The organism is Kitasatospora sp. NPDC088783 (assembly GCF_044750705.1).
Lineage (GTDB): Bacteria > Actinomycetota > Actinomycetes > Streptomycetales > Streptomycetaceae > Kitasatospora > Kitasatospora fiedleri.
The window spans coordinates 172,080-402,765 of sequence record NZ_JBIVKJ010000007.1 but is presented as its reverse complement, the minus strand read 5'-3'; the positions used below and the strand labels follow the sequence as shown (position 1 = coordinate 402,765).

The window sequence follows — 230,686 nt, the reverse complement described above, 5'->3', positions numbered from 1 at the left end:
GCGTAGCGGCCGGGGGCCCGGGAGCAGGGGCGGGGCACCGGATCGGGCGGTCGCGGCGGGGCAGTCGCGATTCGCCCGGTCCGGCGCCCCGATCCGGCGCCCCGATCCGGCACCCCGATCCGGCAAAGGAAACCCCAAGGGGTGCCCAAGCGACGGATGGGCGAGCGGGGTGCGAATGTGGTGAACGCGTGCGGTTGCGGCGGGTCGGTTCGCTAGCATGGCGCGCTCAAGTGGTCGGACTGACACCGGTGGTGGGGGATGGCGTGCTGAGCGTGGGGCCGGACGGCAGCGGCGGCGGTGGCGGCAGCGGCGACGGGTTCCAAGTGGAGCCGGGGGAGTTGGACGGGGCGGGGCAGACCGCGGGGAGCGTCGCCGAGCAGGTGCCCGGCGGGACCTCGCGGGTGCTGGGGGCGTCGGACGACGCCGAGGCCGGGCTGCGCGGGTGGACGACCGGCGGGGAGCTGAACGCCTGCACCGACGAGTGGAAGCGGCTGCTGGACAGCCTCTCCGCCGAGATGGACCGGCAGGGCGGCAACCTGCGGCGGACCGCGGCCAACTACCGCCGGGCCGAGCAGGACGCGGCCGGCGGACTGACGGGGCGGTGAGCATGGACGTCCCCACGCTGCGCGACGCGGACCCGGACCGGCTGTTCACGGCCGCCGACGCGTACGCCTCGCTGGCCGCCGCGTTCGCCGGCCACACCGACACCTGGCGGGACGGGGTGGACGGCCGGGTACGCGACTCCGGCTGGCGCGGCCGGGCCGCGGACGGCGCCCGGCAGTCGCTGGCCCGGACCACCGGCAAGCTGACCGCCGCGCACCTGGAGCTGGCCCGGATCGCGCCCGTGCTGCGGGAGGGCGCGGAGGCGTTCCTGCTGGCCCGCTCCAAGCTCCGGGCGGCGCTCGCCGAGGCGGACGCGGGCGGCTTCACGGTCTCGGACGACGGCGGGATCTCCTGGCCGCCGCCGAGCGCCGCCGAACGGCACGACCCCGACGCCCCCGACCGCTCCCGGCGGGGCACCGAGCTGCGCGACCGGATCGCCGACGCGCTGTCCGAGGCCGCGCACGCCGACCAGGTCACCGCCCAGCGCCTGCGCCGGTACACCGACGACGCCCGGACCGGCGCCGGCCTGGACCCGGGCACCGCCGCGATGCGCCTGAACAGCGCGGTGCTGGGCGCGCTCAACCCGTTCGGCGGCCCCGAGGACCTGGTCCGCGCGGGCATGCCGGGCCAGGACGCCCCGCCGTCCGAGGTCAACGCCTGGTGGAAGTCGCTCCCGCCGGACGAGCAGCAGCGCCTGATCCGGGCGTACCCGGCCGAGCTCGGCAACCGCGACGGCCTGCCGACCCCGGCCCGCGACCAGGCCAACCGGATCACCCTGGACCGGATGGTCCAGGACCTGTCCTCCCGCACCGACCTGTCCGAGTGGGACCGGAAGAAGCTGGAGGGCTTCCGGGCGATCCAGGACCGGCTCCGCGACGACACCGGCAAGCAGCCCCCCGCGTACCTGATGGTGATCGGCGACCAGGGCCAGGGCCGGGCCGCGATCGCGTACGGCAACCCGGACACCGCGGACGACGTGGTGGCGTACGTGCCGGGCCTGAACACCGAGGTCAAGAACATGGGCGGCGGCGACGCCAACCGGGCCCGCGACCTGTGGCAGACCGCGCACGACCTCGACCCGAGCCGCTCCACCGCCTCGATCGCCTGGCTGGGGTACGACACCCCGCAGGTCAAGGGCCTCAGCCCGGACATGTTCGCGGTGGCCGGGAAGGAGCGCGCCGAACAGGGCGGCGCGGCCTACCAGGAGTTCCTACAGGGCCTGCGCGCCTCGCACGAGGGGCAGCCCGCGCACCTGACCGCGCTCGGGCACAGCTACGGTTCGCTCACGGTCGGCCAGGCCGCGCAGCGCCCCGGCGGCATCCCCGCGGACGACATCATCCTGGTCGGCTCGCCCGGCACCGGCGCGCAGCAGGCCGGCCAGCTGGGCGTCGGCGCCGACCACGTCTGGGTGGGCGCGGCCGAGCACGACCCGGTCTCCCACCTGCCCAGCCACGACGACGCGAAGGGCATCGGCATCGGCGCGGGCATCGGCGGGGTGCTGGCCGGCCCGCTGGGCGCGGTGGCCGGTGGCTTCCTCGGCGACAAGATCGCCGGGCACGGCGACCCGCACGAGCTGTGGTTCGGCCAGGACCCGGCGAGCGGCGAGTTCGGGGCGCACCGCTTCGACGTCGCGGACGGCCCGCTGGGCTTCGAGTCGCACTCGGACTACTGGAACCAGGGCGACGGCCGGGACGGGCACTCGCTGCGCAACATGGGCTTGATCGTCTCCGGCCACGGCGACCGGGTGTCCGGACAGGAGTACCGATGAACGACGACCTGGCGCGCGACCTGCTCGCCGCCCGGGCCGCGGTGGACGAACTGCTGGACTCCGCGCCCGCCGCGCTCACCCCGCCGGTGGTCTGGGCGGACGGCCCGTACGTCGCGGTCTCCCACGAGCACGCGTTCACCCGCGAGCCGGACGGCACCGCGCACCTGGAGAAGCGGCGCTACCTGCTGACCCGGGTGGCCGAACACCGCTACCCGGAGCTGCTCGCCCAGTTGGGCCGGGCCTGGCGGGAGCGCGGCTGGGCGGTGGACGGCGAGGACGACCCGGTGGTGCCGGTGCTGCGGGCGAAGTCCCCGTTCGGGACGGCCGAGTTCCGGATCGGCTTCGCGGGCAACGGGACGCTGCTGGCCCGGGTCGACGGGCTGGCCGCGCCGGACACCTCGTACCCGTTCGGCGGGGACAGCACGGTGCCGATCGGGCCGGACGGGTCGATGGACACCATGCCCCGGCGGCAGGACCCGTTCTGGTCGGTCTAGGGTCGGAAGCAGCGATCGGCCGGCCGGGGGCGGGCGGTGCGGACGGGCGGCGCGGACGGGACCACCGGGCGGACCGGGAATCGGCGGGGAGCGGGAGGTCGGATGAGGCTGCGGGTGGCGGGCGCCGTCGCGGTGCTGGCACTGGTGCTGGGCGCGGCGGGCTGCGGCCCGTCCGGGGACGGCGGGACGGCGCGGCGCCCGGCGGTGGCGCTGGACGTCGCCCGGGGGCGGTTGCAGACCGTGGTGGACGGCACCACCGGGGCGCTCACCCCGGCGGTGCGGTACGCCGACGACGCGTTCCGGGCCGTCCCGCACGAGAACGCGGCCCGCGACCCCGACGGCACCGCGCAGTTGACGCTCCGCCGGTACGTGCTGACCAGGATCGCCGCCGCCAACCGGCCGCGGCTGCTGGAGCAGCTCAGGACGTACTGGAAGGGCCTCGGCTACACCCTGCACGACACGGACTCCCCGTACGAGGCGAGCGCCGCCGCCCCCGACGGCACCGGCGTGACGGTCACCATCGGCGTCCCCGGCAACGTGACCGTGGTGGCCGACGCCTGGATCGCCGACCCCGGCACCACCGCCCCGTTCGGCCCCGCCCCCAGCCCGCTGCCCACCGGCGCGGACGGCGGCCCCGACACCATGCCGACCTTCGACGACCCGGGCTGGTCCTGAGCCCGGGTCCGTCAGCGCCCGATCCGTCCGTGCCGGTCAGCGTCCATCCGTGCCCGTCAGCGCCCGTTCGTGCCCGCACCGGGCGGGCGGGTGGCGGGCCGGGGACGGCGGCGGGGTCGGCGGCGGGACGAAACGGGGCCGATGGGTGCTGATCGGGCGTCAACGCGGGTCTGACGGAGGGTAGTTGGCGGATGGCATTGGGCTGTCGTGACCATGCTGGCTATCATCGGAACGATCTAGCCGGAACGGCGGCCGGCCGAGGGGTCTTCCTCGGTATCGCCATGCCGCGTTCCGCCGTCATGCCGCCGTGCCGTCCGTCGTCCCTGGGCTTGTCGTGTTCCGCGTCGACCACGGGGAGAGACGACATGGCTCAGTTGGACGGGCGGGGGCGCGCCGCGCTCGCCGCCGTGATGGGCGGGGTGCTGCTGTTGAGCGGCTGCGGCGTCGTCGGCATCGGCGGTGACTCGCACCGGCCGACGGACCTGCGCGCGCTGCTGCCGGAACGGGTGCGCAAGTCCGGGGTGCTGACCGTCGGCGCCTCGTTCACCGCCGCGCCGGTGGTGTACCGCAACGACCGCAACGAACCGGACGGGCTGGACCCGCACCTGGCGCAGAAGCTGGGCTCGCTGCTCGGCATCCGGCTGGAGTTCCAGGACGCCGGGCCGTTCGCCAACGTGCTGCCCGGGCTGCTGGGGCGCAAGTACGACATCGCGATGTCCGGCATCACCGACACCCGGGAGCGCGAGCAGGGCGTCGACAAGGACGGCAAGCAGATCAACGAGGGCGTGGACTTCGTCGACTACTTCATGGCGGGCATCGGCATCGCCGTCGACAAGGGCAACCCGCAGAACATCCACGAGATCGACGACCTGTGCGGGCACACCGTCACGGTCAAGAAGGGCACCACCCACGCCGACCTGGTGAGCCGGCAGAAGACGGTCTGCGACCACAACGGGAAGCCGCTGACCGTCATGGAGACCGACAGCGACAACGCCGCCATCGAGAACCTCAAGGGCCGCGCGGACGCCTACATGACCGACTACCCCAAGGCGACGTACGCCGTGCAGACCGTCGACAACGGCGGCACCCTCCAGATCGGCGGCCCGCAGCTCCAGCCCCGCCCGTTCGGCATCGCGCTGCGCAAGGACGACGAGCAGCTGCGCGACGTCCTGATGCGGGCGATGAACCGGCTGATCACCGACGGCACCTACGACCAGGTGCTGGCCGACCACCAGTTGCAGGTCGGCGCGATCCAGAACGCGGTCACCAACGGGCCGTGAGCCTGGGACGCGGACGCGGGCTCGGACGCGCGCTCGGGCTCGGGCCCGGGTCGCGGGCTCGGGCTCAGGCGGGGGTGAAGGCGAGCACCGCCACGTCGTCGGTCAGGGAGCCGGCGTGGCGGCGGACGTCCCGGTCGAGGAAGGCGACCACGGCGTCCGGGTCGGTGGCGGGCAGCGTGGCCAGGCGGGCGGCCAGCGGGTAGAACGCACCGGCCCGGTCGCGGGCCTCGGTGACGCCGTCGGTGTGCAGCAGCAGGGTCCGGCCGGGCGGCAGCGGGACGGTGGCGGGCGGCTCGGGCGGACCGGCGGCGAGGTGGCCCAGGCCCAGCGGGAGGTCCTCCGCGCAGCGGACGGTGCCGACGCTGCCCGGGGCCACCAGCAGCGGGGCGAGGTGGCCCCGGTTGACCAGGTCGATCTCGGCGGAGCCGGGACGGTGCTGGAGCAGCACCGCGGTGACGAACAGCTCGCGGTCGCCGCCCTGTTCGGCGTCGCGGCACACCTGCCGGTCCAACTGGTCGGCCAGCTCGCCGAGTTCGGCGGTCTCGTGGGCGGCCACCCGGAACGCGCCGATCACGTCGGCGGCGGTGCGCACCGCGTCCAGCCCCTTGCCGCGGACGTCCCCGAGCAGGATCCGGGTCCCGTACCGGGTCTCGCACACCTCGTACAGGTCGCCGCCGATGCCGACGTCCGCCTGCGCGGGGTGGTAGAGCCCGGCGGTGCGCAGGCCCCCGGCGCGGGCCGGGACCGGGCGCAGCACGGCGTGCTGGAGGGTGTCGGTGACGGCCTGCATCCGGACCAGGTCGCGGGCCTGGCGGCGGCGCTGCGCGGCGAGTCCGGCACCGATCGCGCCGGCCAGCACGGTGGCCAGGTAGGTCCACAGGTGGTGCTGCTCGGTCAGGTGCCCGGCCCGCAGGGCGAGCAGCGCCTGGAGGGCGACGGTGACGACGGCGGAACCGGCGACCAGCGCGGACCCGCCGCTGGACGCGACCACCACCGGGATCACCGTGAGCAGGAAGCCCGCCGCGACGGAGCTGGGGATCGACCACTCCAGGACCAGGTCCGCCACCAGCAGCAGGACCGGCAGCAGCCGCACCCAGGCGGGCACCCGCAGCGCCCGGGCCATCGCGGCCTCCCAGCGCGCCCCGGCCTGCCGGGGGTCGCGGCCACCGCCGTTCCCGCCGCTGTCCTGGATGCCGTTCCCGGCCCCGCTCCCGGCGCTGTTCCGGATGCCGCTCCCGGCGTTGTCCTCGACGCCGCTCCCGACACCGTGCCCGGCGGCGTTCTCCGGCGGCGGGGCGGCGGCCGGGCGCGGGATGGGGCCGGCGCTGCGGACTGCGGTGGCGGGCGACGCTGCCATGCTGACCTCCTGGACGACCGGTACGGGTGCGGACTTCCTTCCATCGTGGGGTGCGACGGGTCCCGGCCACTGCCCGCCAAGGTCCCGACGGCTCGGGACCTTGGACCTGTTCCGGCCGGGCAGGGGGACGTGCTGTGAGCCGGGTCACCGGGAAAGCCGGTGGGCACGGGAATGCGAGGACGCCGGGGCCGGGGGACGCCGGGGCCGGGGGGCGGCACGCGCAGTGGATCCGGCCGACCGTGCTCGCCTTCCTCCTCGGCGCCCACCGGGTCGACGCACTCCACCGCGGATGACCTCTCCGCGGTGGAGTGCGTCGTCCCCGCGGGCGCGGATCGTCGTCCCCGGCGAGTCGGCCGAGCCCTTCGCGGGCCCGCCCCCGCGGCAGTCCGACGCGCTCCGGTCCGGAGTCGCCACGTGGCGGGGCCGACGCCCACCCCGCTGGTGCACCGCCCGTGAGCGGCGGGGGCGGCGGACGGCGGTGGCGGACGGGCCGGGCTCGGTAGGCTGGGCGGCCATGGAAATCTGGATCAACCCGCGGTGCGGCAAGTGCCGCACCGCCCTGGGCGAACTCGACGCGGCCGGGGTGGAGTACACCGTGCGCCGCTACCTGGACGAGCCGCCGACCGCCGCCGAACTCACCGAAGTGCTGGGCCGGTTGGGCCTGGAGCCGTGGGACGTGGCCCGGCTGGACGAGGCCGTGGCCAAGGAACTGGGCCTGCGTTCCTGGGGCCGCGAGGAGGCCGACCGGGCCCGCTGGACGGCGGCGATGGCCGCGCACCCGGCGCTGATCCAGCGCCCGATCATCACCGCGGACGACGGCTACACCGTGATCGGGCGCACCCCGGACGCGCTGAAGGACGTCCTCGCGCACTGACGCTCCGCGCGCCGGGACTCCCTGCCGGGCCGACACCCGTGCGCCGACGCCCGTGCGCTGCCGCCCGTGCGCCGACACCCGTGCGCCGACACCCGTACGCTGCCGCCTCGCGCGCCGGAGTCCCGCGCGGGGCCCGCGGCCGGTCCCGTTCCGGGCGGTGACAGCGGGCTGACAGCGGTCTGTGAGCGGGCCCCGGCAGGCTGGGGCGGTCCATCCCCCGAGCCTGCCGGGAGCGCACCGTGTCCGACCTGCCGATCCGCCGTCTGACCGTCACCGGGGTGCACCGGCCCACGCCGCGGACCGCCCGGGTCACCTTCGCGCTGCCGCCCGGCGGGTTCGCCCTGGCCGGGCCCGACCAGCAGGTCAAGCTGTACTTCCCCCGCCCCGGCCAGGACGCCCCCGATCTCCCCGTCCCGGCCCCCGGCCAGGACCTGATGAGCTGGTACCACGCCTGCCACGCCGTCCCCGAGGACCGCCGCCCGTGGATGCGCTCCTTCACCCTGCGCGCCCACGACGCCGAACTCCACACCGTGGACGTCGACTTCGTCCTGCACGGCCCGGCCGGGACGGCCGGAGCGCCCGGAGCGGGCGGGGCGCCCGGAGCGGGCGGGGCGCCCGGGGCGGGCGGACCGGCCGCCGCGTGGGCCGCGCAGGCCCGGCCCGGGCAGGTGCTGGCGATGTTCGGGCCCTCCCCCGAGTTCGCCCGCCCGTTCCCGCTGGACGGCGGCCTGCCGCTGCTGTTCGCCTGCGACGAGTCCGCGCTGCCCGCCCTCGGCACCCTGGTCGAGGCCCTGCCGGCCGGCGCCCGGGCGCACGCCTGGATCGAGGTGGCCGGCCCCGAGGAGGAGCAACCCCTGCTCGGCTTCGGCGAGTTGACCGCCCACTGGGTCCACCGCGGGGACGCCCCCCACGGCACCCGCCTGATCGCCGCCCTGCGCACCGCCGAACTCCCGCCCACCCCCGGCCCCGCCTGGCTGGCCGGCGAGGCCACCACCGTCCGCGCCCTGCGCCGCCACCTGATCGAGGACCGCCGCCTCCCCCGCCCCACCGTCCACTCCACCGGCTACTGGCGCACCCGCCTCACCCAGGACGACGCCCCCACCCCCGAGGACCTCGCCGACGCCCAGGAGACCCTCCGCCAACTCCAGGGCAACTGAGCGCCGCCGCCCGCCGCCTGGAGGCCCAGCCGAAGCAGCGGACCGGCCCGCCGGGCGACGCGGAGACGGCCCTGCCGCCGGGGTGGCTGCACACTCTCCAGCAGCGGAAGTCTTCCTGACGCCACGTCAGACACCCTGCCTGGCGCGGGCCTCCGCCGTCACCGGCGTGAAGAAGTTGACCAGCGTGCCGTCCGGGTCGCGGAGCAGCAGTGAGCGGTTGCCCCACGGCAGGGTGGTCGGTCCGCTGACGAACTCCGCGCCGCCGTCGGCCAGTCGGCGGTGCAGCAGGTCGACGTCCTCGACCAGGAACTCGACGATGGCGCTGCGGTTCGCGGCCGGCTCGGCCGAGCCAGGCGCGAACAGCGGCACGGTACGGGTGCTGCCGATCGCCAACGTCCCGGCGGACGTGCGGAGTTCGGCGAAGTCGGGGGTGGCCCGGACGGCGGTCAGGCCGGTGGCCCGCTCGTAGAACGCGACCAGGCGGTCGACGTCGGCGGTGATCAGTCGGACGGAGACGAGGTGCATGCGGGGGCTCCCGTGCGGTCGGTGCGGTGATCCGGTGCGGCCGGTCCCGGTGCCGCTCCGCCCCCGGCCCCGGCCCGACAGGCGAGCAGGCGGGAGGAGCGGCGTCCGGGCCGGTGTTCCGGTGCGGTCGATACCGACGCTAACGGCGATACCGGACAGGATCCGCCCGGTATCGGGCAGGGATCGGAGGAGAATCGTCGGCATGACCCGACCCGTGGCCCGCGTGCTCACCCTGCTGGAGCTGCTGCAGTCCGGCGGTATCCGCACCGTCGCCGAGCTGGCCGAACGCCTGGAGGTGGACGAGCGCACCGTCCGCCGGTACGTCGCGCACCTGGTCGACCTCGACCTGCCGGTGGAGTCGGTCCGCGGGCGGTACGGCGGCTACCGGCTCGCGCCCGGACACCGGATGCCGCCGCTGATGCTGACCGACGAGGAGGCGCTGGCCGCCCTGTTCGGCCTGGTCGCCGCCGGGCGGGCGGGGCTGTCCGCCGCGTCCGCGACCGCGGGCGAGACGGCCGCCGCGAAGATCCGCCGGGTGCTGCCCCGTCGGCTCGCCCACCGGCTGGACGCCCTGCTGGAGGCACTGGCCTTCACCCCCGCGCCCGCTCCCCCGGCCCCCGCAGCCACCACGGCCGCCCCCGCCACCCCCGCCGCGCCCGATCCGGCGGCGCTGCTGACCGTCGCCGACGCGGTGCGCCACCGCCGTCCGCTGGCCTTCCGCTACACCGCCGCGGACGGCCGCACCGGTGAACGGGCCGTCGAGCCGCACGGGCTGGTGCTGCACGCGGGCCGCTGGTACCTGACCGGGCGGGACACCGGCGCCGACGCGGAGCGCCTGTTCCGCCTCGACCGGCTGGCCGCGCCCCGCCCGCTGCCGGGCACCTTCGACCCGCCCGCCGGGCCGGACCCGGCCGCGCGCGTCCTGCACGCGCTGGCCACCGCCCCGCACCGGCACCGCGTCCGGCTGCGGATCCGCGCGGACGCCGACCGGATCCACCGGCACCTGCCGCCCGGCCTGGCCCTGATCGACGGACCGGACCTCGACGGGCCGAACCCAGGCGGACCGAACCCAGGCGGGTCGAACCCCGGCGGACCGGACGTCGAAGGCTGGTCGGACGTCGAACTGCGGGTCGCCGAACTCGACTGGCTCCCGGCCGCGTTGGCGGCCATCGACCGCCCGTTCACGATCGAGGAACCGGCCGAACTCCGCCGCCTGGTCGCCGCGTTGGCCGATCGGCTCGCCGCCGCGGCCCGGCCTCCCGGCGACTGAATCGAACCGCCCCCGGGCGCTCAGCCCTTGCGGGCCGCGGCGGCGATCTTCGCGGTGGTGTGGAAGAACCGCGAAGTCGCCTGCCCGGTGTAGGACTTGGGGAAGGCGGTGGCCGGGTTGCCGTTCAGCCGGCCGTTGCGCAGGTACATCACCACGAACGCCGCGTCCGCCGTGGCGCCGATCAGCTCCCAGTCGCCCTTCGGCGAGGCGACCGGCAGCGCGGTCGCGACCTCGGGCGGCAGCGGCTCGGACAGGAACAGCACGCACAGCCGCCTGTCCTCACCGGGCTCCACCCCGGCGAACGGGTCGAGCGCGAGCAGCGCCTCGACCTCCTCGACCGTCCGCAGCATCACCGGCACCGGGTACCCGAGCCCGGCCGCCAGGCCCGCCTCGATCCGGGCCGCCAGCGCCGCCCGGTCGGTCTCCGCGCTGCGGAAGAACACGTTCCCGCTCTGGATGTACGTCCGCACGCCCTCCAGGCCGAGCCCCGCGAACAGCTCCCGCAGCCGGTCCATCGTCACGGTGCGTCCGCCGACGTTGACCGCCCGCAGGAAGGCGATGTAGGTCTCCATGCGGCCGAGTGTAGGCCGGGCCGCCGACACGTCCCGGGAACTGTCGGTCCCACCGCCTACACTGCGCGCCATGACGACCTGGCAGGAGTTCGAGCAGCAGGCACCCGACCTCGCCCAGCGGGTCCGGGCCCGTTTCGAGGCGCACAAGCACCACGTCCTCGCCACCCTTACCCGGGACGGCTCGCCCCGGGTGAGCGGCACCGAGGTCGACTTCCAGGGGCCCGAGCTGTTCCTCGGTTCGATGGCCGGCGCGGTCAAGGCGGCCGACCTGCGCCGGGACGGCCGCTGCGCGCTGCACTCCAACCCCGGGCCCGGCACCGACATGGTCGGCGGCGACGCCAAACTCTCGTTGCGCGCCGTCGAGTTGACCGACCCGGCGGAGATCGCGGCGTACGAGGCGGCACTGCCCGGGCCGCCGCCCGGCCCGTACCACGCGTTCCGGCTGGAGCTCACCGGGGCGGTGCTGACCGAGGTCGCGGACGACCACCTGGTGATCAGCAGCTGGCGCCCGGGCGAGGCCGTCCGGGTCGTCGAACGCCGGTAGCGCACGGCACGGCGGCGGCACCCGGCACACCGGTGGCCCCCCGTCCAGGACGAGGGGCCACCGCCGCGAGACCGCGGAACCGCAGGACCGCCGGAGCACCCGGCCGTCAGCCGTTGGGGAGGATCACCGCCCGGCCGTTGATCTTGCCCGCGTGCAGCCGCTCGTAGGCGAGCGGCGCCTCGTCGATGCCGTACGTCTCGACGTGCACGTCGACCGCGCCGGCCCGGGCCAGGTCGAGGACCTCGATCAGCTCGGCCCGGCTGCCCCAGTACGGGGAGGTGACGGAGACCTCGTACGGCAGCACGCCGAAGCCGACCGCCAGGCTGCCGCCGCCGATGCCCACCAGGGTGACGTCGCCCTCGACGGCGACCAGCTGCCCGGCCAGGGCCGTGGTGGGCGGGGCGCCGACGAAGTCGAAGACGGCCTGCGCGCCCAGCCCGGCGGTGAGTTCGCGCACCTTGCCGGCCGCCGCGCCGTCCGAGAGCACCGCCTCGTGCGCGCCCACGGTGCGGGCCAGCGCGAGCTTCTCCTCGGTGACGTCGAGCGCGATCACCCGGGCCGCGGTCATCGCCCGCAGCAGCTGGATCGCCACGTGCCCGAGGCCGCCGGTGCCGATCACCACGGCCGTGGAGCCGGGCACCAGCTTCGGCAGCGAGCGCTTGATCGCGTGGTATGGCGTCAGCCCGGCGTCGGTGAGCGGGACGGTGCGGACCGGGTCGAGGTCGCCGAGCGGGACGAGGTGGCGCGGGTCGTCGACCACCAGGTACTCGGCCATCGCGCCGGGCGCGCCCAGCCCGGGCGGCCGGATGCCCAGTTCGGTGGCGCGCAGGCAGTAGTTCTCCTTGCCCTCCGCGCACTTGGCGCAGCTGCCGCAGCCCCACGGGCCGTACACGGCGACCGACTCGCCCTCGGTGAAGCCGGTGACGCCCGCGCCGAGCGCGGCGATCGTGCCGACGCCCTCGTGGCCGAGGGTCAGCGGCAGCGGGAACGGCAGCTGCTCGGCCGACCAGCTCATCACGGCGATGTCGGAGTGGCAGACCCCGGCGGCGGTGACCTTGAGCAGGACCTGCCCGGGGCCGGGCTCGGGATCGGGGACGGTGACCACCTCGGGGTGGCCGCCGACGGTGCGGTACTGGACTGCCTTCATGTTCGACGCTCCTCTGCGCGCGGACCCCCGGAACGGAAACCCCCCCGGAACGGAACCCCCGGCGGTGGCTCAGCGGGCGGCGTAGCCGCCGTCGACCAGGTGGTAGCTGCCGGTGACGAAGGACGCCCGGTCGGACAGCAGGAAGACGGTCAGCTCGGCGACCTCCTCGGCCCGGCCGAGGCGCCCGGCGGGGTGCAGCGAGATCAGCAGCTCGCGGCCCTCGGGGTCGGTGTCCTTGAGCAGCGGGGTGTCGATGAAGCCGGGGCCGACCGCGTTGACCCGCACGCCCTGCGGGGCGTACTCGATCGCGGCGGTCTTGGTGAGGCCGACCACGCCGTGCTTGGCGGCCACGTACGCGGGCGAGCCGGCGAAGCCGTTGGTGCCGAGGATGGAGGCCATGTTGACGACCGAGCCGCCGCCGGCCGCCAGGATCTCCGGCAGTTCGTAGCGCAGCGAGTAGAAGACGCCGTCCAGGTTGGTGGCGAGCACCCGGCGCCACGCCTCGGGGTCGTACTCGCCGGTGGGGGCGACCGGGCCGCCGATGCCCGCGTTGTTGACGGCGAGGCTGAGCGGGCCGAGGCCGTCAACGGTGGCGCGGACGGCGGCCTCGACCGAGGCCGGGTCGGTGACGTCGAGCTGCACGGCCAGCGCCTTCGCGCCGGTGGCCTCCAGCGCGGCGACGGCCGCGCGGGCGCCGTCCAGGTTGTAGTCGGCGACGGCGACGTCGGCGCCGCGCTCGGCGAGCAGGGTGGCGGTGGCCAGGCCGATGCCGGAGGCGCCTCCGGTGACGAGGGCGGTGCGGCCGGCGAACTCCTGGGTGGTCATGGGTGGTTCCTCTCGTACGCCGCGCGCGGGTGGGCGCGGGTGGTGCTGTTCCCGTCCGGCGGGTGGCCGGCGGGTGGTCTGCGGGGGTCGGGCGGCCCGGGAGCGGCCCGGGTCGGCCGGTCCGGGGGCGGTCAGCTCGGGGGTTCGGCCGCGGCCAGGTCGAAGGCGCGGTCGAGCAGGGTGGGCAGGTCGCCCGCGGGGTCGCGCACCCAGGTGCGGGTGGCGGCGTGCAGGGCGGCCACGCCGAGGCCGACGGCGACGGCGGGCCGCAGGTCGGTCTCCGGGTGCAGGCCGAGCCGGGCGGCGACCAGCCGGATCGAGCGCTCCTCCTCGGTGACCGCGATCCGCCGGAACGCGGCGGTCAGCGCGGGCTCCTCGTCGATCAGGACGAACAGGTCGCGCATGCCGGGACGGCGGTGCCAGGCGGGGTGCTCGGGGTCGGGGTCGTGCAGCCAGGCGGCGACGGCGGCCCGGTAGGCGGCGACCGGCGGTTCGGCGGCGGGCCGGGCGGCGAGCGCCTCGTTGATCCGGGCGAAGTCGGCGCGCAGGCAGTCCAGGACGGCGTCCTCGCGGGAGCCGAAGTGGCGGCTGAAGGTGCGGCGGGAGACGTCGGCGGCGTCCGTGACGTCCTCCACGGCGAGGGCGGCGAAGCCGTGCGCCAGGGTGAGGCGCAGCGCGGCGGCGGCCATCGTCTCGCGGGTGCGGCGGGCCTTGCGGTCGCGCCGCCCGCGCTCCTCCCGGGACGGCCCCGCCCCGGACGGCCCCGCCTCAGGCAACTCTGCCCCGGGCGGCGCGGTGTCGTACGCAGCGGGTTCGTCGGTGCCGCGCGGCCCGGGGACGCCCAAGGTGTCGGCGGGCGCGGACTCGGCGCGCGGTGCGGACCGGTCGGTGCTCATGGCCCCACCGTACTCCTGAAAATGTCCCGGCGGGACATCAGTCCTGCCGGGACATCACGACCCGATCGGTCGGCCCGCGCCCCGGAGGCCGGCTATTGCCCGGCCGGCCCCCACAGCCGGTCGGTGCAGCGGGCGTACGTGTCGTGGTGCCGGTTCAGAGGTTCTCCAGCCGCTCCTCGTAGGCGAGGGAGTTCGGCCCCCAGCCGTCCACCTCGTTGCCGTGGACGTCGACCGTGGCGTCCATGTAGCCCAGGGCGTACAGCACCGCTTCGGCCACTAGCTTGGCATCGTCGTCATCGATGGTGTGGGCGGCGTAGCGCAGGGAGTTCTGCACCTGTCCGGAGAGGTTGGCGGCAACCCCGAGCACGGAGAAGCCGGACATGGTCAGGCCGGTGTCCGCCAGGGCCTGGTGGCCGCCCCGCAGGATCTCGACCGCGGCATCGACCGCCTCCTCGAAGTACGTCGAGGCGTACACGAAGTCGCCCTGCCGACGGACGGCCAGGAAGCCGCGTTCGATGAGCCAGGCCCGCAGCTGCGGCACCCGCAGGACCAGCCGCTCGGCTGCCTCCACCTGCCGGACGGTGGAAGCCCCGCGCATCAGGAGCTGCTCGAGTTCGGTCGGATCCTCGGGGAGACGGTTGGCGCGCTCCATGGTTGAAAGCCTTTCCATCGGTGCGGTGGGGCCGCCGGAACGCCCGTGATCGGTGGCGTCCCGGCGGCCTCGGGTGGTGTCACGGCCCGTCATGGTACGGGCGCGCTGGTGTTACGGGGCTGCCCCCGTGCCCGGGAAGTCGATCTCGCCGGGAGCGGCACCCGGCTCCGGGATCTTCTCGTCGAGCCAGCCCTGGGCCCGCGCCGGCAGTTGACCGGTGCTGCCCGCGCTGGGATCGGGATTGCCGTCCGCGGGCACCCGCAGCTCGACGGCCTTGCCCTCGTTCGCCTTCTTGGAGACCTGGTACTTGATGTAGGGACCATGGTGCACGGGATCGCCGTACGCGCTCGGGTCGCCCTTCTCCCACATGATCGTCACGCCGGACTCGCCCGGCATGCGGTACAGGTCGCCTTCGCCACCGGTGGCGGCCCGCTCATTCATCGGCTGGTGAACGAAACCGGCCTCCTCGGCCAGCAAGCGCACCTCCTCCCGGGTCGCCCCGCGCATGGACTGCGGGTCCTTGAGGCTGCGCACGGTTCCGGTCTCGGTGACCTCCATCGCACCGTTCTCGAACATGTCCCCGCTGCCGCCGCCATCTAGCGCCCCGGAGGCGCCCATGCCCAGCGCGCCGATCATGTACGGGGTGCAGTCGCTGCTCACGCGACAGGCCGCCCGCCAGGTGCGGTACTCCTCATCCGCGTCCTTCGGCAGGTGGCCGAACCGGGCGACCTCGTGCTCCCAGGCCGCCTTCAGGCCTGCGGCGTGCGGGTTGCCGGCGGCGATCGAGACGTGCTGGCTGATCCGGACCTGGCCGGCCTGCTTGGCCGCCCGCTGCTCCTCGAAGTACTTCTCGGTGTCGGCGTTGGCCTGGTTGATGATGTCGATGTTGTGCTGGACACAGGCCGCACCGCAGTCGCCCGGCTCGATCGAATCGGCCCTCAGACCGGTCGGATCGGCCCCGGTGACCGGATCGTTCCCGGAGTAGGCGTACCCGTTGGTCTGGTTGGGATCACCGGACTCGAGGAGCGGGTCGACGCTGAGGAACCGGCCGATGACCGGGTCGTACTCCCGGGCGCCGAGGTTCTCCAGCCCGGTGACGGCGTCCTTGTGACCACCGACATAGCCGAGGTCGCCGCCCACCCAGGTCGAACTCGTACCGCGGGCGGTGCCGAACGGCAGGAACTGACGGCGGGTCACCGCCTGGCTGGAGGCGTCGACCGCGAGCTGGTCGCTGCCCTGCCGGTCCGGGATCAGGTACGAGACGGTGCCCGCACTGGTCCGGGAGGCGACGGTGGCACCGGCGATGCCGTAGAAGCGGGTACCACTGGCCGTCTGCGTGCCGGTGTCGTACACCAGTTGGGCGTCGCCCGCGTACAGCGTGGTGCTGCCCGGACCGCGGCGCACCAGCAGGCTGCCGTCGGCGTCGTAGACGTAGTACGTGGTGCCGGCGCTGGTGGTGTCGGTGTCCAGCTTGCCCCGGGTGTTCCAGCTCAGTGTCTGGTTGCCCAGGACCCCACCGGTGATGCTGGTGGTGTTGCCGGCCGTGTCGTAGTGGTAGGTGGCCGTGTTGTCCGTGGCGGCCGGGCCGGTGGCGGTGGTGCCGGTCAGCGTGTGGGGCTGGTCCGTGGCGGAGCCGGCGGCCGGGTAGCTGTAGGTGGTGGTGGTGTCGTTGGTGATGCTCCCGGCGGGGTTGTGGTCGGTCTGGGTGGTGCGGTTGCCGGCGGCGTCGTAGGTCCAGGACTGCCAGTACGGACTGACCGGGCCGCCGACGCCGGCGCTGCTGCCCGGGGCGGGCGTGGCGGCGCAGTTGTCGGTCGCGGACCATGCCTGCTGGACCCGGTCGGCGTAGTCGTACTGGAAGCACTGGGTGTCGACGGCGGTGCCGGCGTTCCGGCTGTCGACGACCGAGGTCAGCAGGCCGGCGCCCTTGGAGACGCTGGAGTTGCCGAAGTTGTACCGCAGGTCGTCGATGGTGCCGGAGACCGTGGAGGCCTTGGTCTGCACGTCCGTCAGGTTGTGCGTCTGCGGGTCGTAGGTCAGGTCGGTCCAGACCTGACTGGTCGTCGGGCCCATCCGGTACTCGACCGGCTGGCCCTCGTTGCTGTAGCCGACGGAGCTCACGTAGGTCCAGCTGGCGCCGCCGCTGGAGCCGAGTTGGGTGGGCCTGCCGAACTGGTCGTACTGGTAGGTGAGGGTCTCGGCCGGCAGACCGTCCTCGGCGGGGTCGTTCTGGGTCTTCAGCGCACCGGTGAGGGTGTAGCCGTAGGTGGTGGTCAGGCCGGCGGCCGGGATGAGGCCGGCGGCCTCGCCGGTCAGCGTGACCTTGGAGGCGGAGGGCTTGCCGAGGCTGTTGTAGGCCAGCACGGCGGAGGTGTAGGTGTCACCGTTGGAGTAGGAGGTACTGGAGGTCAGCATCCCCTTCTTGAGGGTGTCGTAGACCCAGCCCGCCAGCTTGTTGGCGCTGGTGAGCGCCTGGGTGGTGGTCGTGTCGTAGACGCCGGTCCTGCGGCCGTCAGCGTCGTAGGTGGTCGTGCTCTGCCGGCCGCGCGCGTCGGTCGAGGTGGTCAGCTGACCGGCCGCGTCGTAGCCGAGCACCGCGTGGCCGGTGTCCGGATCGTAGTTGTCGGTGCGCTTGCCGAGCAGGTTGTATCCCCACGACCAGGTGTTGCCGGCCGGGTCCCGCTCGGTGGCCTTCTGGCCGTCCGGGGTGTAGGTGTACTTGGTGTCGGTGTAGTCGGCCGGCGGGTCGGTGACGTAGTCCGTCGGCATCCCGGCCTTGTACTGGATCAGGTCGGTCTGGCGGCCCCGGGCGTCCACCACGCTGGTGCTCGGCGTCCGGCCGGCCGGCGGCACGACGGTGGTGAAGTTCCCGCCGTACGTGGTGGTGGTGTGCCAGGTCTCGGTGCCGTTCGCGTAGGCCGTGGAGGTGACCCGGCGGCCGGCGCCGTCGTAGGCGAAGCCTAGGGCCGATGGCACGTCACCGATCTGGGCCTGCACGTACGTGCCGTCGACCGGCGCGCCGTTGTAGTAGGAATCGGTGGTCACGGACTTCCAACCGTCCGTGTTGTAGATCGTGTCGGTGATCATCCGGCCGCCGCCGACGAGTTGCGTCTGGGTCTCCCGGGCCCGCAGCAGCGCGTCGTACAACACCTCGGTCTGCCGGTACGTCGAATCGTCGTTGAGGGTGTAGGTGGAGACCGTGGACGCCGCCGAGTTGCTGACCGTGTAGCCGTACTTCAGGTTCGGCGGGTTCGGCGCGGATTGACCGGGCAGGTAGACCGCGGTGACCCGGCCCAGCGCGTCGTACTTCTCGGAGGTCACCTAGCCGGCCGGGTCGGTCTTGCTGACCGGCAGTCCGCGCAACGCGTCGTAGTTCGTGGTGGTGACCTGCAGCAGCGGGTCGGTGACGGCGACCGAGGTCGGAGCCGCGCCGGTGGCCGGGGTGTAGGTGGTGCCGGTCTTCCGGCCCAGCGCGTCCGAGGTGGACGTGGTCCGGCCGTACTGGTCCACGGTCGCGCTCGTCAGCGTGGTGAAGACCGGCGTCGGACCGGTGTAGGACGTCGCCTTCTGGCTCATCGTCACATCGCCCACCGCCGGTGCGGCGCCCGAGGTGGTCGAGGAGTCGTAGAAGGCCAGGGCGTCGGAGACGGCGTTGGCCGGGAGGCTGGGTGTGGTGGCGCAGTCGACCGAGACGGTCTTCACCTCGGCGGTCTTGTCGAGGATCCAGGCGGTGGTGTTGTCCGCGAACGAGACGGTGGTGCACAGGTCGTCGGCGGTGGTGGCGGTGTCGCCCTGGTCGTTGATGGCCGTCACCCGGCCGTAGCCGTCGTGGGTGAAGTCCTTCTCGGTGACCCGGGTCGAGCCCGAGGCCAGCGGGGTGTAGACCCTGATGTCCGCGTCCCCGGTGTGGAACGCCTGCTGCGCGGGCAGTCCGCCGCTCGGGGCGTGGGTCGCGCTGGCGCCGGAGATCCACGGGTCGGTGACCGAGTCGGTGACCGTGGCGGTGCCGTTGAAGGTCTGGATCTCGTAGACCTTTCCCGCGTACGGGTCGAGGTCGGTGACGGCCGGGTCGCCCCGGGAGTCGGATACGGAGGCGCTGCGCACACCACTGTTCGGCAGGATGTCGCCGTTCATGCCGCGGAAATAGGTGTACTGGGTCTTGGTGATCGGATCCGGTGCCGTGCCGGTGGAGACGATCATGCCCGAGTAGCCGCGCCACTGGTCCCAGGTGCGCTGGTTGGCGGGCGTGGTCGGGTCGGTGTTGTAGTGCCAGGCGGGGGTGCCGACGGGGGTGTAGCTGGTGACGATGGTGTCGTGGGCGCTACCGCCGGTCGGGTCCTGCTCGGTGACGTTGGTGACGATGAACTTGTTGAACCAGTCCAGCATCGGGTTGGCCTGGCCGGTCGGCGTCCAGTAGTCCGGGTAGCAGCGCTTGGTGTTCTGCGAGGCGTCGGCCGGGGTGCCGCCCGCGCAGTCGGGAGCCGAGTAGTTGACCGTGATGGTCTCACCGCTCTCGGTGGTGATCCCGGTCAACCGCTGACGGGTGATCGGCGGGTAGCCGTTGGTCACGTTGACCCGGTTCGACAGCGGACGGCCCGTGAAGGTCTCCGCCGGCAGGGTGAGCGCGGCGGTCGAGCCGCCCGCGCTGATGTCCTGCCCGCTGTGGGTGATGGTGCTCAGCCACAGGGCCGGCTTGGTGGAGTCGCCGGTGGGCGGGAACGAGTAGGTGAACGCCCAGGAGTCGACATTGGTCTCGGTGGTGCCGACCAGCGCCTGGGTCTGCACGCCGGTCAACTCGTACTCCGTCCAGAAGGACGGCGCCTGACTCTGGCAGCTCGCACCCATCGCGCAGTTGAGGTCGTAGGGCACGTCGGGCCAGTTGGCGGCGCTGGCGGAGTTGAGCGTCGAGACGTTGCAGCCGGTGGCGGCCGTGCTGCAGCGGCCGTTGACGCTGAAGAGTACCTGACCGGCGGGCTGGGTCGAGTAGACCTGGCCTGCCCGCTGTCCGTACTGGATCTTCGACAGGTAGCCGCCGCGGGTGTAGCCGACGGTCGCTGTACTGGCCATGTGGGCCGCGTAGGCGTTCTGCTCGGTGGTGTAGAAGTACGAGGTGACGTCTTGGTGGGGGTCCACGATGTAGTCGAGGTTCCACCGGTACGCCTGCTGGCACCAGGAGTTGGCGAAGGTCGCGTTGTAGCAGGGCTGGCCGGCGTCCGTGGCGTAGACCGGCTCGGTCCAGACCGAGTTGGTCGTCGCGTTGCCCGAGGCCCAGCCCGGCAGCTGGTTGAGGCCGAAGTAGTACTGGACGCCGTCGGCGGTGGTCACCCGGAAGTACTCGCCGCCCTGCGCCCCGTTGGTGGCGCCGGTCAGGTACTCGACCCGCTCGTTGGCATCGTCCTGTGCCCGGTAGACACCGGTGTTGTCGTCCTTGACCAGCGTGGTCGAGGACCCGTTGAGCGAGAGCGTCAGGGTGTTCCTGGCCGACCAGCAGACGTCCCAGGTCTGGGTGGCGCCCGCCGGGTTCTGGTGGCACGAGGCATAGGAGCGCTCGACGAAGGACTTCGGCAACTGCCAGCCGTCACCGGCCAGGGATGCCTGGTCGTTGGTGGAGGAGGTGAGGCCGTCCACCGTCTGGGAGTTGTAGCCGAGGCTGAGCTTGGGCTCCTGGCCGCCCGGCACGGCGGGGACCGGCAGCGGGTAGCTCCAGGTGAAGGCGTCCGAGGAACCGCCGGCCTGCCAAGATCCGGAGGCCCGCAGATCGGTCGCGGTGAAGTCGCCGCCACCACCGCCCGCGCCGCCCGCGCCGGACCCGGTGGCCGCGAGCACCATCGGGGCGGAAGCCGTCATTCTCCGGGCTGCCCACGGGGACGCCGCCTTGGCAGAGCCGGACGCCGGGACCTGGACGTCCGCCTCCAGCCGCTGGTTCTTCGCGTCGTTGGTGAAGTGCACCGGCGTGCGGGTACGGCAGCCCGGGTCCTGCGGCGTGGTCAGCGCGCAGGCCGGCAGCTCGACGAGCGCCAGCCGGGAGCCCCAGTCGCCGCCGAAGGCGTCCTGGAACTGCTGGTAGGAAAGCGAGAGGTGCGCCGCGCCCGGAGCGTCCGTGCCGTCGGCGCGCTGGACCGAGAGCAGCACGCCGCTGACGCCGGCAGCGGTCGCGGTGTCGTGCGGGGCCACCGTCACGTGCACCTTGGCCGGTGTGGCGGCGGTCGGCAAGTGCTGCGCGGCCGAGAGCCGGACCGGGAGCCCCAGTCGCCGCCGAAGGCGTCCTGGAACTGCTGGTAGGAAAGCGAGAGGTGCGCCGCGCCCGGAGCGTCCGTGCCGTCGGCGCGCTGGACCGAGAGCAGCACGCCGCTGACGCCGGCAGCGGTCGCGGTGTCGTGCGGGGCCACCGTCACGTGCACCTTGGCCGGTGTGGCGGCGGTCGGCAAGTGCTGCGCGGCCGAGAGCCGGACCGGGAGCGAACCGGCCTGCCCGGCGGTCGCAGCGGTCGCGCCGACCGTGGCGTCGGCCGTGCCGCTCGGCCAGCTGGTCCTGGTGGGCTGCCAGGCGCCCATGGGCTTGGGCTTCTCGTAGTGGCTCTTGACCGGGGCCACCGGCACCGAGCGCTCAGCCGGCCTGGCAGGAGTCGCCGGTCGTCTCTCGGCAGCGAGGACGAGCGGTGAGCCGATGAGCGTGCCGGCGGCGATACTTCCCGTCAGCAGTGCGGCCAACAGCGCGCGTGGCGCTGTTCGTCTACGGTTCAGTGGCCGGTCCCCCGGACCACTGGTTCTCGTCGGGTGCTGCCCGAACGCCATCGTCGCGCCCCTCATGTCATGGCGGTTTCCGCCAAATCCGGCAGGGAAAGTACCAGAGGTTCAGAGAACGACGAAAGCGCCCTTCACAACAGAAAGGCCATGCGCATGCGATTCTTTTCCGTCGCCACATCGACAAGGTGGATTAAAAACGGACAATCGGTGACGGACAATCATCTTCATTGCATAGCAGCATCATTTGCCTTGAAAGCCGCAGCTGACATCGAACCGTCGTCAACCGATGACGGCTTGCCCGGGTGTCAACCCTGGTCATAAGGTCCGCTCGCGCCCCCGGCAGGGGCGATACGAAGAAAATCCCTTCTGGCTCGACGAAGGAACCACCCCCATGCAGAAATCCCATCGACCGATATCCGGTCCGAGAACCTACGGCAGAAGAGCCTCGCTGGCGACAGTCGCCGGCGCTGTTCTCTCCACAGCCCTTTGGACCATTCCGGCGACCGCGGCCGGCCCGTTCGACCCCGTCTCGGTGAGCGGAACCGCCGCTCCGGCTCAGGCCGCTGCGAAACTTGACGACAAATTGCCTATTCTGAGCGGGAGTTCAGGTCGCACCCCGGCCCAGGAGGCCGCGATGACCGCGGCCGCCGCCAAGGCTCGTACGACCGGGCAGCCGGTCGCGGTCGACGAGTTGACGACCGAGACCACCCAGGTGGTGGCCCAGCCCAAGGGCGGCTTCGCCTTTACCGGCAACCCCAAGCCGGTCCGCACCAAGCAGGCCGGCAGCTGGACCCAGGTCGACACCGCCCTGCACCGGCAGGCCGACGGCACCCTCGCCCCAGCGGCCACCGCCTACGGCTCCGTCAGCTTCTCGGGCGGCGGCAACGGGCCTATGGTGTCGACCAGTTCGGGCGGAACGACGTACAGCCTCAGCTGGCCCGGCGCACTGCCCGCGCCCGTCGTCAAGGGCAGCACCGCGACCTACGGCGAGGTACTGCCCGGCGTCGACCTGGTGCTGTCCGCGACCGTGGCAGGTGGTTTCAGCGAAGTCCTGGTGGTCAAGGACGCCAAGGCCGCGAAGAACCCGGCGGTGGCCGAGCTGGAGCTGGCGGCGAAGACCACCGGCGGCACCGTCACGGCTGGCAAGGCACAGGACGGGGTGCTCGTCCAGGGCGGCCACGCCGCCCTGGAGACCGGCACACCGATCATGTGGGACTCCAACCGAGCGGCCCCCACGGCCGATCCGGCCGAGGAACAGGTGCCGCGCACCGCCGCCGCGGCGCGGGCGGCCACGACCGCTCCCACCGCGTCCGTGGGCGACCCGTCGGACGCGGCCCACCCCGGCTCGGCCGCCCGGATCGCCATGGTGGGCACCAAGGCGACCGGCGACAGGCTCACCCTGGTGCCCGACGCGGCGATGCTCGGTGACAGCTCGACCGTCTACCCGGCCTTCATCGACCCGACCTTCAACTGGCACCCGGCCTCGGCCAACAACCCCGCCTTCGACGAGGTGAAGCAGGGCTCGCCGTGCAACGGCGCCTCGCTCTACAACAACACCTCCTCGGCGGGCAACTACGGCCAGCTGGGCGCCGGTTACAACGGCTGGAGCAGCTGCATCGGCATCGAGCGGGCCTTCTACCAGTGGAGCCTGCCCACCGTGATGTGGGACGCCGACATCAACTCCGCCACGGTGAACGCCACCAAGGTGTACTCCTCCAGCTGCGGCGTGACCGCCACGGTCTACCTGCACTGGGCCGGTGGCATCGGCTCCGGCACCAACTGGAACAACCAGCCCGGCTATGGGTCAGCACTCTCCAGCGCGCCGTTCGGCCCCTCCTACAACCACGACTACTGCCCGGGCAACGGCTCGGTCACCCACGGCTTGGACGTCACCGGGCCGATGCGGCAGTCGGCGGCCGGCCACTGGGGCCAGTTCACGGCCGCGCTGACCGAGGACGACTACGAGAACAGCCGTGACCGCAACGGCTTCTCACGGCTCTCCGACAACCCCTCGCTGCAGATCTTCTTCAACCACCACCCGTACACCCCGGGCGTCGGCGACCTGTCCGCCGTGACTGGCTCGGACAACGCGGGCTGCGCCACCGGTGCGCCCTACCCGTACATCGGCAAGACCATCGCCACCAACACCCCGGTACTGAACGCCCGGGCCTCGGACCCGGACGGCGACTCCGTCCAGGTCGGCTACCAGTACTGGGTGGACGGCTCCAGCAACGTCAGCACCGGCTGGTCCGGTGACAGCCTGGCCTCCGGCAGCACCGGCCAGTTCTCCCTGCCGAGCAACTTCGTCTCCGGCCTGACCAACGGTCAGGTGGTGGACTGGAAGGCCAGCGTCTACGACGGCGCCGCGTGGTCCGACTGGTCCCCGGTCTGCCACTTCATCGCAGAGCCGACCGCGGCAGACAGCCCGTTCGTCATGCCCAACACCACCTACCCGAACACCGACAAGGGCGGTGCCACGGGCGCGGCGGCCGGCACCACCACGACCTTCGAGATCACCGGAAACCCGGACAGCGCCTACGCGCCCAAGATGATCTACGGGCTGGACCAACCGCCGGCCACCAGCGGCACCCCCGCCAACCAGATCGCGGCGGCCAACGGCAGCTGGCTCAGCGTGCCGGACGGGCACTGGCTGCTGAACGACGGCAGCGGCACCACCGGCAAGGACACCGGCGCCTACGGCAACCCGGTCACCCTGAACGGCGGCAACAGCTGGGTCAACGACCCGGTCCGCGGCAAGGTCCTGCAGCTCGACGGCAGCACCGGCTACGGCACCACCTCCTACCCGGTGATCGACACCAACCAGACCCTCGCGGTCTCGACCTGGGTCAAACTGAACAGCCTCTCGGGCAACTCGACGATCGTCTCCCAGTCCGACACCGCGGGCACCGAGAACGGCTTCCAGCTCTACTACTCCGCCAGCTGGCACGCGTTCAGCTTCAACAAGATGAACGCCGACGACATGACCGGCACTGCCGCCGAGGTCTTCGGCCCGAGCAGCGGCCCGCTGGCCCCGGTCGCCGGTGTCTGGACCCACCTGGCGGGCGTCTACGACCCTGCCACCCAGAAGCTCACCATGTACGTCAACGGCCATGTGGCCGGAAGCACCACGTACACCGGGGCCAACTGGGATGCCAGGGGACCGGTACAGATCGGCCGCCGGCTCTACAAGGGCGCCTACGGCGATTACGCGAACGCCCAGATCAGTGATGTCCAGCTGTACTCGTGGACGATGGACGACTGGGACATCAACCGCATCTACGACACCGCGCGGATCGACGTGACCCCGCTGGCCCCAGGCCCGCACACCCTGTGGGCCGCCTCGGTGGACCAGGCCGGTGACGTCTCCGGCATGGCCGCCTACCGCTTCACGGCCGCCGCGCACACCCCGGTCAGCTGCGCGAGCCTGACCGCCTGCTTCAACAACACGGCGATCAGCGCGGACAGCAACCGCGCCGCCGGCGCGGCCGACGGTACGGCCTCCTTCTCGGCCACCGACCTGAACAACGCCGGCTGGACCTCCGGCCGGAAGGTGACCGTCAACGGCGCCACCTTCACCCTGCCGTCCTTCGGCAGCAGCCAGGCCGACAACGTGCTGGCGGCCAACCAGACCGTCACCTTCAACCAGGCCGTACCGGCCTCGGGCAGCACTGCGCTGACCGTACTGGCCACCAGCACCAACTCCAACTTCAAGGCCAACGGCGCGGTCGACGGCGGCAACGCCGCCCCGTACGTGCCCAAGGACACCCCGGTGACCGGGGTCTACTGCTTCAACTCCACCCAGCCAGCCGCCTACTGCGCGAGCACCGGCACGATCAACTACTCCGACGGGTCCAAGCAGGCGTACACCCTGAGCGTGCCGGACTGGACCACCGGGCCGAGCGCGCTGGCGGCGATCACCCTGCCGCACCGCAACAAGCCGACCGGCCAGGAGTCCGTCGCCGCGAGCATCTACCCCTTCTCGATCCCGCTGCAGCCGGGCAAGGCGATCAGCTCGATCAGCCTCCCGGACGTGGGCAACCAGGCGGGTCAGCCGGGCCTGCACATCTTCGGCCTGGCCACCCGCAACACCACCGTCGGCACCGCGGAGGCCAACGGCACCACCGTGGCCCCCGCCACCGGCCAGACCTGGACCGGCGCCTGGGCCAGTCCGACCGAGGGCAACTTCAACTACCAGGGCGGCAATTTCTCCAACCAGACCTTCCGGACCGTGGTCCGGCCGTCGGTCTCCGGCAACAGCCTGCGGGTCAAGCTGGACGACGCGCTCGGCACCAGCCGGCTGGACATCGGCCACGTCACCGTGGCGATCGAGTCCGGTGCCACCCCCTCGGCCACGCCGGCGGCCGTCCCGGTCGGCCTGACCTTCGGCGGCAGCCAGAGCGTGAGCATCCCGCAGGGCGCCATGGTCTACAGCGACCCGCTGCCCTTCACCGTGACCGCCAACCAGGAACTGCTGGTCTCCTTCAGCCTGACCAACTCCGTCCCCTACCTGGTCGAACACCCGTGGTCCAACCTGGCGTTCACCTACCTGTCGGCGCCCGGCTCGGGTGACCACACGGCCGACACCGCGGCCACCGCGTTCTCCGGCACCGGTACCTCGAAGGGCTGGTACACCGACGTGCTCACCGACCTCGACGTGACCACGGCCGGGACGCCGACCCAGGCGGTGCTCGGCGACGGCCTGACCGACGCCGGCCAGCCGGGTAGCTCGGCCGCCAACACCTACCCGCGGCTGGCCGAGAACCTGGCTGGTGCCGTCAGCTCCACCAGCACACCCGCGGGCACGGTGGCCGAGGGCATCGAGTCCAACCAGATCATGAAGGACAATCCGCAGACCCGTGGCGGGGGCCCCGTCGGCGGCGTCTCGGCGCTCTCCCGGATCGACCGCGACATCCTGGACCAGCCCGGCCTGAACTCCGTGGTGCTCCAGGAAGGCATCGAGGACCTGCTCGGCGGCACGGACGCCAACACCCTCACCAGCACCGGTCTGGCGCAGCTGCTGTCGTACCTGCAGACGGCAGGTGTCAACGTCACGACCGTCGGCCTGACCCCGTGCGACGGCTACACCGGCGACGGCGTGGCCGGCGCCAACGACCCGTGCACCAGCACGGTCGACGGCTACCGCACCACGGTCAACACCTGGCTCGGCGGCGGCAACCTGTCGATGAACCAGTTCAGTACGCCCTACCTCTACTACGCCGACCCGGACGCCGCACTCGGTGTCGCCGACACCGGCAACGGTGAGAAGAAGCTGGCCGCCGGTGCCGACGCGGGCGACCACGTCAACCTCACCCAGGCCGGCTATGGGGCCCTGACCTCGGCGATCCTCACGGCGCAGGACACCTGGGTGCTGAACGACAACACCCCGGGCCAGGCCGGCGACACCGGGACCGGCATCACCAGCACCCCGTGGACGTACGGACAGCTGCCGCTCACCCTGAGCGGCGGCGCGAACTACGCCACCGACGCCGCCCGGGGCACCGTGCTGACCCTGGACGGCACCTCTGGCACCGGTGCCACCGCCTCCCAGGCGGTGACCACCGACGGGAGTTTCTCGGTCTCCACCTGGGTAAAGCTCGCCTCGCCACCGACCACGAACGCCACCATCGCGGCGCAGAGCGGGAGCCAGGCCTCCGGCTTCTACCTGCAGTACCACCAGTCGGACGCCAAGTGGTGCCTGATGTTCATGCAGAGCGACACGGCCAACGCCAATGGCGTGGGTACCTCACCCTGTGCGAGCGCCGCCGGTGCCGTCGGCAACTGGGTCCACCTGGTCGGCGCCTACGACGCCCGGGCCAAGACCGCCAGGCTCTACGTCAACGGTGCCCTGGCCGCGACCGGCAGCGGCATCACCAACTGGCCTTCGACGGGCGCCTTCACGGTCGGCTCGGCCAAGCACAACGCCACTCAGGTCGACTACTTCCCCGGTTCGATCAGCGGTCTGCAGGCATGGACCTACGCACTGACCGGCCCTCAGGCCGGTGCGCTGTACCAGCAACTCACGCCGGTCCACTGACCTCCGGCTGAAAGGGCCCCGCAGCACCGGCAACGGCGCTGCGGGGTGTCGGTGGGGGTCGGCCCGAACAGCGAACGGCTGCGCCTCCGTCGGGTCCTCAGCGGCTACTGGGCGCCAGCCGTGGCGAACGCCCAGTTCGAGACCGCACGCCTGCCGGACGACGGGACCCGAGACGACGCCGTACGGCACGAATGGCACGCGGATTCCGGCCTGCCGACCTACCTCTGAACCACCGGCTGGACGTACCAGGCGTGCCACGTCGAGTACGAGCGGCTGCGGGCAGAGCGAAAGACTCGGCAGAGCCACCGCCGAGCTGAAGGTACTGGCACGTCAGGTTGCACGTGTTCGTCCAGTGGATCGCCCGTGGCACGCCCGGGGAATCAGAGCGGCCGGTACGAATGGCCGTCGCAGCCCACCGGCGTTGCGGTCGATGCATCGGTCCTCCAGCGGACAACCACACTCCGTGCCCCGCTCACCGCGGCGCAGGCGCCCAAGGTCTCGAACCTGACATCCGGGACGACCAGCTACCCTCTTACCCGGCAGCAGACGGCGCCGCCGGCGCGGTACCCACTCGAACGGGCGGGGCCGGACGTACCGGACGGTTACGTGGCGGGTTGTGCCCGCCCTGACCTTCACCGCCGGCAGCGGCTCCATGACCGCTCGCATGCCCGCCGGCCAACCTCTCCTCAACCCAGGCGCCCATGATCCTACCCAGCCGCTCGTTATATGTGTTCATGCCGCCACTCCCCAAAACATCCCAGGTCAGAACTATCAAATCTTCTTCGCCCCGGCCCGGCCGGACAGCACCCGGAGCCGCAACTCGCCCGCCACCAAGAGCGGGGCGGTACAGCGCTACGACAAGGTGGCGTGATCGGCTTCGACACGGCACCGATGAAGCGGACCGGCGCTTGCCAACCAGCGTGGTGCCGGGTGCGTGGACAGATCTGTCCACGCACCCGGCACCGCCCTCGTGGGCCGATGCCTTGTCCCTTACTCGCCGGCGGCGGGCGTGCCACCCTCCAGCAGCCCGCGAATCCTGGCGTACCGCTCGGGCGACCACTCGGGCGGGGCCGTCAGCAGCTCCTCCACCTAGGCGTCCATGTTCAGGTCCAGGGGCTCACCCGGCGTCCTCATGCAACCGCTGAAAGGAAACGCCACAGTTCAGAACCCCTCTCTTGTGTTCCTCCACCGGGGCCAGTGGCGGACCGTCTCGTCGTCGCAGTCGGCGAGCAGCCGGTCGACCTGCTCCGGGTGGACGCCCTCCAGCAGCCACACCAGGGCGTCGGACGCGGACGGGCCGTCGGCGATCCGCAGCAGGTCGAGCAGTTCGGGCAGGGTGCCGATCCGGGAGCCGGGCTGGAAGACGCCCGCCATCCGGGGCAGCAGCTGGCGCTCCTCGATCCGCAGGTGGGTCTCCACCCGGGCGGCCAGCTCCTCGACCGCGTAGGAGACCGGCCAGGCGCTGGCCGGGTCGCGGGTGGCGATGCCGACCAGGGTGGTGGTGCGGGTGAAGCACTGGTCGAGGTTGTGGTGGTCGGACTCCAGCCAGTTGAGCAGTAGCCGCAGCTCGGGCGCGAAGCGGCGCAGCACCGGCCAGAGCCGGGTGTCCTGCTGCTCGTGGTGGCAGGTGACCATGGCGGTGACGAAGTCCCAGTGCCGCTTGAGCGCGTCGGCCGACTCGCGGTCCTCGGGCTGGAGCAGGCGCAGCGCCTGCGGGATGCGGGCCAGGTCGCGCCGGACGGCGGCGTGCACCAGGCGCAGGCCGGCGAACGGGAGGGGCTCGACCACCCGGGCGGGTTCGACCGCCGCGGCGGGTGCCCGGTCCTGCCGGGCGGGGGCGGTCGCGGGGCCGACGGGCAGCAGGTGACGGGACATGGCGCTCTCTTCACGACGGTCTGGGGCTGGCCGGAGCGGGGGCCGCGGTGCGGCCGCCCCGGTCCAGTTCTCCGGTCCACGGCTCCAGGGTGACCACAGTCCATCAGGGTCGAATGAACGACCGATTGATGTGCAGGTCAGAGCGTTTTACGGGCCTCGGTGGACGGTTCTGACGGAGTTGCACCCCGTTCCGGCGGGTCGTCAGTCGGACTCCGGTCCGGCGGTGTTGGCGGTCAGCCACTCCAGCGTGGTGGGGATCATCTTCTTGAAGTCCGAGGTGAGGTGCTTGCCGCCGGGCTGCTCGTAGTACTCCACGGTGGTGGGGGCCTTGGCCTTGGCGACCCAGTTCTTCACCAGCTTGGTCTCGTACGGGTTGGCGCCGCCCGCGGTGGCCAGCATCCGCACGTCGGCGGCGCCGGCGCCGATCAGCTGGTCGGGGCTGTTGGCCAGGCGCTCCTGCTCGTGGCCCTTCCAGAGCGGCGAGTCGGGGTTCCAGTAGCCGTCGATCGGCACCGCGGCCTTGAACACGTCGGGGTGCTGGAGGGCGAGCTTCGCGCTGCAGAACGCGCCGGTGGAGGCGCCCATCACGGCCCAGCCGTCCCGGCCCCTGAGGGTGCGGAAGTTGGCGCGGACGAAGTCCGGGATGTCCTGGGACATCCAGGTGCCGATCTTCGGCTGGCCGGGGATGTCGGCGCACTCCAGCGCCTTGGCCTCGTCGGAGTCCAGGTTCTGCACCGGCATGATCATGATGAACGGGTGGGCCTTGCCCTGGGCGGCCATCTGCTGGTCGGCCTCCTGGATCGGCAGCTGGTTGTCGGTCCAGGTGTTGTACCCGGCGCTCTGCCCGCCCGCGTACAGGGTGAGCACCGGGAAGCCGGTCTTCGCGTACGCGGGGTCGTCGTACTGCGGCGGCAGCCAGACCCAGACCTTGCCGCTGACCCCGGACTTGGGCCCGGCCAGCGTGGTCATCAGGATCGGACCGGCCTTGGTGTCCCGGGCCGTGGAGAAGTGGGCGGCCGGGCCGGTCGGCATCAGCACCTTGGTCGGCTTCGGCGGTGCGCTGCTGGGCGGCGCGGCGGCGGAGTTCTGGCCGGTGGAGATCGCGGCCCGGGCGGAGTCGGCGCCGCTGCCGGAGCTGCCGCAGGCGGCGAGCGGGACGGCGAGGGCGAGCAGGGCGGCGGCCGCCAGCGGGTGGCGGACGGCGGGGCGGGGCTGCGGCAGCACGGTGCTCTCTCCGGGCGGGGCCGGCCCGGCGGCCGGGTCCGGGCCCTGGTCAGTGAGGGTCGGGGACGGGCCGCGACTGTCACCGGCACACCCCGGGTACGGCCCCGGCCGCGCGTGCGGCGGCGGTCCGGGCCTCCCGTGATCCTATGACGTGCCGCTCTCGGGGCCGGTTGCGTCCGGGCCGACAATCCGCCGGTCGGCGGGGGTGGTTCCGGCCGGTCGGCGGGGGTGCGCGGGCCCGCCGGTCGGCGTGTCGCGGCGGCCGGCCGCGGCGCGCCGGGCCGGGCTCGGACGATCCTCCGGCTGACGCGGCGCCCCGGCCCGGCGATCATGGGGGTTCCGTGTTCCGGAACCGTCCCGAGGAGTGTGCGCGTGTCCCAGCAGGTTGCCGTGATCACCGGTGCGGGCAGCGGCGTCGGCCGCGCCGTGGCCCGAGAGCTCGCCTCGGCCGGCTGGCGGGTGGTGCTGGCCGGCCGCCGGGCCGACCCGCTGGCGGAGACCGCCGCCGGGCTCGGGCCGGACCGCGCGCTGGCGGTGCCCGCCGACGTCACCGACGAGCGTCAGGTGGAGGCGCTGTTCGACGCGGCGGCCGGGCACTTCGGCCGGATCGACCTGCTGTTCAACAACGCCGGGATGTTCGGCCCGTCCGCCCCGGTCGAGGAGGTCGCGGCGGCCGACTGGCGGGCCGTGGTCGACGTCAACCTGACCGGCGCGTTCCTCTGCGCGCAGGCTGCGTTCCGCCGGATGCGGGACCAGGACCCGCGGGGCGGACGGATCGTCAACAACGGCTCGATCTCCGCCCACGTCCCCCGCCCGTGCGCGATCGCCTACACCGCGACCAAGCACGCCGTCACCGGCCTGACCCGCGCCCTGTCGCTGGAGGGCCGCCCGTACCGGATCGCCTGCGGGCAGATCGACATCGGCAACGCGGCCACCGACATGACGGCGGCGATGGGCGCGGGGGTGCGGCAGGCGGACGGGCGGACCGTGCCGGAGCCGACCATGGACGTCGCGGACGTGGCCCGGACGGTGCGCCACATGGCGGAGCTGCCGCTGGAGGCGAACGTCCAGTTCGCCACGGTGATGGCCACCGCGATGCCGTACATCGGCCGCGGCTGAGCGGCGGGAGCGGCGCGCCGGGGCGGACTCGTTCGAGGTGTCCGCCCCGGCGGCCGCCGCGCAGTTCGACGTCCGGGACGGGGGTGGCGGTGCGCACCCGCCCGATGCCTCCGGCGGCGGGTCGGGCACCCGGCCGGGATCAGCCGCGCCAGGTGTCGTTCAGCGTGACCCGGCCGGTGGCCGGGACGGTCGCGGTGCGGTTGGCGCCGCTCTCCCAGGTGACGTTCCCGGCCGCGTCCTTGCGGATGTACTTGTACTGGATCGCGGTGCCCGCGCCGAGCGCCACGTCCAACTTCCACACCGGGTAGGCGGCGGCGGAGAGCGGCAACGCCTTCGCGGTGTCCCAGCCGCCCAGCCCGGCCGCGTCGCCGACCAGGTAGACGTTCTGGCCGACCGCGGTGGTGGCGTTGACCGCGAAGGAGGCGCCGGAGCCGGTCGGCGGGGAGGCGGACGCCGAGGTCGACGGGGAGGCGGTGGCGGTGCCGCACGGGTCGCCGCTGCCGACCGCGCCGTCCTTGACGGTGACGCTGCCGGTGCCGAGGGCGTAGTTGCCGCCGCCGTTGTTGTCCCAGGTGCCGTTGCCGTTGTTGAAGGTGGCGGCCAGGCCGGTGGCGCCGCCCAGGCTGACGGTCTTCTTCACCCAGCCGGTGCAGGCCGCGTCCATGGCCACGCCGGGGACGGTGGTCCAACTGCCGCCGTTGGGCGCGTAGTGCAGGTCGTAGGCCGACCAGTTCCGGTCCGTCGAGTAGAAGACGGTGGCGCTGTTGCCGCCGGTCGGCGGGACGGACGGCGAGGCGGAGGCGGACGGCGAGGCGGAGGCGGACGGGGTGGGCGTGGCGCTGTTGCCGCCGCCGGCGCCGACGTACAGGGCGACCGCGTCGCCCGCGCCGACGGTGGCGGTGAACCTGCCGTCCGCGCCGACGGTGTAGGTCGGGCCGGTGCAGCCGCCGCCGTTCACCGGGTCGCCGTGCTGGACGTCGCAGTAGACGCCGGCCGGCAGCGAGGTCCGGAAGGTCTGGGTGATCGCGCCGGACTCGCGGTTGATCGCCACGTAGCCCTTGCTGCCGCGGCCGAAGGCGATCGCGTTGTTGCCGTTGGACCACCAGTCGGTCATGCCGGTGCCGGAGACCGCGTTGCGGAAGCCGACCATGTTGGCGACCTGGCGCCAGGCGTGGGTGCAGTTCCAGCCGTCCTGGTAGCAGGCGTTGACGGTGCCGCCGTTGGGCGGGCCGTCGTCGTTGCCGCCGAAGGCGTAGCCGGAGTAGACGTTCGGCGAGCCGTAGGGGTCGGCCAGCAGGAAGACGTTGGCCAGCGTGTAGGCGGAGCCGTACTTGTAGGTCAGGGTCGAGCCGTTGCGCTCGGTGTCCCAGTTGTCGACGAAGGTGCGGGCCTGGGCGGAGCCGAGCAGGCCGCTGCCCCAGCTCTGCAGGTCGGAGATCCGCCCGCCGTTGAAGGCGCTCTTGAGCCAGGTCGCGGAGCGGAACTCGTCCACGTCGCCGTTGCCGGTGTACTCGCCGGGCTGGACGGCCTCGCCCGCGCCGTAGATGACCTCCTGCACCCAGTAGGCGTTCGGGTTGCTCACCTTGGACTTGATCGCGGCCAGGTCGCTCGCGGCGATGTGCTTGGCGGCGTCGATCCGGAAGCCGTCGACGCCCAGGGACAGCAGGTCGTTCAGGTAGTCGGCGATGGTCTGCCGGACGTAGCCGGAGCCGGTGTCGAGGTCGGCCAGGCCGACCAGCTCGCAGTTCTGCACGTTGGAGCGGTCGCCGTAGTTGCTGATCGAGGTCCGGCAGGAGTGGAAGTCCTGGTCCTGGTAATAGCCGGGGTAGGTGTACTTGCCGTAGGCGGTGCCGCCGGTGCCGGTGCCGCTGCCCGCGCTCATGTGGTTGATCACCGCGTCGGCGATCACCTTGACGCCCGCGGCGTGGCAGGTGCCGACCATGCGCTGGAACGAGGCGCGGTCGCCGAGCCGGCCGGCGATCTTGTAGCTGACGGGCTGGTAGGAGGTCCACCACTGGGCGCCCTGGATGTGCTCCTCGGCCGGGGAGACCTCGACGGAGCCGTAGCCCTTGGGGCCGAGCGTGTCGGTGCACGCCTTGGCCACCGAGTCGAACTTCCACTCGAACAGGGTGGCGGTGACGTCCTTGCCACCGGGCGGGGTGGCGGTGGCGGTGGGCGCGAGCGAGAGCCCGGCGCCGACCGAGAGGCCGAGCGCCGCGAGCGCGGTGGCGGCGGCGACGAGGCGCCGGCCGCCGAGGGGGGCGGAGAGGGGCAAGGGAGCACTCCTGGGGGAAGCCCGGGCCGCGGACGCGGGTCGCGGAACGGGGGGGGCGGCGGGGTGGGGGGCCGCGACGGCGGGGGTGGTGCCGTCAGCGCGACGGGTGGGGGGTCGCTACTGCAAGTCCCTGCAAACTCGTTGAAACTTGCTGGAAACTTGCAGTGGCATGACCATAGGGTCCGCCCGGACGGCCGTCAAGGGAGGCTGCGGGCCCCTGCGGATGAGGAAGCCGGCGGGGGAACGGACGGGGAAAACGGACGCGCCGGTCCGCCGCTGACGGTTCGTCAGCGGCGGACCGGCGCGGGCCCGGGGCCCCGGGAGGTCAGCCCAGCTGCCGCTCGATCAGGTCGCAGGCGCGGGCGGTGCCGCCCTCGGACTTCGCCCGCGCGCTCAGCTCGCGCGAGCGGGCCGCGACCGCCGGGTCCGCGACCAGCTCGGCCAGCGCCGAGCGGAGCGCCCGCGGCGTCGCGTCCGCAGTGTCGATCCGGCGGGCCACGCCGAGCTCGACCAGCCGGTCGGCGTTCATGAACTGCTCGGCGGCCTGCGGCACCGCGATCATCGGCACCCCGGCCAGCAGTCCCTCCCCGCAGCCGCCCATCCCGGCGTGCGTGACGAAGGCGTCGGCCTGCTCCAGCACCGCCCGCTGCGGCACCCAGGGGTGCACCTCGACCCCGGCCGGGACCTCCCCCAGCTCCGCCGGGTCGGTGTGCCGGCCGATCTGCAGCACCAGGTGCCAGCCGGGCAGGTCGCCGAAGGCGGCCAGGCAGTTGCGGTAGAACTCCGGCTGCCGGGTGAACGCCGAGCCCAGCGACACCAGCAGCACCTTCTCGGCCCCGGCCGGGCGCTGCCAGCCGCCCTGCTCGGCCCGCAGGTCGAAGCACGGGCCGACGAAGTCCACCGCCTCCCGGTCGACCCGGTCGGCGTGCGGCTGCATCGCCTCGGTGATCATGGCGACGGCCCGGGCCGGGCGGCCGGAGAAGTCGTCCACGTCGGTCGTGGTGGCGCCGCTGCCGGCCAGCCACTCGGCGAAGCGGGCGAAGTAGGCGTCCGCCCCCGGGAGGCCGCGCAGGTGGGCGCCGACCTCCTCCCGGTACCCCTCCCAGCCGACCAGCGTCGGCGAGAGCTGGACGACCGGCCGGCCCTGGGCCTCGGCGAGCGCCCGGGCCGCGTAGGCGCCGATGTCGTACAGGTAGAGGTCGGCCGGGTCGGCGTCGTAGTGGGCGCGCAGCCGGGGCAGCACGGCGATCGCGTCCTCCAGGAAGACGCGCATGGCGCCGATCGCGTCCGCCGGCCAGTCGTGGTCGGCGACCGGGAGGGTGGAGGGGTAGGGGACGAGCTCGGCGCCGGTGGGGGCGATCAGCTCGGCGACGGCGGGGTCGTTGGCGTACGTCACCCGGTGGCCGCGGGCGACGAGTTCGCGGATCACCTCGAGGCTGGGGCGGACGTGGCTGACGGCCGGGATGCCGACCATGGCGATGTGGGCACGACGGGTCATGCGGAGAGCACCTGCTTCCGGTTCTACGGGGCGTGGACAGGACACCGCACCGCCGGGGCGCCGCGGAGGGGCGCGCACGGGCGGGCGGGACGCGTGGGCTCGGGGCGCTGCCCCGGCCGCGTCAGCCGTAGATCTGGTGGAAGGAGGACATGCCGGGACACTAACCCGGAACCGGTCGGGCCGCACGCGAATTACCGCGCGCGCCCGCCCTCGGGGAGCCGCAACACCCGGGTGAAGCAAGCGGATTGACGGATCGTCAGACCGCGTCCGGCCCGCGCTCGCCGGTGCGGACCCGGACGATGCCGTCCACCGGCACCACCCAGACCTTGCCGTCGCCGATCTTCCCGGTCCGGGCGGCGGCCACGATCGCGTCGGTGACCCGCTCGGCGTCCTCGTCCTCCACCACCACCTCGATCCGCACCTTCGGCACCAGGTCGATCCGGTACTCCGCGCCCCGGTACACCTCGGTGTGCCCGTGCTGCCGCCCGTAGCCGCTGGCCTCGGTGACGGTCAGCCCGTGCACGCCGAGCTCCTGCAACGCGGTCTTGACCTCGTCCAGCTTGAACGGCTTGACGACGGCGGTGATCAGCTTCATGCGGGGCGGGTCCTGTCGGAGGCGGGCGCACCGTGCGGGTGCATGCTGGCGTGGGCGGTGGCGGAGCCGTGGCCCAGGACGCCGTGATCGTACGCGGTCTCGGCGTGCACGGCGAGGTCCAGGCCGGTGAGTTCGTGCTCGGGCGCGGCCCGGAAGCCCATCAGCCGGTCGATCGCCCGGCCGATGCCGTACGTCGCGCCGAAGGCGTACCCGGCGACCACCAGGACGGCGGTCGCCTGCTTGCCGAGCTGGCCGATCCCGCCGCCGTGCAGCAGTCCGGCGGGGCCGCCGGTCATGGTGGCGGTGGCGAACAGGCCGATCAGCAGGGTGCCGATGACGCCGGCCACGAAGTGCACGCCGACCACGTCCAGCGAGTCGTCGTAGTCGAGGCGGAACTTCCAGCTGACGGCGTAGCAGCAGACCAGTCCGGCGGCCAGGCCGACGACCAGCGCGCCGAGCAGGTCGACGCTGCCGCAGGAGGGGGTGATGGCGACCAGTCCGGCGACCGCGCCGGAGGCGGCGCCGAGGGTGGTGGCGTGGCCGTCGCGCCTCTTCTCCACCACCAGCCAGCCGAGCAGGCCCGCGCAGCCGGCCGCCTGGGTGTTGAGGACCGCGGCGGCGGCCAGGCCGTTGGCGCCCAGCGCGGAGCCGCCGTTGAAGCCGAACCAGCCGAACCAGAGCAGGCCCGCGCCGAGCAGCACCAGCGGCAGGTTGTGCGGGCGCATGGCCTCCTTCTTGAAGCCCAGGCGCGGGCCGAGCAGCAGGGCCAGGGCCAGGCCGCTGGCGCCGCAGTTGACCTCGACGACGGTGCCGCCGGCGAAGTCGAGGGCGCCGAGGTCGCGCAGGATCCAGCCGTCGGGGGCGAACACCCAGTGCGCGACGGGCACGTAGACCAGCAGCGTCCACACCGCGGTGAAGGCCACCCAGGAGCCGAACTTGGCCCGGTCGGCGATGGCGCCGGAGATCAGCGCGGCGGTGATGATCGCGAAGGTCAGCTGGAAGGTGGCGAACAGCAGGGTGGGGACGTGCCCGGTGAGGTTGTCCGGGGCGATGCCGGCCATGCCGAGGTGGTCGAGGGAGCCGATCAGCCCCCAGCCGGCGTCCTTGCCGAAGGCCAGCGAGTAGCCGGCCAGCAGCCAGACGACGGTGACCACGGCGATCGACACGAAGCTCATCATGATCATGTTGAGCACGCTCTTGGTGCGCACCATGCCGCCGTAGAACAGCGCCAGGGCCGGGGTCATCAGCAGCACGAGCGCGGTGCAGGCCAGCAGCCAGGCGGTGTCGCCGCTGTCCAGGGTGGGTGGGGAGTCAGCGAGGAGCATGCGGGGAGTGTCGCCGGGCCGGATTTCGGGCCGCCGTCACGGGTGTTTCGACGGTGTTTCGTGTTGCCCGGGGGTTTCCGGAATCTCACCGCCCGGACACCCGGCCGGGCCGCGCCGGGAGCGGGCGCGCCGGGAGCGGTCGCGCCGGTGCCCGGCGGCCGCTGGTGCGGCCACCGGGCAGCGGTGGGTGCGGGTGCGTCAGCTGGTCTGGATCGCGGTGTCGTCGATCACGAAGGAGGTCTGCAGCGAGGAGTCCTCGACCGCGTTGAACTTCACCGTGACGGTCTGGCCCGCGTAGGCCGACAGGTTGATGCTCTTCTGGGTGTAGCCGGTGGCGGCGTTGGCGTTCGAGTACGTGGCGACCGAGGTGCCGTTGACGGTGACGGTCAGCTTGTCGTACGCGGTGGTGCCGGTCTCGGCGGTGTCGATGTGCAGCCAGTAGCTCAGCGTGGCGGAGCAGCCGGCCGGGATGGTGACGGTCTGGGTGATGCTGTCGGTGTGGGCGGAGCCGTAGCCGTCCAGCCAGGCCTTCCAGGAACCGCCGTGGGCGGCCTGCGAGGTGGAGTTGTTGACCACGCCGGAGGTGGCGGTCCAGGGGCTGGCGGTGCCGGTCTCGAAGCCGGGGTTGCCGAGCAGCTGAGCCGGGGTGCAGCCGGTGCCGCCGCCGGAGGTGACGGTCCAGGTGAAGGAGGCGGTGCCGGTCTTGTTGGCGGCGTCCTTGGCGGTGACGGTCACGTTGTAGGTGCCGGCCGCGGTGGCGGTGCCGGTGATCTTGCCGGTGGAGGCGTTGATCGACAGGCCGGTGGGCAGGCCGGTGGCCGAGTAGGTCAGCGGCGCGGTGCCGCCGCTGGCCGCGATCTGCAGGTTGACCGAGCCGTTCAGCGCGGTCGACTGGTTGCCGGGGCTGGTGACGGTCGGCCCGCCGGTGCTGGGCAGCGAGCCGACGTTGACGGCGGCCCAGGCGGTGGCGGTGGCGTTGTACTCGGCGGAGCCGGCGCCGTACAGGTCGGTGGCGGCGGAGAGCATGCCGGCCCGGGCGCTGGCGTAGTTGGTGGTGGAGGTCCAGTACGTGGTCAGTGCCCGGTACCAGATCGCCGCGGCCTTGTCCCGGCCGATGCCGGTGACGGTGATGCTGTTGACGGTGGGCGAGTTGTAGCTGACGCCGTTGATGGTCTTGGCGCCGCTGCCCTCGGCCAGCAGGTAGAAGGCGTGGTTGCCGACGCCCGAGGAGTAGTGGACGTCCTTGTTGCCGACGGTGGAGGACCAGCTGTCGGCGGACGCGCCGTCCTTGGAGGGCTTGTCCATGTAGCGCAGCGGCGTGCCGTCGCCGTTGATGTTGATCAGCTCGCCGATCAGGTAGTCCGGGTTGTCGGTGGACAGGTTCGCGTAGAACTCGACCATCGTGCCGAACACGTCCGAGGTGGACTCGTTCAGGCCGCCGGACTCGCCCGAGTAGTTCAGGCCCGCGGTGTTGGAGGTGACGCCGTGCGTCATCTCGTGGCCCGCGACGTCGAGTTCGGTCAGCGGGTGGGTGTTGCCCGAGCCGTCGCCGTAGGTCATGCAGAAGCAGCTGTCGTCCCAGAACGCGTTGACGTAGTTGCTGCCGTAGTGGACCCGGCTGTACGCGCCGACGCCGTCGTTGCGGATGCCGTTGCGGCCGAAGGTGTTCTTGTAGTAGTCCCAGGTGGACGCGACGCCGTAGTGGGCGTCCACGGCCGCGGACTCCTTGTTGGAGACGGTGCCGTCGCCCCAGGTGTCGGTGGTCTTCGAGTACAGCGTGCCGGTGCCGCTGGTCCCGTTGTTCAGGTTGGTGGTGTACATGTTGCCGCGGGTCGGGTCCTTGAGCTGGTAGTTGGAGCCCGACTGCGAGGTGCCGAGGGTGACGCTGCCGACGAAGACGCCGTTGCCGGTGCCGGTCTCGATGCCCTCCCACTTCTGGATCACGTCGCCGGTGGTGGCGTCGGTGACCACGTGGAGCTTGCTCGGGGTGCCGTCCTCCTGGACGCCGGAGACCACGGTCTCCCAGGCCAGCCGCGGGCTGTTGTCGGCGGCCCAGACCACCAGGCGGGGCGCGGTCTCCAGGGCGGAGCCGGACTGGGCGGCCAGCGCGGCGGCCTGGCCCTTGGCGGCGGCGAGCTTGGGGGTGGTGGACAGGCCGGTCAGGGTGGCCGAGGAGGCCCGGTCGACGCTCTTGGTGGTGCCGTTGGCGGCCTGGTGGACGATCAGGTCGCCGCCGAGCACCGGGAGTCCGTTGTAGGTCCGCTCGTAGCGGAAGTGCTGGGTGCCGTCGGCGTCCTTGGACGCGTCCTTGACCACGAGCTTCTCGGCCGAGCCCAGGCCCAGGTCCTGGGCGAACGCCGCCGAGCGGCTGCCCGCGTCGGAGAGCAGCTGGGCGTGGCCGGCCACCGCCTGCTGGGAGGCGACCTGGCCGGTCTGGGAGGGGGTGGCGGGGGCGGCCTGGGCCACCGCCACCGGGATCGCGGTCACCAGTAGGGCGGTGGTGGCCGCGAGGGCGGCCATGCTCACGCGGGCATGCGTGCGGCGAGACATGCGGGACTCCTTTACCGACCGTCGCGGGGTCACGAGCGGTGGAGAGAATCTGGCCGCGGTTGCGGCGCAGCGGGGGCCCCTGCCGCCGGTTCGCGGCGCGGGGTGCGGTGCACGTACGCGGTACCGGGCACGTGGGGTACGCGTGCCGGGCTGCGGCCGCCGGAGTCCTGGGGAGGGTCCCACCGGCGGGGGTCGGGGCTACCTGTCGCTCCGCAGCCGGGGGAATCCTGGCAGCAAACACCTCGTGAATGACAGATGCATGCCACGGATTGACTGATTAATGACCGCGCCCCGGTCCGGTCAACGGCCGCCCACGGTCCGGTAGATGGGACGCATTCGAGAAGGTCCGTGCCAAACATCGCCGTGCGGCGTCGGTTTTCGGCCAACGCGGGACGGGGCCCCACCCGGAGGTGAGGCCCCTGTTACCGCTGGGAAACCATCAGTTCTGGACGAACACCGCCACCGTCCGGCCCGGCACCGTGAAGGTCCCCGAGGCCGGGTCGAAGGCTGCCCGCCTGACCACCGGGTCACTGCCCTGCGCCTGCACCCCGTGCAGCTGCTGCCGGCTGCCGCGCAGGCCCGCCACGGTCTGGTTCTGCGCGGTCGGGGTGGCGTTGAAGACCACCGTGAGGCCCTTCTCGGCGCCCTTCAGCCCGGTGCCGTCCAGGTGCATGGTGATCACGCCCGGGTGCTCCCCCGCGGTGCCGGACAGCGGGAAGGACAGCCGGCGCTGCACCTCGGCCGCGGTGGGCAGCGCGAACAGCGGCGAGGACCGGCGGATCTTCAGGAACTGCTGGTAGATCGCGGTGGAGCTGCCCGTCGCGTTGCAGTCCGCCCGCAGCGCCGGATCGGCCAGCAACTGCTTGGCGCGGTCCCACATCTCCTTGTTGTCGGCCGCCATCGGCAGGCCCCGGCCCCAGCCGTTGCCCTGCCGGCAGTCCCAGGAGATCGCGTTGAACCAGTCGCCGGAGTCGAAGGAGTTGGCGTCCAGCGACTTGGAGCGCAGCAGGTCGCTGCCGGCCTGGGCGAAGCCCGGGCCCTGGCTCAGCGCGGTCAGCGACAGGCCGAGCGCCTGCATCCGGGCCCGGTCGGCGGGCGAGGTGCCCTGCGGGAGCTTGAACGCCAGCGCGTCGTACAGGTCCGCGTTGTCGTGCGCGTCCAGGTACTCGACGGCCTCGCCGGGGTTGGCCGCGTAGCCGGTCGGCGCGCCGTTGTAGTCCACGCCGGCGCCGGTGACGGCCTTCCCGGCGGTGTCGGTGAACCGGTATCCGGCCAGGTTGCCGGTCAGGCCGACCTTGATCTGGTCCATCTGGTGCAGCAGCCTGGCCTGCTGCTCGGCCGGGGTGCCGTTGTCCGCCGAGCCGTTCGGGTCGGTGGACAGGCCGGAGGCGAAGCCCTGCTGCGCGGCCGAGGAGAGCTGGTAGTTGCCGCCGCGGCCGGCGTCCCGCATCCGGTCGTTGAAGGTGGCGATGCCGGTGCCGGCCATGTTGGCCTGGGTGGCCTGGACGAACCGGGCGTCGTTGGCGACGGTGCCGAAGTTCCAGCCCTCGCCGTACAGGAAGACGTTCTTCCCGTCGACGCCGTCCTTCTGCGGGGTCAGCCCGCGCAGCGCCGCCTGCACGTCCAGCATGGTCGACTTCGGGTCCAGGCCCATCAGGTCGAACCGGAAGCCGTCCACCCGGTACTGCCTGGCCCAGCCCACCACCGAGTCCACGACCAGCTTGTTCATCATGGCGTGCTCGGGCGCGGTGTCGGCGCAGCAGGAGTCGGTGGTGACCTTGCCGCTGTCGCTCAGCCGCTGGTAGTAGCCGGGCACGACCTTGTCGAGCACCGACCTGTCGTCCTGCCCGGCGGCGGCGGTGTGGTTGTAGACCACGTCCAGCACCACCCGCAGGCCCGCCTCGTGCATCGCCTGCACCATCTCGCGGAACTGCACGGTGCGCGCCGTCCCGTTCGGGTCGGTGGCGTAGGAGCCCTCGGGCACGTTGTAGTGCAGCGGGTCGTAGCCCCAGTTGTAGGCGTCGTCGGCCTGCACCGCGGCCACGCACTCCTGCTGCTGGTCCGAGTCGGCGGGCAGCGCGGCCAGGTCGCAGGCCGGGAGCTTCTGGTCGGCCCGGTTCTCCCGGATGGTGGCGATGTCGAAGGTCGGCAGCAGGTGGATCGTGGTCACCCCGGCGTCGGCCAGCTCCTTCAGGTGCCGCATGCCGGCCGACTTCGACCGGGTGAACGCCAGGTAGGTGCCGCGCTCGTCGGCCGGCACGGTGGCGTCGGCGACCGAGAAGTCCCGCACGTGCAGTTCCTGGATCTGCTGCTTCACCGCCGGGACGGGCTCCGGGCTGCGGTGCCGGTCCCAGCCCTGGGGCTTGGTGGCCGCGGAGGACAGGTCGGCGACCAGGCTGCGCTTCGAGTCCGCCGACAGCGCGGTCGAGTACGGGTCGGTGACGGTGTTCACCACGTTCTGCCCGACGCTCGGCGCCCACACCTTCACCTGGTACAGGTAGTACTTACCGTCCAGCTCCTCGGCGTCCTCGGTCAGCGACCAGACCCCCGACGCGTCGTCGCGCTTCAGCGGGACGGTCCTCGCCGTGCCGCCGGCGGCCTTGTCGAACAGCTGGACCGACACCCCGGTCGCGGTCGGCGCCCAGAGCGAGAGCGTCACCTCGCGCCGGTCGCGGCCGAACCAGCCGTGGCCCTTCCGCACCGAGTACACCGGGCCGAGCTGCGCGGAGGCCGCCTTCGCCGCGTACAGGTCGTCCAGCACACCGGGGGTCTGCACGCCGGTGGCCGCCAGCGCCGCGCCGTTCGGCAGGTGCTCGGTGAAGAGCAGTTGGCCGCGCAGCGCGTCGGTGGTCCGGCCGGCGTCGCGCGGGTCGACGGTGAACGCCCGGTACCCGGCCAGGTGCGGGAACTTCGCCTTCTGGGCGTCGGTGAGCCCGGCCGCCGGGGTGAGCCGGATCCAGTGGCCCGGCCCGGAGAGCACGCCCCGGTCGACGCTCAGCCCGCCCGCGGGGTCGTAGACCAGCTGGGCGCTGGTGCCGCCCTTCAACTGGGCGTCCGCCGCACCGTAGTTCGCGGGCACCACCACGGTCCTCGCGTCGATCCACTGGGCCTTCGCCGAGCCCGGGTCGAGCTGCGAGGAGGTGCCGGCGCCCTGCGGCAGCAGGTGGCCCTCCTGCCCGGCGATGATCCAGACCTCCCGGCCGGCGGTGGCGAAGTCCAGCGACTGGTCCTGCGGCAGGTCCTTGTCGCCGCCGTTGTGGATGATGTAGCTGAGGCTGGTCGCGCCCTCGGCCAGCGGCACCTCGAAGACCGCGCCGAACGCGTCCTGCCGGGCCGGCACCAGCGGGCTGCCCCAGTCGGTCGGGGTGGCCGCGCCGGTCCAGTCGTGCAGGCCCCAGCCGGTGTAGTTCCCGTCGGCCCGCCGGTAGTGGATGACCGCCTTGCCCTCGGGCACCGGCTGCGCCCCGTCCGGGTTCGCGGTGCGGACGGTGGCGTCGCCCTGCTTGATCCACACCTCGCCGGTGGCGGAGACGTCGACGTGCCGGTCCTGGTCGACGTCCTTGGCGCCGTCCTTCTCCACCACGAACCCGACGTCGGACGCCCCGCCCTTGAGCTTCACGTACGCGAACGCCCCGTACGCGTCCCGCCCGACGAAGCCGTGCCCGGCCGGCCAGGTGGTCGCCTCGCCGTCGGCGAGGTCGCCCCAGGCGTACAGGTTCCAGCCGTCGTAGTCGCCGTCCTCGCGCTGGTAGTGCACCACCGCGTACTCGCGGGTCACCGCGCTCGGCACCGGCGCGGGCGGCTGCTGCCCGGTGGTGAACTGCCCGGTGGCGGAGGCCAGTCGGCCCGCCGAGTCCTGGACCACGGCCTTGTAGCGCACCACGGTGCCGGGCGCGACGCCGTCCAGGTCCTGCGTCACCTTGTACACGCCGTTGTCGGCGGTGCCGAGCGTCTGCCAGGGCCCGTCGCCGACCTGCGCGGCGAAGGTCACCCGGTCGAAGCCGCCGCCGGGCACGCTCGCGCCCAGCGTGACGGTGCCGTACGCGCCGTCGGCCGGGGCGTTCACCGTGATCGACGGCCCGGCCGCCGGCTCGGCCAGCTTGTGCTTCGCCTTCAGCACCACCGAGGACATCGCCGGGACGGTGACCGTCACCCTGCCGTCCGCGCCGCTGGTGAGCTTCCCGCCGGTGCCGTACAGGCCGGTGAAGTCCATGCCGGCCGAGAAGGTGTCCAGCGCGACGGTCTTCGGCTCGGCCGCGTTGTTCACCGCCGCCAGGTACTCGACCTGCTCCTTGGCGTCGATCCGGGAGAACGCGTACACGCCAGGCCCGTCCGCCGCGTACCGCTCGACCTGGGCGCCGTCGGCCAGCGCCGGGTTGTCCTTGCGCAGCTTGGCCAGGCCCGCGATGCCCCGGTACAGCGCGCCGTCCTCGCCGTAGCGGTCCTTCGAGCCGGGGGCGCCGCCGATCACGGTGTCGGTGTTGTAGGAGGGGGTCTTCGAGGCGAACATGTCCTGCCGGGCGTCCTTGTCGCCGCCCGCGCCGGTGAAGCCCTGCTCGTCGCCGTAGTAGACCACCGGCTGGCCGCGGGTCAGGAACTGCAGCTCGTTGGCGAGCCGGTCCTTGGCCAGCAGCGCGTCGTTCGAGGCCCCGGGGTCGTCGCTCCGCAGGAAGGAGCCGAACCGGCCCATGTCGTGGTTGCCGAGGAAGGTCGGCAGCTCGTAGGCGTCGGTGTCGGCCGTGGTGTAGCGGTAGTCCTGCGCGTACAGCGCGCTGAGCGCCTTGGCCGAGCCGTTCTGCGAGACGTACGCGCGGGCCGCCTCCTGGAAGGCGAAGTCCAGGGTGGCCTGGAGCTTGCCCCGCGTGACGTACGGGGAGGTGACCGCCGGGTCGCCCGAGTACACCTCGCCGAACATGAAGAACTTCTTGTTGCCCTGCTTGGCCGCGAACTGCTTGAGCGCGGGCGCCCACTGCTCCCAGAACGCCAGGTTGACGTGCTTGACGGTGTCGATCCGGAAGCCGTCGACGCCGGTCTCGGCGACCCACTGCTGGTAGATCCTCTCCATCCCCGCGACGACCTTCGGGTTCTGGGTGTCCAGGTCGTCCAGGCCGGAGAAGTCGCCCTCGGTGGCGGACTCGCCGACGAAGGTCGAGTCGCCGCGGTTGTGGTAGAGCGAGGGGTCGTTCAGCCAGGACGGGGTCTTGGCGGTGGCGGCCGCCCTGGTCGGCAGCACCGGGGTGTAGGGGAAGGAGTCCTTGGTGGTGTCCGGCCACTGGGCGCGGGCGTCGGCGATCGCGGTCTCGTCGACCGGCCTGCCGTCCGCGTCGAGGGTCGGGTAGGCGCCCTCGGAGCGGTAGTCGTGGGTCTGCTCCGCGTAGTCGATGACGTCCGCGGTGTGGTTGGTGATGACGTCGAAGAAGACCTTGATGCCGCGCTTGTGCGCCTTGTCGATCAGCTCCTTGAGCTGGGCGTTGGTGCCGAAGTGCGGGTCGACCTGGGTGAAGTCGGTGATCCAGTAGCCGTGGTAGCCGGCCGAGGCGTCCGCCCCGGTGCCCTGCACCGGCCGGTTCTTGAAGATCGGCGCCATCCAGATCGCGGTGGTGCCCAGGTCCTGGATGTAGTCGAGCTTGTCGATCAGGCCCTTGAGGTCGCCGCCGTGGTAGAAGCCCTTGTCGGCGGGGTCGAGTCCGTTCTCCAGCCGGCCGCCGGTGATGCCGCCGGTGTCGTTGCCGGTGCTGCCGTTGGCGAAGCGGTCCGGCAGCACGAAGTAGAACTGCTCGCGGGTCAGGTCGTGCCGGGCGGCGGTGGCCGCCAGGTCCCGGTCGGACGGCGGGGCGGCGGGCCGGGCGGGCGCGGCCGCGGCCGGCGGAACGGCGCCCAGGGTGGCGGCGATCAGCGAGGCCGCCAGCAGGACGGCGGCCCGGGCGGGGCGGCGGTGGGGGGTGGTGCGGCGCTGGGGGCGGTACGGGGCGTCGGCCACGGCAGGGCTCTCCCTCGGGGGCGCTCGGGCAAGGGGTGGGTGGCGTGGAACCTAGCGCTCTGCAAGATGTTTCAGCAAGATGTGAAAGCTGTTTCGTTCCGGAGTCGTACCGAGTCGTGACCTGAACCCCGGCCCCCGCCGCATCCGGGCCGCGCCCCCGCCCCCGACTGCGTCCGTGTCCGAACCAGACCCCGGTTCGACCCCTCGTAACCCGCGCGCCACAATGGACGGCATGCGCCTCGACAACCGATCGACCCCTACCCCCGTAGGGGGACAGTCGGTGAAGAATCCCCAACCAGAGGATGAGCGAGCGGCCACAGCCGGTCTGGCAGACTTCTCGTCCATGGGGGAACCGACCGAGATCCACACAGCCGGCGCCGAACGTGCCGACCGGACCACGCACGGCGGTTCCGACCCGGGCGCGGCCCACACCGCCCGTACGCCCGGCGGAGCCACCCGCGTCGCCCAGTCGCCGACCGCCGCCGTCCGCAACCGCCTGCGCGAGCAACGCCGCACCCCGCGCCGTCCGCGCCTGCTCTTCGAACTCGCCCTGATCGGCCTCAGCTACTGGCTGTACTCGCTGGTCCGCAACGCCGTCCCCGAGCAGGCCGAGATCGCCCAGAAGCACGCCACCTGGGTCTGGCACCTGGAGCACACCCTCGGCATCGCCGTCGAGCGCTCCGTCAACCACGGCGTGAACTCGGTGACCTGGCTCATCGTCGGGATGAACTACTACTACGCCACCCTGCACTTCATCGTCACCATCGGCGTGCTGGTCTGGCTCTACCGCGCCCACCCCGGCCGCTACGCGGCCTCCCGGACGGTGCTGTTCGTCACCACCGGCATCGCGCTGGTCGGCTTCTACTGCTTCCCGCTGGCCCCGCCCCGGCTGATGACCGGCGGCGGTTTCGTCGACACCGTCAGCGTCCACCACACCTGGGGCTCACTGGCCTCCGGCGCCGGGGCGACGGTCTCCAACCAGTTCGCCGCGATGCCCTCCATGCACATCGGCTGGTCCACCTGGTGCGGCCTGACCGTCTTCTTCCTGGCCCGCCGCCCCTGGGTCCGCGCCCTCGGCCTGGCCTACCCCGTGGTCACCCTCAGCGTGATCGTCTCCACCGCCAACCACTTCTGGCTGGACGCGGTCGGCGGCCTGGTCTGCCTGGCCGTCGGCTTCCTGGCGGCCCGCCTCGTCTACCACACCTGGGTCTACCGCCTCCCCCGCCGCACCGGCGGGCCGGCCGACCGGGAACTGACCGTCCCCGCCCAGTGGGACACCAAGGTCGACGCGTAGCACCGCGCCCCCGCCCGGAGACCCGGGACCGGGGGCGCGGGCAACCGCGCGGGCGGCCCTACTCCCCGCCGTAGAACAGCCGCTCCACCACCCGGCGGGCCCGCCGGGTCGTCCGCCGGTACTCGTCCACCAGCTCCCCCGAGTGCCCCACCCCGTAGCCGAGGTAGCGGGCCACGCCCGCCAGCTCCCGGGCGTCCCCGGGGAAGCTGTCCCCGGCCCGGCCGCGCACCAGCATGACCGCGGCCCGGACCCGGGAGGCCAGCACCCAGGCGGCGTCCAGCACCTGCGCGTCCTCCCGGTCGACCAGGCCCGCCCCGGCCGCGGCGGCCAGCGCCGCCCTGGTCCGGGTGGTGCGCAGCTCCGGCACCGCGTGGCCGTGCCGGAGCTGGAGCAGCTGCACCGTCCACTCGACGTCCGCCAGCCCGCCGCGGCCGATCTTGGTGTGGGTGGTGGGGTCGGCGCCGCGCGGCAGCCGCTCGGTCTCGATCCGGGCCTTGATCCGGCGGATCTCCACCAGGTCCCGGTCCGGGACGCCCGCCGCGGGGTAGCGCAGCGGGTCGACCAGCTCTCGGAAGCGCGCGCCGAGCTCGGCGTCCCCGGCCATCGGCTCGGCCCGCAGCAGCGCCTGGCTCTCCCAGGCGTGCGACCAGCGCGCGTAGTACGCGGCGTAGGAGGCCAGGGTGCGGGTCAGCGGCCCGTTGCGGCCCTCGGGGCGCAGGTCGGCGTCGACCAGCAGCGGGGGTTCGACGGACGGGGCGGCCAGCAGGGTGCGCAGTTCGCCGATCACCTCGCGGGCGGCCCGGGCGGCCTCCTCGTCGCCGGCGCCGGGCTGCGGTTCGTGGACGAAGAGGACGTCCGCGTCCGAGCCGTAGCCGAGTTCGTGGCCGCCGAACCGGCCCATCGCGACGATCGCGATCCGGGCGGGCAGCTCGCCGTTGCGGGCCGCCCAGCCGTCGGCGGCGGCCCGCAGCGCGCCCTGGAGGGTGGCGGCGGTGATCGCGGTGAGCGCCTCGCCGGTGAGGTCCAGGGCGCGGGCCGGGTCCCCGTCGAGCCGGCCCAGCACGTCGGCGGCGGCGGTCCGGAACAGCTCGCGGCGCCGGACGGCCCGGACGGCGGAGACGGCGGCGGCCGGGGTCCCGGCCCGGCCGACGGCGGCCAGCACCTCCGCCTCCAGGGCGGCCCGGCCGCGCGGCAGCAGGCCGCCGGCGTCGCCCAGCATGGCGACCGCCTCGGGGGCGCGCAGCAGCAGGTCGGGGGCGAGCCGGCCGGCGGACAGCACCCGGGCGAGCTGTTCGGCGGCGGCGCCCTCGTCGCGCAGCAGCCGCAGGTACCAGGGGGTGCGGCCGAGCGCGTCGGAGACCTGGCGGAAGTTGAGCAGTCCGGCGTCGGGGTCGGCGGAGTCGGCGAACCAGCCGAGCAGCACCGGCAGCAGGGTGCGCTGGATCGCGGCCTTGCGGCTGACCCCGGAGGCGAGCGCGGAGATGTGCCGCAGCGCGGCGGCCGGGTCGGCGTAGCCCAGGGCGGCCAGCCGCTGCTTGGCGGCCTCGGTGCTGAGTCCGGCCGCGCCGGAGCCGGTGACCCGCAGTTCGGCGACCGGCAGCTCGGCGACCGCGTCCAGCAGCGGCCGGTAGAACAGCCGCTCGTGCAGCCGCCGCACCTCCACCGCGTGCCGCTTCCACTCCCGCTGGAGGGCGGCCACCGGGTCGCCCTTGGCGTCCCCGCCGAGCTGCGGGGCCATGGTGCGGGCCAGCCGGCGCAGGTCGGCCGGGTCGGTGGGCATCAGGTGGGTGCGGCGCAGCCGCTGCAACTGGATGCGGTGTTCGAGGGCGCGCAGGAAGCGGTAGGCGGCGTCCAGCGAGGCGGCGTCGGCCCGGCCGACGTAGCCGCCGTCGCTGAGCGCGGCCAGCGCCTCCAGGGTGTTGCCGCTGCGCAGCGACTCGTCGGTGCGGCCGTGCACGAGTTGCAGCAGCTGGACGGCGAACTCGACGTCGCGCAGGCCGCCGGGGCCGAGTTTCAGCTGCCGGTCGAGTTCGCCGGCCGGGATCGCGTCGACCACCCGGCGGCGCATCTGCTGCACGTCGGTGACGAAGTTCTCCCGGGCGGCGGCCTGCCACACCAGCGGGGCGATGGCCCCGGCGTAGGCGCGGCCGAGCTCGGCGTCGCCGGCGATCGGGCGGGCCTTCAGCAGGGCCTGGAACTCCCAGGTCTTGGCCCAGCGCTGGTAGTAGGCGAGGTGGCTGGCCAGGGTGCGCACCAGCGGGCCGTTGCGGCCCTCGGGGCGCAGGTTGGCGTCGACCGGCCAGATGGTGCCCTCGCCGGTGGTGTCGGAGCACAGCCGCATGGCGTGCGCGGCGAGCCGGGTGGCGGCCCGGGTCGCGGTCTGCTCCTCGACGCCCTCGCGGGCCTCGGCGACGAAGATCACGTCCACGTCGGAGACGTAGTTGAGCTCCCGGCCGCCGCACTTGCCCATGCCGATGACGGCGAGCCGGCAGGCGGCGGACGCGTCCGGGTCCTGCTCGGCGGCGAGGTCCAGGGCGGTCTGCAGGGTGGCGCCGGCCAGGTCGGCGAGTTCGGCGGCGGTCTGCGGCAGGTCGGTGGTGCCGGACAGGTCGCGGGCGGCAATCGCGAGCAGGCAGCGCCGGTAGGCGGCGCGCAGCGCGTCGGCCCGGTCGGCGTCCGGCTCGGAGCGGACCCGGCGGGTGAGCTCGCCGAGGAAGTCGCCGCGTCCGGGGTGGATGTCGCGCAGCTCGAAGGAGACCAGGGCGTGCCAGTCCCGGGGGTGCCGGGCCAGGTGGTCGGCGAGCGCGGTGGAGGCGCCCAGGACGCCGAGCAGCCGGTCGCGCAGCGGCTTGGAGGTGGTCAGGGTGTCGCGCAGGGTGTGCCGCTCGTGCGGGTCGAGCGCCTCCAGCAGCCGGGCCAGGCCGAACAGCGCCTGGTCCGGGTCGGCGGCGGCGCCCAGCGCGTCCAGCAGCACCGGGTCGGCGGCGAGACCGTGCAGCGCCGGTTCGTCCAGCAGCCGCACCGCCTGGTCGGGGTCGGAGAACCCCCGCCGCACCAGTCGGGTCTCCAGCCGGCTGACCCGGCTCCCGGCCCGTTCCTCCACCGCGCTCCCGCCTCCCACGCCCGATCCCTGCCCGAAGGACCCGCACCCCGCCCGCGGGGCCCGCTCCCTGCCCGAAGGGTACGTTCCCACCCGCCCCGCACGCGCCCCGTGACGCACCGTCGACCGGGCCCCGCTCCCCCCGCCCGCCCGTGACACCCCCGCCACCCGACTCGTTGGCCACGGGGTGACACCCTTCCTCCGCCCCTCCCCCGCGCCCTCCTCCCTCCCTTCCCCTCCTCTCCCTTCCCCGCTCCCCTCCTCCCTCCCCGCCCGGCTGCCCTCGCTCACCGGGCTGCGCTTCCTCGCCGCGCTGCTGGTGGTCTGCTACCACCTCTCCCGCCAGGTCGGCGCCCTCCCGGTGCTCAGCCCGCTGGCCTGGTACGGGCGTTCGGGCGTGACGTTCTTCTTCGTGCTCTCCGGCTTCGTGCTGGCCTGGACGTACGCCGACTCCCCCGTCCCCGCCCACCGCTTCTACCGCCGCCGACTGGCCCGGATCTGGCCGCTGCACGCGCTCACCACCGGCGCCTCGCTGGCGGTCTTCGCCGCGGTCGGCGCGGCCGTGCCGGTGACCGCCGCCCTGTGGTCGCTCCCGCTGCTGCACCCGTGGGACCGCACCACCGTGATGGGCGGCAACCCGGCCGGCTGGTCACTCGGCGACGAGGGCTGGTTCTACCTGCTCTTCCCCCTGCTGCTGCGCCTGCGCCCGGGGCTGCGCACCGCCGCGCTGTGCTGCGCGAGCGGCCCGCTGCTCTGGCTGGCCGGCTCCGCCGTCACCGACCCGTCACTGCGCAGCTGGCTGCTGGACTACCTGCCGCTCAGCCGCACCCCGCAGTTCCTGCTCGGCGTCGCCCTCGCCCTGGCCCTGCGCCGCGGCCGCCTGCCCGCCCTGCCGCTGCTCCCCACCGCCCTCGCCACGGCCGCCTTCCACCTCGCCCTGGTCCCCTGGCACCACGCCGTCCCCGACCCGGCCTGGCACAGCCCCTACATCGCCTCCCAACTCCTCTCCGCCCCGCTGTTCGCCGCCCTGATCACCGCCGCCGCCCAAGCCGACCTCCGCCACCCCGGCGGCCCGCTCACCCGCCGCCCCTGGACCCTGCTCGGCGACTGGTCCTTCGCCTGGTACCTGATCCACGAAATCACCTTCCGCCCCTGGCTCCACCACTACGGCCACCCCACCCCGGGCCTCCCCACCGCCACCACCTGGCTCCTCCTCCTCACCACCTCCCTCACCCTCGCCGCCATCCTCCACCACCTGGTCGAACACCCCCTGGAACGCCTCCTCCGCGACCACCCGACCCCGCCCGCCCCCACCCACCTGCCTCGCCCCCGCCCCACCGACGGATCGACCGGGCGTCAGGCCCCCGAAGCACCGTCCGCAGCGCGACAGCGGTAGGCCGAGCCGTCGCGGGGCAACACTCGCGCGCAGCACGGCAGTTCCGCAACCGCCGCGACGTGACCGGCGGCGGGGTCCGCGGCCTTGCGGACAACGCTCTCCCGGCCACCGCCCGGGCTCCGCGCTACCCCCGCCGCCACGGCTGCGCGAACACCGTGTAGAAGTACGGCAGGTTCTCCTCCGGCCCGTTGTCCATCCGCTTGAACACCTTCCCGATCGGGTTGCACACCTGCCCGCTCGGCAACTGCACCACCAGCGGGAACCCGAACACCGGCGCCTCCTCCCCGCCCACCTCCCGCCAGGCCGCCCCGCCCTGGCGGACCATCACCTCGCCGACGTAGCAGCCGAACGCGAACAGGGTCTCCCCGACCTGCCCGCTGCCGATGCCGCTCCCCCGGAAGTCCTCGATGATCTCGTCGACCAGCGCGAGGCTCCCCACCGAGTAGTCCAACTGCACCCCGCTGACCTGCGCCGCCGACGCCACGATGTCCGCCGCGAACCGCCCCGCGTTCGCCGCCTCCGGCGCGTACCTCAGCCGCAGTTCCATCTGCCCTCCCACCTCTCGCTCACCGGTCCAGAGGACTGCTTTCCCCCGCCCCCACCCCGTACACAACCCGGAACCGGCCGCCGGTGAAAAGCCGGGGCCCCGGCCGAGTACCCACCTCGGACCGGGGCCTGACGGAGCGTCAGCAACTGCTACAGCACCTGGAGCACCTTGCGCAGCTCGAACGGCGTGACCTCAGAGCGGTACTCCTCCCACTCCTGGCGCTTGTTGCGCAGGAAGAAGTCGAAGACGTGCTCGCCCAGGGTCTCGGCGACGAGTTCGCTGCGCTGCATGAGGTCGATGGCCTCGCCGAGGTTCTGGGGCATGGGCTGGATGCCGAGGGCGCGGCGTTCGGCGTCGGTGAGGGCCCAGACGTCGTCGTCGGCGCCGGGGGGGAGTTCGAGGTTGTCCTCGATGCCCTTGAGGCCGGCGGCGAGGGTGACGGCGTAGGCGAGGTAGGGGTTGCAGCCGGTGTCGAGGGAGCGGACCTCGATGCGGGTGGAGCCCTGCTTGCCGGGCTTGTACATGGGGACGCGGATCAGGGCGGAGCGGTTGTTGTGGCCCCAGCAGATGTAGGAGGGGGCCTCGCCGCCGGCGCCGGCGGTGCGCTGGGAGCCGCCCCAGATGCGCTTGTAGGAGTTGACCCACTGGTTGGTGACGGCGGCGGTCTCGGCGGCGTACTTGAGCAGGCCGGCGATGAAGGAGCGGCCGACCTTGGAGAGCTGGTACTCGGCGCCGGACTCGTGGAAGGCGTTGCGGTCGCCCTCGAAGAGGGAGACGTGGGTGTGCATGCCGGAGCCGGGGTGGTTGGAGAACGGCTTGGGCATGAAGCTGGCGTGGACGCCCTGTTCGAGGGCGACCTCCTTCATGACCAGGCGGAAGGTCATGATGTTGTCGGCGGTGGAGAGCGCGTCGGCGTAGCGCAGGTCGATCTCCTGCTGGCCGGGGGCGCCCTCGTGGTGGCTGAACTCGACCGAGATGCCCATGGATTCGAGCATGGTGATGGCCTGGCGGCGGAAGTCGTGGCCGATGCCGCGCGGGGTGTGGTCGAAGTAGCCGGACTGGTCGGCGGGGGTCGGCGGGGTGCCGTCGCCGGGGAGGTCCTTGAGGAGGAAGAACTCGATCTCGGGGTGGGTGTAGAAGGTGAAGCCGAGGTTGGAGGCCTTCTCCAGGGTGCGCTTGAGGACGTAGCGCGGGTCCGCGTAGGAGGGGGAGCCGTCGGGCATCAGGATGTCGCAGAACATCCGGGCGGTGCCGGGGTTCTCGGAGCGCCACGGCAGTATCTGGAAGGTGGTCGGGTCCGGCTTGGCGATCATGTCGGACTCGTAGACGCGGGCGAAGCCCTCGATCGCCGAGCCGTCGAAGCCGATGCCCTCGTCGAAGGCCTGTTCCAGTTCCGCCGGGGCCACCGCCACCGACTTGAGGAACCCGAGCACGTCGGTGAACCACAGCCGGACGAACCGGATGTCACGCTCTTCGAGCGTGCGAAGCACGAACTCCTGCTGCTTGCCCATGGGGACAGTCTCACCTCTGCTCTTTACGCCCGTGTTACGCCGCCCGCACCGGCGGCCCGGACCGGCGAGGACCTCGCACGGACCGCGTCGCCCCCCATCATGGCGGATCTTCGCCGACTTGCCGACCCCGGGAGGATCCGGACGGGAACGGCGGCGTCCGCCGTGCCGGAGGGGGTCCCCCCGCGACATAACGTCAGTTAGACGATTACACTCGGGGACATGCCGAATCTGCGTCTCGCCCTGTGCCAGATCGACCCCTGGGTCGGTGACCTCGCCCGCAACAGCGAGGAGGTGCTGCGCTGGTCGAAGCGGGCCGCCGAGTCCGGCGCCGACCTGATCGCCTTCCCGGAGATGGTGCTGACCGGGTACCCGGTGGAGGACCTGGCCTTCCGCGGCTCCTTCGTGGAGGGCTCCCGCGCCGCCCTGGTGGACCTGGCGGCCAAGCTCCGGGCCGAGGGCCTGGGCGACACCCCGGTGGTGGTCGGCTACCTGGGCCGCGGCGAGCCGGGCACCCGGTACGCGGGCAAGCCGCAGAACTGCGCGGCGGTGCTGCGCGACGGCGCGGTGGTGACCAGGTTCGCCAAGCACTTCCTGCCGAACTACGGCGTGTTCGACGAGTACCGGTACTTCGTGCCGGGCGACCAGCTGACGGTGCTGCGGCTGCACGGCGTGGACGTCGCGCTGGCGATCTGCGAGGACATCTGGCAGGAGGGCGGCCGGGTCGCGGCCACCGGCCAGGCCGGCGCGGGCCTGCTGCTGTCGATCAACGGCTCGCCGTACGAGCGCGACAAGGACGACGTCCGGCTGGAGCTGGTCCGGCGCCGGGCCGCCGAGGCGGGCTGCCCGCTGGTGTACCTGAACATGGTCGGCGCGCAGGACGAGCTGGTCTTCGACGGCGAGTCGATGGTCGTCACCGAGGGCGGCGAGCTGCTGGCCCGCGGCCCGCAGTTCGAGGAGGCGCTGCTGGTCGTCGACCTCGACCTGCCGGCCGCGGCCGAGGGCGGCCTGCCGGACGGCACGGTGCTGGCCGACGGCCTCCGGCTGACCAGGGTCGACCTGGGCGGCGCGCCGAAGGAGCGGCCCGCCGAGCCGGTCGCGCCGGGGGTCGGCGAGCGGCTGGACGACGAGGCCGAGGTGTACGCGGCCCTGGTCGAGGGCACCCGGGCGTACGTCCGCAAGAACGGCGCGCGCTCGGTGCTGATCGGCCTGTCCGGCGGCATCGACTCGGCGCTGGTGGCGGCGATCGCGGTGGACGCGATCGGCGCGGAGAACGTGTACGGCGTCTCGATGCCCTCGCGCTACTCCTCGCAGCACTCCCGGGACGACGCCGCCGAGCTGGCCCGCCGCACCGGCCTGCACTTCCGCACGGTCTCGATCGCGCCGATGTTCGACGCGTACCTGGGCGCCACCGAGCTGACCGGGCTGGCCGAGGAGAACCTGCAGTCCCGGCTGCGCGGCACGCTGCTGATGGCGATCTCCAACCAGGAGGGGCAGCTCGTCCTGGCGCCGGGCAACAAGAGCGAGCTGGCGGTCGGCTACTCGACGCTGTACGGCGACTCGGTGGGCGCGTACGGGCCGATCAAGGACGTCTACAAGACGCTGATCTTCCGGCTGGCGCGCTGGCGCAACGCGGCGGCCGAGGCGCGCGGCGAGGTGCCGCCGATCCCGGAGAACACCATCTCCAAGCCGCCGTCCGCCGAACTGCGCCCCGACCAGGTGGACACCGACTCGCTGCCCGACTACGACCTGCTGGACGCCATCCTGACCCGGTACGTGGAGGGCGACGAGGGCCGGGACGCGATCGTCGCGGCCGGCTTCCCGGCCGAGGTGGTGGACCGGGTGGTGCGGCTGGTCGACACCGCCGAGTACAAGCGCCGGCAGTACCCGCCGGGCCCGAAGGTCTCGCCGAAGAACTTCGGCCGCGACCGCCGGCTGCCCATCACCAACCGCTGGCGGCAGGGCTGAGCGGGGCGCCGGGCCGGGCCGGGCGGGGGCGGGCTGACAGCGGGGGCGCGAGGGGTTAGGGTGAGCGCCGCAGTGCGCGCCTGATCACGCCCGGCGCGCCCGGACCGAGGAGGTGGGAGAGATCACCGTGCAGGTCATCGAGGTGCTCCCCCGCCGCCGGGTCGCGGCCTGACCGGACGGGGAGCCCGCCAGGCTCTTCGAGAGGTCCCCGTGTCACTCCCCCGCACCCTCGTCACCCACACCCTCGTCACCGACCGGCTGCGCGCGGCCGGGTGCGTCTTCGCCGAGGACGAGGCCCGGCTGCTGCTGGCCGCCGCCCCCGACCCCGGACAGCTCGACCGGATGCTCGAACTCCGGTGCGCCGGGCACCCGTTGGAGCAGGTGGTGGGCTTCGCCGAGTTCGCCGGCCTGCGCGTGGCGCTCGCCCCCGGGGTGTTCGTGCCGCGCCGGCGCAGCGAGTTCCTGGTCGAGCGGGCCGCCGCGCTGGGCCGCCCCGGCGCGGTGCTGCTCGACCTGTGCTGCGGCTCGGGCGCGATCGGCGCGGCCCTGGCCGCCCGGCTCGGCCCCGGCGTCGAACTGCACGCCGCGGACGTCGACCCGGCCGCGGTGGCCTGCGCCCGCCGCAACCTGGCCCCGTACGGCGGCCTGGTCCACCTGGGCGACCTGGACGAGCCGCTGCCGCCCGCCCTGCGCGGCCGGGTCGACCTGCTGCTGGCCAACGCCCCGTACGTGCCGACCGGCGAGATCCCGCTGCTGCCGCCCGAGGCCCGCGACCACGAGCCCGCGGTGGCGCTGGACGGCGGCACCGACGGCCTGGCCGTCCAGCGCCGGGTCGCCGCGGCCGCGCCCCGCTGGCTGGCCCCCGGCGGCCACCTGCTGATCGAGACCAGCGCCCGCCAGGCCCCGGCCACCGCCGCGCTGCTGACCGGGCACGGCCTGGCGGCCCGGATCGAGCAGGACGGCGAGCGGGACGCCACCGTGGTGGTCGGCGTCAGGAGCTGACGCGGCGCTAGGGCCTGTCTTCGAACCCCCGTCGTAGCCCTGCGGCGTCTGGTGCGTGCTCTCGGCGTGCCGGGCGAAGGGCCTCGTACCGGAGTACTCGGCTCTCTGCCCGGTGCGGCGGGAGCGGGTGCCGGGCGTTGCGGGGCAGGCAGGCAGGGGTTTGAAGACAGGCCCTAGTACCGGTAGTCGGCGGCCACCGCGAGGTGGTCGCTGGCGTCGGCCGGGAGGGTGCGCGAGTCGGTGGGGACCAGGCCGCCCTTGCTGAGGATCTGGTCGATCCGGGCCAGCGGGAAGGAGGCCGGCCAGGAGAAGCCGAAGCCGTCGCCGGCCGCGCCCTGGGCGGAGCGCATCTGGGAGGTGATCGGGGCCAGGCTGCGGTCGTTCATGGTGCCGTTCAGGTCGCCGAGCAGCAGCACCTTGTCCAGCTGCTCGTGCTCGATCGCGTCCCCGAGGGCCTGGGCGCTGACGTCGCGCCGGCCGGCCGTGAAGCCGCTGTCGAACTTGACCCGCACCGAGGGCAGGTGGGCGACGTACACCGCGAGCGGGCCCTCGGGGGTGCTGACCCGGGCCCGGAAGGCCCTGGTCCAGCCCATCTTGATGTCGACCACGGCGACGCCGTCGACCGGGTAGCTGGACCACAGCCCGACGGTGCCCTCCACCACGTGGTACGGGAAGGCCCCGGCCAGCCCGGCGGCGTAGACCGGGGCCGCGGAGGCGGACAGCTCCTCCAGCGCGACGATCTCGGCGCCGGAGCCGGTGAGCATCCGGATGGTGCCCTGCGGGTCGTCGTTGGCGGCGGCCACGTTGTGGGTGAGCACGGTGAAGTCGCCCGGCCCGCTGCTCTTGTCGACCAGCAGCGCGCCGAACAGGTTCAGCCACACCGCGCCGGGCAGCAGCGCGGCCACCAGCGCCACCCCGGCCCGCCGCCACAGCGCGAGCGCCAGCAGCACCGGGACGGCCAGCCCCAGCCAGGGCAGGAAGGTCTCCAGCAGGCTGCCCGTGTTGCCGACCGCGTTGGGCACCTGGGCGTGGCCCACCAGCAGCCCGGTGACCAGCAGGCCGAGCACGGTGAGCGGCCACCCCCGGCGCCGGTCGAACCAGCGGCGCAGCCTCTCCCGCCGGGCCCCGCCCCGTCCGTCCCGCACCGCCGCCACCGCCGGGCCGTCCGCCCGCACCATCGTCCGCTCCTCGCCGCCGCACCCGGCCGGCTCTCCCGCCGACCCCGTCCCTGACCTGCTCCGATCCGATTCTCGGCTCAGCCTATGACGGGATGGACGCGGCGAAGCGCCCCGGAAGTTCCGAGGTGTGCCGAACGGGACGGAAGAAACGGAGGAGGACGGGCGAAAGGGCGGGGCGGAGGGGCGGCCGGGACGGGTCAGTGCACGGGGGACGGGGCGGGCCGGGCGCCGATGCCCTGGAGGACGGCGTCGACCATCTGCCGGGGCAGGTCCGGGTCCTCCAGCGGGGCGTCGTCCCACAGGACGGTGCGGACCAGGATCGGGCCGATCAGCAGCTCGCAGAGCAGCTCGACGTCCAGGTCGGAGCGGAGTTCGCCCGCCTCGACGCCGCGCCGGACGATCTGCCGGACCAGCTCGCGCCGCGGCCGGACCACCCGTTCCTGGTAGGTGTGCTTGAGCTCCGGCCAGGTGTTCATCTGGCCGAGCGCGGACTTGACGATCCAGCGGGAGCGCTTGAGCAGGCCGCGCCGGCGCATGTAGTCGACGGCGTTGATCAGGTCGTCCCGGTAGGTCGGGCCGAGCAGCGGGGGCAGCGGCTCCTCCAGCCGGGCCACCACGTCCACCAGCAGGGCCTCCTTGTTGGGCCAGCGCCGGTAGATGGTGGCCTTGCCGACGCCCGCCTCGGCGGCGATCCGCTCGATGGACAGCTCGGCCAGGCCGGTGCCGTCCTCCATCAGCTTCTCGACGGCGCCGTAGATCGCCTGCTCGGCCGCCTCGCTGCGCGGGCGGCCCCGCCGGGGAGCGTCCTGCTCCCCGGCGGGGCCGTGGCACGGCTGGAGCGGAGTGTCGGCGCTCGTCATGGCCCTATTCTCCACCCTCGCGGTCACACCTTGGCGGTGCTCGCGCCGGAGCCGGTCCGGTCCTGCGGGCCGGCCGCCGGGGCGCCCGGGCCGCCGGGACCGGCCACCTTGCCGGGCAGCAGGAGCAGGGCCAGCACCGCGCCCAGCACGGTGACGCCGGCCGAGACGCCGGAGACCACGTGCATGGCGTGGATGAAGGCGTCCTTCGCCGGGTCCACCAGGGCGGGCAGCTGGAGCCGCTCGGCCACCCCGAGGGTGGACTCGATCGACTCGCCGGCCCGGTCGCGGACCGGGGCCGGGACGGCGGACAGGTGGTCGTCCATGCCGTTGCGGTAGACCGTGGAGAGCAGCGCGCCGAGCACCGCGATGCCGAGCGAGCCGCCGACCTGGCGGAAGGTGTTGTTCAGCGCGGAGCCGGCGCCGGCCTTCTCGCGCGGCAGCGCGCCCATGATGGCGACCGTCACCGGCGGCATCACGTGCGCCATGCCGGCGCCCATCACGAAGCCGAGCACGATCAGCAGCCAGATCGGGCTGGTCGCGGTCAGGAAGGCGTAGCCGAGGAAGCCGAGGGTGACCAGCAGCATGCCGCCGGCGCAGGTCAGCCGGATGCCGAACCGGTCGACCACCAGGCGGGCCCGGGGCGCGAAGACCAGCTGGGCGACGGCCAGCGGCAGCATCAGCTCGCCGGCCTGCAGGGCGCTGTAGCCGCGCACGCTCTGGGTGTAGAAGACGCCGAAGAACGAGACGCCCATCAGCGCGAAGAACACGATGCCGACCACGGCGATCGAGGCCGAGAACACCTTGTTGCGGAACCAGGTGACGTCCAGCGCCGGGTGCCGGCTGTGCTTCTCGAACAGCACGAAGGCGACCAGGGCCAGCAGGCCGATCAGGGTCGGGACCCACGCCTTCGGGTCGGTGAAGTCGGCCAGCTCGCCGCCCTTGATGATGCCGTAGATCAGCGCCACCAGGCCGATGATGGAGAGCAGCACGCCGATCGGGTCGAGCTTGCCGGGGTTGGGGTCCTTGGAGTCCGGGACCAGCCAGCCCATCAGGCCGAGCGCCACGATCACGATCGGGACGTTCACCAGGAAGACCGAGCCCCACCAGAAGTGCTCGATCAGCAGGCCGCCGGTGATCGGGCCGATGGCGATGGCCAGGCCGACCGCGCCGGCCCAGATGCCGATCGCCTTGGGCTGCTCGTGCCGCTCGAAGACGTTCATGATGATGGCCAGCGTGGCGGGCATCACGAAGGCGCCGCCGAGGCCCATCACCGCGCGGTAGCCGATCAGTTCGCCCGGGCTGGCGGCCAGCGCGGAGAGCAGCGAGCCGAGGCCGAAGACCAGCATGCCGGCCAGCAGCGTCCACTTCCGGCCGAACCGGTCGCCGAGCAGGCCGGCGGTGAACAGCAGGCCCGCGAAGACCAGCGTGTAGGAGTTGATCGCCCATTCCAGGTCGCTCTGGCTCGCGCCGAGGCCCACCGGGGCGGGGGTGGCGATGGTCTTCATCGCCACGTTGAGGATCGAGTTGTCGAGGACGACGACGAGCAGGGCGAGCACCAGGGTGCCCAGGATCCACCAGCGTCGGCGGTGTATTGCTTCGGGCACCCGGGGTGCCTGGACAGCGGCGGTCGGCGAGGTCATACGAACAGCCTAGACGCCTTTTCAATACGAGACCGTCTCGTATTGAGGTTCCGGAGGCCAAGGAAAGGCAAAGACTTCCCCAAGGGTCCCCGGCCCCCCGCGCACGCCGGGGCCCCCCGACCCTTTGCGCACGGCCCGCGGCGTGCAAGCATGGAGCCAGATCCGGGGACGCCGTACGGCGCCACGAGACGACACACACCAGGAGTCTGTTCGATGAACGCTTCTCCGCTTCAGCCTGCCCAGACGCAGGACGCCCCCGCCGGCACCGCTCCCGCCGGCACCGCCCTCTACGGCGGCGTCACCAACCGCCGGGTGACCGTCCGGGACCTCGCCAGGGCCAAGCGCGACGGCGAACGCTGGGCGATGCTGACCGCCTACGACGCCCTCACCGCCGGGGTCTTCGACGAGGCCGGCATCCCGGTCCTGCTGGTCGGCGACTCGGCGGGCAACTGCCACCTCGGCTACGAGACCACCGTACCGGTGACCATGGACCAGATGGTGATGATGTCCGCCGCCGTGGTCCGCGGCACCGAGCGCGCCCTCATCGTCGCCGACCTGCCCTTCGGCTCCTACCAGGAGTCCCCGGCCCAGGCCCTGCACAACGCCGCCCGCCTGATGAAGGAGGCCGGCGTCCAGGCCGTCAAGCTGGAGGGCGGCGAGCGCAGCGCCCGCAGCATCGAGCTGCTCGTCGAGGCGGGCGTCCCGGTGATGGCCCACATCGGCCTCACCCCGCAGTCCGTGCACGCCTTCGGCGGCTACCCCGTCCAGGGCCGCGGCGACGAGGCGGCGCACCAGCTGCTGCGCGACGCGAAGGCCGTCCAGCAGGCCGGCGCCTTCGCCGTCGTCCTGGAGGCCGTCCCCGCGGAGCTCGCGGCGCAGGTCACCGAGCACTCCGCGATCCCCACCGTCGGCATCGGCGGCGGCCCCGGCACCGACGCGCAGGTCCTGGTCTGGACCGACTTCGCCGGCATGACGGCCGGCCGCGTCCCCAAGTTCGTCAAGCAGTACGCGAACCTCCGCGCGACGCTGGCCCAGGCCGCGGCCGAGTTCGCCACCGACGTCCGCGAGGGCGCCTTCCCCGGCCCGGAGCACAGCTTCAACTAGCGCCCCGGCACCCCTGGGACCCCCCGTCAGCCCGCTGTCAGCCCGCCTGACAGCGGGCTGACAGCGTCGTGACAGCCGGGCCCGGCACGGTGTTCCCATGACACGAATCGAGCGCAACGCCGTGGAGGTCCACGGCATCGTGAAGCACTACGGGGAGACGAAGGCCCTGGACGGGGTCGACCTGACGGTGCGCGAGGGGACGGTGCTGGGGCTGCTCGGGCCGAACGGGGCCGGGAAGACCACCCTGGTGCGGGTGCTGTCGACGCTGATCAAGCCGGACGCGGGCACCGCGTTCGTCGGCGGCTACGACGTGCTGCGCCAGCCCAAGCAGCTGCGCCGCACCATCGGCCTGACCGGCCAGTACGCCTCGGTGGACGAGCTGCTGTCGGGCTACGAGAACCTGTACCTGATCGGACGCCTGCTGGACCTGTCCGCGAAGGACGCCAAGGCCCGCGCCGCCGAGCTGCTGGAGCGCTTCTCGCTCACCGAGGCGGCCAAGCGGCCCGCCAAGGGCTACTCGGGCGGCATGCGCCGCCGGCTGGACCTCGCGGCCTCGATGATCGGCCGCCCCCGGGTGCTCTACCTGGACGAGCCCACCACCGGCCTCGACCCGCGCACCCGCAACGAGGTCTGGGACGAGGTGCAGCGGATGGTCGGCGAGGGGTCGACGGTGCTGCTGACCACCCAGTACATGGAGGAGGCCGAGCAGCTCGCGCACGCCCTGACCGTGATCGACAAGGGCAGGGTGATCGCCAACGGCGGCGTCGAGGAGCTCAAGACGCAGGTCGGCGGGCAGAGCCTGCAGGTGCGGCCGACCGACCCGGCGCAGCTGCCGGAGATGGCCCGGGTGCTCCAGGAGGCCGGCGTCCCGGCCACCTTCTCGGCCGAGTCGGAGCTGCTGTCGGTGCACCTGACCGACGACGGGCAGCTGACCACCGTGATCGGGGTGCTGGGCACCCGCGGCTACGGGGTGGCCGGCATCGACACCAAGCTGCCCAGCCTGGACGAGGTGTTCCTGTCCATCACCGGCAAGTCCGCCGTCCCCGCCCAGACCCGTGACAAGGAGCCCGTCGCATGAGCACCGCCACCCTGAACCCCGCCCCGGCGCCGGCCGCCGTCACCGAGGACGACACCCGGATCGGCCTGCGGGCCAACCTGCGCCACCTGGGCGCGCTGACCCGCCGGAACCTGATGCGGATCAAGGCCGACCCGGAGTCGATGCTGGACGCGCTGCTGGTCCCGGTCATCATGATCCTGCTGTTCGTCTACGTGTTCGGCGGCGCGATGGCCGGCGGACAGCACCAGTACATGCAGTACATGGTGCCCGGCCTGCTCGGCACCACCGGCCTCAACCTGGCGATGGCGCTGGGCACCGGCCTGAACACCGACTTCCAGACCGGCGTGATGGACCGCTTCCGCACCCTGCCGATCGGGCGCTCCGCGGTGCTGCTGTCGAAGATGATCGCGGAGACGCTGCGGGCGGTGGTCGCCTTCGCGGTGCTGATCGGCTTCGCGATGGCCCTCGGGATGGACATCGACGGCGGCCCGTTGAAGCTGCTGGCCGCGGTCGGCCTGTCGCTGGTGTTCGGCTCCTCGCTGATGTGGGTGTCGATGCTGCTGGGCATGTCGCTGCGCAGCGCCCAGGCCGTGCAGGGCATGTCGATGATCGTGATGATGCCGCTGCAGTTCGGCAGCTCGATCTTCGCCGACCCGACCACCATGCCGGGCTGGCTGCAGGCGTTCACCAAGCACAACCCGCTGTCCGCGCTGGCCGACGCCTGCCGCGCCCTGATCAACGACCAGCCGGTGGGCAACTCGGTGGTGACGGTGCTGCTCTGGGCGGCGGCGATCACCGTGGTGACCGCGCCGCTGGCGGTGGCCCGCTTCCGCAAGCGCACCTGACGGTGGGTCAGCAGGACCCGGCGCCGAACGGGCCGGGATCGTTCAACAGGGCGGACGCCTCACGCAGCGTGAGGCGTCCGCCCCGCTCGTACGCGGCCAGGTAGTCGTCCCCGCCCAGCAGTTCGCGGGCCGCGGCGACGCACCGGGCGTGCTCGCTGCGCTCCATGAACGAGCCGGGCATGCCGCTGATGCCGTCGTGGGCGCCGAGCAGTTCGGCGGCGCGGCGGGCGGCGGCCGGCTCGTCGAACGCGCGGGCGTACTCGACCAGGGCGCCGGCCACCGGGGTCATCAGCATCATCGCCATGTGCTCGACGAAGACGGTGGCGCCGGCCTCGACCTCGGTCATCGCGCGGCGCCCGGCCCGCATCAGCTCCAGCCCGGCCACCGGGTCGCCGGCCCGGGCCACCACCCAGCCGCGGATGCAGCCGACGATGCCGGTGAACACCGAGGGCACCGGGCCGCGCGCGCCGGGGTCGACCGGCAGCTCGTCGAGCACCGCGAGCGCCCCGGCGTAGTCGCCGCGCCGCGCGGACAGGTTGCACAGCACCAGCCGCCCGTACATCCGGGCGCCCTCGGCGTCGGTCCGGTCCTCGGACGCGGCGGCGACCGCCTCGCGGACCATCCGCTCGCCGGCCTCCGGGTCGCGCTCGGCCAGCACCTCGCCGAGCCGGGCCCGCAGCATCGGGACCTCCTGGTGGGCGCCGAGCTGGACGGAGAGCTCGATGGCCTGCCGGAAGGCCGCCTCGGCCTGGGCGGCGTCGCCGGACTTGGTGGCGTTCTCGGCCTTGCCGGAGAGCGCGTCGGACATGCCCCAGCGGTCGCCCAGCGCGGTGTAGAGGGCGAGCGCCTCCTCGCTGTCGGCGATCGCCTGGTCCAGCGCGCCGGCCAGGTCGTTGAGCAGCCGGGCCCGCAGTTGCAGGGCGAAGGCCAGGTCGAGCGGGCCGCCGTGCACCCGGGCGCCGGCCACCGCGTCGTCCATCACCTCGCGGGTGCGCTCCATCTCGCCGGTGAGGAAGACGGTGAACACCCGGGCGAGCACCGGCTGCCGGTAGGACTGCGGCAGGTCGGGGGTGTAGGTGGCCAGGATGCGTTCGGCGGTGTCCAGCGCGCCCGAGCTGTCGAGCAGGCCCAGGTCGCCGGAGAACAGGCTGATCAGCCGGTGCAGGCCGAGCTGGCGGCGGGCCTCGTCGAGCAGTTCGGGCGGCATCGGCAGCGGCGCGTCCAGCGGCCCGGCGGTGAGCGGGACGGCCGGCGGGGCGTCGTCGGCGTACGGGTCGGGGCCGAGCGCGGCGACCGCGTCGTACCAGGAGCGGGACTCGGCGCGGTAGTCGCGCAGCATCCAGTAGCCGGCCATCGACAGGACCAGGACGAGGCCCTCCTGCTCCCGGCCGGTGTCGACGGCGCGGCGCAGCGCGGCCCGGACGTTCTCCTGCTCGCGGTCGAGGCGGGCGAGTTCGTCGAGCTGACCGGGGCCGTGCAGGTTCAGGTAGGCGGTGCGGCTGAGTTCGCGGTAGTGGGCGGTGTGGCGGTGGCCGGTCTCGGGTTCGGCGGCCTCGGCGAGGCGTTCGGCGGCGTACTCGTGGATGGTCTCCAGCATCCAGTAGCGGGGCTGCTCGCCCAGCCCGGCCACCAGCAGGGACTTGTCGACCAGCGAGAGCAGCAGGTCGGCGACCTCCTCGCGGCGCACCAGCTCGCCGTCGGCGACGACCTGCTCGGCGGCCTCCAGGGTGCAGCCGCCGGCGAACACCGACAGCCGGCGCAGCGCGGCGCGCTCGCGGTCGCCGAGCAGGTCCCAGGACCAGTCGACGACGGCGCGCAGGGTCTGCTGGCGGGGCAGCAGGGTCCGGGAGCCCGCCGTGAGCAGGGCGAACCGGGAGTCGAGGCGGTCCGCGAGCTGGCGCGGGGTCATGCCGCGCAGCCGGGCGGCGGCCAGTTCGATGGCCAGCGGCAGGCCGTCCAGGCGGCGGCAGATCTCGGCGCAGGCGGCCGGGTCCTGGTCGGTGCGGAAGCCGGGGCGGGCGGCGGCGCCGCGCTCGGCGAGCAGGCGCAGCGCGGTCGGGTCGGGCAGCGGCTCGACCGGCAGCACGGACTCGCCGGGGACGCCGAGCGGTTCGCGGCTGGTGGCGAGCACGGTGACGCCGGGGCAGTCGGCGAGCAGCCGGTCGGCGAGGTCGGCGGCGGCCTGGATGACGTGCTCGCAGTTGTCGAGCAGCAGCAGGACGCGGCGGCGGCCGAGGTGGTCGACCAGCCGGGAGACCGGGTCCTTGCGGCCGCCCTCGATGGCCTCGGCGACAGCGCCGCCGGTGTGCAGCACGGTCTCGCGCAGGCCGAGCGCGGAGGCGACGGCGTCGGGGACGGCGGCCGGGTCCTCCAGCGGGGCGAGTTCGACCTGCCAGACGCCGCCGGGCCAGCGGGCGGCGTCCTGCTCGCGGCGGCCGGCCTCGACCGACAGCCTGGTCTTGCCGGAGCCGCCGGGGCCGGTCAGGGTGGTGAGCCGGCCGGCCGTCAGGGCGTCGGCCACGGTGGTGAGTTCGCCGTCCCGGCCGACGAAGCTGGTCCGGCCGGGACGGAGGTTGCCGGCCGCCGGGGCGGTCGGCGGCGCGGCGGCGGGGGCCGGGGCGGGGGGCGCCTCGGCGCGCAGCAACTCCTGGTGCAGGGCGCGCAGTTCGGGGCCGGGGTCGGTGCCGAGCCGGTCGGCCAGGGTGCGCCGGACCTCCTCGTAGCGGCCGAGCGCCTCGGCGGTGCGGCCGGCGGCCCGCAGGGCGCGCAGCTGGAGGGCCTGGAGCTGCTCGTCGAAGGGGTGGTCGCGGCAGAGTTCGGCGAGTTCGGCGGTGACCTCGGCGGTGCGGCCGAGGGCGAGCGCGGCGGTCAGCCGGTGCCGGCGGGCCTCCGCGCGCTGGTCCTCCAGGCGGGCGGCGGGGGCGGTGCGGTCGGGCAGGTCGGCCAGGGCCGGGCCGCGCCAGAGCGCGAGCGCGGCGGTGAGCTGCTCGGCGGCGGCGGCCGGGTCGCCGTCCCGGAGGGCGCGGGCGCCGTCGGCGGCCCGGCGCTGGAACTCGGCGACGTCGGTGCGCGGGTCGGTCAGCCAGTACCCGGCGGGCCCGGAGCCGATCTCGGCCCGGCCCACCGTGCGGCGCAGCCGGCCGACCAGGGTCTGCAGCGCGGCGGCGGCGTCCTGCGGCGGCTCGTCGGCCCACACCTCGTCGGCGAGCAGCTCGGCGGGCACGGGACGGCCCTGGCGCAGGGCGAGCGCGGCCAGCAGGGCGCGCAGCCGGGCGCCGCCGAGCGCGACCGGGGTGCCGTCGTCGTGGTGGGCGGTGGTGGTGCCGAGGATGCCGTAGTGCACCCGCCCATTCTGGGGGACGCACCGGGGGCCGGGCGCACACCCGTGCGGAACGCCCGGCCGGGGGCCGGCCCGGGAGCCGGTCGGGGGCCCGGCCGGGGGGCCCGGCCGGGGCGGAACGTCCGTCCGCTCCCGTGCGTTCACCCGGGGCCGCTTGTCTGCCGCGCCCGGTCGGCGGCATGATCGGACGCCTGTCCCGCCCCCCATCCCCGGAGCCCTCTCGTCATGACCTACGCCAGCACCGGCCAGCGCAGCGCGGAGGGCCGGGTCAGCCCGATCTTCCTGGCGCTGGCCGGCACCTTCCTCGCCTCCGGCATCGCGCTGGCCTCGGGCTGGGGCAACGACCGGATGGGCGTGTTCCTGTTCGTGGTGGCGGGCTGGATGGTCTCGCTCTGCCTGCACGAATACGCGCACGCCCGCACCGCGCTGGCCGGCGGCGACCTCACGGTCGGCACCAAGGGCTACCTGACCCTGAACCCGCTGAAGTACGGGCACGTGGTGCTGAGCTTCGTGCTGCCGGTGGTCTTCGTGATCATGGGCGGGATCGGCCTGCCCGGCGGCGCGGTGTACATCGAGCGGGACCGGATCTCCGGCCGGCTCAAGCACAGCCTGATCTCGGCGGCCGGGCCGCTGGTGAACGTGGCGTTCGGCGTGGTGACGCTGGTGCTGATCAGCCAGGGCTGGTTCGACAACCCGGACCTGCCGTCGAGCGCCGACGGCATCGAGTACCCGCTCTCGCCGCTGCCGGCCGCGCTGGGCTTCCTCGCCTACCTCCAGGTCACCGCGGCGATCCTGAACCTGCTGCCGGTGCCCGGCCTGGACGGCTACGGCATCGTCGAGCCCTGGCTGTCGTACCGGACCCGCCGGACGATCGCGCCGTACGCGCCGTACGGCATGCTGCTGCTGTTCGCGCTGGTGTGGCAGAGCCAGGTCGGGCAGTGGCTCCAGGAGGGGACGCTGCACGTCTTCGACCTGTTCGGCGTCGACCCGGTCTACCCGGCGCTCGGCGACCACCTGTTCCGGTTCTGGCAGAACTAGAACGGGCGGGAGCCGGCGGTCCGGTGGCGGCTCAGCCCCGGTCGGCGGCGGTCGCGGCGCGGCGCTCGGCGCGGTCCTTGCGGACGTGGTACCAGGCGATGTTGCTGGCCACGCCCGCCATCAGGATCCACACCACGCCCAGCCAGTTGCCCTTGACGAAGGAGACCACCGCGGCGGTCACCGCCAGGACGAGGACGATCGAGGCGTACAGGGCGTTGCGGGGCATGGCGGGGGCTCCTCGGAGTGGCGGTGTGCCCGGCCATTCTCGCCGACCGAACGGGTCCGCCGGGCCCGGGGGTGGGACCCGGCGGGGCGCGGGCGGGGCCGCGGCGCGCGCCGGGCTCACACGTCGGTGATCCGCAGGCCCGCGTGGGCCTTGTAGCGGCGGTTGACCGAGATCAGGTTGGCGACCAGCGACTCCACCTGGTGGGCGTTGCGCAGCCGCCCGGCGAAGACGCCGCGCATGCCGGGGATCCGGGAGGCCAGCGCCTGCACGGTGTCGGTGGCGGCCCGGTCCTCGCCGAGCACCATCACGTCGGTGTCGATCCGCTCCACGCCCTCGTCCTGGAGCAGCACCGCCGACAGGTGGTGGAAGGCGGCGGTGACGGTGGAGTCGGGCAGCAGCGCGGCGGCCTGCTGGGCGGCCGAGCCCTCGGGGACCTGGAGCGGGTAGGCGCCCTGCTTGTCGAAGCCCAGCGGGTTGACGCAGTCCACCACGATCTTCCCGGCGAGTTCGGCGCGCAGCGAGGTCAGCGTCTCGGCGTGGCCGTCCCACGGCACCGCGACGATCACCACGTCGCTGGCGGCGGCGCAGGCCGCGTTGTCGGCGCCGCGGATGCCCAGGCCCAGTTCGGCGGCGCAGGCCGCGGCGCGTTCGGCGCTGCGGGAGCCGACCACCACCTGCTGTCCGGCCCTGGCCAGCCGCAGGGCGAGGCCGCGGCCCTGGTCGCCGGTGCCGCCGATGACCCCCACCACGAGGTGGGAGACGTCGGGCAGGTTCCGGCCGGGTCCGGCCGTCGCGTCCGGGGCCGTCGCGTCCGGGGCCGTCTCGTCAGCCGCCGTCGCGGGCACTGCCGTCGCGTTCACTGAATCGGGTTGCGTCATGGCCAAGATCCTGCCAAACCGGGCGTCGGGGCAGCATGCTGTCGCGCATGGACGCGGTGAGAGTTTCCGCACTCCGGCAGTCGCTGGCCGGCACCGGCTGGCCCGAACGGGCGGGCGCCTTCGCCTCCGCGCTGCGCGGCTCGGTGACCAGGCGCAGCGCGACCGGCCTGCTGCTGGTCGGCACCCCCCGCTACGAGCCGTGGCACCTGGCGGCGCACCTGAGCGACGAGGCCGCCTACGGGGGCCTGCCGGAGCTGGCCCCGACGCTGCTGCGGCACGCCGTCCCGGCCGGCGCGCCGGAGCACCTGGCCTGCGGGCTGCCCCGGCTCGCGGAGGCGCGCACCGGCGCGACGGTGCTGCTGGTGGCGCCCGGCCCGGCCGACGCGCCGCTGCTGGAGCGGCTGGACGACGCCCGCCGGGCCGGGGCGGTGCTGCTGGCCCTGGACGACGGCGACCCGGAGCTGACCGACCTGGCGCACGAGCGGCTCACCGTGCCGGAGGCCGCGCCGGAGCCGTTCGAGCTGGTCCAGCACCTGGTCAGCTCGGCCGCCGCGACCGCCCCGTCGCGCTCCCGGCTGTCCCGGCTGGCGGAGCGGCTGGCCGCCTCGCCGGTGCTGCGCTGGTAGCCGGGGCCGTCCGGGCCCAGACCGGAGCCGCCCCGGCCGTGCCGCCGCCACCACCGCCACCACCGCCACCCCTCGCCGCCGCAGCTCCGGAAAACCGGTTGCCCCGGCCCGTCCCGGTCGCGCACCATCTGGCCATGTGACACGTACCGCCCCGTTCCTCCGCAGGCTCCTCCCGGATCTCACGCCCTGGCGCGCCTCCCGGGACTTCCGGCTGCTCTGGGCGTCGGGGTGCGTGACCGGCTTCGGCAGTTTCCTGTCGTTCGTGGCGCTGCCGATCCAGCTCAAGCAGCTGACCGACTCGACCTTCGCGGTGGGCCTGGTCGGCGCGTTCGAGCTGGTGCCGCTGGTGGTGTTCGGCCTGTGGGGCGGCGCCCTGGCGGACGCGCTGGACCGGCGGCGCCTGGTGCTGCTCAGCGAGGCCGGGCTGGCCCTGCTGTCGGCGCTGCTGCTGGCCAACGCGCTGCTGCCGCACCCGCTGCTGTGGCCGATCTACCTGGTCGCGGCGCTGACGGCGGCGCTGGCCGGGCTCCAGCGCCCGGCGCTGGACTCGATGGTGCCCCGGGTGGTGGCGCACGACCAGCTGCCCGCCGCGTTCGCCCTCAACTCGCTGTACCGCAACGTCGCCTCGGTGGCCGGCCCGCCGCTGGCGGGCGTGGTGGTCGCGGTGGCCGGCGCCCGCAGCGCCTACGCGCTGGACGTGCTGACCTTCCTGCTCTCGCTGGCGCTGATCGTCCGGATGCGGCCGGTGCCGCCCGCCGAGAGCGCCGAGGCCCCCTCGCTGCGCACCATCGGCCAGGGCCTGGCGTACGCCTGGAGCCGCAAGGACCTGCTGGGCACGTACGCGATCGACCTGGTGGCGATGGTGTTCGCCTACCCGGTGGCGCTGTACCCGTTCCTGGCCGCGGAGCTGGACGCGGAGTGGGCGCTGGGCCTGCTGTACGGGGCGACGGCGGCCGGGGCGCTGGTGGTGGCGGCCACCGGCGGCTGGACGGCCCGGGTGCACCGGCACGGCCGGATGCTGCTGTTCGCGGCGCTCGGCTGGGGCGGGGCGGTGGCGCTGGCCGGGCTGGTCGGGAACATCTGGCTGGTGCTGCTGTTCCTGGCGCTGGCCGGCGGGGCCGACCAGGTCAGCGGGGTGGCCCGGTCGACGATCTGGAACCAGTCCATCCCCGACGGGCTGCGCGGGCGGCTCGCCGGGGTGGAGGTGCTCTCCTACTCGGTGGGCCCGCAGCTGGGCCAGGTGCGGGCCGGCGGGATGGCGGCGCTGGCCGGGGTGCGCGGCTCGATCTGGGCCGGTGGCGCGCTGTGCGTGCTGGGCGTGCTGGCGCTGACCGCGGCGATCCCGAAGCTGCTGGCCTGGGACTCGCGCACCGACCCGCACGCGCTGGCGGTGCGGGACCAGCACGAGCGCCAGGCCGCCGGCGTCTCCTGACGGCCCGTCAGCCCTTGGGCTCGTCGTCGTTCCAGCGCGGGTCGTCCCGCCACTCCTGGTTCCGCTCGGCGGCGGTCTCCAGGGCGTGCGCGGCCTCCTCCCGGCTCGCGTACGGGCCGAGCCGGTCCTTGGCCGGGCAGTCCGGGCCCTCCTCGACCTTGCCGTGCTTGATGCAGTAGAACCACTCCCCCGGTTGCCCGGTGGGCTTGCGGCCGAACGCCATCGTCTGGTCTCCCGTCCTGGTGGGCGCCGCGGCGGGCGGGCCGCGGCGGTCGGTGGTGATCCTTTCCCGCCGCGGCGGCCCTACACGCGGCCGGGGGCGGGCGGGCGGCGGCCGATACACTCGCCGTCATGGCTCTGGTACCCGGCACGCTGTCCCCCACCCGCAAGGTCCCCGCGCACATCGCGCGTCCGGAGTACGTCGGCAAGCCCGCGCCGACGCCGTACACCGGCCCCGAGGTGCAGGACGCGGAGACGATCGAGAAGATGCGGATCGCCGGCCGGATCGCGGCGCGGGCGATGGCCGAGGCGGCGAAGCTGATCGCCCCCGGCGTCACCACCGACGAGCTGGACGCCGTCGCGCACGCCTACATGTGCGACCACGGCGCGTACCCGTCGGACCTCGGCTACCGGGGCTTCCCGAAGTCGATCTGCACCTCGATCAACGAGGTGATCTGCCACGGCATCCCGGACTCGACGGTGCTGCGGGACGGCGACATCGTGAACATCGACGCCACCGCGTTCATCCACGGCGTGCACGGCGACCTGAACGCCACCTACCTGTGCGGCGAGGTGGACGAGGAGTCCCGGCTGCTGGTCGAGCGGACCGAGGAGTCGCTGAACCGGGCGATCAAGGCGGTCAAGCCGGGCCGGCAGGTCAACGTGATCGGCCGGGTGATCGAGTCGTACGCCAAGCGCTTCGGCTACGGAGTGGTGCGCGACTTCACCGGCCACGGCATCAACACCTCGTTCCACTCCGGCCTGATCATCCCGCACTACGACAGCGACCGGGCCACCCAGGTGATCAAGCCAGGGATGACCTTCACCATCGAGCCGATGCTCACCCTGGGCAGCTACGACTACGACATCTGGCCGGACGGCTGGACGGTGGTCACCAAGGACCGCAAGCGGACCGCCCAGTTCGAGCACACCCTGCTGGTCACCGCGGACGGCGCGGAGATCCTCACCCTGCCCTGACGCCCCGGCACCCGCCCTGACGGCGCGGCACGGCGGCCCGCCACCCCCTGCGGCAGGGGGAGGCGGGCCGCTGCCGCGCACAATCGTTCCTGCTGGTCGGCCGGGCGGCCGGCTCAGCCGATCAGCCACTGCTCCTGGGCCACCGCGCCGACCTCGGTGCACGCGTCGGTCAGCACGTCCAGCACCCGCAGCGGGTCCGGCAGGGGCTGCTCGGGGCCGCGCAGCCAGCGCACCTCGGAGCCGTCCGGCAGCGCGGCCGGCGGGACGAGGGTGTACGAGCCGCGGCAGTGCCAGCGCAGGCCGGGGTGCTCGGAGACGGTGTCGGGGGTGGAGTCCAGCGCGCTGGTCCACCACTCGTCCTCGTCCTGCGGGGTGCCGCGGGTCGCGGTGAAGAACAGGTAGCGGTCGGCGCCGACCGCGGCGACCGGGCCGCCCACGCCGAGCGCGTCCAGCCGCCGCAGGGCGAGCACGCCGGCCTCGGCCGGCACGTCCAGCACGTCGTGCGCGCGGCCGGTGGCGGTGACGAAGTTCGCCTCCGGGTCCCGGTCGAGCCAGCGCGCCACCTGCTCGGCGTCGGTGGTGGCCTGGGACTGCCAGGCGAAGGAGAGCGGGTGCTGGGCCGGGGCCGGACAGCCGACCCGGTCGCACGAGCACCGGTACCCGGCCGGGTGCGCCGCGGGCGCCACCGGGAAACCCGCCCCGGCCGCCCCCAGCAGCAGATCCAGCCTCGCGGCCGCGTCCCCTCCGGCGCCGGGGCGGTCCCGCCGCTCCCGCCGCCACCAGGACGTCCACCTGCTGCTGGTTTCCATCTGGCCCCTTCCGCACGCACCTGTCCGAGTCGCCGTGCCAGGTACGGCACGGCCACCGACGCAACAACCGACGCCAACGCACGGAGCCGCTCGCTGCTTCCCGGAGGGGTGCACCGCGCGCGGGGGCGTCCTGCCGTCGACCGGGCCGGGGTCTCCGGGCGGCCGACGTCCGGGGTCGGGTACGGGGCGCGAGAGTCGCGCCCGGCGGGCGGACGCACCTCGGCGCGCCCCGCCCGACCCGTACGGGCCCGCGGACCCGGGTGAACCCCGGGGGCGTACGTAGCAGGATAAGGCTCCCGGAACCCTCCGGATGACCGGGAGCGGTGCCGCCCCCGTCACACCCGCTCCACACCCCCGGCCCGGAACGGACATACCCGGCCGGTCCGCCTCCCCGGCGGCGCGCCTACCCTTGGTCGGGTGAAGAGCGCCGACACCGAGTTCACCGGGGGCCCGCTGGACGGCCGGGTCCTGCCGGTCCTGCTGGGCATGATGCACAGCGTCCCCAAGGTCTACCGGGTGCCCGTCCCCGCGCACGGGGACACCCCGGCGACCACCCTGGTCTACCGCCGCGCCAAGGAGTACGGCCCCAAGGGGCGCTACCGCTGGCGCTACGAGTACGACCCCGAGGGCTGACCCGGCCCCGGCCCCGCCCGCCCCCCGTCGTCTCAGTCCTCCTCGGCCAGGATCAGGTAGAGCTTCTTCTTCGTCTCGGCCAGCACCGCGAGGCCCTTGGCCCGCTGCTCCTCGGTGCCGGTCGCCATGACCTGCCGCACCGCCTGGTCCACCGCCGCGAGCGCGATGCCGACCTCCTGCACGGCCTCCCAGTCGCCCTGCCGGCCAGCCTCGTCCCACGGGGACTCACCGGCCCGCTCGGCCTCGGCCAGGCCCTGCTCGGTCAGTTCGAACAGCTTCTTGCCGGACTCCTCGTTGGCCTTGATCAGCCCCTCCTCCTCCAGCATCTGGAGCGTCGGGTACACCGAGCCCGGGCTGGGCCGCCAGACCCCGCCGGTGCGCTCACCGATCTCGGTGATCATCTCGTAGCCGTGCATCGGCCGCTCCCGCAGCAGCGCGAGCAGCGAGGCCCGCACGTCACCGCGCCTGGCCCGCCCCCCGCGCCGACCACCTCCGTGCCCACGCGGTCCGTGCCCGCCGAACCCCCGCCCACGCGGCCCGAACCCGGGCCCGAACGGCGGCATCGGCCGCCCCGGCGCCCCGAACGGCCCGAACGCGGCCCGCCCCTCGAACTCGTCGGCCCCCTCACCGGGCACCCCCGCACGCCCCGGCCGCCCCGGGCCCTCGGCCCAACGACGCCGGCCTTCTCCACCAAAACGCTTGTCGTAACGCATGACGAACACCTGTCTTTCCACAGTCCGGACGCTCCGACTACCGAAGCATCTCGATACCTCAACGATATATCGCTAACTATCGGATGGCAACCCGTTCCGACACCTCCGCCTCTGACCTGTGACGGCGAAGGCGGACGGCTTGTCGACGAAGCTGGACTGGTGTGGTGAATCGATCGAGGCGACGTGGCCACTCGGCCCAATCGAGCCGCCTGGTGCAGCACGCTCCCGAGCACAAGGTCCGCCGCCACCCCGTCGCTCCCCCACGAGCTCCAGCTCGACCTGGGCGCCCGGTAGGCCGTGGACTCCCTCGGCCGCCTTCCCCGCCAGGACGGCACCGCCAACGGCCGGATCGGCCGGTACGAGGTCCACGTCTCCGACTCCACCAACGCCTGGGGCACCCCCGTCGCCACCGGCACCTTCCCGGACAGCGCCGACCGGAAGACCGTCCCCCTGCGCACCACCCCCGGCCGCTTCCTGCGCCTACCGGCCCTCATCACCGAAGCCGACGTCCGCGGCCCGCGGACCAGCGCCGCCGAGGTCACCGCAGGCGGCGTACCCGTCTGAGCCCGCCCCCGCCGGGAACCTCGGCGTTCTCCCGGCGGGGCCGCACGGTCAGCGGGCCCGCCCGGCTCCGTACCGTCTGGCGTCGTGGGACGATCACGCGCATGACGCCCACCCCGCAGTCACCCGCTGTCGTCCACGTACGTCTGCTGGCCGGTCACGCATCCTCCGGGCGCCCGGTGTTCGAGGTGCTGCCCGCGCGGCCGCTGGAGTCGGGCTCGTTCGAACTGGCCGGCAGCCCGGGCCTGGTGTTCGGGTGTGCGGCCGGCGACGTGCTCCGGGTCGGCGAGGAGGGGGAGTTCGAGGTCGTCGAGCGGGGCGGGAACCTGTGCGTTCAGGCCTATCGGCAGGGCCGTTTCACCCCCGAGTCCTTCGCGGAGCTCAGGAAGGCGGTCGACGCCCTCGACGGCCTGGCCGAGGCACCACCGGACCTGCGCTTCGTCGTCGTCACCGTCAGCCGCTCGGTCGGCCTGCCCGTGATCGAGCAGCTCATGGACAGTTGGGCCGCGAGCGGCCAGGGCATCGAATGGTGGATCGGAAACGGCGAGCGGGAGGACGCCGCTCCCTGAACCCGGCACCGGAGGGCAGGTGCCGGGTGGCCGTGAGCGGGCTCTCGCAGCTCCCGCCCGCACTCCGGGCCCGCCGCTCGGCGGATTCCCCCGGCGGCCTCGGGCAGTTGACGGCCGAGGTGGTCCCGGGCCAGGCCGCCGGACGGGACCGGGACGTCTCGAACGCGCCGTCCGCAGTGGCCCCGGACGCGGTGATGGTCACGCCGGTGAACTCGGCCTTGCCGACTGTCCCATGGCCGGGGCGGACCGTGGCGTCCGGGCGGCGTCAGGTCGGTCTGCGTCACCTCGCCCGGTGCGGATGCCGTCAGTTCCCCGGACCGGCATGTGACCGCTGGGCCGGTCGCGTGGGGGAACCCCAGGCGGACACACCTCTACCGGGCACGCGCGGGGGCTGCGGCTGAGGGTGCGTCATGCTCCGGGCAGAGCGCGGGGAAGATCCGGTGGCGGCGGGCCGGTCGGGGGGTGTGGCCCGGGTGTCGTGGTGGGTGTCCGGCTAGGGTTGCGGTGCATGACGGACAGCTCGATCGGCGAACCGGCGGACATCACCGCGGAGTTGGTGCGGGGCCTGCTGCGCGAGCAGCATCCCGATCTGGCCGGGTTGCCGCTCGTGCCCGGTGCGCGGGGGTGGGACAACCAGCTGTGGCGGCTCGGCGACGGGCTGGCCGTGCGGCTGCCCTGGGCGACCGGGTCGGCGGACGCGCTGCTGCGCAAGGAGCACGCCTGGCTGCCCGTGCTCGCGCCGGGGCTGCCGCTGCCGGTGCCCGTCCCGCAGCGGCTGGGCGAGCCGTCCGCGCGGTTCCCGCGGCCCTGGATCGTCACCACCTGGCTGCCCGGCGAGCCCGCCGACCGGGCGCCCGCCACCCGGGCCGGGGCGGGCGACGTGCTGGCGGACTTCCTGACCGCCCTGCACCGCCCCGCGCCCGCCGCGGCCCCCGCCGGGCGGGGGCGGGGCGGGCGGCTGGCCGACGCCTCCGCGCACTTCGAGCGGCAGCTCGCCTCCGCCGTCGACGCCGACCTGGTCGCCGACCCGGACGCGGTCCGCGCGCTCTGGGCGGACGGTGTCGCCGCGCCGGAGTGGAGCGGCCCGCGGCTGTGGCTGCACGGCGACCTGCACCCGGCCAACGTGCTCACCGCGGACGGCACCTTCTGCGGCGTGATCGACTTCGGCGACCTGTGCGCGGGCGACCCCGCCCTCGACCTGGCCGCCGCCTGGATCCTGCTCCCGGACGCGGCGATCGACCGCTTCCACGCCGCCTACCGCCCCGCCCCCGACCCCGCCACCCTGCGCCGCGCCCGCGCCGTGGCCGCCCAGCGCGCCCTGGCCTGCCTGCTGATCGGGCACGCCGGCGAGCACGGCCGCCCCGGTGGCAAAGCCAGTTGGGGTCCGCCCGCCCGCGCCTCGCTGAACCGCCTGCTCGCCACCGCCGCGGGCTGACCCGCCGTCCGACACGGGCCCGCGCCACTCCCACCGACCCGTTCGAACCCACTACCGTGACGCCATGGCAGCCGAACACGACCTCGACGCCCTGCTCTCCGGCCTGCGCCCCGTCCGCAACCCGGGCCGCTACGTGTACTGCACCCTCCCCGGGCGGGTGCCCGCCGGGCTGCGGCCGGTGGTGACGGTGGCCGAACCCGAGGGGGTGACCTTCGTGGTCGCCGAGGAGGAGGCCGACGCGCTCGGCCTGCCGTACACGTACGTCGCCGCCTGGCTGACCCTGCGGGTGCACTCCGCGCTGGAGGCGGTCGGGCTGACCGCCGCCGTCGCCACCGCGCTCGCCGACCACGGGATCGGCTGCAACGTGGTGGCCGGCTTCCACCACGACCACCTGTTCGTGCCCGTCCACGAGGCCGACCGGGCCCTGGAGGCGCTCAACTCGCTCTCGGCGCACCGTTCCTGACTCCTCGGACCGGCCCCGCCCCCGGCCCCGCCCCGGCCCCGGCACCCTGGCCCCGGCGGCCGGGGCGGGTGACAATCCGGGGGAAGGCCCCGCCGGTCCGGACGAGAGGGACGCCGTGTCAGCCGATCCGCAGCAGCCTGCCGCCGACTGGACCGCCGCCACCGCCACCGCACTGGGCGCCCTGCTCGGGGCGGCGGTGGACGGCGGGCAGTTCCCGGGCGGGGTGCTGGTGGCCGGTCAGGCCGGGGCGGGCCGGACGGTGGTCAGCCGCGGGGTGGTCGCCCCCGAGTGCGGCGACGCCCGCCCCGACGAGCACACCCGCTACGACCTGGCCTCGCTGACCAAGGTGCTCGCCACCTGGCCGCTGGTCGGCACCGCCGTCCGCGCCGGGCTGCTCGACCTGGACGCCCCGCTGCGCGCCGTCCTGCCCCAACTGCCTTCCCCAGGAGGTGAGTTGACGGCGCGCCAACTGCTGAACCACACCTCGGGGCTGCTCCCGCAGACCGGACTGGCCCGCTACCAGCACAGCGGACGACCGCTGATCGAGCACCTGTGCGCCGAACCGCTGGTCTCGGTGCCCGGCGCGCACCACCGGTACATCGACCGGGGCTTCATCCTGCTCGGACTGCTGCTGCCCGAACTGCTCGGCCAACCACTGGCGGTGCTCGCCGACGCGCTGTGGTGCGGACTCGGCCTGGACGCCACCGCGTACGGCCCGCTGCCGCGCGACAACCGGCTCGCGCCGACCGAGCAGCGGCTGCGCGGCGCGCCCCGGACCTGGGGCATCCCGCACGACCCGAGCGCGGCCCTGCTCGGCGGGGTGGCCGGGCACGCCGGGGTGTTCTCGTCCGCCGCCGACCTGGCCGCCTTCGCCGAACACCTGCTCGCCCCGTCCGGCCCGCTGCCCGAGTGGTTCGCGCTGAGCCGCCGCCCGCTGGTCCCCGTCGAACCGGACCTGGCCCGGGGCCTGGCCTGGATCGTCACCGCGAAGGGCTCGGTCGCCTACCACCACGGCTTCACCGGCACCAGCCTCTACCTGGCCCCGCGCACCCGCCGCTTCGTGGTGCTCTGCACCAACGCCGTCTACCACGGCTGGGACCGCACCCGGCTGGCCGAGCTGCGCGCCCGCGCGCTGCGCTCCCTGCTGCCCGGCGACTGACCGCGCGGCACCCAGCGGCCGGGCGAGGAACGGGCGGGGGCAGTCGGGAGCCGGGCGAAGGGCGAGTGGGGCGGGCAGGGGCGGATTCACCCGGACGGAGTCGCCCGAATGCCCGGGGGCGGCCGGGGGCGGAGGGTCGGGGCAAGACCTGCTTCGGCCTAGGAGGTTCCATGAGCTCGTCTGTCGGTCCGACCGCGACACCGCCCGCCGGTCCCCGCTCCGGTGGTACCGCCGGTGGTCCCCAGGGCCACCGGAACAGGGGCTGGGTCTCCGGGATGGTGCTGTTCGCGGGTGTGGTGATGCTGGTCAACGGCATCCTCGAGGTGTTCCACGGGATCATGGCGATCGCCGAGGACGACGTCTTCGTCAGCACGCCGCGGTACGTCTTCCGGTTCGATCTGACCTCCTGGGGCTGGATCCACCTGGTGATCGGCGCGCTGGTCGCGCTGGCCGGCTTCTTCGTCATCCAGGGCGCGGCCTGGGCCAGGATCGTCGGTATCTTCCTGGCCGCGCTGAGCCTGATCGGCAGCTTCCTGGCGCTGCCGTACTACCCGCTGTGGTCACTGGTGATCATCGCGCTGGACGTGTTCGTGATCTGGGCGCTGTGCGCCTACCGGGAGGACTGAGCCGCCGCCCGGGCTGCCGCCCGGGTACGCCGTGGGGGCCCCGCGGGCCCGCTCCTCCGGGGGGCGGGCCCGCGGGGTGGTGCGCCGCCGGGCGTGGGGGTGGCCGGCGGCGTCGCCCGGGGCGGGTCACCTGTTGAGCACGGCCGCACCCGCCTGGGCGAACTGCTCGTCCTGGTCGGCGCTCGGGGCGCCGGCCACGCCGACGGCCGCGATCGGGGCGCCCTTGACCTGGACCGGGGCGCCGCCACCCAGGAACAGGGTGCCGGGGATGTCCTTCAGGTTCGGGGCCTGGGCCAGGCGCTTGACCAGCTCGGAGGTCGGCGCGTTCCAGGACACCGCGGTGTACGCCTTGCGCTCGGCCGACTCGAAGGACTGCGGGCCCGAGCCGTCGCCGCGCAGCTCGACGATCACGCTGCCGTTGCGGTCGACGACGGCGACGGAGACCTTCTGACCGGCCTTGGCGGCGGCGTCCAGGCTGGCTTGGGCGGCCTTGGTGGCGGCCTCGACCGTCAGGTGGGTGGACTGGAAGGTGTTCTTGTCCTGCACGTCGGCGTGGACGGCGCCGGCCGGGGCCACCTGCGGGGTCTCGGCGCCGGCGGAGACGGCGCCGACGACGCCGGCACCGACCGCGACGACCGTGACGGCACCGGTGACGACGCGGGTGCGGGTGCTCAGCTTCTTCATTTTCGGCTCCTGTATCGGGTGGATCGGGCGTATCGGGGATCGGGAGGGGGTTCGTTCGGCGCCGGATCGCGGTGCGCCCCGGCCTCGCCATCCATGTTTCGCCCCGGCACCCCCTCCCCGGATCGGCGAACCGGCTCGCTCTGCGGCGCATGATGGACGACATCCGTGTCAGCCGATCGGTGGATGTGCGGGCCGCCGTCCCGGTCCACCATCGCTATGACGGGCGTGACGCAGCGTGATGCTCCGCGAGCGGAGGTGACGCGCCGTGCGCCCGTCAGAAGGCCCGGGGCGTGCCGACGGCACGCAGGCAGCACGCCGCCGGGAACGACGAGGACGAAGGAGGCAGCCATGATGCGTCAACCCCTGTCCCGGGCCGTCGACCCGGACGCGGGCTGGCTCACGGTCGTCATGCGGCTGGCCTTCGTCCTGCTGCTCGGCACCTCGCTGGCGAGGTACCTGGCGCACCACCTGTCCAGCCCGCTGACGCCGTGGGTGGTGGGGCTGAGCCTGGCGCTGGCCGTGGGCCACCTGTCCGGGCTGTCCGAGCGGCGGCAGCCCTGGCTGGCGGCGGTGCTGGCCAGCTGGGCGGTGCTGGTGCTGATGGCGCCGAGCTTCGCCTGGTGCGCCGTCCCGCTGGTGTACACGGTGCTCCGGGCGCTGCCGCCGCGGGCCGCGATCCCGCTGGTGACGGCGCTGACGGTGCTGGTGGTGGTCTCCGAGCTGCGGCTGCCCGGCGGCTTCGACCCGACGATGCTGCTGCTGCCCCCGGCCGTCGCCGCGCTGGCCACCGCGGTGTTCCTGTACATGCAGCGGCAGGGCGCCCGGCAGCGGAAGCTGATCATCGACCTGATCCGCACCCGGCGGGAGCTGGCCGCGGTGGAGCGCCGGCAGGGCGCGCTGGCCGAGCGGGAGCGGCTGTCCGTCGAGATCCACGACACTCTCGCCCAGGGCCTGTCCAGCCAGCGGATGCTGCTCCAGGCCGCGGAGCGGACGTGGGAGCAGGATCCGGCGGCGGCCCGCGGCCACGTCCGGACGGCTGCCGCGATCGCCGCGCGGAACCTCGCGGAGGCCCGCCGCTTCGTCCACGACCTGGCCCCGGCCGACCTCGCGGAGCAGGGCACCCTGGAGGCCGCGCTGGCCGCGCTGGCCGACCGGGAGGCCGCCGAGAGCGGCCTGGCCGTCCGCTTCCACCTGGACGGGGCCCCCGCGCCGATGCCGACCGCCGCGCAGGCCGCGCTGCTGCGGATCGCCCAGGGCGCGCTGGCCAACACCAGGGAGCACGCCCGGGCCGAGCACGCCTCGATCACGCTGTCCTACCTGGGCGACCAGGCGGTGCTGGACGTCGCGGACGACGGCTGCGGCTTCACCCCGGGCCGGTCCGGGCGGGGCGAACGGCCCGGGCGGGCCGAGCCCGGCGACCGCGGCACGTACGACGACCGCGGCGCGCTCGGCGGACGCGGCGCGCTCGGCGGACGCGGCGAGCGGGCGGTCGACGGGAGCCGGGGGCACGGGCTTCCGGCGATGCGGGCCCGGCTGCGCCAGCTCGGCGGCACGCTCACCGTCGAGTCCGCCCCGGGCGAGGGCACGGTGGTCTCCGCGGCCATTCCCCTGGAGGGCCGTTGATGGCGGGCCGCTGAGCAGCGATCCGGCGGCGGCGCTCGGCCGCGCCCGGGAAGGCAGTCCGGCGGCGGCCCGGCGTCAGCCCGGCAGCAGCCCGGCGGCGAGTCGGCAACCGTCCCGGCGGCCTCCCCGGCCGATAGCGTCAGTCGCCGGGAGCGCCCGGCCGAGGGCGACCTCCGGGCCCGGGGCCCCACGGCGAGGACAACACGGAAGGAGCGGGTTCATGAACGACACCGTCCGGCTGGTCATCTGCGACGACCACGCCATGGTCCGGGCCGGGCTGCTGGCCCTGCTGTCCAGCGACCCGGCGATCGAGGTGGTCGGTGAGGCCAGCACCGGCGAGGAGGCGGTCTCGCTGGCCGCCGCCCTCCGGCCGGACGTGGTCCTGATGGACCTCCAGCTGGGCGGCGGGATCGACGGCGTGGAGGCCACCCGGCGGGTGCTCGCCGGGCCCGGGGAGAGCCACGTCCTGGTGCTGACCACCTTCGACACCGACACCGACATCAGCCGGGCGATCAGCGCGGGCGCCACCGGCTACCTGCTGAAGGCCGAGAAGCCGGAGGAGCTGTTCGCCGCGATCCGCGCCGCGGCGGCGGGCCGGCCCGCGCTCTCCCCGCCGATCGCCTCCCGGGTGATGGCCCAGATGCGCTCCCCGCTCCCCCAGCTCACCGACCGCGAGCAGGACATCCTGGACCAGCTCGGCCAGGGCCTGGGCAACAAGGAGATCGCCCGGGCGCTGTTCATCAGCGAGGCGACGGTCAAGACCCACCTCGGCCGGATCTACGCCAAGCTCGGCGTGGACACCCGCTCCGGTGCGGTGGCCATCGCCAAGGAGCGCCGCCTGCTGCGCTGAACTCCCGCCGTCCGTCCGCTCCTTGACAACAGAACAGGCCGACGAGGCGACGGCCGCGCCCCAACAGCCGCTCCGGCCAAGGAATCTGACGATCCGGTGACAGACGGGAGGTGCAGAAGCGTCGGGAGAGGGGTAACCACACGGGGCCCGCCGGTGTGACGCGAACGCGTAAGGAACGCGCCACACTCCGCTCACCCTCCCCTCGCCGGCCTGTCGTTCGGGCGCGACACGGTTTGGCCGGAACCGACGTCACGAAAGGCGGACGCGCCCCATGCCGACCGCACCACCCCCGCAGGCGCCGCCGCGCCGCCTCGGGGAGCACGGCCTCGCCTGGGTGTTCCTGCTCCCCTCGGTCGCCGTCTTCGCCCTGTTCATCGGCTATCCGCTCGGGCGCACCCTCTACCTCAGCGCGCACGCCAACGACCTGTTCGGCGCGCCCTCGCGCTACGTCGGACTGCGGCACTACACCGACCTGCTGGCCTCGGCCGAGTTCCGCGACACCCTGCTCACCACCGCCCTGTTCGTGCTGCTGACGGTGGTGCCCGGGGTGCTCGGGGCGCTGCTGCTGGTGCTGCTGCTGGAGAGCCGGATCCGCGGGGTCCGGCTGCTGCGCTCGGCCTTCGCGCTGCCGTTCGCCTTCTCGGTGGCCAGCGCCTCGGTGGTCTTCTCGGTCCTCTACAACCCGGCCAGCGGGGTGCTCAACGGGCTGCTGTCGCAGTTCCACCTGGGCCCGGTCGGCTGGCTGACCGACTCCCGGTACGCGCTGCTCTCGGTCGCCGCGTCCACGGTCTGGATGAACCTGGGCTACAACGTGCTGGTGCTCTCGGCGGGCATCGGCGCGATCCCCGCCGAGATCACCGAGGCCGCCCGGCTGGACGGCGCCGCCGGGCTGCGGCTGGCCCGTTCGGTGACGGTGCCGCTGCTCGGGCCCAGCCTGTTCTTCCTGGTCGTGGTCTCCACGGTGAACGCGCTGCAGAGCTTCGGCCAGATCCACATCCTCACCCGGGGCGGCCCGGACGGCTCGACCCGCACGCTGGTCTACTCCGTCTACCAGAAGGCGTTCGCCTACGGCTCCAGCGACTTCGGCACCGCCAGCGCCCAGGCCGTGGTGCTGCTGCTGGTCGTACTGGCCTGCACCGCCGTCCAGTTCGGCGTCCTGGAACGGAAGGTGCACTACGCATGACCACCGCCCGCACCGAGACCGGGGCGCCCGCCGGGGCCGCCCCCGCCCGTCCCGCCCGGCGCCGCGCCCACCTGCGCGGGGTGCCGGCCAGGGCCGTGGTCCACCTGGTGCTGCTGGCCGCCGCGCTGACGGTGCTGTTCCCGGTCTACTACGTGTTCGCCGGTGCGCTGATGCGCCCGGACGAGATCGCCGGGTACCCGCCCGCGCTGGTGCCGCACGCGGTCACCGGGCGGAACTTCTCCGGCGCGGTGCACGCGGTGCCGCTGGTCCGCCAGTACGCCAACTCGGTGCTGGTGGCGGGCGTGATCACCGCGGCGCAGCTGTTCACCTCGGTCCTGGCCGCGTACGCCTTCGTGTTCCTGCCGCTGCGCGGCCGCGCGGTGGTGTTCGGGCTGTTCCTGGCCACCCTGATGGTCCCGTGGGAGGCCGTGGTCATCCCCAACTACCTGACGCTGTCCGGCTGGGGCCTGGGCAACACCTACTTCGGGCTGGTGCTGCCGTTCCTGGCCTCCGGCTTCGGGACGTTCCTGCTGCGGCAGTCGTTCCGGCAGTTCCCGGCCGAGCTGCGGGACGCCGCCCGGATCGACGGGGCGGGCCACTGGCGGTTCCTGTGGCGGATCCTGGTGCCGCTGAACCGGCCGGTGCTGGCGGCGCTCGCCGTCTACGTCTTCCTGTCCGCCTGGAACCAGTACTTCTGGCCGCTGATCATCACCCGCACCGCCGAGATGCAGACCCTGCAGATCGGCCTGTCCACGCTGCGCGACTCGGAGATGGCCGACCCGGGCCTGATCCTGGCCGGCGTGGTGCTGTCGCTGCTGCCCACGCTGGCGCTGGTGGTGTTCGGCCAGCGCTTCATCGTCCGCGGCCTGACCGCCGGAGCCGTCCGCTGACGCCCCGCCGGCCACCGCACCCACGCCCGCCCCGCACCCGGGTCCACCCGCGTACCCGCATCCGCATCCGCATCCGCATCCGCATCCGCTCGACTCTCCCGGCACCCACCCTCGTAGAAGAGAGAAGCCCCGTGAAGAAGAGTGCCCGCGCGCTCGCCGCCCTGCTGGTGTCCGGCCTGGCCCTGACGGGCTGTAGCTCCGGCGGTTCCGGGGGCGGCGCCTCGGGTGACGCCGCCGCGCCCGCCGCCTCCGCGCTCGACCAGGCGTCCGGGGTGACCACCGTCGAGTTCTGGCACTCGATGACGGGCAAGAACGCCGAGACGCTGACCTCGCTGGTGTCCGCGTTCAACTCCGCGCACCAGGGGAAGATCGAGGTGAAGCCGGTCTTCCAGGGCAGCTACGACGACCTGATCGCCAAGTACAAGGCGTCGGTGCAGCAGAAGGCCACCCCGGCGCTGGTGCAGGTCTACGACATCGGCACCCGCTTCATGATCGACTCCAGGCAGACCGTCCCGGCCCAGGCGTTCGCCGACCGGGACGGCTACGCGCTGGACGACCTCCAGCCCAACATCCGCAACTACTACTCGGTGGACGGCAAGCTCGCCTCGATGCCGTTCAACTCCTCGGTGCCGCTGCTGTACCTGAACGACGACGCCTTCAAGGAGGTCGGCCTCGACCCGGCCCAGCCGCCCACCACGCTGGCCGAACTGGGCGACCTCGCCAAGCGGTTGACGAAGAAGGACGGCAGCGGGCAGACCGTCCGGTACGGCTTCGGCGCGGCGGTCTACGGCTGGTTCGTCGAGGAGCTGCTGGCCGAGTCCGGCTCGCTGTACTGCGACAACGGCAACGGCCGCACCGGGAAGGCGGCCAAGGCCGGCTTCGACACCGCCAAGGGCGCCGAGATCGTCCAGTGGTGGGCCGACCTGGTCAAGGGCGGCTACGCGGCCAACACCGGCCGGCAGACCACCGACGCGCAGGCCGCGTTCAAGGCCGGCACGGTGGCCATGCACCTGGAGTCCACCGGCGTGCTGCGCGGCTACACCGAGGCCGCCAAGTTCACCGTCGGCACCGCGCCGTTCCCGAAGACCGCCGCCGGCGACCAGGGCGGCCCGGTCATCGGCGGCGCCTCGCTCTGGGTCTCCGGCCCGGGCCACTCGGACGCGCAGCAGCGGGCGTCCTGGGAGTTCGAGAAGTTCCTCACCTCCCCCGAGCAGCAGGCCGCCTGGCACGTCGGCACCGGCTACTTCCCGGTCAACACGAAGTCGCTGGACGTCGCCGCCGACAAGCAGTGGGTGGCCCAGTACCCGCAGTTCCAGACCGCCATCGACCAGCTCGCCGCCACCAAGCCGACCCCGGCCACCGCGGGCTGCCTGCTCGGCGTGATGCCGCAGGCCCGCAAGGGCGTGGAGACCGCGATCGAGCAGACCGTCTCCGGCTCCAAGACCGCCCAGCAGGCGCTGGCCGACGCCGCCAAGGAGCTCCAGCCCGCCATCGACGGCTACAACTCCTCGGTCGGCTGACCCCCGGAGCCGGGAGACGCCGAAGGGCCCGGCCGCGGGTGCGCGGTCGGGCCCTGGAGGCGGAGGGCGGCGGACGAGTCGGCCTGTACGCCGGGTTCTGTCTCCCAGGTCGCTCGCGCGGCCGGGGGAGGCGGCCATCCATCTAGGGCTGCCGTTGCCGACAGCCTCGTGCGGTCTACCCGCGAGCTCGGGCGAGCAGCCCTCGAACACTCGCGCACGGTGCCCGAGGGCACCGATCTTGACCTTGCTCCGAGTGGGGTTTACCGAGCCGGCCGAGTCACCTCGGTCGCTGGTGGTCTCTTACACCACCGTTTCACCCTTACCCGCCGCCGGAGCGGTGGGCGGTCTGCTTTCTGTGGCACTGTCCCGCGGGTCACCCCGGGTGGGCGTTACCCACCACCCTGCTCTGTGGAGCCCGGACGTTCCTCGGCGGGCCCCGAAGGGACCCGACGCGACCGCCCGGCCGGCTCGTCCGCCGTACTGGTCATCGTAGCCGCTCCGGGACACGCCCCCGCACGGACCCTCGCACGGCGTCTCCGCACGGGACCCCCGCACGGTGGTCCCGCGCGCCGGTCAGCGGGCGGGGCCGGCGGCGTCCTGGCGGGGGCGGTCCGGCAGGCGGTCGAAGCGGGCGGCGACCCGGGCCGCGGTGCCGGCCGCCCAGGGGGTGGTGGTGACCAGGCCGAGGACCAGGACGGTCAGGCCCAGGCCGGTCACGATCCACCAGCCGGCGTGGGTGGCGGGGGCGAAGCCACCGGCCGAGGCGACCGCGCTGGTCACCACGGTGCCGATCACCGCGACGCCCAGCGACTGGCCGATCTGCCGGCTGGTGGAGGCCACCGCGGCGGCCACCCCGGACTGGGAGAGCGGCATGCCGGAGACCGCCGAGTTGGTGATCGGGGCGTTCACCAGGCCGAAGCCGATGCCGAACAGCGCGTACGCGGGCAGCAGCAGGAGCGCCGGGGAGTCGGCGGTCAGCCGGGTCAGCAGCAGTCCGCTGGCGGTGATCGCGGCGCCGGCGCCGAGCAGCGGCAGGCGCGGGCCGCGCCCCGCCACGATCCGGCCGGAGAGCGGGGCGGCGAACAGGGTGAGCCCGGCCATCGGCAGCGTCCACAGGCCGGCCACCACCGGGCTGTAGTGGCGGACCTCCTGGAGGTACAGGGTGTTGAGGAACAGGAAGCCGCCGAGCGCGGCGAACGCGCACACCGCGGTGACGGTGGCGCCGGTGAACGGGGCGCTGCGGAAGAACCGCGGGTCGATCAGCGGTTCGGCGACCCGGAGCTCCCAGAGCGGGAAGGCGACCAGCGCGGCGACGGCGGTCACCGCCAGGGCCAGGATGCCGGGCGAGGTCCAGCCGTGCGCCGGGCCCTCGATGATCGCGGCGGTGCCGCAGCCGAGCAGCAGCAGCATCAGCAGCTGGCCGACCGGGTCCAGCCGGCGGGGCCGGGACGCCCGGGACTCCGGCACGTAGCGGAAGGTCAGCAGGCAGGCCGCCAGCCCGACCGGGACGTTGATCAGGAAGATCGACGGCCAGCCCGCGGTGTCCACCAGGAAGCCGCCGATCAGCGGGCCCAGCGCCATGCTGATGCCGACCACGCCGCCCCAGACGCCGATCGCCCGGGCCCGCTCCGCCCGGTCGGTGAAGGTGTTGGTGATGATCGACATCGCCACCGGGTTCATCATCGACCCGCCGACCGCCTGCACCGCCCGGAAGCCGATCAGCCAGCCGAGTCCGGGCGCCAGGCTGCACAGCAGCGAGCCGAGCACGAACAGCACCAGCCCGGTCATGAACACCCGCTTGCGGCCGATCCGGTCGGCCACCGAGCCGGAGAGCATCAGCAGCGAGGCCAGCACCAGCGTGTAGGCGTCGATCACCCACTGCAGGCCGGAGGCGGGCGCGTCCAGGTCGGTGCGGATGGCGGGCAGCGCGATGTTCACGACGGTGTTGTCCAGGCCGACGATGAACAGGCTGAGGCAGCAGATGGCCAGGATCAGCAGCCTGCGGCGGCGGTCCGGCACGGTACTCGGTCGACTCACCGTCCGATCATCCCACCATTTCATGAGGCGAGGCTGGAACCGCCCGGCTCCACCGCCCGGACCCGGGGCGACACCGCCCGGGCCCGGGGCTACCCGTCGGCCGCCAGCGCGAAGCGCACCGTGCGGGTGACCGGGTCGGCCAGGGTGAGCCGGACGGTGACCCGGTGGCCCAGCGGCAGCCGGTCGGCGGCGTCGCACTTGGCGACCACCGCCGGGTCGCGCAGCTGCACGGTGCCCACGGCGGGGTGCCGCTCGTCCACGTCGACCACCACCGCCTCGAACTCCTCGCCCTCCCGGCCGCGCAGCAGCTCGGCCTCCACCAGGTCCACGCAGGCCCGCTCCACCTCGTGGGCCCGCCGGTCGCCGCTCTCCATCAGCCCCGGCACCAGCGGCAGGGTGTCGCGCACCCAGCCGGGCACGTCGGTGCCGCCCGCCACCGCCAGGCAGACCTCCAGCGCGTACCGGTCGCCGAGCCGCCGCAGCGGCGCGGTGCAGTGGCTGTACGGGGCGGCCAGCGCGGCGTGGCCCGGGTCGGCGGGCGGGGCGGTGCCGCGGGCGGTGTCGAAGGCCCGGTAGCCGGCGCCGCGCAGCAGGCCGGTGCACTCGTTGAGGAAGGCGGCGTCGGCGGTGCGGGCCGGGTCGAGGGAACGGATCAGCGCCGGGTAGGACAGGTCCTCCGGCCAGTCGACGCCGAGCGCGGCGGCGGTGCGGCGCAGCCGGGCGTACGCGGGTTCGGGGGCGGCGGGCAGGGTGCGCAGCAGGCCGATCCCGGCGTCCAGCATCAGCTCGGCGGCGGCCATGCCGGTGAGCAGCGAGATCTGGGCGTTCCAGCCGTCGGCGGGGCGGGGGGCGCGGTAGCCGAGCCGGTAGCCGCCGTCGTCGGCGGTCACCTCCTGCTCGGGGATGGGCAGGCTGACGCCGCCGCGGTCCCGCTCCCGGGCCTCGCGCAGGGTGCCGACCTCGGCGAGCAGGGCGAGTTGCTCGTCGGCGGTCCCGGCGTCGATCCGGTCCTGGACGGTCGCGTAGTCGAGCCGGCGGCGGGAGCGGACCCGGGCCCGGCGCAGGTCGGCGAGGACCAGCTCGCCGTCGGCGTCCAGGTCGAGCTGCCAGAGCAGGGCGGGGCGCAGTTCGCCGGGCAGCAGGCTGGCCGCGCCCTCGGAGAGCCGGGCGGGGTGCAGCGGCACGTTGCCGTCCGGGAAGTACAGCGTCTGGACCCGGTGCGCGGCCTCGGTGTCGATCGCCCCGCCGGGGGTGACGTACGCGCCGACGTCGGCGATCGCGTAGTGCACCCGGTAGCCGCTGCCCCGGCGGGAGAGCCGCATGGCCTGGTCGAGGTCGCGGGAGTCCGGCGGGTCGAGGGTGAACAGGTCGAGGTCGGTGGCGTCGAACTCCGGCAGCCGGGGCAGCGAGGCCGCCCGGTCGGCCTCGGCGAGCACCTCCGGGGGCCAGTCGGTGCGGATCTCCAGACGGGTCCTGAGGTCGGCGAGTTCGGTGTTGATCCTGGCGGTCTGGGCGGCCCGGACGCTGAGGTGTCGGCGCGGCATGCTCAGCAGCGTAAGGCGTGGCGGCGCAAAAGTCGTACCGGAAACAGGTTGTGGCGCACGGGGATTGGCGGCGGGGGCCGCGCGGGCGCGGCGGGATTCGGGGCGCGGGTGGGCGGGTCGTTAGGGTGGTCGGGTTCGGGTGCCACAGCTTGTTGAAAGAGGATCGCCGTGCTGGTTCTGCTGCCGCCGTCGGAGGGGAAGGCCGCGCCGGAGGCGGGTGCGCCGGTGGAGTTGGGCGGGCTGTCGCTGCCGGGGCTGACCGGGGCCCGGCGGCGGGTGCTCGACGCGCTGGTGGAGCTGTGCGCGGGGGACGGTGAGCGGGCCGCCGAGGTGCTGGGGCTGAGCAAGGGGCTGCGCGGGGAGGTCGGCAAGAACGCGGGTCTGCTCACGGCGGGGGCGCGTCCGGCGGGCGAGGTGTACACGGGGGTGCTGTTCGACAACCTGGGGCTGGCCAAGCTGGACGAGGCCGCGTACGCCCGGGCCGAGCGTTCGCTGCTGGTGTTCTCCGGGCTGTGGGGGGCGGTGCGGATCGGCGACCGGATCCCGCCCTACCGCTGCTCGATGGGCGTCAGGCTGCCGCCGCTGGGCGCGCTCGGCCCGTACTGGCGGGGCGTGCTGGACGGGGTGCTGCCGGAGGTCGCGGACGGGCTGGTGCTGGACCTGCGCAGTTCGGCGTACGCGGCGGCGTGGAAGCCCGCCGGGGAACTGGCGGGCCGGACGGTGACGGTGCGGGTGCTGCAGGAGCGCGAGGTGGACGGGGTGCTGAGGCGCTCGGTGGTGTCGCACTTCAACAAGGCCACCAAGGGCCGGCTGGTGCGCGACCTGCTCGCGGCCGGCCACGAACCGGCCGCGCCCGGCGAACTGGTGGACGCGCTGGAGCAGTCGGGCTACCGGGTGGAGGTCTCGGCGCGCGGCACCGGGCGCAAGCCGTGGCAGCTGGACGTGGTGGTGGCGGACGTCCACTGACGTCCCGGCCCGGCGGCCGGTCACCGCCGGTGGTCAGCGCAGGCGGTCAGCGCAGGTGGGAGGTGTCGTTGAGCAGCCGCAGCGAGGCGTTGCCGTCGCGGTAGTACTGGACGGCGCAGAGCGAGGCCGGGGACAGCTCCATCCGGTGCACGGCGTCCGGCGGGGCGCCCAGGGCCAGCCGGACCAGGGTCTTGATCGGGCTGACGTGCGAGACCACCAGCACGGTCTGCCCGGAGTACCGGGCGGTGATCCGGTCGCGGGCCCGGGCGACCCGGTCGGCCAGCGCGGTGAGCGATTCGGCGCTGCCGGTGGGCGCGGCCTCGGGCGAGCCCAGCCAGGTGGTGAGGTCGGCGGGGTGGCGTTCCCCCACCTCGGCGAAGGTGAGCCCCTCCCAGTCGCCGAAGTCGAGTTCGCGCAGGTCCTCCTCGATCCGCACCTCCAGGCCGAGCCGGCGGGCGGTGGCCTCGGCGGTCTGCCGGGTGCGCAGCATCGGGGAGGCCACCACGGCCTGCACGGTGCCGCGGGCGGCCAGCGAGTCGGCGGCGCGCTCGGCCTGCCAGCGGCCCTTCTCGGACAGGCCCGGGTCGCTGCCGGTGCTGCCGGAGAAGCGCTTGAGCGGGGTGAGCGGGGTCTCGCCGTGCCGCAGCAGCACCAGGGTGGTGGGGGTGCCGAGGTCGGCGGGCCCGGCCCAGCCGGCCCGGGGGGCGGACGCGGCGGGCACCGGTTCGTCCGCCGCGGTGGACACGGGCGCGACGGCGGACGCGGGCACGTCGGGTGCGGGTGCGGCGGGCACGGGTGCGGCGGGCACGGGCGCGGGTTCGGCCACGGGCGCGGCGGCCCGGGGGGCGGGCTCCCACCGGCGGCCCTGCTTCCCGGCGTCCATCGCCTCGTTGGCGAGCCGGTCGGCGTCCTTGTTGCGCTCGCGCGGGATCCACTCGTACGTGACGTTCCCGGCCGGGAGGACGGCGCGGGCCTCGGCGGCCAGCGGACGCATGTCGGGGTGCTTGACCTGCCAGCGCCCGGACATCTGCTCGACGACCAGCTTGGAGTCCATCCGGACCTCGACCCGGGCGTCCGGGTCGAGGTCGCGGGCGGCCCGCAGCCCGGCGATCAGGCCCCGGTACTCGGCGACGTTGTTGGTGGCGCGGCCGATGTACTCGGCGGCCTCGACCAGGATGCGCCCGGTGTCGGCGTCCCGGACCACCGCGCCGTAGCCGGCCGGCCCCGGGTTGCCCCGGGAGCCGCCGTCGGCCTCGACGACGTACCTGGTGCCCGCCACCGGGTCAGACGCCCGACTCGCCGGTGCGGACCAGGATGCGGCCGCAGTTCTCGCAGCGCAGCACCTTGTCGGCGGGCTCGGCCTTGATCGCGTTGAACTCGGTGATCGAGAACTCGGTGCGGCAGCCCTCGCAGCGGCGCTGGTAGAGGCGGGCCGCGCCGGTGCCGCCCTGCTGCTCGCGCAGGCGCAGGTAGAGCTTCATCAGGTCGGCGGGGATGACGTTGGCGATGGCCTCGCGGTCGCGGCGGACCTTGTCGGCCTCGGCGTCGATCTCGGCGAACTCGGCGTCCCGGCGGCCCTCGGCCTCGGCGACCACCACGGAGGAGTGCTCCAGGCGGGCGGTCAGCTCGGTGACCCGGGTCTGCGCGGACTCCAGGCGCTCCATCACCTCCAGGACGATGTCCTCCAGGTCGCCCTGGCGCTTGGCCAGCGAGACGTTCTCGTGCTGGAGGTTCTCCAGGTCCCGGGGGGAGGTGACCGCGCCGGAGTCCATCCGCTGCTGGTTGCGGGCGGCCCGGGAGCGGACCTGCTCGACGTCCGCCTCGGCCTTGGTCTGCTCGCGGGTGGTGTCGCCGAACTGGGCCTGGGCGGCGACCACCAGGTCCTTGAGGGCGGTGTGGTCGGCGGCGGCCTTGTCGATCTCGGCGTGCTCGGGCAGGGTGCGGCGCCGGTGGGCCAGCTGGTCGAGGCGGGAGTCGATGGCCTGCAGGTCGAGCAGGCGGATCTGGTCGGCGGGCGCGGCGTTCACGCGGCGGGCTCCTGTTGAGTTGGTTCGGCGGGGAAGGTCAGGGGGCGTACGGCATCGGCGCGTGCGCCGTCCACGGGTCGGTGACCCGGGTGGAGACGCGGGTCTCCAGCGGCCAGCCGCGCCGGTCGGCGCGGTCGGTGAGCTCGCGGGCGGCCAGGGCGAGCCAGGGCCACTCGGTGGCCCAGTGCGCGGCGTCGACCAGCGCGACCGGGGCCGCCTCGACGGCCTCGGAGGCCGGGTGGTGCCGCAGGTCGGCGGTGACGTACGCGTCCACGCCGGCCCGGCGGGCCTCGGCCAGGAAGGAGTCGCCGGCACCGCCGCAGACCGCGACCCGGTGGACCAGCCGCTCCGGGTCGCCGGCGGCGCGGACGCCCGCGGCGGTGGCGGGCAGGCCGGCGGCGACCTGCGCGGCGAACGCGGCCAGCGTCATCGGCTGCGGGAGCTCGCCGATCCGGCCGCTGCCGCGGCGGCCCGCCGGGTCGGTCGGGTCGGCCACCAGCGGGCCGGTGACCTTCAGTCCGACGGCCTCGGCGAGGGCGTCGGAGACGCCGGGGGCGGCGTGGTCGGCGTTGGTGTGCGCGACGTGCAGGGCGACGTCGTGCTTGATCAGGGTGTGCACGGCCCGGCCCTTGGCGCCGGTCGCGGCGACCGTGGTGGTGCCGCGCAGGTAGAGGGGGTGGTGGGTGACCAGCAGGTCGGCGCCCCACTCGACGGCCTCGTCCACCACGGCCTGCGCGGGGTCGACGGCGAACAGCACCCGGCGCACCTCCGCCCCGGGATCGCCGCAGACCAGGCCCACCGCGTCCCAGGACTCCGCCCACTGCGGCGGGTAGACCTCTTCGAGCACGGCGATGACGTCGGACAGTTTCGGCACCTGTCGAGACTACCGCGTGCCGCGGCCCGGCCCGGCCCCGCTCCCGGATGCGGACCGGCCGCCGCCGTCGTACACCTGCGCGTCAACCGGGCGGCGGGGCGCCGCGGCGGGCGGCCCGTCGCCCCCGAACCGTTCGCCGCCCGCCGCTCCCCGGGCGCACCGGACCGGCCGGGCGCAGGCGGAAACCGCACCCGATCACCCTTACGGGTGAAGTGACCCGGCCGGTGTTGAGTCACACCCGCCCCGAAAGTAACTTCTAGTCCTGCGAACGGGAGTTGCTCGACCGGGGGGGTCGAAAAAGGCGACCGGCCGGAATTCCGCCAGGAATTCGGCGGGCGCCGCCGAGCCTCCCGTGACTTCCGCAGGCCGTTCGGTCGAGTCCACCGCGAAGGGGTGTGGAGCAGATGGGGGCGGACACACCGCCGCGCACGACAGGGGGGCCGGGTCCGGTCGACGACGAGCCGGGTGTGGACGGCACGTCGGTGGAGGTGGCACGGGCGACCGCGACCGGCGGCAGGGCCCGGGGAGGCGGCGGCGACCGGACGGTCGCGGCCGGGGGCCCCTGCCGCACGGTCCGGCCGCCCGGCCGCGAGCCCCGGGGTCGGGCCCGGGACCGTGGCCGGGGTCGGAGGTGGGGTCGGGGGTGGGACGTCGGCGCGGCCTCCCCGGCGGCGGTCGAGGTGCGCTGCGCGGTCGCCTCGGCCGCCGCCGACCGGGGAATTCCGCGTGACGACAATGCGCACGACGGCGCGCGGAAATCGTCCGGGGAATTCGGCACTGCCTGGATCGGCGACGGCGGCGGTGACCGCGGGCAATTCCGGCGGATCGCTGCGGAAATCCGTCCGGCCACCGCCGGAATTCCCGGACCGGCGACCTCCACCGCCCGCCGCCACCGGCCGGGCGGCCGGGCGGGGCACCACCGCGGCGCGATGCTCGGCGACGGCGGCCCGGGCGAGCACCTGCCCGACCGTCGACCACCCCGGGTGGCCGACCCCGTCGAGGGGGCGGGATCGACCACCGGCGGCAGACCGGACCGCTCCCGTCCCCGGGCCCGGCACCCGGCGCGGCGGCTGCTTCGAAGGCGTACGCGGTGTGGGTGACGACGGCCGGACACCTGCGCCCGGCGCAGCGGTGGCCTGCTGGAAGGCCACCGGGACCGGACGTCGAGGGTGGGGTGCGCCCCGGCAGCGGCCTCGTCCCCCGGCCGGGCCACCGGCGCTCCCCCGAGGGGGCACACGTCGAGGTCGACCGAGCCGCGCCGACGGGCCGCGCCGCTCGACCGGCTCACCGGCAGCGGCCTCGTCCCCCGGGCCCACCCCCCGGCCGGGCCGCCCGGCGTACCGGCCCAGGTCCAGGTCCAGGAACGACTGTCCGTTCGGGCTCCGGCTGTCCGTTCGGGCTCCGGCCGACCGGGTCCCGAACCGGCCGAGTGGCCGCGGGCCGGGGCCGGGCCGTTCACGCCCGCCCTGCTCGCCCCGCTGGAACGGGCCCACCGGCGCGGCGTCGCGCTGCGTGACCTCTCCCCCTGCCATGTCCGGGCCGCTCCGGACCGCAGCCCACCCTGACCGGCACCCGCCGCTGCTCCTTCCCGGAGGACCGAGAGCCTCGCCCTGGGCGACCGACCCCGTCGGCCCGCTGCCGAGAGGCCCCCCACGAGCACGCATCCCGCGCCGCGACAGTCCGGCTTCGCCTTCGCCCACGGCGGCCCCGAACGGCAGCCCGCCCCCACGCCCTCCCGAAAGGCCGAGAGTCCCGCCCGGAACCACTGACCGCGCCGGACGGACCCTTGCCGAAAGGCCCCCGATGAGCACGCAGACCACGCACCTCGCGCTGCGACAGTTCGACTTCACCCTCGCCCACGGCGGCCCCGAACGGCAGCCCGCCCCTGACCGGCACCCACCCCTCCCCCCTCCCGGAAGGCCGAGAGTCCCGCCCGGGCCCACCGACCCCGCCGGCCCGCTGCCGAAAGGCCCCCGATGAGCACGCAGACCACGCACCTCGCGCTGCGACGCTTCGGCTTCGCCTTCGCCCACGACGGCTCGCACGCCGCGTGCCTCGCGGCCGGGGCCGACGGCGGCTGGTACGTGGAGAGTTGGCGGCTGCCTGACGACGGGCCCGCCGTGCCGACCGGGTTGCCGTTCGCCCAGGGTCTGCGTGCGCAGGTGGTGGCGCTGTCGGACGGCCGGGTGTTGGTGTGTCGGCCTGCCGGGGAGGGGCACGTGGTGGTGCTGCTGGCGGCCGGGGAGTCGGAGGAAGTGCCGCTGGCGGACGTCCGGTTGCCGGCGCTGCGGATGCTCGCGTTGCCGGGGGCGGCGGTGTCCGGGGCGGGGCCGGTCGCGGTGCTGGTGGGGACGGACGCCCGGCCCGCGACCTCGGTGTGGCTGCTGGCCGCGGACGGGTCCGCGCCGCGGGCGGTCGCGGAGTTTCCGGGGGTGCACGGCGGCGGGGTGTGGCTGGACGCGGCGGGGCGGCTGCTGGCCCTGGACCGGCTGGCCGGGGGCCGGTTGCGGACGGTCGTGCTGGATCTCGAACAGGGCGTCACCACCCCGCTGTTGGAGCTGGGCGAGGACAGCAACGACCGGCTGGTGCTGTTCGACCCGGCGTCGGGTCTCGGGATGCTGCGCAGCGACGCCCCGGGCCGGGACCGGCTCGGCTGGGGGCTGATCGGCGGCGCGGAGCCGGTGCGCTTCCCGGACTGCCTGCACCGGCCGGATCGGCTGCTGCGGCCGGTGGCCACGGCACCGGGGCGGCCGGACGCGGAGCCTCAGGTGGTGCTCCAGGTGGACCACGGCGCGGCGTCCGCGCTGGTGCTGTGGCGGGCGGGCGAGAAGCGGCTGCGTCCGCTGCCGGTGCCGCCGGGGCGGCTGGGCGGGGTCGGGCACTGGTCGGCGGCGGGCCTGCGGATGCCGTACTCGGCGCCGGACCGCCCGGCGGCGCTGGCCACCCTGGACGTGGCGGCGCTGCTGGCCGCCGAGCCGCGCACGGGGAGCGCCCCGATGGCGCTGCCACTGACGCTGGCCCCGCTCAACGGCGGTGCGCCGCAAGCGGGTCCGGGTCCGACGACAGCGCCGGTGCACACGCACGCGCCCGCGCCGACGGCAGCAGGGGCGGGCTGGCGGCTGGACGGGTCGGCCCCGCCCGGGGACGGCGGCCGGTGGCGGTCGGCGCAGTGCCTGGAGCTGGCGGGCCCGGCCGGTCCGATCGAGGCGGTGGTGTACGGCGGCGAGTCCTGGCTGTCCGCGCCCCACCTGGTGCTGGCCCTGCACGGCGGCCCGGCGGACGCCTGGCGGCTGGAGTTCGACCCGGCGCTGCAACGGATGGCGGCGGACGGCCTGGCGGTGCTGGCCCCGAACCAGCGCGGCTCGACGGGGTACGGCCCGCAGTACGCGGCGGCGATCCACGGCGCGTGGGGCGGGCCGGACCTGGAGGACGTGCTGGCCCTGCTGGAGCGCGTCGCCGGGCAGCGGGCGGCGCTGGGCCTGGAGCCGCCGGCCCTGTTCGGGGTGAGCTACGGCGCGTTCCTGGCACTGCTGGCGACGGCGCACGCCCCGGCGGGGTCGGTGGCCCGCTGCGCGGTGGTGGCCCCGTTCCTCTCCGGCCGCCACCTGCTGGCCGAGGCCGGCGCGCCCGTCCGGGCGCTGACCGCCCGGCTCGGCGGCGACCTCGGCGTCGAGGACGCCCGGGGTCCGCGCGACGTCCTGCGGGTGGCCCACCTGCTGCCCGCGCCGCTGCTGGTGGTGCACGGCGACCGGGACGAGGTGGTGCCGGTCGGGCAGTCCCGGCTGCTGCGCCGCGAACTGCTGCGGCTGGGGCGGCTGGAGGGCGCCGACTTCCGCTACGTGGAGGCGGCCGGGGCCGGGCACGAGCTGCTCGCCGAGGAGGGCTCGGCCGTCCTGCACGAGCTGCTGGCGGTCTTCCTGCGCACCGGCCGCCCGGCCTGACGCCGCCCCCGCCGCCGTCGCCGTCACCCTCCCCGTCCCTCGTCCTCACTCCTCCGTCCCGGGCGCTCCGATTTCGCGGTCCGTCGGAGGTTCTCCGCACGGCGGCGGGGTGTTTCGGTAGGCTCCCTATCCGATTCGGCCGTTGCCGTGGCCCCGGACGGGCCCGAGGGCGGCCGGTTGTCCGCTGCCCGGATTCCGTCGGCAGCGTCGAGACCGCAGACCGCGATCCCCGCACGGAGAAGACTGACCTGATGTCCGAGTCCTTCGACGACAGCACCGAGCACGACCACCGCGCACCGGGCGCCGACCAGACCGCCGACGGCGGGGCGCACGGTCGGCACCGGGGCGGCACCGCCAGCGACGACGCCCCGGAGGCGGCCCCGCACGGCCGCCACCGCCGCTGACGGCCGGCCGCAGGAGAGACCACACCGCACCGTCGACGCCCCCGGTTCCCGTCACCGTCCTGACGGGAACCGGGGGCGTCGGCCGTTCGACGGCCGGACGGACGGGAGCGCGGGCGGTCAGTCCGTCAGCAGGACGGTGCGCAGGGCCTCGCCGGCCCGCATCTGGGCGACCGCCTCGTTGACGCGGGCCAGCGGGAGGCGATGGGTGATCATGCCGGCCAGGTCGAGCCGTCCGGCCCGCCAGAGGGTGACGGCCAGGTCGACGGTGCGGCGGACGTCACCGCCGCCGTACAGCGAGGGCAGCAGGCGCTTCTCGTTGAAGAAGAGCTCGCCCATGCTGAACGAGACCCTGTCGTCCTGGGCGCCGGCGCCGATCACCACGACCGCGCCGCCGCGGCGGGCCGCGTCGTACCCGGCCCGGACGGTGGCGGCGCGGCCGACCGCCTCGAAGACGTGGTCGTAGCCGCCGGCGGGCAGCGCGCGGGCGGCGGCCTTGAGCTCCTCGGGGGCGAGTGCCTCGGTGGCGCCGAAGCCGAGGGCCCGTTCGCGGCGGGAGGCGACCGGGTCGACCACGGTGATCCGGGCGGCCCCGCTGATCCGGGCGGCCTGGACGGCGGCGATGCCGACGCCGCCCGCGCCGATCACCGCGACCGTCGAACCGGCCTCCACCCGCGCGGTGTTGACGACCGCGCCGAGGCCGGTGGTGACGCCGCAGCCGATCAGGGCGGCGAGTTCGTACGGCAGGTCGGCGGGGACGGGGATCAGGCTGTCGGCGGCGACGACCAGTTCCTCGGCGAAGGCGCCGGTGCTGTAGAAGCCGTACGCGTCGGTGCCGCCGCCGATCCGGAAGCCCGGGGTGGAGAGCCGCCGGAGCGAGGCGACGCACAGGTGGCTGCGACCGCCCCGGCAGGCGGGGCACCGGCCGCACGGGGGCATCCAGCAGAGCACCACCCGGTCGCCGGGGGCGAGGCCGCTGACGCCCTCGCCGACCTCGACCACCTCCCCGGCGCCCTCGTGGCCGGGCACGAACGGGGCGGGCTGCGGCAGGACGCCGGCCATCGCGGACAGGTCGGAGTGGCAGAGGCTGGCGGCCCGGATCCGGACCCGGACCCGGCCGGGGCCGAAACCGACCGCTTCGACGTCGTCGCGGACGTCCAGGGTGTCCTGTCCGGTCTGCTGCAGGATCGCTGCGCGCACGGGCTGCTCCCGGGGGTCGGCCGCCGCGCGTCGGCGGCGCTTGGGTGGAACGCGTTCTGCCGCGGGCCGTCCCCTGTATAGCGCATCGGCCGCCGTCCGGGGCGGGCGGAAAGCGACTTCCCCCCGGTCAGCCGGGTGTGGCAGGATCCGCCGCCGTGTCCGTCATCGAACCCCCCGCCGCACCCGTCCCCGCTCCCGTCCCCGTCCCCGCGCCCGCGCCCGCGCCCGCCACCGAGCGGTGTCCCGCGTGCGGGGCGCCGGTGGCCGTGCACGAGCGCTTCCCCGCCTGGTGCCCGGCCTGCGAGTGGAACCTGCTGCCGCCCGTCCCGCCCGCCGGGGCCCGGACGGGGCGGGCGCGGCGCCGCGCCGCCCGGGAGGCGCGCCGCACGGAGCGCCGCCGCCAGGACGTCAGGGAGCGGGCCGAGCAGGTGTTCCGGCTGGTCGCGGCGGGCGGCTCCGGCCTGCGGCACGGCGCGTCGGTGGGCGCGTTCCTGCTCGCCGGGGCGGTGCACCTGGTGTCGCTGGCGGTGCTGCTGACGGGGGTGGCGCTGCTGGCCGGGTGGCCGGTGGCGAGTTGGCCGCTGCGGGTGCTGGGCGCGGTCGCGCTGGCGGTGGCGGTCCTGCTGCGTCCGCGGCTGGGGCGGCCGGAGCGCACCGGGGTGCTGGCGCGCGCGGACGCGCCGGTGCTGTACGAACTGGTGGACCGGGTCTCGGCGGAGCTGGGCGCGCCGCGGGTGGACTCGATCGCGGTGACCGACGAGTTCAACGCCGCCTTCGGCACGTACGGCCTGCGCCGGCACCGGCAGTTGCGGATCGGCCTGCCGCTGTGGACGGTGCTGGAGCGGCAGGAGCGGGTCGCGATGCTCGGGCACGAGATCGGGCACGGCGTCAACGGGGACACCCGGCGCGGGCTGTGGACGGGTTCCGCCCTCAACGCGCTGGTCGAGTGGTACCGGCTCACCGTTCCGTCGCGCGACCACGAGGTGAACTCCCACCCGCTGACGGCGGTCGCCTCGGCCGCCGCCAAGCTGCTGCTGGGCGCGGTCAACCTGGGGGTCCGGGCACTGGCCGGGCTGATGCACCGGCTGCACCTGCGCAGCGGGCAGGCCGCGGAGTACCGGGCCGATCTGATGGGGGCGCGGCTCGCCTCGGCCCGGGACGCGCAGGGCGTGCTCACGGCGCTGTTCAACGCGCAGACGCTGGAGACGGTGCTGGTCCGGCAGCGCGCCCTGCCCCGGGCGGGCGGTCGGGCCGGTGGCCGGGCCGGGCGGTCGGCCGCCCCGGTGGCCGACCTGTGGACGGCGCTGGCGGAGGCGGCGCGGTCGGTCCCGGCCACCGAGGTGGAGCGCCGGGTACGGCTGTCCGAGCGGGAGGTGACGGCGACCGACTCCTCGCACCCGCCGACCTACCTGCGGCTGCGGATGCTGGCCACGGCCGCCCCGGCGGTCGACCGGCCGACGCTGGTGCTGGACGCCGGGCGGGCCGCCGCGATCGAGGCCGAGCTGGCCCCGAGCCGGGCCCGGGTCGCCGCCGAGCTGCTCTGACCGTCGCCGGGACGGTCCCTACCATCCAGTAGGGTCCTGGTCAGCCACCCCCGTCCGGCAGGAGCCCCCGATGACCGACCCGACCCCCGCCGTCCCGTCCGCGCAGGTCCTGGCAGCGTTCCGGGCCGCCACCGGCTTCATGCCGGAGGACGAGGGGCTGGCGCTGTACGCGGCGGCGCTCGACGCGGCCGGGCGCACCGGGCTGCCGCTGCTGGAGATCGGCACGTACTGCGGGCGTTCGGCGGTCCTGCTGGCGGACGCCGCCCGCCGGGCCGGGACGGTCGCGCTGACCGTCGACCACCACCGCGGCTCGGAGGAGCAGCAGCCGGGCTGGGAGTACCACGACCCGTCGCTGGTCGACCCGGAGGTCGGCCTGATGGACACCCTGCCGCGCTTCCGCCGCACCCTGCACGCGGCCGGGCTGGAACAGCACGTGATCGCCCTGGTCGGCCGGTCGCCGCAGGTCGCGGCGGTCTGGCGGGGTCCGCTGGGCCTGGTGTTCGTGGACGGCGGCCACACCGACGAGCACGCCACCGGCGACTACGAGGGCTGGGTGCCGCACCTCGCCGCGGACGGCCTGCTGGTGGTGCACGACGTGTTCCCCGACCCGGCGGACGGCGGCCAGGCCCCCTACCGGGTGTACCTGCGGGCGCTCGCGGAGGGCTTCGAGGAGCTGTCGGTGACGGGTTCGCTGCGGGTGCTGCGCCGCCCGGCCGCGACGGCCGGCTGAGACCGCCCCGCCGGGCGGGCCCGGCCCCGTCGCGGCTCGGTTCCGGCTCGGTTCCGGCTCGGTTCCGGCACCGTCGCGGCTCGATTGCGGCTCGGTTCCGGCCCGGTTCCGGCCCGGGATTCCCGGCCCGGGGCGGGAACGATCGCCGCCGCTGCCGCGTCGTCCCCACCGCGACGCGTTGCCGATCCGCCGTGACCAGTCGCACCGGCGGCCGGTACGGTGTCGGCGGCAGACGACGGACGGCCCGTTCGGGGAGCGGCCCGTTTCGGAGCACGGCACCGGCCACCGGTGCCGGACCGGTTCAGTTGGGGGCGAGGGCAGGGCATGACGGAACAGGGCGGTACCGCGAGGGCGGTCTGGGACCCGACCGCGAACAACGGCGCGGGCGGCTGGGTCCGCCGCCCGGTGGCGGACGCCCCGGCCGCGGCGGGCCCGCCCACCACCGCGATCCCGCTGCCGCCGATCCCGGACGGCCCGGTCGCCCCGGCCGCGCCCGTCCCCCCGCCCGCCGCCCAGCAGCCGCAGCAGCCTCCGGCCCAGCAGCAGCCGTCTCAGCAGTCGCAGCCGTCGTTCCCGCAGGCCCGGACGCCCGCGGCCACACCGCAACGGCCGCAGCCGTTCCCGCCCGGCCCGGCGCAGCCCCCGCAACAGCAACAGCAGCCGCCGTTCCCGCCGCAGCCGGGCTTCGACGGCCGGCCCGGCTTCACCCCGCCCCCCGCCGACGGCCCGTCCTACGGCGGCGGCCAGAGCTTCGGTGGCCAGGGCTTCGGCGACCAGGGCTTCGGCGACCAGCCCACCCAGCAGCTGCCCCCGCAACAGCCACCGCCGTTCCCGCCGCAGCCGGGCTTCGACGGTCGGCCCGGCTTCACCCCGCCCACCGGCGGCCCGTCCTACGGCGGGAACCAGCCCTTCGGCGGCCAGCCCCCGCAGCAGTTCGGCACCGGCCCGGGCGGCTACGGCGGCTACCAGCAGCCGGAGTTCGACTACGAGGAGGACCCGCGCCGCCGCCGCACCCCGCTGCTGGTCGGCGCGGCCGCGATGCTGGTGCTGCTGATCGGCGCGGCCGTGGTGTGGGCGGTGCAGAACAGCGACTCGTCCGGGAGCCCGTCCGCGGCGGACAGCAATTCGCCCGTCGTGCAGCCGAGTCCGGGCGGCACGGGAACGGGCGGCGGCCAGGGCGGCTCGCCCTCCGCGTCCGCCGAGGCGTCCGCGTCGGCGTCGGCGTCCGCCTCCGGTTCGCCGTCGGCGGGCCCGCAGGCGCAGGCCCAGGCGCAGGCGCTGGACGCGCTGCTGAGCGAGGGCGAGGAGGCGAAGGCCCCGATCGGCAACGCGGTGGCGAAGGTGCGCAGCTGCCCGGCGAAGGCGGAGGTCGACAGCGCCGCGAAGGTGTTCGACACGGGTGCCGAGCAGCGCGACGCGCTGCTGGCCAAGCTGGCCGCCCTGAAGACCGACGGCCTGCCGGGGGGCGACGCGGCGGTGGCCTCGCTGAAGACCGCCTGGCAGACCTCGGCGGACATCGACCGGGCGTACGCGGCCTGGGCCCGCACCGTCTCCGACAAGGGCTGCGCCAACAACCAGGTGCCCAGCACGGCGGACCTGGCCCGCGCCAACGACCTCAACCCGAAAGCCACCCAGGCCAAGCAGGACTTCGCCGCGAAGTGGAAACCGATCGCCCAGGCGTACGGGCTGACCACCCGTACCGGGGACAGGATCTGAGGAACACGTGACTGGCCGTACCACCCCGCACCACGACGACCCCGGCGAGCAGGAGCCGTACGACCCGTACGGCGCGGGCTCCGCACCGGCGGGCCGCGCCGCCCGCTGGCGGCCGGCCGCGAAGGCGGCGGCCGTGGTGCTGCCGGTCTGCCTGATCGGCTGGCTGGGCTGGCAGGCCGTGGCCAACAGCTCCCGGGACGTCTCCGCGTCCGCCGCCGCCGCGCACTCGCCGGACGGCCGGGCGGGCGGCGCGGCGAACGACCGGGCCGCCGCCGGACCGACCGACGGGGACGGCGGCGCGTCCGAGCGGCCCGCGGCGGCGGACCAGGCGGCCCCGGCGGACCCGTCCCCGGCCCCCTCCCCGTCCCCGGCGGCCTCCGCGAGCGGCCCGGACCGGCCGCTGACCGGCCGGACCGTGCTGCTCGACCCGGGGCACAACCCGGGCAACGCCAAGCACCCCACCGAGATCAACCGCAAGGTGGACATCGGCAACAGCCGCAAGGAGTGCGACACCACCGGCACCGAGACCGACGCCGGGTACCCGGAGGCGGAGTTCACCCTGGACGTGGTGCACCGGGCCCGGCAGATCCTGCAGGACCGGGGCGCGAAGGTGGTGCTCACCCAGGACGGCGAGCGCCCCTGGGGCCCGTGCGTCGACGAACGCGCCGGGATCGGCAACGAGGCGAAGGCGGACGCGGCGGTCTCGGTGCACGCGGACGGCGCGCCGGCCTCCGGCACCGGCTTCCACGTGATCCTGCCCGGCCGGGTGGTCGACGGGGCGGCCGACACCTCCCCGATCGTCGAGCCCTCGCACCGACTGGGCGTGCTGCTGCGCGACGCCTTCCGGGCGGGCACCGGCGAGCCATACTCGAACTACCTCGGCAAGCAGGGCCTGGACACCCGCACCGACCTCGGTGGACTCAACCTGTCGAAGGTACCGAAGGTCTTCATCGAGTGCGGCAACATGCGCAACTCCGGCGACGCCGGACGGATGACCGACCCGCAGTGGCGCCAGCTCGCCGCGCAGGCCCTCGCCGACGCCCTGACCAGCTATCTCACCGGGTGAGCCACCGCGTGCACCCCCCGCCCGACCCCCGCGCCAACCCGTTTTCCGGCGCCCCCGTTCCGTACCGATTCGGTGCGGATCCGGAGGGCGCTGTGCACGCGGCGTCGCGTTGGCTCTAGGCTTTTGCCCCGTCGTACCGTCCCGGTACCACGGGGGCCCGGTCAACCGCCGCCGACCACGACTACACCAATGAGGGGAACGTCAGTGAATCTGCGCGCTCTCACCAGGGGAGACGCCGCCGTCGCCGGTGCGGCCGTATTGCTCCTGATCTCGTCCTTCCTGAAGTACCGAGGCGTCGACTGCGACGGCGGTATCTACTGCGAGAAGAGCCAGTTCAACGCCTGGGACGCGTCCTTCTTCCCCGCGCTCCAGTCGGTCTTCCTGCTCGGCATCATCGGTGCCGTGCTGATCCTGCTCTTCCGCTTCCAGAAGGCGACGCTGGGCAACAAGGAGATCATCGGGCTGCGCCTCGACCAGTGGGGCACCGCGGCGATCGTGATCGCCCTGTGGGGCATCCTGTGGTCCCTGATCGGCGGCCCGGACGGGCTGAAGAACGGCGCGGGCTCCTGGCTCGCCCTGATCGCGCTGCTCGTGATGGCCGGCGCCGTGATCGCCGCCCCGGCGCTGCCCGCCCTGCAGGCCCCGCTGGCCGGCCCGGCCGCGCCGGGCGCCGCCCAGCAGCAGCAGTTCCCGCCCTACGGCGCCCAGCAGCAGGGCGCTCCCGGCGCCTACGGGTACCCGGGCGCCCAGCAGCAGCAGCCGTTCCCCGGTCAGCCGCAGCCCGAGCAGGGCGGCGCCGGCCAGCAGCAGCAGCCGCCGTTCGGCCAAGGCCAGCAGCAGTCGGCCCCGGGCGGCTACGGCTACCCGCAGGCCGCCCAGCAGCAGGCCCCGGCCCCGTCGGCCGCCGCGCAGGCCGTCGCCCCGCTGCCCACCGCGGTGCAGCCGGCCGTGCAGGACCACGTCCCGGCGCAGGCCGCCGCCCCGTTCGCCCCGTTCTGGTTCGCCGTCCCGGCGGTGCGCCAGCTCGGCAACAAGGACAACCCGGCCGCCCCGCCGGTCGGCGAACTCGTCCCCGGCACCTGGTACCTGGCCGTCGACCAGCGCGGCGCCGCCCTGGTCGCCCAGCTGCCGGACGGCACCCACGGCGTCCTGAACGACACCAGCGGCATCCAGCGCGGCTGACCACGAAGCACCCCCCACCGCCGAAGGTCCGCCCCAGGAGGGAACCCCCTCCCCGGGCGGACCTTCGTCATGACCCCCGCCCCCACACCAGGGCACGGGGAACACACCGAGGACGCGGGGAACACCGAGCGCGCGGAGAACACACCGAGCGCGCGAGAAACACACCAGGGGCGCGAGGAACTGCGCGCAGCGGAAGGCACCAACGCCAAAGATCCGCCCCCGCAAGAGAATCCCCTCCCCGGACGGACCCCCCGCAGCACGCGCACCCGTCGAACAGACCCCCGCCGGACGGCCCCCCTCCCCCACCCACCAGGGGCGCGAGGAACCGCGCGCAGCGGAAGACACCAACGCCGAAAGTCCGCCCCAGGAGAGAACCCCCTCCCCGGGCGGACCCCCGCAGCACGCGCACCCGCCGGACGGCCCGACGCCGGAACGCCTAGCAGCAGTCGTTGACCGCCAGCCCCGCCGGCAGGCGCTCGCCGCCGAAGACGCTGACCGTCGCGTCGTCCCCGCCGAGGGCGGCGACGGCGAGCAGCAGGGCGCCGGCGGTCCAGGTGGTGCGTTCCTCGGGCCAGATCGCGCGGTCCTCGTAGACGTAGCCGGTCCAGTAGGAGCCGTCCTCGTGCCGCAGGTGCTGGATCCAGCGGAGGATGTCGACGGCCTGGTCGGACTGCCCGGCGGCCCACAGCGCGAGCGCGAGTTCGGCGCTCTCGCCGCCGGTGACCCAGGGCCGGTCGCTGACGCAGCGCACGCCGAGGCCGGGGACGACGAAGCGGTCCCAGTCGGCGGCGAGCCGGCGGGTGGCGTCCTCGCCGCGCAGGGCGGTGCCGAGGACGGGGTAGTACCAGTCCATCGAGTAGCGGTTCTTGTCGAGGAACCGCTCGGGGTGCCGGGCGATCGCGTGCCGGAGCTGTCCGGCGGCCAGTTCCCAGTCGGGCTGCGGCCGGTCGAGGTGGTCGGCGACGGCGAGTCCGCAGCGCAGGGCGTGCAGGATGGAGCAGGAGCCGGTGAGCAGCGCCTCGGTCGCGGCGGTGCCGTCCTCGTCCTGGCGCCAGGCGATGGCGCCGCCGGGGAGGCTGAGCCGGACGGTGTGGTCGAGGGCGCGGCTGACGGTGGGCCAGATCCGTTCCAGGAAGCGGTCGTCGCCGGTGGACAGGTGGTGGTGCCAGGCGCCGACGGCGACGTACGCGCAGAAGTTGGTCTCGCGGGCGAGGTCGGTGGCGGTGCCGTCGGGGACGCCGGGCTGTCCGTAGGCGTAGGCGGCGTACCAGGAGCCGTCGGGGTTCTGCCGCTCGGCGAGCCACCGGTAGGCGGCTTCGGCGGCGGTGTGTTCGCCGGCGGTGTCGAGGGCCATCGCGGCCTCGGTGTGGTCCCAGGGGTCGAGGTGGCCGCCGTGGAACCAGGGGAGGGCGCCGTCGGGCTGCTGGTGCGCGAGGATCGAGCGGACGGTGTCGGCGGCCTGCGCGGCGTCCAGCACGCCGTCCAGCAGCAGGGCGGCGGGGACGGCGGCGGTCACGCGTCGGCCCCGGCCTCGCGGGGCTTGCTGGCGTAGACGACGAAGGACTTGCCGAGCACCGGGTTGAGCGCCTTCTCGGCGGCCTTGGTGAGGGTGGAGATGACGGGGGTGCCGACGATGTCCCAGACCAGCAGCCGGTGGTAGGCGCGCACCGGCAGGGCCTTGTCGTTGTCGACGCCGACCGCGCACTTGATCCACCAGTACGGGGCGTGCAGGGCGTGCGCGTGGTGGCTGCCGTACGGGGTGAGGCCGGCCTCGCGGACCTTCCCGACCAGTTCGTCGCCCTTGTAGATCCGGATGTGGCCGCCCTCGACCTCGTGGTACTCGTCGGACAGCGCCCAGCAGATCTTCTCCGGCAGGTAGCGGGGCACGGTGACGGCGAGCAGGCCGCCGGGCTTGAGGACCCGGACCATCTCGGCGAGGACGCCCTTGTCGTCGGGGATGTGCTCCATCACCTCGGAGATGATGATCTTGTCGAAGGTGTCGTCGTCGAACGGCAGGTTCAGCGCGTCGCCCTCCATGGCGGTGGCGCTGGCCCCGGCCGGGGCCTCGCCGGCCTGCTCCATGGCGACGAACCACTTGCGGACCTCGGCGATCTCCTCGGCGTTCCGGTCCAGGGCGACCACGTTGGCGCCGCGCCGGTAGCACTCGAACGCGTGCCGGCCACCGCCGCAGCCCAGGTCGAGCACCCGGTCGCCTGGGGCGAGCGGGAAGCGGGAGAAGTCGACGGTCAGCACTGCGGGGCTCCCATTCACGAAGGGGGGTGGTACCAGTGGTACCAGGAGATTGACGGCGCGTCAGCCGACGTAGCGCCAGCCGGGGCCGGAGCGGGCGGCGGCGCCGGCGCCGGTGGCGATCGCGGCCCGGTAGCGCTCGACGGTGAGTTCGGCGGCCCGGCCCCAGGTGAACCGGGTCAGCACCCGCTCGCGCCCGGCGGCGCCGAGCCGTTCGCGCAGGGCGGGGTCGTCCAGCAGCCGGCCGAGTGCGGTGGCCAGCGCGCCCGCGTCGCCGGGCGGCACCGCCAGGCAGGTCTCGCCGTCGGGGCCGGCCACCTCGGGGATGGCGCCGCCGGTGGTGGCGACCAGCGGGGTGGCGGTGGCCATCGCCTCGGCGGCGGGCAGCGAGAAGCCCTCGTAGAGCGAGGGGACGCAGGCGGCCTCGGCGGAGCGGTACAGGTCGACCAGGTCGGCGTCGCTCAGGCCGGTGCGGAACTCGATGTGCCCCTCCAGCCCGAACCGGCGCACCGCCGCGGTGACCGGCCCGGCCTCCTTCTGCGGCTTGCCGACCACCACCAGGTGGGCGTCCCGCTCGGTGCGGACCTTGGCGAGCGCCTCGACCAGGTGCACCAGGCCCTTGAGCGGGACGTCGGCGCTGGAGGTGGCGACGATCCGGCCGGGCACCCGGGCGACCTCGGCGGACGGCGACCAGAGCCGGGTGTCGGCGCCGATCGGGACGACGGCGAGGGCGTCCGGGTCGGTGCCGAGCTGTTCGGCGATCTCGGCCTTCGAGCTCTCCGAGACGGTGATGACGTGCGCCAGCCGGGCGGCGACCCGGCGCTGCATCCGGGTGAAGGCGTACCAGCGGCGCTTGCCGAGCCGCTCCAGCCGGGTGCGGGCCGCGTCGATCTCCAGCCGCCGGTCCACGGTGACCGGGTGGTGCACCGTGGTGACCAGCGGGAAGCCGTGCCGGGCCAGGCCGAGCAGGCCGTAGCCGAGGGTCTGGTTGTCGTGCACCACGTCGTAGCGGCCCCGGTGCCGGGCCAGGAAGGCGCGGGCGCGCAGCGAGAAGGTCAGCGGCTCGGGGAAGCCGCCGGTGCGCATCACCGCGTACTCCAGCAGGTCGACCGGGCCGCGGAACTCGCCGACCGCGGGGGTGCGGAACGGGTCGTCGGCGCGGTACAGGTCGAGGCTGGGCAGTTCGACCAGCCGGACGGTGCCGGGGCCCTCGACCCGGTCGAGCACCGGGTAGGGCTGGGCGCCGATCACGTCGACGTGGTGGCCGAGCCGGGCCAGTTCCCGCGACAGGTGGCGCACGTACACGCCCTGGCCGCCGCAGAACGGGTCGCCGCGGTACGACAGCAGGGCGATCCGCAGCGGCGGCGGCGACACAGCGGTCATCCCCAGTCCCCTTCTTCGCTACTCACCGGGACCGGCGACGGAGAAGGCCGCCGACCGGTAAAGTAGATCACGTTTCACAGCGGTGCGGGCTCGTCGTTGGAGAAAGTGAACAACGAGGGACCTCGAAGATTACCGGCCCGTAGCTTGTCGTCAGGAGCCCCGGCGGGTGATTCGCACCACGCCGCGACCGCTCCCCACGACCGCCGTTCCTGGAGTCCACGTGACCGCCACCGCCGCCGACGGGCCGCTGACGCCGCGCCAGGCCGAGCGGCGCCGGGGCATCCTGCGGGCGGCCACCGCGCTGGCCGCCCGGGGCGGCTACGAGGCGGTGCAGATGCGCGAGGTCGCGGAGGGCGCGCAGGTCGCGCTCGGCACCCTCTACCGGTACTTCCCGTCCAAGGTGCACCTGCTGGTCGCGGTGATGCGCGAGCAGCTGGAACTCCTGCGCGAGCAGGTGCGCCGCCACCCGCCGACCGGTCCGGACCCGGCCTCCCGGGTCGCCGAGGCGCTCACCGCCGCCTTCCGGGCGCTGCAGCGCGAACCCCGGCTGGCCGAGGCCATGGTGCGGGCGCTGTCCTTCGCGGACCGCTCGGTGGGCAGCGAGGTGGACGAGGTCGCCCAGGTGACCACCGCGATCGTGCTGGCGGCCGCCCGGCTGCCCGGACCGCCCACCGCCGAGCAGCAGGCGGCGCTGCGGGTGGTCGGCCACACCTGGCACGCCACCCTGCTGGTGTGGCTGTCCGGGCGGGCCTCGCTGGCCGAGGTGCGGGCCGACCTGCACACGGCCGCCCGGCTGCTGACCCCCGCCGGGCCGGGCCCCGACGCCCCGCCCGCCCCGGCGGAACTGCAACCCGTTCCACCACCTGCCGCCGGGGCGGCGCCGACCGGCGGCTAGAGTCGTGGAGGCGCGGCCCGGCCCGACCGGACCGCCCGACAACTTCATCATCCGCCTCCGAGGCCGGGGGAAGCCGGTGCGATTCCGGTACTGACCCGCAACCGTGAGCCGCCCCCGCCACCGGGGCGCGGCGCAGTCGGACTGCCCGGCCGGAGGCGAGCGGCCCTCCTCCGTCGTGGGTCTACGGGCGGGAACCGGGGTACCACCCGGCCCGCTGCGACCGCTCAGAAAGGCTTCACCCCCATGCTGACCGCTGCCCGCCTGGGCGCCGCCGCGCTGACCGGCGCCCTGCTCGCCGGCACCGCCGCCGCGCCCGCGCTCGCCGACACCGCCTCGCCCGCGCCGTCCTCCGCCACGTCGGACGCCGTCGCGCCGTCCTCCGCCGCGTCGGACGCCGCAGCCCCGGCCGCCTCGGGCTCCGCGTCGGGCTCCGGCTCCGCGTCCGGTACCGGCTCCGCGTCCGGCTCGCCGTCCGCGTCCTCGGGCGTGCCCGCCGGGCTGTACGGCAAGGGCGACCCGCAGTACGACGGGGTGTGGCGGCAGTCGCTGGCGCTGATCGCGCTCCAGCAGGAGAAGGTCGAACCCGCCGACGCCGCCGTGCGCTGGCTGCTCGACCAGCAGTGCGAGGACGGCGGCTGGCCCTCGTACCGGGCCGGCGGCACCCCGTGCACCCCCGCCACCGAGGACACCAACGCCACCTCGCTGGCCGTCCAGGCGCTCACCGCGCTCGGCGGCCACCAGCAGCCCGTCGCCCGCGCCACCGACTGGCTGCGCGCGCACCAGAACCCGGACGGCAGCTGGGCGTACAACCCGGGCTCGCCCGGCGACGCCAACTCCACCGCCGTGGTGCTGAACGGCCTGCTCGCGGCCGGCCTCGACCCGGCCGGGGTCGCCGTCGGCGGCCGCTCCGGCTGGGACGGCCTGGCCTCCTTCCAGCTCGGCTGCGCGGACGCCGCCGACCAGCGCGGCGCGTTCCTGTACCAGCCCGCCGCGGGCGTCCCGGCCGCCGCCGACACCATCGCCTCCGCGCAGTCGCTGCTGGCCGCCGCGGGCGGCCACCTCCCGGTCACCGCCACCGACCGCCGGGACGGCCCGCCCAAGGCCCTGGCCTGCGACGGCGGCCAGGCCGCCGGCCCGGTCGCGCACGCCGACTCCGCCGAGGCCGACGCCGCCTGGCTGACCGGCCGGCTCGCCGCCGGCGGCGGGCACCTGACGGCCACGACGCCCGGCGCGGACACCGCCACCCCCGACTACAACTCCACCGCCTGGACGGTGCTCGGCCTGGTCGCCGCCGGCCACCCCGCCGAGGCCGCCGACGCCGCCGACTGGCTGGCCGGCAACGCCTACCCGTGGGCCGCCCAGGGCAAGAACGGCATCGACCCGGCGGCCACCGCCACCCTGGTGCTGACCGCCCGCGCCGCCAAGCTCGACCCGTACAACTTCGGCGGCGCCAACCTGGTCCAGCTGCTGGCCGACTCCGGCCCCAAGCCGAAGTCCGCCCCCGCGGCCGGCGACCCGCAGGCCACCCGCGCGCCCGGCTCCGCGATCACCGAGCCCGACGAGAACAGCGGCTTCTCGGCCGGCTGGCTGATCGGCGTCGGCCTGCTGGTCGGCGTCGGCGCGGGCCTCCTGCTCAGCCTCAACCGGCGCCGCCACAAGCCCGCCCCGACCGCCGAGGACGCTGCCGCCGAGGGCCCCACCGCCGAGAACACGAGCTCCGAGGACACGGGCTCTAAGGACACGGCCGCCGAGGACGCGGCCACCGAGGAGCACCCGGAGCAGGACCGCCCGGAGCGGGACCGATGACCGGCCGGGCCCCCCGCGTCCGCTTCGCCGTCCTCCTCCTCACCCTCCTCGCCGCGGGCGCGGCGCTGCTCGGCCCGGCCGCCGGGTCCTCCGCCGCCGCCGACTACCGCTACTGGTCGTTCTGGAAGGGCGGTGCCGACGGCTGGGCGTACCAGCAGGTCGGACCGGCCGGGAACGTGCCGGCGGACGGGGCGGTGGACGGCTGGCGGTTCGTGCTGAGCCCGGACGGCGGCCAGGACACGCCCCGGCCCGGCCCGGCCCCCGACTTCGCGGCGATCTGCCGGGACACCGCGCCCAGCGGCGGCCACAAGCGGGTCGCCGTGGTGCTGGACTTCGGCACCGCGCAGGACGCCCCCGGCGGCGAACAGCCGCCCGCCGCCCGCTCCTCGTGCGCCTCGGTGCCGACGGCGGCGAACTCCGCCGAGGTGCTGGCCGCGGTCGCCGCGCCGCTGCGCTACGACTCCGGCGCGCTGCTGTGCGCGATCGCGGACTACCCGCGCGCGGGCTGCGGCGAGCCGGTCGCGGCGGGCGCGGACTCCGGTACCGGCGGCGGCGGTTCGGACGGCGGGGACGGCGGTCCGGCGCTGGGCCTGGTCGCCGGCGCCGGCGCGGTGGTGCTGCTGGGCGCCGGGGCGGTCTGGCAGGCCCGTCGCCGCCGCACCCGCTGAGCATGTCCGTCCACCGTCTGCGCCGCCCGGCCGCCGACCCCGTCGCGGGGGGCGGCCGTCCGGCCGCCGCGCACAGCCGGGCGCTGCCCCGGCAGCTGCACCCGGGCGCGTGGTGGCTGTGGTCGCTGGGCCTGGCGGCGGCGGCCAGCCGGACCACCAACCCGCTGCTCCTGCTGCTGCTCCTGGCGGTGGCGGGCTACGTGGTGGCGGCCCGCCGGGGCGATGCGCCCTGGTCGCGCTCGTACGCGGCGTTCCTGCGCCTGGGCCTGCTGGTGCTGGCCGCCCGGGTGGTGTTCGCGGTGCTGCTGGGCTCCCCGGTCGGCGGCACCCACGTGCTCTTCACGCTGCCGCGACTCCCGTTGCCCGCCTGGGCGCAGGGCGTCCGGCTGGGCGGTGCGGTGACGCTGGAGGGGATGCTGTTCGCGCTGTACGAGGGGCTGCGGCTGGCGGTCCTGCTGGCCTGCGTGGGCGCGGCGAACGCGCTGGCCTCGCCGTCGCGGCTGCTGCGCTCGCTGCCGGGCGCGCTGTACGAGGCGGGGGTGGCGGCGGTGGTGGCGATGACCTTCGCGCCGAACCTGGTCGCGGACGTCCGGCGGCTGCGCGCGGCGCGCCGGCTGCGCGGGCGCTCCGACCGGGGGGTGCGGGCGGTGCTCTCGGTCGGACTGCCGGTGCTGGAGGGCGCGTTGGAGCGTTCGGTGACGCTGGCGGCGGCGATGGACACCCGCGGCTTCGGCCGGACGGCCGACGTCCCGCGGCGGCTGGTGCGCGCCGCCGGGGCGCTGACCCTCGCGGGGCTGCTGGCGGTGTGCTCGGCGACGTACGGGCTGCTCGCCGCGGGCCGTCACCCGTGGGCGCTGCCGGTGCTGCTGGCGGGCGCCGCCGCGGCCGGCGGCGGCCTCGCGCTGGGCGGCCGGCGCTCGGTCCGGACCCGCTACCGGCCCGACCCGTGGGCGCTCCCGGAGTGGCTGACGGCCGCCTCGGGGGCGCTGGTCGCGGCCGTGCTGATCTGGTACGCGGGCCGCTGGCCGCTGGCGCTGTCCCCGAGCGTCGTGCCGCCGGCCGCGCCCGCCCTGCCGCTGCTGCCCGCGCTGGCCGCGCTGGTCGGCCTGCTGCCCGCCTTCGTCACCCCCGAGCCGCCCCGGAGCACCCGGTGACCGCCTCCGGCCGGACCGGCACGCGTCCCGGCGGTGCGCGGCACACCGGCCGCCGGTCCGCCGGCCCGCGCGCCGCCGCACCGGCTCCGGCATCGTCCGGCCGCCGCCCGGACGTCGCCGCGCGACCGCCGTCCCCGTCGCCCGTCCCCGTCTCCCCCGAGCCGCCCCGGAGCACCCGGTGATCACTTTCGAGCAGGTCGGCGTGCAGTACGCCGACGCCACCGCACCGGCCCTGAGCGGCGTCGAACTGACCGTCCCCGAGGGCGAGTTGTGCCTACTGGTCGGGCCGTCCGGGTCCGGCAAGTCGACCCTGCTGGGCACCGTCTCCGGGCTGGTGCCGCACTTCACGGGCGGCACCCTGACCGGCCGGGTCACGGTGGCCGGGCGGGACACCCGGACGCACCGCCCGCGCGACCTCGCCGACGTGGTCGGCAGCGTCGGGCAGGACCCGTCGGCGCACTTCGTCACCGACACCGTCGAGGAGGAACTCGCCTACGGCATGGAGTCGACGGGCCTGGCCCCCGCCGTGATGCGCCGCCGGGTCGAGGAGACGCTCGACCTGCTGGGCCTGGCCGACCTGCGCGGGCGCGCGCTGTCCTCGCTCTCCGGCGGGCAGCGCCAGCGGGTCGCGATCGGCTCGGTGCTGACCGTCCACCCGAAGGTGCTGGTGCTGGACGAACCGACCTCCGCGCTCGACCCGGGCGCCGCCGAGGAGGTGCTGGCCGTCCTCCAGCGCCTGGTGCACGACCTGGGCACCACCGTGCTGCTCTCCGAGCACCGGCTGGAGCGGGTCGTCCAGTACGCCGACCAGGTCCTGCTGCTGCCCGGCCCCGGCGAGCCGCCGGTGCTCGGCGACCCGGCCGCACTGATGGCCCGCTCCCCGGTCCGGCCGCCGGTGGTCGAACTCGGGCTGCTGGCCGGCTGGACGTCGCTGCCGCTCACCGTCCGCGACGCCCGCCGCCGGGCGACCGCCCTGCGCGAACGGCTCGCCGCCCCCGCGCCGCAGCCGCCCGCCGAACCGGCCGCACCCGTCGAACCGGTCGCCACCGTCAGCCGCCTGGTGGTCTCCCGGGGCGCCGTCCCGGCCCTGCGCGGCGTCGAACTCACCCTCGCCGCAGGGCAGATCACCGCCCTGATGGGACGCAACGGCGCCGGCAAGTCCACCCTGCTCGGCACCCTGGTCGGCCTGCACGCCCCCGCCTCCGGCACCGTCCGGGTCGACGGCCGCACCCCGCACCGGACCCGCCCCGAGGACCTGATCCGCTCCGTCGGACTCGTCCCGCAGGACCCGCGCGACCTGCTGTACGCCGAGACCGTCGCCGAGGAGTGCGCCGCCGCCGACCAGGACGCCGGCGCCGAACCCGGCACCTGCCGCGCCCTGCTGGCCACCCTGCTGCCCGGCGTCGCCGACGACCGCCACCCCCGCGACCTCTCCGAGGGCCAGCGCCTCACGCTCGCCCTCGCCGTCGTGCTGACCGCCCGCCCCCCGGTCGTCCTGCTCGACGAACCCACCCGCGGCCTCGACTACGCCGCCAAGGCCCGCCTGGTCACCGTCCTGCGCTCCCTCGCCGACCGGGGCCACGCCGTCCTGCTCGCCACCCACGACGTCGAACTCGCCGCCGAACTCGCCCACCGCACCGCCGTCCTGGCCGAGGGCGAGATCGTCGCCGACGGCCCCACCCCCGACGTCGTGCTCGCCTCCCCCACCTTCGCCCCGCAGACCGCGAAGATCCTCCCGCCCCACCTCACCGTCCCCGACGTCGCCGCCGCCCTGGCCCCGGAACCGCCGCGATGAAGCCACCCGCCAGCCGCACCGCCCCCGGCCCCCTGCTCTCGCGTCCCGTCCCGCTCGGGCGGCGCTCGGTGCTCTTCCTCTCCCTGGTCTCCGCGATCGGCGCGGCCGCCTTCGGCTGGCCGCTGCTCGCCTCCCGCGAGTCCGACCTGGTCGGCCACTCCGCCGACGCGCCCTGGCTGTTCGCGCTGCTGATGCCGCTGCTGCTGGCCGTGCTGGTCGCCCAGCTCTCCGAGGGCCGCGACGCCACCGGCGCGCCCGGCCTGGACGCCAAGGCCGTCGCCATGCTGGGCGTGCTGGCCGCGGCCGGTGCCGCGCTGCGGCCGCTCGGCGCGGGCACCGCCGGGCTGGAGCCGATGTTCTTCCTGATGGTGCTCTCCGGCCGGGCCCTCGGCCCCGGCTTCGGCTTCGTGCTGGGCGCCCTCACCATGTTCGCCTCCGCCCTGCTCACCGGCGGCGTCGGCCCCTGGCTGCCGTTCCAGATGCTCGCCATGGGCTGGGTCTGCCTCGGCGCCGGGCTCCTCCCGGGCGCCGCCCGCCTGCGCGGACGCCCCGAACTCCTGCTGCTCGCCGCCTACGGCACCCTCTCCGCGATCGGCTACGGCACCGTCATGAACCTCCAGGGCTGGCCCTACATCGGCGGCCTGGGCACCTCGATCTCCTTCGTCCCCGGCGACCCGCTCGCCGCCAACCTCACCCGCTTCGCCCTCTACTGCCTCACCACCTCCCTGGGCTGGGACCTCCCCCGCGCCGCCCTCACCGCCGTCCTCTGCCTCACCGTCGGCGGCCCCCTGCTGCGCACCCTCCGCCGCGCCACCCGCCGCGCCGCCTTCCGCTGAGGGAAGGCGGGGCCGGTCTCCCCCGGACCGCCCCCACCGCCCCTCCCACCGCTACGCCTCGGGCCCCGCCTGCTGCACGACCTCGAACGACCACACCTGCGACCCGCTCGCCGCCGGCCGCGGCCGCTCGCCCCCGCCCTGGTGCGCCTCCTTCATCGGCCCCTCCATCCACGCCCGGAACGACTCCTCGTCCCGCCACCGCGTGTACACCAGGTACTGGTCCGTCCCCTCCACCGGCCGCAGCAGCTCGAACCACTCGAACCCGTCCGACCCCTCCACCGCCCCGGCCCGCGAGGCGAACCGCCGCTCCAGCACCTCCCGCTGCTCGGCGGGAACGGTCAGCACATTGATCTTCACGACGCTACCCACAGGACACCCCTCAAGTTGCCCGTCCGACCCGAACGACGGCCGGACCTCGATCACGTACGAGCAGTCTCGTCCATCCGGCACCCGTACCCGCGCACCCGCCCGCGTTCGACGGCGGGCACGGCGGAGGAGGGCGGGGGCGCAGGAGGCGCAGCCGGCGAGGGTGACGGGGGAGCCCGAGGGGCAGGCGGCCGGGGCCCGCGCCGGAGCGGACGGCCGGGGTCGCGCCCCGGGCGGCTCCCGACAGTCGCTGACGATCCACCCAAAACCCGGCAATCCGGGCGGGAAGCCGACCCGGGCCCGGACCTCCCTGTCGTCCCGTGGAATGCTCCTGCATAATCACCCCGTTCGATTCCGACCCGAGGAGGACCGGCCCATGCCGGCAGAGCGCTGCCCCCGCTGCGGTACCGCACGCACGGCCGGCAGTTGCGCGTGCAACGCCGTCTCCCCGGCCGAGGAGACCGCGGTCCTCCCGCACCTGGAGGGCCCGCCGCTGGTGCGGCCGTACGTGGCCGGAGCGGCCGTGGTGGAACCCGGCGACCCGGCGGGCGACCCGTTCGCCACCCGGCCCGTGCCGCCCCCGGTGCAGCCGATCACCGCGGCCCCGCCGCCCTCCGGCCCCCCGGTCGCGGTGCCGCCCAGCGCGGCGCAGCCGCCCGCCGTGCAGCCGATCACCGGCCCGCCGCCGGGTTCCGGCCCGCCGCCGCCCCCGAACCGTCCCCCGCACGTCCCGCAGGCCGCCAGCCCGTTCGGTCCGCCGCAGCCCGCGCCCGTCCCCGTCCAGCCGCCGCAGCAGCCCCGGCCGGACGCCGACGCGACCCAGGTGCTGCCGCCCGTCCCGGCGCAGCAGCCGCCCCGGGCGTCCGGCGCGCCGGGCCGCTTCGTGCCGATCCCGCCGCCGGGAGCGGCCGCCGGTCCGGGCCAGGTGCCCGCGGCCGAGCAGACCATGCCGCTCACCCTGGGCCCGGTCAAGGCGCCCCCGCAGCGGCCCGCGCCGGGCCGGGGCGCCGGGCCGGACGAGACCACCCGGCTGACCCCGGTCGGCGGTCCGGGCGGCCCGAACGGCGACGAGCCGTGGTCCGCCGCGGCCGGTGCCGACCTGGGCATGTTCACCTTCCGCGAGGACGGCGCGGACGGCCCGGTCAGCCGGGCCGACCACCGGGAGCGGCGCCGGCAGAGCGCCGACCGCCGCCGGCTGGTGATCGCGGGCGGCGCGGTCGGGGTGACCGCGCTGGCCGTGAGCCTGGCGATGCTGCTGTCCTCGTCGCCGTCCACGGTCGACAACGCGCTGCCCGCGCCGACGGCCCCGGCAACGGTCTCCTCGGCCGATCCCGCCCCGGCTCCGGCGCCGAGCGAGACCGCGTCCCCGGAGCCGTCCGCGGGGAGCCCTTCGCCGACCCGCACCAAGGCCCGCCCGAGCCAGACGGCGACCAGCAGCGCCCCGGCCGCCGACGCCCCGGCCACCAGCGATCCGGCCCCGCCGGCGGCCGCCCCCAGCCCCTCCCCCAGCACGTCGGCCTCGCGCTCCTCCGCCCAGCCGTCCTCGTCCGCCGCGACCCGGGCGCTGAAGATCGGCGACAGCGGCCCGGAGGTGACGCAGATGCAGCGCCTGCTGATGACGGCGCGCTGCAACCTGATCGGCAACCTCTACGTCGACCAGACCCCCGACGGCCGACCCGGCTTCGGGAACTGGACCCAGTTCGTCCTGACGGACTTCCAGAGCAGCCAGCAGAGGGCGAAGAAGCTCAAGAACTTCCAGCCCGGCGTGTACGACGCCCCGACCCAGGTCGCCCTCCAGGCCGCGGCGAAGACCCCCGACTGCTGACGACCGGCCGGGCCCGGCCCCGCTCGTCCCGGCCCGCCTGGCCCTACTCGTCCCGTCCCGGGCGGGCCGTCAGACCCAGCTCTCGAACCACATCCGGGTGTGCCACTCGGACATCGGAATCAGCTCCCCGGTGTACAGCGGGTAGAAGAACGCGAAGCACCCGAAGACCGCCGCCACGATCAGCCCGGCCCCGGCCGCGCCCCACCGGCGGCGGATCGGCGTACTGCCCTCCGGTCCGAGCATCGCGCCGAGCATCTGCGCGACGGCCAGGCACAGGAAGGGCACCAGCACCACCATGTAGAACGAGAAGACGGTGCGCTGCTGGTACTGGAACCAGGGCAGGTAGACGGCGGCGACGGCCGCCAGGATCGCGCCGGAGCGCCAGTCCCGCCGGAAGAACCAGCGGTAGAGCGCGTAGGCCAGCGCGAAGCAGGCCGTCCACCACAGGAACGGGGTGCCGAGCGCGAGGATCTGGCTGGCGCAGCCGTCGAGGGCGGTGCAGCCGCGCTCGCCGGGCTTCAGCTGCTCCCAGTACATGGACACCGGGCGGCCCTGGACCAGCCAGCTCCACGGGTTGGACTGGTAGGTGTGCGGGGAGGTCAGGTGGGTGTTGAAGTCCCAGATCTGCGCGTGGTAGTGCCACAGGCTGCGCAGCGGGCCGGGCACCCAGCTCCCGGCCCGGCCGTCGGCCCAGTGCCGGTCGTAGCCGCCGCCGGTGGCGAACCAGCCGGTCCAGGACAGCACGTATACCGCCAGGGCGCTGACCGGCAGGGAGAGCGCGGCGGGCCACAGGTCGCGGCGGAGCATCGAGCGCCAGGGGCGGTGGGCGCCGGCGGCGCGGCGGCCGGCCTGGTCCCAGAGCAGGACGAGCAGGGTGAAGACGGCGAGGACGGGCGCGCCGGTCCACTTGACGGAGCAGGCCGCGCCGAGCAGCAGTCCGGCGGCGAGCCGCCAGGGGCGCAGGCCGAACCGGACCTCGTCGGCGGCCAGGCCGCCCTCGGCGCGGGCGGCGCGCAGCAGGTCACGGGTGCGGTCGCGGTCGATCAGCAGGGCGCCGAACGCGGCGAGCACGAAGAACGCGGAGACGCCGTCGAGCAGGCCGACCCGGCTGAGCACGAACTGGAGGCCGTCGACGGACAGCAGCAGTCCGGCGACGCAGCCGATCAGGGTGGAGCGGAACAGCCGGCGGCCGATCCGGGCGACCATCAGCACGCTGAGCGTGCCGAGCAGGGCGACCGCGATCCGCCAGCCGAAGGGGTTCAGGCCCCAGACGTACTCGCCCAGGCCGATGACCCACTTGCCGAGCGGCGGGTGCGCGATGAAGGTGCCGGCCCGGCCGAGCGGGACGATCTGCGGGTCGCCGAGGATCTGCTGGTTGGCGTTGTCCGGCCAGACCGACTCGTAGCCGTCGTGCCACAGCGACCAGGCGTCCTTGGGGTAGTACGTCTCGTCGAAGACGAAGGCGTGCGGGGACTTCAGGTTCCACAGCCGCAGCACCCCGGCGAACACGGCCACCGCCAGCGGGCCCCACCACCGGTACCTGTCCTTCGCCTGCTCCGTCGGCGCGGCGTGCACCGCCTCCTGCTGCCGCCGCTCCATCACCGCCAGCGCCATGCCCTCCCCGTTCGACCGCAGTTGACGACTTGTCCGCAATGTCCGCATCCTAGCCTGCGGCCGCGGACGTCCGCGGGTGCTGCCCAGGGGTGCTCGCAGCATTCTCCACCCTGCCCCCCGCGCGGTTACGGTTGACCCTCTACCAGGTCGAGGGGCGAGGGTCGGTCCCGTGGAGAGCACCATGCGCAGCATCGGCGAGCTGGCCAGGGCCAGCGGCCTCAGTCCCGGCACCCTGCGGTTCTACGACCGCGCGGGCGTCTTCGTCCCGGCCGCCGTGGACCCGCGCACCGGGTACCGCTGGTACGCGGACGAGCAGCTGCCGGACGCCCGGCTGCTGGCCCGGCTGCGCCGGGTCGGGCTGCCGCTGGCCGGGATCATCCGGGTGCTGACCGGCTCCCCGGCCGAGGCCCGGGCCGAGCTGGACGCGCACCTGCGCCGCCTGGAGGACGGTCTGACCGACGCCCGCCGGGAGCTCTCCACCGTCCGCGCCCTCCTCGACTCCCGGGAGTTCCCCGTGCCGCAGACCCGCCTGACCGTTCCCGCCCCCGCCCTGGCCGCCGCCCTGGACGCGGTGCGCTTCGCCGCCCCGGCCGACGCCGCGCTGCCCGCCGTCGCCGGGATCTTCCTGGACGCCGAGGACGGCGTCCTGCACCTGGTCGCCACCGACCGCTACCGGCTGGCGGTCGCCGACTGCCCGGCCGCGCTGGACGGCCCGCCGGCCTCCGCCCTGCTGCCGACCGCCCTCGCGGACGCGGCCCGGGCCCTGCTGGCCGACGCCGAGGAGGCCGAACTGACCTTCGACGGCGGGCAGTTCACCGTCCGCGCGGCGGGCCGTTCGCTCTCCGGCGAGCGAGGCGGGGCGGACTTCCCGGACTACCGCCGCCTGCTGCGCCTGGAGCCCACCCACCGCGTCACCCTGACCGCCGCCCAGCTGCGGGCCCTGCCCGGGTCCACCGCCGAGGACACCGGCGCCCCGGTGGCCGCCCTGACCGCCACCGCCGCCGACGCCCTCCCGGGCGAGGGCTCCCCCGCCGACCTGCTGGTCCACGTCAACCGCGACTTCCTGCTGGAGGCCGCGGGCAGCGCCGAGCAGCTGGTCCTGGAGCTGGGCGGCCCGATCGCCCCGCTCGCCATCCGCTTCCCGGCCCGCGCCGACACCTTCTCCCTGCTGATGCCGGTCGCCCGCTGAGCGGAACGTCCGGAGCCCGACGCCCGGTGGAACGACGGCGCCGCCCGTCCGGGGAGGAGTTCCTCCCGGACGGGCGGCGCCGTGTCCGCTCGGGCCCCGCTCAGGCCGCGGTCTGCAGCTCCCGCGCCTTCCGCTGCTCGCGCCGCGGGACGGACAGCACCCGGACGTTGTCCTGCGCGGGCGTGAGGTGCTCGCGCAGCCGGACGGCGAGGGCGACGATCAGCAGCGTGCACAGCGCCATCGCGGCGAGGTACAGCGGCCAGGTGCCGGAGCCGACCAGCAGCACGCCGACGGCGGGGCCGACCGCGACGGCGATCTGCTTCACCAGGGCGTACCCGGCGTTGTAGGTGCCCAGCAGCCGGGCGGGCGCCAGGTCCGCGACGATCGGGCCCATGGTGGGGGCGAGCAGCGACTCGCCGACGCCGAACAGCGCGTAGACGGCGACGATCGCCACCGTCGCGGCCATCGCCTCGGTGCGGATCAGCCCGGCGACCACGGCCATGCCCCAGGCGGCCAGCCAGACCGCGCCGGCGGCGGCCATCGCGGTGGTGCGGCGGCGGCGCTCGGTGATCCGGACGACGAACATCTGCAGCAGCACGATGGTCAGCGCGTTGGCGCCGATGGCCAGGCCGAGGGTGGACGGCGCGGTGCCGACGGTGTCGGTGGCGAACGCGGCCACGCCGGACTCGAACTGCCCGTAGCAGGTGAAGAAGATCAGCCCGGCGAGCACGCACAGCCGCAGCATCGCCTTGTCGGCGACCATCGCCCGCAGCCCGCCGCCGCGCTTCGCCGCCGCGCCGGCCGGGGCCGGTTCGACCGCGACCGGGGGCATCTTCGCGGTGCCGGTGACGGCGGCCAGGCCGAGGAAGGTCAGCGCCTCGATGGTGAACAGCCTGGTCAGGCTGGCCGGGTCGGCGGTGTCGACGATCTGGCCGCCGACCAGGGCGCCGATGCCCATGCCGAGGTTGACCAGGGTGAACTGGAGCGCGAAGGCCCGGGAGCGCTCGGTGCGCCCGGTGCAGCGGACGATCATCGTGGCCAGCGCGGGCTGGCAGGTGGTGACGCCGGCGCCGAACAGGAAGGAGGAGAGCAGCAGCCCGGACGTGCTCGCGGCCTGCCCGAAGGCGAACGCGCCGACGGCGGCCATCGCGGTGCCGGCCAGCAGCACCGGGCGCGGCCCGTACCGGTCGATGCCGCGGCCGGTGAACGGCAGCACGGCCAGCGCGGCGAGCGCGAACACGGTGAACACCGCGCCCGCCGCCGCGGCCCCGAGGCCCCGCACCTGGTCCACGTACACGAACATGTACGGCAAGGTGAAGCCGCTGCCGAAAGCGCTGAGCGCGTTGCCGATCTGGACGCGGCGCAGTCGACCGCCCCACTCCTTCACTGGACACCCCTTTTCCACACGTCGGGCCGGGCTCCCCGCCACGGCTTTACTCCGTAAGATTTCAGACCTAAAGTCTTACCAGAGAAAGCTTACGACAGCAAAGGCTTAACAGCTGCACCCTGCGTGGGACAATGACCGCATGAGCGCACGCAGAGCGGAGCCCCAGACCGCCGCCGAGCTCGGCATCGCCGAGCAGGTGGCCCTCTACCAGCGGGAGTTCCCGCTGGTGGACCCGCAGGTGGAGACCATCGTCTCCACCGTCTCCCGGCTCGCCCGCCGGATGAACGTGGCCTACGGCCGCCAGCTGGCCACCCTCGGCATCACCTCCGCCGAGTGGGAGGTGCTCAAGGCCCTGGTGTTCACCGGCGCCCCCTACCAGCTCGGCCCGGGCGAGCTGGCCAAGCGGCTCGGCCTGACCCCGGCCGCGATGACCCACCGGATCGACCGGATGGTCGCCGAGGGCCTGGTCACCCGGGCGCGCGACGAGGCCAACCGGGTCCGGGTGATCATCGAGCTGACCGCCGAGGGCCGCGACAAGTGGCTGGAGCTGATGCGGATGGCCGCCGTCTTCGAGGCCGACCTGCTCCAGGACGTCCCCGGCGGGGCCCGCCCCGAGCTGGCCGCCACCCTGACCCGGATGCTGCGCCGGATCGAGGAGACCCAGCCGGACGCGCTCGGCCGCACCGACGACCTGACCTGCTGACCCGGCACCGGCGGCCGGGACGGCCGGGACGACCGGGACGACCGGGACGACCGGAGCGGGAACGCGAACGAGGGGCGCGGGGAGATCACTCTCCTCGCGCCCCTCGCGGGGTTCAGCTCAGCGGATCAGCCGGCCGACCGGTGGTCAGCAGGCGCCGTTGTCGGTCCAAGCGCCCCACTGGCCGCTCAGGGACGGGTCCTCGTTGGTGGTCCACCACTTGTTGGTGTAGTAGTGGCCCTTCCAGGAGACCTTGGTGCCCGCGGTGGCGTAGACCGCCGAGGCGCTCCAGCTCGGGGCCCCGGAGCAGGTGCCGGTCGAGGCGGAGGCCGACGGGCTGGCCGACTGCGACGGCGAGGCCGACGCGGACGGGCTGGCCGACTTCGAGGGCGAGGCGGACGCGGACGGGCTGGCCGACTGCGAGGCGGAGGCCGAGGCCGACGGGGTGGCCGACTGGGTCGGGGCGGCCGGGCAGGACGCGGCGGAGCCGTTGGTGGCGCTCACGGTCTTGTCGAACAGCGCGGTCTGGGTGCCCAGGTCGTACATCGAGAACATGAACGAGCCGCCGAGGCCGTTGCAGTGCGCGTAGTCGAGCTTGGCCTGGACGGACTGGGCGTTCTCGCCGGACCAGAAGGTGGTGCCGTCGTAGAAGTACGCGGCCTTGGCGGTGTCGTCCCAGTAGGTGTACGCCGGGTTGTCGACGAAGCCGGTCAGCTCCTTGTACATCTTGATGCCGGCGACGCCGCCGGAGTAGGTGCCGCCGGGGGCCGGGGCGGACGCCTTCTGGAACAGGCCGTGGGTGGTGCCGGCGGAGACGCCGGTCCAGCCGCGGTAGTAGAACGGGACGCCGACGTTGATCTTCTTCGCCGGGAAGCCGCCGGGGATGCCGTACTGCGGGTCACCCACGGTGTAGGCCTTGACCGCCGCGTCCACCGAGTACTTGCCGTTGCCGCCCGGGACGGGGGTCATCGGGTCGTTCGGGTTGGTGTAGATCGGGGCCTGGTGGTTGGTCGGGCCCTGGGCCTCCCAACCGCCGTGCATGTCGTACGTCATGATGTCGAGGAACGTCAGGTACTGGCCGATCTTGTCGGTCTCGACGTTCTTGATCTTGTCCTGGCCGGCGCCGACCGCGGCCGCCAGGCCGTAGGTCTTGCCGTCGGTCTTGCCCTGGGCGTCCAGCTGGCTGCGGAACTCGGCGAGCAGCGAGGTGAAGTTCTGCTTGTCGGCCGGCGCGGCGTGGTTGCCGGTGTGGCCGCCGCCGCCCGGGTACTCCCAGTCGAGGTCGAAGCCGTCGAAGACGCCGGCACCGGTGCCCGGGCCGCCGTAGCCGCCCTCGGAGGGCAGGTTGCCCTTGATGAACATGTCGATGCAGGAGGAGACCAGCTTCTTGCGGGAAGCGTCGGTCGCCGAGGCGTCGGAGAAGTACTTGGAGTACGTCCAGCCGCCGATCGAGAGCAGGACCTTGAGGTTCGGGTTCTTCGCCTTCAGCTTCTTGATCTGGTTGAAGTTGCCGACGATCGGCTGGTTCCAGGTGTCGGCCACGCCGTCGACCGAGATGTCGGCGCCGAAGCTCTTCTGGTAGTCGGCGAACGAGTCGCCCGCGCCGTCACCCGCGTTGGGGTCGTCCTCGTTCTGCGACGCGGCCTTGTTCGCCTCGAAACAGGAGAGGGTGGTCGGGTTGATGTTCGCGAAGTCGTAGATGATGTAGTCGAGCTTCCCGGCGGCGCCCGTGTCCTGCATCGTCTTGAGGTAGTACGCGTTCGAGTAGATCGACCACTGGTCGAAGTACGCGACCTTGATGCCGCCGCTGGTGGCCGGGGCGCCGGTCGAGTTGGTCGGCGCGGCCTGGGCGGTGCCGCCGGTCAGCGCCAGGGTGCCGCCGAGCAGCAGGGAGGCCGCGGTGCCGGCCGCGAGCGCGGCCCAGCTCTTCGGCCGCCGCCGCGAGGGCGACTGGGGGGAAACGGAACGAAGCATGGCTGCGTGACTCCTGGTTGTGGGGGTCCCGTCAGGTCCAGGCACGCACCGTGCGAGGTGGGGTCGCACGACCTGGGCATGGCGGGGGAATCGAGCGGTGGCCTGCACGAACACCGGGTGCGGATAAGCCGAACCGGCGCCGGTGGTCTGAACCACCGACGCCGGCCCAGGGGCTCCCTGCACCTGCCAAGTAAAATGGACTAGACCAACTCGACCGTCAAGAGCGGGACCTGACGCTTACGCCACGCTTAAGGTTCGGTGGCCGGTCAGTACCGCAGCGCGTTCGCCACCACGGGCGTCACGCTGCCCTCCAGCGAACGGTTGCTCTCCGCCGTGGCCTGCGCGGACGCCCCGGCCGCCACCTCGGGCACGTTCACCACCACCGCGTCCAGCAGGTTCCCCGACCCGTCGTCGAAGTTGACCTGAATCGTGTACTTGCCGGACTGGGAACCGTGGTTGGTGATCGTCAGCGGGACGGAGAGCTTCCCGTCCGAGCCGGTGGCGGCCTTGCCGAGCGCCACGTCGTCCTTCGCGTCCAGCCCGCCCTTCACGCTCGCCAGCGCCGAGGAGGCGGCGGCCTGCGCGGAGGCGCCCAGCGAGGAGGCGGCCGAGCCGATCGCCGCCGTCGCCGAGGAGGCCGCCGAGGCCACCGCCGACTTGGCGCCCTCCAGCGCCGAGGACGTCGCGGGGGACGGCGAGCCGTCCGAGGAGCAGCCGGACAGCGCCGCGGCGCCCAGCAGGGCGGCGGCCGTCCAGCCGGCGGCGGCCCGGGTCGATCGCTTCTTCATCGGTGCGGATCCCTTCGGTCGTGAGCGGTCGGCGCGGTTCAGGAGAGCCCGGTCCCGTTCTCGCGGGCCGCCTCGTCCGCGGCCCGCGCCTCCCGCCGGCGCACCTCGTCCTGCCGGCGGGCCACCACCACGGCGGCCCCCAGCGCGCTCGCCGCGAACGCCAGCGCGCCGACCCACGGGCGGGCCAGCGCGTGCCCCAGCGCGGCGTCCACCGAGTAGCGGCCCGCGCCGGCCACGCCCAGCGCCGCGCCGCAGGCGCCCAGCAGGGCCGGGTACTCGTAGCCGCCGCCCTGCGCGAAGAAGCCCGCCGGGGCGTGCACCGAGATCGCGCCCGCCATCGTCCCGGCGACGACCGCGCCGGCCGCGGGGGTGGCCAGGCCGAGCACGAGCAGCGCGCCGCCGCCCGCCTCGCCCAGGCCGGCCGCCCGCGCGTTGCGGTCGCCCGGCAGGAAGCCCATGTGCTCCATGGCCTGCGCGGTGCCCTCCGGCCCGGGGCCGCCGAACCAGCCGAACAGCTTCTGCGCCCCGTGCGCGAACAGGACACCCCCGACGGCGGTGCGCAGCGCCAGCAGGCCGAGATCCTTGCGGTGCAGACAGGTCATGTGTTGCCCCAGGGGTGGAAGAGAAGACTTGGGGCCCATCCCAACGCGCGCACCGGCCCCGTTCGACCCGGCGAACCCATCCGGGCGACGCGCACCGCCAGACAGGAGCACCCGATGCCCACCGCACCGAAGCCGTCCGCGTACGTCCTGCACGGCCAGCGGATCACCGACGAGCCCTCGCTCTGGGCCGAGCTCGGCCGCGCCGTGCAGGCCCCCGACGGCTACTACGGCCGCAACCTGGACGCCCTGGCCGACTGCCTGCGCGGCGGCTTCGGCCCCCGGCCGCCGTTCACCCTGGTCTGGGAGGGGTCGACCGCCTCCGCGCAGGCGCTGACCCGCCGGGTGACCGGTCCCGACGAGGAGGAGCGCTCCTACTTCGACGCGGTCCTCGACGTGCTGCGCCAGGGTGGCGTCACCGTCCGGCTGCGCTGACGGCCCATCATGGGCGCATGTCGGCGATCTCCCTGAGCACCGTCTTCGTCACGTTCTTCGCCGTGGTCGGCCCGCCCAAGGTGCTGCTCGCGTTCGCGCAGCTCAGCCAGACCCGGACCCCGGCCGAGCTGCGCAAGCTCACCCTGGCCTCCTCGCTGGTCGCGGCCCTGGTCGGCCTGGTGCTGGCGTACAGCGCGGACTTCACGGCCGCGCTGTTCCACATCTCCGACCAGTCGCTGCAGATCGCCGGCGGGGTGATCTTCTTCATCTACGCGGTGGCCCTGGTCCTGGGCATCCACCTGGGCGGCGGCAAGGACGGCGAGCACCTCGCCAACCCGCTCGCCGACGGCATCCGCGAACTGCTGCTGCCGTACGTGGCCAGCCCGCTGGCGATCACCGCCCTGCTGGTCGAGTCGCTGACCCGGGACACCCTGGGCTGGCACTCCACGGTCGCCGCCATGTACGTGGCGGTGATCGCGGTGGACTGCGCCTGCGTCCTGCTGCTCGGCCCCCTGCTGCGCGCCAGCCGGCGCACCTCCCTGGAGGTGGTGTCCCGCCTGCTCGGCCTCCTGCTGGCGGCGGTCGGCGTGGAGATGGTCCTCTACGGCCTGGAGAGCCTGGGCGTCCACCTCGCCGAACCGAAGAACGGCCACTGACCCCCGGACCCGGGACGATCCCCTTCGCCCGGCCCCGGCACCAGACACCAGCCCGTGACGCGCCGCCCGCCTGCGCCCGCGCGCCGTCAGGCACTCCCCGGGCCGATCCCTCCCCGCCCCCTCCCGGCCTCCCTCCCCGATCCCCCACGCCCACCGCCAGGCGCCCCCGCCCGCGCCCGCGCGCCGTCAGGCACTCCCCGGGCCGATCCCTCCCCGCCCCCTCCCGGCCTCCCTCCCCGATCCCCCACGCCCACCACCAGGCACCCCCGCCCCCACCCGCGCACCGTCAGGCACTCCCCCGGCGGGGCAGCAGCAGGCAGAGCGGGACGGCCAGGGCGGTGAGGGCGGCGGACCAGGTGAAGGCGGTGGTGAAGCCGTCGGCCGGGGTGCCCGTGGCGGTGGTGGCGTGCTGGAGGACGACGATCAGCAGGGCGGTGCCGGCCGAGCCGCCGATCTGCTGGGCGACCCGGGTGATGACGCTGGCGTCGGGGACCTGTCCGCGGTCCAGGCCCAGGTAGCCGGCGCTGCCGAGCGGGACCATCGCCGTGCCCAGGCCGACGCCGCGCAGCAGGAGGGCCGCGCCGAGCAGGAGTCCGTTGTCCGCGCCGAGGGCGAACGGCACGGTGGCCGCCGCGGTCAGGGCGAATCCGCCGAGGGCGACCGGGCGCGGGCCGAGCCGGTCGGTGAGCACGCCGGCCCGGGCGCGGGCCAGCAGGACGCCGACGCCCTGCGGGATCAGCGCCAGTCCGGCACCCAGCGCGTCCTGGCCGCGCACCTGCTGCCAGTACAGCGGCAGCAGCACCATCGCCCCGTACAGCACGACCCCGCCGAGGAAGCCCAGCGCGGACGCCGAGGCCAGCGGGCGGTGGCGCAGCAGTCGCAGGTCGACCAGCGCGCCGGGGCGCCGCAGGGCGCGGACGGTGAACGCGGTGAGCAGGGCGGCTCCGGCGAGCAGCGGGAGGGGCGCGCCGCCGGTGCCGGTCCGGGACAGGCCGTAGAGCAGGGCGGCGGTGCCGGGCGGGAGGAGCAGCAGGCCGACGGTGTCGAGGCGGGGGCGCGGGGCGCCGGGGGCGGGGCGGTCGTCGGGGAGGTTGCGGTGGGCGAGCCAGGCGCCGGCGGCGCAGAACGGGAGGTTGACCAGGAAGAGCCAGCGCCAGTCGCCGAGGTGCAGGATCAGGCCGCCGAGGACGGGGCCGAGGATCGGGCCGAGCGCGGTGGGGAGGGTGACGGCGGCCATCACCCGGCCGAGGCCCCGGCCGCGGGCGGCCTGGATGACCAGGGTGGCCATCAGCGGCATCATGACGCCGCCGCCGACGCCCTGGACGACGCGGGCGCCGATCAGCGCGGGGGCGTTCGGGGCGAGGGCGCAGAGCAGCGAGCCGAGCAGGAAGACGCCGAGGGCGCCGGTCCACAGGCGTCTGCCGCCGAGCCGGGCCTGGGCCCAGCCGGCCAGCGGGATGGTGGTGAAGACGGCCAGCAGGTAGCCGGTGCCGACCCACTGGACGGTGGCGAGCGGGGCGTGCAGGTCGGCGGCGAGGTCGTTCAGGGCGACGCTGGTGATGGTGGTGTCGAAGACCACGGCGAGGGCGCCGACCACGACGGTGGCGGCCAGGCGCCGGACGGCGGGGTCGACGGGTTCGGGCGGGGCGGCGGCGGTGGCCGTCGCGCGGGCGTGCCGGATCACGGCAGGGCCCCCTTAAGATATAGAGTCCTATCTTGCGGTCCCCACCGTAGGGCCCGCGAATAAGATAGGCAACTCTATCTAGAGGTGCGACCGAGACCGAGGAGGAGCGGATGGCCGAACGACGCCGCGGCGCGGCCCTGGAGGCGGCCCTGCTGGACGCGGCCTGGGCGGAGCTCACCGAGACCGGCTACGCCGGCTTCACCGTGGACGCCGTGGTCAAGCGGGCCGGCACCAGCCCGCCCGTCCTCTACCGCCGCTGGCCGGACCGGGACGCGCTGGCCCGGGCCGCCATCGGGCACGTGCTGGAGCGCTCCCGGCTGGCGGTGCCCGACACCGGCAGCCTGCGCGGGGACGTGCTCACCCTGATGCGGGCCATCAACGCCACCCGCTCCGACCTGGTCGCGCTGATGAGCGTCCAACTGGCCGGCTACCACCGGGCGACCGGCACCCCGCCCGCCGAACTCCTCGACGCCACCGGGCCGGACGGCACCGAGGCGCTGTACGAGCGCGCCGTCGCCCGCGGCGAGGCCGACCCGGCGCGGCTCACCCCGCGGATCCGGGCGCTGCCCTTCGACCTGCTCCGGCAGGAGATGCTGACCAGCTCCGCCCCGGTGCCGGACCACGTGCTGGAGGAGATCGTCGACGACGTCCTGCTCCCGCTCGTCACGCTCCGGGGGTGAGCGGCCGCCACGGCACCGGGCTGGACAGGATCATCGAGCTGGTGGGCTGCCCGTAGCCGCCGAGCCGGTCGGTCAGCCGCGCGAAGGAGGGCATGTCCGGCACCCCGACCAGCAGCACGCAGCACGCCCCGCCGGTCACCCGGTGCAGCTGGAACACCTCCGGCCAGCCCGCCACCTCCGGGTCGCGCAGCAGGCAGCGCACCCCGTAGCACTCCACCGTGACCAGCGCCATCACCGCCGCCCCGGCCTTCGCCGGGGCCAGGTGCGCGTGGTAGCCGGTGATCACCCCGTCCGCCTCCAGCCGGCGCACCCGCTCCGCGACGGCCGGCGGGGAGAGGTTCACCCGGCGCGACAGCTCGTTGTACGACAGCCGCGCGTCGGCCTGGAGTTCGGCCAGCAGCAGGCGGTCCACCGCGTCCACGGCGGCTCCTTTGCGTTCGTCAGGCGATCGGGCGGCAGCGCCTTGCGAACGGCAGGCCGGTGCCCCCATCCGGGCTACGACGCCCATTCAAGAGCAGGCCGCCGCGCCGCACAATGGGGGGCGCCCGCCGCGACCCGAGCGGGCGGCACCGAGGAGGTAGCGGCCATGACCGGCCAGACCCACCAGCCCCACCTGCGGTTCGGCCCCGACCAGGAGCCCGGCCCGTCCACCCCCTACGCCCGGTACGTGCGCCTGGCCGAGCTGCACTCCCTCCAGCGGCCGCGCAGCGCCGAGCCCGCCGAGTACGCGTTCATCGTCACCACCCAGGTGATGGAGCTGCTGTTCGACCTGCTGGAGCGCGACTGGGCCGCCGCCCGCACCGCCCTGCACGCCGACGACCTGGACGGCGCGCTGGCCGCGCTGCGCCGCGGACAGCACACCCAGGACGTGCTGACCGGCTCCTGGGACCTGCTGGCCACCATGACGCCCGCCGAGTTCAACTCCTTCCGCCCGGTCCTCGGCGAGGCGTCCGGCTTCCAGTCCTCGGCCTTCCTGCGGCTGGAGTTCCTGCTCGGCAACCGCAGCGAGGGCCTGCTGGAGATGTACCGGGACTCCCCCGCCGAGTACGACGCGCTGTTCGCCGCGCTGCGCACCCCCAGCCTGTACGACGAGGCGCTGGCCGTGCTGGCCCGGCGCGGCCTGGCGATACCCGCCCGGCCGGTCACCGCCCGGCACCGGCACGAGGAGGCGGTCGAGGCCGCCTGGCGGGCGGTCTACACCGACCCCGCGCTGGCCGACCTGGTCCGGCTCGGCGAGGCCCTGCTGGACACCGCCGAACGCGTCACCCGCTGGCGCCAGCGCCACTACTCCGCCGTCAAGCGCACCATGGGCGGCAAGCCCGGCAGCGGCGGCTCCAGCGGCCTCAGCTGGCTCAAGCACGCCGCCGACCAGGACGTCTTCCCCGAACTGTGGGCCGTCCGCAACGACCTCTGAACGCGACCTGCGAACGCGACACCCGATGAACGCGCCCTCCGAGCACCCCCCGGGAGCAACGCCGTGACCCCCACCCGTGAGCAGTGCGCGGCCCGCGACGCCGCCGACCCGCTGCACGCCCTGCGCGCCGAGTTCGCGCTGCCCGACGGGGTGCTCTACCTCGACGGCAACTCGCTCGGCGCGCTGCCCCGCCGCACCCCCGGCCACCTGGCGAAGGTCGTCGAGGGCGAGTGGGGCGGCGGGCTGATCCGGTCCTGGAACGACGCCGGCTGGTTCCACCAGCCCGGACGGCTCGGCGACCGGCTCGGCGCCCACCTGCTCGGCGCCGCCCCCGGGCAGGTGGTGGTCTGCGACTCCACCTCGGTCAACCTGTTCAAGGTGCTCGGCGCGGCCCTGCGGCTGCGCCCCGGCCGCCCGGCGCTGCTCGCCGAGCGGCACGCCTTCCCCACCGACCTGTACATCGCCGACGGCCTGGGCGCGCTGCACCCCGGCACCCGGCCGGTGCTGCTGGACTCCGCCGCCCACCTGGACGCCGCCCTCGACCGGGACACCGCCGTGGTGCTGCTCTCGCACGCCGACTACCGCACCGGCGAACTGCTGGACATGGCGGCCGTCACCGAGCGGATCCACGCCGCCGGGGCGCTCGCCGTCTGGGACCTGTGCCACACCGCGGGCGCGCTGCCGGTCGAACTCGACGCGGCGGGCGTCGACTTCGCCGTCGGCTGCGGCTACAAGTACCTCAACGGCGGCCCCGGCGCACCCGCCTTCCTGTACGCCGCGGCCCGCCACCAGGAGGCCGCCCGGCAGCCGCTGACCGGCTGGTTCGGCCACGCCCGGCAGTTCGACTTCGAGCCCGGCTACCGGCCCGCCGCGGGCGTCACCCGCTTCCTCACCGGCACCCCGCCGATCCTCGGCCTGGCCGCGCTGGAGGCGGCGCTGGAGGTCTGGGAGCTGGCCGACCCGGCCGCCGTCCGCGCCAAGAGCCTCGAACTGACCGACCTGTTCCTGGAGTTGACCGCCGACCTGGACGTCGAGCCGGTCACCCCGCGGGAGCCCGCCCGGCGCGGCAGCCAGGTCGCGCTGCGGCACCCCGACGGCTACGCGGTCGTCCAGGCGCTGATCGCCCGCGGTGTGATCGGCGACTTCCGCGCCCCCGACCTGATGCGCTTCGGCTTCACCCCGCTCTACCTCTCCCGCACCGACGTGCACGACGCCGCGACGGCCCTGCGCGAGGTGCTGGCCGGCGGCGAGTGGCGCGCGGAGCGCTTCGCCCGCCGCGGCGACGTCACCTGACCCTCCGTGCCCGCACGGCGAACGGCCGGGGCCCGCGGGCCCCGGCCGTCCTGGTGCGGCAGCCGCGTCAGCTGTGGCGGCCCCGGCCGCGGCGGGCCAGCGCGATCACGCCGCCGCCCAGGCCCAGCAGCACCGCGGCGGCCCCCGCCGCCGGGCCGACCAGGTCACCGCCGCCGGTGTCCGGCAGCGGCGGCCCCACCGGGGTGGAGGCCGACCCGGTCGGCACCGGCGTGCTCCTCTTCGGCGACGGCGCCGGGCTGGTGCTGGTGCTCGGCGACGGGCTCGGGCTCTCGCTGTCCGACGGGGACGGCGACGGCGACGGGCTGGTCGAGTCGCTCGGCGACGGGCTCGGGCTCGGGCTGGTGCTGTCCGTGGGCGACGGGGACGGGCTGGGGCTCTCGCCGCAGACCGGCAGGTCACCGTTGAACGGGTAGTTGTGGATCTCGGTGCCGGCGCTGCCCTGCTGGAGCAGGTTGCCCGCCAGGTAGACCCGGCCGTTGGTGCCGGGGTTGGAGAGCGTGGTGGTGCCCGCCGGGTTGCCCGCCATGATCGAGCCCTGCCACTGGGCGTCGCCGGTGACCGTCACGCCGGTGGCGGTCGGGAAGTTCCACATCAGGTTCGGCCGCAGGACGGTCAGCGGGTCGTCGGCCGCGCCGGTGCCGCTGTTGGTGTTGACCGTCACGTCGCTGCCGGTCATGTTGACGATCACCGTCGCGCCGGCCGGGACGCCCGCGAACACCAGGGAGCGGCGCCCGCCGTCGGTGCCGATGTTCTGGCCGTAGGTGAACACCTGGCGGGCGCTGGTGCCGTCGCCGGTGAAGGTGACGGTGGTCCCGTCGTCCACCACCGTGCCGGTGGCGGTCTGCCGGGCCATGCAGGCGGAGTGGTCCTCGATGACCGGCGTCAGGCCGCGGAACGCGTCGATCGCGGCCGGGTCCCGGATCGCCTGGCCGTCCGGGGTGATGTCGTAGGCGCCGGTCAGCGTGGTGCCGTACTTGAGGTTGCCCCACAGCGCCTTCGGCGGCTGGACGAAGAAGTCGGTGCCGCCGATGAACAGCCGGCTGGGGTTCGCCTGCGAGGCGTCCACGGCGACCGAGCCGCCCACCGTCACGTGGTCCGAGGCGTTCGGCGGGGTGACCATCGAGCCGACGCCCACCACGCCCATGTTGAAGGCGCCGCCCATCGCCTTGTTGATGTCGAGGTTGCCGACCACCGCGATCTTGCCCTCGGCCTCGGCCGCGTTCTGCCGCACCAGGTAGTCGCCGCCCACGTAGATGTTGAGCGAGGCGTCGGCCCCGTTGAACGGCCCGGTGTGCGGCGGGCCCCAGGTGCTCGGGCAGTCCGGGCCCGAACACGGCCCCAAGGGCGGGGCCAGCTGGTCGGCCTGGCCGACCGAGGCCAGGGTGAGCAGCGGAGCGGCGGCGAGCGCCGCCACCACGGCGAAGCGGAGCAGCGGGTTCTTGCCGCGGACACCGTGTCGCACGGGCACCCCTCTCGTTGACGGATGGGTCAGCAGACAGCAGACACCGGCCAGCAAAGAGGAACCGGCACACCGCTCCCGGACGGGTCGGCCCGGACGCGCCGGACGATCATTCGAACGGACTACTTTGATATTCCGTCAGTGAAGGTGCCAGCCCGGAAAGGGAGAACCGTGCCGAACCCGCCGTTCGCCATGCTCGCCACCACCGCCGAGGTCCTCGCCCGGCCGGACGCCGACGAGCGGCTGCTCACCGCGTTCGAACGCGAGCGGTTGAGGCGGTTTCGGCGCCCCGCCGACCGCGACGACTACCTGGCCGCGCACCTGCTCGTCCGGTACTGCGCCGCCGCCCAGCTCGGCACCGAGCCCGCCGCGATCGCCTTCGGCCAGCGGTGCCCCGGCTGCGGCAGCACCGAGCACGGCCGCCCCCACCTGACCGACCGCCCCGACACGCACCTGAGCCTCTCCCACACCAGCGGCATCATCGCCGCCGCGGCCGGGCCCGTCCCGATCGGCGTCGACGTCGAGCACCTCGGCGCCCGCGGCACCGACCCGGCCACCCTCCGGCACGTCCTCACCGCGGCCGAGAGCGCCCTGGTCCGGAGCCGGCCGGACCCGACCGGGGCCTTCCTGCGCCTGTGGGTCCGCAAGGAGGCGCTGATCAAGCTCGGCCGCGCCTCCCTGGACACCCTCGGCAGCCTCGACCTGTCCCACCTCCCCCTCGACCCGCCGCTCCAGCACCGGGACCAGGACCTCCACTACCTCGAACTGACCACCCCCGACGCCCTGTTCACCGCCGCCGCGACCCTCCCGATCCGGTTGGTGGAGCCGGCCGGGCCCGTCGGCGCGCCCTGACGGCGGCGGCCCGGCGGCGGCCCGCCGGGGGCGGGGGCGGTCGGCGCGGTCCCGGCGGCTTCCCCGAACCCCGGCGGGGAGTCGGCCGGGCGCGGCAGACTGGAGGCATGTGCCGAAGCATCAAGACGCTCCGCCCGCCGATGACCTCCGACGCCACCCCCGAGGACGTGCACGCGGCGGCGCTCCAGTACGTCCGCAAGGTCTCCGGGTTCCGGGCGCCGGCCGCGCACAACCGGGAGGCGTTCGACGCGGCGGTGGCCGCCGTCGCGGCGGCCACCACCCAGTTGCTCGCCTCGATCGAGGTCCGCGGGGTCACGCCCCGTTCGTCGACCCCGGCCGGATGACCATCAGCACCAGGACCACCGCCCAGAGCAGGTTGAACACGCCCGCCGTCATCGGCAGCGTCCGCAACCTGCCGGTGGCGCGGGCCGTTTCGGCGTCCCGGTCCTCGGTCGCGTCCAGCGCGTCCACGGTCGCCTGCTGACCGGGCAGCACCACCAGCAGCAGCACGCCCGCCGCGACGGCCGTCAGCACGATCGACGTGATCAGCCAGGCGTTGCCCAGCACCCCCATCACCTGCGCGGTGCCGATGCCCAGCACCGGGATGCCGAGCCCGATCAGCGCGTACACGTTGCTGATCCGGTGCAGCAGCCGCACCGAGACCTGCGCGCCCGGCTGCTCCGGGCCCGCCGCGAGCGCGGCCCTCGCCTTCCGCGGGAACATGCTCACCGCCACCGCCACCGGACCGATGCACAGCGCCACGACCAGCAGGTGCAGACTCAGCAGGAACTTGGCCATCGCGGGCGCAACCCTTCAACCACGACACGGGGGACGGAACTCCGGTCACGCTAGCAGCGCTTATCCGCCCGCCCGACGGCGGAAAGCCCGCCGGACGGGCGGCCCCACCACAGCGCGTCGGCGCGACGGCGGCGGACTGTTACAGAGCCGGGCGGTGGCCGTTACGCGGTCGGCGGCCGGCCGAGGGGCGGGCTTCCTAGCGTGAGCGTCGTCGACCCGCGGCCGTCCGGCGGCGGGGGACGCGCAAGGGGAGGTTCCCGCATGTCAGGTACCACGTCCATCCGCCGCGCGGTGCGGTTCGCGCTGGCTCCGGCCGTCGCCGTCGGTGTGCTCGCGCTGCCGGGCGCCGTCGCGTTCGCCGACTCCGCCAGCCCGGTGCCCGCCGCCCCGGCTCCCGCCGTCTCGGCCGCGCCGTCCGCCCGGCCGGACGCCGCCGCCACCCCCGTGCCGAGCCCGGCGCCCACCCGGGCCGCGGCCGCGCCCGCCGACGGGGGGAGCCGCGTCCTGCCCAAGGGCGGGGCGCAGACCGGTGAAGGGGCGGGCGGCGGCGGTTCGGCGACCGGGCTCGTGCTCGGGGCCGGGCTGGCGGCGGCCGGTGCGGCGGGGATCGGCCTGCTCGTCGTCCGGCGTCGTGCCGGCGCCCGGGTCTGACGAGGACCGCCGGGGCCGGCGCCACTGGTGGGTGCCGGCCCTGGCGGTCGGGCTGCTGATCGGCGGCGGGGCGACGCTGGTGGCCGCCCGCGGGGCCGACCCCGCGCCGGTGCGGATCGCCGTGGGCGGTCCGGCCGGGACGGCCGCCGTCGCCGCGCCGCCGTCCGGGGCGGCCACGGCCTCCGCGCCGGTCCGGGCCGCGTTCTCGCCGCCGGTGCGGGTGCTGGTGCCCCGGATCGGGGTGGACGCGCCGGTGGAGGGGGTCGGACTCGATCCGGACGGCGCCGTGCAGGTGCCGCCGCTGGACCGGCCGGGGCAGGTCGGCTGGTACCGCAGCGGCCCGGTGCCCGGGCCGGACGAGCCGACCGTGCTGCTCGGGCACTACGACACCCGCAAGGGTCCGGCGGTGTTCCACGGCCTGCCGGGGCTGCGTCCGGGCGACCGGGTCGACGTCCGGCGGGCGGACGGGAGCACGCTCTCCTACCGGGTGCGCGAGCTGCACCAGTACCCCAAGGACGCGTTCCCGACCGAGCTGGTCTACGGCGACGCCCCGGGCCCGCAGCTGCGGCTGGTCACCTGCGGCGGCACGCTCGGCGGCAACGGCCACTACTCCGACAACATCGTGGTCTTCGCCGACCCGCTGCCGCCGTCGCCGTGCCGGGCGCGGGGGCGCGGGGGGGCCGGGGCGGGCCCGGGGGGGGGCGCGGGCCCCCCCGGCGGGGGGGGCCCCCCCCCGGGGCGGGGGGGCGCCCCGCTCCGGTGGTGCAGACTGGCAGCTCCCCCGCCCGACCCCCGAAAGGCGCCGTTCGACGTGAGGACCCGGACCCCCGGCACCGGCCTGTCCAGGTGCCTCCTGCTCGTCCTGCTGGCCGTCGTCGCGGCCACCGGCTGCCGGGCGCCCGGCGCGCTGGAGGACGCCGGGGCGGCCCGGCCGGTCCGGGCCCACCCGAGCCCGCAGCCGCTGTGGCCGGACGCCGCGGCCGGCCCGACGCCCACCCGGCCCGCCGCGGTGGAGCAGCAGAAGCCCGCCCCGCTGCCCGGGCTGGCGCTCGACGCGCTCACCGGGACCGACGCCCGCACCCTGCTCGCCGCGGACCCGGCCCTCGGCCCGCCGGAGCGGACCGCCCTGGCCGCCGGGTGCGCGCACTGCGCGGTCCGCCCCGCCCAGTACCGCGACCTCGACGGGGACGGCCGCCCCGAACTGCTGACCGCCGTGCTGTTCGACGCGGGCCCCGACTCCCCGCGGGCCGTGCTGCACGTCTACGCCCTGCGCGGCCGCGAGGTGCTACCGGTGCTGGCCGTGCCGGCCGCGCCGGACTTCACCGCCGAGACGGTCGGCGCGGACCTGGTGGTGCACGAGCCCACCGGCCCGTTCGCCGAGACCAGCAGCACCTACCGCTGGAACACCGACCGGATGGTCTTCGTCGACCGGCGGATCAAGGTCCTCGGGCCGGGCGTGGACGTCTCCGGCTGCCTGCTGGCGGACGCCTGCGGGCCGCTGGTGGTGCTCGCCCCGACCCCGGCGCCGACGCCCGTCCCCTCCGCGAGCCCCGCCCCGGCCCCCGGCCGGACCGCCGTCCCCCCGCAGGACGGCCCCGCGCAGGACGGCCCGGCCCGGGCCACCCCGGTGCCGGACGGCCCGGCCCGCGACACCGCCCGACCCGCCCCGACGAGGACCCGATGACCACTCCCGTGCCCGGCGCCCCGCGCATCCTGCTGGTCGAGGACGACGAGGTGATCCGCGAGACCACCCAACTCGCCCTGGAGCGCTACGGCTTCCCGGTGGTCACCGCGGCCGACGGCCTGGAGGGCCTGGAGCGTTTCCGGGCCGACCCGCCGGACCTGCTGCTGCTCGACGTGATGCTGCCGCTGCTGGACGGGGTCGGGCTGTGCCGCCGGGTCCGCGAGGAGAGCCGGCTGCCGATCCTGATGATGTCGGCCCGCACCGAGCCGATCGACGTGATCTCCGGCCTGGAGGCGGGCGCCGACGACTACGTGGTCAAGCCGTTCGAGACCGCCGTCCTGGTCGCCCGGATCCGCAGCGTGCTGCGGCGCACTTCCTTCGACCCGGTCGCCCCCGCCGCCCCCGCCGCCTCTCCCGCCACCACCGCCGCCGACCCGGCGCACCCGGTGCGGGTGATCGACGACCTGGAGGTGGACACCGGCGCGATGGAGGTCAAGGTGGCCGGGCGCCCGGTGCCGCTCACCCCGACCGAGCTGCGGCTGCTGCTGGAGTTCACCGCCGCGCCGGGCGTGGTGATGGAGCGCCAGACCCTGCTGGAGCGGGTCTGGGACTACTCCTGGGGCGCCGACAGCCGGGTGGTCGACGTGCACGTCCAGCGGCTCCGGGCGAAGATCGGCGCCGCCCGGATCGAGACCGTCCGGGGCTTCGGTTACAAGCTGCGGCGGACGCCGTGACGCTGCGGCGGCAGATCGCCGCCGTGATCGCGCTGGTCTCCTGCCTGGTCGCGCTCGCGGTGGGGGTCCTGGTCCACCAGGCGTCGGTGCGCCAGCACACCGACCAGGCCCGCACGTCCGCGATGGCCGCGCTCGACTCGGTGCTCACCGGCTACGACGCGACCGGCGAGCTGGTCGCGGGCTGGCACGCCGCCGCCGACGACCCGGCGCTGCCCGCGGACCTGCGCCGGCTCGCCGAGCGCGGCCGGCGGGGCTCGGTGCTCGGCCCCGGCCCGAACGGCCCGGCGCTGTGGGCCGCCGCCGGCGCCGACGGGCGGGTGCTGTCGGTGCGGATGGACTACGCCGGGGACGCCCGGGCGATCGCCGACCTGGACCGCGCCGTGGCGGTCGGCGCCGCGCTGTCCGTGCTGGTCACCGTGCTCGCCGGGGTGCTGGCCGCCGACCGGATCAGCAGCCGGCTGCGCACCGCCGCCCGCACCGCCCGCACCATCGCCGGGGGCGACCCGGACGCCCGGATCGGGCCGCTCGGCCGGCCCCGCGACGAGGTGGCCGAACTGGCCGCCGCGGTCGACTCGATGTCCGCCGCGCTGCGCGGCCGGCTGGCCGGCGAGCAGCGCTTCACCGCCGACGTGGCGCACGAGCTGCGCACCCCGCTGACCGGCCTGCTGACCGCGTCCGAGCTGCTGCCGCCGGGCCGGCCGACCGAGCTGGTCCGCGACCGGGTGCGGGCGCTGCGCGACCTGACCGAGGACCTGCTGGAGGTCTCCCGGCTGGACTCCGGGGCCGACGCCCCGGAGCTGGCCGACCTGCCGCTCGGGCCGCTGCTGACCCGGGTGGTGGCCGCCGCCGGTACCGGGGCCGAGCTGCGGATCGCCGGCGACGCGGTGGTCAGCACCGATCCGCGCCGCCTCGACCGGGTCCTCGTCAACCTGCTGGCCAACGCCCACCGGCACGGCCGCGCCCCGGTCCTGGTCACCGTCGAGGGCGGTGTCGTGACCGTCCGCGACCACGGCCCCGGCTACCCGGAGGAGGTGCTGCGCGAGGGGCCCCGCCGCTTCCGCACCGGGGCCCGCGAGCGCGGCGGCGGCCACGGCCTGGGCCTCACCATCGCCCAGGGCCACGCCGAGGCGATCGGCGCCCGGCTGCGGCTGGCCAACCACCCCGACGGGGGCGCGCTGGCCCGCCTGGTGCTGCCCGGGCCGGGCCGCTGACCGGCCGCCCGACCGGGCCGCCGGCCGGTCAGGGCAGGTCGGGGATGCGGCCGAGGATCGCGGTGGTGTCCAGGCCGGTCGGCAGGGTGCCGTAGGCGAGGCCGGAGCGCCCGCCGAGGCGGGTGGCGGTGAAGGCTTCGGCGACGGCGGGGTGGCCGTGGCGCAGCAGGAGGGACGCCTGGAGGGCGAGGGCGAGCCGTTCGACCAGGTGGCGGGTGCGGTACTCCAGGTGCTCGGGGTCGGCGAGGTCCTTGCGGAGGGCGGCGAGGGCGCCGTCGTAGTGGGCGTCGAGCCCGCTCGCGGTGTCGAGTTCGGCGAACACGGCCGCCAGGCTCTCCGGTTGGCGGGCCATCGCGCGCAGCGCGTCGAGCGCGGCGACGTTGCCGGAGCCCTCCCAGATGGAGACCAGCGGGGCCTCCCGGTAGAGCCGGGGCATGCCGGACTCCTCGACGTAGCCGTTGCCGCCCAGGCACTCGAGCGCTTCGGCGGCGTGGCCGGGGCCGCGCTTGCAGACCCAGTACTTGGCGACGGCCAGGCCGAGCCGCCGGAAGCGCGCCTCCTGCTCGTCCCCGGCCAGCGCCCGGTCGGTGGCCTCGGCCAGCCGCATGGCGATCGCCGTGGCGGCCTCGGACTCGACGACCAGGTCGGCGAGGACGTTGCGCATCAGCGGCTGGTCGACCAGGTCCTTGCCGAAGGCCCGCCGGTGGCCGGCGTGGTGCAGGGCGCGCAGGGCGCCGTGGCGCATCGCGGAGGCGGCGCCGGTGGTGCAGTCGAGGCGGGTCATGTTGACCATCTCGATGATGGTGCGCACGCCGCGGCCCTCCTCGCCGACCAGCCAGCCCACCGCGTCCTCGTACTCGATCTCCGCGGAGGCGTTGGACTTGTTGCCGAGCTTGTCCTTGAGGCGTTGCAGGCGCAGCGCGTTGCGGGTGCCGTCGGGCAGGACGCGGGGCAGCAGGAAGCAGGAGAGGCCGCCGGGGGCCTGGGCGAGGGTGAGGAAGACGTCCGACATCGGGGCGGAGGTGAACCACTTGTGGCCGGTGAGGCGGTGGGTGCCGTCGCCCGCGGGGACGGCGCGGGTGGTGTTGGTGCGGACGTCGGAGCCGCCCTGCTTCTCGGTCATCGACATGCCGGCGATCAGTCCGCGCTTGCCGTGCGGTTCGCGCAGGCCGAAGTCGTACTCCCGGGCGGTGAGCAGCGGTTCGTAGGCGGCGGCGAGTGCGGGGGTGGTGCGCAGGGCGGGGACGGCGGCGTAGGTCATCGAGACCGGGCAGGTGTGTCCGGCCTCGACCTGGCCCCAGACGTGGAACTTGGCGGCGCGGGCGGTGTGCGCGCCGGGGCGGTCGTCGCGCCAGGGGGCGGCGTGCAGGCCGTGTTCGACCGCGGTGCGCATCAACTCGTGCCAGTACGGGTGGAACTCGACCTCGTCGACGCGGTGGCCGTAGCGGTCGTGGGTGCGCAGGACGGGCGGGTTGTCGTTGGCCAGGCGGGCCCAGTCGGCGGCCTGTTCGGTGCCGGCCAGGCGGCCGAGGGCGTGCAGCTCCTCGACGGCCCAGTCGGCGCCGGCCCGGTGCAGGGCGTCCAGCAGGGTGGGGTCGGCGGCGACGTCGTGGCCGTACGGGGCGGGCACCTGGTTGGTGACCTCGTGGGTGGTTGCCATCAGTGGCCTCCGAGGGCGCGCAGGGTGAAGGTGACGATCTCGGGCAGGACGGTCCCGGGCGGGCGGCCGTCGGTGAGCGGTCCGACCAGGGCCTCGGCGACCGCGCCGACGATCGCGGCGGCGGTCAGTTCGGCGTTCTGGGCGGGGAGGCGGCCGAGCGCGGCGGCCCGGTCGATCCGGGTGGCGATCAGGTCGCGGAAGGCGCGGCGGAAGACCAGGCGTTCGGCCTCGACGTCCTGGTCGGCGGGTTCGGCGAGCAGCGCGTAGGCGAGGCGGGGGGCCTGGAGGGCGCGGGCCGCGAAGGTGGCGACCAGGGCGGCGATGCCGTCGAGCGGGTCGGCGGCGCGTTCGGCGGCCTCGGTGACGGCGGTGATCTCGCGTCCGCAGACGGTGCGGAACAGGGTGACGGCGAGGTCGGCCTTGCCGTCGAAGTGCCGGTAGACGCTGCCGGTGGCGATGCCGGCGCGTTCGGCGACGGCGGACACCGAGCAGCCGGCGTAGCCGCGTTCGGCGAGCAGGGCGGTGGCGGCCCGCAGGACGGTCTCGCGGCGGTCGTCCAGCCGGGCCTGGACGGCGGCGGTGCGTCGGTAGGCCATGGAAAGGATTGAAGCACTGATTCACTGCTTCACGGAAGGGCCCGGCCGGGGCTTCCCGGTGCTCTCGGGGGCCGTCCGGCCGCGGAACGCGCGCAGCCACCCGCGGAGGGGAGCGCGGGTGGCTGCGGAGGGGGTGCGGCTGCGGGCCTACGGGCGGGGCAGCACGCAGCCGGACCGGGTCAGGTCGAGCACGTTGCCCGGGGCGAAGCAGTTGGGGATGGTGTAGGTCTCCTGGGCGTAGCCGATGCCCTGGTGGATGGTCACGGTGCCGTTCTGGTCGACCTCGCAGGGGTTGTCCAGGGTGCAGCGCTGGCCGTCCTCGTTGATCGTGTTGTTCACGGCGACGACCTGGCCGCTGCCGGCGTCGACCACCGGCGAGCCGGAGGTGCCGCCGATGATGTTGCAGCCGGAGGTGTAGCGGACCGAGTCCTTGAAGGTCCAGCTGGACTCCTTGAGCCGGTACGCGAAGCCGTCCACGCTGCAGGAGTAGATCTTCTTCCAGTAGCCGGAGACCACCTTGATCGCGCTGCCGGCCACCGGGTGGGCGGTGGCCATGGTCAGCGGGGATATCCCGTAGGTGTTCCTGATCGTGGCGTAGCTGCTGCTCAGCCGGTAGAGGGTGACGTCGGTGTCGGTCATCGTCGAGTAGAGGACCCGGTTGGCCTTGACGGTGCCGAGGTTGCCGCCGCTGGAGCTGAGCAGGGTGAAGCTGCGGCTGGACGACTGGTTGGTGATCACCTGGCCGGCCGCGGGCATGCCGCTCTCCAGGCAGTGCCCGTTGGTGAGGATCAGCCCGGGGTCGCTGTCCACCGAGTTGGGCATCCGCACCAGCGAGCCGGAGCAGTTGCTGAGCGCGACCGTCCCGGCGAAGTTGACGGTGGCGGCGGACGCGGGGGCGGCGTTGACCAGGGCGGTGGCCCCGGCGAGCACGAGCGCGCAGAGCGCGCCGGTGAGCGGCTTCTTCATGAGGGTGCCTCTCAGGGGGTGTGGGGGTACCACTGGGGTTCCCCTAAATTGGCGCGCCCATGACACTGTGTCAAGAGTGCACCCGCCCCTGACGGGCCGTCAGTCCGCCGTCCAGTGACGGCTCCCCAGGTTGATCAGCCGCAGCTGGGTGCGCACCGTCCGCGCGATCGCCGCCCGCTCCTCCGGGCCCGCCTCGACCAGGGCCAGCGCGGTGGAGACCATCCGGTCCACGTACAGCTCCGCCAGCATCCGGCGGTCCCGCGCCGACCAGTCGGCGGTGTCCGGCTGGACGGCCAGCAGGGCCGCCAACTCCTCGGCGAACCGGTCCAGTTCAGCCGCGACGGCGTCCCGTACGGGCTTCACCCCGCCGTGCCGCTCGCGGGCCAGGAACCGGACGTACGCGGGGTGCGCCGCCACGTGCGCGGCGATCACCTCGACCGAGCGGTCGATCAGCAGCTCGGCCTCGCCGCGGCCCGCGAACACCGCCCGGATCATCCCGTGCAGGTTGGCCAGCGACTCCTCCACCAGCACCACGCCGAGCTCCGCGAGGTCCGCGAAGTGCCGGTAGAAGCCGGCCGGCGAGAGGCCGGCGGCCCGGGTCACCTCGCGCACCCCCAGGCCGCTCAGGTTCTGCTCCGCCAGCAGGCCGAGGGCGGCGTCCAGCAGGGCGCGGCGGCTGGCCTGCTTCCGAGCCTGGCGGACACCTGGGGCGGAGTGCGTCGTCACGGCTTTCAGTAAACAGTCGTTTGCCGAATTTGGCCAGCCCCCGTAGAGTACGGAACGGCAATCAGCGAACACTCGTTCACCGAAAGCGGAGGTGCCGCCATGCTGCTCGTCGCCCTGATCGCGCTGGCCCTGATCGCCTGGGCCATCACCCACCTCTCCGTCCCGGTCCTGCTGGCCGCCCTCGCCGTAGGTGCCGCGTGGGCCCTGTTCGGCAAGCACCACCGCGGCACCGGGCGGCCGACCCGCCGGTGAGGGGGCGGGCCGCCGGTGAGGGGGCCGGCTCGGCCCGGGGTCACACCGCCAGCGGCCTGATCGCGGTCGGGGCGTCGCCGGGCGCGGTGGCCAGCTCCTCCCACTCCACGACCTTGTCGATGTCCGCGGCGGCCATCGAGATGTTGGTGACCCGCTCCAGGACCGCCTCGACCACCACCGGGACGCGGAACTCCGCGGCCAGCTTCTTCGCCCGCTCGAACGCGGGCAGCAGTTCCTCGGGCCGGGTGACCCGGATCGCCTTGCAGCCCAGGCCCTCGACCACCCGGACGTGGTCGACGCCGTAGACGCCCAGCTCGGGGGCGTTGATGTTCTCGAACTCCAGCTTGACCTGGAAGTCGATGTCGAAGGTGCGCTGCGCCTGCCGGATCAGCCCGAGGTAGGCGTTGTTGACCAGCACGTGGACGTACGGGATGCGGTGCTGCGCGCCGACCGCCAACTCCTCGATCATGAACTGGAAGTCGTAGTCGCCGGAGAGCGCGACCACCTGCCCCTCCGGGTCGGCGGTGGCGACGCCGAGGGCGGCCGGGACGGTCCAGCCGAGCGGTCCGGCCTGGCCGCAGTTGATCCAGTGCCGGGGCCGGTAGACGTGCAGCAGCTGCGCGCCGGCGATCTGCGAGAGCCCGATGGTGGTGACGTACCGGGTCTCGGGGCCGAAGGCCCGGTTCATCTCCTCGTAGACCCGCTGCGGCTTGAGCGGCACGTCGTCGAAGTGGGTCCTGCGCTGGAGCTCGGCCCGCCGCCGCTGGGTGCTCGCGGCCCACTCCCGGCGGTCCTTCAGCTCCCCGGCGGCGGCCAGTTCGCGGGCCACCTCCAGCAGCAGCACCAGCGCGGCCCGCGCGTCGGAGGCGATGCCCAGCTCGGGCGGGAAGATCCGGCCGAGCTGGGTGGGCTCGACGTCGATGTGGACGAACTTCCGGCCCGCGGTGTAGACGTCCAGGCCGCCGGTGTGGCGGTTGGCCCAGCGGTTGCCGATGCCGAGCACGAAGTCGGAGGCGAGGAAGTTCTCGTTGCCGTAGCGGTGCGAGGTCTGCAGGCCGACCATGCCCGCGTTGAGCCCGTGGTCGTCCGGGACGACGCCCCAGCCCATCAGCGTGGGCACCACCGGGACGCCGGTCAACTCGGCGAACTCCAGCAGCAGTTCGGCCGCGTCGGCGTTGACGACGCCGCCGCCGGCCACGATCAGCGGCCGCTCGGACTCCTGGAGCAGCGCGATCGCCTTCTCGATCTGGGTCCGGTTGGCGGCGGGCTTGTAGACCGGCAGCGGCTGGTACGCCTCGGGGTCGAACTCGATCTCGGTGAGCTGGACGTCGATCGGCAGGTCGACCAGGACCGGCCCGGGCCGCCCGGAGCGCATCAGGTGGAACGCCTGCTGGAACACCCCGGGGACCTGCGCGGCCTCCAGCACGGTGGTGGCGGCCTTGGTGACCGGCTTGGCGATCGAGGCGATGTCGACGGCCTGGAAGTCCTCCTTGTGCAGCCGGGCGACCGGCGCCTGGCCGGTGATGCACAGGATCGGGATCGAGTCGGCGGTGGCCGAGTACAGGCCGGTGATCATGTCGGTGCCGGCCGGGCCGGACGTCCCGACGCAGACGCCGATGTTGCCCGCCTTCGCCCGGGTGTAGCCCTCGGCCATGTGGGAGGCGCCCTCGACGTGCCGGGCCAGGGTGTGCCGGATGCCGCCGGCCGCCTTGAGCGCGGCGTAGAAGGGGTTGATCGCGGCGCCGGGCACACCGAACGCCACCTCGACGCCTTCGAGCTTGAGGATCTCCACGGCCGCGCGGGCGGCTGTCATGCGGGGCATCGGCTACTCCTGCCGTCGACGCTTCTTCCGCGATGCGGAAGAATAGTTTTGGGATGCGAAAGCAAGCTAAGGCGGCCGCGCCGGGGTCGTCAAGGTGCGTTTCAACAAACCGTTGCAGAGTCGCGTCCCGGGGCCGCTCCCCCGCCGCCACCGGCTGTCCGTTTTTCACCAGGCCCTGTCGGCCCGGCACCTCGCCCACCTGCCCGGAACGCCCGTACGGTCGTGCTGTCGACGGAAAACGCCAAGCGCCGGGCCCACTACGGCCCCGGCGGACCCGGCGGCCTCGGCGATCCGCAGCAGACCCACCAGAGGAGACACCCCCGCGATGAGCACCATCACCCTGTACGGCGCCACCGGCACCATCGGCTCCCGCGTGCTGGACGAGGCGCTGCGCCGCGGCCACACCGTGACCGCCGTGGTCCGCGACCCCGCCAAGCTGACCGCCGCCCACCCGGCGCTGACCGTGGCGGTCGGCGACGTGCTCGACCCGGCCTCGGTGGCCGAGCACGCCAAGGGCGCCGACGTGGTGGTCAGCGCGGTCGGCGGCGGCGATGGGCCGGGCCACCAGGCGCTGATCGCGCCGTCCTTCGAGTCGCTGGTGGCGGGGCTGCGCACGCTGGGCGCCGACGCGCCGCGGCTGGTCACGGTGGGCGGCGCGGGCTCGCTGCGCACCCCCGACGGCAAGCGGGTCTGGGACGCCGAGGGCCTGCCGGAGTTCCTGCTGCAGATCATGCACGCCCACGGCGACGCGCTCGACTACCTGCGCACCGTCACCGACCTGCGCTGGACCAACCTCTCCCCGGCCGGCACCATCGCCCCCGGCGAGCGCACCGGCGGCTACCGCGAGGGCCTGGAGGACCTGCTGATCGGCGCCGACGGCGAGAGCCGGATCTCCACCGAGGACTACGCGGTGGCGCTGCTGGACGAGGTCGAGCACCCGAAGCACCTCGGCGAGCGCTTCACCGTCGCGTACTGACCGGGCGCGCCGCGCACCGCGCGCTGGACCGGGCGCCGGATTCGGGTACGGCACCCCGGATCGGAGTACGCCGGAGGGCCCCGGAACGCGTTCCGGGGCCCTCCGCGCTCTCCCCGGCTCAGTCGGGGATGACCAGGGCGGGGGTGTCCCGGGTGAGCACCTCGCCGCGGAAGAACGCCGGGCTGCGGCGCATCATGACGGCCATCACCACCAGCCCGAGGGCCAGCAGCCCGGCCCCGACCACGAAGACCGAGCCGACGCCGAACACCGAACTGCCGCTGCCGTACGAGGGGTCGGCCATGTCGACCAGCGACTTGACGAAGATCGCGGCCAGGGTGAGCCCGCCGATCAGCGGGAAGACGCACTTGAGCAGCGCGTCGCGGACCGAGGCCCGCAGGTCGCGGCGGAAGTACCAGGCGCAGGCGAACGCGGTCAGCGAGTAGTAGAAGCAGATCATCAGGGTCAGCGCGGCGATGGTGTCGGCCAGCACGTGCGAGCTGACCAGGGTCATCACGGTGTAGAACACGCCGGTGCCGACGCCCGCGGTGACGATCGCCCGGCCGGGGGTCTTGTGGCGCTCGTTGACGGTGGTGAAGGAGGCGGGCAGCGCCTCGTACACGCTCATCGCCAGCACGGTGCGGCTGACCGGGATGAAGGTGGTCTGCAGGCTCGCGGAGGCGGAGGCCAGCACCGCGACGAACAGCAGCACGCCCAGGCCGGTGCCCATCACCGGGCCGGCCAGCACGGCGAGCACGTTGGAGGAGGTCTCCGGGTTGCCCAGGCCGGTGCCGGTGGTGCCGGTGCCCGCGTACATCTGCACCGCGACGGCGGTGAACAGGTAGGAGCCGACCAGCACCGCCATGGCGAGCATCGCGGCCCGGCCGGGGGTCTTCTCGCTGCCGCCGGTCTCCTCGTTGGCGCTCAGGCAGGCGTCCCAGCCCCAGTACATGAAGAGCGAGAGCGACAGGCCCGCCACGAAGGAGGTGAACGAGCCGGCCCGGAACGGGTCGAGCCAGCTCCAGGAGAAGTCCAGCGAGCCGGCCGCGCCGCGGCCGGTGGCCTTGGCGATCGCCATCACGCCGAACAGGGCGAGGACCGCCAGTTGGAGCCCGACCAGGGCGTACTGGACGCCCTTGGTGGCGGTCATGCCGCGGTAGCTGATCAGGGTGGCGACCGCGATCAGGGCCAGGCAGGTGACCACGTGGATCAGCTTGTCGTCGTTGAGCGCGGCCACCGAGTCGCTGCGGGTGATCTCGCCCAGCAGCAGGTACAGGTACTCGGTGGCGACGCCCGCCAGGTTGGACAGCACGATGATGGTGGCGATCACCAGGCCCCAGCCGCACATCCAGCCGACCTTGGGGCCGAACGCCTTGACCGTCCAGGTGAACGAGGTGCCGCTGTCCGGGATCGCCTTGTTCAGCTCCCGGTAGGCGAAGGCCACCAGCATCATCGGCAGGAAGCCGGCCAGGAAGAGGGCCGGCATCTGGAGGCCGACGGCGGCCACGGTGGTGCCCAGGGTGGTGGTCAGGCAGTACACCGGGGCCACGGTGGACACGCCGATCACCGCGTTGCCGAGCAGGCCCACCGAGTTGCTGTCGAGGCCCTTGGAGCGGACGCCCCCGGGGGCACTGGCGGCGGCGTCGGCGCCAGGGCTCGGGCGGTTGTGGAGCTGAACCATGCCGGAACCGTAACCCCCACTGTTTCCGCAGCAGGCCGAGGCGGAAGCCAGCAGATCGCCTTGGTTTCATCGCGATGATAGGGTTCGTTTCCGTTGATTACATGATCTTCGAGTGCTTATCGCCTTCGTTTCGGCCTTCCGAGCCGGTGCTCGACCGGGGACGAAAACCGCACCCCACCCCGTTTCCGCCTTTTCGGTCATGAGTATGAGAAACGCCACATACCCGTGCGAAGCGGAACCGACCGTTCGGGCACCTCTGGTTTCCGCCGCCCGCGGGCCCCTATCGTTCCCCCGTCACTCCAGGGAGGGGACCGGCATGACCGGCACGCTGACGTCCGACACCGAGATCCGCACCGTCCGGGCCGGCCGCCCCGGCCCCGGGCCCGTCCGCTGCTCCGTCGGCGACCTGCTGCTCGCCGACCTGCCCGTCTCCGTGGTCTTCTTCCACGACCGGCCGCTCGACCCCGACGCCCTCGCCGACGGCCTCGCCCGCGCCCTCGGCCACCTCCCCGAGTTCGCCGGCCGGCTGCGCACCGACGACGGCGGCGGCCTCTGGATCGACCCCGACGACTCCGGCGTCCCCTTCACCGTCGCCGACGCCCCCTACACCCTCACCGAGGCCCTCGACCGGATGGTCCTGCCCGCCAACGGCCTGGTCGACCACGTCCGGGCCGGCCAGGCCCGCCGCGAACCGCTGCCGCTGCTCACCGTCCGCCTCAACCGGCTCGCCGACGGCGCCGCCGCGCTCGGCGTCTCCTGGCACCACGCCGTCGGCGACATGCAGACCTTCGCCCTGCTGATGCGCACCTGGTCCGCGTGCACCGAGGGCACCGCCCTCCCCGAGGTCCTCCGCGCGCCCGACCGGGACCTCCAGCTCGACGCCCACCTCCCCGCCGAGGACTGCGGCACCCCCGCCCTGCGGCTGCCCGACCCCGCCGAGGCCGCCGAACTGCGCCGCGCCATCGCTGGCGCCCCGCTCGCCAACCGCACCGTGCAGGTCTGGTTCTCCCCCGCCGAGACCGACCGCCTGCGCACCGCGTACAGCACCGAGGCCGGCCGCCGCCTCTCCGCCAACGACGCGCTCTGCGCCCACCTGCTGCACGTCCTGCGCGAACTCGACGGCGCGGGCGACGAGGAGCAGACACTCACCATGCCGGTCAACCTCCGCCGCGTCCTCGGCCTGCCCGACGGCACCCTCGGCAACCTGCTCGGCGAGATCCGGCTGCCCTACCGCCCCGGCACCGCACCCGCCCGGTACGCCGCCGAACTGCGCACCGCAGTCGAGGAGTTCACCGAGAAGCACCTCAGCGTCCGGAGCAACCTGCGCTTCCTCGACACGATCGGCCGCGACCGCGTCACCGACTGCGTCCCGGCCGGCTTCGACCCCGCCCGCCGCACCCTCACCATCTCCAGCTGGTGCCGCCTCGGCCTCCAGGACCTCCCCCTGGCCGGCCACCGCCCGATCGCCTTCAGCCCCGCCGCGACCCTCCAACTCCCCTGGACCTCCTGGCTCGTCGAGGGCCCGCGCGGCGAAGGCCACCTCTACACCCTGGTCCTCCCCACCCGCACCGCCGCCAGGCTCCGCACCGCCACTCCCCTCCTCCACCCGCACCGCCACCCCGACGACCCCGCCCCGGCCGTCGCCCCGCGCCGACTCCTCTGAACCGCGCCCACCGTCCTCCGCCCTCCGCCCGGTGGACGGCCCGGCCCGAAACCCGCTGGCCGGAAGGCTCGTGACACCGGTAGCGTCCGGTCTCCCCCGAGCCGCACCGGCGGCCCGGCCGAGTGCGGAGAGCAGCCCCATGACCAGCGAGCGTCCGACGACGACCCTGTGGCGACCCACCGGCCCCAGGGAACTGGAACTGGTCCGCGAACTGAGCTGGCGCGCCTGGCCGCCCCGCCTGCCCGAGCAGCCGATCTTCTACCCGGTCCTCAACGAGGACTACGCGATCCGGATCGCGCGGGACTGGAACGTCAAGCACGACGGCGCCGGATTCGTGACCCGCTTCGAGGTCGAGTCGGAGTTCCTGCGCCGGTACCCCGTCCGGCAGGCGGGCGGCGAGACCATCCTCGAACTGTGGGTCCCCGCCGAGGAACTGGACGAGTTCAACACCCACCTCGTCGGCGACATCCAGGTGGTGCACGAGTTCCGGTAGCCGCCGAAGCGCCACCGGGCGCCACCAGCCGCCGCCCACGCCGAAGGCCCCGCCACCCGGTTCGGTGGCGGGGCCTTCGACCTGCATCTCCAGAGTGGGCGCAGACGGTTTCGAACCGCCGACATCCGCCTTGTAAGTTTTCTACGAGCGAGTCTCTGACCTGCGGAAACGCCAGCCATCATGAGTCTGACCTGCGAGAATGACTCTCTAGACTTCTCGCAACCTCTCCGCGATTCTCGGCTTCATACGTGTCGAATCCGTGCTGCGAAGGAGCCTGCCAGCCCCTTGATACCCGGTAGCTGGGCCATCGCAGCGACCTCGCCAGTATCGCAGGCCCGCCACTTTCTGCGCGCGCCGAGCGAAGCTGGACCTCGCGGCAGGCCCGTAGGTCGCAGCACCTCTTCATCTACTCGATCCATCACAGAGCGTAGCCAAAGAGCCAGCCTTGCACATCGAAACCGTCACCCCCAGCGACTCAACTGTCCCGCGTCAGACTTTGTGGCAGGGCTCGTTTCTCGCGGGCTCTGCCCGGAGGAGTCTGATCGACCATGGTGAGACTGCCGACGCTTCCGCCGGAGGAGAAGGTCCGGATCGTGTTGTCGATCCTGGCCGGTGAGATGACCGTCGTCGAGGCGGCGGGGCTGGCGAAGATGTCCGAGCAGTCGATCGGCACCTGGAAGCGTCATTTCCTGGAGTCGGGCCACGCAGGACTGGCCGGCAAGTCCGGCCCCAGCACTCGGGAACAGCAACTCGAATCGCAGATCGTGGACTTGGCGCAGGCGCTTGGTGAGGCTGCGATAGAGCTGTGGGTGTGGAAGAAGTCCGCGGAGGACCGGCTGGGCCCTTCGAGGACCTCGAGGTGATCCGCACCGAGACGGGGGTGCCGACCGCGAGGTTCTGCCGTCTGATCGGCGTGCCCGAGCGGACCTGGCGTCGCCACCAGGCCCGCGCCCGCCAGGACGTACCGGCTCGCGGACCGTGGCCGCGCCCGGCCCACGCTGGCGCATCCGGCCTGGGGCCACCGCAAGGTCTAGGCGATGTGCCGCCACGACGGCCACCTCGTCTCACAGGCCACCGTGCTGCGGCTGCTGCGGGACGAGGGCCTGCTGCTTGAGGCGAACTACCAGCGGGAGCGGCGCGAGCTCGCCGCCCGCCGCAAGGCCGCCTTCGCGACCAAGCCGACCGGGCCGAACCAGGTCTGGCAGCTGGACTCCTCCGAGTTCGAGACCGCCTCGGGCGGCACCTGGCGGCTCGCGGGCTACCGCGACTACCGGTCGAAGTACGAGCTCGGCTGGCACGTGTCGCCCACCGCGAACCAGCACGACACCATCGCCGCGATCAAACTCGCCATCAAGGAAGCGGAGTCGCCAGCCGGAAGGCAGCTGGCCGAGCTCGCCCCGCGCGGTGCGGACGGGACCGTGAAGCCGCTGGTCACCATCATCACCGACAACGGCGGACCGTTCCGCTCGTTCCGCATCGAGGCCTTCATCGCCACCCGACCGGAACTGCGGCACGTTCGCACCCGGGTCCGCACTCCGGGCCAGAACGGCTCACGCGAGCGCGGCTTCGGCTCGCTCAAGTACGAGAAGCCGTTCCTCGAGGAGATACCTGACGCCCTCGACCTCGTCCGGCACGCCGAGGACTACCGGCGCGACTACAACACCGTCCGACCGCACGAGGCCCTGGCATGGAACCGGCCTCACGACGTCCACACCGGCGCCGCGGACCCGCTCGTCCCCAACTTTCCCCAACCGAAAACCTGCCACCTACTTGACGCACGACACCACTTACTGCTCTGCGAGAACGGGCTGGATCATGGTTTCCAGATCTTCCGGCCCGATGGCCCGCAAGGCACGGGCCGCCATGTTCCCCTGGCGGTCGATGATGATCGTCGTCGGGATCGCTTGCGGGTTGAGGCTGTTCTTGGGGAACTTGAGGATCTCGGCGCCGTCCGGGTCGTAGATGCTCGGGTAGGTGACCCCGAAGTTCTTCTCGAACGCGACGGCGTTGGCGGGGTCGGTGTCCCGGGTGTTGATGCCGAGGAACTGGACCTGATCACCGTACTTCTGACTGGTCGCCTGTAGGCCCGAGGCCTCCCTGCGGCAAGGGCTGCACCAGGAGCCCCAGACGTTGAGGACGACCACCTTGCCGCGATAGTCGGAGAGCTTGAGGGCACCGCCGCCGTCCACATTGACACCGGTGATGTCCGGAGCTGGTGTGCGCCGCCCAACTGGCGCCTCGGCCAAGCCCTTCTTGCCTGTGACGAAACCGTTGCCATCGCCGCCACCTGAACTCGATGACGAGCATCCTGCAAGAAGAAGCGCGGAAAGAGCTGAAGCGGTTCCGCGGGCGTATAGGCGGGTGCGGGCTTGTCGAGACATGCAGCGATCCTCTCATACCGCCAAGACGGCACCGCACCACGGCTACACATATAGACAAAATGTGGGCAAATTTAAAGAACTCGGGGAAATGTAAGCAAAATCTAAGATTGCATCCAAATTGATAAATCCGTTGATTCTCGACGGCCGGGTGTGATCGAATGAATTCAGTCGGAGCCGGACCATTGTCCTGCCCGGCCAAGAGGGAAGAAGTGGGCGATTCGCCCCATTGATCTGGGGGTTTTAAATGTCATTTGCAGGGAAGCGCTTGGGGGCAGCTGCCGCGACGTTGGCGATTGCGGCGACCGTCTCGATCCTTCCGACGGGAGATGCCTCGGCCACGACTTTCGGCAGCCGACTCATCAATGTCAACTCCGGCAAGTGTCTCGAAGTCACGGACTGGAGCACCGCCAACGGTGCCGGTATTCGACAGTGGGACTGCACCGGCGGCGCCAACCAAAACTGGACCTGGGACGGCCAAGGGCGCTGGGTGAACCAGTACAGCGGCAAGTGCATGGAGATCAAGGACTGGAGTACTGGACCGGGCGGAGTGGCCGACCAGTGGGATTGCACTGCTGGCGCTAATCAGAAGTGGGACATCCTCAGCGCCGACGGCGGCAGCTACCAGTTCATACAGAACCGGAACAGCGGCCTCTATCTCGAAATTCTCGGGTGGAATACGCAGAACGGGGCAGTTGCCGACCAGTGGAGCCTCAGCAGCGGTGCCAACCAGAAGTGGAACTACACGTAGCCATCAGGGGGCGCCGCCGCCCGGATCGGAATCCCATAAAGAAGAATTCGAGTTTCCCACGTTTCCCGGTCGAGTGAAATAATCCGCACAATTTTTGACTCGGATTCGAGAGACTGCTTCACGTGAGCCGGTTCGCGATCTGGAGAATATCGGCATGATTTCCGCACTGCTGAACTGATTTTCTGGGATTCCTCCACCGGAACATCTTTCGCGCCGCCAATGCGATGGTGAGGGGCGGACGAAGGCGCTGAGCGTGGAAGGCTGATGGCCAGATTGTCATTCAAGGCCGGCGAGCCCCCGCGTCCTTCGGCGCGGGGGCTTGCCGGTTCTGCCGCCGATTTCCCCGGTATGCCGCTATGCCGCGCCTGTGTCAGCCGCCATAGCGCGGATATGACGGATGCGTGAGCGGAGGTCGAACTGCATACCGGCCCGGATTCAGGCACCACCCCTCATCTCGCCTCGCAGGGCCTCCCTTGAGCAGGCTGAACACCAAGGCTGGTATCCGCCTCGCCGTAGACCGAGCCTCGGCACATCTAGCATGGGCGCAACTCGGCGTGGGCTTCGTGGTCGCGGAAGCCCTCGACCACGGGGGTGCCGCGCGGGCCGCGCTCGACGTAGGCAAGCAGGCCGGCCAGCTGCGTGTGGGCTCGGAACCTTGATCGGTTCCGAGCCCACGTCTTTTTCATGGGTCAGGAGGTCGCGTAGAGTGCGGCGACCTGTTCGGTGCTGAGGGTGTAGGGGTAGGTGCGGGCGTCGGCGACGTTGCCGGCGGTCTTGTTGTCGAGGCTGCCGTCGGGATAGCGGTTGGCTCCGATGGTGAGGTTGCCGGTGGACGCCCAGGTGGACGGGACCACGGTGGAGCCCGCGTAGGTGCCGTTGACGTACAGCGTCATGGTCTTGCTCGTCGCGTCGTAGGTGCCGACGAGGTGGGTCCACTTCCCGGGGACGGCCGGGGAGTTGGCCGCGGCGGTGTAGTAGGCGGTGGCGGCGCTGTCGGCGGAGGTGCCGACGAACGCCCAGGTCCCGGCCGACTTGCTGTACTGCAGGTAGAAGGGGCTGCGGGTCTGGGCGGTCTGGGACATGACGGTGGAGAAGTCGTCGGTGTTGTCGATCTTCGCCCAGACGCTCACGGTGTAGCTTCCGGTGGTACCGGGGCTGGCGATGTTCGGGCTGAGCGCCCCCGCGCCGGTCCGGCCGTCGGCGCTGGCGAGCCCCGCGGAACCGGCCAGCCTGGTGCCTGACGGGGCGTCGGTGCTCCAGGTGACGCTGCCGATCGGGTTGGCCGCGATGCCCGTGCTGCCGGCCGCGTCGGTGCCCTTGACGGTCGGGTCGAGGAGCCACTGGCGGTCCCGGGGGCTGAGCGAGGTGACCGGGGTCCTGTTGGTCCGGTCGGTCGTCACCCCCACCCAGGTGGTGACGCGGCTGGTGGAGCCGACGAAGCCCCAGAGGTCGGGGATGTCGTCGCCGTTGAGGTCGCCCACCGCTCCGACCTGGGGGAACGCGGCCACGGTGAGACCGGACGCGAGGCGGCCGACCGGGCTGGCGGTCAGGCCCGTGACGGTGGTGTAGGCGACCCCGTCCGCAGTGGTGGCGGAACCGAAGGCCAAGGCGTACTGGTAGACGTCGCCCGCGGTCACCGTGCCCGAGGTGGCGCGGGCGCGCACCCAGAGCGCCGGCTTGCCGTCGGCGAGGGTGTTGCCGGGGACCATCAGGTCGTAGTTGCCCCAACTGCCGTCGCTGGTGAGTTTCGTGGGCGGACCGAAGTACGTGGCCTTGCCCGCCGAGTTGGTCCTGGTGGTGCCGAGGTTCGGGTAGTACCAGAGATTTCCCTGTTCGACTGCGAGGACACCAGTGCGCTTGCTGGGGTCAGTGGGTTTGAGGGTGGCGTCGTCGGAGCCGATCGGGGTGATCTGGCTGACGGTGGCCCAGGAACCGATGCTGCCGTAACCCGTGCAGTTCTGGACGCAGTCGGGCCGAGCGAGTGTCACGGCGGCGGCGAGATCGAATTTCCCGTTGTCCAGTTGGTTGTTCGGGTAGTAGAAGAGCTCGATCCCTCCGCCGTTTCCGTCCGTGCCGGGGTCCTTGTGGACGAACAGGCTGTCGACGTTGTCGCCTCCGTCGATCGTGCCGCGGTGGCTGGTGCGCAGGTCCTTCCAGGAGCTGCCGGGGGGCGCCTGGCCGACGGTGGCCGCGGCCGGCGCCGCCGCGAAGTCGACCCCCTGGCCGTAGTCGAGGAGCCGGCCGTCGTCGCCGGCGGCGAGGATGTCGGGGTAGCCGTCGCCGGAGACGTCGCCGTAGGCCAGGGGGGTCGGGGACCACGGGACGGAGAAGGTGTACGGGGTGAGCTGGGTCTTGTTGCCGGCGTTGTCCTCGACCTGGACGTAGACGGTGTTGGTGCCCCAGTGGGTCGGGGTCACCGGCAGCTGGGTGACCGGCAGTTGTGCGGGCAGGGTGCCGAAGTACGCGTGCTGGACGTACGGGTCGCACATGCAGGGGTTGAAGCTCCAGTGCACGGCGGCGACGCCGGAGTGCTGCAGGCCGGCCGGGAGGGCGTCGGCGGCGGTGAACGGGATCGTGCCGCTCTGGCCGACGTGCAGGGTGGTCGTCTGGCCGTTGCCGGCGGGCGGGAACTGGGTGGACAGGTCGGTGACGGCCGGGCCGTCCGCGCTGCCGGGGAGGGAGAGGGTCGGGGGCGTCAGGTCGACGCGGAAGTGGCAGGTCGGGGTCGGGCTGCCGCGCAGCAGGCCGTCGTCGCCCTTGGCCGCCCAGCCGTAGCTGTGGCCGTCCTCGAGGAAGCCGGCGGGCACCGGGTAGCTCGCCTGGTTGCCGGAGGTGACGAAGCCGCTCCAGCCCTCGGCGGACTTGCCGGTGTGCAGGTCCCAGATGCTCGCCCATTCGGTCAGCTGGCCCTGGTTGGGGGAGCGGACGGTCGAGCTGAGGCTGAGGTCCTTGGAGGTGATCCAGCCGAAGGAGGACTCCGGGACCTCCGCGCAGGACTCGAGGTCGGGCGCGTTGGGCACGCCGGTGCGCGGGGTGATCGGGCTGGTGCGCGGGTTCTGCGGCACGTCCGGGTACTTGTCGTACAGGACGCCGAGGCTGGCGCCGGTGGTCAGCCGTTTGAAGGCGTTGACGTCGCTCTCGTTCGCGGTGGCGATCTGGAAGCTGATGCTGCCGCCCGCATTGCTCCCGACGACGCCCGTCACGTCGTAGTTGAACGGGATGTTGCCCCCGCAGCCGGACGAGCCGGTACCGCCGATCTGCCGGGCCCCCAGGTAGTCCCGCCTGGTCGGCTGGGTGTTCCAGGTGGTGCCGTTGGCCAGGTTGTCGGTGCGGTAGGCGGTCACGTCGTACGTGGTCGTGCAGGACCAGTTCGCCGAGTACCGCTGCTCCAGGTTCAGCTGGGCGTAGTCGACCACCGCGCCGCCCAGCGCGGAGAGGTCGAAGCGGTAGTAGGTGTGGTAGGTCGACGCCGGGCTGCAGGAGCCGCCGGCCGGGTAGGAGCCGCACCGGCCGATGCCGGGGTAGTCCGAGCTGCTGCTCCCGGTGTGGTTGTCGTTGTTGAGGGTGGGGTAGGCGGACTGGACCCAGTTCCAGAGGTTGTTGCCGACCGAGGTGGGCGTCCACGCCGGGTCGATGTACCAGGGGCCGGTGCCGCTGGCGAGCAGGTCCTGGTCGGGCGTCAGGGTGATGCCCGAGGAGTCCGTGGTGACCGGCATCCGGGCGACGCGCGCTCCCTGCCCCGGTCCGTCGGCCGAACTCCCGGCGAGGGGCGGCTCCGTGGTGTCCGAGCCGCCCGCGGTCGCGGCGGCGGCGGTGCGCGTGCGGGCGGCGGGAGCGCCCGCCGTGGTGGCCTGGCTGCTGTCCCACATCATCGGCGCCGGCGCGTGCCAGAGCGTCCTGCCGTCGGACGCGGTGGCGGTGAGGTTGTCGCCGGCGTCGGAGGAGACCGCCACGCCCGTGGTCCGGGTGCCGAAGCGGAGCGACTTGAGCGCCGGATTGGCCGCCGCCGCCGCCGACTTCAGGACGAGGACGGTGGTGAAGCCACCGAACTTGGTCGCGGTCACCTTCAGTTCGGTGTCCTGGTCGACGGTGTAGGTCAACGAGTCGCCGCTGACCCGGGGCGCGGACAGCGGCAACGGCGAGGTGAGGGAGAGCTGTTCACCACCGGGAGCGGTCAGGGTGGCGAGCTGGTCGCCCCCGCCCTTCGACAGCCGCAGGCCGCTGGGAGAGACCCGGGGCGAGTAGCTGCCGTCGGGGTTCGCCACCAGGGTGGCGTCCAGGTCGGCCCACTGGCCGTCCTTGCGCATCCGCTGCTGCTCCAGGTGCAGCGACTGGTACAGGTGGCCCTGCGGCGTCGCGTCGGTCTCGCTGAACTCGGTGGTCAGCCCGGGGACGGGCACCTGGGCGCCGGTGGACTTCGCCGAGGCCAGTGCCCGCTCGGCCTCGGACGACGCCTGGGAGGCATCGAGGTGCGACCGGTCGGCCGCCGCGACCTGGTCGGCGGTCAACCCCTCGGTCGCGGCGTGGGCGTGGGGAATCGAGGCAGGTAGTGCGCATGTCCACAGGGCCACCAGAGCGGCGAGTGACACGCGGCCGCTGAGGGGGCGGCGAGGGCGCAGGGCCATGGGCGATCTCCAACGGAAGACTCCCGCCCGGTCGGGCAGAGGACTGGGGAATGATCGGTCATGCCTCTGACCGGACCAAACGATTACCGGTCGGCTATGGCCCCTTTGTGAAGGTGTGGGCGATTGGCGCGAGACGTGAGATGAATCACGTACACGATCTGTCCAATATCTCCCCTGCGGATTTCACCGACGCCGTAAAGTCCTCCCGCCCATCGAGGGCGCACGACTCTGACGCACCGACACACCGGCCAACGGGCCTGCAGGAGGGGACAGAACGGTGTCGCAACAAGCGAACCGAAGGGTTTCGGCCCGAAGAGGAACGCGACGACGGGACGGCTCACGGCTGCCGGTCATCGCTGTCAGCACGTTGGCGGTCATCGCCTCGCTGCTGGGCCCCGTGAGCCTCGCGGCTGCGGCCGACGACTCGAACAAGATCTGGGAGCCGCCGGACTCACCGATCACCCTGACCCCGTCGATCCCCGTCAGGGACGCGGGTGTTCATGCCGCTGACGACGGCAAGCAGCGGCAGGTCGCCGCGAAGGCGGTGGAGCGCAAGGAGGTCAAGGAGACCTCTGCGACCATTGATCTGGCGAAGGCTCGCTCTGCCGCCCGGGTGCAGGCGACCGGCCTCCCGGTGTGGCTGGCACCGGCCGATCCGATGGCGCCGCGCGTCGAAGCGGCTTCGGGGTCGGTCGACGTCACGCAACTGTCCTCCAAAGCCGCTGGCGCGGCCGGCGTCGACGGCCTACTGGTGAAGCTGGAGCCCAAGAACGTCAAGGGTGCCGACAAGGTCCAGGTGGCCCTGGACGTCTCGGCGCTCGACGCCGCGAGCGCCGGGGCGTTCTCCCAGCGCGGCCGGCTCGTCCTCCTCCCCTCCTGCGCGCTGACCACCCCGAACGTCCAGGCGTGCCGCACCAAGACCCCGGTGGCCGCGCACATGGACGCCGACCGCAAACAGGTCCTGGTCGACGTCGACCTGTCCGCCCAGGCGGCCCCCTCGCCGCAGTCGGCCTTCGCGGCGACCGGCGCGCAGCCGGGCGCGGGCCCGGTGCTGCTGGCGCAGGACACGACCGCCTCCGGCGGCGGCGGCGACTACAAGGCGTCCGACCTGAACCCGTCCGCCGGATGGAGCGCGGGCAGTTCCAGCGGTGGAATGACGTACTCGTACGCCGTGCAGAGCCCACCCACGCTCGGCGGCCAGATCCCGACGGTCAGCCTCGGCTACAACTCCTCCTCCGTGGACGGCAAGACGTCGGCGACCAACTCGCAGGCGTCCTGGATCGGCGACGGCTGGGACTACACCCCGGGCTTCATCGAGCGCACCTACAAACCGTGCGACAAGGCCGGGATCACCGACTCGGGCGACCTGTGCTGGGCGGGCCAGAACGCGACCATGTCGCTCGGCGGGCACTCCGGTCAGCTGGTCCGCGACGACAACAGCGGCGTGTGGCGGCTGAAGGACGACGACGGAACGAAGATCGAGTTCCGCACCGGAGCGTCCAACGGCGCGGAGAACGGCGAGTACGTCAAGGTCACCGACACCTCCGGCAACGCCTACTACTTCGGCGCCAACCACCTGCCCGCCGCGGACGGCAGCGGCGTGACCGGCACCGGCCCGGCGACCAACTCGGTCTCCACCGTGCCCGTCTACTCGCCCGCCGCCGGCGACCCGTGCAACGCCAAGACCTGGTGCCAGATGGCCCAGCGCTGGGGCCTGGACTACATCGTCGACGCCCACGGCAACCTGGTCACCGTCACCTGGTCCCCCGAGACCAACTCCTACTCCCGCGGCGGCGGCCAGAACAAGGGCACCGGCACCCGCACCGCCTACGTGCGCGCCAACCTGCCCGCCCGGATCGCCTACGGGCAGCTCCTCGGTGAGCAGCTCGCGGCCGGCGGCACGCTGGAGCCCGCCGCGCGGATCGACTTCAAGACCGCGGAGCGCTGCCTGGCGGACGAGTCCTTCGACTGCGACCCGGCCAAGCGGACCGTCGCCAACAAGCTGAAGTGGCCCGACGTCCCGGTCGACCAGGAGTGCAAGGCGGACGGGGCCTGCACCAACGTCGGCCCCACCTTCTTCACCACCCGCCGCCTGGTCGGGATCGACACCGCCGTCCGCAGCAACAACACCTGGAAGGACGTCGACTCCTACGTCCTGACCCAGAGCTTCCCGCCGACGGGCGACGCCGGCGGCGAAGTCCCGCTCTGGCTCGACCGGATCCAGCGCACCGGCAAGGCGTCCACCGCGGACTCGCCGTCCGTCCCGCTGCCGCCGGTCTCCTTCGGCTACCAGATGCTGCCCAACCGCGTCGACGGCGTCGCCTCCTCCGCCAACGGAGCGACCTTCCTCGACAACCACCGCCCCCGCATCGACATGATCCAGACCGAGACCGGCGGCACCCTCCACGTCGACTACGAACTGCCCGGCTGCTCCCGGCTCCAGAACGTCATGCCGCGCGCCGAGGACGACAACGACATGGCGTGCTTCCCGGTGAGGTGGACCCCGCCGGGCTCGCTCGCCGGATCCGACCCGATCCTCGACTGGTTCAACCACTACCGGGTCAAGGCCATCTACACCGAGGACTTGACCGGGACCGCCAACAAGGACACGGTCACCGCCTACACGTACGGCAAGGCGGCCTGGCACCGCGACGACAGCGAATACACCGACCCCAAGTCCCGCACCTGGAACGACTTCCGCGGCTTCGCCACCGTCACCGCTTCCGTGGGCTCGAACGACAGCCCTCAGACCAAGACCCGCACCACCTATCTGCAGGGCATGAATGGCGACAGGACTCGCACCGGAACCCGTTCCGTCACCGTGGCGGACGTACTCGGCGAGTCCGTCACCGACGACGACTGGCTGTCCGGCCAGGTCCTCCAGAGTGAAACCTTCGACAACGCCGCCGACACCGCCGCCTCGGCCGTCACCGTCAACCGGCTCACCGCCCCGCAGAGCACAGCAACCCACACGAAGACCGGAAGCACCACACTCGACACGCCGCTGATCGCACGCTACGCCGACACCGTCAGCACCAGCACCACCAAGACGAAGAAGACCGACGGCTCGGACCAGGTCACCAGCACCATGACCACCAAGGACCCGGCCGCCAACAACCGCGTCACTTCCGTGCTGACCAAGGCCACCGCTCTGCCCGACACCTGCGTGCGCACTACGTACGCCACCGGGCCCGACCCGCAGCGCACCGACCTGGTGGCCGAGACGCTGATGGTCAGCGGCACGGGCGCCTGCACCGCCAAACCGGCCGCCGGCAACACGCTCTCCGGGGCCCGCGCGTTCTACGACGGCAAGCCCTACCAGCAGGCGGGCGCCACCGCGGACCCGACGAGCAGCCAGGTCCTCGGGTCCTTCGACGGGACGGGCACCGCCTGCTACGTCGCGACCAGCACCACCACGTACGACACCTACGGCCGCGTCGCCAACGCCACCGACCTCCTCAGCACCGACGCGCAGCACCCCAAGGGCACCGCCACCACGACGACCGCCTACACGGTGGCCGCGGCGGGCGAGCTCCCCACCAGCGTGACCTCCACCAGCCCGGCACCGGGCAGCACCGGCACCTGGAGCGCCGTCACCACGCTGGACCCGCGCCGCAACCTGCCAACGGCCGTCACCGACGCCAATGGCAAAACCGTCAACGAGGCGTACGACGCGCTCGGCCGACTGACCGAGGTCTGGCTGCCCGGACGTGCGACGAGCGCCTCGGCCAACCTCACCTACGCGTACGCGCTCGACCCCGACCGCAAGGTCCCCACCTACGTCACCAGCAGCAGTCTGACCAGTGACACCACCCCGCCGACCTACCACCGCTCCATCGCGATCATGGACGGGCTCGGCCGCGTTCGCCAGACCCAGGGGAACGCGGTCGGCACGGGCACCTACACCGGTCGACTGATCTCCGACACCCTCTACGACTCGCACGGGCGCGCCTACAAGACCAACGCGCCCTGGTTCAACTCATCCGGGCCGTCCGGCGCCCTGGTCGTCCCGGACACGGCTCCCGGCCAATCCGCGGACGACGTCATCCCGTCGCAGACCGTGCTGGCCTTCGACGGCCGGGGACGGACGGTCGCCTCGACCTTCCGGTCGATGGGCGCCGACCAGTGGTCGACCACCACCGCCTACCCGGGCGCGGACCGCGTCGACACCACCCCGCCCAAGGGCTCCGCACCGACCACCACCATCACGGACGCCCGGGGCCGGACCGGCGAACTGTGGCAGTACGGCACGGCCACCCCGACCGGACAGGCCGCCGACGCCACCATCACCCGCTACACCTACACCGTCGACGGCAAGCCGCTGACCCGCAAGGACGCGGCGGGCAACACCTGGTCCTACGAGTACGACCAGCGTGGCCGCCAGACCAAGGCGACCGACCCGGACACCGGAGTCTCCCTCCAGACCTGGGACGACGCCGGGCACCTCACCTCGACCACCGACGCTCGCAACACGACCCTGTCCTACACGTACGACCTGATTGGCCGGAAGACCGGGACCTTCCAGGACGGCACCGGCGCCGCCAACCAACTAGCCGCCTGGACCTTCGACACCCTCGCCAAGGGCAAGCCCGCCTCCTCGACCCGCTACACCAGCGGCGCTAACGGCCCGACGTACACCACGGCCGTCACCGGATACGACAACGGCTACCGCCCCACCGGGACCACGGTCACCATCCCCGGCACCGAGGTCGGTCAGGCCGCCGGAACGACGTTCACCTACACCACCTCCAGCACCTACGACCAGGTCACGGGCAACGTCCAGAACACCAAGCTGCCGGCCGTCGGCGACCTGCCCAGGGAGGAGCTCGGCTACTCCTACGGCATCGACGGGATCCTCCAGAGCTACAGCGGCCTGGTCTGGTACCCCGGCCAGACCAACACCAGCGTGGTCTACGACCGGCAGAGCCAGGTCGACGCCTTCGGGCGCCCGACCAGCACGGTCGTCAACCCCTACGGCACGCAGGTCGTCGCCCGGACCGTCTACGACCAGGCGACCGGGCAGACCCTCAGCCAGAGCGTCGACCGGCAGACCCAGACGGCCGCCCCGACCCAGCTCACCGCGTACACCTACAACCCGGCCGGCCGGGTCACCTCGATCACCGACACCCCCGACAACGCGCCGGCGCTGGCGGACCGCCAGTGCTTCAGCTACGACGCGCTCGGCCGCCTGACCACCGCCTGGACCGACAAGGGCGGCATCACCACCCCGGCGGCCGGCGAGCACAAGGCGCTCTCGCAGGGCGCCTGCACCAACACCACCCCCACCAGCGGCGCGGTCGCCCCGGCGACCAACACCGTCGGCGGCGGCAACCCGTACTGGCAGGACTACACCTACGACGTCACCGGCAACCGGACCAGCCGGACCGACCACGCGGTCGGCAGCTCGGCGCCCGTGGTGCTGAACCCGTCGCAGATCACCCAGACCGCCGCGGCCGGCGACGCCGGCCAGAGCTGGGGCGTCGCCCTGGCCGACGGCAAGGTCTGGACCTCCCGTCAGAACGCGGACGGCACCTGGGGCCTGTACACCGACCTGATGGCCCAGGCCGGCCCGCTCAGCTCCGTCACCTCCGTCTCGGCCGCCGTCAGCAACGGCCAACTGCAGGTCATGGCGGTCGCCGGCGGCAAGATCTGGCACACCCTGCGCAAGGCGGACGGCACCTGGCAGGCGTGGGGCGACGTGTCCAGCGTCGTCGGCGCGCTGGCCTCGCCGAGCCAGCTCGCCCTGACCGCGACCTCCTCCGGCCTGGAGGTGCTCACCTTCTCCGGCGGCAAGCTCTGGCACACCCTGCGCAAGGCCGACGGCACCTGGCAGACGCAGGGCTGGGGCGACGTGTTCAGCGTCGTCGGCACCCTCTCCAACCCGACCCAGATGGCCGCCGCGGCCACCGGCTCGGGCCTGGAGATCGGCATCTCGGCGGGCGGCAAACTCTGGCACACCGTCCGCGCGTCCAGCGGCACCTGGCAAGCCCAGGGCTGGGGCGACGTCTACAGCGTCACCGGCGCCCTGACCGGGGCCCAGACCGGCGCCGGACAGCTCGCGCTGGCCAACACCACCGCCGGCCTCCAGGTCGTCAACCTGGCCTCCGGCAAGCCCTGGCACGTGATCCGCAACTCCGCCGGCCAGTGGACCACCTGGGCCGACGTCACCTCCACCGCCGGAGCCGTCCCCGCCCTCACCACCATCGGAGCGGTCGGCTACGGCACCGACCTCAAGCTCCTGGGCGCGGGCTCCGGAAAGATCGACTACAGCAAGCGCAACGACAGCTCCTCCACCTGGTCCCCCTGGACGCAGCTGATCCAGACCGCGACCCCCAACACCACCACCACGTCCACCTACCCGGCCGCCGGAACGGCCAACACCCCCACCGGCGGCGGCGCCGGCACCGGCGGCGCGCACGCCCTGCTCGGCGCCTCCTCCACCGGCCCCAGCGGCGTCAGCTCCGCGAACCTGAAGTACGACGCCGCCGGCAACACCACCGAGATCGCCGACACCTCCGGCAAGACCACCTACACCTGGAACGCCGAAGGCAGACTCGCCAAGACCTCCCAGGCGGCCGGCGACACCACCTACCTCTACGACGCCGACGGCAACCAGCTCATCCGCCGCAACCCCGGCGGCAAGACCACCATCAGCCTCGGCGCCGACGAGGCCACCTACGACCTCACCACCAAGACGCTCTCCGGCACCCGCTACTACCCGATGCCCAACGGCATCACCGCCGTCCGCACCGGATCCGCCCCCGCCCTCAGCTTCCAGATCTCCGACCACCACGGCACCGGAACGCTCGCCATCGACTCCGCCACCCTCCAGGTGGCACGCCGACCCAGCGACCCGTTCGGCAACCCCCGCGGCACCCAGCCCACCACCTGGGCCGGCGACCACGGCTTCGTCGGCGGCACCAAGGACGACACCACCGGACTCACCAACCTCGGCGCCCGCCAATACCAACCACTCCTCGGGAGGTTCCTCAACCCCGACCCGATCCTCGGCCCCGCCGATCCCCAGCAGTGGAACGGCTACGCCTACAGCAACAACAACCCCGTCAGCAGCAGCGACCCGACCGGCCTGTATCGAGTGGAAGGCCAGGACGGTGGCGGCGACGGGACTCTGGCTCCGGGCACTACTGGAGAAGTCCCCTGCGACCAAAGCGAGGCCTGTAAGCAATGGCAGAAAGAGGTCGATGAGGGCACCAAGATCACTACAGCAATTCTGGACCAAATCCCGCAGGACCGCCTGAACCAGTTCCGCGACCATCTCGATTTGATCAGGAGGCTATCGCCCAAGGACTGGAATGTGCCAGGAACTTTGGCTTACGCCGCGTTGCAGAAATATGCCGAGAATGCCCTATATGGCTCACTGACTTTGAAGGATCTTTGGGACGGAGCTAAGGGAATCGCTGCCGGGCTGGTCGTCAGTCTGGTCGGGGTAGCGCTCTGTCCGGAATCGGGAGGAACCGGGTGCGCCCTGGCGGTCGGCGCAATGGCCGGATTCGCCTCGCAATGCGCAACCAACTGCTCCGACAAGGAAGCATTGGTGCTAAGCACAGTGGCGGGTGCCGCCACCTCCTACGCCGCAGTGAAGCTGGGCGGGGTCGGGGTCAAAACCAGCGGTTGCAGCTTCTCTCCCGACACTCCCGTACTGCTTGACAATGGCGAGGCGAAACCCATTGGCAACATCGCCTTGGGCGATCACGTCGAGGCGGGAGATCCCACAACCGGCGAACACGTCGGCAGCCGGGAGGTCACAGCGCTTCATGTCAATCACGATGACGACCTGATCGACCTCACCATCAGTACCCCCGATGGTGGGTCCGCAGTCGTCCACACGACCGCACGGCACCCGTTCTGGGACGACACGCAGAAGAAGTGGGTCCCGGCGGGAAATTTGGCGGACGGCGATGCACTGGAGACATCGGCGAATGTCCATGTGTACGTTCGGAGCATTGCAGTCGTTCATAGCGCCGCAGACATGTTCAACCTTACTGTCGCGGACCTTCACACGTACTATGTACTGGCGGGAGCCACTCCAGTACTCGTGCACAACGATTGCGGCCAGCCGGTATTTCGTGGAACCACCACGGGGTTTAGCGGCAGTCCTGGTACGCAAAGGGTCGGAATTACACCGACTTCTTCCGATCCGGGTGTGGCAACTATCTTCGCGACACACTCGGAACAATTCGGCGATTCGGTTGTTCAGATTGCCACTCCTAGCGACCTATCCGGGGTTGCGACCTATGAGGGTTACATTGCATCGGAGGCCGAGGTGGGCGTTGAGCTATCTCCTGGCGACTTTGCTCGGCGCGCCAGCATTGAGATACCAGCATCAGTCGCACGAGGAATTCTAGGACGAATGGGAATATCGGTGCCATCAAGAATTGGAGTTGAGGATCTTTCACCTCTTCTGGCGAATACTCCAAAGCTGACCTCAGAGCAAGTCTCACAGTTCATCGGAGAGGCAAGGGCATACGGTGGCTGACAAGATCCTCGGACTCGAACGAGTAGAAGTGGCGTCAGACGCCGGAGCAGTATGCATTGTTCGCTGCCTGCAGGGAACTGTGTCAGTGGGGGATATTTTTCATGCAGGAAAGAGGCGCGATTCCGACGAAGCCGTGAGCTTTGAGCTGACTGTCGAGTCGATCTGGCGATATGGGCAGCCCGTCGAATTTGTCGACGCTCCGCATGGGGCGAAGGTCCGATTCCTTGGCGCCTCGGCCGGGGGCCTCGGTGGCTGTTCGCAGATCGCGGATGGCGACCTCTAGGATCTGAGTTGTCTACAGTTCTAGTAGGACTGGTTAGGCAACAAGCCTTATTGACTGTCGCGACATAGCACGGCGGCCCCACCGGGAACAGCTTCCGATGGGGCCGCTCGACGTCTCTGACGGCAGTAATTGACGGCAATGTCAATGGACGGGTGCTGAACAAAGCGGGGCGGTGCCGTCGTCGGGCTGGTTGGAGGACTCCGAGCGCTCGCCGATGGCACGGCCGAGGAGGTCGATGGCGTCGCGCTGGAGGCAGAGGCGGACGTGTGACATTCCCCTCATAGCGTGGAGTCGTGACCAGAGGGGAAGTTGAGGATCATGGCGGGGAAGAGACGCTCGTACGATGCAGAGTTCCGCGCGGGGGCGGTGCGGATCGTGACGGAGACCGGGAAGTCAGCCGCGGAGGTCGCGCGGGACCTTGGTGTGCAGCCGAGCACGCTGCAGAACTAGTTCCACCGCGCGCAGGCCCAGGCGGACGCGAACGCGGCGGGAGGTCTGGGCGAGTCCGAACGTGACGAGCTGCGCCGGCTGTGTGAGGAGAACGCCCGGCAGCGCAACGGCAGCGCAAGGAGATCCCCGAGCTCGGGATGGAGCGCGATGTCCTCAAGCGATCGGTGGTCCTGTGGGTGAAGGAGGCGACGAAGTGACGGTTGCGGGCTTCATCGCCGCACAGAGGACCGAGCACGGCGTCCCGCACACGATCGCCTGCCGGACCCTGGGTGTGTCCGGGTCCTGGTTCTACAAATAGCGCCGCCGGCCGGCCCAGCCGACCGTCCGCGAGGCGCGGAGGGCTGAACTCGCCGAGCGGATAAGGCACTTCTTCGCCGCTTCCGGCGACACGTACGGCTCGCCCAGGATCACCCTGGACCTGTGGGCCGAGGGCTGGCAGGTTTTCCGAGAACACCGTCGCCAAGATCATGGCCGAGCTGAGCCTGCAGGGCCGCAAGCCGCCGCGCCGGCGCCGGTCGCTGACCCGCCAGGGCAAGCGGAGGGTAACCCGTGACCTGGTGCATCGCCACTTCGATGCCGTAGCGCCGAACGTGCTGTGGGTCGGCGACATGGCCGAGATCGACACCGGTGAGGGCAAGCTCTACCTGGCCACCGTGATCGACCTGTTCTCGCGCCGTCTGCTCGGCTACGCGATGGGCGCCCACCATGACGCCGCGCTGGTCAGCGCCTCGCTCAGGATGGCCGCGGCCACCAGGGGCGGCCAGGTGGACGGCGTGATCTTCCACAGCGATATGGGCAGCGAATACAGCAGCCGGGCCTACAACGAGCTGTGCGACCGTCTCGGAGTCGTCCAGTCCATGGGGCGCGTCGGATCGGCGCTGGACAACGCCGCGGCCGAGAGCTTCCACTCGACGATCAAGGTCGAGTACATCCACCGGCACCGCTTCGCGACCCGGGCCGAGGCCCGGTTGAAGATCGCAGCCTGGATCACGGACTCTACAACACCCGGCGCAGGCACAGCGCGGCCGGCGGCCTGCCACCCGTCGAGTTCGAACGGATCATCAGCAAGGCACGACCGAGGCCCATCAGAAGGCCCCGGCCGCATAGTCAAGGACTGCACGATTACAGGGGATTGACAATCAGCCTCTCCCCCAGGGCCATGGCGGCCCTTCACCGCCAAGCCGCGATCCAGATGAACGCCCATTCACAAGGCCGGCTCGAAGGAATCGTCTTCCCCCGCCCCGACGGCCAGCCCCTGCGCCCGCAATGGCTGTTGAACCAGCTCCGCAAACGCACCGCCGAACTCGGCCTACCCACCATCGGCCTGCACAACCTGCGCCACACCGCCGCCAGCATCATGATCGCCGAGAACGTCCCCCTCGCCGTCATCTCCAAGACGCTGCACCACACCACCCTCGCCATCACCATCAACCTCTACGGCCACCTCCTCAAGGACTCCGCCGACCAAGCCGTTGCCGCACTCAGCAGCGCACTCGACCAAGCGGACAAGCGCTGCGAAGGCGCCACCGATACGGGACAGGTCACCGCCCTGGCTGCCTGACCCCGCGCTGCCGGAAGTGCGGGAAATCCCTGCGGTGTCGTACGGGACCGCCGGTATCCTCCCGGTGCGGGTCAGCACGTGGAACGCCGCCCCGCAGCATCGGGTACGGAGGGGTCCTCGTGATAGATCTCAGCAGTTACGAATTGGTATGGCCTGCCGATCTGTTCGTTGCCGAGGCCGGCCGCATCATGGGACCTGGACGGGGCAACTGGGTGTCGCGGGCCGAGTGGCTGCTCACGGAGGCGTTCCAGGGATCGAGCTGTCGCGCGTCAGACTTTGTGGCAGGGCGCGTTTCTTGCGGGTCCTGCTGCTTGAAGGAGTCTGATCGATCATGGTGAGACCGTCGGCACTGCCGCCGGAGGAGAAGGTCCGGATCGTGCTGTCGATCCTGGCCGGTGAGATGACCGTTGCCGAGGCCGCCCGCCGGGCGAAGGTGTCCGAGCAGTCGATCGGGACCTGGAAGCGGCAGTTCCTGGAGTCCGGCCGGGCCGGCCTCGCTGGCAAGTCCGGCCCCAGCACCCGGGAGCAGCAACTCGAAGGCCAGGTCGCCGACTTGACCCAGGCACTGGGTGAGGCCGCGGTCGAGCTGCGGGTGTGGAAGAAGTCCGCGGAGGGTCGGCTGGGCCCTTCGAGGACCTCGAGGTGATCCGCGTCGAGGCGGGCATGCCCACCGCGAGGTTCTGTCGGCTCATCGGCGCGCCCGAGCCGACCTGGCGCCGCCACCAGGCCCGCGCACGCCAAGGCACGCAGGCCCGGGGCCGTGGCCGCGGCCGGCCCGTGAGCTCGTTCACGATGCGGCCCGTCGCCACGCGCTCGCTCATCCCGCCTGGGGCCACCGGAAGGTCTGGGTGCTGTGCCGGCACGGCGGCCACCGGATCTCGCAGACGACCGTGCTGCGGCTGCTGCGGGACGAGGGTCTGCTGCTTGAGGCGAACTACCAGCGTGAACGCCGGCAGCTCGCCGCGCGGCGCAAGGTGGCGTTCGCCAGCGAACCGATCGGCCCGAACCAGGTCTGGCAGCTGGGCTTCTCCGAGTTCGAGACGACCAGCGGCGGGACCTGGCGGCTGGCCGGCTGCCGGGGCTACTGGTCGAAGTACGAGCTGGGCTGGCACGTCGCACCGACCGCCAACCAGCACGACGCGATCGCCGCGATCGAGCTCGCGCTCGCGGAGGCCGAGCGCCTCGCCGGCTCCCGGCTGGTCGATCCGGCCCCGCGCGACCCCGACGGTGCGGTCAAGCCGCTGGTCACGATCGTGACGGACAACGGCGGACCGTTCCGTTCGTTCCGGTTCGAGGCGTTCATCGCCACCCGACCGGAACTGCGGCACGTTCGCACCCGAGTCCGCACTCCGGGCCAGAACGGCTCACGCGAGCGCGGCTTCGGCTCGCTCAAGTACGAGAAGCTGTTTTTCGAGGAGATACCCGACGCCCTCGACCTCGTCCGGCACGCCGAGGAGTACCGGCGCGACTACAACACCGTCCGACCGCACGAGGCCTTGGCCTGGAACCGGCCCCACGACGTCCACACCGGAGCCGCCGACCCGCTCATCCCCAACTTTCCCGAACCCGAAAACCTGCCAACTGCTTGACGCGGAACATTTCAAGACAGCACTTGTCACAGCCGGGCTCGACAAGATGGGCGTCACCCCACACAAGCTGCGCCACACTGCTGCATCGTTGGCGATTGCAAGTGGCGCAGACGTGAAATTGGTTCAGACCATGCTCGGCCACAAGACTGCCACTCTCACCTTGGACACGTACGGTCACCTCTGGCCTGACCGCTTGGACGAGGTTTCCGACCGCCTTGACGCCCAGCGAACCAAGGCGCTAGCGAAGGCCAGGAAGAAGGCGGAGAAGGCGGAGAAGGCGGCGCGGAAGGCCCGGGAGCTCGCAGAACAGCTGGCCGCTCTGGAGGCCGGCGGGCATGCTGCGGCCTGATCCGTGCTAAATCCGTGCTGCAACGTCGGAGGCCCCTCCACCGGAGGGGTGGAGGGGCCTCTGACCTGCATCTTCAGGGTGGGCGCAGACGGTTTCGAACCGCCGACATCCGCCTTGTAAGGGCGGCGCTCTACCGCTGAGCTATGCGCCCTCGCCGAAGTGGACCGGCGCGGCCGGTCACACGACGAGTGGACAGACTACCCGGTCCGGAGGGTACTCCGCCGCCCCCTGTCCGGCGGGGGAGACGGACGGGGGGTGCCGGACGGGGCGGGTGATCGGCAAGAATGGCGGGGAAGCGGCGGGACGGATACGGAGCAGGGAGCACGTGGTGAGGGTGGCCGGCGGCGGTGGCGGGGGTCGGGGCGGCTGGTGGGGCGGTGGCCGGCGGGACGGCGTGCGTGCGGACGCCCGGGCGGCGCGGGAGGCCGCCCAGGAGTCGTTCTACGAGCTGGACTCGGCCCAGCGGGACGCGCTGCTCGCGGTGGAGACCGTGAAGTCCGCGGGCGAGCCCGCCACCGCGCGCCGGGTGGAGCAGGACTTCGCCGACCTGACCGCCCGGATCGACCAGGTCACCGTCGCCTACCTGAGCGCGCTGGACGCGGTCGACCTGGAGTCCCCCGAGACCGACCCGGGCGCGGCCTCCCGGGCCAAGCAGCAGTTGGAGCAGGCCAAGCGCGAGCTGGACGCCAAGCGGACCGAGCTGGGCACTTTCGTCAGCCGCCTGCAGCCGGTCCTCGACCACGCCGAGGCCCAGCTGATCCGGGTCACGCCCGCGGTCGAGCGGGCCAAGCAGGCGCTGCTCGCCGCGACCACCGCCCTGGAGCAGGTCCGCGGCGCGGGCCTGCGCGCGGACGACCTGGCGGCCCGGCTGGCCGAGCTGGCGCCCGAGCTGACCCGGCTCAACCAGGGCGTCTCGCAGCACGGCGTGCCCGCCACCCTGCAGCGGGCCGAGGACGTGGCCCGGCGGGCCGAGGCCGTCCGGACCGAGACCGCGCACCTGCCGGAGCGGGCCGCCGAGATCGACCGCCGGGTGGCCTCGCTGCGGACCCGGATCGACGCGCTGGAGAACCGGGCCCACACCGTCGACCCGGCGCTCAGCGAGCTGCGCCGCCGGTTCTCGACGGCCTGCTGGCAGGACCTCCAGCAGGTGCCCGCGCAGACCGCCGACGCCGTCCGCACCGCCCGCGCCAGGCTGACCGAGGCGGGCCGGGCCCGTGACGAGCAGCGCTGGGCGGACGCGACGGCCGCGATCGGCACCGTGCGCGCCCTGCTCGACACCGCCGGGGGCGCGGTCGACGCGGTCAACGACCGGTTGCAGCAGCTCAACGAAGTCCAGCACGACCCGCACCGCGAGATCGAGCGGGCCCGGTTCGCGCTGCGCGACGCCCAGCGCCTCGCGATGGCCGGCCGCCAGGCCCCGGACCCGCGCCACGCGGGCCCGCTGGACGCCGCGGTGGGCCGCCTCGACCGGGCCGTCGCCACCCTGGAGGAGGCCGGCCGGCACCCCGACTACTGGCTTTTCCTGACCGAGCTGGCCGCCGTCCGGGAGACCGCGGCCGAGGTGGTCTCGATGATCCGCGGGCACTGAACCCCGGTCGGACTCCCGGCCGCTGGGTACCCTGCTCGGTATGCCTCGCTACGACTTCCGCTGCCGCTCCTGCGGCGCCACTTTCGAGCTCAACCGTCCGATGGCCCGGGCGAACGACCCGGCCACCTGCCCGGAGGGCCACCCCGACACCGTCAAGCTGCTCTCCACCGTCGCCGTGACCGGTGCGGCGGCCTCCGCCCCGGCCCCCGCTGGCGGCGGCGGGTGCTGTGGCGGGGGCTGCTGCGGGTAGCGCGCACGGGGTGCGTACAGCGCGGGGCGCGGGGTCCCTCAGCCGAGGTGCTTGAGCATCTGCCGGAGGATCTCCTCCCCCGCGCCCACCCCGATCTCGGTGAGGGCGGTGACGCCCTCCGCCGTCCACGCGGTCTCGGCGAGTTCGCCGTGGCCGGGGCGCCAGGCGAGGTCCGCGGCGAGCAGGAGTTCGGCGTCGAGCAGGGAGTCGCCGGCCGCCAGGACGGTCTCGGCCCCGGTGCGGCGGCGCACCTCGGCGAGGGCCGCGCTCTTGGAGAGCGGGGCGGGGACGGCGTAGACCTTGCGGCCCTGGAGGGAGACCTTCCAGCCGCGTTCGGCGCACCAGGCGCTGAGTTCGGCGATCCAGCCGGGCGGGAGCTCGGCCCGTTCGACGACCAGGTAGGCGAAGAGCTCGTCGGCGACCCGCCGCTTGTGGGTCCACTCCGGGTCGGCGGCGATGGCGAGGTGTTCGACGACCTGGGCCAGCGGCGCGCTCTCGGCGTCGAGGCGGGCGCGGATCGCGCGCTGCCAGTCCTGGTCGGGGACGCCGTCGACGAGCAGGTGGCCGCCGTTGGCGCAGACCGCGTACGGCGGGGTCCAGTCGGCGGTGGGGCCGGGGAGGTTGATCCGCTCGTACTGGGTGCGGGTGCGGGTGGTGATGGGGACGACCGGGGCGAGGACCGCGATCTCGGCGAGCAGCGCGGCGGCCTGTTCGGTCATGAAGGAGAGCGCCTTGCCGTCGTGCACTTCCACCGACAGCAGCCGTGGGGCGAGCCGGTCGGGCACGTCCAGGGCGAGGGCGCGGTTGGAGTAGACGAGGGTGCGGTCGAGGTCGCTGGCGACCAGGAACTGCGGCACGGGCGGGGTCTCCTTCGTTCGGGGGCGGGGTCAGGTCTGGACGGCGGTGCCGTCCGCGCCGGTGGCACCGCGGGTGTAGCGCGGGTGGATGAGGCCGACGCAGGTGTACGGCAGGTCGTCGGTCTCCTCGACGGGGACGCCGCGCTGGGCGGCGAGCAGGCGGACGTGGTCGAGGTCGGCCCCGGCGCCGCGGCGGGCCAGGATGCGCCAGGGGACGCGGCGCAGCAGTACCCGGGTGGTCTCGCCGACGCCCGGCTTGACCAGGTTGACGCTGTCGATGCCGTACTCGGCGCTGATCCGCTCGACGGCGGCCCAGCCCTCCCAGGTGGGGGTGCGGTCGGCGGCGGCGAGCCGGGCGGCCTCGGCGGCGACGGCGTCGGCGACGGCCGGGAAGGCGGCGGCGACGGTGTCGACGAACTGGCGGGAGACGTCGCCCCCGGCCAGCTCGCGGTAGAACTTGGCGCCGTGGAACTCGTCCGGCCCGATCAGGTCGGCGCGCAGCACGGTGCGGGAGACCAGGCCGGAGACGGTGGAGTTGAGGCAGGCGGAGGGGATCAGGAAGTCGTCCCGGGTGCCGTAGGTGCGCACGCAGCCGCCGGGGTCGGCGAGGACGGCGAGCTCGGGGTCGAAGCCGGTGCCGGCCAGGGCCTCTTCGAGCTCGCGGGTGATGGCGCCCTTGCCCGTCCAGCCGTCGACGAAGACCACGTCGGCGGGGCGGTGGTGGGCGGCGAGGTGGCGCAGGGCGACCTGGTCGATGCCGCGGCCGCGGACGATGGAGACGGTGTAGTGCGGCACGTCGAGGCCGTGCGCGTGGGCCAGCCAGCGGCGGATCAGGACGCCGACGGGGGTGCCGGCCCGGGCGAGCGAGGCGAGCACCAGGTGCGGGCCGCGCTCGCGCAGCAGCGTCTCGGCGACGGCGCCGACGGCGGTGGCCAGCCGGGTGGTGGAGGCGGCCAGCGCGGTGTGGAAGAGCTGCTGGTACTCGGGGCTGGGCTGGTACTCGACGGGCAGCGACTCGGCGTAGTGGGCACCGCCGGACTGCACGGCCTCCTCGCGCTCCTCGGTGGGCGCTTCGAGGTGGACGTCGGAGAGGTCCTTGAGCAGCCAGGTGACGTCGGCGGCCGGGTAGCTGGAGAAGTCCGGGCCGTGCAGCGGGCGGGCGGTGGGCGGGGACGGGACGGTGTGTGCGGTCATGCTGTGCCTTCGACGAGTAAGGGACATGCTCGGGCAGCGGGACGTCAGGCGGGTGTCGCGGGGCGGTACGACGGGAGAACGGCGAGCACCACCCGGTCGGTGGCGGTGCGCAGGGCGGGCAGCAGGGCGGCCGGGCCGTGGTGCAGGGCGGGGGTGTCGGCGGGGTCGTCGACGACCAGGACGACGGTGTCGAAGCGGCGGGCGGGGTCGGCGCCGGGGGCGACGTTGTAGGCGTAGCGCTCGGTGGAGCGGTCGGCCGGGTCGTCGTGCGCGGCGAAGGCGAGGCGGGTGCGGATGGCGTAGCCGGGGTCGTCGAGGGCGAACACCGGGGAGCGGGTGGTGGTGGAGAACCGCACCTCGGCGTCGGGCCGGGCCTGCTGGAGGGCCCCGGCGAGCCGCAGCGGGGCGTACATCAGCTCCTCGCAGCCGAGCACCAGGACCCGGCCGGGGCGGGGGCCGACGGCCTCGGCGAGGGCGGTGCCGAGGGCGGGCAGGGCGGCGTCGAGGCGGCGGCGGTGGGCGGGGGTGAAGCCGTGCCGGCCGCCGTCGGGCAGGTCGGCGGGCCAGGGCAGGTCGGCCCTGGTCAGCTCGCCGAGCGGGCCGGTGGGCGGCGGGGGCGCGGGGGCGGCGGCGATCAGCTCGCGGGCCCGGTCCAGCACGTCCGCGGGCAGGTCGACGCCGCCGGCGGCGGTGGCGACCAGGTCGAGGCGGGCGCCGAGCTCGGCCGCGGCGGCGTGCAGCCGGGCCCGGTCGGCGGGGGTGCGCAGGTCGACCAGGGCGACGGCGACGTACCGCTCGCGCGGGTGGGCGGCGTGCAGGGCGCGGATGGTGTTGATGACGGTGGTGCCGGTGGAGAACTCGTCGTCGACCAGCACCAGCGGGCCGTCGCCGGCCAGCAGCCCCGGGTCCTCGGGGAGCAGCAGGTGGCTGGTGGCGTGCGAGTGCTCCTCCTCGAAGCCGCCGAGCGGGGCGACGCCGGGGACGGGCCGCCGGGTGGAGTGCAGGTAGGGGGCGTCGAGCCCGTCGGCGACGCTGTGGCCGAGGGCGGTGGCGGTCTCGGCGTAGCCGAGCACGACGGCGCGCGCGGCGTCCGCCGGGCCGAGCAGGTCGGCGACCCGGCGGCCGAGGTCGAGCCCGGCGCCGTGCACCGCCGCGGGCCGCTGCGGGACGTGCTTGCCCAGCACCTGGGAGACCAGCAGGTGGGCCCGCCGGGGGTTGACCCGCAGGGCGAGGCCGATCAGCCCGGTCAGCTCGGGCCCGCCGGTGAGGCGCAGGCCGAGCCGGTCGGTGACCCACTGGCCGGGCCAGGGGTCGGCCCCGACCGGCCCGGGGGCGGTGGTGTGGGTGTCGGCGGTCATCGGGGCTCCTCTCGACGGGCAGGCAGGTACGGACGGTGCGGGTGGTTCAAGCGGTACGGGCGGTGTGGACGGTACGGCTCGGTACAGCTGGTGCCAGTGGGACGGACGCGGGCGCACGGCTGTGCGGTTCGGGTTCGAGCCTACGGGGCGCGCCACCGCCCCCGGATCATCCGACCGGCCAGCGTCCGCGCACCGACCGGCCACTCCCGGCGCGCCGAACGGCCGACCCGGCCATCGACCGATCGGCTGACGCACCGTCAAGGGGCGTGCCCGTCAAGGGCCCCACCCGCCGAGGACCCGCCCGCCGAGGACCCCGCCGGTCAGCACACGCAGGCCGACAGCAGCTCCGCGAAGGTGACCTCGGGCCGGGCCACGCCGAACACCTCGGCCCGCAGCAGCACCCGCTCCGCCCAGGCCCGGTGCGGCTTGGCCTCGTTCATCTTGTTGGTGTACGCGGAGCGGCTGACCCCGCCGCCGCCGCGGTGCTGCTGCAGGATGTCCCGGGCGTCGCACAGCTCCTCGTGGGTGACCACGGACAGCGCGTGCACGGCGGCGACGTGGCTGGGGTGGATGCAGGTCTTGCCGAGCAGGCCGTTGGCCCGGTCGAGTTCGATCTCCCGGATCAGCCCGTCCAGGTCGTGTTCGATCAGCCGCTGGCGGACCCGGTCGGCGGGCGGGGTGGCCTCGGTGAACGGGGTGCGGCGCAGCTGCGGCTTGAACATCCGCTCGTGCAGCGGGAAGTACTCCCAGACCGGCCCGGTGACGGTGTACCCGGTGCCGTCGGCCCGGCCGAGCACGTTGACCACGTCGCCGATCACGCCGGCCACCAGGGCCACGTCGTAGGCGGTCAGGTCGGGCGAGCGGCGCAGCCCGTACGCGGAGCACAGGTCGGTGACGCCGAGCCGGACGGCGAGGACCCGCGGGCGGTGCTTGTCGAGCAGCCGGGCGATGCCGTGCAGCTGGTCGCGGCGGCTCTCCAGGTGGGCGAGTTCGGGCGATTCGAGCACCGGCATGACGAACAGCCGCTGCCCGGTGCGCTCCTCGGCGTCGGTCAGCGCCTCCAGGAAGGGCAGGCCGCTGTCCTCGGTGAACTTGGGCACCACGAAGCCGCTGAGCAGGCGCAGCGCGGGGCCGAGGCGGCCGGCCAGGTCGGTGATCTGCTCGGCGGCCCGGACCCGGACGAACAGCAGCGGCAGTTCGGCGTCGGCGTCCTGCCCGGCCAGTTCGGTGAGCTGGGCGACCAGGTTCTGCTCGGCGTCGTCGACCTCGTGGTCGGCGATCGCGTCCTCCAGGCAGAGCACCATCGAGACCACCCCGCGGGCGGCCTGCTTCCGGATGTCGCGGGCCAGGGTGGGCCGGGTGGCGGGGCTGTAGAGCGTGGCGCCGAGCGCGGTGGCGAGGACGGACGCCTCGCTGTCGCGGTCGAAAGCGGCGGGCTGCTCGTGAAAGAGCCGGGTGCGGACGTCGTCCGCGAGATGCCCGAAGTGGCGCAAAGTGCTCTCCCGCTGTGGTCTGGTGGGGCCCGCCGACGGCGGGAACGGCTGACGCCTCTCCCTCCATGGGACGGTCGGCGCGGCCGGAAAGTTCGCCGGAACGCCGACACCGTCGCGGGGTGCGGAGCGCCGGAGCCGTTGGCGGTTCATCGTACGGGCGGATGACCTCCGAGAAAGAGTTCGAAACATCGAATTCTCGCAAGTTTGTCTGCGCTGTCATCAGCCCAGGCGCCGCCCCGCCCCCGGAACGCCCCCGGAGCGCCCGGAAGGGGCCCGCCGCCGGGGCTCGCCGATGCCGCGCCCCGCGTTGTCCCGGGCCCCCGGCAGACGGCAGGATGGTGCGCTATGACGCACGTGATGGCGAAGGGCGCAAACATCCCGCTGACGGCCGACGCCGTCCGTGCCGTCCTGCGGTGGACGGACACCCCGGGCATCCCGGACGTGGACGCCTCGGCGCTGCTGGTGACCGACCGGGGCAAGGTCCGCGACGACACCGACTTCGTGTTCTACAACCAGCCGCGGCACCCGTCGGGCCTGGTCCGGCACCTGCCCAAGCAGGCCGCGGACGGGACGGTGCGGGACGCGCTGGAGATCGACCTGGCCCAGCTGCCGCCCGAGATCGACCGGGTGGTGCTGGCCGGTTCGGCGGAGGGCGGCGCCTTCCCCGCGGTGCCCGGGCTGCGGGTGCTGCTGTTCGACGCGGCGGCGCCCGAGGGGGCGCCCGCGCTGGCCGAGTTCGCGATCGACGAGCACGAGCAGGTGACCGCGCTGGTCGCCGCCGAGCTGTACCGCCGGGCCGGCGGCTGGAAGTTCCGCGCCGTCGGCCAGGGCTACCTGGACGGACTGGTCGCGCTGGCCACCGACTTCGGCATCGCCGTCGAGGACGAGGACGCCGCCCCGGGCGGCTCCGCGGTCGACCTGACCGACCACAGCGGCGACGTCCGCGTCCCCGGCCCGGCCGCCGAGCCGCGGCCCGCGCCGCTGCCGGTCGACGAGGACGACTGGACGATCGCCCCGGCGACGCCCGCCGCGGGCTCCCGGCCGGCCTCGGACCCGGCTCCGGAGCCGGCCCCGGCGGCGCCGGTCACCGCCCCGCCGCCGCCCGCGCTGCCGCCGACCGTCCACCACGTCCAGCAGCCGCCCCAGCCGCCGCAGCAGCCGCAGCCCGCCGGGTACGGCTACCCCCCGCCGCAGCCGGGCTACGGCTACCCGCAACCCCAGCCCCCGCAGCCCCAGGCCCAGCCCGGCGGCTACGGCTACCCGCAGCCGGCCGCCGCCCAGGGGTACGGCTACCCCCCGCCGCAGCCCCAGCCCCAGCCGCAGGGCTACGGCTACCCCCAGCAGCAACCCCAGCCGCCCCAGCACCAACCCCAACAGCCGCAGCAGCCCCAGGCCCAGCCCCCGCAGCAGCAGTCGGGCGCCCCGTTCGCCCTGCCGCCGCAGGGCCCGCAGTTCCAGCCGCGCTGAGCGCCCCGCGCCGGGCCGACCGCCGGGCCGACCGCCGCACCCCGGCGGCACCCGCTCCAGGGCCGCCCCGGCGCGGCCGGGGGGCGGCCCTCGTGACCCCGGCGCGGCCCTCGCGCCGCCTCCCCGGCGCGGCCGTCAGTTCCCGGGCTCGGACGGCGTCTTGTAGCCGCGCTCCCACTGCATGCCGAAGCCGTACAGCCGGTCCAGGTCGGACTGGAACCCGTGCACGTACCGCACCTCGCGCCGGATCGTCAGCTCGCCGTCCCCGTCGTTCTCGATCAGCACCACCGCGCACGAACGGGCCGCCGGGGCGCGCTCGTCGAGCTGGATCTCGATCCGCGGGCCGCTCTGCGGAACGATGGTGAGCACGGCCTGGGTGCGGTCGAAGGCCGGGGTGTCGTCGTAGATGTAGACGAAGATCAGCAGCCGCTTGAACTGGTCCTTCTTCTCCAGGTTGATGTGCATGGTCTCGCCGGAGGGCGCGCCCGACACGTCGTCGCCGGAGAGCTTGATGTACGGCGGCCGGTTCAGGTCACCGAACAGCCGGCCGAGCGGCTGCACCACGCCCCGGGTGCCGTCGGCGAGTTCGTACATGCAGGCCAGGTCGAGGTCGACGCTGACCGGCGCGACCCCGGCGGTGGCGGGTGCCAGCGGGCGCAGGATGCGCGGGTCGAAGAAGCGGCGCAGGGCGCCGCTCCCGCCCTGGCCCTCGGCGCTGCGGGTCGACCAGTGCAGGTTGATGTACAGGTAGCCGGTGGTGGCCGCGGTGCCGGTGATGGCGTGGTGCGGCCGGGACTTGGTCAGTGTGACCTTGAACTGCCCTCCGGTGTCGAAGTTGTTGCTGCGGTCCCCTTTCAGGAACTCCCACACCGAGACCATCGTGTCCTCCCCCAGCACCGGTACCTTCCTCGCCCTCTCCATACCCACCCGGAGGGCCCTGAGTCAACGTCAACGCCCTGGCGAGCCCTGCTGGCAGAGGGTTCGTCACTCCCGTACGATGCCCACTCCCCGGACGCGATATCGTCTCTCCGCACAGGTGTACCGTGCGTCACCTCTCTTCCCCCTGCCCTGCGGAAAGCCGAGGCCCTCCCCGCGATGAACCTCTCCTCCATACAGCTGGTCTGGGCCGTGGTAGGCGGTGCAGCCCTGCTGTTCACCGCCATCCTGGTGGCCTTCCTGCGCTTCAAGAACAACAAGCCCGACGAGTCCTCCGGCGACTCGTGGGAGCGGAGCGAGGAGCGCCGGCGCCGCAAGGAGGCCATCTACGGCGGCGCCTCCTACGTGCTGCTGTTCTGCTGCGCCGGTGTGGCCGCCGCGCTGTCGTTCCACGGTCTGGTCGGTTTCGGCCAGCAGAACCTGAACCTGTCCGGCGGCTGGGAGTACCTGGTCCCGTTCGGTCTGGACGGCGCGGCCATGTTCTGCTCGGTGCTCGCCGTCCGCGAGGCCAGCCACGGCGACGCCGCGCTCGGCTCCCGGATGCTGGTGTGGCTGTTCGCCATCGCCTCCGCCTGGTTCAACTGGGTGCACGCCCCGCGCGGCGGCGCGCACGACGGCGCCCCGCAGTTCTTCGCCGGCATGTCGATCTCGGCGGCCGTGCTGTTCGACCGGGCGCTCAAGCAGACCCGCCGGGCCGCGCTGCGCGAGCAGGGCCTGGTGCCCCGCCCGCTGCCGCAGATCCGGGTGGTCCGCTGGCTGCGCGCCCCGCGCGAGACCTACGCGGCCTGGTCGCTGATGCTGCTGGAGAACGTCCGCAGCCTGGACGAGGCCGTCGAGGAGGTGCGCGAGGAGCGCCAGGCCAAGATGGACGCCAAGCTCCGCGCCCGCAGCGCCGACCGCCGCGAGCGGGCCGAGCTGAAGGCGATCGCCCGCCAGGGCGGCGTGCTGGCCCGGGCCCGGCACGCCCGCCAGGTCCCGGCCCTGGCCGCGGCCGGTGGCGACACCCCGTCCGCAACGGAGCCTGCCCTAGCCGCCGAGGAGACCACCCTCGACCGGGTCAGCGCCTCCGCCCTGGAGCCCGCCGCCCTGAACGCCGGTCGCCGCCCCCGCGCGGCCGTCGAGTCCACCGGCAGCAGCTCGTCGTCGTCCCCCTACGCGTCGAGCAGCAGCAGCTCCTCCTCGTACGCGTCGAGCATCGACCTGACGATGGACGAGGACACCCTGTCGATGCCGAAGCTGGACTCGCTGGAGCGCAAGCTCCGGGCGATCGAGCAGCAGCTCGGCTGAGCAACCGCACCGCACGCGCCGCACGTACGAAGAGCCGCGCCCACCGGGATCGTTACCCCGGTGGGCGCGGCTCTCGTCGTCGGCGGACCGACGGTCGTCGGCGGGAGGCCGCTAGCCCTCCGCGCCCGTTCCCGCTCCCGCGTCCTCCAGCGCCTGCTGGCGCTTGTTGCGGACCATCGAGGAGGCCAGCGCCGCGCCGATGAAGGCGACGCCGATCAGGCCGGTGACGATCTCCGGGATGTGGTACTTGATCGAGGCGAGCAGGATCAGCGACAGCGCGCCGATCGCGTAGTGCGCGCCGTGCTCCAGGTACACGTAGTCGTCCAGGGTGCCCTTGCGGACCAGGAAGACGGTCAGCGACCGGATGTACATGGCGCCGATGCCCAGGCCCAGGGTGATCTGGAAGATGTCCTGGGAGATGGCGAACGCGCCGACCACGCCGTCGAAGGAGAACGACGCGTCGAGGACCTCCAGGTAGATGAAGAGGAAGAACGCGGCCTTGCCGCCGACCTTGACGATCGACTTGCCGCTGCGCTCGGCCTGCTCCTCGGCCTCCTGCTGCTCCTCCAGGCCGGATTCGAAGACCTCGGAGAGGCCGTTGACGGCGAGGTAGGTGGCGAGGCCGCAGAGACCGGCCAGCAGCACCGTCTCGGCGCGGTCACCGGCGAAGAAGCGGGAGGACAGGGCGAGCACCACCAGGGCGACGACCGAGGAGAGCGCGTCCAGCCGGCCGATCTTCTCCAGCGGCTTCTCCAGCCAGCGCAGCCAGTTGAAGTCCTTCTCCTCGAAGACGAAGTCGAGGAAGATCATCAGCAGGAAGACGCCGCCGAAGGCCGCGATGGCCGGGTTGGCCAGGTCGAGGTACTCGGCGTAGGTGTGGCCGTCGTGGGTCTTGCCGGAGTCGAGCGCCAGCTCGATGACGGTGCCGGGGCTGAGGTGCGCGGTGAGGCCGACGACCAGCAGCGGGAAGACCAGCCGCATGCCGAAGACCGCGATCAGCACGCCGACCGTCAGGAACAGCTTCTGCCAGAAGGCGTTCATCCGCTTCAGGACGGTGGCGTTGACGACGGCGTTGTCGAAGGACAGGGAGATCTCGAGGATCGAGAGGATCAGGACGACGCCGAATCCTTCGGCCCCCCAGATCAGGCCGGCGGCGATCAGGCCGGCGATCGTGATGGCGAAGGACCATCCGAACGTACGGAGGAACACGGGGTCGGTTACCTTTCTGGCTGCCGGAATTGACCGATTCCGGACTGAACTGCTGCGGTGGGCCGGATTACTGGACGTTGACGCCGAAGTCGAGCGCGATGCCGCGCAGACCCGAGGCGTAGCCCTGGCCGACGGCCCGGAACTTCCACTCGCCCTGGTAGCGGTAGAGCTCGCCGAAGATCATCGCGGTCTCGCTGGACGCGTCCTCGGAGAGGTCGTAGCGGGCGATCTCGGCGCCGTCCGCCAGGTTGACCACCCGGATGTAGGCGTTGGAGACCTGGCCGAAGCTCTGGAGCCGGGCGTCGGCGTCGTAGATGGAGACGGCGAACACGACCTTGTCGATCTGCACGGGCACCAGGTCGAGGTGCACCTGCACCACCTCGTCGTCGCCGTCGCCGTCACCGGTGAGGTTGTCGCCCTGGTGCTCGACCGAGCCCTCGGGGCTGCGCAGGTTGTTGTAGAACACGAAGTACTCGTCGCCGAGGACGCGGCCGTTGGAGCACAGCAGCGCGCTGGCGTCCAGGTCGAAGGGCGCGCCGGTGGTGGACCGGGCGTCCCAGCCGAGGCCGATCTGCACCTGCGTCAGGTTCGGCGCGGCCTTGGTGAGCGAGACGTTCCCGCCCTTGGCGAGGGTGACGGACATCGGACTTCCTCCCAGCTCCCGTCTCCGGGGCTCCCGGGGTGTGCACGCGGTGGACCGCCGCCGTCCCGCCCGGGAGGGCCGGTCCGGCGGGCGCGTCCGGCGGACGCACCCCAAGAGGTCTACGCCCCCGAGCGGCCGTGCAGTGCTGCACACCCGACTGAACTTCCTGAACTCCGCGCGGCCGCCGACCCGGTCGCCCCGCCCGGCGGCCTCGGACCGCCCCGCGCGCACCCCGGTCGGTGTGCGGATCGCCGCCGAATCTATCAAGCTCCCCCGTCCCGCCCGGCGGCCTCGCCCACCGCCCGCCGCCCCGGCCCGACGCCTCGGCGAGGACCCCGGCGAAGACCTCGCGAGAGACCGCCGGAGACCGACCGGGGGCCGCTCCGGGCCCGGCCGGTACGCTGCCGGGACCGCCGGACCAAGCACCACGCGGCACGACACACGGACGAACAGAGGGAGCACCGGAGCGATGCCGTTCGAACCGCTCGACCGCACCGACCCCGAGTCGGTCGGCCCCTACCGCCTGCTGGCCAGACTCGGCGCCGGCGGCATGGGCCGGGTGTACCTGGCCCGTTCCGCCGGCGGCCGGACGGTCGCGGTCAAGGTGGTCCGCGCCGACCTGGCCGGGGACGCCGACTTCCGCGAGCGGTTCCGGCGCGAGGTGTCCGCCGCGCAGTCCGTGGGCGGCACCTTCACCGCCCCGGTGGTGGACGCCGACCGGGACGGCCCGTCGCCCTGGCTGGCCACCGCGTACGTGCTCGGCCCGGCGCTGGACGAGGCGGTGCGCGCCCACGGGCCGCTCCCGGTGGAGACGGTGCGCACCCTGGGCGTGGGCCTGGCCCGGGCGCTGGCCGCGATCCACGCCGCCGGGCTGGTGCACCGCGACCTCAAGCCGTCCAACGTGCTGCTGGCCGCCGACGGGCCGCGGGTGATCGACTTCGGCATCGCCCGGGCGCTGGACGGCGACCGGATGACCTCCACCGGCGTGGTGGTCGGCTCGCCCGGGTTCATGAGCCCCGAGCAGGCCGCCGGGCGCCGACTGGGCCCGGCCGGCGACGTGTTCTCGCTGGGCTCGGTGCTGGTCTTCGCCGCCACCGGCCACGGCCCGTTCGACCACGCCGAGGACGGCGCGGCGCCGTCCGCGGCCTCGCTGCTGTACCGGGTGGTGCACGACGAGCCCGAGCTGTCCGGGCTGCCCGGGGCGCTGCGTCCGGCGGTCGCCGCCTGCCTGTCCAAGGACCCGGCGGGCCGCCCGACGCCCGCCGAACTCGGCGGGCTGCTGGGCGAGGCGGTCGTCCCGGCCCGCTCCGGCTGGCTGCCGGCCGCGCTGGCCTCGGACATCGCCACCCACGCCGCCGAGGTGATGGACCTGGAGGCGCCGGTCCGCCCCCGCGACCCCCGGTCGGGCTCCGCCGCCCCGGCCGTCCGCACCCCGACCGAGCGGTCCGCCCCCGCCGACCCGGGCACCGTCCGCCTGCGCCCCGGCGTCCCGGCCCCGGCCGACGCGACCACCGGCGCCGCCGCGCCGGTCGGGGACCCCACCGGGCCGATCGGGCCCGCCCCGGCCGCCGGCGGCCCCCGCCCGTCCCGCCGGGCGCTGCTGTTCGGCGGCGGCGCGGCGGTGCTGGCCGGCGCGGGCGGCCTGACCGCCTGGGCGCTGGGCGGCGGTTCGCGGCCCGGCCCGGGCCCGGACCCGGCCCCGCCGACCGGCTCCCCGGCCGTCCCGGCCGCCGCGTCGAGCGCCGCCCCGTCCCGGGCCCCCGGCGTGCCGCCGGCCCCCCTGTGGACGTACCGGACCGAGGCGAGCAACGTCGGCAGCCTCGGGATGGCCTTCTCCCCCGGCCTGCTGCACCTCGGCAACGCCGACCTGGTCGCGGTCGGCCTGGCCGACGGGAAGGAGAGGTGGATCGTCAAGGACGCGATGGCCTACCACCTGGCCTGCGCGGGCGGCACGGTCAGCTACGGCACCGTCTCCGACCTGATCACGGTGGACGCCGCCACCGGCACCGTGCTGTGGAAGTACCGCTCCGAGCGCGGGAAGCCGAACGGCACCCAGATCGCCTCGGACACGGTGCTGAACGCCGACGACCGGGCGGTGTACGCGATGTGCTCCTACCTCCAGCTGGACGCCCAGGCGCTGCCCGACGCGGGGGCCAGGACCGGCAAGGGGATCATGGCACTGTCCCGCGAGGACGGCTCGATGCTGTGGAACCAGCACCGCCAGCAGACCGCCGACTACACGGTCAGCTCCGACCTGACCGCCGACACCCTGCTCTACACCGACAGCAAGGAGAACCTGGTCGCCCGGTCGCTGGCCGACGGCGCCCAGACCTGGTTCGCCGCCACCAACTCGCGCTCGGAGTACCGGCCGGTGCTCCAGGACGGCCTGGTGTTCTGCTCGGTCGACCCGAACGGCATCCAGGGCGTGCGGGTCTCCGACGGCAAGCAGGTCTGGGCGAAGACCTCGGACCGCTCGACCCGGATGTGGTACTCGCCGCCCGCGGCGGGCGGGCACGTCGTGTACTCGGTGCTCGGCGGCATGACGCTCACCTACCAGGGCACCACCTACACCCCGACCGCCCCGACCCGGGTGGTGGCCCTCGACGCCGCCGACGGCGCCGAGCTGTGGCACCTGGAGCTGCCCACCGAGGTGTCGATGGACACCAATCCGGTGCTGGTCCGGAACACCCTGTTCGTGTCCACCGAGGACCGCGGCATCTACGCCGTCGACGTGGTGAACCACAAGGTCCGCTGGGTCTTCCAGACCAACGCGGGCGCCGAGCTGCCCTGGCACCTGGCCGGCGGCGACGACCTGCTGATCGCCGTCCAGGGCAACCAGGTGATGGCGCTGCCGCCGGAGTAGCGGCGCGGCGGGCCGGGGCCGCGAACGGCCCCGGCCCGCAATGGTCCTGACGCCGGGTCAGACGTTGACGCCGAAGTCCTGCGCGATGCCGCGCAGGCCGGAGGCGTAGCCCTGGCCGATGGCGCGGAACTTCCACTCGGCGCCGTTGCGGTAGAGCTCGCCGAAGACCATCGCCGTCTCGGTCGAGGCGTCCTCGGAGAGGTCGTAGCGGGCGATCTCGGCGCCGCCGGCCTGGTTCAGTACCCGGATGAAGGCGTTGCGGACCTGGCCGAAGCTCTGCTGCCGGTTCTCCGCGTCGTAGATCGACACCGGGAAGACGATCTTGGCGATGTCGGCCGGGACGCCGGCCAGGTTCACCTTGATCTGCTCGTCGTCGCCCTCGCCCTCGCCGGTGAGGTTGTCGCCGGTGTGCTCGACCGAGCCGTCGGCGCTCTTCAGGTTGTTGAAGAAGATGAAGTCGGCGTCGGACCGGACCCGGCCCTGCTCGGTGCAGAGCAGCGCGCTGGCGTCCAGGTCGAAGTCCGTGCCGGTGGTGGTGCGCACGTCCCACCCGAGGCCGACGACCACGGCGGTCAGGCCGGGCGCCTCCTTGGTGAGCGAGACATTTCCGCCCTTGCTCAGGCTGACACCCACGTGGTCCTCCAAGAAGTCGGGTTCCCGTTCCGTCAACGGCCCGATCGTAGTGCCGGGTTCCCGGGCCGCGGCGGCGACCCGGCCCGGCGTCCGGCGGAACTTCCGCCGGACGCCGGGCCGGGCGGCGGCGGGGGGCTCAGAGCGCGCCGAGGGCGGCCAGGTACTCCTGGGTGTCCCGGGCGTCCGGCAGGCCGTTGACGACGCTCCAGCGGACCACGCCCTCCTTGTCGATGACGAAGGTGCCGCGCACCGCGCAGCCCTTCTCCTCGTTGAAGACGCCGTAGGCCCGGGAGACCTCGCCGTGCGGCCAGAAGTCCGACAGCAGCGGGTACTCCAGGCCCTGCTGGTCGCCGAAGACCCGCAGCGAGAACGGCGAGTCGTTGGAGACCGCGAGCACCTGCACCCCGTCGTTCTGCAGGCGCGGCAGCTCCTTCTGGATCTCGCAGACCTCGCCGGTGCAGACCCCGGTGAAGGCGAACGGGTAGAAGACCAGGACGACGTTCTTCTCGCCGCGGAAGTCGGAGAGCTTCACCGACTCGCCGTGCTGGTTCTTCAGCTCGAAGTCCGGGGCCTGGGCGCCGATCTCGATGGTCATGGGAGGACCTTCCTGCCTGGACGGTGGTGCGGGCAGGACGATCCTCCCACCCGCCGCGCCGGGTTCGGCCGTCCGGGTGAGCCGGGCGGGCCCGTCCGGGGGAGGCGTTCGCTGCGGGTGAACAGGCCGGGGCCGGGCGGGTCGCGGCCGGACGCCGACGGGCCCCGCCGGCGAGGTCGCCGGCGGGGCCCGTCGCGGGTCCGGGTCCGAAGGTCAGCGCTTGCCGGTCTTCGTGGCCTTGGGGGTGGCCAGGCGGGTGCCCGCCCAGTCCTTGGCGATCGCCACCGAGCTGGTCTGCGAGAGACCGGCGGTCTTCGCGGCGTCGGCGATCTCGTGCGCCTCGACGTGTCCGTCGCGGCCGGTCTTCGGGGTGAGCAGCCAGATCAGGCCGCCCTCTGCCAGGTACTCCAGGGCGTCGACCAGGGCGTCGGTGAGATCCCCGTCCTCGTCGCGGTGCCACAGCAGGACGCCGTCGGCGACGTCGTCGTAGTCCTCGTCGACGAGTTCGGAGCCAGTGATGTCCTCGATCCCCTCGCGGAGCTCCTGGTCACTGTCTTCGTCGTACCCGAGCTCCTGGATGATCTGGCCCTGTTCGAAGCCCAGACGAAGCGCCGGGTTGGACTTGTCCGCGGGGTCCGCGGTCGCGCTCACGGGAATAACCTCCAGTATTCGGCCCGGCGTCCATGCCGGGGCTGTGGCCGTAGTCCACACGGGAGCGGCGGTTCGCGCAAGTACCCGACCCCCGATCCCACCCAAAGGTTGACGTGTCGCCCGGCGACACGCCGCCCACTGTGGTGGTGAACACACCCGTATGTCCCTGTCCGTACCGACAAGGATGCTTCGTCTCGTACCCGCCCGCAGCCCGTTCATCCCCCGCACGCCTGCCCGAGATGCGAACGGCATTCGGGTCGGAGCAGGGTGCGGGCGTAAAGTCTCCTGTTGGCCCTCATCCCGACCGGCCGCCATCGTCCGGCCGGGGTCCCAGGTCGGACCACCTCCTGACCGTACCGCCCCAACCGGCGGAACGGTTACCGATCGGTAGAGATGACGGATCTCCGAACGCGGTAGCACGATGGAGGCGGCGCGACAACTCAGCTTCGACCGACAGTGAAGGAACAGCGTGGCTTCCGGATCCGATCGCAACCCGATCATCATTGGCGGCCTCCCGAGCCAGGTCCCGGACTTCGATCCCGAGGAGACCGCGGAATGGCTGGAGTCGCTTGACGCCGCCATCGACGAGCGCGGGCGCGAGCGCGCCCGCTACCTGATGCTCCGGCTGATCGAGCGCGCCCGTGAAAAGCGTGTCGCCGTGCCCGAGATGCGCAGCACGGACTACGTCAACACCATCGCGACCAAGGACGAGCCGTTCTTCCCCGGCAACGAGGAGATCGAGCGCAAGATCCTCAACGCGACGCGCTGGAACGCGGCCGTCATGGTCTCCCGCGCCCAGCGTCCCGGCATCGGCGTCGGCGGCCACATCGCCACCTTCGCCTCCTCCGCGTCGCTGTACGACGTGGGCTTCAACTACTTCTTCCGCGGCAAGGACGCCGACGGCGAGTCCGGCGACCAGGTCTTCTTCCAGGGCCACGCCTCGCCGGGCATCTACGCCCGCGCCTTCCTGCTGGACCGGCTGACCGAGCAGCAGCTCGACGCGTTCCGGCAGGAGAAGTCCAAGGCGCCGTTCGGCCTCTCCAGCTACCCGCACCCGCGGCTGATGCCGGACTTCTGGGAGTTCCCGACCGTCTCGATGGGCCTCGGCCCGCTCGGCGCGATCTACCAGGCCCGGATGAACCGCTACCTGGAGCACCGGGGCATCAAGGACACCTCCGACTCGCAGGTGTACGCCTTCCTCGGCGACGGCGAGATGGACGAGCCCGAGTCGCTCGGCCAGCTCTCGCTGGCCGCCCGCGAGGGCCTGGACAACCTGACCTTCGTGGTCAACTGCAACCTGCAGCGCCTGGACGGCCCGGTCCGCGGCAACGGCAAGATCATCCAGGAGCTGGAGTCGCAGTTCCGCGGCGCCGGCTGGAACGTCATCAAGCTGATCTGGGACCGCTCCTGGGACCCGCTGCTGGCCCAGGACCGCGACGGCGTCCTGGTCAACAAGCTGAACACCACCCCGGACGGCCAGTTCCAGACCTACGCCACCGAGTCCGGCGCGTACATCCGCGACCACTTCTTCGGCGGCGACCTGCGGCTGCGCTCGATGGTCGAGAACATGACCGACCACCAGATCCAGCACCTGGGCCGCGGCGGCCACGACCACCGCAAGGTCTACGCCGCGTTCAAGGCCGCCCGCGAGCACAAGGGGCAGCCGACCGTCATCCTGGCGCAGACCGTCAAGGGCTGGACGCTGGGCCCCAACTTCGAGGGCCGCAACGCCACCCACCAGATGAAGAAGCTGACGGTCGAGGACCTCAAGCGCTTCCGCGACCGGCTGCACCTGCCGATCACCGACAAGCAGCTCGACGAGGGCTACCCGCCCTACTACCACCCGGGCCGCAACTCGGAGGAGATCCAGTACATGCACGACCGCCGCGAGGAGCTCGGCGGCTACGTGCCCACCCGCAAGGTCCGCCCGCGCAAGCTCGAACTGCCGGGCGACGACGCGTACAAGGCGGTCAAGAAGGGCTCCGGCAACCAGACCATCGCCACCACCATGGCGTTCGTCCGGGTGCTCAAGGACCTGATGCGCGACAAGGGCATCGGCAACCGCTTCGTGCCGATCGCGCCCGACGAGTACCGCACCTTCGGCATGGACTCGCTGTTCCCGTCCGCCAAGATCTACAACCCGCTCGGCCAGACCTACGAGTCGGTCGACCGCGAGCTGCTGCTGGCGTACAAGGAGTCCCCGAGCGGCCAGATGCTGCACGACGGCATCTCCGAGGCCGGCTGCACCGCCTCGCTGATCGCGGCCGGCTCCTCGTACGCGACGCACGGCGAGCCGCTGATCCCGGTGTACGTCTTCTACTCGATGTTCGGGTTCCAGCGCACCGGCGACCAGTTCTGGCAGATGTCCGACCAGCTGGCCCGCGGCTTCGTGATCGGCGCCACCGCCGGCCGCACCACCCTCACCGGCGAGGGCCTGCAGCACGCCGACGGCCACTCGCACCTGCTGGCCTCCACCAACCCCGGCGTGGTCGCCTACGACCCGGCCTACGGGTACGAGATCGCCCACATCATGCAGGACGGCCTGCGCCGGATGTACGGCTCCTCCGCCGAGCACCCGCACGGCGAGGACGTCTTCTACTACATCACCGTCTACAACGAGCCCATCAAGATGCCGGCCGAGCCGGAGGGCGTGGACGTCGAGGGCATCCTCAAGGGCCTCTACAAGCTCAAGGACGCCGAGGACGGCCAGATCCCCGCGCAGCTCCTCGCCTCCGGCGTGGCGGTGCCGTGGGCCCTGGAGGCCCAGCGCATCCTCGCCGAGGAGTGGAACGTCAAGGCGGACGTCTGGTCGGCGACCTCCTGGAACGAGCTGCGCCGCGACGCGGTCGAGGCGGAGGAGTTCAACCTGCTGCACCCCGAGGAGCCGCAGCGCGTCCCGTACGTGACCACCAAGCTCTCCGGGGCCGAGGGTCCGTTCGTGGCCGTCTCCGACTGGATGCGGGCCGTCCCGGACCAGATCTCCCGCTGGGTTCCCGGCCAGTACCAGTCCCTGGGCGCCGACGGCTTCGGCTTCGCCGACACCCGCGGCGCGGCCCGTCGCTTCTTCCACATCGACGCGCAGTCGATCGTCCTGGGCACGCTCACCGAGCTGGCCAAGCAGGGCAAGATCGACCGCTCGCTGCTGAAGGCCGCGATCGACCGCTACCAGCTGCTCGACGTGGCGGCGGCGGACCCGGGTGCCGCCGGCGGCGACGCGTAAGCGCCGGCCGCTGACCGGAGGTCCGCCCGGGGAGGGGAGTTCCCTTCCCCGGGCGGACCTCTCCGTCTCCGCCTCCCGCTCCGCGCAGTTCCCCTCGCCCCTGGCGGGACGCGGGTGATCGGCCCCGGCAGGGGGCGCGGGCAACCCCGGAGAACAGCGAGGTCCGCCCGGGGAGGGGGGTTCCCTCCCCGGGCGGACCACCGGCGCGTGCGGGTTCAGATGTGGACCGCGGGCCCCGTCTCGTTCACGCCGCGGCGGGTGAGCAGGCCCAGCCCGGCCGCCGCCAGGGCGACGACCGCGGCGACCACGAAGGCCACCCCCATGCCGCTGACGAAGGAGGAGTGGACGGCGTCGGCGACGCCCTGCGGGACATCAGGCGGGGCGATGCCGAGCTGGGCGGCCTGCTTGAGCTGCTCGCCGTCCGGGCCGGCGGGCAGCGGCTGGCCGGTCGCGGCCTGCCACTTGCCGGGCAGCGCACTGGTGACCTTGGAGGCCATCACGGCGCCGAGGACGGCGGTGCCGAGGCTGCCGCCGACCTGCATCGCGGCCTGCTGGAGGCCGCCGGCCACGCCGGACAGCTCCATCGGGGCGTTGCCGACGATGACCTCGGTGGCGCCGACCATGACCGGGCTGAGGCCCAGGCCCATCAGGACGAACCAGAGGGCCATCGCGCCGTTGCCGGAGTGGATGTCGAGGGTGGACATGCCGAGCATCGCGGCGGTGGTGAAGAGCATGCCGCCGACGATCGGGATGCGCGGTCCGACCTTGCCGATCAGGTAGCCGGCCAGCGGCGCGCCGACGATCATCATGCCGGTCATCGGGAGCAGGTGGACGCCGGCGTCGACCGGGGCCATCCCGTGCACGTTCTGCAGGTAGAAGGTGACGAAGAAGATGCCGCCGAAGAAGGCGAAGGCCATCAGCACCATCAGCAGGGTGCCGGCCGAGAGCGGCACCGAGCGGAACAGCGAGAGCGGGACCAGCGGCTCCTTGGCGTACTTCTGCCAGACCGCGAAGGCCGCCAGGGCGAGCACCGCGCCGCCCAGGAAGAGCAGGGTGGCCGGGTCGCCCCAGCCCCAGCTGGGGGCCTTGATGATGCCCCAGACCAGCATGAACATCGCGCCGGAGAGCAGCACGATGCCGGGGATGTCGAAGGACTTGGCGGCGTTCTCGGCCCGGACGTCCCTGAGCACCAGCAGGCCGAGGACCAGCGCGACGATGCCGACCGGGATGTTGATGTAGAACACCGACTCCCAGTTGACGTGCTCGACCAGCAGGCCGCCGACGATCGGGCCGGCCGCGGTGGAGGCGCCGATGACGCCGCCCCAGATGCCGATCGCCATGTTGAGCTTCTCGGCGGGGAAGGCCCCGCGCAGCAGGCCGAGCGCGGCGGGCTGGAGCAGGGCGCCGAACAGGCCCTGGAGCACCCGGAACAGGATCACCTGCTGGATCGAGCCGGCGAAGCCGATGGCGGCGGAGGTGGCGGCGAAGCCGACCGCGCCGACCAGGAAGGTGGTCTTGTGGCCGAACCGGTCGCCGATCTTGCCGGCGGTGATCAGGAAGACCGCGAGGGCCAGCAGGTAGCCGGAGGTGACCCACTGGATGTCGGCGGGCGAGGCGTTCAGGTCGTGCTGGATGGCCGGGTTGGCGATGGCGACGACGGTGCCGTCGAGGGCGACCATCATGACGCCGACGGCGACGGTGAGCAGCGTCAGCCAGGGGTGTCCCCGCAGCCGGCCGCCGGCGGACGGAGCCGCTTCCTTGTCGAGTACTACGGACTGGCTCATGTCTCGGGACTTCCCCGTTCGTGTGGTGTGCAGGAGACCGCGCTGGGCACGAGAAGGGCGGTGCCCGGCCCTCACGCCCGTCCCCACGAGCTCCACGACGAACGGACACCGCCATCGGGAACATTATGTCAGCCACTGACATTCGACAAACGGTGACTCCTGTCACTTGATGCCATCTCCTGATCGCGGCGCTATCGTGGAGGCCATGGCCACCCCCACCACCGCCGCCGACCCGCAGCCCGTCGGCCTGCGGGAACGCAAGAAGCGGCGCACCCGGGACGCCCTGGTCGACGCCGCGCACCGGCTCTTCCTCTGCCACGGCTACGGGCGCACCACGGTGGACGAGATCGCCTCCGAGGTGGAGGTCTCCCAGCGCACCTTCTTCCGGTACTTCGCCAACAAGGAGGAGGTCGCCCTCGCGGTGCTGGCCGAGGCCGAGGAGGCGTTCCTGGAGTTCCTGCGGGCCCGCCCGGCCGGGGAGAACCCGCTGGAGGCGATGCGCGGCGCGGTCCGCGAGGTCTGGCAGGCCGTCGACCGGGGGCGGGACAGCGGTCCGGCCGCCCTGGAGCTGTTCGAACTGATCGAGTCCACCCCGACGCTGCTCGCCGCCCACCTGCGGCACGCCATCCAGCAGGAGGTCGAGGTGGCCCGGATCCTGGCCGACCGCGAGGGCCTCGACCCGGCCGTCGACCTGCGCCCCCGCCTGCTGGCCGCCGTGTTCGGCACCGTGGTGCGGATCTCGCACCTCGCCTACGCCGCCGACCCGGACGCCGGGAGCCACTCGATGGACGGCATGCTGGAGCTGATCGAGCGTCACTTCGACCAGCTGGGCCCGGCCCTGGCCGGCTCCTGGCGCTGACGGCGGCCGCCCCCGTACCCGGGTACCCCCGGACCGGCTACCGGAGCATGAGGACAGCGCCCCGCCCCCGCCCTACCCTCGGCCCGGTGACCCTGTGGAAAGAGTTCCTCCGCGCCCTCACCGAGCCCCTCGGCGACCACCGGCCGCCGCTGGCGACGGCCCGCCGGCCCTGGCTCCGGCTGGCCCCGTACGCGCTGGTGCTGCTCGTGGCCGGCTCGCTGCTGCCCACCGGCATCGTGACGCTGGTCCGGTTCCACGGGGTGGACCCCTCGCTGGCCACCGCGCTCGCCGCGGTGCAGGCCGGGGTGCTGCCGCTGGCGCTGACCCGGCCGCTGCTGGCCTGGCAGCTGGTGGTGCCCTCGGTGCTGGTCGGCGCGGTCGCCACGCACGGCGCCGCCGCCGCCGAGCGGTCCTGGCCGTGGCCGGTCACCACGCTGCTCGGGTACCTGTCCCTGATGGTCCTCCTGGCCGTCCGGGAGCGCGGGCGCACCCTGCTCGCGGTCTGGGTCGTCACCCTCCTCGGCTGCGGCCTGAGCCGGACGGTCTTCAGCGCGCACTTCGACGGCTCCTCGGTGGTCGTCACCGCGCTGTCCGGCGTGGTCCTGCTGCTCGGCTGGAGCCTGCGCGGGCGCGGCGAGGCCAAGCGGCTGCTCGCCGCGCAGGAGCGGATCTCGGAGACCGAGCGGGCCCGGCGCGCCCTGCTGGAGGAGCGGGCCCGGATCGCCCGCGAGCTGCACGACGTGGTGGCCCACCACATGTCGGTGATCACCGTCCAGGCGGACAGCGCCCCGTACCGGATCGAGGGCCTGCCCCCGGCCGCGGTCGAGGAGTTCGGGCAGATCGCCGCCGCCGCGCGCGGCTCGCTCGCCGAGATGCGCCGCCTGCTGGGGGTGCTGCGGACCGCCGACAGCGCCGCCGACCGGGCCCCGCAGCCGGGCCTGGACGACCTGCCGGAGCTGCTGGCCACCGTCGGCCAGGCCGGGGTGCGGGCCGAACTGGCCGTCGGGGACGGGGTGTCGGCGCTCGGCCCGGTGCCCGAGGCGGTCGGCCTGTCCGCGTACCGGATCGTCCAGGAGGCGCTGGCCAACGTCGTCCGGCACGCCCCGGGCGCCGCCGCCGAGGTCGCGGTCACCGCCGCGGACGGCGCGCTCGCCCTGGCCGTCCGCAACGGCCCGCCGCCCGGCCGGGCCCGCGCCGCCGTCGAGACCTCCGGCGGCACCGGGCAGGGGCTGGTCGGAATGCGCGAGCGCGTCCGGCTGCTGGCTGGCACCCTGGACACCGGCCCGACCGCCGAGGGCGGCTACCGGGTCACCGCCGTCCTGCCGTTGGACGGCACCGGTCCGGGGGAGATCACCGCATGACCATCCGCGTCCTCGTCGTCGACGACCAGGCGATGGTCCGCGCCGGATTCGCCGCCCTGCTCGACGCCCAGAGCGACATCGACGTGGTCGGCGACGCGCCCGACGGCCGGCAGGCCCTGGAGGTCAGCGGGCGCACCCACCCCGACGTGGTCCTGATGGACGTCCGGATGCCCGGGATGGACGGCCTGGAGGCCGCCCGCCGGCTGCTCGACCCGCCGCCCGGCGTGGTGCACCGGCCGCGGGTGCTGATGCTCACCACCTTCGACGTGGACGACTACGTGTACGAGGCGCTGCGGGCCGGCGCCAGCGGCTTCCTGCTCAAGGACGCCCCGCCCGCCGACCTGATCTCCGCCGTCCGGGTCGTCGCGGCCGGCGACGCGCTGCTCGCGCCCTCCGTCACCCGCCGCCTGATCGCCGACTTCGCCCGGAACCGGCCCGCGCCGCGCCGCGACCCCCGGCTGCGGCTGAACGGCCTCACCCCGCGCGAGACCGAGGTCCTGGAGCTCATCGCCCGCGGCCTGTCCAACCAGGAGATCGCCGCCCACCTCGTCCTCGCCGAGCAGACCGTCAAGACCCACATCGGCCGGATCCTCGCCAAGCTCGACCTGCGCGACCGCGCCCAGGCCGTCGTGCTCGCCTACGAGAGCGGCCTGGTCCGGCCCGGCGCGCAGTAGCCCCCGTAGCCGTCCCGGGCCTGGCGGGCGGTGGCGGGCGGGCGCGGGCGCGGGCGCGGGCGCGGCGTACGCGCTGGGCGCGCTCTGAGCGGGCGTCAGCTGTCGGCGACGGCCCGTACGCTGGCGGCCATGGCGACCTTCGACGAGCTGACCGAGCTGGCCCTGTCCCTGCCGCGGGCCCACCAGGAGGAGACCTGGGAGCAGGTGACGCTGCGGGTGGGGCGGAAGATCTTCGCGATGGGCCACCCGGAGTCCGGGGAGGTGACGGTGAAGGCCACCCCGGCGGAGCAGGCCGAGCTGATCGCCGCCGCGCCCGGGGTGTACTCCGTGGCGCCGTACACCGGCCGGTTCGGCTGGGTGCGGGTCCGGCTGGCCGGGATCGGCCCCGAGGAGCTGCGCGAACTGCTCACCGACGCCTGGCGGTCGGTCGCACCGAAACGGGTGGTGGCCGAGCTCGGGGAGCACGGGGAGTAGCGTACGGGCGAATGTGACGGGGAACACTGTTTACTCCCTGCCCCCCGGGTCGGTCGCCCTCTACGCTGGCTGACTAGTAGTCGGAAGTCACAGCACCGTCGGGCCCGTCCCGCCGCGATGTACGGCCCGAGGGAGTGGACGCCATGCACCGCAGGCGGGTGAAGCGGATCCTGATCGGCGTGTTCGCGGGCTGTGCCGCCCTGGTGGACGCCGGCGCGGCGGCCGCGCAGGCCGCCGCCTCCAACGAGCAGCTGGCCATCACCACCCCGCCCGCGGGCAGCTCCGCCTGGGTCGCCGACCGCTCCCTCGGCCGCGAGCTGCCGGACCCGGCCACCGCCGCCCCGGCCGCCGTCGCCGCGTTCTTCGCCTCGCTGGAGCCCGCCGAGCTGGACCGGCTGGTCGCCGAGTACCCGCTGGTGGTCGGCAACCTGGACGGCGCCCCGCCGGCCGTCCGCTACCGCGCCAACCGGGTGGCGATCACCGCCGAACGGGACCGCTCCCGGCAGCGCGCCGCGGACACCGGCCTGGACCCCACCACCCGCGCGCTGGCCCTCTCCCGCGCCAACGACTCGGAGCGGCTGCTCGGCGCGGACCGGCAGGTCCTCGCCTTCGACCCGCGCGGCCGCGGCCTGGTCACCGAGGTCTGGGGCGACCTCGCCACCGCCCAGCGGATCGCCGTCCTGGTGCCCGGCTCGGACGCCGACCTCGGCCACTTCGACCAGAGCACCGACCCGCTGCGCTCCCCCGCCGGGATGGCCCGCGCGCTGTACGCCGAGGAGCACGCCCAGTCGCCCGGCACCCGCACCGCGGTGATCGCCTGGACCGGCTACGTCACCCCGCAGGGCCTGGGCCCGGACGCGGTCACCTCCCGGCTGGCGGAGGCCGCCGCGCCCCGGCTGCACCGGCTGCTCGGCGGCCTGGAGCAGACCACCCACCCGGAGGCGCCGCCCGCGCTGCTGTGCCACTCGTACGGCTCGGTGGTGTGCGGCACCACCGCGCCGACCCTGCACGCCGCGCAGCCCACCGACGTGGTGGCGTTCGGCAGCCCCGGGATGGGCGTCGACTCGGCGGCCGAGCTGGGCACCGGCGTCCAGGTGTGGGCGGCCCGCAACCCCGGCGACTGGATCGGCAACGTCCCCTACCTGGAGGTCGGCGGCCTGGGCCACGGCGCCGACCCGACCACCCACGCCTTCGGCGCGGTGTCGGTCTCCTCGCTGGGCGCCACCGGCCACACCGGCTACCTGGCCGAGGGCACCGCGAGCCGGCACAACTTCGCCGCCATCGCGCTCGGCCACTACGGGGACGTCAGCGGCCCGTCCGAGACCCAGGGCTGACGGACCGCCACCGGAACCGCCGGCGGTCCGCCGCCCGGACCGCCGTCACACCTCGCGGGCGTCCGCCGTGGCGCTCATGTCGGCGTACCGGCCGCCGGCCACCTGCCCGGCGATCGGCTCCAGCTCGGCCAGCTCCTCCTTGCTGAGCACCAGCCGGGTGGCGCCCAGGTTCTCCTCCAGCCGGGTGCGCTTGCGGGTGCCCGGGATCGGCACCACCGCGGTCAGGCCGTGCACCTCGGCCCGCTGCTGCACCCAGGCCAGCGCGACCTGCGCGGCCGTCGCTCCGCGCTGCTCGGCGATCCGCCGGATCGGGGCGATCAGTTCGGCGTTACCGGCCGCGTTCTCGCCGGTGAACTGCGGCAGGTGGCGGCGGAAGTCGTCGGCGGCCAACTGCCCGGCGTCGGGGAGCGCCCCGGTCAGGAAGCCCCGGCCGAGCGGCGAGTACGGCACCAGCGCCACGCCCAGCTCGGCCGCCGCCGGGACGGCGCTGCGCTCCACGCCCCGGGCGAAGATCGACCACTCGGACTGCAGCGCCGCGATCGGGTGCACCGCGTGCGCCTCCCGCAGCTCCGGGCCGGTCACCTCGGACAGGCCCAGGTGGCGGACCTTGCCGGCCGCGACCAGCTCGGCCATCGCGCCCACCGACTCGGCCAGCGGCACCTGCGGGTCGCGGCGGTGCATGTAGTAGAGGTCGATCACGTCCACGCCGAGGCGGCGCAGCGAGCCGTCCACCGCCCGGCGGATGTACGCCGGGTCGTTGTTGACGCCGCGGAACTTGGCGTCGTCGGCGCGCCGCTCGATGGCGAACTTGGTGGCCAGCACGACCTGTTCGCGGTGCGCCCGGACGAACGGGCCGATCAGCTCCTCGTTGGCGCCCGAGCCGTAGACGTCGGCGGTGTCGAACAGGGTCACGCCCAGTTCCAGCGCCCGCTCCAGGGTGGCCAGCGCCTCGTCGGTGTCGGTCGGGCCGTAGAACTCGCTCATGCCCATGCAGCCCAGTCCCTGCACGCCCACGATCGGGCCGCCGGTGCCGAGGCGGGTGGTGTCGATGCCGCTCATGCGCTCTTCCTGTCCTGTCCTGAGTGGTCCGCTGTCTCCTCGTCGCCGCCGACCGGGACGCCGGGACCGCCGTAGTGGTCGATCTTCCGGTCGATCACGGCGAGCGTGGCGTGCAGGTCGGCCAGCCGCCGGCGCACCTCCGCGCGGTGCGCGACCAGCAGCTCCCGGCGCTCGTCCCGGGTGCCGTCCCCGGCCCGGGTCAGCTCGACGTACCGCACCATGTCGGCCACCGGCATGCCGGTCAGCCGCAGCTTGGTCAGGAACGCCAGCCGGGCCAGGTCCGCGTCGGTGTACCGGCGCTGCCCGGCGTACGAGCGGTCCACCGGTTCCAGCAGGCCGATCCGCTCGTACCAGCGCAGCGTGTGCGCGGTCAGGCCGCTGATCGCGGCCACCTCGCTGATCGCGTGGCGCGGTGTCCGGTCCGGTGCGGAGCGGGGGCTGCGGAACGCCTCCTCGCACGCCGGCTCCCTCACCGGCCACTGCTCGGACCCTGCCATTGCTACGACCCCCGTCCTCGGCGACGACACCGACGCTACTGAGTTGGAGCGCACTCCAAGCAAGCCTGACACACACCGGCCCGCGGCCCGCCACCGGTCGTTTAGAGTTCCGCCCATGCAGAGCTTGCGGATGATCGAGGACTGGCCGGTACCCCACGCCGCGGCGGCGGTGGTCCGCGGGAGCGACGGCGCGCTGCTGGGCGCGCACGGCCCGCAGGAGCACCTGTTCCCGCTCGCCTCGGTGACCAAGCTGCTCAGCGCGTACGCCGTGCTGGTCGCCGTCGAGGAGGGCGTCTTCGAACTCGACGACCCGGCCGGGCCGGACGGCTCCACCGTCCGCCACCTGCTGGCGCACACCTCCGGCCTGGCCTTCGACGAGCACCGGGTGATGGCCGAGCCCGGCAACCGCCGCCTCTACTCCAACGCCGGGTTCGACGTGCTGGCCGCCACCCTGGAGGGCGCCTCCGGCATCCCGTTCGCCCAGTACGCGGCCGAGGCGGTCTTCCAGCCGCTCGGCATGCACGCCACCCTGATCAACACCGCCCACCGCGCCCCGGCCGGCGCGGGCGGCCTGTCCACCGCCGCGGACCTGGTCCGCTTCGCCGCCGAGCTGCAGTCCCCCGAGCTGCTCGACCCGGCCACCGTGCGCGCGGCCACCCGCGAGGTCGCCTTCCCCGGCACCAGCGGCGTCCTGCCCGGCTTCGGCCACCGCCGCCCCAACGACTGGGGCCTCGGCTTCGAGATCCGCGACCACAAGGCCCCGCACTGGACGGGCACCGCCAACTCCCCCGCGACCTTCGGCCACTTCGGCCAGTCCGGCACCTTCCTCTGGGTCGACCCCGACGCCGGCCTCGCCTGCCTCGCCCTCACCGACCGCGACTTCGGCCCCTGGGCGGCGGAGGTCTGGCCCCGGCTCAGCGACGCGGTCCTCACCGAGGCCTGAGCGGCGCAGCACCGCGAGGGAGCGCACCGCCGAGGAGCGCACCGACGGGGGCGCGGGGAACTGCGCGACCGGCCAGGCACCGCCGGCGAGATCGCGAGGTGACGTCAACTCACCAACCGCCTCGCGCCCTTGCCAGCGTTCATCTCCCGCCGCGCGCAGTTCCCCGCGCCCCGGTGGTACGGCCTCAGCCGAACCGCACGGGCGTGTGCATCTCCCAGAGCAGCAGTTCGACGCCGTCCTCGCCCGCCGTCGGGTCGGCGAACGCGTCGCCCGTGATCCGGACGGAGTCGCCGGGCCCGGCCGAGCGGCCGCCGCCCTGCGGGCCCGGGACGGTGCGGTAGCCGACCGAGCCGGCGACCACGTGGACGTAGCGGAAGGGCGCGGCGGGGAGTTCGGGCAGCGGCATCCAGGCCGGGGCCCGGACCAGCCAGAGCGCGGCGTCGCTGCGCCGCAGCCGCAGCGCCCGGTCGCCGTCCCGCCCGGAGGCGAGCAGGGTCAGTCCGTCCCCGTCGGGGACGGTGGCGAGCCCGAAGCCGGGCGGGCCGCCGTACGCGTCGGGCTGGAGCCACATCTGGACGAAGGTGACCGGTTCGACGGCCCCGCCGAGGTTGCGTTCGGTGTGGCTGATGCCCGTCCCGGTGGACTGCACCTGGACGGTGCCGGGCCGCACCACGCCGGCGTGGCCCGCGTCGTCGCGGTGGGCGAGGGCGCCGGAGAGCACCCAGGTGACGATCTCGGTCTCGCTGTGCCGGTGGGCCGCGTACCCGGCGCCGGGGGCGAGCGTCTCCTCGTTGCAGGCGAGCAGCGCGCCGAAGGAGGTGTTCCTCGGGTCGTAGTGGCCGGCGAAGGAGAAGGCGTGCCGGGTGGTGACGCCTTCGGCGGGTTCCGACAGGTAACGCTCGGCGGTGCGCCGCAGATCGGCCCGGCCGCGCTCCTTCCGGACGGACCCGGACGCCGGTTCGACCGGTTCGAATGCCTGCCCGCCCCGGGGCGAAGAATCCACGCTCACGGGCACCACGGTAGCCGGTGTGACGGGTGCCACCGGCCGACATCGGGCCCGGCGTGCACGAGCACCCGTCAGGGTGAGGCAGGCTAGTGCCGTGCCGTCCGCTTCAGCGAAACCCGACAAGCCCTCCGACCGGTCGTCCGGCGAACGCTCCTCCCCGGAGCGGTCCGCCGAACGGGCCCCGGAGAAGAAGCCCGCCAAGCGCGCCGCCGCGCCCGGGCGCCCCGCCGCCGTACCGGGCCGGGGGCGGATGACGGCCGAGGAGCGCCGGCTGGCCGCCGAGCGGGCGGAGTTGCGGGCCGCGACGCTGAAGCGGCTGGAGAAGTCGGCGGGCAAGCTGGCGTCCGCGGCGATCGCCCGGATGGACGACCAGCTGGCCTGGTACCGGCGGATGCCGCCGGAGCACCGCTCGTGGATCGGCCTGGTCGCACAGGCGGGCATCGCGGCGTTCACCGAGTGGTACCGGCACCCGGAGGCGCCGCAGGCGATCTCCACGGACGTGTTCGGCACCGCGCCGCGGGAGTTGACCCGGGCGATCACGCTGCGGCAGACCGTGGAGCTGATCCGCACCACCATCGAGGTGATGGAGGAGGCCATCGAGGAGGTGGCCGCGCCCGGCGACGAGGCCGGGATGCGCGAGTCGGTGCTGGTCTACGCCCGGGAGATCGCGTTCGCCACCGCCCAGGTGTACGCGCAGGCCGCCGAGGCGCGCGGCGCGTGGGACGCCCGGCTGGAGGCGCTGGTGGTGAACTCGCTGCTGTCCGGCGACGCCGACGAGGGCGTGCTGTCGCGGGCGGCGGCGCTCGGCTGGGGGCAGCCCAGCCAGGTGCGGGTGGTGATGGGCAGCGCCCCGGACGGGGACAGCGAGCTGGTGGTGGAGGCGATCCGGCGGGCCGCCCGGTACGCCAAACTGCACGTGCTGACGGGTGTGCTGGGCCGCCGCCTGGTGGTGGTGGTCGGCGGCGACAAGGAGCCGGTGCACGCGGCCCGGGCGCTGATCGGCCAGTTCGCACCCGGCCCGGTGGTGGTCGGCCCGACGGTCGGCGACCTGCTCTCGGCGACCCGCTCGGCGCACGCCGCCGCGCAGGGCCTGAAGGCGTGCGCGGCCTGGCCGGACGCGCCGCGCCCGGTGCTGGCCGACGACCTGCTGCCGGAACGGGCGCTGGCGGGCGACGAAGTGGCGCGCCGTCAGTTGGTGGAGGAGATCTACACACCCCTGGAGGAGGCCGGTTCGGCACTCCTGGAGACGCTGAGTGTCTACCTGGAGCAGGCGTCCTCCCTGGAGGGCGCGGCCCGGATGCTCTTCGTCCACCCGAACACCGTGCGCTACCGGCTGCGTCGTGTGACAGACGTCACCGGCTATGCTCCGTCAGACGTACGTTCGGCGTTCACCCTGCGCATCGCCCTTGCTCTGGGGCGTCTCGGTTCCGGATCGGACCAGGGCTGAACGGACTGTAGGGAACCCACAAGCCGACGTGCTTTTCTTCGTCATCGTCGCCTACCCGCCCCCGGGCGTCCGGCGAGAGAGGGTTGAACCGTGCTCGTTATCGTCGCCCCTGGACAGGGTGCCCAGACTCCCGGCTTCCTCAACCCCTGGCTCGAACTGGACGGCGCCGCCGACCGGCTGCGCCGGTGGTCGGCGACGGCCGGGCTCGACCTGGTGCACGCCGGAACCGCGGCCTCCGAGGAGGAGATCAAGGACACCGCCGTCGCCCAGCCGCTGCTGGTGGCCGCCGGACTGGTGACCGCCGCGGCGCTGTTCCCCGAGGGCGTGGCCGGGACGGTCGGCGCGGTGGCGGGCCACAGCGTCGGCGAGATCACCGCCGCGGCGCTGGCCGGGGTGCTCTCCGAGGAGGACGCGCTGGGCTTCGTCCGCGAGCGCAGCCTGGGCATGGCCGAGGCCGCCGCGGCGACCGCGACCGGCATGACCGCGGTGCTCGGCGGCGACCCGGAGGAGGTCGCCGCGAAGCTCGCCGAGCACGGCGTGACCCCGGCGAACAACAACGGCGGCGGCCAGATCGTCGCGGCCGGCACGCTGGAGCAGCTGGCCGCGCTGAAGGCGGACCCGCCGGCCGGCGCGCGGCTGATCCCGCTGAAGGTCGCGGGCGCGTTCCACACCGCGCACATGGCCCCGGGCGTGGCGCGGCTGGAGAAGCTGGCGCCGACCCTGACCACCGCGGACCCGGCCCTCGCGTACGTCTCGAACCGGGACGGCGAGGTGGTCGGCTCCGGCGCCGAGGTGCTGGCCCGCCTGGTCGCGCAGGTCTCCCACCCGGTCCGCTGGGACCTGTGCATGGAGACCCTGCAGCAGCTCGGCGCGACCGCCGTGATCGAGCTGTCCCCCGCCGGGACGCTCACCAACCTGGTCAAGCGCAACGTCAAGGGTGTCGCCACGCTGGCCCTGAAGACCCCCGCCGATCTCGACAAGGCCCGCGCCCTCGTGGCCGAGCACGGCGGCCAGGAGGAGAGCGCATGAGCGCGACCATCAAGCCGGCCACCGGCGCCCAGTACTCCCGCATCCACGGCGTGGGCGGCTACCGGCCGACCCGGGTGATCCCCAACTCCGAGGTGCTGAACTGGATCGACTCCTCGGACGAGTGGATCCGCACCCGCTCCGGCATCGCCGAGCGCCGCTGGGCCGGGCCGGAGGAGAGCGTCGCCGAGATGTCGGTGCAGGCGGCCGGCAAGGCCGTCGCGATGGCCGGCATCCGCCCGGAGCAGATCGGCGGCGTGATCGTCGCCACCGTCTCGCACCTGAAGCAGACCCCGGCGATCGCCACCGAGATCGCCCAGCGGCTCGGCTGCGGCACCGCCCCGGCGTTCGACATCTCGGCCGCCTGCGCGGGCTTCGGCTACGGCCTGAGCCTGGCCGACGGCATGGTGCGCGGCGGCAGCGCCGAGTACGTGCTGGTGATCGGCGTGGAGCGGCTGTCCGACCTGACCGACGTCACCGACCGGTCGACCGCGTTCATCTTCGGCGACGGCGCGGGCGCCGCGATCGTCGGCCCCTCCGACACCCCCGGCATCGGCCGGGTGATCTGGGGCTCGGACGGCTCGCAGGCCGACGTGATCTCGCAGACCCAGGCCTGGGACACCGCGTTCGCCAAGCCGGACGCGGTCAACGGGCCCGGCGAGGAGGCGAAGTGGCCGGCCCTGCGGATGGAGGGCCAGACGGTCTTCCGCTGGGCCGTGTACGACATGGCGAAGGTCGCCGAGCAGGCCCTGGAGGCCGCCGGGATCACCGCCGACCAGCTCGGCGCGTTCATCCCGCACCAGGCCAACATGCGGATCATCGACGCCATGGTCAAGAAGCTGGACCTGCCCCCGAACGTCCCGGTGGCCCGCGACATCGCGGAGACCGGCAACACCTCCGCCGCCTCCATTCCGCTCGCCATGGAGCGGATGCTGGAGCGCGGCGAGGCCAAGAGCGGCGACCTGGCGCTGATCATCGGCTTCGGGGCCGGTCTGGTCTACGCCGCCGCAGTCGTTACGCTCCCCTAGGCGTTCTTCCCCCGCCCCCCTGGAAACCCGCGTCGGTCCGCCGGACCGCACGCTGTCAACACCGAGAAGGAGCAGCCGATATGGCTACCCGCGAAGAGGTTCTCGAAGGTCTCGCCGAGATCGTGAACGAGATCGCCGGCATCCCGGTCGAGGACGTCGCGCTCGACAAGTCCTTCACCGACGACCTGGACGTCGACTCGCTGTCCATGGTCGAGGTCGTCGTCGCCGCCGAGGAGCGCTTCGGCGCGAAGATCCCGGACGACGAGGTCAAGAACCTCAAGACCGTCGGCGACGCGGTGGACTTCATCGTCGCCAACGTCTGACCTGCCGTCAGGCTCCCGGTCGGGGCGCGCCGGCCGCGCCCCGACCGGTCCCCCTCCCACCGGCCTCCCGGGCCTCCCCCAGATGTGAGAGAAGAAGAAACCAGTGACTGCTGAAAACCGCACCGTGGTCGTCACGGGTATCGGCGCCTTCACGCCGCTGGGCGGCGACGCCGCCACTTTCTGGGAGGGGCTGCTGGCCGGCAAGTCCGGGGTCCGCGCCCTCACCGAGGACTGGGCGGCCGAGCTGCCGGTGCGGATCGCCGCCCGGGTGGCCGTCGAACCCGGTGAGATCCTGCCCCGTCCGCTGGCCCGCAAGCTGGACCGCTCGGCCCAGTTCGCGCTGATCGCCGCCCGCGAGGCGTGGAAGGACGCGGGCTACCAGGCCCCGGCCACCGACGACGCCAACCCGCTGGCCCCCGAGCGCCTGGGCGCGGTCATCGCCTCCGGCATCGGCGGCGTCACCACCCTGCTCGACCAGTACGACGTGCTCAAGGAGCAGGGCGTCCGCAAGGTCTCCCCGCACACCGTCCCGATGCTGATGCCCAACTCCCCGGCGGCCAACGTCGGCCTGGAGGTCGGCGCCCGCGCTGGCGTGCACACCCCCGTCTCCGCCTGCGCCTCCGGCGCCGAGGCGATCGGCTACGCGATCGAGATGATCCGCACCGGCCGCGCCGACGTGGTCGTGGCCGGCGGCACCGAGGCCGCGGTGCACCCGCTGCCGATCGTCGCCTTCTCCAACATGATGGCGATGTCCAAGAACAACGACGACCCGCAGCACGCCTCCCGCCCGTACGACAAGGCCCGCGACGGCTTCGTGCTCGGCGAGGGCGCGGGCGTGATCGTGCTGGAGTCCGCCGAGCACGCCGCCGCCCGCGGCGCCCGGGTCTACTGCGAGGCCGTCGGCCAGGGCCTGTCCTCGGACGCCCACCACATCGCCCAGCCCGAACCGACCGGCGCCGGCGTGGCCCGCGCCATCGACGACCTGTTCGCCCGCAACGAGCTGGACAAGTCCGAGGTGGTGCACGTCAACGCGCACGCCACCTCGACCCCGCAGGGCGACACCGCCGAGATCAAGGCGCTGCGCCGCACCCTGGGCGAGCACCTCGACCACGTGGCCGTCTCCGCCACCAAGTCGATGACCGGCCACCTGCTGGGCGGCGCCGGCGGCATCGAGACCGTCGCCACCGTGCTGGCCCTGTACAACCGGATCGCGCCGCCGACCGTCAACGTGGTCGACCTGGACGACGACATCGACGCCGACATCGTCCGCGACGAGGCCCGCAAGCTGCCGGTCGAGGGCCGGATCGCCGCCCTCAACAACTCCTTCGGCTTCGGCGGCCACAACGTGGTGCTGGCCTTCCGCACCGTCTGACGACGGTACGTCGCACTGCCCGCGAGGGGGGTGGGGGGGTTCTAACCCCCCCACCCCCCTCGGCGCGTCACACCACCTGGTGCAGCCAGCGCACGGGCGCGCCCTCGCCCGCGTACCGGAACGGCTCCAGTTCGTCGTCCCAGGGCTTGCCGAGCAGCTTGGCGATCTCCGCCTCCAGGTCGCCGCCCTCGCTGCGGGCGCGCAGCAGCACGGCGCGCAGCCGGTCCTCGGGGATCAGGATGTCGCCGTGGAGGCCCGTGACGGCGTGGAAGATGCCGAGCGCGGGCGTGGAGGAGTACCGCTCGCCCTCCGCCGTGGCGCAGGGCTCGCTGGTCACCTCGTAGCGCATCAGCTGCCAGCCGCGCAGCGCGGAGGCGAGCTTGGAGGCGGTGCCGGGCTCCCCCTGCCAGGAGAGTTCGGACCGCCAGTGGCCGGCCGCGGCGGGTTGCCTGATCCAGTCGAGGTTGACCCGCACGCCGAGCACGCCCGCGACCGCCCACTCGACGTGCGGGCACAGCGCGCGGGGCGCGGAGTGGATGTAGAGCACACCACGTGTCGTCACCGGGACCTCCTGGCTGTGGACGAGGGTCGCCTTCCCCAGCTGCCTCGCTCCGTCACCGGCGGGTCCTGATCAGTGGCTACCCCGGGGAGCTCAATTTATTCGACATTAGGTCATCAAATCGAGCAAAACGGACAAGCTTTCACCCCATGCTAGTCGGTCCGTCCGAGAGGTCTACCCCCGCAGCGCCCAGCTCCCCCGAACGGCCGCACGCGCACGCCCCCGCCGGGGATCGCGCTCCGGCGGGGGCGTGCTGACGGTGCGGCAGCCGACGCGGCGTCAGGCGCCGACCTTGACCACCATCTTTCCGGTGTTGGCGCCGCGCAGCATGCCGAGGAAGGCGTCGACGGCGTTCTCCACGCCCTCGACCACGGTCTCGTCGGAGCGCAGCGCGCCCTCCCGCAGCCAGCCGCCGACCTCGGCGAGGAACTGCCCGCGCAGCGCGGCGTGGTCGCCGACGATCATGCCCTGCAGGCGCAGCCGCTTGCCGATGGCGAGCGCCAGGTTGCGCGGGCCGGCGGGGGCGGCGGTGTCGTTGTACTGGGCGATGGCGCCGCACAGGGTGACCCGGCCGTGCAGGTTGAGCGCGCCGATCGCGGCCTCCAGGTGCTCGCCGCCGACGTTGTCGAAGTACACGTCGATGCCCTCGGGGGCGGCCGCGGCCAGCTGCTCGGCGACCGGGCCGGCCTTGTAGTCGAAGGCGGCGTCGAAGCCGTAGTGCTCGACCAGGGCGGCGACCTTCGCGGGCGAGCCGGCCGAGCCGACGACCCGCTTGGCGCCCTTGAGCCGGGCGATCTGCCCGACCAGCGAGCCGACCGCACCGGCCGCGCCGGAGACGAACACGGTGTCGCCCTCCTTGAACGAGGCGACCTCCAGCAGCCCGGCGTAGGCGGTCAGGCCCGGCATGCCCAGGACGCCCAGGTAGGCGGAGAGCGGGGCGAGCTCCGGGTCCACCTTGACGGCGTGCGCGGCGTCCAGCGTCGCGTACTCGCGCCAGCCGAGCCCGTGCAGCACCGCGTCGCCGACCGCGAAGCCCTCGGCCTCCGAGGCGACCACGTACCCGACCGCGCCGCCGTCCATCGGCGCGCCGAGCGCGTACGGCGGGACGTAGGACTTCACGTCGTTCATCCGGCCGCGCATGTACGGGTCGACCGAGAGGTAGGCGTTGCGCACCGTGATCCGGCCGGGTTCGGGCCGCCGGACCGGGGCCTCGACCAGGGCGAAGTCCCCGGGCACGGGCCAGCCCTGCGGGCGGGCGGCCAGGTGCCACTCGCGGCCGGTGGCGGGGAGGGCGTCCTGCTCCGTCATCACTTACTCCTCAGGGTGAAATATTCACTGACTAAAGCAATCGTGAGGATGAAAGGTTCACGTTGTCAAATGTTCAGCTAGACTCGGAAGCATGGAGCAGCAGGAGGAGCAGGCCATGACGGCGGAGCGGACCCCGGCCGCCGACCCGATCACGCTGGAGGTCGTCGACCTGATGGCGCGCCTGGTCGGGCTCTTCCACCGCGAGTACGAGGAGGCCGCGGCCGCCCGCTCGCTCACCGGCGCCCAGGCCAAGGTGCTGGCCCTGCTCCGGCGCGGGCCGATGCCGATGCGGCACATCGCCCAGACCCTCTCCTGCGAGCCGTCCAACATCACCGGCATCGTCGACCGGCTGGAGGGCCGCGGCTTCGTCACCCGCGAGTCCGACCCGCAGGACCGCCGGGTCAAGCTGGTGGTCGCCACCGAGTCCGGCCGCTCCGCCTCCACCGAACTGCGCGAGTCGCTGAACTTCGCCCGCGAGCCGCTGGCCGCCCTCGACGGCGACGAGCGCGCCCGGCTGCGCGACCTGCTGCGGCGGATGCTGGACTCCACGTCCGGCACCGCCCCCGGCCCGGCCTCCGCGCCCGGCGGTCGGGCGGGCTGAGCCCACTGGGGCCCGCCCGCGCCCTCCCGCTGCCGCCCCCCTCTCGCGCCCGGACGACACCGCTGACCTGGCCGGTTCCGGCGGATCGAAGAAATTCTCGAAAAAGATGGTTCGCGTGTAACCATTCCGTTCGCCGAACCGTCCAAGTAGTGACGAGTGCCGATCCGCAGTGCGGCGGATCAGCCGAGTGCCTTCCCTCGGGTACCAGTTGCCGCTGCGCGCAGAGAGACCGCCGACCGATGACCGACGCCACGCCGAAGGCCGCTCCGACCCGTTCCCGTGGCCGCCGAATAGCCCGGGGGCTCGGCGCCACCGCTGCCGCGCTCGTCGTCGCCGCGGCCGGCGCCGGTGCCTGGTACTACCAGCGGCTGGACCGCAACATCACGACCTTCGCGCCCGAGGGCATCGCCTCCAGCCGCCCTCCGGTCGCCACGCCCGCGCCCACCGGCGGGCGCCCGGTCAACATCCTGCTGCTCGGTTCCGACACCCGCGACGACGGCAACAGCTCGCTGGGCGGCGGCGACGAGGGCGTGGGCCACTCCGACACCGCGATCCTGCTGCACGTGTACGCCGATCACAAGCACGCCGTCGGTGTGTCGATACCGCGCGACACCCTGGTCACCGTCCCGCCCTGCCTGCTGCCGGACGGCAAGTGGAGCCCGCAGCGGACCAACCAGATGTTCAACTCGGCCTTCACCGTCGGCGAGTTCAAGGCCGGCAACCCGGCCTGCACGCAGAACACCGTCGAAGCGCTGACCGGCCTGCGGGTCGACCACACCCTGGTGGTCGACTTCAAGGGCTTCGCCGCCATCACCAGCGCCGTCGGCGGCGTGGACGTCTGCGTCCCCAACGACGTGGACTCGTACGGCATCCACCTCACCAAGGGCCGGCAGACCGTCTCCGGACAGCAGGCCGTGGACTACGTCCGGGCCCGGCACGGCCTCGGCGACAGCTCCGACATCGGCCGGATGCTCCGCCAACAGGCCTTCATGTCCTCGCTGATCAAGAAGGTGCAGGGCGAGGGCTTCGACCTGACCACCCTGCTGCCCTTGGCCGACGCCGCCACCAAGTCGCTGACCGTCGATCCCGAGCTCGGCTCCCCCTACAAGCTCGCCGAGTTCGCCCAGTCCCTCCAGGACATCCAGCTCTCCGACATCCAGTTCGTCACCCTCCCCTGGCGCTTCCAGGGCGCCCGCGTCGCCGTGGTCGAACCCGACGCGAGCATCCTGTGGGGCCTGCTGCGCCAGGACCGCACCCTCGACGGCCACCCCACCGGCGGGGCCGGCGCGAGCGCGAGCCCCGGGACGGGTGTGGCGGTGGGGGTGAGCGCGAGCCCCGGCGCGAGCGGCGAGCCTAGCCCCGGCGCGTCCCCCTCCGCCACCGCGACGGCCACCGCGAGCGGCGGCGCGGGCGCGGGCGGCACGGGCGCCACCGATGGCGCGACGCTGAACGTGCCCGTCACCGTGCACAACGCCGCCAAGACGGCCGGGCTGGCCGGCCGCACCGCGCTCTCGCTGCGCGGCAGCGGCTACACCGACATCACCATCGGCGCCAACACCCCGACCCGCCGCACCACCCTGATCGAGTACGCCCCCTCCCTGCGGTCCGCCGCCGAACAGCTCGCCCGGCTCTACCCCGGCGCCGAACTGCGCAGCAGCCCCCTCGACGGCATCGTCCTCACCCTGGGCCAGGACCGCGCCGACACCCTCGGCGGGCCCGACGCCGCCGACCCGGACGGCAGCACCGGTACCGGCGGCATCACCGGTACCGGCAGTACCGGCAGTACCGGCAGCAGCGCCTCGCCCAGCGCCCTGCCCACCGCCATCCCGTCCGGCATCACCGACAACACCCGCCCCGCCGACACCGACCTCTGCAGCGACCTCAACTTCGGCTGACCGGCCGCCTGCTCGCTCGTCCGCTGCCCGTCCGTTTCCGAGGCCGCCCCGGGAACGGGCGGGTGGTCGGGCCCCACCGGGTCGCCCCACCGCGCCACCCCGCCGCACGACCTCACGGCGCCGGGTCGGGGACCCCCGTCACCACCACCGTCACCCGGCGCTCCCGCAACTCGCCCGCCCGCAGCAGCCCGTACACCGCCCACAGCGCCTTCGCCACGTACCGGCGCTCCACCGGCACCCCGTACGCGGCCTCGAACCAGCCGGCGAATCGTTCCAGCTCCGGGGGCACCCGCCCGTAGCCGCCGCCGTGCCACCCGTGGGCCAGCCGCCAGTTGGCGAACTCCCGCCCGTAGCCGGCCCGGTGGAGCGCCGTCACCTCGTCCTCCAGGTAGCCCTCCCCGCGCAGCACCGCCACGCCGAGCGCCCGTGGCCCCGACGGCAGCCCCGCCGCGATCCCGGCCAGCGTGCCACCGGTGCCGACCGCGCAGCAGACCACGTCCCGCGAGCCGAAGTCCGTTAGCTGGCCGACGAGTTCACCGGCGATCACCGCGGCACCACGTACGGCCAGGCCGTTGGAGCCGCCCTCGGGCAGCACGTAGTACCCCGCCCGCCGCTCCGCCCGGCCGTCCGCCACCGCCCGGTAGGCGGAACGCTCGACGAACTCCAGTACCATCCCGTCCCGTTCGGCCCGCGCCAGCGACCAGTTGCGCGGCTGCCCGGCGAGTTCCGCCCCGCGGATCACCCCGACACTGGCCAACCCGAGCCCACCCGCAGCCGCCGCCACCGCCCGCACGTGCGTGGAGTACGCCCCACCGTAGGTGAGCAGTCCCCGGGCCCCCTCCGCGACCGCCCGCTCCAGGTTCGGCGCGAGCTTGCGCCACTTGTTGCCGGGCACCGTCGGATGCGCCAGGTCGTCCCGCTTGAGCCACAACTCCGCGCCCGCGGCGGCGAACTCCGGATCGTCGACCGGCATCAACGGCGTGGGCAGGACAGCGGCGGGAAGCATCCGCCCACCCTAGAGCCTGCCTCCCGGCAGCCCGCCGGAGCGCTGCCCGGCGGTCCGGCGCCGCCCGGCACCGCCCGGCACCGTTCGCCGTCCGGCGGCCGGACCTCATCCGCCCTCCACCACTCCACCTCTCTCTCCCGCCGGGCATCGCTCGACCGCTCGATCCTGTACCGCTCTCCCTCCGCTGCTCCCCCCTCGCCGACTGCCGGGCCGTCAGAGCACCGCCACCCCCAGTGGCCGGTGGCCGGCCTCCACCCGGTGGGTGGCGCCGCTGTCGAGGTCGACCAGGGTGACTCCGTCCCAGGAGCCGTCCCTGGTGAAGCCGCCGGTGACGTAGGCCGTGTGTCCGTCCGCCGAGAGCGCCACGTTCTCGTGCGGGATGCCGAGTGGGTAGATCCGTTCGCTGCCGTCGGGGTTGCGGACCGTCAGGCTGGGGCCCCGGTCGTCCTTGGTGATCGGGCCGGAGCCGACCACCAGCAGGCGTCCGTCCGGGGCGATGGTGACGCCGTGCTGATGGGTGTCGGCGGTCATCGGCTCGATGGCGACCCGGCCGGTGGCCGGGTCGACCACCGCGAGGCGCTCGCCCTCGAAGGGGAGCAGCAGTCTGCCGTCGCCCGGTCGGACCGCCGTGTAGTGCGGTTTCAGCCAGGAGCCGAGCCCGCCCTCGGTGCCGTAGGGCGCGACCTGGATCCGGCGGGTGGCCAGGCCGTCCGCCGCGACCACCGTCACGTCGAAGGAGTCGTGGCCGGTCGCGTAGACCTCCCGCCCGTCCGGCGAGACGTCGACGTCGAAGGGGCGCCGACCGATCGGGGCCGCGCCGGTGACCTCGCCCTTCGCGGTGTCGATGACCTCCAGCACGCCGTCGCCTCCCGGTATGTTCACGCCGGCGTACAGCCGGGTGCCGTCGGGCGACAGGGCCAGCCCCATGCCGCCGCCCCGGTACTCGCCCGTGCCCGCGGGCCCGGCCCAGCTGCGGTACGGGATGCTCCGGAGCAGCGTGCGCGCCCGGGTGTCGATCTCGGCGACGCCCTCCGCGGTGCTCACCCAGGCCCGCCCGTCCGGCCCGACCGCCACCGCGTACGGCGCCGTGCCGACCCGCACCGAGCCGACCGCTCCGCGCGCCGGGTCGACGAAGGTCGCGGTGTCGGACCCGAAGTCGGCCACCAGCAGCGTCCCGGCCGGGGTCGGCGCCGCGTCGGCCGATCGCGCGGCGGCGGGGGCGGGTACGGCGCGGGCTCCGGCCGCACCGTCGCCGTCCGGGTCGGCGCAGCCGGCCAGCAGGAGGGCCAGCACCGGCACGGCCGCCAGCAGCAGCCGCAGCAGCGGGCCGGTGCGGCTGCTGCTGGCGGCCGTGCCGGTGCGGCCGGTGCGCCTGCGGCGGGTGGTCATCATCCGGTTCCTCCGTTCTCCCGTTCGTTCCGGGCTCCGGCCCGGGTCTCGGCCCGGGTTTCGGCTCTGGTCCCGGCCTTGGCCTCGGCCTTCCGGAGCAGTTCGGCGAGGGTGCCGAAGCCGCGCCGTTCGGCGTGCCACAGCGGTGTCACGCCGTCGGTGTCGGCGAGCCCCGGGTCCGCGCCCGCGGCGAGCAGCAGCCGGACGACCTCGGCGTGCGCGCTGCCGCCGTCACCGAGGATCACGGCCTCCAGCAGGGCCGTCCAGCCCAGTCGGTTGACGTGGTCGACGTCGATGTCGGTCTCCGCCAGCACGGCCCGCACGTAGGCGACGTGGCCGCGCTCGGCGGCGGGTATCAGGCTCACCCCGCCGAACCGGTTGGTCAGCCCGAAGTCCGGCCCGGCGGGCAGCAGGGCGCGCATCATCGGCACGCTGCCGGTGACGCCGGTGACCAGCCAGGGGCTGTCCTCCCGCTCGTCCTGCGCGTCCGGGTCCGCCCCGGCGGCGACCAGCAGTTCGGCGACGGGCACCCGGTCGGCGAGCGCCGCCAGCAGCAGCGGCGTCCGCCCGTGCGGATCGCGGGCCTCCGGGTCGGCGCCCGCCGCCAGGGCGGTCCGGGCGGCGTCGAGGTCGCCGGTGTGCGCGGCGGTGAGCAGGCGTTGGTCGTGGGCGGTGATCACGGTCCTCCTCCTGAGGAGCGGCAGGTACGGCACGGAATGCCTCAACAGATGCGGGGCGACGGGTGGGGCGGGTCAGTCGACGTCCTGACTCCATATTTGCCCCGCCCCCGGCCCCACTTCGTCGGCGAACCGGCTCGACCCGGCGAGCGTTCCGGTGGACCCCCGCATCATCCGATCGGTCGATGCACAGCCGCGCCCGCCCACATCACCGCAGCTCAGCGCCCTGGAGCCCGCCGGAGGAGCCCGTGGCCGGGCGTGCCACCCGACACCCGGTCAGGGAGTCTCCCCGCGCGGCCCGAACGGCTGCCGAACCCGGGCCCACGGGATACCCAGGGGATGACGAGTCCCTTCCGCGCGGAGACCGGCCCATGGCTCCGGGCGCCGGTCGGCGGGGGCCGGAAACGGCGAGGCCCGCGGGTCCCGGGGGTCCGCGGGCTTCGTCAGCGTTTCGCCGGTTGTCTCACTAGCGGGTGAACTTCGGCGCGGAAGAGGCCGCGCAGCGGGTCGATGCTCTAAAGTTTGCGTGGCACGTCAGGCGTTTCACCTGGTCAGGGGGCCCCACCGGCTGACTGTCCGTCAGCGGCCGAGGTAGGGCGGGTGGGACTCGAACCCACGACCAAGGGATTATGAGTCCCCTGCTCTAACCGGCTGAGCTACCGCCCCCCGACTCGACCCGCCGGGGCCGACGATGCGGTCCTGGCAGCAGCAGACGGCCCCTCAGGGCCGCCCCCGGCAGCATAGCCGGTCGATCACCCGTGGTGCGCGCCGGGGGCGCATCCGAGTAGGGCAGGTCCGCCGCCCCTCCACGCCGCCGGACCTGCCCCGGCAGCGGGCCACGCCCGCCCGGCCCGGTGCCCCGGGACGCCCCGTCGACACCCCGTCGACACCCCGTCGACACCCGGCGCAGCGGAGCCGCCCGGGGCTGCGGACGGTGCCGGCGGAACGGCGATGACGGACCGTCCGGCGGCGGGTGATGCTCGACCGTCGGATCGGCACGAGCACGAGCAGGAGCGGGAGCGGCGCGAGCGACGACCCCGGCCCGGTCGCCCCCGGGTCCGGCCTATCCGATCGCCCGACTGCCGCGCCCTCCCTCGTCCTGGCGACGCGGCGGCGGCCAGCACCTGGACGCGGCCCTCGCCACCGCACGGCCGCAGGACGGACGGCAGGCGCGGGAGTGAGGGAAGCGCCGGGCGGCGACCGGCTCGGCACCGACCGGGGCTGCACCTCGGCGGTGAAGGCCACCGGGCACCCGAACAGAGCTCCGACCAACTGCGGATCGCCCCGAAGCCCCACGCCGGTACCGTGGTCGGCGCGACCAGCGCGATCAGCGGCTATCGGGAGGGCGGCGGCACCGCCGCCACCTCCTACCGAAACTGCTGCGGCGGCCGGGTCCCAACGCTTCACCAACAGGCGTCCGACGGCTCGTGACGCCACGTCGGGCCCCGCCCGGATGCCGGGAGGGCGGCCGCCGGACCTCGGTTGCCCGGCCCGTGCGGGCCCTGGTAGATCTTGCTGGGACCACCCGTCCGGCATCCCGGGCGGGCCGCCGAGCGGAAGGGAGCGACGGTGTCGCGCACCTCCCCCGGACCCGGCGCGTTCCCGGCCGCGGCCGTCGGCGCGCTGGCGCTGCTGCTGGCCGCGACCGCGGCCGGTTGCGGCTCCGCCGAGCAGGCCGGCGACGGGCAGCAGGGGCAGGCCGTCGCCCGTCCCGCCGCCGCAGGTCCGGCCGCCGACCGGGTCGGCGCGCTGTTCGTCGGCGGCCCCGACGGCGCCCGCGCCTGCACCGCCGGGGTGGTGCACAGCCCCGGCCGGAACCTGCTGGTCACCGCCGCCCACTGCGCGGCCCCCGGCGGCGTCCGGACCGACGACCTGGTGTTCGTCCCCGGCTACCGGGACGGCCGGGCCCCGCACGGGACGTGGCCGGTCACCGAGGTGACCCTCGACCCGGACTGGGAGGCCGGGCAGGACGAGGACCACGACGTCGCCTTCCTGACCGTCGGGGCGCTCGACGGCGAGCAGGTCGAGGACGCGGTGGGCGCCGACGCGCTCGCCGCCGGCCTCGGCTCCGGGCTGGACGTCACCGTCACCGGCTACCCCAACGAGGACGACGCCCCGATCACCTGCCGGGCCCGCACCTCCTCGTACAGCGCCACCCAGCAGCGCTTCGACTGCGCCGGGTTCACCAACGGCACCAGCGGCAGCCCGTGGGTCACCGACGCGGGCCAGGTGGTCGGGGTGATAGGGGGCCACCAGGAGGGCGGAATCAGCCCGGACACCTCGTACAGCGTGGCCTTCGACGCGCACGTCACCGACCTGTACCGACGGGCCTCCGGCTGAGTCGGGGCCGGTTCCGGGAGCCCGCTCCGGTGATACCTGGCCCGGTGATGCCTGGACCGGTGACGCCTGCCCGGGAAACACGAGGGCCCCCCGGCATCGCCGAAGGGCCCTCGCTCTGTACCGATCACCGCGACTTCCGGTGAAGCTCCCCCAATTGGACTCGAACCAATAACCTGCCGATTAACAGTCGGCTGCTCTGCCAATTGAGCTATGGGGGACCGCGCTCCTCCAATTGGACTCGAACCAATAACCTGCCGATTAACAGTCGGCTGCTCTGCCAATTGAGCTATGGAGGATCGTGCTTCCGCCTCGCCCACCCCGGTCTCCGGATCGCTCCGGGGCCCACGGTGCTCGCTGCGGGACATACATTAGCGCACTCAGGGGGGTGTTCCGCCAATCGCTTTGCCCGGCCCGCTCGCCCGCCCCGGGGCCACCCGCTCCCCCACCTCGGGGCCGCCCGCGCCCCGCCCGGTCCGGCGCGCCCCGCGCGCGCCCCGCGGTGCGGACGGGGATGCTGGTGCACGGCGGCTCCGGCCGACCCGGACCCGCCACCGGAAGGGTGGTTCACGGCCCGGCCGGACGGGTAGACGCGGCACACAATCGCGCGGCGACGAAGGGTGGAACCAGGGCATGTGGAAGGTGTCGTTGTTGGTGGGTCTCGGGATCGGGTACGTGCTCGGCACTCGGGCCGGGCGCGAGCGCTACGAGCAGTTGGCCGGCGCGGCCCGGCACGTGCGGGACAACCCGCGGGTGCAGGACGCGGCGGAGAAGGCCAAGCAGCAGGCCGGCGCGGTGGCCGGGAAGGCCGCCGGGGCGGTCGCCGACAAGGTCGGCGAGAAGCTGCCGAACGCGCTGACCGAGCGCGTCCCGTACTTCGCCAAGCAGCACGGCGAGGACGACGGCTGGGGCACGGTCCGCCCCTGAGCCGTGGAGCCCCGCTGAGCTGGGGCGGACGGTCGCCGGACGGGGTGGTTCCGGTACCGACTGGGCAACACTTGCGGCAGTCGGTCCCGCCCCGGCCGTCGACTGCGGCATGATCTCGGCATGGCCATCGTCGCGGGCATCGACAGCTCCACCACTCGCACCCGGATCGTCGCGTGCGACGCCGACACCGGCGCCGTGCTGCGGCAGGGCCGGGCTCCGCACCCGCTGCCGGAGGGCGAGGACGCCAGAAGCACCGAGGTCGACCCGCAGAACTGGCTGCACTCGCTGGGCGACGCCGCCGCCGGGGGCCTGCTGGAGGGGGTCCGGGCGATCGGGGTCTCCGCCCAGCAGCACGGGCTGATCGGGCTGGACGCGGGCGGCGTGCTGGTGCGCCCCGCGCTGCTGTGGAACGACCCCCGCTCGGCGGGTTCGGCGGCCGCGCTGCTGGACGCGCTGGGCGGCCCGCAGCCCTGGGTGGAGGCGATCGGCGCGGTGCCGGGCCCCACGTACACCATCGCCAAGCTGCGCTGGCTGGCCGAGTTCGAACCGGTGTCGGCGCAGCGGATCGCCGAGGTGCTGCTGCCGCACGACTGGCTGGTCTCCCAGCTGCTGGGCGGGGCCCGGCGGCGCACCACGGACCGCGGCGACGCCTCCGGCACCGGCTACTGGTCGCCGATCACCGGCGAGTACCGGCAGGACCTGGTCAAGCTGGCGCTCGGCCACGAGCTGAACCTCCCGGACGTGCTCGGCCCGGCCGAGCCCGCCGGGCACACCCCCGAGGGGCTGCTGATCTCGGCCGGCACCGGGGAGAACATGGCGGCCTCGCTGGGCCTCGGGCTGGGCCCGGGCGACGCGGTGGTGTCGCTGGGCGGCAACGGCACGATCTTCGCGGTGCACGACCGGGCGGTGGTCGACCCGTCCGGCCTGGTCTCCTCGTTCGCGGACGCCACCGGCCGGCACCTGCCGATGGTGGCCACCCTGAACGCCGCGCAGGTGCTGCGCTCCACCGCCGCGATGCTCGGCACCGACCTGGCGGGCCTGTCCGAACTGGCCCTGCAGTCCTCGCCCGGCGCGTACGGGATGGTCTTCCTGCCCTACCTGGACGGCGAGCGGACCCCGAAGCTGCCGCACGCGGCGGGCACCCTGACCGGGCTGCGGGCCGAGTCGATGGCGCCGCAGCACGTGGCGCGGGCCGCCGTCGAGGGCATGCTGTGCAACCTGGCGGAGGCGCTGGACGTGCTGCGCGGGCACGGGGTGGCGGTGAACCGGGTGTTCCTGCTGGGGACGGCCGGGCGGCTGCCCGCCGTGCAGCAGATCGCGCCGCAGCTGTTCGGCCTGCCCGTGGTGGTCCCCCCGCCGGGCGGCGACCACGCGGCGCGCGGCGCGGCCCGGCAGGCCGCCTGGGCGCTCGCCGGGACGCCCGAGCCCCCGCACTGGGAGCTGCCCGACCTCACCGTGCTCGCCCCCGACCAGGAGCACGACCTGGCGGTCGGCGGCGCGGTGCGCCAGCAGTTCGCGGCGGTGCGCGAGCAGTACCACCCGGAGACCGCCGCCGCCTCCTGACCCGCCCCGGCCGCGCTTCGACCCCGCCGCGGGCGGACGTGCGCGGGCGGACGTGCGCGGGCGGCGGGCCGGTGCCACCGTGGAGGTTCCACGAGTGGAGGGACGGTTCGCCATGGCGCTGCACAAGGGACAGGGCGAGGACGACCGCAAACTGCCGGTCAGCCCGCTGCACGCGCTGACCGATCCGCTGGGCGCGATGCAGCTGGCACCGGCGCTGCACCAACTGCCCCGGGTGCCGATCCCGCCGGACGTCGCCTACCAGTTGATCCACGACGAGCTGATGCTGGACGGCAACGCCAAGCTCAACCTGGCGACCTTCGTCACCACCCAGATGGACGAGCACGCGGACCGGCTGATGGCCGAGTGCTCCGACAAGAACATGATCGACAAGGACGAGTACCCGCAGACCGCCGAACTGGAGCGGCGCTGCGTGGCGATCCTCGCCGACCTGTGGCACGCGCCCGACCCGTCGGCCGCGGTGGGCTGCTCGACCACCGGCTCCAGCGAGGCGTGCATGCTGGCCGGGATGGCGCTCAAGCGGCGCTGGACGACCCGCAACGCCGACCGGTACGCCGCCGGGGCCCGGCCGAACCTGGTGATGGGCGTCAACGTGCAGGTCTGCTGGGAGAAGTTCTGCAACTTCTGGGAGGTCGAGGCGCGGCTCGTCCCGATGGCGGGCGACCGCTTCCACCTGAGCGCCGAGGAGGCGGTGGCGCACTGCGACGAGAACACCATCGGCGTGGTCGGCATCCTCGGCTCCACCTTCGACGGCTCGTACGAGCCGATCGCCGAGATCTGCGCCGCCCTGGACGCCTTCCAGCAGCGCACCGGGCTGGACGTGCCGGTGCACGTGGACGGGGCGTCGGGCGGCATGGTGGCGCCGTTCCTGGACCCGGAGCTGGTCTGGGACTTCCGGCTGCCCCGGGTGGCCTCGATCAACACCAGCGGGCACAAGTACGGGTTGGTGTACCCGGGGGTCGGCTGGGCGCTGTGGCGGGACGGGGCGGCGCTGCCCCAGGAGCTGGTGTTCAAGGTCAACTACCTGGGCGGCGAGATGCCGACCTTCGCGCTGAACTTCTCCCGGCCGGGCGCCGAGGTGGTCGCCCAGTACTACGCGTTCCTGCGGCTCGGGTTCGGCGGGTACCACGCGATCCAGCAGGCCTGCCGGGACGTCGCCGGGTACCTGGCCGAGGAGATCGCCGGGCTCGGGCCGTTCCGGATGATCACCAGGGGCGACCAGTTGCCGGTGTTCGCGTTCACCACCGTCGACGACTGCCCGTTCGACGTGTTCGACGTCTCGCGGCGGCTGCGCGAACGCGGCTGGCAGGTGCCCGCGTACACCTTCCCGGAGGGGCGGACCGACCTGGCGGTGCTGCGGGTGGTGTGCCGCAACGGGTTCACCCGGGACCTGGCGGACCTGCTGCTGGCCGACCTGCGGCGGCTGCTGCCCGAGCTGGAGCGCCAGCCCGCGCCGCTCAGCGCGCTGGGGATGCCGCCGCGCAGCGGGTTCCACCACTGAGGCCCGCGGCCCGGCCCGGCCCGGGTGCGCGTCCGTTCGACGGCGCGCCGGCGCTGTGGCGCGGCCGGGCCGTCGGGCGTCAGTCGAGGTAGCCGCGGAGCTGGTCGGCGAAGGCGTGGTCGCGGAGCTTGCCGAGCGTCTTCGCCTCGATCTGGCGGATCCGCTCCCGGGTCACCCCGAACAGGTGGCCGATCTCCTCCAGGGTGCGGGGGCGGCCGTCGTCGAGGCCGTAGCGGAGCTGGACCACCTGCCGCTCGCGCTCGCCGAGGGTGGCCAGCACCGCCTCCAGGTGCTCGCGGAGCAGCAGGAAGGCGGCGCTCTCCGCCGGGGAGGCGGCGTCGGCGTCCTCGATCAGGTCGCCGAGGGCGATGTCGTCCTCCGCCCCGACCGGGGTGTGCAGGGAGACCGGTTCCTGGGCCAGCCGGCGGATCTCCCGGACCCGCTCCGGCGACAGTTGCAGCGCCGCCCCGACCTCGGCGGCGGTCGGCTCCACGCCGTGCTCCTGCAGCATCGAGCGCTGCACCCGCAGCACCCGGTTGATCAGCTCCACGACGTGCACCGGCACCCGGATGGTGCGGGCCTGGTCGGCGAGGGCGCGGCTCATCGCCTGGCGGATCCACCAGGTGGCGTAGGTGGAGAACTTGTAGCCGCGCGCGTAGTCGAACTTCTCCACCGCCCGGATCAGGCCCAGGTTCCCCTCCTGGACCAGGTCGAGCAGGGTCAGGCCGCGTCCGACGTGGCGCTTGGCGACCGAGACGACCAGCCGCAGGTTGGCCTCGATCAGGCGGCGCTTGGCGATCCGGCCCAGCACCACCAGCCGGTCCAGGTCGCCGAGCAGGCGCTCGTCGGCGTCCGGGACGCGGTTCAGCGCCTCCTCCGCGAACAGGCCGGCCTCGATGGCGCGGGCCAGCTCCACCTCCTCGACGGCGGTGAGCAGCCGGATCCGGCCGATCTCGCGCAGGTACTGGCGCAGCAGGTCGGCGGCCGGGCCGATGCCCTCGTCCAGCGCGGGTTCCGGCGGCTCGTCGGCGAGCTCCTCGATCGCGGGCTCCTCGATCGCGGGCTCCTCGATCGCGGGCTCACCGGCGGCGGGGTCCTCGGGGAGGAGGCCGTCGGCGGTCGGGGTGGCCTCCTCGGCAACGGAGCCGGTGCGGCCGGTGTCCGGGCCGGGGGCGGGCACGACGGTGAGCTCGGGGCCGGGCGGGCCGGGCTGGGGCGGGATCGCGGCGTCCCGGGCTGGGGCGGTCTGGGCCGGGCGGGCAACGGAAAGCTCCACGGGCATCCCTCCAGGGGCCGCGCGCGGCATGGGGGTTGCCGCGCCACACCCGAGGGGATACCCAGCGCGGCGGGCCCGGGCACCTGCGAGCGGTCGCGAGGTGGGCGAACGGCACCCGGCGGACCTGCGGGTGCCGCGAGTCGACGCCGGGTCAGAGCGCGGCGGCGCCGCGGGACCGGAGCTGCTGGCCGTACTGCTGGAGGGCCCACAGCTCGCTCTGCACCGGGTGCTGCTCCTCGGCGGTGGCCCGGTCGCCGAGCCGGCGCAGGTGGGCGCGGACCTCGTCGATCCGGCGGTCCACGGCCTGCAGCCGCAGCTTGACCAGGAACTCCCCCGCGTACAGCTGGTCGGCCTTGCGGCGGGAGCGGATCGGCTCGACGGTCAGTTCGGTGACCAGGCCGCGCACCTGGTCGTCCGGGCTGGCCTCGCGGACGGCGGCGGTGAAGTCGGGCAGGCTCGCGCCGTACGCGGTGCCGCCGACCTGGCCGATCGCGCGGCGGACGGCCCGGTAGGGCGGGGTGGGGAACTCGTCCTCGCCGTACTGGTCGAAGGCCGGGCTGACCAGGTCGGGGTGCTGGAGGGCGAGCTTGAGCAGTTCGCGTTCGACGAACTGGGCCGGGTCGCGCGGGTTGAGCCGGAAGACCGGCCGCTCCGGGCGGACCGGCTGCGGGGCGGCGTCGGGGCGGCGCAGCGTGCGCTGCGGGCCGCTCTGCTGGTTCTCGCGCTGCCAGCGGGCCAGCTGGGCGATCCGGTTGACCACGAAGCGCTCGTCCAGGATGCCGACCATGCCGGCCAGTTGGACGGCGTACTCGTGCTGGATCGAGCGGTCCTTGATCTTGACGATGATCCCGGCGGCCTCCTCCAGGGCGGCGGCCCGGCCCTCCGCGGTGTCCACCCGGTGCCGGGCGACGGCGGAGCGGAGCGCGAACTCGAACAGCGGGACGGGGTTGTCCACCAGGGCGCGGACCGCCTCGTCGCCCTGGGCCAGGCGCAGTTCGCACGGGTCCATGCCGCCCGGGGTGATGGCGATGGAGGTGCGGGCGGCGAACTTCTGGTCGTCCTCGAAGGCGCGCAGGGCGGCCTTCTGACCGGCCGCGTCGCCGTCGAAGGTGAAGACCGTCTCGCCGCGGTACCCCGCGGTGGAGGTGGTGTCCATCAGCAGTCGGCGGATGATCTTGATGTGGTCCTCGCCGAAGGCGGTGCCGCAGGTGGCCACCGCCGTGGTGACGCCCGCCAGGTGGCAGGCCATCACGTCGGTGTAGCCCTCGACCACCACCGCCCGGCCGGACTTGGCGATCTCCTTGCGGGCCAGGTCGATGCCGTACAGGACGTTCGACTTCTTGTAGAGCGGCGTCTCGGGGGTGTTCAGGTACTTCGGGCCGTTGTCGTCCTCGCGCAGCCGGCGCGCGCCGAAGCCGACCACGTCGCCCGAGCTGTCCCGGATCGGCCAGACCAGGCGGCCCCGGAAGCGGTCGATCAGGCCGCCGCGCTGGCCCTGCGAGGCCAGGCCGCCGACCGAGATCTCCTTGTCGGTGAAGCCGCGACCGCGCAGGAAGCGCACCAGGTGCTCCCAGCCGGCCGGGGCGTAGCCCACCCCGAAATGCTTGGCGGCGGCCTCGTCGAAGCCCCGCTCGGCCAGGAAGCGACGGCCGATCTCAGCCTCGGGCGTGGCCAGTTGCTCCTGGAACCAGGCGGCGGCCACCTTGTGCGCCTCGACCAGCCTGGTCCGCTCGCCCTGCTGGTGGCGCGGGCTGTAGCCGCCCTCCTCGTAGCGCAGGGTGATGCCCGCCTGGGCGGCCATCCGCTCGACCGCCTCCGCGAACGAGCAGTGCTCGATCTTCATCAGGAAGGTGATCGTGTCGCCGGACTCGCCGCAGCCGAAGCAGTGGAAGACGCCCTTGCCCGGGTGCACGTAGAAGGACGCCGACTTCTCGTCGTGGAACGGGCAGACGCCCTTCAGCTGCGCGCCGCCACCCGCCGCCAGCTGCACGTAGTCGCCGACCACGGCGTCGATCGGCAGGGCGGCACGCACCGCCTGCACATCCTCGTCCCTGATCCGACCGGCCACCCGGGAAGTCTACGGGAGCGGGGCTGACACTCCGGGGCTCCCGTCCCGGGGCCGCCGGTCGGCGCGGGACCGCCGGCCGGGGCCGGGACCCGGCGGGGTTGGGATCTGGCGGGGCCGCCGGGCGGCGCGGGGCTTGCGGGCGGCTGAGGGCTTGCGGGCGGCTCAGGACTGCCGGGCCACCAGCTTCGCGTGCAGGGCGAGCGCGGAGGCGTCGGTGAGGGTGGCGATCTGGTCGATCACGCTGCGCAGCGCGGCCCGGTCGTCCTCGGCCTCCGCGTACTGGGCGGCGAACACCGGGTCCAGCCGGTGCGGGGCGTCGACCATCAGGGCGTCGGCCAGCTCGGCGATCACCACCCGCTGGCGGGAGCGGAGTTGGGCCTGCTCGGCGCGCTGCATCACGTACCGGACGGCGACCGCCTTGAGCACCGCGCACTCCAACCGGACGCCGTACGGGACGACCAGCTCGGCGGCGTACCGGGTGAGCGGGCCGGGGCCGTAGCGGGCCCGGGTGGCCTGCTCGGCGGCCAGGCAGAAGCGACCGATCAGCTGGCTGGTGAGGTCCTTCAGGCCGGCCCGGGCGCGGGCGGTGCCGTCGTAGTCGGCCGGCCACCAGTCCTCGGCCTGCAGGCGGTCGAGCGCCTCGCCGAACTCCTCCGGGCCGGCTCCGGGGACGAACCGCTCGGCGGTCTCGAACAGCTCGGCGCGCTCCTCCGGGGAGCGCAGCGCGGCCGGGTCGATGTGGCCGGCCTGCAGGCCGTCCTCCACGTCGTGGGTGGAGTACGCGACGTCGTCGGACCAGTCCATCACGGTGGCCTCGAAGCACTTGCGGCCGTCGGGCGCGCCAGCGTGCAGCCAGCGGAACACCGGCAGGTCGTCCCCGTACACGCCGTACTTGGTGGACCCGGGGTCGGCCGGGTGCTGCCCGCGCGGCCACGGGTACTTGGTCGCGGCGTCCAGCGCGGCGCGGGTCAGGTTCAGGCCGACGCTGCGGCCGGGCCACGGGGAGAGCCGGACCTCGGGCTCGTCCAGCGGGGCGAAGCGCTTGGGCTCCAGCCTGGTCAGGATGCGCAGCGACTGCGCGTTGCCCTCGAAGCCGCCGCAGGCCCGGGCGGCCTGGTCGAGCGCCTCCTCGCCGGTGTGGCCGAACGGCGGGTGGCCGATGTCGTGGGCCAGGCAGGCGGTCTCCACCAAGTCCGGGTCGCAGCCGAGCGCGGCGCCCAGCTCGCGGCCGACCTGCGCGCACTCCAGCGAGTGCGTCAGCCGGGTGCGCGGGAAGTCGCTGCGCATCGGCGCCACCACCTGGGTCGTCCCGGCCAGCCGGCGCAGCGCGGCGGAGTGCAGCACCCGGGCGCGGTCCCGTTGGAAGGCGGTGCGGCCGGGCCGCTTGTCGGGCTCGGGCACCCAGCGCGCCTCGGACTGCGGATCGTACGGAGCGGTGTTCTTCATATACCAGTCACCGTACGCCGAATGACGGACATTCGGTCCTGCGCCGCGCGAACGGGAGCGCGAACGGGAAGTGGCGGGTGGGCGGCGGTGCGGGTGGCGGTGCGGGCGGGTCGATCGAAGATTGCAGAGAATTCTCTGCAGAGAGGTCTATGCAGAGACTTCTCTGCAACCTACTCTGGACCCATGACCGAGCACCGCCCCGAAGACCCGTCCGCCGACCGCGCCCCCAGCCCCGCCGACGCACCGCGCCGGAAGCTGGACGCGGGTTCGCTGCGCGGGCTCGCCCACCCGCTGCGGATGCGGCTGCTGGACGAGCTGCGGATGAACGGGCCCGCCACCTCCGCCCGGCTGTCCGAGCGCACCGGCGAGTCCACCGGCACCATCAGCTGGCACCTGCGGCACCTCGCCGAGCACGGCTTCATCGAGGAGGAGTCCGGCCGCGGCACCAAGCGGGAGCGCTGGTGGCGCGCCGTGCGCGGCGCCATCGTGCTGGCCGCCACCGACTTCGACCAGGACCCGGGTTCGCGGGCCGCGCTCTCGGTGTACCAGGCCGAGAACCTGCGCCGTCAGTACCAGCGGGCCGCCGACTCGATGGCCGCCGAGTGGGAGGGCGAATGGCGGGGCACCGGCAGCGTCTCCGACTGGAGCAACCTCCGCCTGACGCCCGCCCAGCTCCAGGCCCTCATCGATGACCTGGCCGCCGTGGTCACCCGCCACACCCCCGACCCGGACGCCGCCCCCGACCCGGCGGCGCGACCGGTGATCGTCCAGATCCAGGCACTGCCCCGAAAGGAATCCGACCGGTCATGAGCGCACCCGCCCCGGACGACCGCCCCACCGGCCGCTCCGCCGACCTGCCCACCGACCTGTCCGTGCTCGACCCCGGTGTCGGCGACGGCCCAGGCACCGCGCCCGCCGGGCTGCTGCGGCGGCACCGCGACTTCCGGATGCTGTGGATCGGCGAGACCGCCAACAAGTACGGCTCCGCGGTCACCGGGCTGGCCCTGCCGCTGATCGCCGTCAGCACCCTGCACGCGAGCACCCTCGAGGTCAGCCTGCTCGGCGCCGCCGGCTGGCTGCCCTGGCTGCTGATCGGCCTGCCCGCCGGGGTGTGGGTGGACCGGCTGCGCTGCCGCCCGATCATGCTCGTCTCGACCGCGGCCTCGCTGCTGCTGTACGCCACCGTCCCGCTGGCCGCGCTCGCCGGGGCACTGACGCTGTGGCACCTGCTGGCCGTCGCGCTGCTCGCCGGGGCCGCCGGGGTGTTCTTCCAGACCGCGTACACCGCGTACCTGCCGCAACTGCTCGAACCCGCCGACCAGTCCGAGGGCAACGCCAAGCTGCACGGCAGCGCCTCGGCCGCGGGCATCGCCGGACTGGGCAGCGGCGGCCTGATCGCCCAGCTGGCCGGGCCGGTCAACGGGCTGCTGGCCAACACCGCGACGTTCCTGCTCTCGCTCTGGTGCACCCTGCGGATCGGCCACCGCGAGCCCCGCCGCGCCGAACGGCCCCGCCGGGCGCTGCGCCGGGAGATCGGCGAGGGGCTGCGGCTGCTCGCCTCCGACGTCTGGTTCCGCACCTTCGCGTTGTTCGGCGCCGCCTCCAACCTGGTGCTGACGGGCTACCAGTCGCTGCTGGTGGTCTTCCTGATCCGCGAGGTCGGCGTCAGCGAGGGCACCGTCGGCCTGCTGGTCGCGGTGGCCTCCACCGGCGGCATCGTCGGCGCGGCCGTCGCCCGCCGGATCGCGGCCCGGATCGGCACCTCGCGGGCCATGCTGGTGCTGGAGCTCGCCCTGCCCGCGCTGACCGTCCTGATCCCGCTGACCGGCCGCGGCACCGGGCTGGCCTGGTACCTGGTCGGCGGGTTCGGCGCCTCCTGCGGGGTCGTCGCCGGGAACGTCATCAAGGCCACCTTCCAGCAGCGCTACTGCCCGCCGGAGCTGCTCGGCCGGCTCTCCGCCAGCAGCGCGGTGCTCAACTTCGGCTCCATCCCGCTCGGCGCGCTGCTGGCCGGCGTCCTGGGCACCCAGCTCGGCGTGCGGCCCGCGATGTGGCTGATGACCGTCGGCGTGCCGCTGGCCGCGCTGATCCTCTGGTGCTCGCCGATGCGCCGCGTCCGCGACCTGCCCACCGAGCGCCGCGCGCCGGTCGGCGGGGGCGGGAGCGGGAGCGGGATGACGCCGGTGCCTCCGGTGGCGACGCGGGCCGGGCGGGTGCGGAAGGGTCGGAGGGCCGCAGGCGCAGCGGAGGTTCCTGCGCCGGGTGGCGCTGCGGGCGACGCGGCGTGCGCGCTCGACGCGGGCTGAGGGTGACGGGCCGCAGGTGACCGGCCGGGGGCGACTGGCCCGGGCGGTGGGCCGGTGGCGGTGGGGCGGTGGTGGCGGGCCGGTGGCGGCGGGGCTCAGCCGACCAGGCGGAGGGGACGGCTGACGCAGGACTGGTAGCGCTCCAGGACCAACCGGGCCAGGGCCGGGTGGTCGCCGAGCGGAGCGGAGGTCAGGGCGCCGCCGGCCGCGGCGGCCAGGCGGGCGAAGTCTCCCGGTGCGGTGAAGTAGGAGGCGACGGCGACCCGCGGGTGGCCCTCGGCGGTGAGTTCGGCGACGCGGGCGGCCACGCTGGGGCCGCCCGCCGCCACGTACCCGGACCGGACGGTGACGCCCAGGTGGTCCGAGAGCAGCCCGGCCTGGGTCTCGGTGTCCCGGGCGGCGTCCTGGTCGCGGGAGCCGGAGGCGGCGAGGACCACGGGCTCCCCGCGCCACCCGGCCGACGCCAGGCGGTCGGCCAGGGCCGCGGTGAGCAGCGGGTCCGGTCCGAGCGGCGGGGCGCACTCCCCCGCCAGGTGCGGTGCGGCGGACAGCACCCGGGGGATGTCCGCCTTGCTGTGGTAGCCGCGGCTGAGCAGCAGCGGCACCAGAACCACCCGGCCGCTCAGCTCGTCCAGCACCTCGGGCAGCAGCGGGTCGTTCAGGCCGAGGTGGCCGAGCCGGATGTCCAGCTCCGGGCGGGCCCGTCGCAGCCGGGCGTGCAGCCGGCCGAGTTCGGCGGACGCGGCCGGGTCGTGCGAGCCGTGCGCCACCAGCACCAGGGCCGGGCGGCGGGCCGCGTGCAGCACCCGCAGCGGGGCGGTGCGGCCGGAGAGTGGAGTGGTGGTCATACCACCACCTTGCCGGACGCCTGTTTCGATCCGGTTGCCCACCTGTCACGGGTGCTTTCCCCCGCTCTCACCCGGCCGGTCCGCGCGGGTGAGAGCGGCCCGACCGCCGTCCGCCGGTGGCCGTGGGCCCGCACGGATCAGCGCCGCCCGACCGGGACTCGACGGCCCGGGCCCCGGACGCTGCGGGCCCCGGACGCTGCGGGTCAGGCGGGGAGGGCAACCGGCGGTCGGCGACGGTGCGGCAGGGGCCGCGTCCGGTCACCGGCCGTCGGCGCCCGGTTCACCCGCCGTGGCAGGTGCGCTGGTCCCGACGGAGAGGCGGGCCGCTTCGCCGTACTCCTGGAGGAGCATCAGCGCCTCCCGGTGGGCCAGCGGGTCGCCCGCCTCGGCGGCCCGGCGGTACCACTCCGCGGCGTGCTGCGGCCGGCGGCGCTCGGCGAGCATCCGGGCCGCCGCGAGCAGGGCGTCCCGGTCGCCCTCGTCCGCCGCCCGCCCGTACCAGGCGAGCGCGTCGTCGACCCGGCCCCGGCTCTCCAGCATCTCGGCGGCCTCCCGGACGGCCGGGCGGTCGCCGCCGTCGGCGAGCCGCTGCACCCAGGCGACGGCCCGGTCGCCGCAGGTAGCGCCGGACAGCATCCGGGCCGCCTCGCGCAGCCGCTCCGGCTCCGGGCGGTCGGTGGAGCGCAGCAGCAGGCTCGCCTCGAAGAACCGGCCAGCCTCCTTGAGCAGTTCCACCGCCTCGTCCAGCGTTGCCGGGCCGGGCCGGACGGCGGGGACGTCCACCGGGACGTCTCCGGGAGTGCCCGGTCCGGACGGGCTCGCGCCGCGGGCGGCCGGGACCCGGGGCGGGGCCGGGTCGGCGGGTGCCTGCGGCTGCGGCGGCTCGAACCGTCCGAGGCCGGGCGCGAGCGGGGCCGCGGCGGTGGGGGCGGGCAGGACGGGGCGGCCGCCCGCCGCGAGCGCGGACCGGTACCAGTCGGCGGACTCCCGGAGACGGCCCAGTTCGCCCAGCAGACGGGCGAGTTCGCGCATCGCGTAGACGTCACCGCGGGCGGCGGCGCGTTCGTACCAGCGGACGGCGCGGGTGCGGTCGCCGTGCCGCTCCAGCAGGTCGGCGCCCTGGAAGAGGGCGGTCTCGCTGCCCGCTTCGGCCGCCTTCCGGTACCAGTCGAGCGCGCCGCCCGGGTCTCCGGCCCGTTCGCACCGCTCGGCGCGTTCGCGCAGCGCCTGCGGGTCGCCGATGTGCGCGTACCAGGGGAGGTTGCCGTACTGACCGTGCCGGGCGAGCAGGGCCGCGGCCTCGTGCCAGGCGGTCTCGTCGCCGGACGCCGCCGCGCGCTCGTACCAGGCGGCGGCTTCGTCGATCCGGCCGGCGGCCTCCAGCGTGCGGGCCGCCTCGTGCGCGCCGGCGGCCGTTCCCAGGGCCCAGGCACGTTCCCACCAGGCGACCGCCTGGTCGATCCGGTCGGCGGCGGCGCAGAGCCTGGCGCCGTCGGCGGCCGCCTCGGGGTGCCCGTCGGCCGCCGCCCGTTCGAACCACTCCAACGCCTCGTCGGTGCGGCCGAGTTCGGCGAGCAGGCGGCCGGCCCGGTGACGGGCGGTGGGGTGACCGGCCCGGGCGGCCGCCTCGAAGCGGTGCAGCGCCGGTGCGATCTCGCCGTGCCGGCCGAGCAGTTCGGCGCCGCGGCAGTGGGCGTCGACGTCCCCGTGCTGGGCGGCCCGGTCGTACCAGTCGACGGCCTGGGCGAACCGGCCGTCCCGCTCCAGCAGTTCCGCCGCCCGGACGGCGGCTTCCGGCACTCCCCGGTCGGCGGCGGCGCCGTACCAGTCGGCCGCTTCGGCGGTGCGGCCCGCCTCGGCGAGCAGGGCGGCGCCGATCGAGAGCGCGGTCGGGTCCCCCGATTCGGCGGCCGAGGCGCAGAGGCCGACCGCGATCCGGGTGAGGCCCCGGGTCGCCGCCGAGCGCGCGAGGGCGGACCGGTCGGCGGGGTGGGCGTACCTGGCCAGGCCCTCCCACAGCCCGGCCGGGACGGTGCGCCCCTCCCGTTCGGGCCGCAGCTGCCGCACCAGTGCCTCGGCGATCCGCACCTCGTGGCCGCCCGCCGTCCGGAGCGCCTCCGCCGCGCGGGCCGCCGCGGCGCCGTACGGTGCCCGACCGGCGGCGGGTCGACCGTCCCCGGTGCGGCTGCCCGCGGTGCGGTTGCCCGCGGCCCGGCCGGCGGTCAGCAGCGCGCCCGTCCCGGGGACCGCCTTGCGCAGGTAGGCCAGCCCGTCGGCCACCCAGCCGGGGCGCAGGGCGCTGAGCTCGCGGGGCGTCAGGTAGTGCGGGGCGGACGCGGCCAGCAGCGCCGCCGGGAGGACCGGGCGGTGGC

General features: G+C 73.9%; 182 protein-coding genes, 4 tRNA genes, 1 other RNA gene, 3 pseudogenes and 1 riboswitch (2 of these 191 only partly in view). Of the genes and pseudogenes, 104 read left to right on the top strand and 86 right to left on the bottom strand.

The features are described from left to right. From ACIP60_RS22010 to ACIP60_RS21985, 6 genes are all read left to right on the top strand, one after another. Positions 1-6: the 3' end of a pyridoxal phosphate-dependent decarboxylase family protein gene (locus ACIP60_RS22010; RefSeq protein ID WP_400686930.1), read on the top strand. The gene continues 1,461 nt to the left of window position 1, outside the view; the window shows 6 of its 1,467 coding nt (coding positions 1,462-1,467); its start codon lies off the left edge, out of view; its stop codon occupies positions 4-6. A 257-nt stretch (positions 7-263) separates the two neighbouring features. After that, positions 264-605: a type VII secretion target gene (locus ACIP60_RS22005; RefSeq protein WP_400686928.1), complete on the top strand. Its 342-nt coding sequence runs from the start codon at positions 264-266 to the stop codon at positions 603-605. A gap of 2 nt (positions 606-607) precedes the next feature. After that, positions 608-2,371, top strand: a complete 1,764-nt coding sequence (locus ACIP60_RS22000) for an alpha/beta hydrolase (RefSeq protein WP_400686926.1) — start codon at positions 608-610, stop codon at positions 2,369-2,371. Next, entirely contained in the window at positions 2,368-2,865 is a 498-nt protein-coding gene (locus tag ACIP60_RS21995; RefSeq protein WP_100835908.1) for a hypothetical protein, read from the top strand. Before ACIP60_RS22000 ends, ACIP60_RS21995 begins: the two co-directional genes overlap by 4 nt. Before the next feature lie 102 nt (positions 2,866-2,967). Then, the gene (locus tag ACIP60_RS21990) at positions 2,968-3,540 is read left to right on the top strand and encodes a hypothetical protein (RefSeq protein WP_400686924.1); all 573 of its coding nucleotides are present in this window, start codon (positions 2,968-2,970) and stop codon (positions 3,538-3,540) included. A 365-nt stretch (positions 3,541-3,905) separates the two neighbouring features. Further along, a complete protein-coding gene (locus tag ACIP60_RS21985) occupies positions 3,906-4,820 on the top strand; it encodes an ABC transporter substrate-binding protein (protein WP_400686922.1) in 915 nt (304 codons plus the stop codon). A 64-nt stretch (positions 4,821-4,884) separates the two neighbouring features. On the opposite strand, the gene ACIP60_RS21980 is transcribed toward ACIP60_RS21985, so the two are convergent. Further along, entirely contained in the window at positions 4,885-6,177 is a 1,293-nt protein-coding gene (locus tag ACIP60_RS21980; RefSeq protein ID WP_400686920.1) for a PP2C family protein-serine/threonine phosphatase, read from the bottom strand. A gap of 514 nt (positions 6,178-6,691) precedes the next feature. On the opposite strand from ACIP60_RS21980, the gene ACIP60_RS21975 reads away from it, so the two are divergent. Both ACIP60_RS21975 and ACIP60_RS21970 read left to right on the top strand, forming a co-directional pair. Next, positions 6,692-7,051 (top strand): arsenate reductase family protein, encoded by a 360-nt coding sequence (locus ACIP60_RS21975; protein ID WP_111553046.1) that lies wholly within the window; start codon positions 6,692-6,694, stop codon positions 7,049-7,051. Between the two features lie 239 nt (positions 7,052-7,290). Beyond that, on the top strand, positions 7,291-8,208 hold the full coding sequence (locus ACIP60_RS21970) for a siderophore-interacting protein (protein WP_400686918.1): 918 nt from the start codon (positions 7,291-7,293) through the stop codon (positions 8,206-8,208). A 126-nt stretch (positions 8,209-8,334) separates the two neighbouring features. On the opposite strand, the gene ACIP60_RS21965 is transcribed toward ACIP60_RS21970, so the two are convergent. Beyond that, positions 8,335-8,733, bottom strand: coding sequence for a VOC family protein (locus tag ACIP60_RS21965; protein WP_400686916.1), 399 nt, complete (start codon positions 8,731-8,733; stop codon positions 8,335-8,337). A gap of 202 nt (positions 8,734-8,935) precedes the next feature. On the opposite strand from ACIP60_RS21965, the gene ACIP60_RS21960 reads away from it, so the two are divergent. Next, positions 8,936-10,003: a helix-turn-helix transcriptional regulator gene (locus tag ACIP60_RS21960; protein WP_400686914.1), complete on the top strand. Its 1,068-nt coding sequence runs from the start codon at positions 8,936-8,938 to the stop codon at positions 10,001-10,003. 20 nt (positions 10,004-10,023) lie between these two features. Here the strand turns inward: ACIP60_RS21960 and ACIP60_RS21955 are convergent, their stop codons facing one another. After that, complete coding sequence (locus ACIP60_RS21955; protein WP_400686912.1) at positions 10,024-10,575, bottom strand: DUF1697 domain-containing protein; 552 nt, start codon at positions 10,573-10,575, stop codon at positions 10,024-10,026. Between the two features lie 70 nt (positions 10,576-10,645). On the opposite strand from ACIP60_RS21955, the gene ACIP60_RS21950 reads away from it, so the two are divergent. Continuing rightward, positions 10,646-11,119 (top strand): pyridoxamine 5'-phosphate oxidase family protein, encoded by a 474-nt coding sequence (locus tag ACIP60_RS21950; protein WP_100835920.1) that lies wholly within the window; start codon positions 10,646-10,648, stop codon positions 11,117-11,119. A 106-nt stretch (positions 11,120-11,225) separates the two neighbouring features. On the opposite strand, the gene ACIP60_RS21945 is transcribed toward ACIP60_RS21950, so the two are convergent. From ACIP60_RS21945 to ACIP60_RS21915, 7 genes are all read right to left on the bottom strand, one after another. Then, positions 11,226-12,266, bottom strand: a complete 1,041-nt coding sequence (locus ACIP60_RS21945; protein WP_400686910.1) for an NAD(P)-dependent alcohol dehydrogenase — start codon at positions 12,264-12,266, stop codon at positions 11,226-11,228. Positions 12,267-12,335: 69 nt separating this feature from the next. After that, positions 12,336-13,091, bottom strand: a complete 756-nt coding sequence (locus ACIP60_RS21940) for an SDR family NAD(P)-dependent oxidoreductase (RefSeq protein WP_400686908.1) — start codon at positions 13,089-13,091, stop codon at positions 12,336-12,338. Positions 13,092-13,222: 131 nt separating this feature from the next. Further along, positions 13,223-13,987 carry a TetR family transcriptional regulator gene (locus tag ACIP60_RS21935; protein WP_400686906.1) on the bottom strand — a complete coding sequence of 255 codons (765 nt, stop codon included), beginning with the start codon at positions 13,985-13,987 and terminating at the stop codon, positions 13,223-13,225. 154 nt (positions 13,988-14,141) lie between these two features. Then, the gene (locus ACIP60_RS21930; protein ID WP_400686904.1) at positions 14,142-14,639 is read right to left on the bottom strand and encodes a hypothetical protein; all 498 of its coding nucleotides are present in this window, start codon (positions 14,637-14,639) and stop codon (positions 14,142-14,144) included. 111 nt (positions 14,640-14,750) lie between these two features. After that, positions 14,751-17,960 (bottom strand): RHS repeat domain-containing protein, encoded by a 3,210-nt coding sequence (locus ACIP60_RS21925; RefSeq protein WP_400686902.1) that lies wholly within the window; start codon positions 17,958-17,960, stop codon positions 14,751-14,753. Further along, positions 17,961-20,813, bottom strand: a complete 2,853-nt coding sequence (locus ACIP60_RS21920) for a hypothetical protein (protein ID WP_400686900.1) — start codon at positions 20,811-20,813, stop codon at positions 17,961-17,963. Between the two features lie 2 nt (positions 20,814-20,815). Continuing rightward, positions 20,816-21,238 (bottom strand): hypothetical protein, encoded by a 423-nt coding sequence (locus ACIP60_RS21915; protein WP_400686898.1) that lies wholly within the window; start codon positions 21,236-21,238, stop codon positions 20,816-20,818. Between the two features lie 781 nt (positions 21,239-22,019). On the opposite strand from ACIP60_RS21915, the gene ACIP60_RS21910 reads away from it, so the two are divergent. Further along, positions 22,020-27,419, top strand: a complete 5,400-nt coding sequence (locus ACIP60_RS21910; RefSeq protein WP_400686896.1) for a LamG-like jellyroll fold domain-containing protein — start codon at positions 22,020-22,022, stop codon at positions 27,417-27,419. Between the two features lie 1,161 nt (positions 27,420-28,580). Here the strand turns inward: ACIP60_RS21910 and ACIP60_RS21905 are convergent. Next, positions 28,581-29,294 (bottom strand): hemerythrin domain-containing protein, encoded by a 714-nt coding sequence (locus tag ACIP60_RS21905; RefSeq protein WP_400686894.1) that lies wholly within the window; start codon positions 29,292-29,294, stop codon positions 28,581-28,583. Positions 29,295-29,495: 201 nt separating this feature from the next. After that, complete coding sequence (locus tag ACIP60_RS21900) at positions 29,496-30,518, bottom strand: alpha/beta hydrolase (protein ID WP_400686892.1); 1,023 nt, start codon at positions 30,516-30,518, stop codon at positions 29,496-29,498. A gap of 330 nt (positions 30,519-30,848) precedes the next feature. Between ACIP60_RS21900 and ACIP60_RS21895 the strand changes: the two genes are divergently transcribed. Beyond that, a complete protein-coding gene (locus tag ACIP60_RS21895; protein ID WP_400686890.1) occupies positions 30,849-31,637 on the top strand; it encodes an SDR family oxidoreductase in 789 nt (262 codons plus the stop codon). Between the two features lie 139 nt (positions 31,638-31,776). On the opposite strand, the gene ACIP60_RS21890 is transcribed toward ACIP60_RS21895, so the two are convergent. From ACIP60_RS21890 to pulA, 6 genes are all read right to left on the bottom strand, one after another. Continuing rightward, positions 31,777-33,912, bottom strand: coding sequence for a carbohydrate binding domain-containing protein (locus ACIP60_RS21890; protein ID WP_400686888.1), 2,136 nt, complete (start codon positions 33,910-33,912; stop codon positions 31,777-31,779). A gap of 325 nt (positions 33,913-34,237) precedes the next feature. After that, positions 34,238-35,410, bottom strand: coding sequence for a macrolide family glycosyltransferase (locus ACIP60_RS21885; protein WP_400686886.1), 1,173 nt, complete (start codon positions 35,408-35,410; stop codon positions 34,238-34,240). A 256-nt stretch (positions 35,411-35,666) separates the two neighbouring features. Continuing rightward, positions 35,667-36,005 carry a P-II family nitrogen regulator gene (locus ACIP60_RS21880; protein ID WP_014135467.1) on the bottom strand — a complete coding sequence of 113 codons (339 nt, stop codon included), beginning with the start codon at positions 36,003-36,005 and terminating at the stop codon, positions 35,667-35,669. Next, entirely contained in the window at positions 36,002-37,330 is a 1,329-nt protein-coding gene (locus tag ACIP60_RS21875; RefSeq protein WP_400686883.1) for an ammonium transporter, read from the bottom strand. The genes ACIP60_RS21880 and ACIP60_RS21875 overlap by 4 nt, the downstream gene beginning before the upstream one ends. 198 nt (positions 37,331-37,528) lie before the next feature. Then, positions 37,529-39,880 (bottom strand): M4 family metallopeptidase, encoded by a 2,352-nt coding sequence (locus tag ACIP60_RS21870; RefSeq protein ID WP_400686881.1) that lies wholly within the window; start codon positions 39,878-39,880, stop codon positions 37,529-37,531. A gap of 439 nt (positions 39,881-40,319) precedes the next feature. Then, positions 40,320-45,860, bottom strand: a complete 5,541-nt coding sequence (pulA, locus tag ACIP60_RS21865; RefSeq protein WP_400686879.1) for a pullulanase-type alpha-1,6-glucosidase — start codon at positions 45,858-45,860, stop codon at positions 40,320-40,322. A gap of 343 nt (positions 45,861-46,203) precedes the next feature. On the opposite strand from pulA, the gene ACIP60_RS21860 reads away from it, so the two are divergent. Continuing rightward, positions 46,204-47,154 carry a phosphatase PAP2 family protein gene (locus ACIP60_RS21860; protein WP_400686877.1) on the top strand — a complete coding sequence of 317 codons (951 nt, stop codon included), beginning with the start codon at positions 46,204-46,206 and terminating at the stop codon, positions 47,152-47,154. 58 nt (positions 47,155-47,212) lie between these two features. Here ACIP60_RS21860 and ACIP60_RS21855 read toward each other — a convergent pair whose 3' ends face one another. After that, on the bottom strand, positions 47,213-50,275 hold the full coding sequence (locus tag ACIP60_RS21855) for a bifunctional [glutamine synthetase] adenylyltransferase/[glutamine synthetase]-adenylyl-L-tyrosine phosphorylase (protein WP_400686875.1): 3,063 nt from the start codon (positions 50,273-50,275) through the stop codon (positions 47,213-47,215). Between the two features lie 166 nt (positions 50,276-50,441). Here ACIP60_RS21855 and ACIP60_RS21850 point away from each other — a divergent pair, with 166 nt between their 5' ends. Next, complete coding sequence (locus ACIP60_RS21850) at positions 50,442-51,650, top strand: acyltransferase family protein (RefSeq protein WP_400686873.1); 1,209 nt, start codon at positions 50,442-50,444, stop codon at positions 51,648-51,650. 124 nt (positions 51,651-51,774) lie between these two features. Here the strand turns inward: ACIP60_RS21850 and ACIP60_RS21845 are convergent, their stop codons facing one another. Both ACIP60_RS21845 and glnA read right to left on the bottom strand, forming a co-directional pair. Beyond that, positions 51,775-52,197, bottom strand: a complete 423-nt coding sequence (locus tag ACIP60_RS21845) for a hypothetical protein (protein ID WP_400686871.1) — start codon at positions 52,195-52,197, stop codon at positions 51,775-51,777. Positions 52,198-52,346: 149 nt separating this feature from the next. Continuing rightward, positions 52,347-53,708, bottom strand: a complete 1,362-nt coding sequence (gene glnA, locus ACIP60_RS21840) for a type I glutamate--ammonia ligase (protein WP_400686869.1) — start codon at positions 53,706-53,708, stop codon at positions 52,347-52,349. A gap of 219 nt (positions 53,709-53,927) precedes the next feature. Here glnA and ACIP60_RS21835 point away from each other — a divergent pair, with 219 nt between their 5' ends. Then, positions 53,928-55,673, top strand: a complete 1,746-nt coding sequence (locus ACIP60_RS21835) for an NAD+ synthase (protein WP_400686867.1) — start codon at positions 53,928-53,930, stop codon at positions 55,671-55,673. 210 nt (positions 55,674-55,883) lie between these two features. Further along, positions 55,884-56,675: a putative protein N(5)-glutamine methyltransferase gene (locus ACIP60_RS21830; protein ID WP_400686865.1), complete on the top strand. Its 792-nt coding sequence runs from the start codon at positions 55,884-55,886 to the stop codon at positions 56,673-56,675. Positions 56,676-56,848: 173 nt separating this feature from the next. On the opposite strand, the gene ACIP60_RS21825 is transcribed toward ACIP60_RS21830, so the two are convergent. From ACIP60_RS21825 to ACIP60_RS21815, 3 genes are all read right to left on the bottom strand, one after another. Then, a complete protein-coding gene (locus tag ACIP60_RS21825; RefSeq protein WP_400686863.1) occupies positions 56,849-57,853 on the bottom strand; it encodes an endonuclease/exonuclease/phosphatase family protein in 1,005 nt (334 codons plus the stop codon). A gap of 197 nt (positions 57,854-58,050) precedes the next feature. After that, positions 58,051-58,713 carry a TetR/AcrR family transcriptional regulator gene (locus tag ACIP60_RS21820; RefSeq protein ID WP_100835961.1) on the bottom strand — a complete coding sequence of 221 codons (663 nt, stop codon included), beginning with the start codon at positions 58,711-58,713 and terminating at the stop codon, positions 58,051-58,053. 23 nt (positions 58,714-58,736) lie between these two features. After that, complete coding sequence (locus ACIP60_RS21815) at positions 58,737-60,353, bottom strand: MFS transporter (RefSeq protein ID WP_400686860.1); 1,617 nt, start codon at positions 60,351-60,353, stop codon at positions 58,737-58,739. Between the two features lie 213 nt (positions 60,354-60,566). Between ACIP60_RS21815 and panB the strand changes: the two genes are divergently transcribed. From panB to ACIP60_RS21800, 3 genes are all read left to right on the top strand, one after another. Then, positions 60,567-61,457 carry a 3-methyl-2-oxobutanoate hydroxymethyltransferase gene (gene panB, locus ACIP60_RS21810; RefSeq protein WP_400686858.1) on the top strand — a complete coding sequence of 297 codons (891 nt, stop codon included), beginning with the start codon at positions 60,567-60,569 and terminating at the stop codon, positions 61,455-61,457. 97 nt (positions 61,458-61,554) lie between these two features. Beyond that, on the top strand, positions 61,555-62,535 hold the full coding sequence (locus tag ACIP60_RS21805; RefSeq protein WP_400686856.1) for an ATP-binding cassette domain-containing protein: 981 nt from the start codon (positions 61,555-61,557) through the stop codon (positions 62,533-62,535). After that, positions 62,532-63,359: an ABC transporter permease gene (locus tag ACIP60_RS21800; protein WP_111553618.1), complete on the top strand. Its 828-nt coding sequence runs from the start codon at positions 62,532-62,534 to the stop codon at positions 63,357-63,359. The genes ACIP60_RS21805 and ACIP60_RS21800 overlap by 4 nt, the downstream gene beginning before the upstream one ends. Before the next feature lie 7 nt (positions 63,360-63,366). Here the strand turns inward: ACIP60_RS21800 and ACIP60_RS21795 are convergent, their stop codons facing one another. Next, positions 63,367-66,702 carry an ATP-binding protein gene (locus ACIP60_RS21795; protein WP_400686853.1) on the bottom strand — a complete coding sequence of 1,112 codons (3,336 nt, stop codon included), beginning with the start codon at positions 66,700-66,702 and terminating at the stop codon, positions 63,367-63,369. Positions 66,703-66,924: 222 nt separating this feature from the next. On the opposite strand from ACIP60_RS21795, the gene ACIP60_RS21790 reads away from it, so the two are divergent. Beyond that, on the top strand, positions 66,925-67,737 hold the full coding sequence (locus ACIP60_RS21790; RefSeq protein ID WP_400686851.1) for a site-2 protease family protein: 813 nt from the start codon (positions 66,925-66,927) through the stop codon (positions 67,735-67,737). 31 nt (positions 67,738-67,768) lie between these two features. Here the strand turns inward: ACIP60_RS21790 and ACIP60_RS21785 are convergent, their stop codons facing one another. Both ACIP60_RS21785 and npdG read right to left on the bottom strand, forming a co-directional pair. Continuing rightward, on the bottom strand, positions 67,769-67,963 hold the full coding sequence (locus ACIP60_RS21785; RefSeq protein WP_100835967.1) for a hypothetical protein: 195 nt from the start codon (positions 67,961-67,963) through the stop codon (positions 67,769-67,771). A gap of 116 nt (positions 67,964-68,079) precedes the next feature. Continuing rightward, positions 68,080-68,841: an NADPH-dependent F420 reductase gene (npdG, locus tag ACIP60_RS21780; RefSeq protein WP_400686849.1), complete on the bottom strand. Its 762-nt coding sequence runs from the start codon at positions 68,839-68,841 to the stop codon at positions 68,080-68,082. Between the two features lie 47 nt (positions 68,842-68,888). Here npdG and ACIP60_RS21775 point away from each other — a divergent pair, with 47 nt between their 5' ends. Further along, complete coding sequence (locus ACIP60_RS21775; RefSeq protein ID WP_400686847.1) at positions 68,889-69,467, top strand: hypothetical protein; 579 nt, start codon at positions 68,889-68,891, stop codon at positions 69,465-69,467. Between the two features lie 136 nt (positions 69,468-69,603). Continuing rightward, positions 69,604-70,899 (top strand): MFS transporter, encoded by a 1,296-nt coding sequence (locus ACIP60_RS21770; RefSeq protein WP_400686845.1) that lies wholly within the window; start codon positions 69,604-69,606, stop codon positions 70,897-70,899. A gap of 7 nt (positions 70,900-70,906) precedes the next feature. On the opposite strand, the gene ACIP60_RS21765 is transcribed toward ACIP60_RS21770, so the two are convergent. Beyond that, on the bottom strand, positions 70,907-71,122 hold the full coding sequence (locus tag ACIP60_RS21765; protein ID WP_100835969.1) for a hypothetical protein: 216 nt from the start codon (positions 71,120-71,122) through the stop codon (positions 70,907-70,909). A gap of 128 nt (positions 71,123-71,250) precedes the next feature. Here ACIP60_RS21765 and map point away from each other — a divergent pair, with 128 nt between their 5' ends. After that, positions 71,251-72,096 (top strand): type I methionyl aminopeptidase, encoded by an 846-nt coding sequence (map, locus tag ACIP60_RS21760; RefSeq protein ID WP_100835970.1) that lies wholly within the window; start codon positions 71,251-71,253, stop codon positions 72,094-72,096. A gap of 113 nt (positions 72,097-72,209) precedes the next feature. Here the strand turns inward: map and ACIP60_RS21755 are convergent, their stop codons facing one another. Beyond that, on the bottom strand, positions 72,210-72,905 hold the full coding sequence (locus tag ACIP60_RS21755) for a bifunctional DNA primase/polymerase (protein ID WP_400686842.1): 696 nt from the start codon (positions 72,903-72,905) through the stop codon (positions 72,210-72,212). 417 nt (positions 72,906-73,322) lie between these two features. Between ACIP60_RS21755 and ACIP60_RS21750 the strand changes: the two genes are divergently transcribed. Then, positions 73,323-73,538 (top strand): hypothetical protein, encoded by a 216-nt coding sequence (locus tag ACIP60_RS21750; protein WP_400686840.1) that lies wholly within the window; start codon positions 73,323-73,325, stop codon positions 73,536-73,538. Between the two features lie 32 nt (positions 73,539-73,570). On the opposite strand, the gene ACIP60_RS21745 is transcribed toward ACIP60_RS21750, so the two are convergent. After that, the gene (locus ACIP60_RS21745; RefSeq protein ID WP_400686838.1) at positions 73,571-74,251 is read right to left on the bottom strand and encodes a PadR family transcriptional regulator; all 681 of its coding nucleotides are present in this window, start codon (positions 74,249-74,251) and stop codon (positions 73,571-73,573) included. 297 nt (positions 74,252-74,548) lie between these two features. On the opposite strand from ACIP60_RS21745, the gene ACIP60_RS21740 reads away from it, so the two are divergent. The 6 genes from ACIP60_RS21740 (at position 74,549) to ACIP60_RS21715 (ending at position 79,064) form a co-directional block, all read left to right on the top strand. Next, the gene (locus ACIP60_RS21740) at positions 74,549-74,815 is read left to right on the top strand and encodes a hypothetical protein (RefSeq protein ID WP_400686836.1); all 267 of its coding nucleotides are present in this window, start codon (positions 74,549-74,551) and stop codon (positions 74,813-74,815) included. A gap of 101 nt (positions 74,816-74,916) precedes the next feature. Next, complete coding sequence (locus ACIP60_RS21735; protein WP_400686834.1) at positions 74,917-75,381, top strand: DUF4265 domain-containing protein; 465 nt, start codon at positions 74,917-74,919, stop codon at positions 75,379-75,381. Between the two features lie 508 nt (positions 75,382-75,889). Then, complete coding sequence (locus ACIP60_RS21730; protein WP_400686832.1) at positions 75,890-76,816, top strand: phosphotransferase; 927 nt, start codon at positions 75,890-75,892, stop codon at positions 76,814-76,816. A 64-nt stretch (positions 76,817-76,880) separates the two neighbouring features. Then, entirely contained in the window at positions 76,881-77,279 is a 399-nt protein-coding gene (locus ACIP60_RS21725) for an ACT domain-containing protein (protein WP_400686830.1), read from the top strand. A gap of 115 nt (positions 77,280-77,394) precedes the next feature. Then, complete coding sequence (locus ACIP60_RS21720) at positions 77,395-78,438, top strand: serine hydrolase domain-containing protein (protein ID WP_400686828.1); 1,044 nt, start codon at positions 77,395-77,397, stop codon at positions 78,436-78,438. Positions 78,439-78,713: 275 nt separating this feature from the next. Further along, on the top strand, positions 78,714-79,064 hold the full coding sequence (locus ACIP60_RS21715) for a hypothetical protein (protein WP_400686826.1): 351 nt from the start codon (positions 78,714-78,716) through the stop codon (positions 79,062-79,064). A 126-nt stretch (positions 79,065-79,190) separates the two neighbouring features. Here ACIP60_RS21715 and ACIP60_RS21710 read toward each other — a convergent pair whose 3' ends face one another. Further along, a complete protein-coding gene (locus tag ACIP60_RS21710; RefSeq protein ID WP_400686824.1) occupies positions 79,191-79,748 on the bottom strand; it encodes a heme-binding protein in 558 nt (185 codons plus the stop codon). Between the two features lie 348 nt (positions 79,749-80,096). Between ACIP60_RS21710 and ACIP60_RS21705 the strand changes: the two genes are divergently transcribed. The 5 genes from ACIP60_RS21705 to ACIP60_RS21685 all read left to right on the top strand — a co-directional run bounded on the left by ACIP60_RS21705 (position 80,097) and on the right by ACIP60_RS21685 (position 85,814). Continuing rightward, complete coding sequence (locus ACIP60_RS21705; RefSeq protein WP_400686822.1) at positions 80,097-81,371, top strand: sensor histidine kinase; 1,275 nt, start codon at positions 80,097-80,099, stop codon at positions 81,369-81,371. 220 nt (positions 81,372-81,591) lie between these two features. Next, positions 81,592-82,221 carry a response regulator gene (locus tag ACIP60_RS21700; RefSeq protein ID WP_400686820.1) on the top strand — a complete coding sequence of 210 codons (630 nt, stop codon included), beginning with the start codon at positions 81,592-81,594 and terminating at the stop codon, positions 82,219-82,221. Positions 82,222-82,492: 271 nt separating this feature from the next. Then, complete coding sequence (locus ACIP60_RS21695; protein WP_400686818.1) at positions 82,493-83,404, top strand: carbohydrate ABC transporter permease; 912 nt, start codon at positions 82,493-82,495, stop codon at positions 83,402-83,404. After that, positions 83,401-84,294, top strand: a complete 894-nt coding sequence (locus tag ACIP60_RS21690) for a carbohydrate ABC transporter permease (protein ID WP_400686816.1) — start codon at positions 83,401-83,403, stop codon at positions 84,292-84,294. Before ACIP60_RS21695 ends, ACIP60_RS21690 begins: the two co-directional genes overlap by 4 nt. 131 nt (positions 84,295-84,425) lie before the next feature. Continuing rightward, positions 84,426-85,814: an ABC transporter substrate-binding protein gene (locus ACIP60_RS21685; RefSeq protein ID WP_400686814.1), complete on the top strand. Its 1,389-nt coding sequence runs from the start codon at positions 84,426-84,428 to the stop codon at positions 85,812-85,814. A 70-nt stretch (positions 85,815-85,884) separates the two neighbouring features. Here ACIP60_RS21685 and rnpB read toward each other — a convergent pair. The 3 genes from rnpB to ACIP60_RS21670 form a co-directional block, all read right to left on the bottom strand. Beyond that, positions 85,885-86,285, bottom strand: an RNA gene (gene rnpB, locus ACIP60_RS21680) — RNase P RNA component class A. Between the two features lie 102 nt (positions 86,286-86,387). Next, the gene (locus ACIP60_RS21675; protein WP_400686812.1) at positions 86,388-87,851 is read right to left on the bottom strand and encodes an MFS transporter; all 1,464 of its coding nucleotides are present in this window, start codon (positions 87,849-87,851) and stop codon (positions 86,388-86,390) included. An 89-nt stretch (positions 87,852-87,940) separates the two neighbouring features. Further along, a complete protein-coding gene (locus tag ACIP60_RS21670; RefSeq protein WP_400686810.1) occupies positions 87,941-89,395 on the bottom strand; it encodes an RNB domain-containing ribonuclease in 1,455 nt (484 codons plus the stop codon). 168 nt (positions 89,396-89,563) lie between these two features. Here ACIP60_RS21670 and yaaA point away from each other — a divergent pair, with 168 nt between their 5' ends. Beyond that, positions 89,564-90,361 (top strand): peroxide stress protein YaaA, encoded by a 798-nt coding sequence (gene yaaA / locus ACIP60_RS21665; RefSeq protein WP_400686808.1) that lies wholly within the window; start codon positions 89,564-89,566, stop codon positions 90,359-90,361. Positions 90,362-90,407: 46 nt separating this feature from the next. Here yaaA and ACIP60_RS21660 read toward each other — a convergent pair whose 3' ends face one another. From ACIP60_RS21660 to ACIP60_RS21650, 3 genes are read right to left on the bottom strand one after another with little or no spacing between them, the layout of a single operon-like run. Continuing rightward, positions 90,408-91,640: a bifunctional RNase H/acid phosphatase gene (locus ACIP60_RS21660; RefSeq protein WP_400686806.1), complete on the bottom strand. Its 1,233-nt coding sequence runs from the start codon at positions 91,638-91,640 to the stop codon at positions 90,408-90,410. Between the two features lie 4 nt (positions 91,641-91,644). Further along, a complete protein-coding gene (locus ACIP60_RS21655) occupies positions 91,645-92,388 on the bottom strand; it encodes a zinc ribbon domain-containing protein (protein ID WP_400686804.1) in 744 nt (247 codons plus the stop codon). Between the two features lie 37 nt (positions 92,389-92,425). After that, entirely contained in the window at positions 92,426-93,262 is an 837-nt protein-coding gene (locus ACIP60_RS21650; RefSeq protein WP_400686802.1) for a Nif3-like dinuclear metal center hexameric protein, read from the bottom strand. A gap of 1,976 nt (positions 93,263-95,238) precedes the next feature. Here ACIP60_RS21650 and ACIP60_RS21645 point away from each other — a divergent pair. Then, entirely contained in the window at positions 95,239-97,203 is a 1,965-nt protein-coding gene (locus ACIP60_RS21645) for an alpha/beta hydrolase family protein (RefSeq protein WP_400686800.1), read from the top strand. 251 nt (positions 97,204-97,454) lie between these two features. After that, positions 97,455-97,607: a hypothetical protein gene (locus ACIP60_RS21640; RefSeq protein WP_400686798.1), complete on the top strand. Its 153-nt coding sequence runs from the start codon at positions 97,455-97,457 to the stop codon at positions 97,605-97,607. 117 nt (positions 97,608-97,724) lie between these two features. Here the strand turns inward: ACIP60_RS21640 and ACIP60_RS21635 are convergent, their stop codons facing one another. Then, complete coding sequence (locus ACIP60_RS21635) at positions 97,725-98,804, bottom strand: alcohol dehydrogenase catalytic domain-containing protein (RefSeq protein WP_400686796.1); 1,080 nt, start codon at positions 98,802-98,804, stop codon at positions 97,725-97,727. A 155-nt stretch (positions 98,805-98,959) separates the two neighbouring features. Here ACIP60_RS21635 and ACIP60_RS21630 point away from each other — a divergent pair, with 155 nt between their 5' ends. The 5 genes from ACIP60_RS21630 to ACIP60_RS21610 all read left to right on the top strand — a co-directional run bounded on the left by ACIP60_RS21630 (position 98,960) and on the right by ACIP60_RS21610 (position 105,042). Beyond that, a complete protein-coding gene (locus tag ACIP60_RS21630; protein ID WP_400686794.1) occupies positions 98,960-100,348 on the top strand; it encodes a M48 family metalloprotease in 1,389 nt (462 codons plus the stop codon). A 70-nt stretch (positions 100,349-100,418) separates the two neighbouring features. Continuing rightward, the gene (locus ACIP60_RS21625; RefSeq protein ID WP_400686792.1) at positions 100,419-101,078 is read left to right on the top strand and encodes a class I SAM-dependent methyltransferase; all 660 of its coding nucleotides are present in this window, start codon (positions 100,419-100,421) and stop codon (positions 101,076-101,078) included. Positions 101,079-101,402: 324 nt separating this feature from the next. Next, a complete protein-coding gene (locus ACIP60_RS21620) occupies positions 101,403-102,794 on the top strand; it encodes a hypothetical protein (RefSeq protein WP_400686790.1) in 1,392 nt (463 codons plus the stop codon). A 139-nt stretch (positions 102,795-102,933) separates the two neighbouring features. After that, positions 102,934-103,860, top strand: a complete 927-nt coding sequence (locus tag ACIP60_RS21615) for an N-acetylmuramoyl-L-alanine amidase (RefSeq protein ID WP_400687026.1) — start codon at positions 102,934-102,936, stop codon at positions 103,858-103,860. A 204-nt stretch (positions 103,861-104,064) separates the two neighbouring features. Next, on the top strand, positions 104,065-105,042 hold the full coding sequence (locus ACIP60_RS21610; protein WP_400686788.1) for a hypothetical protein: 978 nt from the start codon (positions 104,065-104,067) through the stop codon (positions 105,040-105,042). 436 nt (positions 105,043-105,478) lie between these two features. On the opposite strand, the gene ACIP60_RS21605 is transcribed toward ACIP60_RS21610, so the two are convergent. From ACIP60_RS21605 to ACIP60_RS21595, 3 genes are read right to left on the bottom strand one after another with little or no spacing between them, the layout of a single operon-like run. Continuing rightward, positions 105,479-106,558 (bottom strand): prenyltransferase, encoded by a 1,080-nt coding sequence (locus ACIP60_RS21605; RefSeq protein ID WP_400686786.1) that lies wholly within the window; start codon positions 106,556-106,558, stop codon positions 105,479-105,481. After that, on the bottom strand, positions 106,555-107,295 hold the full coding sequence (locus ACIP60_RS21600) for a class I SAM-dependent methyltransferase (protein WP_400686784.1): 741 nt from the start codon (positions 107,293-107,295) through the stop codon (positions 106,555-106,557). Before ACIP60_RS21600 ends, ACIP60_RS21605 begins: the two co-directional genes overlap by 4 nt. Positions 107,296-107,355: 60 nt before the next feature. Then, positions 107,356-108,675: a glycosyltransferase family 4 protein gene (locus tag ACIP60_RS21595; protein WP_400686782.1), complete on the bottom strand. Its 1,320-nt coding sequence runs from the start codon at positions 108,673-108,675 to the stop codon at positions 107,356-107,358. Positions 108,676-108,895: 220 nt separating this feature from the next. Here ACIP60_RS21595 and ACIP60_RS21590 point away from each other — a divergent pair, with 220 nt between their 5' ends. The 6 genes from ACIP60_RS21590 (at position 108,896) to ACIP60_RS21565 (ending at position 115,829) form a co-directional block, all read left to right on the top strand. Next, the gene (locus ACIP60_RS21590) at positions 108,896-109,570 is read left to right on the top strand and encodes a TetR family transcriptional regulator (RefSeq protein ID WP_400686780.1); all 675 of its coding nucleotides are present in this window, start codon (positions 108,896-108,898) and stop codon (positions 109,568-109,570) included. A 66-nt stretch (positions 109,571-109,636) separates the two neighbouring features. After that, positions 109,637-109,717: riboswitch (cobalamin riboswitch) on the top strand. A gap of 96 nt (positions 109,718-109,813) precedes the next feature. After that, a complete protein-coding gene (locus ACIP60_RS21585; RefSeq protein WP_400686778.1) occupies positions 109,814-111,376 on the top strand; it encodes a prenyltransferase/squalene oxidase repeat-containing protein in 1,563 nt (520 codons plus the stop codon). Beyond that, entirely contained in the window at positions 111,373-112,044 is a 672-nt protein-coding gene (locus ACIP60_RS21580; RefSeq protein ID WP_400686776.1) for an SCO2322 family protein, read from the top strand. The genes ACIP60_RS21585 and ACIP60_RS21580 overlap by 4 nt, the downstream gene beginning before the upstream one ends. A 2-nt stretch (positions 112,045-112,046) precedes the next feature. After that, positions 112,047-113,198, top strand: coding sequence for an energy-coupling factor transporter transmembrane component T (locus tag ACIP60_RS21575; RefSeq protein ID WP_400686774.1), 1,152 nt, complete (start codon positions 112,047-112,049; stop codon positions 113,196-113,198). Positions 113,199-113,376: 178 nt separating this feature from the next. Then, positions 113,377-114,993, top strand: a complete 1,617-nt coding sequence (locus tag ACIP60_RS21570; RefSeq protein WP_400686772.1) for an ABC transporter ATP-binding protein — start codon at positions 113,377-113,379, stop codon at positions 114,991-114,993. After that, entirely contained in the window at positions 114,990-115,829 is an 840-nt protein-coding gene (locus ACIP60_RS21565; RefSeq protein ID WP_400686770.1) for an ECF transporter S component, read from the top strand. Before ACIP60_RS21570 ends, ACIP60_RS21565 begins: the two co-directional genes overlap by 4 nt. Before the next feature lie 51 nt (positions 115,830-115,880). On the opposite strand, the gene ACIP60_RS21560 is transcribed toward ACIP60_RS21565, so the two are convergent. Further along, positions 115,881-116,198 carry an antibiotic biosynthesis monooxygenase gene (locus tag ACIP60_RS21560; RefSeq protein ID WP_111553581.1) on the bottom strand — a complete coding sequence of 106 codons (318 nt, stop codon included), beginning with the start codon at positions 116,196-116,198 and terminating at the stop codon, positions 115,881-115,883. 373 nt (positions 116,199-116,571) lie between these two features. Between ACIP60_RS21560 and ACIP60_RS21555 the strand changes: the two genes are divergently transcribed. Next, complete coding sequence (locus ACIP60_RS21555; RefSeq protein ID WP_400686767.1) at positions 116,572-118,020, top strand: hypothetical protein; 1,449 nt, start codon at positions 116,572-116,574, stop codon at positions 118,018-118,020. A gap of 69 nt (positions 118,021-118,089) precedes the next feature. Here ACIP60_RS21555 and ACIP60_RS21550 read toward each other — a convergent pair whose 3' ends face one another. Beyond that, positions 118,090-119,682 (bottom strand): dolichyl-phosphate-mannose--protein mannosyltransferase, encoded by a 1,593-nt coding sequence (locus ACIP60_RS21550; RefSeq protein ID WP_400686765.1) that lies wholly within the window; start codon positions 119,680-119,682, stop codon positions 118,090-118,092. Positions 119,683-119,803: 121 nt separating this feature from the next. Between ACIP60_RS21550 and ACIP60_RS21545 the strand changes: the two genes are divergently transcribed. Then, positions 119,804-120,823: a MerR family transcriptional regulator gene (locus tag ACIP60_RS21545; protein ID WP_400686763.1), complete on the top strand. Its 1,020-nt coding sequence runs from the start codon at positions 119,804-119,806 to the stop codon at positions 120,821-120,823. Positions 120,824-120,923: 100 nt separating this feature from the next. Here the strand turns inward: ACIP60_RS21545 and ACIP60_RS21540 are convergent, their stop codons facing one another. Then, the gene (locus tag ACIP60_RS21540) at positions 120,924-122,210 is read right to left on the bottom strand and encodes an MFS transporter (RefSeq protein ID WP_400686762.1); all 1,287 of its coding nucleotides are present in this window, start codon (positions 122,208-122,210) and stop codon (positions 120,924-120,926) included. A gap of 139 nt (positions 122,211-122,349) precedes the next feature. Here ACIP60_RS21540 and ACIP60_RS21535 point away from each other — a divergent pair, with 139 nt between their 5' ends. After that, positions 122,350-122,913, top strand: coding sequence for a MarR family winged helix-turn-helix transcriptional regulator (locus ACIP60_RS21535; RefSeq protein ID WP_100836005.1), 564 nt, complete (start codon positions 122,350-122,352; stop codon positions 122,911-122,913). 144 nt (positions 122,914-123,057) lie between these two features. On the opposite strand, the gene ACIP60_RS21530 is transcribed toward ACIP60_RS21535, so the two are convergent. From ACIP60_RS21530 to ACIP60_RS21520, 3 genes are all read right to left on the bottom strand, one after another. Then, positions 123,058-124,884, bottom strand: a complete 1,827-nt coding sequence (locus tag ACIP60_RS21530) for a glycosyl hydrolase family 18 protein (protein ID WP_400686759.1) — start codon at positions 124,882-124,884, stop codon at positions 123,058-123,060. A 266-nt stretch (positions 124,885-125,150) separates the two neighbouring features. After that, the gene (locus ACIP60_RS21525) at positions 125,151-125,672 is read right to left on the bottom strand and encodes a hypothetical protein (RefSeq protein WP_400686757.1); all 522 of its coding nucleotides are present in this window, start codon (positions 125,670-125,672) and stop codon (positions 125,151-125,153) included. A gap of 38 nt (positions 125,673-125,710) precedes the next feature. After that, entirely contained in the window at positions 125,711-126,274 is a 564-nt protein-coding gene (locus ACIP60_RS21520) for a DoxX family protein (RefSeq protein ID WP_100836008.1), read from the bottom strand. 114 nt (positions 126,275-126,388) lie between these two features. Between ACIP60_RS21520 and ACIP60_RS21515 the strand changes: the two genes are divergently transcribed. Both ACIP60_RS21515 and ACIP60_RS21510 read left to right on the top strand, forming a co-directional pair. After that, positions 126,389-126,706 carry a barstar family protein gene (locus ACIP60_RS21515; protein ID WP_400686755.1) on the top strand — a complete coding sequence of 106 codons (318 nt, stop codon included), beginning with the start codon at positions 126,389-126,391 and terminating at the stop codon, positions 126,704-126,706. A 17-nt stretch (positions 126,707-126,723) separates the two neighbouring features. Next, positions 126,724-127,362, top strand: coding sequence for a MarC family protein (locus tag ACIP60_RS21510; RefSeq protein ID WP_400686753.1), 639 nt, complete (start codon positions 126,724-126,726; stop codon positions 127,360-127,362). A 286-nt stretch (positions 127,363-127,648) separates the two neighbouring features. Here the strand turns inward: ACIP60_RS21510 and ACIP60_RS21505 are convergent, their stop codons facing one another. After that, positions 127,649-129,046 carry an MDR family MFS transporter gene (locus ACIP60_RS21505; protein ID WP_400686751.1) on the bottom strand — a complete coding sequence of 466 codons (1,398 nt, stop codon included), beginning with the start codon at positions 129,044-129,046 and terminating at the stop codon, positions 127,649-127,651. Between the two features lie 110 nt (positions 129,047-129,156). On the opposite strand from ACIP60_RS21505, the gene ACIP60_RS21500 reads away from it, so the two are divergent. Next, positions 129,157-129,726, top strand: a complete 570-nt coding sequence (locus tag ACIP60_RS21500) for a TetR/AcrR family transcriptional regulator (RefSeq protein ID WP_400686749.1) — start codon at positions 129,157-129,159, stop codon at positions 129,724-129,726. Here the strand turns inward: ACIP60_RS21500 and ACIP60_RS21495 are convergent. Next, a complete protein-coding gene (locus ACIP60_RS21495; protein ID WP_199846969.1) occupies positions 129,710-130,147 on the bottom strand; it encodes an Lrp/AsnC family transcriptional regulator in 438 nt (145 codons plus the stop codon). The genes ACIP60_RS21500 and ACIP60_RS21495 overlap by 17 nt on opposite strands. Before the next feature lie 165 nt (positions 130,148-130,312). On the opposite strand from ACIP60_RS21495, the gene ACIP60_RS21490 reads away from it, so the two are divergent. Beyond that, positions 130,313-131,140, top strand: coding sequence for a tryptophan 2,3-dioxygenase (locus tag ACIP60_RS21490; protein ID WP_400686746.1), 828 nt, complete (start codon positions 130,313-130,315; stop codon positions 131,138-131,140). A 63-nt stretch (positions 131,141-131,203) separates the two neighbouring features. Then, on the top strand, positions 131,204-132,433 hold the full coding sequence (gene kynU, locus ACIP60_RS21485; RefSeq protein WP_400686744.1) for a kynureninase: 1,230 nt from the start codon (positions 131,204-131,206) through the stop codon (positions 132,431-132,433). A 67-nt stretch (positions 132,434-132,500) separates the two neighbouring features. On the opposite strand, the gene ACIP60_RS21480 is transcribed toward kynU, so the two are convergent. Then, positions 132,501-133,916 carry a choice-of-anchor A family protein gene (locus tag ACIP60_RS21480; RefSeq protein WP_400686742.1) on the bottom strand — a complete coding sequence of 472 codons (1,416 nt, stop codon included), beginning with the start codon at positions 133,914-133,916 and terminating at the stop codon, positions 132,501-132,503. A gap of 168 nt (positions 133,917-134,084) precedes the next feature. On the opposite strand from ACIP60_RS21480, the gene ACIP60_RS21475 reads away from it, so the two are divergent. Both ACIP60_RS21475 and ACIP60_RS21470 read left to right on the top strand, forming a co-directional pair. Next, on the top strand, positions 134,085-134,765 hold the full coding sequence (locus ACIP60_RS21475; RefSeq protein WP_400686740.1) for a 4'-phosphopantetheinyl transferase family protein: 681 nt from the start codon (positions 134,085-134,087) through the stop codon (positions 134,763-134,765). Positions 134,766-134,872: 107 nt separating this feature from the next. After that, entirely contained in the window at positions 134,873-135,109 is a 237-nt protein-coding gene (locus ACIP60_RS21470) for a DUF2277 domain-containing protein (protein WP_400686738.1), read from the top strand. On the opposite strand, the gene ACIP60_RS21465 is transcribed toward ACIP60_RS21470, so the two are convergent. Further along, the gene (locus tag ACIP60_RS21465) at positions 135,078-135,563 is read right to left on the bottom strand and encodes a hypothetical protein (RefSeq protein ID WP_400686736.1); all 486 of its coding nucleotides are present in this window, start codon (positions 135,561-135,563) and stop codon (positions 135,078-135,080) included. The two genes, ACIP60_RS21470 and ACIP60_RS21465, sit on opposite strands and share 32 nt — an antisense overlap. A gap of 261 nt (positions 135,564-135,824) precedes the next feature. On the opposite strand from ACIP60_RS21465, the gene ACIP60_RS21460 reads away from it, so the two are divergent. Genes ACIP60_RS21460 through ACIP60_RS21445 form a run of 4 tightly spaced genes read left to right on the top strand, consistent with a single transcriptional unit; the run spans position 135,825 to position 139,843 of the window. Continuing rightward, positions 135,825-136,214 carry a sortase-dependent protein gene (locus ACIP60_RS21460; protein ID WP_400686734.1) on the top strand — a complete coding sequence of 130 codons (390 nt, stop codon included), beginning with the start codon at positions 135,825-135,827 and terminating at the stop codon, positions 136,212-136,214. 31 nt (positions 136,215-136,245) lie between these two features. After that, on the top strand, positions 136,246-137,898 hold the full coding sequence (locus tag ACIP60_RS21455; protein ID WP_400686732.1) for a class F sortase: 1,653 nt from the start codon (positions 136,246-136,248) through the stop codon (positions 137,896-137,898). Further along, the gene (gene cseB / locus ACIP60_RS21450) at positions 137,895-138,632 is read left to right on the top strand and encodes a two-component system response regulator CseB (protein WP_400686730.1); all 738 of its coding nucleotides are present in this window, start codon (positions 137,895-137,897) and stop codon (positions 138,630-138,632) included. The genes ACIP60_RS21455 and cseB overlap by 4 nt, the downstream gene beginning before the upstream one ends. Then, a complete protein-coding gene (locus ACIP60_RS21445; protein ID WP_400686728.1) occupies positions 138,629-139,843 on the top strand; it encodes a sensor histidine kinase in 1,215 nt (404 codons plus the stop codon). The genes cseB and ACIP60_RS21445 overlap by 4 nt, the downstream gene beginning before the upstream one ends. 28 nt (positions 139,844-139,871) lie before the next feature. Here ACIP60_RS21445 and ACIP60_RS21440 read toward each other — a convergent pair whose 3' ends face one another. From ACIP60_RS21440 to ACIP60_RS21425, 4 genes are all read right to left on the bottom strand, one after another. Further along, positions 139,872-141,503, bottom strand: a complete 1,632-nt coding sequence (locus ACIP60_RS21440; RefSeq protein WP_400686726.1) for an acyl-CoA dehydrogenase family protein — start codon at positions 141,501-141,503, stop codon at positions 139,872-139,874. Then, the gene (locus tag ACIP60_RS21435; RefSeq protein WP_400686724.1) at positions 141,503-142,099 is read right to left on the bottom strand and encodes a TetR/AcrR family transcriptional regulator; all 597 of its coding nucleotides are present in this window, start codon (positions 142,097-142,099) and stop codon (positions 141,503-141,505) included. Before ACIP60_RS21435 ends, ACIP60_RS21440 begins: the two co-directional genes overlap by 1 nt. Positions 142,100-142,246: 147 nt before the next feature. Beyond that, positions 142,247-143,065: a trypsin-like peptidase domain-containing protein gene (locus tag ACIP60_RS21430; protein ID WP_400686722.1), complete on the bottom strand. Its 819-nt coding sequence runs from the start codon at positions 143,063-143,065 to the stop codon at positions 142,247-142,249. A gap of 99 nt (positions 143,066-143,164) precedes the next feature. Next, entirely contained in the window at positions 143,165-143,791 is a 627-nt protein-coding gene (locus ACIP60_RS21425) for a TetR family transcriptional regulator (protein WP_400686720.1), read from the bottom strand. A 99-nt stretch (positions 143,792-143,890) separates the two neighbouring features. Here ACIP60_RS21425 and ACIP60_RS21420 point away from each other — a divergent pair, with 99 nt between their 5' ends. Then, complete coding sequence (locus tag ACIP60_RS21420) at positions 143,891-144,043, top strand: hypothetical protein (protein WP_400686718.1); 153 nt, start codon at positions 143,891-143,893, stop codon at positions 144,041-144,043. A 40-nt stretch (positions 144,044-144,083) separates the two neighbouring features. On the opposite strand, the gene gcl is transcribed toward ACIP60_RS21420, so the two are convergent. Continuing rightward, a complete protein-coding gene (gcl, locus tag ACIP60_RS21415) occupies positions 144,084-145,865 on the bottom strand; it encodes a glyoxylate carboligase (RefSeq protein WP_400686716.1) in 1,782 nt (593 codons plus the stop codon). A gap of 325 nt (positions 145,866-146,190) precedes the next feature. Between gcl and ACIP60_RS21410 the strand changes: the two genes are divergently transcribed. Then, a complete protein-coding gene (locus ACIP60_RS21410) occupies positions 146,191-146,841 on the top strand; it encodes an NAD(P)-dependent oxidoreductase (RefSeq protein WP_400686714.1) in 651 nt (216 codons plus the stop codon). A gap of 118 nt (positions 146,842-146,959) precedes the next feature. Here ACIP60_RS21410 and ACIP60_RS21405 read toward each other — a convergent pair whose 3' ends face one another. Continuing rightward, the gene (locus ACIP60_RS21405; protein ID WP_400686712.1) at positions 146,960-148,519 is read right to left on the bottom strand and encodes an APC family permease; all 1,560 of its coding nucleotides are present in this window, start codon (positions 148,517-148,519) and stop codon (positions 146,960-146,962) included. Between the two features lie 316 nt (positions 148,520-148,835). On the opposite strand from ACIP60_RS21405, the gene ACIP60_RS21400 reads away from it, so the two are divergent. The 4 genes and pseudogenes from ACIP60_RS21400 to ACIP60_RS21385 all read left to right on the top strand — a co-directional run. Next, positions 148,836-150,182: an acyltransferase gene (locus ACIP60_RS21400; protein WP_400686710.1), complete on the top strand. Its 1,347-nt coding sequence runs from the start codon at positions 148,836-148,838 to the stop codon at positions 150,180-150,182. Between the two features lie 139 nt (positions 150,183-150,321). Then, the gene (locus ACIP60_RS21395) at positions 150,322-150,675 is read left to right on the top strand and encodes a hypothetical protein (protein ID WP_400686708.1); all 354 of its coding nucleotides are present in this window, start codon (positions 150,322-150,324) and stop codon (positions 150,673-150,675) included. Positions 150,676-151,223: 548 nt separating this feature from the next. Then, positions 151,224-151,538 carry a transposase gene (locus ACIP60_RS21390; RefSeq protein ID WP_400686706.1) on the top strand — a complete coding sequence of 105 codons (315 nt, stop codon included), beginning with the start codon at positions 151,224-151,226 and terminating at the stop codon, positions 151,536-151,538. Between the two features lie 174 nt (positions 151,539-151,712). Then, positions 151,713-152,315 (top strand): annotated as a pseudogene (locus ACIP60_RS21385) (transposase); the annotation flags it as partial. Between the two features lie 147 nt (positions 152,316-152,462). Here the strand turns inward: ACIP60_RS21385 and ACIP60_RS21380 are convergent. Next, positions 152,463-153,056 (bottom strand): TlpA family protein disulfide reductase, encoded by a 594-nt coding sequence (locus ACIP60_RS21380; protein ID WP_400686704.1) that lies wholly within the window; start codon positions 153,054-153,056, stop codon positions 152,463-152,465. A gap of 265 nt (positions 153,057-153,321) precedes the next feature. Between ACIP60_RS21380 and ACIP60_RS21375 the strand changes: the two genes are divergently transcribed. Further along, positions 153,322-153,804, top strand: coding sequence for an RICIN domain-containing protein (locus tag ACIP60_RS21375; protein WP_400686702.1), 483 nt, complete (start codon positions 153,322-153,324; stop codon positions 153,802-153,804). Positions 153,805-154,493: 689 nt separating this feature from the next. Here the strand turns inward: ACIP60_RS21375 and ACIP60_RS21370 are convergent. Beyond that, entirely contained in the window at positions 154,494-158,312 is a 3,819-nt protein-coding gene (locus ACIP60_RS21370; protein WP_400686700.1) for a LamG-like jellyroll fold domain-containing protein, read from the bottom strand. 514 nt (positions 158,313-158,826) lie between these two features. On the opposite strand from ACIP60_RS21370, the gene ACIP60_RS21365 reads away from it, so the two are divergent. The 9 genes and pseudogenes from ACIP60_RS21365 (at position 158,827) to ACIP60_RS21325 (ending at position 171,158) form a co-directional block, all read left to right on the top strand. Then, entirely contained in the window at positions 158,827-166,926 is an 8,100-nt protein-coding gene (locus ACIP60_RS21365; RefSeq protein WP_400686698.1) for a polymorphic toxin-type HINT domain-containing protein, read from the top strand. Continuing rightward, the gene (locus tag ACIP60_RS21360) at positions 166,919-167,209 is read left to right on the top strand and encodes a hypothetical protein (protein ID WP_400686696.1); all 291 of its coding nucleotides are present in this window, start codon (positions 166,919-166,921) and stop codon (positions 167,207-167,209) included. The genes ACIP60_RS21365 and ACIP60_RS21360 overlap by 8 nt, the downstream gene beginning before the upstream one ends. A 318-nt stretch (positions 167,210-167,527) precedes the next feature. Beyond that, complete coding sequence (locus ACIP60_RS21355) at positions 167,528-167,659, top strand: transposase (RefSeq protein ID WP_400686694.1); 132 nt, start codon at positions 167,528-167,530, stop codon at positions 167,657-167,659. Positions 167,660-168,008: 349 nt separating this feature from the next. Next, positions 168,009-168,089 (top strand): annotated as a pseudogene (locus ACIP60_RS21350) (hypothetical protein); the annotation flags it as partial. Between the two features lie 19 nt (positions 168,090-168,108). After that, positions 168,109-168,795 (top strand): annotated as a pseudogene (locus ACIP60_RS21345) (IS3 family transposase); the annotation flags it as partial. Then, complete coding sequence (locus tag ACIP60_RS21340) at positions 168,792-169,220, top strand: tyrosine-type recombinase/integrase (RefSeq protein WP_400686692.1); 429 nt, start codon at positions 168,792-168,794, stop codon at positions 169,218-169,220. The pseudogene ACIP60_RS21345 and the gene ACIP60_RS21340, both read left to right, overlap by 4 nt. Positions 169,221-169,551: 331 nt before the next feature. Continuing rightward, the gene (locus ACIP60_RS21335) at positions 169,552-169,866 is read left to right on the top strand and encodes a transposase (RefSeq protein WP_400686690.1); all 315 of its coding nucleotides are present in this window, start codon (positions 169,552-169,554) and stop codon (positions 169,864-169,866) included. 244 nt (positions 169,867-170,110) lie between these two features. Beyond that, on the top strand, positions 170,111-170,809 hold the full coding sequence (locus tag ACIP60_RS21330; RefSeq protein WP_400686688.1) for an integrase core domain-containing protein: 699 nt from the start codon (positions 170,111-170,113) through the stop codon (positions 170,807-170,809). Further along, positions 170,802-171,158: a tyrosine-type recombinase/integrase gene (locus tag ACIP60_RS21325; RefSeq protein ID WP_400687024.1), complete on the top strand. Its 357-nt coding sequence runs from the start codon at positions 170,802-170,804 to the stop codon at positions 171,156-171,158. Before ACIP60_RS21330 ends, ACIP60_RS21325 begins: the two co-directional genes overlap by 8 nt. A gap of 79 nt (positions 171,159-171,237) precedes the next feature. Here ACIP60_RS21325 and ACIP60_RS21320 read toward each other — a convergent pair. After that, positions 171,238-171,309: transfer RNA gene (locus tag ACIP60_RS21320), tRNA-Val, on the bottom strand. Positions 171,310-171,492: 183 nt separating this feature from the next. Between ACIP60_RS21320 and ACIP60_RS21315 the strand changes: the two genes are divergently transcribed. Then, the gene (locus ACIP60_RS21315) at positions 171,493-172,746 is read left to right on the top strand and encodes a hypothetical protein (protein WP_400687022.1); all 1,254 of its coding nucleotides are present in this window, start codon (positions 171,493-171,495) and stop codon (positions 172,744-172,746) included. 40 nt (positions 172,747-172,786) lie between these two features. Further along, a complete protein-coding gene (locus ACIP60_RS21310; protein WP_400686686.1) occupies positions 172,787-172,996 on the top strand; it encodes a zinc ribbon domain-containing protein in 210 nt (69 codons plus the stop codon). 38 nt (positions 172,997-173,034) lie between these two features. On the opposite strand, the gene ACIP60_RS21305 is transcribed toward ACIP60_RS21310, so the two are convergent. The 3 genes from ACIP60_RS21305 to ACIP60_RS21295 form a co-directional block, all read right to left on the bottom strand. After that, the gene (locus tag ACIP60_RS21305) at positions 173,035-173,853 is read right to left on the bottom strand and encodes an HAD family hydrolase (RefSeq protein ID WP_400686684.1); all 819 of its coding nucleotides are present in this window, start codon (positions 173,851-173,853) and stop codon (positions 173,035-173,037) included. Between the two features lie 30 nt (positions 173,854-173,883). Next, the gene (locus ACIP60_RS21300; RefSeq protein ID WP_400687020.1) at positions 173,884-176,355 is read right to left on the bottom strand and encodes a cysteine protease StiP family protein; all 2,472 of its coding nucleotides are present in this window, start codon (positions 176,353-176,355) and stop codon (positions 173,884-173,886) included. 370 nt (positions 176,356-176,725) lie between these two features. Continuing rightward, positions 176,726-177,898: an HpcH/HpaI aldolase/citrate lyase family protein gene (locus tag ACIP60_RS21295; protein ID WP_400686682.1), complete on the bottom strand. Its 1,173-nt coding sequence runs from the start codon at positions 177,896-177,898 to the stop codon at positions 176,726-176,728. Between the two features lie 357 nt (positions 177,899-178,255). Here ACIP60_RS21295 and ACIP60_RS21290 point away from each other — a divergent pair, with 357 nt between their 5' ends. Continuing rightward, the gene (locus tag ACIP60_RS21290; RefSeq protein ID WP_400686680.1) at positions 178,256-179,365 is read left to right on the top strand and encodes a TerD family protein; all 1,110 of its coding nucleotides are present in this window, start codon (positions 178,256-178,258) and stop codon (positions 179,363-179,365) included. Positions 179,366-179,500: 135 nt separating this feature from the next. Here ACIP60_RS21290 and ACIP60_RS21285 read toward each other — a convergent pair whose 3' ends face one another. Beyond that, positions 179,501-180,244 (bottom strand): Tellurium resistance, encoded by a 744-nt coding sequence (locus ACIP60_RS21285; RefSeq protein WP_199847100.1) that lies wholly within the window; start codon positions 180,242-180,244, stop codon positions 179,501-179,503. A 216-nt stretch (positions 180,245-180,460) separates the two neighbouring features. On the opposite strand from ACIP60_RS21285, the gene ACIP60_RS21280 reads away from it, so the two are divergent. Then, positions 180,461-181,588 (top strand): DUF2637 domain-containing protein, encoded by a 1,128-nt coding sequence (locus ACIP60_RS21280; RefSeq protein WP_400686678.1) that lies wholly within the window; start codon positions 180,461-180,463, stop codon positions 181,586-181,588. A gap of 111 nt (positions 181,589-181,699) precedes the next feature. Here ACIP60_RS21280 and ACIP60_RS21275 read toward each other — a convergent pair whose 3' ends face one another. Together ACIP60_RS21275 and ACIP60_RS21270 are read right to left on the bottom strand one after the other, a co-directional pair. Beyond that, on the bottom strand, positions 181,700-182,797 hold the full coding sequence (locus ACIP60_RS21275; protein WP_400686676.1) for a DUF475 domain-containing protein: 1,098 nt from the start codon (positions 182,795-182,797) through the stop codon (positions 181,700-181,702). A 67-nt stretch (positions 182,798-182,864) separates the two neighbouring features. After that, entirely contained in the window at positions 182,865-183,440 is a 576-nt protein-coding gene (locus ACIP60_RS21270; RefSeq protein WP_111553538.1) for a TerD family protein, read from the bottom strand. A gap of 469 nt (positions 183,441-183,909) precedes the next feature. Between ACIP60_RS21270 and ACIP60_RS21265 the strand changes: the two genes are divergently transcribed. Then, positions 183,910-186,303: a PQQ-binding-like beta-propeller repeat protein gene (locus ACIP60_RS21265; protein ID WP_400686674.1), complete on the top strand. Its 2,394-nt coding sequence runs from the start codon at positions 183,910-183,912 to the stop codon at positions 186,301-186,303. Between the two features lie 57 nt (positions 186,304-186,360). Here the strand turns inward: ACIP60_RS21265 and ACIP60_RS21260 are convergent, their stop codons facing one another. The 3 genes from ACIP60_RS21260 to ACIP60_RS21250 all read right to left on the bottom strand — a co-directional run bounded on the left by ACIP60_RS21260 (position 186,361) and on the right by ACIP60_RS21250 (position 188,182). Beyond that, entirely contained in the window at positions 186,361-186,936 is a 576-nt protein-coding gene (locus ACIP60_RS21260; protein ID WP_100838456.1) for a TerD family protein, read from the bottom strand. Between the two features lie 136 nt (positions 186,937-187,072). Further along, positions 187,073-187,531, bottom strand: a complete 459-nt coding sequence (locus ACIP60_RS21255; protein WP_282205639.1) for a peroxiredoxin — start codon at positions 187,529-187,531, stop codon at positions 187,073-187,075. A gap of 213 nt (positions 187,532-187,744) precedes the next feature. Further along, positions 187,745-188,182, bottom strand: a complete 438-nt coding sequence (locus ACIP60_RS21250; protein WP_100836040.1) for a DUF3052 domain-containing protein — start codon at positions 188,180-188,182, stop codon at positions 187,745-187,747. 469 nt (positions 188,183-188,651) lie between these two features. Between ACIP60_RS21250 and aceE the strand changes: the two genes are divergently transcribed. Then, on the top strand, positions 188,652-191,402 hold the full coding sequence (gene aceE / locus ACIP60_RS21245) for a pyruvate dehydrogenase (acetyl-transferring), homodimeric type (protein ID WP_400686671.1): 2,751 nt from the start codon (positions 188,652-188,654) through the stop codon (positions 191,400-191,402). Positions 191,403-191,617: 215 nt separating this feature from the next. Here aceE and ACIP60_RS21240 read toward each other — a convergent pair whose 3' ends face one another. Next, positions 191,618-193,186 carry an MFS transporter gene (locus ACIP60_RS21240; protein WP_400686669.1) on the bottom strand — a complete coding sequence of 523 codons (1,569 nt, stop codon included), beginning with the start codon at positions 193,184-193,186 and terminating at the stop codon, positions 191,618-191,620. Between the two features lie 205 nt (positions 193,187-193,391). On the opposite strand from ACIP60_RS21240, the gene ACIP60_RS21235 reads away from it, so the two are divergent. From ACIP60_RS21235 to ACIP60_RS21215, 5 genes are all read left to right on the top strand, one after another. Beyond that, positions 193,392-194,045: a TetR/AcrR family transcriptional regulator gene (locus ACIP60_RS21235; RefSeq protein ID WP_400686667.1), complete on the top strand. Its 654-nt coding sequence runs from the start codon at positions 193,392-193,394 to the stop codon at positions 194,043-194,045. Positions 194,046-194,131: 86 nt separating this feature from the next. Beyond that, positions 194,132-195,406 carry a sensor histidine kinase gene (locus tag ACIP60_RS21230; RefSeq protein WP_400686665.1) on the top strand — a complete coding sequence of 425 codons (1,275 nt, stop codon included), beginning with the start codon at positions 194,132-194,134 and terminating at the stop codon, positions 195,404-195,406. Continuing rightward, entirely contained in the window at positions 195,403-196,080 is a 678-nt protein-coding gene (locus ACIP60_RS21225) for a response regulator (RefSeq protein WP_400686663.1), read from the top strand. Before ACIP60_RS21230 ends, ACIP60_RS21225 begins: the two co-directional genes overlap by 4 nt. 129 nt (positions 196,081-196,209) lie before the next feature. Next, positions 196,210-196,554 (top strand): MmcQ/YjbR family DNA-binding protein, encoded by a 345-nt coding sequence (locus ACIP60_RS21220; RefSeq protein WP_400686661.1) that lies wholly within the window; start codon positions 196,210-196,212, stop codon positions 196,552-196,554. Between the two features lie 143 nt (positions 196,555-196,697). Further along, complete coding sequence (locus tag ACIP60_RS21215; RefSeq protein WP_400686659.1) at positions 196,698-197,888, top strand: alpha/beta hydrolase; 1,191 nt, start codon at positions 196,698-196,700, stop codon at positions 197,886-197,888. 45 nt (positions 197,889-197,933) lie between these two features. Here ACIP60_RS21215 and ACIP60_RS21210 read toward each other — a convergent pair whose 3' ends face one another. Next, on the bottom strand, positions 197,934-198,947 hold the full coding sequence (locus ACIP60_RS21210) for an aldo/keto reductase (protein WP_400686657.1): 1,014 nt from the start codon (positions 198,945-198,947) through the stop codon (positions 197,934-197,936). Further along, entirely contained in the window at positions 198,944-199,444 is a 501-nt protein-coding gene (locus ACIP60_RS21205) for a MerR family transcriptional regulator (protein WP_400686655.1), read from the bottom strand. The genes ACIP60_RS21210 and ACIP60_RS21205 overlap by 4 nt, the downstream gene beginning before the upstream one ends. A gap of 115 nt (positions 199,445-199,559) precedes the next feature. On the opposite strand from ACIP60_RS21205, the gene ACIP60_RS21200 reads away from it, so the two are divergent. Beyond that, positions 199,560-200,387, top strand: coding sequence for a serine hydrolase domain-containing protein (locus ACIP60_RS21200; protein ID WP_400686653.1), 828 nt, complete (start codon positions 199,560-199,562; stop codon positions 200,385-200,387). Positions 200,388-200,571: 184 nt separating this feature from the next. Here the strand turns inward: ACIP60_RS21200 and ACIP60_RS21195 are convergent, their stop codons facing one another. Continuing rightward, positions 200,572-201,396: a pirin family protein gene (locus ACIP60_RS21195; protein ID WP_400686651.1), complete on the bottom strand. Its 825-nt coding sequence runs from the start codon at positions 201,394-201,396 to the stop codon at positions 200,572-200,574. Between the two features lie 247 nt (positions 201,397-201,643). On the opposite strand from ACIP60_RS21195, the gene ACIP60_RS21190 reads away from it, so the two are divergent. From ACIP60_RS21190 to fabF, 5 genes are all read left to right on the top strand, one after another. After that, entirely contained in the window at positions 201,644-202,840 is a 1,197-nt protein-coding gene (locus ACIP60_RS21190) for a CdaR family transcriptional regulator (protein ID WP_051055798.1), read from the top strand. A 90-nt stretch (positions 202,841-202,930) separates the two neighbouring features. Next, positions 202,931-203,869 carry an ACP S-malonyltransferase gene (locus tag ACIP60_RS21185; RefSeq protein ID WP_400686649.1) on the top strand — a complete coding sequence of 313 codons (939 nt, stop codon included), beginning with the start codon at positions 202,931-202,933 and terminating at the stop codon, positions 203,867-203,869. Further along, positions 203,866-204,894: a beta-ketoacyl-ACP synthase III gene (locus tag ACIP60_RS21180; protein WP_111553525.1), complete on the top strand. Its 1,029-nt coding sequence runs from the start codon at positions 203,866-203,868 to the stop codon at positions 204,892-204,894. Before ACIP60_RS21185 ends, ACIP60_RS21180 begins: the two co-directional genes overlap by 4 nt. 80 nt (positions 204,895-204,974) lie before the next feature. Then, positions 204,975-205,217 (top strand): acyl carrier protein, encoded by a 243-nt coding sequence (locus tag ACIP60_RS21175; RefSeq protein ID WP_033222346.1) that lies wholly within the window; start codon positions 204,975-204,977, stop codon positions 205,215-205,217. 103 nt (positions 205,218-205,320) lie between these two features. Continuing rightward, a complete protein-coding gene (gene fabF / locus ACIP60_RS21170) occupies positions 205,321-206,589 on the top strand; it encodes a beta-ketoacyl-ACP synthase II (protein ID WP_400686647.1) in 1,269 nt (422 codons plus the stop codon). A gap of 67 nt (positions 206,590-206,656) precedes the next feature. Here the strand turns inward: fabF and ACIP60_RS21165 are convergent, their stop codons facing one another. Both ACIP60_RS21165 and ACIP60_RS21160 read right to left on the bottom strand, forming a co-directional pair. Continuing rightward, positions 206,657-207,151, bottom strand: a complete 495-nt coding sequence (locus tag ACIP60_RS21165) for a DUF3145 domain-containing protein (protein ID WP_100836053.1) — start codon at positions 207,149-207,151, stop codon at positions 206,657-206,659. Positions 207,152-207,427: 276 nt separating this feature from the next. Further along, positions 207,428-208,456 (bottom strand): NADP-dependent oxidoreductase, encoded by a 1,029-nt coding sequence (locus ACIP60_RS21160; RefSeq protein WP_400686644.1) that lies wholly within the window; start codon positions 208,454-208,456, stop codon positions 207,428-207,430. A 91-nt stretch (positions 208,457-208,547) separates the two neighbouring features. Here ACIP60_RS21160 and ACIP60_RS21155 point away from each other — a divergent pair, with 91 nt between their 5' ends. Further along, on the top strand, positions 208,548-209,057 hold the full coding sequence (locus ACIP60_RS21155) for a MarR family winged helix-turn-helix transcriptional regulator (protein WP_400686642.1): 510 nt from the start codon (positions 208,548-208,550) through the stop codon (positions 209,055-209,057). A 239-nt stretch (positions 209,058-209,296) separates the two neighbouring features. Beyond that, a complete protein-coding gene (locus ACIP60_RS21150) occupies positions 209,297-210,952 on the top strand; it encodes an LCP family protein (protein ID WP_400686640.1) in 1,656 nt (551 codons plus the stop codon). A 112-nt stretch (positions 210,953-211,064) separates the two neighbouring features. Here ACIP60_RS21150 and ACIP60_RS21145 read toward each other — a convergent pair whose 3' ends face one another. The 4 genes from ACIP60_RS21145 to ACIP60_RS21130 all read right to left on the bottom strand — a co-directional run bounded on the left by ACIP60_RS21145 (position 211,065) and on the right by ACIP60_RS21130 (position 214,690). Next, positions 211,065-211,958 carry a 1-aminocyclopropane-1-carboxylate deaminase/D-cysteine desulfhydrase gene (locus ACIP60_RS21145; RefSeq protein WP_400686638.1) on the bottom strand — a complete coding sequence of 298 codons (894 nt, stop codon included), beginning with the start codon at positions 211,956-211,958 and terminating at the stop codon, positions 211,065-211,067. A gap of 213 nt (positions 211,959-212,171) precedes the next feature. Then, positions 212,172-213,347: a hypothetical protein gene (locus ACIP60_RS21140; RefSeq protein ID WP_400686636.1), complete on the bottom strand. Its 1,176-nt coding sequence runs from the start codon at positions 213,345-213,347 to the stop codon at positions 212,172-212,174. Next, entirely contained in the window at positions 213,347-214,024 is a 678-nt protein-coding gene (locus ACIP60_RS21135; RefSeq protein WP_400687017.1) for an ankyrin repeat domain-containing protein, read from the bottom strand. The genes ACIP60_RS21140 and ACIP60_RS21135 overlap by 1 nt, the downstream gene beginning before the upstream one ends. Positions 214,025-214,616: 592 nt before the next feature. Next, positions 214,617-214,690 (bottom strand) — tRNA-Ile (locus ACIP60_RS21130). Between the two features lie 903 nt (positions 214,691-215,593). On the opposite strand from ACIP60_RS21130, the gene ACIP60_RS21125 reads away from it, so the two are divergent. Next, the gene (locus ACIP60_RS21125; protein ID WP_400686634.1) at positions 215,594-216,364 is read left to right on the top strand and encodes a trypsin-like serine peptidase; all 771 of its coding nucleotides are present in this window, start codon (positions 215,594-215,596) and stop codon (positions 216,362-216,364) included. A 145-nt stretch (positions 216,365-216,509) separates the two neighbouring features. On the opposite strand, the gene ACIP60_RS21120 is transcribed toward ACIP60_RS21125, so the two are convergent. Beyond that, a tRNA-Asn gene (locus ACIP60_RS21120) sits at positions 216,510-216,582 on the bottom strand. A 5-nt stretch (positions 216,583-216,587) separates the two neighbouring features. Beyond that, a tRNA-Asn gene (locus ACIP60_RS21115) sits at positions 216,588-216,660 on the bottom strand. Positions 216,661-216,994: 334 nt separating this feature from the next. On the opposite strand from ACIP60_RS21115, the gene ACIP60_RS21110 reads away from it, so the two are divergent. The 3 genes from ACIP60_RS21110 to ACIP60_RS21100 all read left to right on the top strand — a co-directional run bounded on the left by ACIP60_RS21110 (position 216,995) and on the right by ACIP60_RS21100 (position 220,370). Then, entirely contained in the window at positions 216,995-217,288 is a 294-nt protein-coding gene (locus tag ACIP60_RS21110; protein WP_100836058.1) for a hypothetical protein, read from the top strand. A gap of 120 nt (positions 217,289-217,408) precedes the next feature. Further along, positions 217,409-218,851 carry an FGGY family carbohydrate kinase gene (locus ACIP60_RS21105; protein WP_400686632.1) on the top strand — a complete coding sequence of 481 codons (1,443 nt, stop codon included), beginning with the start codon at positions 217,409-217,411 and terminating at the stop codon, positions 218,849-218,851. A 112-nt stretch (positions 218,852-218,963) separates the two neighbouring features. Continuing rightward, the gene (locus ACIP60_RS21100) at positions 218,964-220,370 is read left to right on the top strand and encodes a glutamate decarboxylase (protein WP_400686630.1); all 1,407 of its coding nucleotides are present in this window, start codon (positions 218,964-218,966) and stop codon (positions 220,368-220,370) included. A gap of 79 nt (positions 220,371-220,449) precedes the next feature. Here the strand turns inward: ACIP60_RS21100 and ACIP60_RS21095 are convergent, their stop codons facing one another. From ACIP60_RS21095 to ACIP60_RS21085, 3 genes are all read right to left on the bottom strand, one after another. Continuing rightward, positions 220,450-221,652 carry a sigma-70 family RNA polymerase sigma factor gene (locus tag ACIP60_RS21095; RefSeq protein ID WP_400686628.1) on the bottom strand — a complete coding sequence of 401 codons (1,203 nt, stop codon included), beginning with the start codon at positions 221,650-221,652 and terminating at the stop codon, positions 220,450-220,452. A 145-nt stretch (positions 221,653-221,797) separates the two neighbouring features. Continuing rightward, positions 221,798-223,714, bottom strand: a complete 1,917-nt coding sequence (gene dnaG / locus ACIP60_RS21090) for a DNA primase (protein WP_400686626.1) — start codon at positions 223,712-223,714, stop codon at positions 221,798-221,800. A gap of 162 nt (positions 223,715-223,876) precedes the next feature. Continuing rightward, positions 223,877-225,160: a deoxyguanosinetriphosphate triphosphohydrolase gene (locus ACIP60_RS21085; RefSeq protein WP_400686624.1), complete on the bottom strand. Its 1,284-nt coding sequence runs from the start codon at positions 225,158-225,160 to the stop codon at positions 223,877-223,879. A gap of 183 nt (positions 225,161-225,343) precedes the next feature. On the opposite strand from ACIP60_RS21085, the gene ACIP60_RS21080 reads away from it, so the two are divergent. Beyond that, positions 225,344-225,970, top strand: a complete 627-nt coding sequence (locus ACIP60_RS21080; RefSeq protein ID WP_400686622.1) for a helix-turn-helix domain-containing protein — start codon at positions 225,344-225,346, stop codon at positions 225,968-225,970. A gap of 137 nt (positions 225,971-226,107) precedes the next feature. Beyond that, entirely contained in the window at positions 226,108-227,466 is a 1,359-nt protein-coding gene (locus ACIP60_RS21075; protein ID WP_400687015.1) for an MFS transporter, read from the top strand. A 95-nt stretch (positions 227,467-227,561) separates the two neighbouring features. Here ACIP60_RS21075 and ACIP60_RS21070 read toward each other — a convergent pair whose 3' ends face one another. Continuing rightward, positions 227,562-228,314, bottom strand: coding sequence for a sirohydrochlorin chelatase (locus ACIP60_RS21070; RefSeq protein ID WP_400686620.1), 753 nt, complete (start codon positions 228,312-228,314; stop codon positions 227,562-227,564). A gap of 258 nt (positions 228,315-228,572) precedes the next feature. After that, on the bottom strand, positions 228,573-230,686 hold the 3' portion of the coding sequence (locus ACIP60_RS21065) for a hypothetical protein (protein WP_400686618.1). Its footprint extends 568 nt past the window's final position; 2,114 of the gene's 2,682 nt are visible here — the last part of the coding sequence; its start codon lies off the right edge, out of view — the gene reads right to left on this strand; the stop codon is at positions 228,573-228,575.

Bases quoted from the DNA above. Each gene is read 5' to 3' on its own strand.
- gcl (WP_400686716.1), bottom strand. From the start codon at position 145,865: ATGCCCCGCATGACAGCCGCCCGCGCGGCCGTGGAGATCCTCAAGCTC.
- ACIP60_RS21280 (WP_400686678.1), top strand. From the start codon at position 180,461: ATGAACCTCTCCTCCATACAGCTGGTCTGGGCCGTGGTAGGCGGTGCA.
- ACIP60_RS21200 (WP_400686653.1), top strand. From the start codon at position 199,560: ATGCAGAGCTTGCGGATGATCGAGGACTGGCCGGTACCCCACGCCGCG.
- ACIP60_RS21785 (WP_100835967.1), bottom strand. From the start codon at position 67,963: ATGCCCCGCAACGCCCTGTACGCCTCGATCGTCCTCGTCCTGGCGGTG.
- ACIP60_RS21145 (WP_400686638.1), bottom strand. From the start codon at position 211,958: ATGCTTCCCGCCGCTGTCCTGCCCACGCCGTTGATGCCGGTCGACGAT.
- ACIP60_RS21670 (WP_400686810.1), bottom strand. From the start codon at position 89,395: ATGCCGCGCCGACACCTCAGCGTCCGGGCCGCCCAGACCGCCAGGATC.
- ACIP60_RS22000 (WP_400686926.1), top strand. From the start codon at position 608: ATGGACGTCCCCACGCTGCGCGACGCGGACCCGGACCGGCTGTTCACG.
- ACIP60_RS21490 (WP_400686746.1), top strand. From the start codon at position 130,313: ATGACCGGCCAGACCCACCAGCCCCACCTGCGGTTCGGCCCCGACCAG.
- ACIP60_RS21640 (WP_400686798.1), top strand. From the start codon at position 97,455: ATGTCCGAGTCCTTCGACGACAGCACCGAGCACGACCACCGCGCACCG.
- ACIP60_RS21500 (WP_400686749.1), top strand. From the start codon at position 129,157: ATGGCCGAACGACGCCGCGGCGCGGCCCTGGAGGCGGCCCTGCTGGAC.
- ACIP60_RS21265 (WP_400686674.1), top strand. From the start codon at position 183,910: ATGCCGTTCGAACCGCTCGACCGCACCGACCCCGAGTCGGTCGGCCCC.
- ACIP60_RS21985 (WP_400686922.1), top strand. From the start codon at position 3,906: ATGGCTCAGTTGGACGGGCGGGGGCGCGCCGCGCTCGCCGCCGTGATG.
- ACIP60_RS21235 (WP_400686667.1), top strand. From the start codon at position 193,392: ATGGCCACCCCCACCACCGCCGCCGACCCGCAGCCCGTCGGCCTGCGG.
- ACIP60_RS21515 (WP_400686755.1), top strand. From the start codon at position 126,389: ATGCCCACCGCACCGAAGCCGTCCGCGTACGTCCTGCACGGCCAGCGG.
- ACIP60_RS21930 (WP_400686904.1), bottom strand. From the start codon at position 14,639: ATGGAGCGCGCCAACCGTCTCCCCGAGGATCCGACCGAACTCGAGCAG.
- ACIP60_RS21215 (WP_400686659.1), top strand. From the start codon at position 196,698: ATGCACCGCAGGCGGGTGAAGCGGATCCTGATCGGCGTGTTCGCGGGC.
- ACIP60_RS21800 (WP_111553618.1), top strand. From the start codon at position 62,532: ATGAGCACCGCCACCCTGAACCCCGCCCCGGCGCCGGCCGCCGTCACC.
- ACIP60_RS21940 (WP_400686908.1), bottom strand. From the start codon at position 13,091: ATGACCACCCAGGAGTTCGCCGGCCGCACCGCCCTCGTCACCGGAGGC.
- ACIP60_RS21690 (WP_400686816.1), top strand. From the start codon at position 83,401: ATGACCACCGCCCGCACCGAGACCGGGGCGCCCGCCGGGGCCGCCCCC.
- ACIP60_RS21980 (WP_400686920.1), bottom strand. From the start codon at position 6,177: ATGGCAGCGTCGCCCGCCACCGCAGTCCGCAGCGCCGGCCCCATCCCG.
- ACIP60_RS21705 (WP_400686822.1), top strand. From the start codon at position 80,097: ATGATGCGTCAACCCCTGTCCCGGGCCGTCGACCCGGACGCGGGCTGG.
- ACIP60_RS21700 (WP_400686820.1), top strand. From the start codon at position 81,592: ATGAACGACACCGTCCGGCTGGTCATCTGCGACGACCACGCCATGGTC.
- ACIP60_RS21620 (WP_400686790.1), top strand. From the start codon at position 101,403: ATGACGGAACAGGGCGGTACCGCGAGGGCGGTCTGGGACCCGACCGCG.
- ACIP60_RS21580 (WP_400686776.1), top strand. From the start codon at position 111,373: ATGACCGGCCGGGCCCCCCGCGTCCGCTTCGCCGTCCTCCTCCTCACC.
- ACIP60_RS21885 (WP_400686886.1), bottom strand. From the start codon at position 35,410: ATGACCCGTCGTGCCCACATCGCCATGGTCGGCATCCCGGCCGTCAGC.
- ACIP60_RS21095 (WP_400686628.1), bottom strand. From the start codon at position 221,652: ATGCCCGTGGAGCTTTCCGTTGCCCGCCCGGCCCAGACCGCCCCAGCC.
- ACIP60_RS21460 (WP_400686734.1), top strand. From the start codon at position 135,825: ATGTCAGGTACCACGTCCATCCGCCGCGCGGTGCGGTTCGCGCTGGCT.
- ACIP60_RS21510 (WP_400686753.1), top strand. From the start codon at position 126,724: ATGTCGGCGATCTCCCTGAGCACCGTCTTCGTCACGTTCTTCGCCGTG.
- ACIP60_RS21085 (WP_400686624.1), bottom strand. From the start codon at position 225,160: ATGAAGAACACCGCTCCGTACGATCCGCAGTCCGAGGCGCGCTGGGTG.
- ACIP60_RS21285 (WP_199847100.1), bottom strand. From the start codon at position 180,244: ATGGTCTCGGTGTGGGAGTTCCTGAAAGGGGACCGCAGCAACAACTTC.
- ACIP60_RS21075 (WP_400687015.1), top strand. From the start codon at position 226,108: ATGCTGTGGATCGGCGAGACCGCCAACAAGTACGGCTCCGCGGTCACC.
- ACIP60_RS21110 (WP_100836058.1), top strand. From the start codon at position 216,995: ATGTGGAAGGTGTCGTTGTTGGTGGGTCTCGGGATCGGGTACGTGCTC.
- ACIP60_RS21895 (WP_400686890.1), top strand. From the start codon at position 30,849: ATGGGGGTTCCGTGTTCCGGAACCGTCCCGAGGAGTGTGCGCGTGTCC.
- ACIP60_RS21310 (WP_400686686.1), top strand. From the start codon at position 172,787: ATGCCTCGCTACGACTTCCGCTGCCGCTCCTGCGGCGCCACTTTCGAG.
- ACIP60_RS21520 (WP_100836008.1), bottom strand. From the start codon at position 126,274: ATGACCTGTCTGCACCGCAAGGATCTCGGCCTGCTGGCGCTGCGCACC.
- ACIP60_RS21180 (WP_111553525.1), top strand. From the start codon at position 203,866: ATGAGCGCGACCATCAAGCCGGCCACCGGCGCCCAGTACTCCCGCATC.
- ACIP60_RS21070 (WP_400686620.1), bottom strand. From the start codon at position 228,314: ATGACCACCACTCCACTCTCCGGCCGCACCGCCCCGCTGCGGGTGCTG.
- ACIP60_RS21975 (WP_111553046.1), top strand. From the start codon at position 6,692: ATGGAAATCTGGATCAACCCGCGGTGCGGCAAGTGCCGCACCGCCCTG.
- ACIP60_RS21270 (WP_111553538.1), bottom strand. From the start codon at position 183,440: ATGTCCGTCACCCTCGCCAAGGGCGGGAACGTCTCGCTCACCAAGGCC.
- ACIP60_RS21860 (WP_400686877.1), top strand. From the start codon at position 46,204: ATGGGGGAACCGACCGAGATCCACACAGCCGGCGCCGAACGTGCCGAC.
- ACIP60_RS21575 (WP_400686774.1), top strand. From the start codon at position 112,047: ATGTCCGTCCACCGTCTGCGCCGCCCGGCCGCCGACCCCGTCGCGGGG.
- ACIP60_RS21395 (WP_400686708.1), top strand. From the start codon at position 150,322: ATGACCAGCGAGCGTCCGACGACGACCCTGTGGCGACCCACCGGCCCC.
- ACIP60_RS21595 (WP_400686782.1), bottom strand. From the start codon at position 108,675: ATGACCGCTGTGTCGCCGCCGCCGCTGCGGATCGCCCTGCTGTCGTAC.
- ACIP60_RS21435 (WP_400686724.1), bottom strand. From the start codon at position 142,099: ATGGCCTACCGACGCACCGCCGCCGTCCAGGCCCGGCTGGACGACCGC.
- ACIP60_RS21410 (WP_400686714.1), top strand. From the start codon at position 146,191: ATGAGCACCATCACCCTGTACGGCGCCACCGGCACCATCGGCTCCCGC.
- ACIP60_RS21470 (WP_400686738.1), top strand. From the start codon at position 134,873: ATGTGCCGAAGCATCAAGACGCTCCGCCCGCCGATGACCTCCGACGCC.
- ACIP60_RS21725 (WP_400686830.1), top strand. From the start codon at position 76,881: ATGGCAGCCGAACACGACCTCGACGCCCTGCTCTCCGGCCTGCGCCCC.
- ACIP60_RS21465 (WP_400686736.1), bottom strand. From the start codon at position 135,563: ATGGCCAAGTTCCTGCTGAGTCTGCACCTGCTGGTCGTGGCGCTGTGC.
- ACIP60_RS21390 (WP_400686706.1), top strand. From the start codon at position 151,224: ATGGTGAGACTGCCGACGCTTCCGCCGGAGGAGAAGGTCCGGATCGTG.
- ACIP60_RS21420 (WP_400686718.1), top strand. From the start codon at position 143,891: ATGCTGCTCGTCGCCCTGATCGCGCTGGCCCTGATCGCCTGGGCCATC.
- ACIP60_RS21140 (WP_400686636.1), bottom strand. From the start codon at position 213,347: ATGACCACCCGCCGCAGGCGCACCGGCCGCACCGGCACGGCCGCCAGC.
- ACIP60_RS21335 (WP_400686690.1), top strand. From the start codon at position 169,552: ATGGTGAGACCGTCGGCACTGCCGCCGGAGGAGAAGGTCCGGATCGTG.
- ACIP60_RS21815 (WP_400686860.1), bottom strand. From the start codon at position 60,353: ATGACCTCGCCGACCGCCGCTGTCCAGGCACCCCGGGTGCCCGAAGCA.
- ACIP60_RS21775 (WP_400686847.1), top strand. From the start codon at position 68,889: ATGGACGCGGTGAGAGTTTCCGCACTCCGGCAGTCGCTGGCCGGCACC.
- ACIP60_RS21175 (WP_033222346.1), top strand. From the start codon at position 204,975: ATGGCTACCCGCGAAGAGGTTCTCGAAGGTCTCGCCGAGATCGTGAAC.
- ACIP60_RS21160 (WP_400686644.1), bottom strand. From the start codon at position 208,456: ATGACGGAGCAGGACGCCCTCCCCGCCACCGGCCGCGAGTGGCACCTG.
- ACIP60_RS21935 (WP_400686906.1), bottom strand. From the start codon at position 13,987: ATGAGCACCGACCGGTCCGCACCGCGCGCCGAGTCCGCGCCCGCCGAC.
- ACIP60_RS21225 (WP_400686663.1), top strand. From the start codon at position 195,403: ATGACCATCCGCGTCCTCGTCGTCGACGACCAGGCGATGGTCCGCGCC.
- ACIP60_RS21550 (WP_400686765.1), bottom strand. From the start codon at position 119,682: ATGCGGACATTGCGGACAAGTCGTCAACTGCGGTCGAACGGGGAGGGC.
- ACIP60_RS21710 (WP_400686824.1), bottom strand. From the start codon at position 79,748: ATGAAGAAGCTGAGCACCCGCACCCGCGTCGTCACCGGTGCCGTCACG.
- ACIP60_RS21105 (WP_400686632.1), top strand. From the start codon at position 217,409: ATGGCCATCGTCGCGGGCATCGACAGCTCCACCACTCGCACCCGGATC.
- ACIP60_RS21100 (WP_400686630.1), top strand. From the start codon at position 218,964: ATGGCGCTGCACAAGGGACAGGGCGAGGACGACCGCAAACTGCCGGTC.
- cseB (WP_400686730.1), top strand. From the start codon at position 137,895: ATGACCACTCCCGTGCCCGGCGCCCCGCGCATCCTGCTGGTCGAGGAC.
- ACIP60_RS21945 (WP_400686910.1), bottom strand. From the start codon at position 12,266: ATGAAGGCAGTCCAGTACCGCACCGTCGGCGGCCACCCCGAGGTGGTC.
- ACIP60_RS21565 (WP_400686770.1), top strand. From the start codon at position 114,990: ATGAAGCCACCCGCCAGCCGCACCGCCCCCGGCCCCCTGCTCTCGCGT.
- ACIP60_RS21990 (WP_400686924.1), top strand. From the start codon at position 2,968: ATGAGGCTGCGGGTGGCGGGCGCCGTCGCGGTGCTGGCACTGGTGCTG.
- map (WP_100835970.1), top strand. From the start codon at position 71,251: ATGGCTCTGGTACCCGGCACGCTGTCCCCCACCCGCAAGGTCCCCGCG.
- ACIP60_RS21825 (WP_400686863.1), bottom strand. From the start codon at position 57,853: ATGGTGCGGGCGGACGGCCCGGCGGTGGCGGCGGTGCGGGACGGACGG.
- glnA (WP_400686869.1), bottom strand. From the start codon at position 53,708: ATGGGCAAGCAGCAGGAGTTCGTGCTTCGCACGCTCGAAGAGCGTGAC.
- ACIP60_RS21745 (WP_400686838.1), bottom strand. From the start codon at position 74,251: ATGCGTTACGACAAGCGTTTTGGTGGAGAAGGCCGGCGTCGTTGGGCC.
- ACIP60_RS21845 (WP_400686871.1), bottom strand. From the start codon at position 52,197: ATGGAACTGCGGCTGAGGTACGCGCCGGAGGCGGCGAACGCGGGGCGG.
- ACIP60_RS21400 (WP_400686710.1), top strand. From the start codon at position 148,836: ATGACCGGCACGCTGACGTCCGACACCGAGATCCGCACCGTCCGGGCC.
- ACIP60_RS21585 (WP_400686778.1), top strand. From the start codon at position 109,814: ATGCTGACCGCTGCCCGCCTGGGCGCCGCCGCGCTGACCGGCGCCCTG.
- ACIP60_RS21210 (WP_400686657.1), bottom strand. From the start codon at position 198,947: ATGAGCGGCATCGACACCACCCGCCTCGGCACCGGCGGCCCGATCGTG.
- ACIP60_RS21735 (WP_400686834.1), top strand. From the start codon at position 74,917: ATGACGCCCACCCCGCAGTCACCCGCTGTCGTCCACGTACGTCTGCTG.
- ACIP60_RS21525 (WP_400686757.1), bottom strand. From the start codon at position 125,672: ATGAAGAAGCGATCGACCCGGGCCGCCGCCGGCTGGACGGCCGCCGCC.
- ACIP60_RS21255 (WP_282205639.1), bottom strand. From the start codon at position 187,531: ATGACCATCGAGATCGGCGCCCAGGCCCCGGACTTCGAGCTGAAGAAC.
- ACIP60_RS21765 (WP_100835969.1), bottom strand. From the start codon at position 71,122: ATGGCGTTCGGCCGCAAGCCCACCGGGCAACCGGGGGAGTGGTTCTAC.
- ACIP60_RS21755 (WP_400686842.1), bottom strand. From the start codon at position 72,905: ATGGAAACCAGCAGCAGGTGGACGTCCTGGTGGCGGCGGGAGCGGCGG.
- ACIP60_RS21150 (WP_400686640.1), top strand. From the start codon at position 209,297: ATGACCGACGCCACGCCGAAGGCCGCTCCGACCCGTTCCCGTGGCCGC.
- ACIP60_RS21155 (WP_400686642.1), top strand. From the start codon at position 208,548: ATGGAGCAGCAGGAGGAGCAGGCCATGACGGCGGAGCGGACCCCGGCC.
- ACIP60_RS21695 (WP_400686818.1), top strand. From the start codon at position 82,493: ATGCCGACCGCACCACCCCCGCAGGCGCCGCCGCGCCGCCTCGGGGAG.
- ACIP60_RS21645 (WP_400686800.1), top strand. From the start codon at position 95,239: ATGAGCACGCAGACCACGCACCTCGCGCTGCGACGCTTCGGCTTCGCC.
- ACIP60_RS21555 (WP_400686767.1), top strand. From the start codon at position 116,572: ATGCCGGCAGAGCGCTGCCCCCGCTGCGGTACCGCACGCACGGCCGGC.
- ACIP60_RS21080 (WP_400686622.1), top strand. From the start codon at position 225,344: ATGACCGAGCACCGCCCCGAAGACCCGTCCGCCGACCGCGCCCCCAGC.
- ACIP60_RS21790 (WP_400686851.1), top strand. From the start codon at position 66,925: ATGACCTACGCCAGCACCGGCCAGCGCAGCGCGGAGGGCCGGGTCAGC.
- ACIP60_RS21380 (WP_400686704.1), bottom strand. From the start codon at position 153,056: ATGTCTCGACAAGCCCGCACCCGCCTATACGCCCGCGGAACCGCTTCA.
- ACIP60_RS21910 (WP_400686896.1), top strand. From the start codon at position 22,020: ATGACCGCGGCCGCCGCCAAGGCTCGTACGACCGGGCAGCCGGTCGCG.
- ACIP60_RS21290 (WP_400686680.1), top strand. From the start codon at position 178,256: ATGGCGAAGGGCGCAAACATCCCGCTGACGGCCGACGCCGTCCGTGCC.
- ACIP60_RS21220 (WP_400686661.1), top strand. From the start codon at position 196,210: ATGGCGACCTTCGACGAGCTGACCGAGCTGGCCCTGTCCCTGCCGCGG.
- ACIP60_RS21625 (WP_400686792.1), top strand. From the start codon at position 100,419: ATGACCGACCCGACCCCCGCCGTCCCGTCCGCGCAGGTCCTGGCAGCG.
- ACIP60_RS21965 (WP_400686916.1), bottom strand. From the start codon at position 8,733: ATGCACCTCGTCTCCGTCCGACTGATCACCGCCGACGTCGACCGCCTG.
- ACIP60_RS21730 (WP_400686832.1), top strand. From the start codon at position 75,890: ATGACGGACAGCTCGATCGGCGAACCGGCGGACATCACCGCGGAGTTG.
- ACIP60_RS21960 (WP_400686914.1), top strand. From the start codon at position 8,936: ATGACCCGACCCGTGGCCCGCGTGCTCACCCTGCTGGAGCTGCTGCAG.
- ACIP60_RS21530 (WP_400686759.1), bottom strand. From the start codon at position 124,884: ATGCTTCGTTCCGTTTCCCCCCAGTCGCCCTCGCGGCGGCGGCCGAAG.
- ACIP60_RS21355 (WP_400686694.1), top strand. From the start codon at position 167,528: ATGGCGGGGAAGAGACGCTCGTACGATGCAGAGTTCCGCGCGGGGGCG.
- ACIP60_RS21240 (WP_400686669.1), bottom strand. From the start codon at position 193,186: ATGAGCCAGTCCGTAGTACTCGACAAGGAAGCGGCTCCGTCCGCCGGC.
- ACIP60_RS21905 (WP_400686894.1), bottom strand. From the start codon at position 29,294: ATGTCCCGTCACCTGCTGCCCGTCGGCCCCGCGACCGCCCCCGCCCGG.
- ACIP60_RS21405 (WP_400686712.1), bottom strand. From the start codon at position 148,519: ATGGTTCAGCTCCACAACCGCCCGAGCCCTGGCGCCGACGCCGCCGCC.
- ACIP60_RS21715 (WP_400686826.1), top strand. From the start codon at position 78,714: ATGGTGCTGTTCGCGGGTGTGGTGATGCTGGTCAACGGCATCCTCGAG.
- ACIP60_RS21950 (WP_100835920.1), top strand. From the start codon at position 10,646: ATGACGACCTGGCAGGAGTTCGAGCAGCAGGCACCCGACCTCGCCCAG.
- ACIP60_RS21430 (WP_400686722.1), bottom strand. From the start codon at position 143,065: ATGAAGAAGCCGCTCACCGGCGCGCTCTGCGCGCTCGTGCTCGCCGGG.
- panB (WP_400686858.1), top strand. From the start codon at position 60,567: ATGAACGCTTCTCCGCTTCAGCCTGCCCAGACGCAGGACGCCCCCGCC.
- npdG (WP_400686849.1), bottom strand. From the start codon at position 68,841: ATGACGCAACCCGATTCAGTGAACGCGACGGCAGTGCCCGCGACGGCG.
- ACIP60_RS21805 (WP_400686856.1), top strand. From the start codon at position 61,555: ATGACACGAATCGAGCGCAACGCCGTGGAGGTCCACGGCATCGTGAAG.
- ACIP60_RS21190 (WP_051055798.1), top strand. From the start codon at position 201,644: ATGACGGCCGAGGAGCGCCGGCTGGCCGCCGAGCGGGCGGAGTTGCGG.
- ACIP60_RS21535 (WP_100836005.1), top strand. From the start codon at position 122,350: ATGAGCGCACGCAGAGCGGAGCCCCAGACCGCCGCCGAGCTCGGCATC.
- ACIP60_RS21955 (WP_400686912.1), bottom strand. From the start codon at position 10,575: ATGGAGACCTACATCGCCTTCCTGCGGGCGGTCAACGTCGGCGGACGC.
- ACIP60_RS21820 (WP_100835961.1), bottom strand. From the start codon at position 58,713: ATGACGAGCGCCGACACTCCGCTCCAGCCGTGCCACGGCCCCGCCGGG.
- ACIP60_RS21870 (WP_400686881.1), bottom strand. From the start codon at position 39,880: ATGTCTCGCCGCACGCATGCCCGCGTGAGCATGGCCGCCCTCGCGGCC.
- ACIP60_RS21440 (WP_400686726.1), bottom strand. From the start codon at position 141,503: ATGGCAACCACCCACGAGGTCACCAACCAGGTGCCCGCCCCGTACGGC.
- ACIP60_RS21875 (WP_400686883.1), bottom strand. From the start codon at position 37,330: ATGCTCCTCGCTGACTCCCCACCCACCCTGGACAGCGGCGACACCGCC.
- ACIP60_RS21835 (WP_400686867.1), top strand. From the start codon at position 53,928: ATGCCGAATCTGCGTCTCGCCCTGTGCCAGATCGACCCCTGGGTCGGT.
- ACIP60_RS21880 (WP_014135467.1), bottom strand. From the start codon at position 36,005: ATGAAGCTGATCACCGCCGTCGTCAAGCCGTTCAAGCTGGACGAGGTC.
- ACIP60_RS21205 (WP_400686655.1), bottom strand. From the start codon at position 199,444: ATGGCAGGGTCCGAGCAGTGGCCGGTGAGGGAGCCGGCGTGCGAGGAG.
- ACIP60_RS21995 (WP_100835908.1), top strand. From the start codon at position 2,368: ATGAACGACGACCTGGCGCGCGACCTGCTCGCCGCCCGGGCCGCGGTG.